The sequence below is a fragment of the Kribbella sp. C-35 genome, from assembly GCF_046549195.1.
Taxonomy (GTDB): domain Bacteria; phylum Actinomycetota; class Actinomycetes; order Propionibacteriales; family Kribbellaceae; genus Kribbella.
In genome coordinates, this window is sequence record NZ_JAJPWG010000003.1 from 52945 (window position 1) to 278148 (window position 225204).

Annotated in this window: 221 protein-coding genes, 3 tRNA genes, 1 other RNA gene, 1 pseudogene and 1 riboswitch (2 of these 227 cut by a window edge); of the genes and pseudogenes, 126 read left to right on the forward strand and 100 right to left on the reverse strand. The window is 68.5% G+C overall.

Annotation, left to right across the window (positions count from 1 at the left end; genetic code table 11):
- Nucleotides 1-628, forward strand: partial view of an SDR family NAD(P)-dependent oxidoreductase gene (locus tag ACLJOO_RS20210; RefSeq protein WP_410788759.1) — the 3' portion only. The gene continues 119 nt to the left of window position 1, outside the view; only the last 628 of its 747 coding nucleotides appear in the window; its start codon lies beyond the left edge, outside the window; it ends in the stop codon at nucleotides 626-628.
- Nucleotides 629-637: 9 nt separating this feature from the next.
- On the opposite strand, the gene ACLJOO_RS20215 is transcribed toward ACLJOO_RS20210, so the two are convergent.
- On the reverse strand, nucleotides 638-2218 hold the full coding sequence (locus ACLJOO_RS20215) for an alkaline phosphatase D family protein (protein WP_410788760.1): 1581 nt from the start codon (nucleotides 2216-2218) through the stop codon (nucleotides 638-640).
- 179 nt (nucleotides 2219-2397) lie between these two features.
- On the opposite strand from ACLJOO_RS20215, the gene ACLJOO_RS20220 reads away from it, so the two are divergent.
- The 3 genes from ACLJOO_RS20220 to ACLJOO_RS20230 are packed head-to-tail and all read left to right on the forward strand — an operon-like array spanning nucleotide 2398 to nucleotide 3945.
- The gene (locus ACLJOO_RS20220) at nucleotides 2398-2628 is read left to right on the forward strand and encodes a hypothetical protein (RefSeq protein ID WP_410788761.1); all 231 of its coding nucleotides are present in this window, start codon (nucleotides 2398-2400) and stop codon (nucleotides 2626-2628) included.
- On the forward strand, nucleotides 2625-3443 hold the full coding sequence (locus tag ACLJOO_RS20225; protein WP_410788762.1) for a Fic/DOC family protein: 819 nt from the start codon (nucleotides 2625-2627) through the stop codon (nucleotides 3441-3443). The genes ACLJOO_RS20220 and ACLJOO_RS20225 overlap by 4 nt, the downstream gene beginning before the upstream one ends.
- Nucleotides 3444-3462: 19 nt before the next feature.
- Complete coding sequence (locus ACLJOO_RS20230) at nucleotides 3463-3945, forward strand: GNAT family N-acetyltransferase (protein ID WP_410788763.1); 483 nt, start codon at nucleotides 3463-3465, stop codon at nucleotides 3943-3945.
- Between the two features lie 92 nt (nucleotides 3946-4037).
- On the opposite strand, the gene ACLJOO_RS20235 is transcribed toward ACLJOO_RS20230, so the two are convergent.
- The 7 genes from ACLJOO_RS20235 to ACLJOO_RS20265 form a co-directional block, all read right to left on the reverse strand.
- On the reverse strand, nucleotides 4038-4916 hold the full coding sequence (locus ACLJOO_RS20235; RefSeq protein WP_410788764.1) for a hypothetical protein: 879 nt from the start codon (nucleotides 4914-4916) through the stop codon (nucleotides 4038-4040).
- A gap of 476 nt (nucleotides 4917-5392) precedes the next feature.
- Nucleotides 5393-6832: a diguanylate cyclase domain-containing protein gene (locus tag ACLJOO_RS20240; protein WP_410788765.1), complete on the reverse strand. Its 1440-nt coding sequence runs from the start codon at nucleotides 6830-6832 to the stop codon at nucleotides 5393-5395.
- A 92-nt stretch (nucleotides 6833-6924) separates the two neighbouring features.
- Nucleotides 6925-7680 (reverse strand): sugar phosphate isomerase/epimerase family protein, encoded by a 756-nt coding sequence (locus ACLJOO_RS20245; RefSeq protein WP_410788766.1) that lies wholly within the window; start codon nucleotides 7678-7680, stop codon nucleotides 6925-6927.
- Between the two features lie 15 nt (nucleotides 7681-7695).
- The gene (locus tag ACLJOO_RS20250; RefSeq protein WP_410788767.1) at nucleotides 7696-8511 is read right to left on the reverse strand and encodes a sugar phosphate isomerase/epimerase family protein; all 816 of its coding nucleotides are present in this window, start codon (nucleotides 8509-8511) and stop codon (nucleotides 7696-7698) included.
- Nucleotides 8508-9662 (reverse strand): dihydrodipicolinate synthase family protein, encoded by a 1155-nt coding sequence (locus ACLJOO_RS20255; RefSeq protein ID WP_410788768.1) that lies wholly within the window; start codon nucleotides 9660-9662, stop codon nucleotides 8508-8510. Before ACLJOO_RS20255 ends, ACLJOO_RS20250 begins: the two co-directional genes overlap by 4 nt.
- Nucleotides 9662-10822: a Gfo/Idh/MocA family protein gene (locus tag ACLJOO_RS20260; RefSeq protein ID WP_410788769.1), complete on the reverse strand. Its 1161-nt coding sequence runs from the start codon at nucleotides 10820-10822 to the stop codon at nucleotides 9662-9664. The genes ACLJOO_RS20255 and ACLJOO_RS20260 overlap by 1 nt, the downstream gene beginning before the upstream one ends.
- A 310-nt stretch (nucleotides 10823-11132) precedes the next feature.
- On the reverse strand, nucleotides 11133-12536 hold the full coding sequence (locus ACLJOO_RS20265) for an FGGY family carbohydrate kinase (protein WP_410788770.1): 1404 nt from the start codon (nucleotides 12534-12536) through the stop codon (nucleotides 11133-11135).
- A gap of 117 nt (nucleotides 12537-12653) precedes the next feature.
- Here ACLJOO_RS20265 and ACLJOO_RS20270 point away from each other — a divergent pair, with 117 nt between their 5' ends.
- From ACLJOO_RS20270 to ACLJOO_RS20300, 7 genes are read left to right on the forward strand one after another with little or no spacing between them, the layout of a single operon-like run.
- Complete coding sequence (locus ACLJOO_RS20270; RefSeq protein ID WP_410788771.1) at nucleotides 12654-13547, forward strand: nucleoside hydrolase; 894 nt, start codon at nucleotides 12654-12656, stop codon at nucleotides 13545-13547.
- Nucleotides 13544-14836 (forward strand): ABC transporter substrate-binding protein, encoded by a 1293-nt coding sequence (locus ACLJOO_RS20275; protein WP_410788772.1) that lies wholly within the window; start codon nucleotides 13544-13546, stop codon nucleotides 14834-14836. The genes ACLJOO_RS20270 and ACLJOO_RS20275 overlap by 4 nt, the downstream gene beginning before the upstream one ends.
- A 2-nt stretch (nucleotides 14837-14838) precedes the next feature.
- On the forward strand, nucleotides 14839-15738 hold the full coding sequence (locus ACLJOO_RS20280) for a carbohydrate ABC transporter permease (protein WP_410788773.1): 900 nt from the start codon (nucleotides 14839-14841) through the stop codon (nucleotides 15736-15738).
- A complete protein-coding gene (locus ACLJOO_RS20285) occupies nucleotides 15735-16631 on the forward strand; it encodes a carbohydrate ABC transporter permease (RefSeq protein WP_410788774.1) in 897 nt (298 codons plus the stop codon). Before ACLJOO_RS20280 ends, ACLJOO_RS20285 begins: the two co-directional genes overlap by 4 nt.
- Before the next feature lie 9 nt (nucleotides 16632-16640).
- Nucleotides 16641-17636 (forward strand): sugar phosphate isomerase/epimerase family protein, encoded by a 996-nt coding sequence (locus ACLJOO_RS20290; RefSeq protein ID WP_410788775.1) that lies wholly within the window; start codon nucleotides 16641-16643, stop codon nucleotides 17634-17636.
- Nucleotides 17633-18532 (forward strand): transketolase, encoded by a 900-nt coding sequence (locus ACLJOO_RS20295; RefSeq protein ID WP_410788777.1) that lies wholly within the window; start codon nucleotides 17633-17635, stop codon nucleotides 18530-18532. Before ACLJOO_RS20290 ends, ACLJOO_RS20295 begins: the two co-directional genes overlap by 4 nt.
- Nucleotides 18529-19494, forward strand: coding sequence for a transketolase family protein (locus ACLJOO_RS20300; protein WP_410788778.1), 966 nt, complete (start codon nucleotides 18529-18531; stop codon nucleotides 19492-19494). The genes ACLJOO_RS20295 and ACLJOO_RS20300 overlap by 4 nt, the downstream gene beginning before the upstream one ends.
- Here ACLJOO_RS20300 and ribB read toward each other — a convergent pair.
- The gene (gene ribB, locus ACLJOO_RS20305; protein WP_410788779.1) at nucleotides 19478-20092 is read right to left on the reverse strand and encodes a 3,4-dihydroxy-2-butanone-4-phosphate synthase; all 615 of its coding nucleotides are present in this window, start codon (nucleotides 20090-20092) and stop codon (nucleotides 19478-19480) included. The genes ACLJOO_RS20300 and ribB overlap by 17 nt on opposite strands.
- 87 nt (nucleotides 20093-20179) lie before the next feature.
- A riboswitch (FMN riboswitch) is annotated at nucleotides 20180-20313 on the reverse strand.
- A 48-nt stretch (nucleotides 20314-20361) separates the two neighbouring features.
- Between ribB and ACLJOO_RS20310 the strand changes: the two genes are divergently transcribed.
- The 3 genes from ACLJOO_RS20310 to ACLJOO_RS20320 are packed head-to-tail and all read left to right on the forward strand — an operon-like array spanning nucleotide 20362 to nucleotide 24162.
- A complete protein-coding gene (locus ACLJOO_RS20310) occupies nucleotides 20362-21816 on the forward strand; it encodes a DUF4038 domain-containing protein (protein WP_410788780.1) in 1455 nt (484 codons plus the stop codon).
- A 29-nt stretch (nucleotides 21817-21845) separates the two neighbouring features.
- Nucleotides 21846-22823, forward strand: coding sequence for a sugar-binding transcriptional regulator (locus ACLJOO_RS20315; protein ID WP_198682755.1), 978 nt, complete (start codon nucleotides 21846-21848; stop codon nucleotides 22821-22823).
- Nucleotides 22813-24162, forward strand: a complete 1350-nt coding sequence (locus ACLJOO_RS20320; RefSeq protein WP_410788781.1) for a threonine/serine exporter ThrE family protein — start codon at nucleotides 22813-22815, stop codon at nucleotides 24160-24162. The genes ACLJOO_RS20315 and ACLJOO_RS20320 overlap by 11 nt, the downstream gene beginning before the upstream one ends.
- A gap of 94 nt (nucleotides 24163-24256) precedes the next feature.
- Here the strand turns inward: ACLJOO_RS20320 and ACLJOO_RS20325 are convergent, their stop codons facing one another.
- A complete protein-coding gene (locus ACLJOO_RS20325) occupies nucleotides 24257-25735 on the reverse strand; it encodes a DUF4185 domain-containing protein (protein ID WP_410788782.1) in 1479 nt (492 codons plus the stop codon).
- A 286-nt stretch (nucleotides 25736-26021) separates the two neighbouring features.
- Between ACLJOO_RS20325 and ACLJOO_RS20330 the strand changes: the two genes are divergently transcribed.
- Genes ACLJOO_RS20330 through ACLJOO_RS20340 form a run of 3 tightly spaced genes read left to right on the forward strand, consistent with a single transcriptional unit; the run spans nucleotide 26022 to nucleotide 28090 of the window.
- The gene (locus ACLJOO_RS20330) at nucleotides 26022-26420 is read left to right on the forward strand and encodes a cyclic nucleotide-binding domain-containing protein (protein WP_410788783.1); all 399 of its coding nucleotides are present in this window, start codon (nucleotides 26022-26024) and stop codon (nucleotides 26418-26420) included.
- On the forward strand, nucleotides 26410-27384 hold the full coding sequence (locus ACLJOO_RS20335) for an adenylate/guanylate cyclase domain-containing protein (RefSeq protein ID WP_410788784.1): 975 nt from the start codon (nucleotides 26410-26412) through the stop codon (nucleotides 27382-27384). The genes ACLJOO_RS20330 and ACLJOO_RS20335 overlap by 11 nt, the downstream gene beginning before the upstream one ends.
- Nucleotides 27377-28090 (forward strand): GNAT family N-acetyltransferase, encoded by a 714-nt coding sequence (locus ACLJOO_RS20340; protein WP_410788785.1) that lies wholly within the window; start codon nucleotides 27377-27379, stop codon nucleotides 28088-28090. The genes ACLJOO_RS20335 and ACLJOO_RS20340 overlap by 8 nt, the downstream gene beginning before the upstream one ends.
- A gap of 1 nt (nucleotide 28091) precedes the next feature.
- Here the strand turns inward: ACLJOO_RS20340 and ACLJOO_RS20345 are convergent, their stop codons facing one another.
- The 3 genes from ACLJOO_RS20345 to ACLJOO_RS20355 all read right to left on the reverse strand — a co-directional run bounded on the left by ACLJOO_RS20345 (nucleotide 28092) and on the right by ACLJOO_RS20355 (nucleotide 30453).
- Nucleotides 28092-28862 carry a hypothetical protein gene (locus tag ACLJOO_RS20345; RefSeq protein WP_410788786.1) on the reverse strand — a complete coding sequence of 257 codons (771 nt, stop codon included), beginning with the start codon at nucleotides 28860-28862 and terminating at the stop codon, nucleotides 28092-28094.
- A 62-nt stretch (nucleotides 28863-28924) separates the two neighbouring features.
- Nucleotides 28925-30130, reverse strand: a complete 1206-nt coding sequence (locus ACLJOO_RS20350) for an HAAS signaling domain-containing protein (RefSeq protein ID WP_410788787.1) — start codon at nucleotides 30128-30130, stop codon at nucleotides 28925-28927.
- Nucleotides 30127-30453: a PadR family transcriptional regulator gene (locus ACLJOO_RS20355; protein WP_131295191.1), complete on the reverse strand. Its 327-nt coding sequence runs from the start codon at nucleotides 30451-30453 to the stop codon at nucleotides 30127-30129. The genes ACLJOO_RS20350 and ACLJOO_RS20355 overlap by 4 nt, the downstream gene beginning before the upstream one ends.
- A gap of 133 nt (nucleotides 30454-30586) precedes the next feature.
- Here ACLJOO_RS20355 and ACLJOO_RS20360 point away from each other — a divergent pair, with 133 nt between their 5' ends.
- Nucleotides 30587-31513, forward strand: coding sequence for a helix-turn-helix domain-containing protein (locus ACLJOO_RS20360; protein ID WP_410788788.1), 927 nt, complete (start codon nucleotides 30587-30589; stop codon nucleotides 31511-31513).
- A 193-nt stretch (nucleotides 31514-31706) separates the two neighbouring features.
- Here the strand turns inward: ACLJOO_RS20360 and ACLJOO_RS20365 are convergent, their stop codons facing one another.
- A complete protein-coding gene (locus ACLJOO_RS20365) occupies nucleotides 31707-33638 on the reverse strand; it encodes a Xaa-Pro dipeptidyl-peptidase (RefSeq protein ID WP_410788789.1) in 1932 nt (643 codons plus the stop codon).
- A gap of 145 nt (nucleotides 33639-33783) precedes the next feature.
- On the opposite strand from ACLJOO_RS20365, the gene ACLJOO_RS20370 reads away from it, so the two are divergent.
- From ACLJOO_RS20370 to ACLJOO_RS20380, 3 genes are read left to right on the forward strand one after another with little or no spacing between them, the layout of a single operon-like run.
- Nucleotides 33784-34797, forward strand: coding sequence for a LacI family DNA-binding transcriptional regulator (locus ACLJOO_RS20370; protein ID WP_410788790.1), 1014 nt, complete (start codon nucleotides 33784-33786; stop codon nucleotides 34795-34797).
- Between the two features lie 14 nt (nucleotides 34798-34811).
- Complete coding sequence (locus ACLJOO_RS20375) at nucleotides 34812-35714, forward strand: 1,4-dihydroxy-2-naphthoyl-CoA synthase (RefSeq protein WP_410788791.1); 903 nt, start codon at nucleotides 34812-34814, stop codon at nucleotides 35712-35714.
- Between the two features lie 29 nt (nucleotides 35715-35743).
- Nucleotides 35744-35956: a hypothetical protein gene (locus ACLJOO_RS20380; RefSeq protein ID WP_410788792.1), complete on the forward strand. Its 213-nt coding sequence runs from the start codon at nucleotides 35744-35746 to the stop codon at nucleotides 35954-35956.
- Nucleotides 35957-36082: 126 nt separating this feature from the next.
- Here the strand turns inward: ACLJOO_RS20380 and upp are convergent, their stop codons facing one another.
- On the reverse strand, nucleotides 36083-36724 hold the full coding sequence (gene upp / locus ACLJOO_RS20385) for a uracil phosphoribosyltransferase (RefSeq protein ID WP_410788793.1): 642 nt from the start codon (nucleotides 36722-36724) through the stop codon (nucleotides 36083-36085).
- Between the two features lie 106 nt (nucleotides 36725-36830).
- On the opposite strand from upp, the gene ACLJOO_RS20390 reads away from it, so the two are divergent.
- The 5 genes from ACLJOO_RS20390 to ACLJOO_RS20410 all read left to right on the forward strand — a co-directional run bounded on the left by ACLJOO_RS20390 (nucleotide 36831) and on the right by ACLJOO_RS20410 (nucleotide 39740).
- On the forward strand, nucleotides 36831-36992 hold the full coding sequence (locus ACLJOO_RS20390) for a hypothetical protein (RefSeq protein ID WP_410788794.1): 162 nt from the start codon (nucleotides 36831-36833) through the stop codon (nucleotides 36990-36992).
- Between the two features lie 74 nt (nucleotides 36993-37066).
- Complete coding sequence (locus tag ACLJOO_RS20395; protein ID WP_410788795.1) at nucleotides 37067-37552, forward strand: tRNA adenosine deaminase-associated protein; 486 nt, start codon at nucleotides 37067-37069, stop codon at nucleotides 37550-37552.
- Between the two features lie 31 nt (nucleotides 37553-37583).
- On the forward strand, nucleotides 37584-38012 hold the full coding sequence (locus ACLJOO_RS20400; protein WP_410789939.1) for a nucleoside deaminase: 429 nt from the start codon (nucleotides 37584-37586) through the stop codon (nucleotides 38010-38012).
- A gap of 13 nt (nucleotides 38013-38025) precedes the next feature.
- A tRNA-Ser gene (locus tag ACLJOO_RS20405) sits at nucleotides 38026-38116 on the forward strand.
- Between the two features lie 112 nt (nucleotides 38117-38228).
- On the forward strand, nucleotides 38229-39740 hold the full coding sequence (locus tag ACLJOO_RS20410; RefSeq protein WP_410788796.1) for a potassium/proton antiporter: 1512 nt from the start codon (nucleotides 38229-38231) through the stop codon (nucleotides 39738-39740).
- Here the strand turns inward: ACLJOO_RS20410 and ACLJOO_RS20415 are convergent.
- Nucleotides 39737-40237, reverse strand: a complete 501-nt coding sequence (locus ACLJOO_RS20415; RefSeq protein ID WP_410788797.1) for a LytR C-terminal domain-containing protein — start codon at nucleotides 40235-40237, stop codon at nucleotides 39737-39739. The two genes, ACLJOO_RS20410 and ACLJOO_RS20415, sit on opposite strands and share 4 nt — an antisense overlap.
- A gap of 95 nt (nucleotides 40238-40332) precedes the next feature.
- Nucleotides 40333-40626, reverse strand: coding sequence for a type II toxin-antitoxin system VapB family antitoxin (locus ACLJOO_RS20420; RefSeq protein ID WP_130386840.1), 294 nt, complete (start codon nucleotides 40624-40626; stop codon nucleotides 40333-40335).
- Nucleotides 40627-40784: 158 nt separating this feature from the next.
- Here ACLJOO_RS20420 and ACLJOO_RS20425 point away from each other — a divergent pair, with 158 nt between their 5' ends.
- The 5 genes from ACLJOO_RS20425 (at nucleotide 40785) to ACLJOO_RS20445 (ending at nucleotide 45599) form a co-directional block, all read left to right on the forward strand.
- On the forward strand, nucleotides 40785-41489 hold the full coding sequence (locus ACLJOO_RS20425; protein ID WP_410788798.1) for a L,D-transpeptidase family protein: 705 nt from the start codon (nucleotides 40785-40787) through the stop codon (nucleotides 41487-41489).
- 58 nt (nucleotides 41490-41547) lie between these two features.
- On the forward strand, nucleotides 41548-43089 hold the full coding sequence (locus tag ACLJOO_RS20430) for a helicase HerA-like domain-containing protein (protein WP_410788799.1): 1542 nt from the start codon (nucleotides 41548-41550) through the stop codon (nucleotides 43087-43089).
- A 171-nt stretch (nucleotides 43090-43260) separates the two neighbouring features.
- Complete coding sequence (locus ACLJOO_RS20435; protein ID WP_410788800.1) at nucleotides 43261-44601, forward strand: diguanylate cyclase; 1341 nt, start codon at nucleotides 43261-43263, stop codon at nucleotides 44599-44601.
- A 21-nt stretch (nucleotides 44602-44622) separates the two neighbouring features.
- A complete protein-coding gene (locus ACLJOO_RS20440; RefSeq protein ID WP_410788801.1) occupies nucleotides 44623-45147 on the forward strand; it encodes a SigE family RNA polymerase sigma factor in 525 nt (174 codons plus the stop codon).
- Nucleotides 45144-45599, forward strand: a complete 456-nt coding sequence (locus tag ACLJOO_RS20445) for a hypothetical protein (RefSeq protein ID WP_410788802.1) — start codon at nucleotides 45144-45146, stop codon at nucleotides 45597-45599. The genes ACLJOO_RS20440 and ACLJOO_RS20445 overlap by 4 nt, the downstream gene beginning before the upstream one ends.
- A gap of 52 nt (nucleotides 45600-45651) precedes the next feature.
- On the opposite strand, the gene ACLJOO_RS20450 is transcribed toward ACLJOO_RS20445, so the two are convergent.
- Together ACLJOO_RS20450 and ACLJOO_RS20455 are read right to left on the reverse strand one after the other, a co-directional pair.
- Nucleotides 45652-46203 (reverse strand): hypothetical protein, encoded by a 552-nt coding sequence (locus ACLJOO_RS20450; RefSeq protein WP_410788803.1) that lies wholly within the window; start codon nucleotides 46201-46203, stop codon nucleotides 45652-45654.
- Nucleotides 46204-46278: 75 nt separating this feature from the next.
- Nucleotides 46279-47478, reverse strand: a complete 1200-nt coding sequence (locus tag ACLJOO_RS20455; protein WP_410788804.1) for a hypothetical protein — start codon at nucleotides 47476-47478, stop codon at nucleotides 46279-46281.
- A gap of 155 nt (nucleotides 47479-47633) precedes the next feature.
- On the opposite strand from ACLJOO_RS20455, the gene ACLJOO_RS20460 reads away from it, so the two are divergent.
- Both ACLJOO_RS20460 and ACLJOO_RS20465 read left to right on the forward strand, forming a co-directional pair.
- A complete protein-coding gene (locus ACLJOO_RS20460) occupies nucleotides 47634-48149 on the forward strand; it encodes a SigE family RNA polymerase sigma factor (RefSeq protein ID WP_371406491.1) in 516 nt (171 codons plus the stop codon).
- Nucleotides 48149-49192 (forward strand): hypothetical protein, encoded by a 1044-nt coding sequence (locus ACLJOO_RS20465; RefSeq protein ID WP_410788805.1) that lies wholly within the window; start codon nucleotides 48149-48151, stop codon nucleotides 49190-49192. Before ACLJOO_RS20460 ends, ACLJOO_RS20465 begins: the two co-directional genes overlap by 1 nt.
- Before the next feature lie 34 nt (nucleotides 49193-49226).
- Here ACLJOO_RS20465 and ACLJOO_RS20470 read toward each other — a convergent pair whose 3' ends face one another.
- Both ACLJOO_RS20470 and ACLJOO_RS20475 read right to left on the reverse strand, forming a co-directional pair.
- The gene (locus ACLJOO_RS20470) at nucleotides 49227-49730 is read right to left on the reverse strand and encodes a DinB family protein (RefSeq protein ID WP_410788806.1); all 504 of its coding nucleotides are present in this window, start codon (nucleotides 49728-49730) and stop codon (nucleotides 49227-49229) included.
- Nucleotides 49727-50521: a helix-turn-helix domain-containing protein gene (locus ACLJOO_RS20475; RefSeq protein ID WP_410788807.1), complete on the reverse strand. Its 795-nt coding sequence runs from the start codon at nucleotides 50519-50521 to the stop codon at nucleotides 49727-49729. The genes ACLJOO_RS20470 and ACLJOO_RS20475 overlap by 4 nt, the downstream gene beginning before the upstream one ends.
- 124 nt (nucleotides 50522-50645) lie before the next feature.
- On the opposite strand from ACLJOO_RS20475, the gene ACLJOO_RS20480 reads away from it, so the two are divergent.
- From ACLJOO_RS20480 to ACLJOO_RS20495, 4 genes are read left to right on the forward strand one after another with little or no spacing between them, the layout of a single operon-like run.
- Nucleotides 50646-51008: a nuclear transport factor 2 family protein gene (locus ACLJOO_RS20480; protein ID WP_410788808.1), complete on the forward strand. Its 363-nt coding sequence runs from the start codon at nucleotides 50646-50648 to the stop codon at nucleotides 51006-51008.
- Between the two features lie 46 nt (nucleotides 51009-51054).
- Nucleotides 51055-51927 (forward strand): alpha/beta fold hydrolase, encoded by an 873-nt coding sequence (locus ACLJOO_RS20485; protein WP_410788809.1) that lies wholly within the window; start codon nucleotides 51055-51057, stop codon nucleotides 51925-51927.
- A complete protein-coding gene (locus ACLJOO_RS20490; protein ID WP_410788810.1) occupies nucleotides 51920-52336 on the forward strand; it encodes an alpha/beta hydrolase in 417 nt (138 codons plus the stop codon). The genes ACLJOO_RS20485 and ACLJOO_RS20490 overlap by 8 nt, the downstream gene beginning before the upstream one ends.
- Nucleotides 52337-52376: 40 nt before the next feature.
- Entirely contained in the window at nucleotides 52377-53114 is a 738-nt protein-coding gene (locus tag ACLJOO_RS20495) for a phytanoyl-CoA dioxygenase family protein (RefSeq protein WP_410788811.1), read from the forward strand.
- Here the strand turns inward: ACLJOO_RS20495 and ACLJOO_RS20500 are convergent.
- Nucleotides 53095-53952: an aminoglycoside phosphotransferase family protein gene (locus ACLJOO_RS20500; protein ID WP_410788812.1), complete on the reverse strand. Its 858-nt coding sequence runs from the start codon at nucleotides 53950-53952 to the stop codon at nucleotides 53095-53097. The genes ACLJOO_RS20495 and ACLJOO_RS20500 overlap by 20 nt on opposite strands.
- Nucleotides 53953-54041: 89 nt before the next feature.
- Here ACLJOO_RS20500 and ACLJOO_RS20505 point away from each other — a divergent pair, with 89 nt between their 5' ends.
- Together ACLJOO_RS20505 and ACLJOO_RS20510 are read left to right on the forward strand one after the other, a co-directional pair.
- The gene (locus ACLJOO_RS20505; protein ID WP_410788813.1) at nucleotides 54042-54842 is read left to right on the forward strand and encodes a methyltransferase domain-containing protein; all 801 of its coding nucleotides are present in this window, start codon (nucleotides 54042-54044) and stop codon (nucleotides 54840-54842) included.
- Between the two features lie 425 nt (nucleotides 54843-55267).
- On the forward strand, nucleotides 55268-56020 hold the full coding sequence (locus tag ACLJOO_RS20510) for a hypothetical protein (RefSeq protein WP_410788814.1): 753 nt from the start codon (nucleotides 55268-55270) through the stop codon (nucleotides 56018-56020).
- A 146-nt stretch (nucleotides 56021-56166) separates the two neighbouring features.
- Here ACLJOO_RS20510 and ACLJOO_RS20515 read toward each other — a convergent pair whose 3' ends face one another.
- From ACLJOO_RS20515 to ACLJOO_RS20525, 3 genes are all read right to left on the reverse strand, one after another.
- Nucleotides 56167-56490, reverse strand: coding sequence for a hypothetical protein (locus ACLJOO_RS20515; protein WP_410788815.1), 324 nt, complete (start codon nucleotides 56488-56490; stop codon nucleotides 56167-56169).
- Nucleotides 56487-56669: a hypothetical protein gene (locus tag ACLJOO_RS20520; RefSeq protein ID WP_130386859.1), complete on the reverse strand. Its 183-nt coding sequence runs from the start codon at nucleotides 56667-56669 to the stop codon at nucleotides 56487-56489. Before ACLJOO_RS20520 ends, ACLJOO_RS20515 begins: the two co-directional genes overlap by 4 nt.
- A 275-nt stretch (nucleotides 56670-56944) precedes the next feature.
- Nucleotides 56945-58324, reverse strand: a complete 1380-nt coding sequence (locus tag ACLJOO_RS20525) for an MFS transporter (RefSeq protein ID WP_410788817.1) — start codon at nucleotides 58322-58324, stop codon at nucleotides 56945-56947.
- A 63-nt stretch (nucleotides 58325-58387) separates the two neighbouring features.
- On the opposite strand from ACLJOO_RS20525, the gene ACLJOO_RS20530 reads away from it, so the two are divergent.
- Nucleotides 58388-58801, forward strand: a complete 414-nt coding sequence (locus tag ACLJOO_RS20530; RefSeq protein ID WP_410788818.1) for a winged helix-turn-helix transcriptional regulator — start codon at nucleotides 58388-58390, stop codon at nucleotides 58799-58801.
- Here ACLJOO_RS20530 and ACLJOO_RS20535 read toward each other — a convergent pair.
- Nucleotides 58788-59960, reverse strand: a complete 1173-nt coding sequence (locus tag ACLJOO_RS20535) for an MFS transporter (RefSeq protein WP_410788819.1) — start codon at nucleotides 59958-59960, stop codon at nucleotides 58788-58790. The two genes, ACLJOO_RS20530 and ACLJOO_RS20535, sit on opposite strands and share 14 nt — an antisense overlap.
- 62 nt (nucleotides 59961-60022) lie before the next feature.
- Between ACLJOO_RS20535 and ACLJOO_RS20540 the strand changes: the two genes are divergently transcribed.
- The 5 genes from ACLJOO_RS20540 (at nucleotide 60023) to ACLJOO_RS20560 (ending at nucleotide 64492) form a co-directional block, all read left to right on the forward strand.
- Nucleotides 60023-60427, forward strand: a complete 405-nt coding sequence (locus ACLJOO_RS20540) for a helix-turn-helix domain-containing protein (RefSeq protein ID WP_410788820.1) — start codon at nucleotides 60023-60025, stop codon at nucleotides 60425-60427.
- Nucleotides 60428-60469: 42 nt separating this feature from the next.
- Nucleotides 60470-61246, forward strand: coding sequence for a GNAT family N-acetyltransferase (locus tag ACLJOO_RS20545; protein WP_410788821.1), 777 nt, complete (start codon nucleotides 60470-60472; stop codon nucleotides 61244-61246).
- Between the two features lie 2 nt (nucleotides 61247-61248).
- Nucleotides 61249-61797 (forward strand): hypothetical protein, encoded by a 549-nt coding sequence (locus ACLJOO_RS20550; protein WP_410788822.1) that lies wholly within the window; start codon nucleotides 61249-61251, stop codon nucleotides 61795-61797.
- A gap of 102 nt (nucleotides 61798-61899) precedes the next feature.
- The gene (locus tag ACLJOO_RS20555; RefSeq protein ID WP_410788823.1) at nucleotides 61900-63840 is read left to right on the forward strand and encodes a DUF222 domain-containing protein; all 1941 of its coding nucleotides are present in this window, start codon (nucleotides 61900-61902) and stop codon (nucleotides 63838-63840) included.
- Nucleotides 63841-64225: 385 nt separating this feature from the next.
- On the forward strand, nucleotides 64226-64492 hold the full coding sequence (locus ACLJOO_RS20560) for a hypothetical protein (RefSeq protein ID WP_410789940.1): 267 nt from the start codon (nucleotides 64226-64228) through the stop codon (nucleotides 64490-64492).
- An 11-nt stretch (nucleotides 64493-64503) separates the two neighbouring features.
- Here the strand turns inward: ACLJOO_RS20560 and ACLJOO_RS20565 are convergent, their stop codons facing one another.
- Entirely contained in the window at nucleotides 64504-65076 is a 573-nt protein-coding gene (locus tag ACLJOO_RS20565) for a VOC family protein (protein WP_410788824.1), read from the reverse strand.
- Between the two features lie 186 nt (nucleotides 65077-65262).
- Nucleotides 65263-67788 (reverse strand): Tex family protein, encoded by a 2526-nt coding sequence (locus ACLJOO_RS20570; RefSeq protein WP_410788825.1) that lies wholly within the window; start codon nucleotides 67786-67788, stop codon nucleotides 65263-65265.
- A gap of 140 nt (nucleotides 67789-67928) precedes the next feature.
- Between ACLJOO_RS20570 and ACLJOO_RS20575 the strand changes: the two genes are divergently transcribed.
- On the forward strand, nucleotides 67929-68126 hold the full coding sequence (locus tag ACLJOO_RS20575; protein ID WP_410788826.1) for a hypothetical protein: 198 nt from the start codon (nucleotides 67929-67931) through the stop codon (nucleotides 68124-68126).
- A gap of 3 nt (nucleotides 68127-68129) precedes the next feature.
- Here ACLJOO_RS20575 and ACLJOO_RS20580 read toward each other — a convergent pair whose 3' ends face one another.
- On the reverse strand, nucleotides 68130-69617 hold the full coding sequence (locus ACLJOO_RS20580) for a DHA2 family efflux MFS transporter permease subunit (RefSeq protein WP_410788827.1): 1488 nt from the start codon (nucleotides 69615-69617) through the stop codon (nucleotides 68130-68132).
- Nucleotides 69618-69676: 59 nt separating this feature from the next.
- Entirely contained in the window at nucleotides 69677-70294 is a 618-nt protein-coding gene (locus ACLJOO_RS20585; RefSeq protein WP_410788828.1) for a DUF624 domain-containing protein, read from the reverse strand.
- A 76-nt stretch (nucleotides 70295-70370) separates the two neighbouring features.
- Between ACLJOO_RS20585 and ACLJOO_RS20590 the strand changes: the two genes are divergently transcribed.
- From ACLJOO_RS20590 to ACLJOO_RS20605, 4 genes are all read left to right on the forward strand, one after another.
- Nucleotides 70371-71453, forward strand: coding sequence for a substrate-binding domain-containing protein (locus tag ACLJOO_RS20590; protein WP_410788829.1), 1083 nt, complete (start codon nucleotides 70371-70373; stop codon nucleotides 71451-71453).
- A gap of 113 nt (nucleotides 71454-71566) precedes the next feature.
- Nucleotides 71567-72841 carry an extracellular solute-binding protein gene (locus ACLJOO_RS20595; RefSeq protein WP_410788830.1) on the forward strand — a complete coding sequence of 425 codons (1275 nt, stop codon included), beginning with the start codon at nucleotides 71567-71569 and terminating at the stop codon, nucleotides 72839-72841.
- Entirely contained in the window at nucleotides 72838-73776 is a 939-nt protein-coding gene (locus ACLJOO_RS20600; RefSeq protein WP_410788831.1) for a carbohydrate ABC transporter permease, read from the forward strand. The genes ACLJOO_RS20595 and ACLJOO_RS20600 overlap by 4 nt, the downstream gene beginning before the upstream one ends.
- The gene (locus ACLJOO_RS20605; protein ID WP_410788832.1) at nucleotides 73769-74671 is read left to right on the forward strand and encodes a carbohydrate ABC transporter permease; all 903 of its coding nucleotides are present in this window, start codon (nucleotides 73769-73771) and stop codon (nucleotides 74669-74671) included. Before ACLJOO_RS20600 ends, ACLJOO_RS20605 begins: the two co-directional genes overlap by 8 nt.
- 250 nt (nucleotides 74672-74921) lie before the next feature.
- Here ACLJOO_RS20605 and ACLJOO_RS20610 read toward each other — a convergent pair whose 3' ends face one another.
- Complete coding sequence (locus ACLJOO_RS20610) at nucleotides 74922-75455, reverse strand: TetR/AcrR family transcriptional regulator (RefSeq protein ID WP_410788833.1); 534 nt, start codon at nucleotides 75453-75455, stop codon at nucleotides 74922-74924.
- 173 nt (nucleotides 75456-75628) lie between these two features.
- On the opposite strand from ACLJOO_RS20610, the gene ACLJOO_RS20615 reads away from it, so the two are divergent.
- Nucleotides 75629-76402, forward strand: a complete 774-nt coding sequence (locus ACLJOO_RS20615) for a nitroreductase/quinone reductase family protein (protein WP_410789941.1) — start codon at nucleotides 75629-75631, stop codon at nucleotides 76400-76402.
- Here ACLJOO_RS20615 and ACLJOO_RS20620 read toward each other — a convergent pair.
- From ACLJOO_RS20620 to ACLJOO_RS20630, 3 genes are read right to left on the reverse strand one after another with little or no spacing between them, the layout of a single operon-like run.
- Nucleotides 76397-77152 (reverse strand): class I SAM-dependent methyltransferase, encoded by a 756-nt coding sequence (locus ACLJOO_RS20620; protein WP_410788835.1) that lies wholly within the window; start codon nucleotides 77150-77152, stop codon nucleotides 76397-76399. The genes ACLJOO_RS20615 and ACLJOO_RS20620 overlap by 6 nt on opposite strands.
- A 42-nt stretch (nucleotides 77153-77194) precedes the next feature.
- Nucleotides 77195-79510 carry an FtsX-like permease family protein gene (locus ACLJOO_RS20625; RefSeq protein WP_410788836.1) on the reverse strand — a complete coding sequence of 772 codons (2316 nt, stop codon included), beginning with the start codon at nucleotides 79508-79510 and terminating at the stop codon, nucleotides 77195-77197.
- Nucleotides 79507-80208 carry an ABC transporter ATP-binding protein gene (locus ACLJOO_RS20630; protein WP_410788837.1) on the reverse strand — a complete coding sequence of 234 codons (702 nt, stop codon included), beginning with the start codon at nucleotides 80206-80208 and terminating at the stop codon, nucleotides 79507-79509. The genes ACLJOO_RS20625 and ACLJOO_RS20630 overlap by 4 nt, the downstream gene beginning before the upstream one ends.
- Nucleotides 80209-80349: 141 nt before the next feature.
- On the opposite strand from ACLJOO_RS20630, the gene ACLJOO_RS20635 reads away from it, so the two are divergent.
- Nucleotides 80350-81138, forward strand: coding sequence for a sensor histidine kinase (locus ACLJOO_RS20635; protein WP_410789942.1), 789 nt, complete (start codon nucleotides 80350-80352; stop codon nucleotides 81136-81138).
- Nucleotides 81135-81794: a response regulator gene (locus ACLJOO_RS20640; RefSeq protein ID WP_410788838.1), complete on the forward strand. Its 660-nt coding sequence runs from the start codon at nucleotides 81135-81137 to the stop codon at nucleotides 81792-81794. The genes ACLJOO_RS20635 and ACLJOO_RS20640 overlap by 4 nt, the downstream gene beginning before the upstream one ends.
- On the opposite strand, the gene ACLJOO_RS20645 is transcribed toward ACLJOO_RS20640, so the two are convergent.
- Nucleotides 81791-82651 carry an SGNH/GDSL hydrolase family protein gene (locus ACLJOO_RS20645; RefSeq protein WP_410788839.1) on the reverse strand — a complete coding sequence of 287 codons (861 nt, stop codon included), beginning with the start codon at nucleotides 82649-82651 and terminating at the stop codon, nucleotides 81791-81793. The two genes, ACLJOO_RS20640 and ACLJOO_RS20645, sit on opposite strands and share 4 nt — an antisense overlap.
- Nucleotides 82652-82906: 255 nt before the next feature.
- Nucleotides 82907-82994 (reverse strand) — tRNA-Ser (locus tag ACLJOO_RS20650).
- Nucleotides 82995-83088: 94 nt separating this feature from the next.
- Here ACLJOO_RS20650 and ACLJOO_RS20655 point away from each other — a divergent pair.
- From ACLJOO_RS20655 to ACLJOO_RS20665, 3 genes are all read left to right on the forward strand, one after another.
- A complete protein-coding gene (locus tag ACLJOO_RS20655) occupies nucleotides 83089-83598 on the forward strand; it encodes an RNA polymerase sigma factor (protein ID WP_410788840.1) in 510 nt (169 codons plus the stop codon).
- Entirely contained in the window at nucleotides 83595-84002 is a 408-nt protein-coding gene (locus tag ACLJOO_RS20660) for a hypothetical protein (protein ID WP_410788841.1), read from the forward strand. Before ACLJOO_RS20655 ends, ACLJOO_RS20660 begins: the two co-directional genes overlap by 4 nt.
- Before the next feature lie 120 nt (nucleotides 84003-84122).
- Nucleotides 84123-84554, forward strand: coding sequence for a GNAT family N-acetyltransferase (locus ACLJOO_RS20665; protein ID WP_410788842.1), 432 nt, complete (start codon nucleotides 84123-84125; stop codon nucleotides 84552-84554).
- A 69-nt stretch (nucleotides 84555-84623) separates the two neighbouring features.
- Here the strand turns inward: ACLJOO_RS20665 and ACLJOO_RS20670 are convergent, their stop codons facing one another.
- Nucleotides 84624-85439, reverse strand: coding sequence for a TIGR03620 family F420-dependent LLM class oxidoreductase (locus tag ACLJOO_RS20670; RefSeq protein ID WP_410788844.1), 816 nt, complete (start codon nucleotides 85437-85439; stop codon nucleotides 84624-84626).
- Nucleotides 85440-85553: 114 nt separating this feature from the next.
- Between ACLJOO_RS20670 and ffs the strand changes: the two genes are divergently transcribed.
- Both ffs and nadE read left to right on the forward strand, forming a co-directional pair.
- An RNA gene (gene ffs, locus ACLJOO_RS20675) (signal recognition particle sRNA small type) lies at nucleotides 85554-85650 on the forward strand.
- 44 nt (nucleotides 85651-85694) lie between these two features.
- Complete coding sequence (gene nadE / locus ACLJOO_RS20680) at nucleotides 85695-86513, forward strand: ammonia-dependent NAD(+) synthetase (RefSeq protein WP_410788845.1); 819 nt, start codon at nucleotides 85695-85697, stop codon at nucleotides 86511-86513.
- Here nadE and ACLJOO_RS20685 read toward each other — a convergent pair.
- Genes ACLJOO_RS20685 through ACLJOO_RS20695 form a run of 3 tightly spaced genes read right to left on the reverse strand, consistent with a single transcriptional unit; the run spans nucleotide 86506 to nucleotide 88263 of the window.
- Complete coding sequence (locus tag ACLJOO_RS20685; RefSeq protein WP_410788846.1) at nucleotides 86506-87354, reverse strand: alpha/beta fold hydrolase; 849 nt, start codon at nucleotides 87352-87354, stop codon at nucleotides 86506-86508. The two genes, nadE and ACLJOO_RS20685, sit on opposite strands and share 8 nt — an antisense overlap.
- 25 nt (nucleotides 87355-87379) lie before the next feature.
- The gene (locus tag ACLJOO_RS20690; RefSeq protein ID WP_410788847.1) at nucleotides 87380-87784 is read right to left on the reverse strand and encodes an SRPBCC family protein; all 405 of its coding nucleotides are present in this window, start codon (nucleotides 87782-87784) and stop codon (nucleotides 87380-87382) included.
- Nucleotides 87785-87786: 2 nt separating this feature from the next.
- Nucleotides 87787-88263 carry a MarR family winged helix-turn-helix transcriptional regulator gene (locus tag ACLJOO_RS20695; protein ID WP_130386907.1) on the reverse strand — a complete coding sequence of 159 codons (477 nt, stop codon included), beginning with the start codon at nucleotides 88261-88263 and terminating at the stop codon, nucleotides 87787-87789.
- 163 nt (nucleotides 88264-88426) lie between these two features.
- Between ACLJOO_RS20695 and ACLJOO_RS20700 the strand changes: the two genes are divergently transcribed.
- Entirely contained in the window at nucleotides 88427-90052 is a 1626-nt protein-coding gene (locus ACLJOO_RS20700; RefSeq protein WP_410788848.1) for a long-chain fatty acid--CoA ligase, read from the forward strand.
- A gap of 6 nt (nucleotides 90053-90058) precedes the next feature.
- On the opposite strand, the gene ACLJOO_RS20705 is transcribed toward ACLJOO_RS20700, so the two are convergent.
- A complete protein-coding gene (locus ACLJOO_RS20705) occupies nucleotides 90059-90874 on the reverse strand; it encodes an aminoglycoside 6-adenylyltransferase (RefSeq protein WP_410788850.1) in 816 nt (271 codons plus the stop codon).
- 70 nt (nucleotides 90875-90944) lie between these two features.
- On the opposite strand from ACLJOO_RS20705, the pseudogene ACLJOO_RS20710 reads away from it, so the two are divergent.
- From ACLJOO_RS20710 to ACLJOO_RS20730, 5 genes and pseudogenes are all read left to right on the forward strand, one after another.
- Nucleotides 90945-92906 (forward strand): annotated as a pseudogene (locus ACLJOO_RS20710) (DNA polymerase III subunit gamma and tau); the annotation flags it as partial.
- Nucleotides 92907-93977: 1071 nt separating this feature from the next.
- Nucleotides 93978-94541, forward strand: coding sequence for a YbaB/EbfC family nucleoid-associated protein (locus ACLJOO_RS20715; RefSeq protein WP_410788851.1), 564 nt, complete (start codon nucleotides 93978-93980; stop codon nucleotides 94539-94541).
- A 1-nt stretch (nucleotide 94542) separates the two neighbouring features.
- Nucleotides 94543-95142 carry a recombination mediator RecR gene (gene recR / locus ACLJOO_RS20720; protein ID WP_410788852.1) on the forward strand — a complete coding sequence of 200 codons (600 nt, stop codon included), beginning with the start codon at nucleotides 94543-94545 and terminating at the stop codon, nucleotides 95140-95142.
- A complete protein-coding gene (locus ACLJOO_RS20725) occupies nucleotides 95135-95779 on the forward strand; it encodes a DUF5063 domain-containing protein (RefSeq protein ID WP_410788853.1) in 645 nt (214 codons plus the stop codon). The genes recR and ACLJOO_RS20725 overlap by 8 nt, the downstream gene beginning before the upstream one ends.
- Nucleotides 95780-95783: 4 nt before the next feature.
- Nucleotides 95784-96431: a hypothetical protein gene (locus ACLJOO_RS20730; protein WP_410788854.1), complete on the forward strand. Its 648-nt coding sequence runs from the start codon at nucleotides 95784-95786 to the stop codon at nucleotides 96429-96431.
- 161 nt (nucleotides 96432-96592) lie between these two features.
- Here the strand turns inward: ACLJOO_RS20730 and dinB are convergent, their stop codons facing one another.
- Nucleotides 96593-97795 (reverse strand): DNA polymerase IV, encoded by a 1203-nt coding sequence (gene dinB / locus ACLJOO_RS20735; protein WP_410788855.1) that lies wholly within the window; start codon nucleotides 97793-97795, stop codon nucleotides 96593-96595.
- 91 nt (nucleotides 97796-97886) lie between these two features.
- On the opposite strand from dinB, the gene ACLJOO_RS20740 reads away from it, so the two are divergent.
- Nucleotides 97887-99098, forward strand: coding sequence for an MFS transporter (locus ACLJOO_RS20740; protein WP_410788857.1), 1212 nt, complete (start codon nucleotides 97887-97889; stop codon nucleotides 99096-99098).
- On the opposite strand, the gene ACLJOO_RS20745 is transcribed toward ACLJOO_RS20740, so the two are convergent.
- Both ACLJOO_RS20745 and ACLJOO_RS20750 read right to left on the reverse strand, forming a co-directional pair.
- A complete protein-coding gene (locus ACLJOO_RS20745; RefSeq protein WP_410788858.1) occupies nucleotides 98981-99568 on the reverse strand; it encodes a dihydrofolate reductase family protein in 588 nt (195 codons plus the stop codon). The two genes, ACLJOO_RS20740 and ACLJOO_RS20745, sit on opposite strands and share 118 nt — an antisense overlap.
- Before the next feature lie 30 nt (nucleotides 99569-99598).
- Nucleotides 99599-99919 carry an ArsR/SmtB family transcription factor gene (locus ACLJOO_RS20750; RefSeq protein ID WP_410788860.1) on the reverse strand — a complete coding sequence of 107 codons (321 nt, stop codon included), beginning with the start codon at nucleotides 99917-99919 and terminating at the stop codon, nucleotides 99599-99601.
- A 161-nt stretch (nucleotides 99920-100080) separates the two neighbouring features.
- Here ACLJOO_RS20750 and ACLJOO_RS20755 point away from each other — a divergent pair, with 161 nt between their 5' ends.
- Nucleotides 100081-101349, forward strand: a complete 1269-nt coding sequence (locus tag ACLJOO_RS20755; protein ID WP_131292797.1) for an aspartate kinase — start codon at nucleotides 100081-100083, stop codon at nucleotides 101347-101349.
- Entirely contained in the window at nucleotides 101346-102452 is a 1107-nt protein-coding gene (locus ACLJOO_RS20760) for an aspartate-semialdehyde dehydrogenase (protein WP_410788861.1), read from the forward strand. The genes ACLJOO_RS20755 and ACLJOO_RS20760 overlap by 4 nt, the downstream gene beginning before the upstream one ends.
- 6 nt (nucleotides 102453-102458) lie before the next feature.
- On the opposite strand, the gene ACLJOO_RS20765 is transcribed toward ACLJOO_RS20760, so the two are convergent.
- Nucleotides 102459-103448, reverse strand: coding sequence for a helix-turn-helix domain-containing protein (locus tag ACLJOO_RS20765; protein ID WP_410788862.1), 990 nt, complete (start codon nucleotides 103446-103448; stop codon nucleotides 102459-102461).
- Nucleotides 103449-104597: 1149 nt separating this feature from the next.
- Between ACLJOO_RS20765 and ACLJOO_RS20770 the strand changes: the two genes are divergently transcribed.
- Genes ACLJOO_RS20770 through ACLJOO_RS20835 form a run of 14 tightly spaced genes read left to right on the forward strand, consistent with a single transcriptional unit; the run spans nucleotide 104598 to nucleotide 120590 of the window.
- Nucleotides 104598-105464, forward strand: coding sequence for an ABC transporter permease (locus ACLJOO_RS20770; RefSeq protein WP_410788863.1), 867 nt, complete (start codon nucleotides 104598-104600; stop codon nucleotides 105462-105464).
- A 16-nt stretch (nucleotides 105465-105480) separates the two neighbouring features.
- Nucleotides 105481-106269 carry an ABC transporter ATP-binding protein gene (locus tag ACLJOO_RS20775; RefSeq protein WP_130386923.1) on the forward strand — a complete coding sequence of 263 codons (789 nt, stop codon included), beginning with the start codon at nucleotides 105481-105483 and terminating at the stop codon, nucleotides 106267-106269.
- A 3-nt stretch (nucleotides 106270-106272) separates the two neighbouring features.
- Nucleotides 106273-107367 (forward strand): glycosyltransferase, encoded by a 1095-nt coding sequence (locus ACLJOO_RS20780; protein ID WP_410788864.1) that lies wholly within the window; start codon nucleotides 106273-106275, stop codon nucleotides 107365-107367.
- Nucleotides 107364-108686, forward strand: coding sequence for a glycosyltransferase (locus ACLJOO_RS20785; protein WP_410788865.1), 1323 nt, complete (start codon nucleotides 107364-107366; stop codon nucleotides 108684-108686). The genes ACLJOO_RS20780 and ACLJOO_RS20785 overlap by 4 nt, the downstream gene beginning before the upstream one ends.
- Nucleotides 108683-109324 (forward strand): hypothetical protein, encoded by a 642-nt coding sequence (locus tag ACLJOO_RS20790; RefSeq protein WP_410788866.1) that lies wholly within the window; start codon nucleotides 108683-108685, stop codon nucleotides 109322-109324. The genes ACLJOO_RS20785 and ACLJOO_RS20790 overlap by 4 nt, the downstream gene beginning before the upstream one ends.
- The gene (locus ACLJOO_RS20795; protein ID WP_410788867.1) at nucleotides 109324-110517 is read left to right on the forward strand and encodes a hypothetical protein; all 1194 of its coding nucleotides are present in this window, start codon (nucleotides 109324-109326) and stop codon (nucleotides 110515-110517) included. Before ACLJOO_RS20790 ends, ACLJOO_RS20795 begins: the two co-directional genes overlap by 1 nt.
- Entirely contained in the window at nucleotides 110514-111125 is a 612-nt protein-coding gene (locus tag ACLJOO_RS20800) for an acyltransferase (RefSeq protein ID WP_410788868.1), read from the forward strand. Before ACLJOO_RS20795 ends, ACLJOO_RS20800 begins: the two co-directional genes overlap by 4 nt.
- Entirely contained in the window at nucleotides 111122-112213 is a 1092-nt protein-coding gene (locus tag ACLJOO_RS20805) for a DegT/DnrJ/EryC1/StrS family aminotransferase (protein ID WP_202874001.1), read from the forward strand. The genes ACLJOO_RS20800 and ACLJOO_RS20805 overlap by 4 nt, the downstream gene beginning before the upstream one ends.
- A gap of 1 nt (nucleotide 112214) precedes the next feature.
- Complete coding sequence (locus ACLJOO_RS20810) at nucleotides 112215-113216, forward strand: Gfo/Idh/MocA family protein (RefSeq protein ID WP_410788869.1); 1002 nt, start codon at nucleotides 112215-112217, stop codon at nucleotides 113214-113216.
- Between the two features lie 2 nt (nucleotides 113217-113218).
- A complete protein-coding gene (gene wecB / locus ACLJOO_RS20815; protein ID WP_410788870.1) occupies nucleotides 113219-114283 on the forward strand; it encodes a non-hydrolyzing UDP-N-acetylglucosamine 2-epimerase in 1065 nt (354 codons plus the stop codon).
- Nucleotides 114284-114287: 4 nt separating this feature from the next.
- Nucleotides 114288-115490: an acyltransferase family protein gene (locus ACLJOO_RS20820; RefSeq protein WP_410788871.1), complete on the forward strand. Its 1203-nt coding sequence runs from the start codon at nucleotides 114288-114290 to the stop codon at nucleotides 115488-115490.
- Between the two features lie 25 nt (nucleotides 115491-115515).
- Nucleotides 115516-116817 carry a nucleotide sugar dehydrogenase gene (locus ACLJOO_RS20825; protein ID WP_410788872.1) on the forward strand — a complete coding sequence of 434 codons (1302 nt, stop codon included), beginning with the start codon at nucleotides 115516-115518 and terminating at the stop codon, nucleotides 116815-116817.
- Nucleotides 116814-119438, forward strand: a complete 2625-nt coding sequence (locus ACLJOO_RS20830; protein WP_410788874.1) for a glycosyltransferase family 4 protein — start codon at nucleotides 116814-116816, stop codon at nucleotides 119436-119438. Before ACLJOO_RS20825 ends, ACLJOO_RS20830 begins: the two co-directional genes overlap by 4 nt.
- Complete coding sequence (locus tag ACLJOO_RS20835; protein WP_410788875.1) at nucleotides 119439-120590, forward strand: glycosyltransferase; 1152 nt, start codon at nucleotides 119439-119441, stop codon at nucleotides 120588-120590. It abuts the gene before it with no gap.
- A 39-nt stretch (nucleotides 120591-120629) separates the two neighbouring features.
- On the opposite strand, the gene ACLJOO_RS20840 is transcribed toward ACLJOO_RS20835, so the two are convergent.
- Nucleotides 120630-122537 (reverse strand): CocE/NonD family hydrolase, encoded by a 1908-nt coding sequence (locus ACLJOO_RS20840; protein ID WP_410788877.1) that lies wholly within the window; start codon nucleotides 122535-122537, stop codon nucleotides 120630-120632.
- Between the two features lie 150 nt (nucleotides 122538-122687).
- Here ACLJOO_RS20840 and ACLJOO_RS20845 point away from each other — a divergent pair, with 150 nt between their 5' ends.
- Both ACLJOO_RS20845 and ACLJOO_RS20850 read left to right on the forward strand, forming a co-directional pair.
- Complete coding sequence (locus ACLJOO_RS20845) at nucleotides 122688-123590, forward strand: hypothetical protein (protein ID WP_410788878.1); 903 nt, start codon at nucleotides 122688-122690, stop codon at nucleotides 123588-123590.
- Nucleotides 123591-123664: 74 nt separating this feature from the next.
- A complete protein-coding gene (locus tag ACLJOO_RS20850) occupies nucleotides 123665-124369 on the forward strand; it encodes an SDR family NAD(P)-dependent oxidoreductase (RefSeq protein WP_410788879.1) in 705 nt (234 codons plus the stop codon).
- Between the two features lie 22 nt (nucleotides 124370-124391).
- Here ACLJOO_RS20850 and ACLJOO_RS20855 read toward each other — a convergent pair whose 3' ends face one another.
- Nucleotides 124392-124886, reverse strand: coding sequence for a hypothetical protein (locus ACLJOO_RS20855; protein WP_410788880.1), 495 nt, complete (start codon nucleotides 124884-124886; stop codon nucleotides 124392-124394).
- A gap of 132 nt (nucleotides 124887-125018) precedes the next feature.
- On the opposite strand from ACLJOO_RS20855, the gene ACLJOO_RS20860 reads away from it, so the two are divergent.
- On the forward strand, nucleotides 125019-126068 hold the full coding sequence (locus tag ACLJOO_RS20860) for a hypothetical protein (protein WP_410788881.1): 1050 nt from the start codon (nucleotides 125019-125021) through the stop codon (nucleotides 126066-126068).
- Here the strand turns inward: ACLJOO_RS20860 and ACLJOO_RS20865 are convergent.
- Together ACLJOO_RS20865 and ACLJOO_RS20870 are read right to left on the reverse strand one after the other, a co-directional pair.
- Complete coding sequence (locus tag ACLJOO_RS20865) at nucleotides 126017-126892, reverse strand: hypothetical protein (protein ID WP_410788882.1); 876 nt, start codon at nucleotides 126890-126892, stop codon at nucleotides 126017-126019. The genes ACLJOO_RS20860 and ACLJOO_RS20865 overlap by 52 nt on opposite strands.
- Nucleotides 126889-127881, reverse strand: coding sequence for an SPFH domain-containing protein (locus ACLJOO_RS20870; protein ID WP_410788883.1), 993 nt, complete (start codon nucleotides 127879-127881; stop codon nucleotides 126889-126891). The genes ACLJOO_RS20865 and ACLJOO_RS20870 overlap by 4 nt, the downstream gene beginning before the upstream one ends.
- Before the next feature lie 78 nt (nucleotides 127882-127959).
- On the opposite strand from ACLJOO_RS20870, the gene ACLJOO_RS20875 reads away from it, so the two are divergent.
- A complete protein-coding gene (locus ACLJOO_RS20875) occupies nucleotides 127960-128643 on the forward strand; it encodes an NUDIX hydrolase (RefSeq protein ID WP_410788884.1) in 684 nt (227 codons plus the stop codon).
- On the opposite strand, the gene ACLJOO_RS20880 is transcribed toward ACLJOO_RS20875, so the two are convergent.
- The gene (locus ACLJOO_RS20880) at nucleotides 128644-129534 is read right to left on the reverse strand and encodes a carbohydrate kinase family protein (RefSeq protein ID WP_410788885.1); all 891 of its coding nucleotides are present in this window, start codon (nucleotides 129532-129534) and stop codon (nucleotides 128644-128646) included.
- Between the two features lie 87 nt (nucleotides 129535-129621).
- Here ACLJOO_RS20880 and ACLJOO_RS20885 point away from each other — a divergent pair, with 87 nt between their 5' ends.
- A complete protein-coding gene (locus ACLJOO_RS20885) occupies nucleotides 129622-130839 on the forward strand; it encodes an alpha/beta hydrolase family protein (RefSeq protein ID WP_410788886.1) in 1218 nt (405 codons plus the stop codon).
- Here ACLJOO_RS20885 and ACLJOO_RS20890 read toward each other — a convergent pair.
- The 10 genes from ACLJOO_RS20890 to ACLJOO_RS20935 form a co-directional block, all read right to left on the reverse strand.
- Nucleotides 130829-130939, reverse strand: coding sequence for a helix-turn-helix domain-containing protein (locus tag ACLJOO_RS20890; RefSeq protein WP_410788887.1), 111 nt, complete (start codon nucleotides 130937-130939; stop codon nucleotides 130829-130831). The genes ACLJOO_RS20885 and ACLJOO_RS20890 overlap by 11 nt on opposite strands.
- 8 nt (nucleotides 130940-130947) lie before the next feature.
- Nucleotides 130948-131577, reverse strand: a complete 630-nt coding sequence (locus tag ACLJOO_RS20895) for a CoA transferase subunit B (protein WP_410788888.1) — start codon at nucleotides 131575-131577, stop codon at nucleotides 130948-130950.
- 2 nt (nucleotides 131578-131579) lie between these two features.
- Nucleotides 131580-132335: a CoA transferase subunit A gene (locus tag ACLJOO_RS20900; RefSeq protein ID WP_410788889.1), complete on the reverse strand. Its 756-nt coding sequence runs from the start codon at nucleotides 132333-132335 to the stop codon at nucleotides 131580-131582.
- Nucleotides 132336-132437: 102 nt separating this feature from the next.
- Complete coding sequence (locus ACLJOO_RS20905; RefSeq protein WP_410788890.1) at nucleotides 132438-133370, reverse strand: tetratricopeptide repeat protein; 933 nt, start codon at nucleotides 133368-133370, stop codon at nucleotides 132438-132440.
- Between the two features lie 43 nt (nucleotides 133371-133413).
- Nucleotides 133414-134112, reverse strand: coding sequence for a carbohydrate-binding family 9-like protein (locus tag ACLJOO_RS20910; protein WP_410788891.1), 699 nt, complete (start codon nucleotides 134110-134112; stop codon nucleotides 133414-133416).
- Entirely contained in the window at nucleotides 134105-134590 is a 486-nt protein-coding gene (locus ACLJOO_RS20915) for a hypothetical protein (protein WP_410788892.1), read from the reverse strand. The genes ACLJOO_RS20910 and ACLJOO_RS20915 overlap by 8 nt, the downstream gene beginning before the upstream one ends.
- A 9-nt stretch (nucleotides 134591-134599) precedes the next feature.
- Complete coding sequence (gene lipB, locus ACLJOO_RS20920) at nucleotides 134600-135220, reverse strand: lipoyl(octanoyl) transferase LipB (RefSeq protein ID WP_410788893.1); 621 nt, start codon at nucleotides 135218-135220, stop codon at nucleotides 134600-134602.
- Between the two features lie 4 nt (nucleotides 135221-135224).
- Nucleotides 135225-136580 carry a J domain-containing protein gene (locus tag ACLJOO_RS20925; RefSeq protein WP_410788894.1) on the reverse strand — a complete coding sequence of 452 codons (1356 nt, stop codon included), beginning with the start codon at nucleotides 136578-136580 and terminating at the stop codon, nucleotides 135225-135227.
- A 67-nt stretch (nucleotides 136581-136647) separates the two neighbouring features.
- A tRNA-Pro gene (locus ACLJOO_RS20930) sits at nucleotides 136648-136724 on the reverse strand.
- A gap of 24 nt (nucleotides 136725-136748) precedes the next feature.
- Nucleotides 136749-137684: a metallophosphoesterase gene (locus tag ACLJOO_RS20935; RefSeq protein WP_410788895.1), complete on the reverse strand. Its 936-nt coding sequence runs from the start codon at nucleotides 137682-137684 to the stop codon at nucleotides 136749-136751.
- 26 nt (nucleotides 137685-137710) lie between these two features.
- Here ACLJOO_RS20935 and ACLJOO_RS20940 point away from each other — a divergent pair, with 26 nt between their 5' ends.
- On the forward strand, nucleotides 137711-138178 hold the full coding sequence (locus ACLJOO_RS20940) for a GatB/YqeY domain-containing protein (RefSeq protein WP_410788896.1): 468 nt from the start codon (nucleotides 137711-137713) through the stop codon (nucleotides 138176-138178).
- 48 nt (nucleotides 138179-138226) lie between these two features.
- On the opposite strand, the gene ACLJOO_RS20945 is transcribed toward ACLJOO_RS20940, so the two are convergent.
- From ACLJOO_RS20945 to ACLJOO_RS20960, 4 genes are all read right to left on the reverse strand, one after another.
- Nucleotides 138227-140623, reverse strand: coding sequence for a penicillin-binding protein (locus ACLJOO_RS20945; protein ID WP_410788897.1), 2397 nt, complete (start codon nucleotides 140621-140623; stop codon nucleotides 138227-138229).
- Between the two features lie 132 nt (nucleotides 140624-140755).
- Entirely contained in the window at nucleotides 140756-143107 is a 2352-nt protein-coding gene (gene lon / locus ACLJOO_RS20950) for an endopeptidase La (RefSeq protein ID WP_410788898.1), read from the reverse strand.
- 95 nt (nucleotides 143108-143202) lie between these two features.
- On the reverse strand, nucleotides 143203-144321 hold the full coding sequence (locus ACLJOO_RS20955; protein WP_410788899.1) for an ArsA family ATPase: 1119 nt from the start codon (nucleotides 144319-144321) through the stop codon (nucleotides 143203-143205).
- Nucleotides 144318-145268, reverse strand: a complete 951-nt coding sequence (locus tag ACLJOO_RS20960; protein WP_410788900.1) for an ArsA-related P-loop ATPase — start codon at nucleotides 145266-145268, stop codon at nucleotides 144318-144320. The genes ACLJOO_RS20955 and ACLJOO_RS20960 overlap by 4 nt, the downstream gene beginning before the upstream one ends.
- A 49-nt stretch (nucleotides 145269-145317) precedes the next feature.
- On the opposite strand from ACLJOO_RS20960, the gene ACLJOO_RS20965 reads away from it, so the two are divergent.
- From ACLJOO_RS20965 to ACLJOO_RS20985, 5 genes are all read left to right on the forward strand, one after another.
- Complete coding sequence (locus ACLJOO_RS20965; RefSeq protein ID WP_130386959.1) at nucleotides 145318-145479, forward strand: DUF4177 domain-containing protein; 162 nt, start codon at nucleotides 145318-145320, stop codon at nucleotides 145477-145479.
- Complete coding sequence (locus ACLJOO_RS20970) at nucleotides 145476-145937, forward strand: RidA family protein (RefSeq protein ID WP_410788901.1); 462 nt, start codon at nucleotides 145476-145478, stop codon at nucleotides 145935-145937. Before ACLJOO_RS20965 ends, ACLJOO_RS20970 begins: the two co-directional genes overlap by 4 nt.
- A 6-nt stretch (nucleotides 145938-145943) precedes the next feature.
- Nucleotides 145944-146768, forward strand: coding sequence for an NUDIX hydrolase (locus ACLJOO_RS20975; protein WP_410788902.1), 825 nt, complete (start codon nucleotides 145944-145946; stop codon nucleotides 146766-146768).
- Nucleotides 146765-147529, forward strand: a complete 765-nt coding sequence (locus ACLJOO_RS20980; protein ID WP_410788903.1) for an MBL fold metallo-hydrolase — start codon at nucleotides 146765-146767, stop codon at nucleotides 147527-147529. Before ACLJOO_RS20975 ends, ACLJOO_RS20980 begins: the two co-directional genes overlap by 4 nt.
- Before the next feature lie 145 nt (nucleotides 147530-147674).
- Entirely contained in the window at nucleotides 147675-148610 is a 936-nt protein-coding gene (locus tag ACLJOO_RS20985; RefSeq protein ID WP_410788904.1) for a type IV toxin-antitoxin system AbiEi family antitoxin domain-containing protein, read from the forward strand.
- A gap of 127 nt (nucleotides 148611-148737) precedes the next feature.
- Here ACLJOO_RS20985 and ACLJOO_RS20990 read toward each other — a convergent pair whose 3' ends face one another.
- Nucleotides 148738-149415 carry a Crp/Fnr family transcriptional regulator gene (locus ACLJOO_RS20990; RefSeq protein WP_130386963.1) on the reverse strand — a complete coding sequence of 226 codons (678 nt, stop codon included), beginning with the start codon at nucleotides 149413-149415 and terminating at the stop codon, nucleotides 148738-148740.
- Between the two features lie 205 nt (nucleotides 149416-149620).
- Between ACLJOO_RS20990 and ACLJOO_RS20995 the strand changes: the two genes are divergently transcribed.
- The 7 genes from ACLJOO_RS20995 to ACLJOO_RS21025 are packed head-to-tail and all read left to right on the forward strand — an operon-like array spanning nucleotide 149621 to nucleotide 154582.
- Nucleotides 149621-149986: a hypothetical protein gene (locus ACLJOO_RS20995; protein WP_410788905.1), complete on the forward strand. Its 366-nt coding sequence runs from the start codon at nucleotides 149621-149623 to the stop codon at nucleotides 149984-149986.
- A gap of 44 nt (nucleotides 149987-150030) precedes the next feature.
- Entirely contained in the window at nucleotides 150031-150807 is a 777-nt protein-coding gene (gene nth, locus ACLJOO_RS21000) for an endonuclease III (protein WP_410788906.1), read from the forward strand.
- Entirely contained in the window at nucleotides 150804-151409 is a 606-nt protein-coding gene (locus ACLJOO_RS21005; protein ID WP_410788907.1) for a TlpA family protein disulfide reductase, read from the forward strand. Before nth ends, ACLJOO_RS21005 begins: the two co-directional genes overlap by 4 nt.
- Nucleotides 151406-152176 carry an NUDIX hydrolase gene (locus ACLJOO_RS21010; RefSeq protein ID WP_410788908.1) on the forward strand — a complete coding sequence of 257 codons (771 nt, stop codon included), beginning with the start codon at nucleotides 151406-151408 and terminating at the stop codon, nucleotides 152174-152176. Before ACLJOO_RS21005 ends, ACLJOO_RS21010 begins: the two co-directional genes overlap by 4 nt.
- On the forward strand, nucleotides 152173-153345 hold the full coding sequence (locus tag ACLJOO_RS21015) for a MarP family serine protease (RefSeq protein WP_410788909.1): 1173 nt from the start codon (nucleotides 152173-152175) through the stop codon (nucleotides 153343-153345). The genes ACLJOO_RS21010 and ACLJOO_RS21015 overlap by 4 nt, the downstream gene beginning before the upstream one ends.
- A gap of 42 nt (nucleotides 153346-153387) precedes the next feature.
- A complete protein-coding gene (locus tag ACLJOO_RS21020) occupies nucleotides 153388-153894 on the forward strand; it encodes a SigE family RNA polymerase sigma factor (RefSeq protein WP_410788910.1) in 507 nt (168 codons plus the stop codon).
- 1 nt (nucleotide 153895) lies between these two features.
- Entirely contained in the window at nucleotides 153896-154582 is a 687-nt protein-coding gene (locus tag ACLJOO_RS21025; protein WP_410788912.1) for a hypothetical protein, read from the forward strand.
- Here the strand turns inward: ACLJOO_RS21025 and ACLJOO_RS21030 are convergent.
- From ACLJOO_RS21030 to ACLJOO_RS21045, 4 genes are all read right to left on the reverse strand, one after another.
- Nucleotides 154524-155447 (reverse strand): alpha/beta fold hydrolase, encoded by a 924-nt coding sequence (locus tag ACLJOO_RS21030; protein ID WP_410789943.1) that lies wholly within the window; start codon nucleotides 155445-155447, stop codon nucleotides 154524-154526. The genes ACLJOO_RS21025 and ACLJOO_RS21030 overlap by 59 nt on opposite strands.
- A complete protein-coding gene (locus ACLJOO_RS21035; RefSeq protein ID WP_410788913.1) occupies nucleotides 155444-155881 on the reverse strand; it encodes a phage holin family protein in 438 nt (145 codons plus the stop codon). Before ACLJOO_RS21035 ends, ACLJOO_RS21030 begins: the two co-directional genes overlap by 4 nt.
- A 53-nt stretch (nucleotides 155882-155934) precedes the next feature.
- Nucleotides 155935-157149, reverse strand: coding sequence for a Na+/H+ antiporter NhaA (gene nhaA, locus ACLJOO_RS21040; protein ID WP_410788914.1), 1215 nt, complete (start codon nucleotides 157147-157149; stop codon nucleotides 155935-155937).
- An 89-nt stretch (nucleotides 157150-157238) separates the two neighbouring features.
- A complete protein-coding gene (locus ACLJOO_RS21045) occupies nucleotides 157239-158186 on the reverse strand; it encodes a glutathione S-transferase family protein (protein ID WP_410788915.1) in 948 nt (315 codons plus the stop codon).
- 199 nt (nucleotides 158187-158385) lie between these two features.
- On the opposite strand from ACLJOO_RS21045, the gene ACLJOO_RS21050 reads away from it, so the two are divergent.
- Nucleotides 158386-159144, forward strand: coding sequence for a GntR family transcriptional regulator (locus ACLJOO_RS21050; protein WP_410788916.1), 759 nt, complete (start codon nucleotides 158386-158388; stop codon nucleotides 159142-159144).
- Here the strand turns inward: ACLJOO_RS21050 and ACLJOO_RS21055 are convergent, their stop codons facing one another.
- Both ACLJOO_RS21055 and ACLJOO_RS21060 read right to left on the reverse strand, forming a co-directional pair.
- The gene (locus ACLJOO_RS21055) at nucleotides 159145-159819 is read right to left on the reverse strand and encodes an SIS domain-containing protein (RefSeq protein ID WP_410788917.1); all 675 of its coding nucleotides are present in this window, start codon (nucleotides 159817-159819) and stop codon (nucleotides 159145-159147) included. It abuts the gene before it with no gap.
- A gap of 45 nt (nucleotides 159820-159864) precedes the next feature.
- Entirely contained in the window at nucleotides 159865-160467 is a 603-nt protein-coding gene (locus ACLJOO_RS21060; protein WP_410788918.1) for an NAD(P)-dependent oxidoreductase, read from the reverse strand.
- A gap of 73 nt (nucleotides 160468-160540) precedes the next feature.
- Between ACLJOO_RS21060 and ACLJOO_RS21065 the strand changes: the two genes are divergently transcribed.
- Complete coding sequence (locus ACLJOO_RS21065; RefSeq protein WP_410788919.1) at nucleotides 160541-160885, forward strand: winged helix-turn-helix transcriptional regulator; 345 nt, start codon at nucleotides 160541-160543, stop codon at nucleotides 160883-160885.
- A 50-nt stretch (nucleotides 160886-160935) separates the two neighbouring features.
- A complete protein-coding gene (locus ACLJOO_RS21070; protein WP_410788920.1) occupies nucleotides 160936-161376 on the forward strand; it encodes a MarR family winged helix-turn-helix transcriptional regulator in 441 nt (146 codons plus the stop codon).
- 1 nt (nucleotide 161377) lies between these two features.
- Here ACLJOO_RS21070 and ACLJOO_RS21075 read toward each other — a convergent pair whose 3' ends face one another.
- Nucleotides 161378-161518, reverse strand: a complete 141-nt coding sequence (locus ACLJOO_RS21075) for a hypothetical protein (protein WP_410788921.1) — start codon at nucleotides 161516-161518, stop codon at nucleotides 161378-161380.
- Between the two features lie 276 nt (nucleotides 161519-161794).
- On the opposite strand from ACLJOO_RS21075, the gene acs reads away from it, so the two are divergent.
- Nucleotides 161795-163729 carry an acetate--CoA ligase gene (gene acs, locus ACLJOO_RS21080; protein WP_410789944.1) on the forward strand — a complete coding sequence of 645 codons (1935 nt, stop codon included), beginning with the start codon at nucleotides 161795-161797 and terminating at the stop codon, nucleotides 163727-163729.
- A gap of 52 nt (nucleotides 163730-163781) precedes the next feature.
- On the opposite strand, the gene ACLJOO_RS21085 is transcribed toward acs, so the two are convergent.
- From ACLJOO_RS21085 to glnII, 3 genes are read right to left on the reverse strand one after another with little or no spacing between them, the layout of a single operon-like run.
- Entirely contained in the window at nucleotides 163782-164273 is a 492-nt protein-coding gene (locus ACLJOO_RS21085) for a hypothetical protein (RefSeq protein ID WP_410788922.1), read from the reverse strand.
- Nucleotides 164270-164578: a hypothetical protein gene (locus ACLJOO_RS21090; protein WP_410788923.1), complete on the reverse strand. Its 309-nt coding sequence runs from the start codon at nucleotides 164576-164578 to the stop codon at nucleotides 164270-164272. The genes ACLJOO_RS21085 and ACLJOO_RS21090 overlap by 4 nt, the downstream gene beginning before the upstream one ends.
- A 58-nt stretch (nucleotides 164579-164636) precedes the next feature.
- The gene (glnII, locus tag ACLJOO_RS21095) at nucleotides 164637-165656 is read right to left on the reverse strand and encodes a glutamine synthetase (protein ID WP_410788925.1); all 1020 of its coding nucleotides are present in this window, start codon (nucleotides 165654-165656) and stop codon (nucleotides 164637-164639) included.
- 147 nt (nucleotides 165657-165803) lie between these two features.
- Here glnII and ACLJOO_RS21100 point away from each other — a divergent pair, with 147 nt between their 5' ends.
- The 4 genes from ACLJOO_RS21100 to ACLJOO_RS21115 all read left to right on the forward strand — a co-directional run bounded on the left by ACLJOO_RS21100 (nucleotide 165804) and on the right by ACLJOO_RS21115 (nucleotide 169550).
- Nucleotides 165804-166244, forward strand: coding sequence for a hypothetical protein (locus ACLJOO_RS21100; protein WP_410788926.1), 441 nt, complete (start codon nucleotides 165804-165806; stop codon nucleotides 166242-166244).
- Between the two features lie 81 nt (nucleotides 166245-166325).
- On the forward strand, nucleotides 166326-167564 hold the full coding sequence (locus ACLJOO_RS21105; RefSeq protein ID WP_410788927.1) for an MFS transporter: 1239 nt from the start codon (nucleotides 166326-166328) through the stop codon (nucleotides 167562-167564).
- A 162-nt stretch (nucleotides 167565-167726) separates the two neighbouring features.
- A complete protein-coding gene (locus tag ACLJOO_RS21110; RefSeq protein ID WP_410788928.1) occupies nucleotides 167727-169043 on the forward strand; it encodes a diguanylate cyclase in 1317 nt (438 codons plus the stop codon).
- Between the two features lie 90 nt (nucleotides 169044-169133).
- A complete protein-coding gene (locus ACLJOO_RS21115) occupies nucleotides 169134-169550 on the forward strand; it encodes a MarR family winged helix-turn-helix transcriptional regulator (RefSeq protein ID WP_410788929.1) in 417 nt (138 codons plus the stop codon).
- On the opposite strand, the gene ACLJOO_RS21120 is transcribed toward ACLJOO_RS21115, so the two are convergent.
- Entirely contained in the window at nucleotides 169547-170464 is a 918-nt protein-coding gene (locus tag ACLJOO_RS21120; RefSeq protein WP_410788930.1) for a superoxide dismutase, read from the reverse strand. The two genes, ACLJOO_RS21115 and ACLJOO_RS21120, sit on opposite strands and share 4 nt — an antisense overlap.
- A 98-nt stretch (nucleotides 170465-170562) precedes the next feature.
- Here ACLJOO_RS21120 and ACLJOO_RS21125 point away from each other — a divergent pair, with 98 nt between their 5' ends.
- Nucleotides 170563-171558 (forward strand): winged helix-turn-helix domain-containing protein, encoded by a 996-nt coding sequence (locus ACLJOO_RS21125; protein WP_410788931.1) that lies wholly within the window; start codon nucleotides 170563-170565, stop codon nucleotides 171556-171558.
- Nucleotides 171559-172199: 641 nt separating this feature from the next.
- Here ACLJOO_RS21125 and ACLJOO_RS21130 read toward each other — a convergent pair.
- The 9 genes from ACLJOO_RS21130 to pseB form a co-directional block, all read right to left on the reverse strand.
- Nucleotides 172200-175778, reverse strand: a complete 3579-nt coding sequence (locus tag ACLJOO_RS21130; RefSeq protein ID WP_410788932.1) for a discoidin domain-containing protein — start codon at nucleotides 175776-175778, stop codon at nucleotides 172200-172202.
- Nucleotides 175779-175963: 185 nt separating this feature from the next.
- Nucleotides 175964-177604: a cation acetate symporter gene (locus ACLJOO_RS21135; RefSeq protein ID WP_410788933.1), complete on the reverse strand. Its 1641-nt coding sequence runs from the start codon at nucleotides 177602-177604 to the stop codon at nucleotides 175964-175966.
- The gene (locus tag ACLJOO_RS21140) at nucleotides 177601-177945 is read right to left on the reverse strand and encodes a DUF485 domain-containing protein (RefSeq protein WP_410788934.1); all 345 of its coding nucleotides are present in this window, start codon (nucleotides 177943-177945) and stop codon (nucleotides 177601-177603) included. Before ACLJOO_RS21140 ends, ACLJOO_RS21135 begins: the two co-directional genes overlap by 4 nt.
- Before the next feature lie 80 nt (nucleotides 177946-178025).
- Nucleotides 178026-178874, reverse strand: coding sequence for a class I SAM-dependent methyltransferase (locus ACLJOO_RS21145; protein ID WP_410788936.1), 849 nt, complete (start codon nucleotides 178872-178874; stop codon nucleotides 178026-178028).
- Between the two features lie 38 nt (nucleotides 178875-178912).
- Nucleotides 178913-179653, reverse strand: a complete 741-nt coding sequence (locus ACLJOO_RS21150) for a cytidylyltransferase domain-containing protein (RefSeq protein ID WP_410788938.1) — start codon at nucleotides 179651-179653, stop codon at nucleotides 178913-178915.
- On the reverse strand, nucleotides 179650-180465 hold the full coding sequence (locus ACLJOO_RS21155; RefSeq protein WP_410788940.1) for a hypothetical protein: 816 nt from the start codon (nucleotides 180463-180465) through the stop codon (nucleotides 179650-179652). Before ACLJOO_RS21155 ends, ACLJOO_RS21150 begins: the two co-directional genes overlap by 4 nt.
- Entirely contained in the window at nucleotides 180465-181874 is a 1410-nt protein-coding gene (locus ACLJOO_RS21160) for a hypothetical protein (RefSeq protein ID WP_410788942.1), read from the reverse strand. Before ACLJOO_RS21160 ends, ACLJOO_RS21155 begins: the two co-directional genes overlap by 1 nt.
- Before the next feature lie 10 nt (nucleotides 181875-181884).
- A complete protein-coding gene (locus ACLJOO_RS21165; RefSeq protein ID WP_410788944.1) occupies nucleotides 181885-183009 on the reverse strand; it encodes a DegT/DnrJ/EryC1/StrS family aminotransferase in 1125 nt (374 codons plus the stop codon).
- A gap of 1 nt (nucleotide 183010) precedes the next feature.
- On the reverse strand, nucleotides 183011-183994 hold the full coding sequence (pseB, locus tag ACLJOO_RS21170; RefSeq protein WP_410788946.1) for a UDP-N-acetylglucosamine 4,6-dehydratase (inverting): 984 nt from the start codon (nucleotides 183992-183994) through the stop codon (nucleotides 183011-183013).
- A 190-nt stretch (nucleotides 183995-184184) separates the two neighbouring features.
- On the opposite strand from pseB, the gene ACLJOO_RS21175 reads away from it, so the two are divergent.
- The gene (locus ACLJOO_RS21175) at nucleotides 184185-185150 is read left to right on the forward strand and encodes a PseG/SpsG family protein (protein WP_410789945.1); all 966 of its coding nucleotides are present in this window, start codon (nucleotides 184185-184187) and stop codon (nucleotides 185148-185150) included.
- Here the strand turns inward: ACLJOO_RS21175 and ACLJOO_RS21180 are convergent.
- Nucleotides 185143-187371, reverse strand: coding sequence for a hypothetical protein (locus ACLJOO_RS21180; protein WP_410788948.1), 2229 nt, complete (start codon nucleotides 187369-187371; stop codon nucleotides 185143-185145). The two genes, ACLJOO_RS21175 and ACLJOO_RS21180, sit on opposite strands and share 8 nt — an antisense overlap.
- 120 nt (nucleotides 187372-187491) lie before the next feature.
- On the opposite strand from ACLJOO_RS21180, the gene ACLJOO_RS21185 reads away from it, so the two are divergent.
- From ACLJOO_RS21185 to ACLJOO_RS21205, 5 genes are read left to right on the forward strand one after another with little or no spacing between them, the layout of a single operon-like run.
- Nucleotides 187492-188244: an N-acetyltransferase gene (locus ACLJOO_RS21185; protein WP_410788950.1), complete on the forward strand. Its 753-nt coding sequence runs from the start codon at nucleotides 187492-187494 to the stop codon at nucleotides 188242-188244.
- A 44-nt stretch (nucleotides 188245-188288) separates the two neighbouring features.
- Nucleotides 188289-190550, forward strand: a complete 2262-nt coding sequence (locus ACLJOO_RS21190) for a glycosyltransferase family 2 protein (protein ID WP_410788952.1) — start codon at nucleotides 188289-188291, stop codon at nucleotides 190548-190550.
- Nucleotides 190550-191374, forward strand: a complete 825-nt coding sequence (locus ACLJOO_RS21195; protein ID WP_410788953.1) for a hypothetical protein — start codon at nucleotides 190550-190552, stop codon at nucleotides 191372-191374. The genes ACLJOO_RS21190 and ACLJOO_RS21195 overlap by 1 nt, the downstream gene beginning before the upstream one ends.
- The gene (locus ACLJOO_RS21200) at nucleotides 191367-193031 is read left to right on the forward strand and encodes a hypothetical protein (protein ID WP_410788954.1); all 1665 of its coding nucleotides are present in this window, start codon (nucleotides 191367-191369) and stop codon (nucleotides 193029-193031) included. The genes ACLJOO_RS21195 and ACLJOO_RS21200 overlap by 8 nt, the downstream gene beginning before the upstream one ends.
- Nucleotides 193028-195175: a glycosyltransferase family 2 protein gene (locus tag ACLJOO_RS21205; protein WP_410788955.1), complete on the forward strand. Its 2148-nt coding sequence runs from the start codon at nucleotides 193028-193030 to the stop codon at nucleotides 195173-195175. The genes ACLJOO_RS21200 and ACLJOO_RS21205 overlap by 4 nt, the downstream gene beginning before the upstream one ends.
- Nucleotides 195176-195304: 129 nt before the next feature.
- Here the strand turns inward: ACLJOO_RS21205 and ACLJOO_RS21210 are convergent, their stop codons facing one another.
- The 3 genes from ACLJOO_RS21210 to ACLJOO_RS21220 form a co-directional block, all read right to left on the reverse strand.
- Nucleotides 195305-196789, reverse strand: coding sequence for a class I SAM-dependent methyltransferase (locus ACLJOO_RS21210; protein WP_410788957.1), 1485 nt, complete (start codon nucleotides 196787-196789; stop codon nucleotides 195305-195307).
- A 261-nt stretch (nucleotides 196790-197050) separates the two neighbouring features.
- Nucleotides 197051-198100, reverse strand: a complete 1050-nt coding sequence (gene pseI, locus ACLJOO_RS21215) for a pseudaminic acid synthase (protein WP_410788959.1) — start codon at nucleotides 198098-198100, stop codon at nucleotides 197051-197053.
- Nucleotides 198097-198603: a GNAT family N-acetyltransferase gene (locus ACLJOO_RS21220; protein ID WP_410788960.1), complete on the reverse strand. Its 507-nt coding sequence runs from the start codon at nucleotides 198601-198603 to the stop codon at nucleotides 198097-198099. The genes pseI and ACLJOO_RS21220 overlap by 4 nt, the downstream gene beginning before the upstream one ends.
- Before the next feature lie 98 nt (nucleotides 198604-198701).
- Here ACLJOO_RS21220 and ACLJOO_RS21225 point away from each other — a divergent pair, with 98 nt between their 5' ends.
- The gene (locus ACLJOO_RS21225; RefSeq protein ID WP_410788962.1) at nucleotides 198702-200276 is read left to right on the forward strand and encodes a glycoside hydrolase family 10 protein; all 1575 of its coding nucleotides are present in this window, start codon (nucleotides 198702-198704) and stop codon (nucleotides 200274-200276) included.
- A gap of 4 nt (nucleotides 200277-200280) precedes the next feature.
- Here ACLJOO_RS21225 and ACLJOO_RS21230 read toward each other — a convergent pair whose 3' ends face one another.
- Nucleotides 200281-202695 (reverse strand): hypothetical protein, encoded by a 2415-nt coding sequence (locus tag ACLJOO_RS21230; protein ID WP_410788964.1) that lies wholly within the window; start codon nucleotides 202693-202695, stop codon nucleotides 200281-200283.
- Between the two features lie 311 nt (nucleotides 202696-203006).
- On the opposite strand from ACLJOO_RS21230, the gene ACLJOO_RS21235 reads away from it, so the two are divergent.
- The 3 genes from ACLJOO_RS21235 to ACLJOO_RS21245 are packed head-to-tail and all read left to right on the forward strand — an operon-like array spanning nucleotide 203007 to nucleotide 205238.
- Nucleotides 203007-203258 (forward strand): phosphopantetheine-binding protein, encoded by a 252-nt coding sequence (locus ACLJOO_RS21235; RefSeq protein WP_131292949.1) that lies wholly within the window; start codon nucleotides 203007-203009, stop codon nucleotides 203256-203258.
- The gene (locus tag ACLJOO_RS21240; protein WP_410788966.1) at nucleotides 203255-204496 is read left to right on the forward strand and encodes an AMP-binding protein; all 1242 of its coding nucleotides are present in this window, start codon (nucleotides 203255-203257) and stop codon (nucleotides 204494-204496) included. The genes ACLJOO_RS21235 and ACLJOO_RS21240 overlap by 4 nt, the downstream gene beginning before the upstream one ends.
- Nucleotides 204489-205238 carry an SDR family NAD(P)-dependent oxidoreductase gene (locus tag ACLJOO_RS21245; RefSeq protein ID WP_410788968.1) on the forward strand — a complete coding sequence of 250 codons (750 nt, stop codon included), beginning with the start codon at nucleotides 204489-204491 and terminating at the stop codon, nucleotides 205236-205238. Before ACLJOO_RS21240 ends, ACLJOO_RS21245 begins: the two co-directional genes overlap by 8 nt.
- Here ACLJOO_RS21245 and ACLJOO_RS21250 read toward each other — a convergent pair.
- Complete coding sequence (locus tag ACLJOO_RS21250; protein ID WP_410788969.1) at nucleotides 205235-206623, reverse strand: FAD-binding oxidoreductase; 1389 nt, start codon at nucleotides 206621-206623, stop codon at nucleotides 205235-205237. The genes ACLJOO_RS21245 and ACLJOO_RS21250 overlap by 4 nt on opposite strands.
- A gap of 177 nt (nucleotides 206624-206800) precedes the next feature.
- On the opposite strand from ACLJOO_RS21250, the gene ACLJOO_RS21255 reads away from it, so the two are divergent.
- Nucleotides 206801-208006 carry a DUF2786 domain-containing protein gene (locus tag ACLJOO_RS21255; protein WP_410788970.1) on the forward strand — a complete coding sequence of 402 codons (1206 nt, stop codon included), beginning with the start codon at nucleotides 206801-206803 and terminating at the stop codon, nucleotides 208004-208006.
- On the forward strand, nucleotides 208003-208530 hold the full coding sequence (locus ACLJOO_RS21260; protein ID WP_410788972.1) for a dTDP-4-dehydrorhamnose 3,5-epimerase family protein: 528 nt from the start codon (nucleotides 208003-208005) through the stop codon (nucleotides 208528-208530). Before ACLJOO_RS21255 ends, ACLJOO_RS21260 begins: the two co-directional genes overlap by 4 nt.
- Here ACLJOO_RS21260 and ACLJOO_RS21265 read toward each other — a convergent pair.
- Nucleotides 208511-209089, reverse strand: coding sequence for a TetR/AcrR family transcriptional regulator (locus ACLJOO_RS21265; protein WP_410788974.1), 579 nt, complete (start codon nucleotides 209087-209089; stop codon nucleotides 208511-208513). The genes ACLJOO_RS21260 and ACLJOO_RS21265 overlap by 20 nt on opposite strands.
- Before the next feature lie 122 nt (nucleotides 209090-209211).
- On the opposite strand from ACLJOO_RS21265, the gene ACLJOO_RS21270 reads away from it, so the two are divergent.
- A complete protein-coding gene (locus ACLJOO_RS21270; protein WP_410788976.1) occupies nucleotides 209212-210687 on the forward strand; it encodes an MFS transporter in 1476 nt (491 codons plus the stop codon).
- Here the strand turns inward: ACLJOO_RS21270 and ACLJOO_RS21275 are convergent.
- The 4 genes from ACLJOO_RS21275 to ACLJOO_RS21290 form a co-directional block, all read right to left on the reverse strand.
- The gene (locus ACLJOO_RS21275; protein WP_410788977.1) at nucleotides 210676-211656 is read right to left on the reverse strand and encodes a GNAT family N-acetyltransferase; all 981 of its coding nucleotides are present in this window, start codon (nucleotides 211654-211656) and stop codon (nucleotides 210676-210678) included. The genes ACLJOO_RS21270 and ACLJOO_RS21275 overlap by 12 nt on opposite strands.
- Before the next feature lie 36 nt (nucleotides 211657-211692).
- A complete protein-coding gene (locus ACLJOO_RS21280; RefSeq protein WP_410788979.1) occupies nucleotides 211693-212733 on the reverse strand; it encodes an alpha/beta hydrolase-fold protein in 1041 nt (346 codons plus the stop codon).
- Between the two features lie 15 nt (nucleotides 212734-212748).
- Nucleotides 212749-214431, reverse strand: a complete 1683-nt coding sequence (gene argS / locus ACLJOO_RS21285) for an arginine--tRNA ligase (RefSeq protein WP_410788981.1) — start codon at nucleotides 214429-214431, stop codon at nucleotides 212749-212751.
- Between the two features lie 117 nt (nucleotides 214432-214548).
- The gene (locus tag ACLJOO_RS21290; RefSeq protein ID WP_410788983.1) at nucleotides 214549-216618 is read right to left on the reverse strand and encodes a CDP-glycerol glycerophosphotransferase family protein; all 2070 of its coding nucleotides are present in this window, start codon (nucleotides 216616-216618) and stop codon (nucleotides 214549-214551) included.
- 24 nt (nucleotides 216619-216642) lie between these two features.
- On the opposite strand from ACLJOO_RS21290, the gene ACLJOO_RS21295 reads away from it, so the two are divergent.
- Nucleotides 216643-217416 (forward strand): Fic family protein, encoded by a 774-nt coding sequence (locus tag ACLJOO_RS21295; protein WP_410788985.1) that lies wholly within the window; start codon nucleotides 216643-216645, stop codon nucleotides 217414-217416.
- A 294-nt stretch (nucleotides 217417-217710) separates the two neighbouring features.
- Here ACLJOO_RS21295 and ACLJOO_RS21300 read toward each other — a convergent pair whose 3' ends face one another.
- The gene (locus tag ACLJOO_RS21300) at nucleotides 217711-218508 is read right to left on the reverse strand and encodes an HAD family hydrolase (RefSeq protein WP_410788987.1); all 798 of its coding nucleotides are present in this window, start codon (nucleotides 218506-218508) and stop codon (nucleotides 217711-217713) included.
- Nucleotides 218509-218924: 416 nt separating this feature from the next.
- Between ACLJOO_RS21300 and ACLJOO_RS21305 the strand changes: the two genes are divergently transcribed.
- Entirely contained in the window at nucleotides 218925-220598 is a 1674-nt protein-coding gene (locus ACLJOO_RS21305) for a chitinase (protein WP_410788989.1), read from the forward strand.
- Between the two features lie 2 nt (nucleotides 220599-220600).
- Nucleotides 220601-221503, forward strand: a complete 903-nt coding sequence (locus tag ACLJOO_RS21310) for a helix-turn-helix domain-containing protein (RefSeq protein ID WP_410788991.1) — start codon at nucleotides 220601-220603, stop codon at nucleotides 221501-221503.
- 18 nt (nucleotides 221504-221521) lie between these two features.
- Here ACLJOO_RS21310 and ACLJOO_RS21315 read toward each other — a convergent pair whose 3' ends face one another.
- Entirely contained in the window at nucleotides 221522-221971 is a 450-nt protein-coding gene (locus ACLJOO_RS21315) for an aminoacyl-tRNA deacylase (protein ID WP_410788992.1), read from the reverse strand.
- A 4-nt stretch (nucleotides 221972-221975) separates the two neighbouring features.
- Nucleotides 221976-223187 (reverse strand): MFS transporter, encoded by a 1212-nt coding sequence (locus ACLJOO_RS21320; protein WP_410788993.1) that lies wholly within the window; start codon nucleotides 223185-223187, stop codon nucleotides 221976-221978.
- Between the two features lie 71 nt (nucleotides 223188-223258).
- Between ACLJOO_RS21320 and ACLJOO_RS21325 the strand changes: the two genes are divergently transcribed.
- Both ACLJOO_RS21325 and ACLJOO_RS21330 read left to right on the forward strand, forming a co-directional pair.
- Nucleotides 223259-224146 carry a LysR family transcriptional regulator gene (locus tag ACLJOO_RS21325; RefSeq protein WP_410788994.1) on the forward strand — a complete coding sequence of 296 codons (888 nt, stop codon included), beginning with the start codon at nucleotides 223259-223261 and terminating at the stop codon, nucleotides 224144-224146.
- Between the two features lie 88 nt (nucleotides 224147-224234).
- Nucleotides 224235-225017, forward strand: coding sequence for a hypothetical protein (locus ACLJOO_RS21330; RefSeq protein ID WP_410788996.1), 783 nt, complete (start codon nucleotides 224235-224237; stop codon nucleotides 225015-225017).
- Between the two features lie 34 nt (nucleotides 225018-225051).
- Here ACLJOO_RS21330 and ACLJOO_RS21335 read toward each other — a convergent pair whose 3' ends face one another.
- Nucleotides 225052-225204: the 3' portion of a cellulose binding domain-containing protein gene (locus ACLJOO_RS21335; protein ID WP_410788997.1), read on the reverse strand. 1389 nt of this gene lie beyond the right edge of the window; the window shows 153 of its 1542 coding nt (coding positions 1390-1542); the start codon falls outside the window, past its right edge; the stop codon is at nucleotides 225052-225054.

Here is a 225204-nt window from a genome sequence, read left to right on the forward strand (position 1 = left end):
CGAATCCGAACTCGCGGCCGTCGCGAAGGAGGTCGACGCGCAATACGTCGTCTGCGACCTGGCCGATCCCGACTCGGTCCGCGCCGCGGTCGACCGAACGGTGGCGGAGTACGGACGCCTGGACGCCGCCTTCAACAACGGCGCGATCGGCCAGCCGCCCGGCCCGATGGACGGGCTCGGCCAGGAAGCCTTCGACCAGGTGTACGCCGTCAACCTCCGCGGCGTCTGGTCCGCGATCGTGGCCGAGGTCGCCGCGATCCGGGCCACCACCGGGCACGGCAGCATCGTGAACACGTCGAGTGTCGGCAGCTTCGCCGGCAACCCGGCGCTCCCGGCGTACGGCGCGATGAAACGGGCGCTGAACAGCCTGACCGAGTCGGCCGCGATCACGTACGGCCCCGAGAACATCAGGGTCAATGCAATCGCGCCGGGCACCACGTTGACCGAGATGCTGCAGGACTGGGACCGCGCGACGCCCGGTGTCATCGACGGGCTGAACGCGCGGACGCCGCTCGGTCGCGGAGCCGACCCGAGCGAGGTCGCCGAGGCCGCCGCCTGGCTGCTCAGCGATCGGGCGTCGTACGTGACCGGTGCTGTGCTGCGGGTGGACGGCGGCCTCGGCGTTTGACCAGGCTCGTCAGGCGGAGTGGACGTGCGGGCGGCGGTCCTCGACGACGTACGTCGCGCGCGTGCTGATCGATCCGCCCGGCGTCTCGACGTACGGCACGACCCGGAAGTCGTTACGCCACTGGTGCTGGTCGATCGTGACGCGCGAGTAGCCGCGCTGGGAGTTGAAGAACTTCAGGTGCGGGTTCGCGGCCAGGAACTGCTGGCCCTGGTCCGTCGTGTCGGCGCCGTTGCCGCCGCTGGTGATCGACGTACCGACGAACTCGGTGCCGACCGTCGCCGAGTCCGGGTTCGCGAAGTCACGCTTCAGCTCGAGCGCGTAGTTCTGGTGCCGGTCGCCGGTGATCACCACCAGGTTGCGGACGCCGCTGTCCTGCGCGGCCGCGAGCACCTTGTTGCGCTCGGCAACATAACCGTCCCACGGGTCCAGCCAGACATGCGTCTCCGGGCCCGGCGTCCAGTCGGTTTGGCCCATCGGGGTCTGGTTGCCGATCACCTGCCAGCGCGCCTTCGACCGGCGGAACCCGTCCAGCAGCCAGGCGCGCTGCTTGCCGCCGAGCATCGTGTTGTCCGGGTTGAACCGGTCGTCGCAGGTGGACGAGTCGCCGTCGCCGCACGGCTGGTCGCTGCGGTACTGGCGGGTGTCGAGGATCGTGAAATCCGCGAGCCGGCCGTACGGGAGCCGGCGGTGGTAGCGGATGTCAGGCCCGGACGGCATCTGCTCGTGCCGCACCGGCAGGTTCTCGTACATCGCCTGGAACGCCTGGGCGCGACGGGCGCGGAAGACGGCCCGGTCCTGGTCCGGCTCGGTGTCGATCTGGGAGATGTCGCCGGCCCAGTTGTTCTCCACCTCGTGGTCGTCGAACGTGTGGATCCACGGGTGCGCGGCGTGCGCGGCCTGCAGCGGGGCCTCGGTCTTGTAGAGCGAGTACTGCAGCCGGTACCGCGCGAGGTCGAACGTCTCGGTGTGGAACCGCGGGTCGGTGGTCACGCCGCGCTTGTTCGTCTTCACGCCGGACTCGTACAGGTAGTCGCCGAGGTGCACGACCAGGTCGAGGTCCTCGTTCGCCATGTGGTCGTACGCCGTGAAGTACCCGTCCTGCCAGGCGTTGCACGACGCGAACGCGAACCGCAGCTCGCGCGGGTTGGCCAGCGGGTGCGGGGCGGTCCGGGTCCGGCCGGTCGGCGAGACCTCGTGACCGGTGCGGAAGCGGTAGTAGTACACGTGGTCGGGCAGCAGGCCGCGGACCTCGGGGTGGACGCTGTGCCCGAGCTCGGGGGTTGCGACGACGCTGGAACGTCGTACGACATGGCGGAAGTTCTCGTCGTACGCGACCTCGTACTCGACCCGGACCGGGCGCGCGGGCATGCCGCCCTTCCCGTCGACGGCGTACGGATCGGTGGCGAGACGGGTCCACAGCACAACCCCGTCGTACTGCGGATCGCCCGAGGCGACCCCGAGCGTGAACGGGTTGCCGGTGCCGGACGGGGACGCGTACGTGGTCGAGGCGTCCCAGGCGCCGGTGCCGAGCAGTACGGCGGCAGCGCCCGCACCCCCGTACCCGAGGAAGCGACGGCGGGAGACGGACATGGTTCCTCCAGATGAAGGGCGGTCAGGTGGGGGACAGCAGACTCAGCCTTCTCTCAGCGAGTAGCGGTGGCCTGACGCGGAGGTTAACGGCGATGTTCGGTAAATTAACGGGACTCGACGGTAGGAGCTGTGGTTTCGCTAGGCTGGCCGGAATTGCCGACTACACGGGGAGCTGACCGATGCCGTACGAACCGTGCCGCTACGCGCGCCAGTGGCCGGACCTGTTCGACCAACTCGACGACGAGCAGAAGCAGCGGGTCAGTGACGCGCTGGCGAACAACCGCCTGGAGGGCTGGGAGCCCGGCCGGGACGACGTCGCCGATCTGATCGATCGCGAACTGGGCCGGATCGACACCGCGGAGTACATCCGCCGGACGCTGTCGAAGGTGACCGGCGGCGGACCCGAGTGACCGACGAGGTCTCGCCGGAGGAAGCGGCGGAGGCCGCGGCGCGGAAGCAACGCTGGGACGCCTACTTCTGGGAACCCGGCAGCTGTCTGAAGAACAAGCTCGACATCAAGAACCCGATCGAGCTGCACTTCGCCGAGTACAAGCTGCGGGCCGTCCGGCAGGGCGAGATCGACCGCGGTGAGGTCGACATTCCGCGCACGTACGACAAGGCGCACCTGCAGGCGATCCACAAACACATGTTCCAGGACGTTTACGACTGGGCCGGGAAGTTCCGGGACGTGGACATCTCCAAGCAGGGCAACCCGTTCGTGCCGGCCGATCGCCTGGACAAGTGGACCGACAAGGTCAGTGCGAAGGTCAAGGACAAGGACTGGTCGACGATGTCGCGCGAGGAGTTCGTGCAGAGCGTCGCCGAGGTGTACAGCTACCAGAACCTCACGCACCCGTTCCGCGAAGGCAACGGCGCGACCGCCAAACAGTTCATCAGCCACGTGTCCGAGATGTCGCCGTACCGCCTCGACTTCGACCGCGTCGAGCGGGACGAATGGAACGCTGCCTCGAGCGCGTCGTACCCGGCGGACCTGGAGAAAAGCACCGACCCGGACCCGCGCAAGATGTACGCCGTCTTCGACAAAATGACCGTCGAACGCGGCTCCGTCCTGCGCGCCGACCCGGAACTGGCAGCCGCCCTCGAACTCCAGAACGAGACGTACGCCGGAATCGACGAGTCCGAGCAGATCGACGTCGACGACAAACGCCCCGGCACCCACGCCATCGAACTGGAAGCCGAGGCGGAGACCGAGCACCAGAACTGACCGGTGCAGGATAGGCGGTATGCAGACCGACGAACGCATCCGCCGTGCCCGGCCGGAGGACATCCCGGCGATCGTGGAACTGGTGTACGCACTCGCGGAGTACGAACGTGCCCCCGAGGAATGCCACCTGACCGCGGACCAGCTGCAGACCGCCCTCTTCGGCGACACCCCCGCCGCGTTCTGCCACGTAGCCGAACACGAGGGCGAGGTAGCCGGCTGCGCGATCTGGTTCCTCAACTTCTCCACCTGGCGCGGCGTCCACGGCATCTACCTAGAAGACCTCTTCGTCCGCCCCGAAACCCGAGGCGCCGGCCTAGGCAAAGCCCTCCTCACCGCGCTAGCCCAGGAATGCGTCCGCAACAACTACGAACGCCTCGAATGGTCAGTCCTCAACTGGAACACCCCCGCCCTCAACTTCTACAAATCCCTAGGCGCCAAACCCCAAGAAGAATGGACCACCTACCGCCTAACCGACGACCCCCTCAAGGCACTGGGTTCGTAACCTAAGAAGACCGCGGCGACCCCACGCGCCGCGACACACGACTCCTCCGCCGCCGCGCTACGCGCCGCTCCCAGCCACCCAACGACAAGCGCTCATGAAGCAGGGTTCGTGAGGAACCGCTCCCGCAGCTCGACCAGCAGTTGCCCCTTGTCCGCAAACGGTTGTGTTGCGAACCAGACCGTTTCGACGGCGGCCTGGAACGGATCGTCGTTGAAGGTTGAGCTGACCACGGTCGTGGTGTTCTCGATGGGTTCGCGGTTGTCGAACCACCCGTGTGCCTGGAGAACGAGCTGGGCTGTCGCGTGTGGCTCTGTCCGCGGCTCGACCGGTGGTGGCCCATGGAGGGTCTCGAACCAGTCGGCGCCGTGGTCCATGCGATCCAGTACGCCGGCGATCTGCTCGGTGCCGGCGTACCCGGCCTCCTCGCACGCGCGTCGCGCTGCCCACCGCGCGATTGAGCGCAGGGTGTGCGGGTCGGTTTGCTCGAGCGCATCCACCAAGGCCCGGTCCAGCGCCGACAACTCCCGGCCGTGTGGCGCGCCCTCCATCCGCTCACTCGGCAACGCCCCACCCCAAGCCGCCGCGTATTCTGCGAGCCGTAGCTCCTCGGCCTGACGGGCCTTCTCCTGTTTCTGCTCGGCCAACTCAGCCGGTGTCGGCTGTTCGCGGGCGAACTTGTGCCAGTACGCCGCCTGCTTGCTGGTCTCCTTCACCACCCGATCCGGCGCAGGCCGCGCCGGCCAGAACTGCAGGAGATACCGGTCAACCAGCGGATCGTCGTCCATCGGCGGCCCGGCCTGGTGACCAGCGTCCATGTTCCAAGCGGAGTACCGCACGCGGTAGTCCACCTGCGGCTCCAGCTCCAGCGGCCACGGTCCACTGCCTCCGCCCCAGGAGACCAATGCCGCGTCACCGATCGGCCGGTACGCCGCCTCGACGACGTCCTCCGCGCTGTACTCGACCGAGGGCATCCTGTCGTGAACCTCGACCGAAAACTCGACCTTCCCCGTGTGCAGCCCAGTAATCAAGAACAACTTCCCCGCCACCGCCGCCCCACACAACCCGTTCCGCTGCCCAGCGAAGCATTCGCCAAGGTCGGCGTAGTTTTCCGCGCTCTCCACATAGATCTGTCCGTACGCGACCCACGCAGGCCCCGTCATAACTGTCCGCATGATGCTCCCCCAGGTCCTACGGCTGCCCGCCACGACAGTTCACGCCGAGTCGTGGCGTTTGGTAGGCCCTCGAAACCGCGAGTCGTGAATCGAGGCTGTAGGTGAGCGCCAAATCCCACGACTCGACGGCCCGGTTCCACCGACGGACCTGGCAACGAACGGTTGTCCCCTCGAATGGTGGGTTCTCTGCTGGTGTACGAGGGGAGGACCCCCAACACGAAGGGTTATCCAACCCCGTGCCCGAGGCCGGCCGCCCAGCGAGCCCGCCCCAACATCTAGTCGCGGCGGTTCTTTGCGGTGTACATGGCTTGGTCGGCCTCGTGGAGGAGGGTGTCTAGGTCGGTGGTGGTGGGGGTGATGGGGACGGTGCCGACGCTGGTGGTGACCTGGACGGCGATGTTGGGGAGGGGGCGGCTGACGGCGGTTTCGAGGCGGGTTATGAGGGTTGTCAGATCGTCGCCGGTGATGTCTTCGGCCAGTACGGCGAACTCGTCGCCGCCCAGCCGTGCGACGGTGTCGCCGTGGCGGACCGCCGTACTGAGGCGGGTGGCGATTTCGCGGAGGGCGCGGTCGCCGGCCTCGTGGCCGTAGCCGTCGTTGACGAGTTTGAAGTGGTTGAGGTCGCAGAACAGCAGGGCTCCGGGGCGGCCGGTGGCGCGGGTCTGTTCGAGGACCTTCGCGAAGCGGTGCTGCAGGAGGCGGCGGTTCGGTAGGCCGGTGAGCGGGTCGTGCGCGGCGTGGTGGCGGAGTTCGCGCTCGGCGTCCTTGCGGGCGGTCACGTCGTCGATCTGGACGAGCAGGATCCGCGGCAGCCCGGCGCCTTGCGTGACGAGCGCCGCCGTACCGGCGAGCCAGATCGCGTTGCCGCTCGGCTGCGTGAACACCCGCTCGAAACGGTACGTACCGTTGCTAGCGGCAACCTCTTCCAGCTCGACCCGGGTCTGGTCCGGCTCCTCGTCCCGCAGGAAGGTCACCAGGCGTGTCCCGAGCAACTGGTCCGGGGTGTAGCCGGTGATCCGGCAGAACGCGTCGTTCACCCGCAGGATCCGGCCCAGCTCCGGCCCGTCGAACGCGACCGTCGCCATCCCGTTCCCGGCGCCCTCGAAGACCAGCCGGAACGTCGCCTCGCTCGCCTCCAGCCGGGTCTTCTCGGCCAGCAGCCGATCGGTCAGCCGCGCCTTGTCGATCGCCAGCCCGGCCTGGGTCGCGAAGATCTCCAGCAGCTCACGATGGATCGGACCGGGCCGGCGCTGGTCCTCGGGCAGGTCGACCGACAGCATCCCGACCAGGTCGCCGTCGGACGAGTACAGCGGCGCGAACAGCGCGTCCAGCGGGTGCCAGGCATCCGGTGCGTCGGACACCGGTACGTCGGGCACCCAGCCGGTGACCTCACCCTCCGGGAGCCGCTCGTGCGGCACGAACCGGAGCTTGCCCCACGCGTCCGCGATCGCGAACTCGGCGTCGAACAGGTCCGCCGCGCTCACCTTCCCGAGGAGCGCCGCCCGGGCCTCCGGGGACCCGGCGACGGCGATCACCTCGAACTTCCCGTCCGGGTGCCGCAGGTTCAGTACGGCGATGCCGAAACCGAGCCCGTTCACGACGCCGTCGACGACAGCCTGCAGCGTCTCGGCAAGGCTGCGCCCGGCGCCCATCCGCGCACTCACCTCGTACAGGCGTCGGACGGCAGACAGCCGGACCGCGGGCTCGTTCTGCACCCGTCGAGAATAGGCCGATTTCACCAGGCGTGAGCAGACGTATCCACAGCTGACCCGGTTAAGCGTTTGTTGTCACAGGCCCGGAGCAGGATTCAGTACCGAAGTTCGGTCAGTCCGCGGTAGCTGCGTTCGGCCGAGCGCCAGGCGTCCGTGGGCTTGTCGTGCTCGACCAGGTACTGCTCCACGCCGCCCGACTCCGCATGCGCGAACATCGCGCCGAAGTCGAGCTTCCCGGCTCCGACGTCCTCCCAGGACCCGTCCTCGGCCATGTCCTTGACGTGCAGCGCCGGGAACCGGCCCGGGTGCTCCTGGAACAGCTTCGCCGGGTCGTGCCCGCCGTCGACCGCCCAGTACAGGTCCAGCTCGAACCCGAGCAGCTCCGGGTCCACGCCCAGCAGGATGTCGTACAGCACCTGCCCGTCGACCTCGTCGAAGTCCCGTCCGTGATTGTGGAACAGCAGCTTCAGCCCGGCGTCCCGCGCGACCTTCCCGGCCTCGGTGAACGCGGCCGCGGCAGTCTTGAAGCCCTCGACCGAATGCAGCTCAGAAGGAATCGACGGTATGACGGCCCACTGCGCCCCAAGCGTCTTCACGTCGGCCAACGCGCCGGCCCAGTCGTCGCTCAGCCGCTTGTACCCGACGTGCTCGAGCACGATCGACAGCCCGGCGTCGTCCGCGAACCCACGGATGTCCGCCGCATTGTGGTCGAACCGCCCACTCACTCCCACCGTGCGGTACCCGATCCCGGCGAGTCGCTTCAGCGTCCCCGAATAGTCCTCGGCCAGCACGTCCCGCATCGTGTAGAGATGCATCCCGATTCCGTCGGCAGGAATGGTCCGGTCAGTCATACAGCTAGCTCCTTGTCAGAGAACGTGTTCCTGATACCTCGCCAGCGCCAGGTCGAAAACCTCCTGTCCCGGCGCGTCCCACAGTTGCTGGTTGAAGATCTCGACCTCGATCGGCCCGTCGTACCCGGCCGCGTCGCAGGCCTCGCGTAGCCGGCGCAGCTCGATCGAACCGTCGCCCATCATTCCGCGCCCGAGCAGCGTGTCCTCGGGCAGCGGGACCACCCAGTCGCTGACCTGGTACGACACGATCCGCTCACCGGCCCGCTCGATCTGCCGGTACACGTCCGCGTCCCACCACAGGTGGTACGCGTCCACGATCACGCCGACCTGCTTCGCAGAGAACTGTTCGGCCAGGTCGAGCGCGCCGCCCAGCGACGACACCACGCACCGGTCCGAGCAGAACATCGGGTGCAGTGCCTCGACCGCCAGCGTGACACCGCGTTCTTCGGCGTACGGCGCCAGCTCGGCGAGCCCGTCGCGCACCATGCCGCGGGCGCCGTCGAGGTCCCGTGATCCGGCCGGAAGTCCGCCGCTGACCAGCACGAGAACCGACGTACCGACCGTCGCGGCCTCGTCGATCGCGCGCCGGTTGTCCTCGATCTTCGCCTTCCGCTCGGCCGGGTCGGTCGATGTGAAGAACCCGCTGCGGCACAACGACGAGACCTTCAGGCCCGCGTCCGCGACCAGACGAGCGGCCTTCACGACGCCGTACTCCTGGATCGGCTCGCGCCACAGCCCGATCCACTCCAGACCGGCCTTCGCGCTCGCGCCGACGACGTCCTCGAGCGGCCAGTACTTCGTGGTCGCCTGGTTGAGGCTGTACCTGTTCACGCGTCGATCCCGCTCACGCGCAACAGCTGCCGGCACCTGTTGACGGCCAGTTCGGGATTCGTCAGTACGCCGGCCTGGTCCGCGAGCCGGAACGTGTCCGCGAGATGCGGCAGCGACCGCCCGGTCTGCAGGCCGCCAACCATCGTGAACCCGGGCTGGAACCCGTTCAGCCAGGCCAGGAAGGCGATGCCGGTCTTGTAGTAGTACGTCGGCGCCGAGAAGATCTGCCGGGCCAACGGGACCGTCGGCGCGAACACCTTCTCGTACGTCTCCAGGTCACCGTCGTCCAGCGCCTTGAGCGCAGCAGCCGCCGCCGGGGCGATCGCCGCGAAGATCCCTAGCAGCGCGTCGCTGTGCCGTACGCCGTCTCCTCGAATCAGCTCCGGGTAGTTGAAGTCGTCGCCCGTGTAGAGCCGAACGCCTTCCGGTAGACGATTGCGCAGGGCAACCTCTTTGGCGGCGTCGAGGAGCGAGATCTTGATGCCGTCGACGGTGTTCACGTTGTCGTTGATCAGTTCGACGACGGTGTCCACGGCGGAGTCGAACGATCCGCTGCCCCAGTACCCTTCCAAGGCCGGGTCGAACATGGGCCCCAGCCAGTGCAGGATGACCGGGCGGGACGACTGGCTCAGCAGCCGGTCGTACACCTTCCGGTAGTCGTCGGGCGAGCCCGCCGCGGCGCACAGCGCCCGGCTCGCCATCATGATCGGCTGGGCGCCGACGTCCTCGGCAACAGCCAGCTGCTCCTCGTAGGCCCCGATCACCGCATCAAGGGAAGCGGTGGCTGGTCGGCCGGCGAGTTGGTCCGTGCCGACGCCGACGGCGATCCGTCCGTCGGGTGCCTCTGCGGCCGACCGCCGAATCAGTTCCTGCGTGGCAGCCCAGTCGAGGCCCATCCCACGTTGCGCGGTGTCCATCGCCTCCGCGACCGACAACCCGAGCGACCACAGATGCCGCCGAAACTCCAGCGTGTGCTCCCAATCGATCACTGCCGGCGCGCCGGGCGAGTTGTCACCCAACGGATCCGCAACAACATGCGCCGCCGCGAACGCCAACCGCGAACGCGCCGGCGAATAGGTGCCCTGAGCAACCGGCTGACCGACGAGGCGATACTTCTGTAGTCCGCCTTCAGCAGGAAGGTTCAGTTCCATCAGTTGGCCTTCAGACTCAGCTCGGGCACCTCGAGCTTGCGGCCCTCGTGCCAGGACTTGAGTCCGAGTTCGGCCAACTGAACGCCCTTGGCGGCCTCGACGAAGTCCCAGGTGAACGGGGTGTCGTCGACCACGTGCCGCAGGAACATCTCCCACTGGACCTTGAACCCGTTGTCCATCGGCTCGTTGTCCGGCACAGTCGCCCACTGGTCGCGGAACTTCTCGGTGACCGGCAGATCCGGGTTCCACACCGGCTTCGGCGTCGCGGAGCGGTGCTGGGCGCGGCAGTTCCGCAGACCGGCGACCGCCGACCCCTCGGTCCCGTCGACGTGGAACTCGACGAGCTCGTCGCGGAACACCCGCGTCGCCCAGGACGAGTTCAGTTGCGCGATGATCCCGCCCTCGAGCTCGAACACGCCGTACGCCGCATCGTCCGCGGTCGCGGCGTACTTGTCGCCGTTCTCGTCGACCCGGGTCGGGATGTGCGTCGCGCCCTGGCAGTACACCGACTTCACCGCACCGAACGTCTGGTCGAGCACGTACCGCCAGTGGCAGAACATGTCCAGGATGATGCCGCCGCCCTCTTCGGACTTGTAGTTCCAGGACGGCCGCTGCGCCTCCTGCCAGTCGCCCTCGAAGACCCAGTAGCCGAACTCGCCGCGGACCGACAGGATCCGGCCGAAGAACCCGCCGTCGACCAGCCGCTTCAGCTTCCGCAGGCCGGGCAGCGACAGCTTGTCCATCACCACGCCGTTCTTCAGGCCGGAGTCGATGACCAGCCTGGCCAGGTCGACGGCCGCGTCCAGGCTCTCGGCGATCGGCTTCTCGCAGTAGATCGCCTTGCCGGCCTCGACCGCGGCCCGGACGCCCTTCTCGCGCAGCTGGGTGAGCTGCGAGTCGAAGTAGATCTCGACGTCCGGCGCGGCCAGCGCCTCGGCCAGGTCGGTGGTGTACCGCTCCAGGCCGTACTGCTCGGCGATCCGGCGCAGCTTCAGCTCGTTGCGGCCGACCAGGATCGGTTCGGGGATGATCATGGTTCCGTCGGCAGCGGGGATTCCGCCCTGCTCCCGGATCGCCACGATGGAGCGCTCGAGGTGCTGGCGCAGGCCCATCCGGCCGGTGACGCCGTTCATCACGATGCCGATGCGTCGCTCGTTCACAGTCTCGCCTCTCGCGCTCGAGTGTCATGAACCGTCGAGGCGTCCGCAGGCACGCCTCCATCCGAGCCTTGGAAAGGGCTTTCCGCAGCCTGTGACCGTAACCATAGGTGTGCGAAAACCTCCCGTCAACCTGAAACGGAAAGCGATCTCCAACCCTCAGCCTCCACCGCCCTGGAGCCCCACCACTCGCGGGAGCTGCAGCTGGACAGTACGTATACGTCCACTACCCACGCCCGCACCCCAGTCACCCGCCTGAGGTGGCGGACAGTAGACGTGTACGTACTGTCGACCTGCAGAAGATCCGAAGCGATCAGGCTGGGCTGACCCGTGCCGAGGCGACCGCTCGGGCCCATTCGGCTCGACGCCGGGCGCGACCGTCTGTGTCGGGGCAGGGCTCGAACGTCCGGAAGGACCGCTTCCCGGCCCAGCCGGTCGTCTCACCGAGTGTGGTCCACGCCAGCTCGGCCACACCCAGGGCAGAGATCTCAGGTACGTCGGCAGCCTCGACCGGCTGACCGAGCAGATCCGCCTGCGTCTGCATGAGCAGGTCGGACACCGTCGCGCCGCCGTCCGCGCGGAGACTGCTGAGTGTTCCGGGGATGGTGTCCGTGATGTCGCAGATCTGATGAGCGACCGCGTCAACAGCGGCCCGCGCGATGTGCGCCCGCGTGGTCGAGCTGCTCATCCCGGTCAACGCCGCCCGCGCTTCGCGGTCCCAGTGCGGTGCCCCAAGTCCCGCGAAGGCCGGCACCAGTACGACGCCCTCCGCCGACGGGACCGTCGCCGCGAGCGCCGTCAACGCGCCGACATCCGGCAGGCCGAGGAGATCCGCCGTCCAGGCGAGCGCGGCCCCGGACGACACGATGTTGCCTTCCAGCGCGTACATCGGCCGATCGGTCAACCAGGCGAGCGTGCACCCGCTCGGGACGAAGCCGGCGACCGGCGTCATCACCGACGAGCCGGTGCCGTACGTCGCCTTCGCCATCCCCGCCTGCGTGCAGCCCTGCCCGTACATCGCAGCGTGTGAGTCGGCCAGCACGGCAGCGATCGGGATGCCGTCGGCGAGTCCTGGTACGCCGTTCGTGACTCCGAAGCCGGCGTTCGATGGTCGTACGTCGGGGAGCGCTGCTCGAGGGATGTTGAACGCTTCGAGCAGTTCCGTTGACCAGTCGAGCTCGAGTGCGTCGTAGAGCAGGGTTCGGGAGGCGTTCCCGGCCTCGGTCAGGTGCTCCTGGCAACCAGTCAGTCGATGGATCAGCCAGGCGTCGACGGTGCCGACGTACGCGTCGGATCGGTCGAGGAGCCAGCGCATCTTGGGGGCGGAGAACATCGCGTCCACGCGCAGTCCGGTGCGGCGGCGGACCAGGTCGTCGACGGTCGAGGGGAGTTGGGCGCACCACTCGGCGGTCCGTACGTCCTGCCAGCCGAGGACAGGTCCGACCGCCTCGCCCGACCGGTTCCAGCCGACGACGGACTCCCGTTGAGTCGAGAGCCCGATCGCGACGACCTCAACCTCCGCAGAGCTCAAACAGGTAGTGATCGCGGTGAGGACGCTCTGCCACAGGTCGGTTGCGTCTTGTTCGACCCAGCCTGGGTGTGGTGTGGCGAGGGCGACCGGGGCTGAGCCGGTCGCTAGGACCTGGCCGTCGGCGGTGACCAGGGCGGCTTTGGAGTTGGTTGTGCCCTGGTCGATCGCGAGTACCGCCTGGACCATCCGGCCCTCCAAGTTTCAACTGAGGTCTTGACGAGACTCTAGCGCCGTGGTGACACTCATGGCGACAGGCTATGCAGTACTGAATATCTATTCGCACGAGACGCTGGAGGGGCGCGAGTGAAGCCGAGTAGACGCCGGGTGATCATCAACACCGATGCCAAGAACGAGGCGGACGACCAGTTCGCGATCGTGCACGGGCTGCTGTCGCCGACCTTCGACGTCCGCGGCCTGATCCCCGCGCACTTCGGCACCCACCGGTCGGACCGCAGCATGGAGGAGTCCCGCGAGGAGATCGACCTGCTGCTGGACCTGATGGACCTGACCGGCCAGGTCACCGTCTCGAACGGCGCGGCGACCGGCATCCCGGACGAGCAGACCCCGCTCGACTCACCCGGCGCGCAGCTGATCATCGAGGAGTCCAAGCTGGCCTCCGAGGGCGATCCGCTGTTCGTGTCGTTCCTCGGCCCGCTCACCGACATGGCGTCGGCGATCCTGCTCGACCCGGAGCTCGTGCACCGGAACGTGATCGTGGTCTGGATCGGCGGTCGTGGCTACAACGGCTACGCGGCCGACCACCGGATGGAGTTCAACCTGTCGAACGACATCCACGCCGCCAACGTGGTGTTCGGGTCCGGGATCACGGTCTGGCAGGTCCCGAGCGACGTCTACTCGAAGGTCTCGGTCAGCTACGCGGAGCTCGAGGAGAAGATCGGCGACGCCGGTCCGCTCGGCAAGTACCTCATCGAGCAGCTGATCGAGTGGAACGCGACGTACCACGGCGAGCCGATCGAGTCCCGCTCCCTCGGCGACTCGCCTGCGATCTCCCTGATGCTCTACCCGCACAGCGGCAACTTCCGGACCCGTCCGGCGCCGCGCTTCGGTGTCGACGGGTGGTACCTGCCCGGCACCGACAACCCCATCCAGGTCTGCGAGCAGGTCGACGTCCGCTTCCTGCTGGAGGACATGTTCGCCAAGATCCGCCGCTTTGCCCGTCAAAGGAGCACGCAATGAGCAACGTCACCCGCCGGGGATTCCTCGGTCTCACGTCCGCCGCCGCACTCGGCGCCGGTCTGTCCGCCTGCACCGGCGGCGGTACGTCGACCGGCGGGGGAGCCACCCAAGCAGCGTCGAACAACCTTCGCCTGTTCACCTACGAGGGTGAAGCGCTGCTCGCCTTGCTGAAGGCGCAGGTCAAGAAGTTCGACGAGCAGAACGGTACGACCACGACCGTGGACAGCCTGCCCGGGTCGGGTGCGGCGGTCTATCCGGACAAGCTGCGCACGGAACTGCTCGGTGGCAAGGGCCCGGATGTCTGGCGGATCTGGGGCGGTCAGATCGGCAGTCCGTTCGCGAAGGCGAAGCAGGCCCTCGACCTGTCGCCGTACTACTCCAAGTACGGATGGGACTCGAAGATCAACACCACGGCCATCGGCGGGATGACGTTCGACGGCGTGAAGTCCGGCGTACCGTTCGTGTCCCTCGGGATCGGTGCCTGGTACAACAAGTCGATGTTCGCCAAGGCGGGCGTGAGCGCTCCGCCGAAGACGTACGCCGAGCTGGAGGCGGTCAACGACAAGCTCGTCGCGGTCGGCGTCACGCCCTGTGGGCTCGGCGGCAAGTACGGCTGGGACATCATGCGCCTGTTCGAGTACCTGCTCGAGCACACCGCCGGCCCGGAGCTGCACGACAAGTTGCTGACCGGCGCCGAGAGCTGGGACCGGCCCGAGGTGGTCGAGGCGTTCACGTTGTTCAAGAAGTGGCAGGACAAGAAGTGGCTGCCGGAGGGTGCACTCGGCCTCGACCCGGCCGACATCGAACCCGGGTACGTGCAGGGCAAGGTGGCGTACACGATCACCGGACCATGGACCGAGGCGGCCGCGATCCTGGCCGCGAAGAAGAGCCCGGCCGGCTTCGGCGCCTTCGAGCTGCCGACCGACAAGTCGCCGGCCCGGCACTCGGGCTTCGTCGAGGGCTACATGATCAACGCCAAGTCCGGAAACGCCGACAAGGCCGCGGCGCTGATCGACTTCCTCGTCCAGCCGGCGACGCAGAAGGCGCTGCAGATCAGCGCCTCGACGGTCAAGGGCGCCGAGCCCGACCCGAAGGCGCTGCCGCTGTCGGCGGAGTGGGCGCAGAAGTACGGGGGCAACCCGTTCTACACGATCCAGGACCAGGCGTTCCCGAAGAAGCAGGCCGACCAGTACTTCAGCGTGCAGAGCGATCTGCTGCAGGGCTCGGTCAAGCCGGACGCGGCGGCGAAGAAGATGCAGGAGATCGTCTCCGCCTGGGCGAAGAGCTGAGCATGGCAACGACAGTCGCGCTCTCCAAACCCAAACGCGGCGGCCGCTGGTCACCGTGGCTGTTCGCGCTGCCTGCGCTCATCGTGTATGTCGGGTTCCTGGTGTACCCGGCGGTGTCGTCACTGTGGTTCAGCCTGACCAACTGGGACGGCCTGAGCGCGACGTACAAGTTCGTCGGCCTGGACAACTACCTCAAGATGCCCAGTGACCCGGTCGTCGTGACCGCGGTGAAGAACAACCTGATCTGGACCGTGGTCACGATCGCCGTACCGACCGTGATCGGTCTGCTGCTGGCGATGGCGCTGAACGGGAAGGTGCACGGCAAGCCGATCCTGCGGCTGATCTTCTACACGCCCGCCGTCCTGCCGCTCGTGTCCATCGCGAGCATCTGGGGCTGGCTCTACAACCCGCAGTACGGCGCGATCAACTCGTTCCTGCGGCTGATCGGGCTGGACGGACTGGCACAGGCCTGGCTCGGGCAGGACTCGACCGCCCTGTGGGCCGTGATGGTGCCGGCGATCTGGTTGCGGACCGGCTTCCCGATGCTCCTCTACTTGGCCGCCCTGCAGAGCATCCCGAACGAGCTCTACGAGGCCGCGACCGTCGACGGCGCGACGAAATGGCAGCGGTTCTGGTACGTGACGATGCCGAGCCTGCGGCCGGCGCACTACATCGTGCTGGCGCTGTCCCTGATCGACTCGTTCAAGGTCTTCGACATGATCTACGCGATGACGTACGGCGGTCCGGGTACGTCGACGCAGGTGATGGGGACGTGGATGTACTTCAACGTCTTCCAGTACTACCAGGCCGGCTACGGCACCGCGATCGCCGTCGTGATCACCCTGGTAGCGATCGCAGTAGGCATCCCCTACGTCCGCTCCCAGACGAGGGAGGCCTCATGACCGCCATAGCCCCAGCCCAGGTGACCGCTCCCGCCTCGGCCACCGCCACCGAACCCGTCAGTTCTGGACCCAAGGGGCGTCGCGGCCTGGTGCTGACGCTCGTTCTAGCAGTGATAGCCCTCTTCTGGATCTCGCCGCTGGCCCTGCTGGTGATCACCGCCGTCCGCCCGCTCGCGGACTTCATCGGGAACGGGCCGTTGTCCTGGCCCGATCAGCTGACCTGGGAGAATTTCAAGGACGCGTGGGGGATCGGCAACTTCGCGACGACGTACAAGAACAGCGCGATCCTGGCCCTGATCAAGGTGCCGCTCGGGGTGCTGGTGTCCGCGATGCTCGGGTTCGCGCTGGCCAAGCTGCGGATGAAGTTCCGCCGGACGGTGATGTTCACGGTGTTCCTCGGGCTGACCATCCCGATCTACATCACGATCGTCCCGGTCTTCATCATGATGCGCTCGGCCGGTGCGACCGACAGCATCTTCGGGCTGATCGGGCCGTACCTGGCGTTCGGCATCCCGTTCGAGGTGCTGGTGCTGCAGTCGTTCTTCCGGCAGCTCCCGGACGAGATCATCGAGGCCGCCCGGGTGGACGGCGCCGGCGACTGGCGGGTGTTCTTCACGATGATCCTGCCGCTCTCGGTCCCGGCCCTGGTGACCGTGGCGATCCTGGACGCGGTCGCCACCTGGAACGAGTTCCTGTTCGCGCTGATCCTGCTGAACTCGGACGCGCACAAGACCATCCCGGTCGGGCTGCTGAACTTCCAGGGCCAGTTCGCCAACAACAACACCGGTCTCGCGGCGGGCATCCTGATCGCCGTGGTGCCGATCCTCATCGCCTACACGCTCCTGCAGCGCTGGATCGTCGGCGGACTCACCGCCGGCTCGCTCAAAGGTTAGGAACCAAAGATGACTGATCTGCCGGTTTTCGGCGCAGGTATCTGGCACTTCGCAACGTACAAGGACCGCTACGCCACCGACGGGTACGGCGAACCCGTCGGGCTGCTCGAACAGATCGACCGGGCCGGTGCCGTCGGCGATCTGTCGGTGGTCGACCTGAACTGGCCGTTCGCCGGGTACGACGGCACGCTGGACGACGTCAAGGCGGCCCTGCAACGGAACAACCTGAAGGCGATCGCGATCACGCCGGAGATCTACACCCGCGACTTCGTCAAGGGATCGCTGACGAACCCGGACCCCGCCGTCCGCAAGCAGGCCCTGGAACTGTTGCACCAGGCAACCGAACTTGCCAAGGACCTGGGCTGCTCGTACGTGAAGCTGTGGCCGGGCCAGGACGGCTGGGACTACCCGTTCCAGGTGAACTACCACGACATCTGGAACCTCGCGCTGGACGGGCTCAAGGAACTGGTGAGCGCGCATCCGGACATCAACTTCGTGATCGAGTACAAGCCGCGCGAGCCGCGGGTGAAGATCATCTTCCCGAACGTCGCCCGGACGCTGCTCGGCATCGAGAAGATCGGTCTGCCCAACCTGGGCATCCTGCTCGACTTCGGTCACTCGCTGTACGGCCAGGAGACACCGGCCGACGCGGCGCAGCTGGCGATCGACTACGGCCGGCTGTTCGCGATCGACGTCAACGACAACCTGCGCGGCTGGGACGACGACATGGTGGTCGGCTCGGTGCACCTGGTCGAGACCTTCGAGTTCTTCCACACGCTGCGCAAGAACAACTGGGAGGGCGTCTGGCAGCTCGACCAGTTCCCGTTCCGCGAGGACAGCGTGCAGGCCGCGAAGCAGGCGATCACCTTCCTCAAGGCGATCCACCACGCGCTCGACGTACTGGACGACGAAGCCCTCGCCGCCGCACAGGCCTCGCACGACGCGCTCGCCGCGCAGAAACTGGTCCAGAAGGTGCTGCTGAGTTCGATGGCGGAGATCGTATGACGCTCACAGTCGAGCACGCCACGATGCCGGTGCGCGGACGACTACCGATCCATTCCAGTCGCGCCGAGCAGGTCGCGCACATCGCCGAAGCCGCCAAACAGATCCGGATCCAGGACCTCACGCTGGTCCACCACGCCGGCGCCGGGCACATCGGCGGCGACTTCTCCGCGATCGACATCCTGGCCACGCTGTACGGCGCTGTGCTCGACATCTCGCCCGCGACGGTGAACGACCCCGAGCGGGACCGTTTCATCCTGAGCAAGGGGCACGTCGCGGGAGCGCTCTACACCACGCTGGCGGCGTTCGGGTTCCTGCCGGTCGAGGACCTCGCGACGTTCCTCAAGCCGCTGTCCGCGCTGAACGGGCACCCGAACCGGAACAAGGTCGCCGGCGTCGAGGCCAACACCGGTCCGCTCGGGCACGGCCTGCCGGTCGCGGTCGGTCATGCCCTCTCGGCGAAGCTCGACGTCTCGTTGCGCCGTACTTATGTGCTCGTCGGTGACGGCGAGCTGCAGGAAGGCTCGAACTGGGAGGCGATGATGGCGGCCTCGCAGTACCAGCTGGACCGGCTGACCGTGATCGTCGACCGGAACCGGCTGCAGCAGGGCGCGACCACCAAGGAGACCAACGACCTCGACCCGTTGCCGGAGAAGGCGGCCGCGTTCGGGTTCGCGGTGGTCGAGGTGAACGGTCACGACCACGGCGAGCTGCTCGACGTGCTGTCCGCCGTACCGTTCCGGCCGGGCAAGCCGACGTTCGTGATCGCCCACACGCACAAGGGGCACCCGATCTCGTTCATGAGCAACAACGTCGCCTGGCACCATCGCGTGCCGGACGCCGCGGAGTACCAGCAAGCACTGACAGAATTGGCGCGCTACGACAGGGGTCGGCTGTGACGATCATCCACACCTCGATTGCCGACCAACCGCGGTACGACTGCCGGGACGCGTACGTCGAGACGCTCGCCGAACTGGCCGAGGCCGACCACCGGATCGTTGGCGTGGTCAACGACTCGGTCGGGTCGAGCAAGCTGAACAGCTTCCGCAAGGCGTTCCCGGACCGACTGATCAACGTCGGCATCGCCGAGCAGGACATGGTCGGCGTCGCGTCCGGGCTGGCCAACGGCGGCCGGATCCCGTTCGTGTCGGCGGCGTCCTGTTTCCTCACCGGTCGCGCGCTCGAGCAGATCAAGGCCGACGTCGCGTACTCGAACACCAACGTGAAGCTCTGCGGCATGAGCCCCGGCGTCGCGTACGGCGAACTCGGCCCGACACACCACTCGATCGAGGACATCGCCTGGCTGCGGGCCATCGCGGGGATCAGGATCATCGTGCCCGCCGACCCGATCGAGACCGCGGCCGCGCTGCGCTGGGCCGCTTCCTCGGAAGGGCCGGTCTTCATCCGGGTCAGCCGGATGAGTGTGCCGAAGGTGTACGCCGACGACTACGAGTTCCAGCTGGGCAAGGCGATCACGGTGCGCGAGGGCAACGATGTCACCGTGATCAGCAACGGGACCGTGCTGTGGCGGGCGCTGGCCGCCGCCGAACGGCTCGCCCAGGAAGGGATCTCGGCCCGGGTGCTGTCGATGCCGACGGTGAAGCCGCTGGACACCGACGCCGTGGTCGCGGCCGCGCGGGAGACGGCCGGCATCGTGACCGCCGAGGAAGCGGTGACCGGCGGCGGCCTCGGCGGTGCCGTCGCCGAGACCGTCGTACAGCATTATCCGGCGCGGGTGTCGATCCTCGGGTTCCCCGAGTTCGCGCCCACGGGGTCGGCCGGCTATCTGCTGGACCGGTACGGCTTGTCCGCCGAGGGCATCGCGGACGCCGCCCGCAAGCTCGTCACGACAGGTAAGTGACCAGGTCGGCGATCGAGATCATCGCGAAGCCATGGGCGTCGGCGAACGTGCGCAGGTCCGCGCCGGCCATCAGCGTGCCGTCGTCGTTCATGAGCTCGCCGATCACGCCGACCGGCGGCAGTCCGGCCAGCCGGACGAGTTCGACGGTGGCCTCGGTGTGACCGGGGCGCTGCCGGACTCCGCCGTCGACGGCGCGCAACGGCAGGATGTGGCCGGGCCGGATCAGGTCCGCGGGCTGCGCCGAGGGATCGGCCAGTACGCGGACGGTCCGCGCCCGGTCCGCGGCAGAGATGCCGGTCCCGACACCGGTCGCCGCATCCACGGACACGGTGTACGCCGTCCGCAGGCTGTCCTGGTTGTTCGGCACCATCAGCGGCAGCTCGAGCCGGTCCAGGATCTCCGGCGCGGCGGGCGCGCAGACGTAGCCGCTGGTGTGACGGACGAGCAAGGCCATCAGTTCGGGCGTCGCGAGGCTCGCTGCGAAGGTCAGGTCGCCTTCGTTCTCACGGTCCTCGTCGTCGACGACCACCACGGGTCGTCCGGCGGCGAGCTCGGTGACGGCGTGTTCGATGGTGTCCAGGCTGGCGACGGTGTTCACGATCGTTGTCCTCTCGGGCAGTGCAACCGATTGGCACTCCGGGGCAACGACAGACATCACGTCCCTGGGCAAGCGGACGTGCAGCTGCCACGTGCGTCTTCCCATCCGGACTTTCACCGTCGGTCCTGGAGTTCCACCAGGTCAACCGCTCCTTCTTGCGAAGTCACGGGTCGCGGACTGTCACCGCCGGCTCGGAATTTCACCGACCCCAGAGCACGTGTGTTCTTCTCACCATCAGCTTAACGGCCAACCAGCATCCCGGGAGTGTCATGTCCATCTCATCCGTCTGGCACGAGATTGAACTGCCGGCAACCGGCGACTGGGTCGAGTTCACACACGAGAGCGGTCTCAAACTCCGGCGGCCGACCTTCGCCGACGGCGGCGAGACGCGGAAGGTCCGCTTCGCCGCGCCGCAGCCCGGTCGGTGGACGTGGCCGGGCGGTGAACTGCAAGTCTCGGATGCTCCAACCGACGAACCCAACCCGTTCTACCGCCACGGCTTCTGGAGGATGTCGCCTAACGGCCGCAGCCTTGTGCACGCCGACGGCACCCCGGCGATCCTCGTCGCCGACACCGCCTGGGCTCTACCTTGGCGCGCCACTCCCGAGCAGGTGCGTGAGTACGCCGCGGACCGACAGTCCAAGGGCTTCAACGCAGTCCTGCTGATGACCGTCCAACCGGACATGCGGGCCGTCGGTCCGCGCGACCGCACCCAGGACGAAGGCTTCGACGTCGGCTTCGAGGACCTCCCGAACGGCCATCTCAACCAGCTGAACGTCGAGTACTTCCAGTACCTCGACGAACTGCTGAGGATTCTCGTGGAGCACGGCATCGTCCCGGTTCTGCAGCCGGTGTTCCAGGGCTTCGGCTGGAAGGGCCTCGACGTCGCCGGCACCGTCGTACCTCCTGAGGAGTACGCCGCCTACTGCCGCTATCTCGTCGCGCGGTACGGCGCGCAACCGGCGATCTATCTCGTCGGCGGCGACGGCTCAGGTGCCGAGCCGCAGACTGCCGCCGGAGGAGCCGAGGTGCAGGCGGCCGATTGCTACGAGCAGCCGACCGGGATCCACTACCGGCCGCACATCCGCGCGCGTGCGCATCAGGACGCCGACTGGCTGGACTTCCAGTGGTGTCAGACCGGGCACACCGGCGAGCACGTGCCGGAGCGGGTCGCGGACATGTGGCGGAACGAGCCGGTGAAGGCGGTCGCGAACGGCGAACCGACGTACGAGCACACCGGCCGGACCGGGGTGGCCGAGGGCTGGTGGCAGGGTCACGAGGCGTGGAGCAACCTGTGCGCGGGCGGCACGATGGGTGTCGTCTACGGCGCGGGCAGTCTGTGGCAGTGGCGGCTGCACGCGGAGGAGCCGGGGCACTCCGAGTTCTTCCTGGCGCCGGGCGCGGGCTGGCGCGGGGCGATCGACTTCGAAGGGTCGACGTACGTCGGACTGCTCGGGAAGATCCTCGACGGGTTGCCGACCACGGACATGGCGCCGGACTGGACCCGGACGATCTCGGGGCGGGCGCTGAGTACGGCGGACGGCGGCCTGATCGTGTACCGCGAGCACGGCGGGCCGGTGATGGTGTTCGACGACACCGTGCCGCTGGGCTACACGATCGTCGATCCGCGGGACGGGTCGGTGGTGGCGACCGGCACCCGGGACACGCCGGGGAGTCCATTGCCTGATGCTGGTGGCGCGCCCAGGGTCTACATCTGCCTATAGTCCATTTGATCGCCACCGAAAGGGGACTCGTGAACAGCAACCGCGCCGTGCGCCAGCCGGGGCTGGACGAGCTGCGGCTGCTCGCGAAGGTGGCGCGGATGTACCACGAGAAGGGCATCCGCCAGCCGCAGATCGCCGCCGAGCTCAACCTGTCCCAGGCACGGGTCTCGCGGATGCTGAAACAGGCCGTCGAGGTCGGCATCGTGCACACCGTGGTGACCATGCCGAGCGGCGTGCACAGCGACCTCGAGGACGAGCTGCAGGGCCGGTACGGGCTGCGCGACGCGGTCGTCGTCGACACCCTCGGCGTGGGGGACGACGTACTGCCCGCGCTCGGCTCGGGCGCGGCGGCGTACCTGGACATGACACTGACCGGCGGGCACGTGGTCGGGATCTCGTCCTGGAGCGAGACGCTGATCAGCGCCGTGGACCGGATGCCGCGCAAGAGCGTGCCGGTGGTGGACAAGGTGGTCCAGATCGTCGGCGGGCTGGGTGACGCCGCGGTGCAGATGCAGGCGACCCGGCTGACCGCGCGGTTCGCCGAGCTGACCGGTGGGATGCCGGTCTACCTGCCCGCTCCCGGGTTGGTCGGGACGCCCGCAGTACGCCGGGCGATGATGAACGACGTGTCGGTTCGGGACGTTCTGGGCACGTGGGGGCAACTCACCGACGCCCTGGTCGGGATCGGCAGCCTCGAGCCCTCGCCGCTGTTGCAGCGCAGTGGGAACGCGGTCGCGGAGGCCGACCAGGACGAGCTGCGCAGGCTCGGTGCCGTCGGGGACGTGTGTTTCCGGTTCTTCGACGAAGAGGGAAAGCTCGTGCGCTCGACGTTCGACCAGCGGGTCATCGGGGTGACCGCGAAGGAGTTGCTGGCGGTGCCGCGCCGGATCGGGGTGGCCGGCGGCGACCGCAAGTACTCCGCGATCCGCGCGGCGCTGCTCGGCGGCTGGGTCAACATCCTGATCACCGACCTCGCGATGGCTCACCGGCTCTTAGATGGAGCCTGACGAGCAGCGGGAGGTCTACGCCACCATCGACTTGGCCTTGCGGGTCGGTGAGGTGCTGCTGTCCAGCGGCGCCGGTACGGCGGACGCCACCGCGACGATCCTCGGTGTCACCGCGGCCGGCGGACTGCGCGGCTGCGAGGTCGACATCACGTTCACCTCGATGGCGGTCTCGTACCAGGAGGCGCCGGACGTCGCGCCCGAGACGCACATCCGGCTGGTCCGCTACCGGTCCCAGGACTTCTCCCGGCTGACCGACGTCGACCGGCTGGTACGACACTTCGCCCGCGGCGACGTGACCCGCGAGGAGGCGTCCCGCGAACTCGCCCGGCTGACGTCGGCCGGTCCGCCGTACCCGCGGTGGAGTGCGGTGCTCGCCTGGGGTGTGATGGCCGGTGGCGCGACGTTGCTGCTCGGCGGCGGCTGGCTGATTACGTTGCTGGCGGTGCTGACCGCGATCGTGATCGACCTGAACAACCGCTGGTTCAACCGGCAGCGACTCCCTGCGTTCTACCAGCAGGTCGCCGGCGCGTTCGTGGCGACCGCGGTCGCGCTGGTCCTGTACGCCGTGCACGCGCCGGTGAAACCTTCCTTGGTCGTTGCCGCCGGCATCATCATGCTCCTGGCCGGAATCGCCCTCACCGGTGCCGTGCAGGACGCGATCACCGGGTACTACGTGACCGCCGCGGCCCGGAGTCTGGAGGCGATGCTCCTGACCGGCGGGATCATCGCGGGTGTCTCGCTGGGGCTCACGCTGGGCCTGAAGTTCGGTCTCAACGTGGGCATCGAACCCCAGACGATCCAGCTGGCGAACCTCCCGATCATGGTGATCTCCGGCGCGGTCATGGCCGTCGCGTTCGCCTACGCGTCGTACGCACCCCTCCGCGCGTTGCTGCCGGTCGCCGTGATGGGCGCACTGGCGTCGCTGATCTTCACCTTGATGACCAGGGCCTCGTTCGGTCCGGCCTGGTCCACTGCGGCCGCAGCGTTCGTCGTCGGCCTGGGCGGCTACTCCAGCGGCCGGCGGACCGGCGTACCGCCGCTGGTCGTGGTCGTCGCAGGCTCGATCCCGCTGCTGCCGGGGCTAACGATCTACAAGGGCCTTTACGAGCTGATGGCCGTCGGCCAGCTGATCGGCATCGTCAGTCTCACGACCGCGGTCGCGATCGGCGTCGCACTCGCCTCGGGCCTGATCCTCGGCGAGTACGTGGCCCAACCCATCCGCCGCGAGGCCCGCCGCCTCGAGGACCGCCTGGCCGGTCCCCGCCTCGTCGGCCCCCGCCGCCCGGTACGACGTCGCTCCGCGCCACGCCGTACCCGTCGCCGACGGGGTGCGGCCTAGGGCACGTCTCCCAATCCCACGCCTACTGCGCGGCACTCGGCACGGCACCTCGCCGAGCACCTGCTCGCGACGGCGTGGGATTGGGAGACGCACCCTAGCGGATCTCCTCCAGGACCACGTCGTCGAGTTGCAGCCACACGTCCTGGCCGTGACCGAAGAATCCGCCGTACAGCTGGATCAACGACTCGCGCCCGGAGTCGAAGTCGACGCTGACCTTCGTGTACTGCGGGTGCGCGCCGCCGGTCTGCTGCGCGATCGTGCGTCCGCGCAAGGTGCGGACGCCGAGCGTCGTCTCGGAGTTGTTGTCTGCCGTCCGGATCCAGGCGGACAAGCGGTAGCGGTGATGGGGACGGACGGCCACGGTTTGCTGGATCTGGTGGGAGCCGATCGAGTCTCGGACGAACGCGTTGTTGGCGCCGGTGTGGCCGAGGTTCGTGCGGTCGATGCCGCCGGTGCCGCTCAGTTGCCAGGGTGCGGACGGCGTACCGCTCGTCTGGCTCTCGAAGCCGGGATCCGTTACCAGGTTGGTGATCTGGCCGTCATCGGTGAGCTTGGTGCGCATCAGGAAAACGTTGTACGGATCCCATTGGGACATCGTGAAGTACAGGTCGGATCCTGACGACCAGGGGTGCATGAAGGATCCGTAGAGCCCTGGGTACTCGGTGCCTTTGACAACGACCTGTTCGCCGCTCCACGGGCCGGTGAGGTCCTTCGCCGAGCGCAGCACGATCGCGGCGCGGTGCTCGTCGAGGTACATCATCAACCACTTGCCCGTGTAGGCGTTCCACTGCACCGACACCTCGCTGATCGGGCCGACCGCGATCGGTACGGCGGCCGACTCCTGCGGTGACCAGGTCCGGCCGTCCCAGTAGCGCCAGGCCTTCTTCTGCAGTACTTGCTGCTCGGGGACCCGGGCGAGGTGCGCGCTGCCGAAGCGCCCGTTCGGCGTACCGATCATGTAGACATAGCCCTTGTCCTTGACCAGGGCAACCATCTGGAAGTTGTCGTCCCAGGACTTGGTGTTCTGCCAGCGGGCGCCGGCGTCCTTCGTCCAGTTCTCGCCGTTGTCGTCGGAGTACGCGAAGCCGGAGTAGTTCGTGAACCAGCTGCCGGCCGGACCCCAGTAGTTGACCGACATGTACTGCACGTACTGGCGTTTCCCGACCGAGATCCCCGCGGTCGGGATCACCGTGTGCTCGTCGCGGTCGATCTTCTTGCAGGGCAGGAACTCCTTGGCGTGACCGGGCCGGTCCTCGGCCGCCGAGTCGAGCGTCATCCCGTCGGCGAGGTCGCGGTCGTTGCTGCGGAAGAGCAGGTTGCACCGCCAGTCGATCGTCGCCTGGTCGCCGGCGCCGCCGCCCGGCCCGGTCCAGCCGCTGCCGTAGCTGTCGCCGAACGCGGTCAGGATCTCGCCCGACCCGTTGTCCCAGAGGATGCCGAGATCGGTCGCCTTCAGGGCGAAGCGCGCCTCGGTGTCGTTGATCGACTGCGGACCGGTGAGCTTGGCGATCCGCTCGACGGGTGACGGTACGGCGGTCGCCTGGGCGGGTGCGGACTGGTCAGCGGGAACCACGGCCACTCCGATCAGAGCAGGGACAACAAGCAACCATCGTTTCCGCATGGCATCTCCTAGGGCGGCACCAGAAATCGATTTCCGACGCTAACCCCACCCCGCCCCCCGGTCAACCGCTCACCCAAACATCAACTTTGTGCACCCACCAACCATTTCGCGGCGCCGGAAATGGTTGGTGGGTGCACAAAGTGCTCGACGCCGCCGCCCGTCTGTCCTGGTGAGTTCGGCGCGTGCGTTAGAGTTACTGACTGGAAACATCGGCTGATCGCCGACGAGGAGGATCGACGTGGCACTGGGTAGGACGTCCCCACGGGACCTGCCGCTGTTCGCGGATCTGTCCGGACGCGACATCAGGGAGATCTTCCGCGCCGGCGAGGAGGTCTCGGTACCGGCCGGCTGGTCGCTGATCCTGGAGCAGACGCCCCCGGACGCGGCGTACCTGATCCTCAGCGGTACGGCGGCGGTCCGCGAGAAGGGCCAGGAGATCGCCGAGCTCGGCCCGGGCGACATCGCCGGCGAGGTCGCGGTCCGGAAGAACACGTTGCGAACGGCAACCGTCACGGCGAAGTCGCGGCTGCAGCTGCTGCACTTCACCCGGGAGAAGTTCGACGACCTCACCCGTCGGCTGCCGGCGTTCCGGGACGCGATCGACGCCACGATCGCCGAGCGCCGCGGTGGCCACTGACCCTCGGGCGCCGGATCTGGCCGGGTTGACGCGGGAGTTCGAGCAGACACTGCTGGGTGGGGAGCGGAAGTTCACCCGGATCCAGGTGTCCGAGCGGGCCGGGATCTCGATCCAGCGCGCCGAGCGGATGTGGCACGCGCTCGGGTTCGCGACCGTTCCGGACGACGAGGTGGCCTTCACCGACGACGACGTCGAGGCGTTGCGGCTGGTCGCGGCGCTCGAGGACGACCGGTTCATCGAGCCCGAGATGGAGTCGTCGCTGGCCCGGAAGCTCGGGCAGACGCAGTCCCGGCTGGCGTCGTGGCAGTCGGCGATGTTCCTGGACTTCCTCGGCGGGTCGAAGCTGTCCGCGGACGAGGCGATCGAGGTCGCGGGACTGTTGCTACCGGCCATGGAGCGGCTGCAGACGTACGTCTGGCGCCGGCACCTCGCCGCGGCGGCCGGACGGGCGGTGGCGGGATCCGACGAGCTCGCGCGCGGGGTGCGGGCCGTCGGGTTCGCGGACATCGTCAGCTACACGCGCCTGACCCGCCGGTTGACCGAGGTCGAGCTCGGCGAGCTGATCGAGCGGTTCGAGGGTACGACCGCCGACGTGGTCGCGCTGAACGGCGGCCGGGTGATCAAGTCGATGGGCGACGAGGTGCTGTTCGTGGCCGACACCGCCGCGCAGGGCGCCGCGGTCGCGCTCGCGCTGCAGGACGCGGTGAACGCCGACGAGGACCTTCCCGAGCTGCGGATCGGGCTCGCGTACGGCACGATCCTGATCCGGCTCGGCGACGTGTACGGCGAGGTGGTCAACCTGGCCGCCCGTCTCACCACGGAATGCAAACCCGGCCGCGTCCTCGCCGACCGCGAACTCGCCACAGCCCTCGACGGCCACACGTCGTACGCCGTCCACCGCCTCCGCCGCGTCGCCGTCCGCGGCTACCGCCACCTCGTCCCGTACGCGATCCAACGTGCATGAGCTTCTGACGACCGCAGCGCTCGCAACGGCGACTGCGGATGATCCGATGATCGTCTGGGCCGCGCAGGGCTTCGGCCGCGGCGTCCGCGCCTGGTGCGACGGGGACGCGGTGGCGGTCGCCTCGCCGGACCTGTCCAAGCGCGATCGGCTCGCGGTCGCCGGGCCGGTGGACGCGGTGGGACGGCTCGCGGCCAAGGTGCTGGCCGAGGTTGGGCCCAGCTTCCGCCCGTTCGGCGACGAGGAGCTGATCCGCGGCCTCGTGGATCGCGTCCCGGGCCTGCAGTTCGGCGCGGCCTTCGGCTGGATGGACACCCGGACCTGTCCCACTCACCAAGGTCCGGCCTGGCTGGACAGCGACGACGGGCTCGAAGAGTTGCTGACCGAGTCGTCGCCCGCGTCGTACGCGTGGCCCGGACATCCTGGCGTACGGCGTTGGGCTGCGGTGACGGGCGAGCGTGGCGAGCTGCTGAGTATCGCCGCCGACGCGTGGAGTGCGCCCGAGGTCGGGTTCCTCGCTGGTGTCGCGACGCATCCTGTTGCCCGCGGCAAGGGCCTGTCGCGGCAGGTGTGCGGTTTCGTGACTGCCGAACTGGTGAAGCGCCACGGACGAGTCGGACTGATGGTGGACGGCGACAACGCGGCCGCGATCAGGGTCTACGAACGCCTGGGCTACACGTACCGCCACGTCGCCGCGGCACACCTGTAGGTCATGCGCCGTTGTTTCTAGCGGCGTCGGCGAGGATGTTCCGCTCGTCGTCGGTGGCCGGGCGGATCCACAGCACGCCCGGAACCTCAGAGGTCACCATGTTGGGCAGGACCATCCGCAACAGATCGATCGGCGGCGTCTGCGGCTGCGCCTGCCGGGCCGCGCCGTACTGCTCGAGCACCCGGGCCAGGTCGAGCGCCAGGTGGTTCGGCTGCTCGCTCTGGTCCGCGTGGACGACCGTCTCGACCAGGCCGTCACCGTTCCAGGACCCGCTGGTGACTCGGCGGTCCGGGTGATCCATCAGCACGTCCATCACCAGATCGGCGAAGGCTTCCGTGTCCATCCCGTCAACGCCCTCGTCGGGGAACCAGTCGTGCCGCAGGTGCAGCACACCCGGCTGCTCCTTGTCGGCGCAGTCGTCGAGCAACCGCCCCACCGAGCTCATCGGGTGCGACACCGCATCCGGGCCGAGGGCAATGAACCGGTCCGCCAGCAGGTAGAGGGAGATGACGGTGTACGGCGCGAACAGCGTGACCTCGGCATGCTCGCTGTGGACGGAGATCGGGCCGTCCTTGCTTTTGTGGTACGACTGCAGGCCCTCCATCAGGGCCTTTTCCTGCTCCTTGGTGAGCTGGGCCTCCCACTCCCACTTGCGCTGCACCGCGAAGTCCTCGGCGTTGTCCAGGTCGTCGTCAGGGCCGCGCGTCGCCCACCACAGCACTAGAGCGACAACAGCTATGGCGACGGCGGCGATGACACCGAGGATCCACACGAGCAGGTACCTCACAGAGCAGGGCGGGCAGCGAAGCCAGTCACCCTAGTCCGCGCGTTGGGTCACCTGGTCGGCTGCACGGTGAGTGTCACGCCTGGCGTACCCGTGGGCTTGACGGTGGTCGGGCCGGCGGTCGGCGTGGGGGACGTGCGGGTGGCCGGGGCGGGTGGTGGGACGAAGGGGGCCTTGGTGGACTCCTTGCAGTTGTCCGGGCCGATGTCGCCGTTCTCGTCGGGGACGACCACGGGCTGCGGGAACAGGTTGCTGGTGGTGTCCCGTGACGCCTGCCCGTAGTTGGTCGCGCAGTCCTGCAGCTCCATGCTGATCGGGTTGCCGTCCTGGTCGTACAGCCGGACCGCGACCTGCTTGCCCTGGGCATCGAACGGGTAGATGTTCGAGACCGTGGAACCGTCGACCACCACGCCCTTGGTCGGTGGTTCGTAGCCCCGGGAGCTCCCGCGGTAGTCGTTGTAGTTGTTCAGGAACCCGAACGACGCACCGACGTACGCCGCGGCCAGGAACGCCGGGATCGCGACCGCCGCGACGACGTTGAGCGGTACGACGTACCACAGCCACCGCCGGTCCTGCTGGGTCCGGCGACCGATCCAGATCGAGACCGCCGCGCCGGCGATCGCGCCGACCACGGTCACCGAGGCGGCGCCGAACAGCGCGAAGAAACCACCCGCGCCGATCATGCCGCGCGCGACCCACCAGACCGGTTGGCCGATCGTCACCAGCTCGTGCCGGACGTTCGGCGGGACCTGGTCGATCCAGCCGCGGATCGCCGTCGCCCACTGGGCGCCGCGTGGGGTGTCCAGGACGATCCGCGGGTCGTTGCCGTGCAACGCCCGGACGCCGAGGAACGCCGCGACGAACAGCACGCCGAGTCCGAGCAGCCCGAAGAACGCCGTCTCGTCGTGCGACCACGCGAAGATGCTGACGGCAACGAAGAACGGGCCGACCGTGCCGGCGATCAGGCCCCAGCGCAGCGCCCTCCAGCCGGACGCGAGGTAGTCCTGGCTGACCGGCTCGGTGCGTGCCGGATAGCCCGCCGCGGTCCGCAGCTCGTCGGCGTACTGCCGCGGCGTCCCCAGCCGCACCTGCAGGTCGCTCAAGGTTGGCTCGGCGTCGAACTCGCCCGCTACCTCGGTGAGGTGGTCGGTGACGTCCTGGAGCACGTCCTCCAGTTCACCCGGCGGCAGGTCGCTGAGCTCGGCCCGCACCTGCGTCAGGTAGATCGCGACCGCTCCGGTCAGAGTGCTGTTCACGCGGCCTCCTCCTCCAGCAGCACCGACATCGTGTCGGCGAAGTGATTCCAGGTCTTGGTCGATCGGGCCAGCAGTTCGTGGCCGGTCTTGTTCAGCCCGTAGTACTTGCGGTGCGGGCCTTCCTCGCTCGGTTGCACGTACGACGTCAGCGCGCCGGCCTGGAACAGCCGGCGGAGCGTCCCGTACACGGAGGCGTCCGCCACGTCCTCGAGTCCCGCGGCGCGCAGTCGGCGGAGAACGTCGTACCCGTAGCCGTCGGCGTCCCGCAGCACGGCCAGCACCGCGAGATCCAGTACGCCCTTGAGCAGCTGGCTCGTATCCATCCCGACCTCCTCCGGCACCGGCGGTGCTCCACTGAGAAGACTACTACACATTGTGGAGTACTCCGTTAACCACTCAGACGTTCCGCAATTTCGATCAAGTCCGGGGCCGGGTGGGGAGGGCACAGTGGTGGGCATGGCGGATGTGTTCGAGGAGTTCGTGGCGGTGGTCGCGGCCGGTTTGAGCGGTCTGGACGGTCCGGTGAACGGTGCCGGACTGGCGGAGCGGGTGCACCTGTCGCGGTTCCACTTCGATCGGGTGATCGGTGCCGTGGCGGGCGAGTCGCCGTTCGCGTTCCGGCGGCGGGTGCTGCTGGAGCGGGCGGCGTACCGGTTGCTGGCAGAGCCGGTCGCCGTACTCGAGGTTGCGATCGAGGCCGGGTACGGGTCGCACGAGGCGTTCACGCGGGCGTTCGCCAGGGCCTACGGGATGTCGCCACGGGAGTGGCGTCGGGAAGCGTCGCGGGTGTTCTTCCTCGCGGCGCCGAGTGGAGTGCATTTCCAGCCGCCGGCCGGGCTTCGGCTGCCGGCGCGACGAAAGGTGAGAGGCATGGACGTACTTGTCAGGATGGTCGAGCACCACGTGTGGCTGACCGGCGAGCTGATCGAACGCGGCGCCCGCCTGGACGCCGCCACGTTGGACCGGCCGATCGAGCTCTCCGTCGAAGGGATCGACGACGACATCTCGATCCGCTACCTCCTGGACCGCCTGGTCTGGCAGGAGGAGATGTGGCTGGCGTCCGTCGAGGACCGCCCGTTCCAGGTCCCCGAGTGCGGCCGCCAGGTCGTCACCCCGATCCCGGAACTCCGCACCCGCCACGCCGACGCCGGCGCCCGTTTCGTGGCCCTGGTCAACCAACTCAACGAAGAAGGCCGCTTCGACGAAAGCTTCGTGGACACCACCTGCGAACCACCCCGCGTCTTCACCTACGGCGGCATGGTCGCCCACGTCCTAACCTTCGCCGCCCACCGCAGATCCCTCCTCGTCGGAGCCCTCGCCTCCGCCGGCATCCATGACCTCTCGTCAGGCGACCCAATGCACTTCGTAGCCGAAGGCAACTAATCCGCCGAGACGTGGAATTTGGCTGCGATCACGAACCAACTTCCACGACTCGGCGGTGAGGACTGGAGCCAATCGCCACCCCGCGAGATCCCCAACGTCTGGCATCCGCCGCCGTGAACAACACCCCATCATTGTCCCGATTTCCCCGACCCCACGCCGTCCGTTGTCCACAGCCCCGCCGAGTCGGGGAGTTCTAGTTCTTGGGGTCGTGGAGGTTGGGGCGTTGGGTGGGGGTTTTGATTTGGACGTCGATGGTGGGGAGTTGGGTGGGGGCCGTCAGGTGGCCTGAGGAGACTGGGATGTTCAGTTTGCTGGCGGCCAGGTCGATGTTGATGGAGGCGCCGGTGGTGTTGGGGGACGTCCATTCGGTGTCGGAGAGGGTGATGGCCAGTCCGACGATGCGGCCCTTGGGGATGATTTGGTCCTGGGCGCGGAGGGGGACGTTGACGGTGGTCCACTGGCCGGGCTTGAGCGGGGTCGGCTTCGAGAGGGATTTGCTGTGGGCGGCGTCGATCCAGCCGCGGCTGACGATGCCGTGATCGCTCTGGGTGGTGACCTTGTCGACGGTGTAGTAGCAGCTGTCGTCGTAGTCGGTGCTCGAGCCTTCACAGGTGCTTTCGTCGGTACGGCGTACGCCGGTGTACCGCGCCGCCTCGCCGTACTCGATGAGTCGCGCGGTCACCGGTGTCGTCGGCGAGTCGGACTTCAAGCGGAGCGTGACCGACGGCGTGCCGCTGATCCGCAGCGGCGCGGTGAGCGGCGCGGACAGGAACATCTGCCGTCCCGCGATCACCTCCGACGGGTCCGCGACGATGTCGTCCTCAGTCAGTTCGGGATCGTCCGTGACCATCACCGAACCCTTGCCCGCGGCACCTAGCTTGCCGACCGAGAGCGGCACCGACACCGGGCGGTTGACGGCCGGCCAGGTCTTGTAGTTGCGCCACACGTCGGGGGTCGTCTCGACCGAGACCATCGGCTCCTTCATGACGCCGTTCTGCAGGCCCTGCAGCCAGTAGTCGAACCACTTTTGCAGCTCGTCCACCCACTCGTCGCGCCGGAACTCGAACGGGTCCACATGGTCCTCGAGGCCCAGCCACAGCTTCCGCGGCACGTTGTTCCGCGACAGCGCCGACCACCACTGCGAGAAGTGGTTGGTCTGCACGTTGTAGTCGCTGAGCCCGTGCGTCATGAAGACCGAGGCCTTCACCTTCGACGCGTTCTTCGTGTAGTCGCGCTCGGCCCAGAACGACGTGTAGTCGCCGGTCTCGTCGTCGTCGTTGTCGCCGAGCTCGCCGCGGACCTCGTCGCAGGCCGCGCTGTCGTGACCGACGTACCCGCCGAGCCAGGGCATGTAGTCGTCCGAGTACGGTACGCCGCCGGACCGGGTGTAGTCGTACCACGAGGAGATCGCCGAGATCGGCACGATCGTCTTCAGGCCCTTCACCCCGGTCGCCGCGACACCGTTCGCGAGCGTTCCGTCGTACGACTTGCCGATCATCCCGACCGCGCCGGTCGTCCAGGACGCCTTCACCGGTTGCCCGTCGGCGGTGTGCGCGGTGTTGCGGCCGTTCAGCCAGTCGATCACGTCGACGACGGACTGGATCTCGTCCCGGCCGCCGACGTCACCACAGCCGGTGGAGCGGCCGGTGCCGACGATGTCCACACCGACCATCGCGTAGCCGCGCGGGACGAAGTAGTTGTCGTAGAACAACGGCATCTTCCGGATCACGCCGTCGCCGTCGTACGTCTTCTTCTCGCTCTCGTTGCCGCGTCCGCAGCAGGAGTAGTACGGCGAGGCGTCCATGATGACCGGGATCTTCGTGTTGGTGAGGGCGGTCTCGCTCGGCCGGACGATGTCGACCGCGATCACGTCGTCCTGGCCGTCGCTGTCGGTGTCCATCGTGGTGTCGACGTACACCGACTCGCGGATCGCGTTCGCGTAGTCGTAGACCGGCTGGGTGCTCTTGGTGCGCGCGTCGACGTGCTGCGGCACACTGGGAGCAGCCGGGGCCGGCGTACCGGATCCGTCCGGAATCGGCGAAGCCAAGGCCGGACCGGTGAGGGTCGTCAGGCTGAGCACGACGGACGAGACCAGGATCGTCACCCGGGCGTGGACGGTCCTCATGGCTGGGAAGGCTAGTCACTCGCGCGCCGCAACGCCAGGTTCTGACCGGATTGGCAGCGACCTGCCCGATACTCAGCGTGAGAACGGGTGGGTTCGGTAGGGTGACCGCCACCGCCCCCGGGGGGACGCACGAAAGGGTAGGCCAGTGAATCTGCGAGCACCGGTGACATTGCTGGACGTGGCGCAGCGTGCGGGTGTGTCGGTCGCGACCGCCTCCCGTGTGCTGAACGGCGGGGACCGGGTTCCCCGTCCAGAGCTGCAGGAACGGGTCAAGGCCGCCGCCGTCGAGCTCGGCTACACGCCGAACGCGCAGGCGCAGGCGTTGGCCAAGTCGTCGACGAACGTGGTCGGCATCCTGGTGCACGACATCGAGGACCCGTACTTCGCCGCGATCGCGAACGGCGTGATGCGCGCCGCGGACGAGCGCAACCTGCTGGTGATGATGGCCAGCACGTTCCGTGACTCGGAGCGCGAGATCGCCTACCTCAGCTCGTTGCGCGCGCAACGAGCTCGGGCCGCGGTGATGATCGGCAGCCGGCGGACCGACAGCGAGAGCCTGGCGCGGACGGCGACCGAGGTGGAGACCTTCCTCAACTCCGGCGCGGGTCTCGCGCTGGTCAGTCAGTCCGGGATGCCGGCGCATACCGTTGAACCGGACAACCGTTCCGGATCGGCGGATCTGGCGCGCGAGCTGGTCGGGCTCGGCTGGCGCAAGTTCGCCGTACTCGGTGGGCCGGAAACCCTTGCGACCGCACGGGACCGGCGCGCCGGGTTCGTCGCGGGTCTGGCCGAGGCGGGGTTGGAGCCGGTGGCGGTCGAGTCCGGTGACTTCACTCGCGACGGTGGGTACGCCGCCGCGGAGCAGCTGCTCGACCGCGAGGCCGATGTGGACTGCGTGTTCGCGGTGAACGACGTGATGGCGGTCGGCGCGATGTCGGCGTTGCGGGCGCGCGGGGTCGACGTACCGGGCCGGCTCGGTGTCGCCGGGTTCGACGACATCGCGACGCTGCGGGACGTGTGGCCGGGACTGACGACCGTACGGCTGCCGCTGGAGCAGATGGGCCGCCGCGCGCTGGAGCTCGCCATCGAGGGCGGCGACGCGACGACCGAGACGTTCAAGGCGGAAGTAGTACTGCGGGAGAGCACCGCACGCCCCTGAAATATGCTCTCGAGGTGACTGTCTCCGAGATCTTCGACCCGTCGGCCTGGAAGCAGGTCGACGGCTTCGAGCTGACCGACATCACGTACCACCGCGCGGTCGACGCCGGTGTGGTGCGGATCGCCTTCAACCGGCCCGAGGTGCGCAACGCGTTCCGGCCGCAGACCGTCGACGAGCTGTACCGCGTGCTGGACCACGCCCGGATGTCCACCGACGTCGGCTGCGTGCTGCTCACCGGCAACGGCCCGTCGCCGAAGGACGGCGGCTGGGCGTTCTGCTCGGGCGGCGACCAGCGGATCCGCGGCAAAGACGGTTACAAGTACGCCGAGGGTACGACGGCCGACTCGATCGACCCGGCGCGCGCGGGGCGGCTGCACATCCTCGAAGTACAACGGCTGATCCGCTTCATGTCGAAGGTCGTGATCTGTGTCGTCCCCGGTTGGGCCGCGGGTGGCGGGCACAGCCTGCACGTGGTCGCGGACCTGACGCTGGCGTCCGCGGAGCACGCGAAGTTCAAGCAGACGGATGCGGACGTGGCGTCGTTCGACGGCGGGTTCGGGTCGGCGTACCTGGCGCGGCAGGTCGGGCAGAAGTTCGCCCGCGAGATCTTCTTCCTCGGCGACGAGTACTCCGCCGAGGACGCGTACCGGATGGGCATGGTCAACAAGGTCGTTCCGCACGCCGAGCTCGAGGCCGTGGCGCTGGAGTGGGGCAAGAAGATCTGCGCGAAGTCGCCGACCGCGCAGCGGATGCTGAAGTACGCGTTCAACCTGATCGACGACGGACTCGTCGGGCAGCAGTTGTTCGCGGGGGAAGCGACCCGCCTCGCGTACGGCACGGACGAGGCCGCCGAGGGCCGCGACTCCTTCCTGGAGAAGCGATCGCCGGACTGGTCGCCGTACCCTTACGCTTTCTAACACCGTTGGGTGGTTAGTTAGCAGAAAACATGCAGTCGATCGCCTTCGACAGTGCGAACCAGCGGCTCTTCACCGGGCAGCTGCGGGCCGGATCGCCTTCTAACAGCGGTGATCTGACGCTGACGCAGCTCACGCTCGCCGGTGACGTTGTCGGGCACATGTACCTGAGCGGGTTCGGCCACACGGCTGCTGACGGGCTGCGGCGCATTAGTTGCCACAGGCACCGAGGATGCGTGCCATAAGTCCGGCCCGGCGTCCCCCGCCACCCCTTCGGGACATCTTTGAGAAGCCACCAACCATTCTCGGAGCCTGATCATGGTCGGTGGCTTCTCAAAGATGGAGACTGCGATCCTTCGGACCTCGTACCGCTAGTGCGCGACGCCGTACAGCCGGTCGCCGGCGTCGCCCAGGCCGGGGACGATGTAGCCCTTTTCGTTCAGGTGGGAGTCCATGCCGGCGATGACCAGGTTGCACGGTACGTCGAGGTGGGTGAGTTCGTTCTCTACGCGCTTGACGCCTTCGGGGGCGGCCAGCAGGCAGATGGCGGTGATGTGGTCGGCGCCGCGGTCCACCAGGAACTGGATCGCGGCTGCCAGGGTGCCGCCGGTGGCCAGCATCGGGTCCAGGACGTAGCACTGGCGTCCGGACAGGTCCTCGGGGAGACGTTCGGCGTACGTCGACGCGGTCAGGGTCTCCTCGTTCCGGACCATGCCCAGGAAACCGACCTCGGCGGTCGGGAGCAGCCGGGTCATGCCCTCGAGCATGCCGAGGCCGGCGCGCAGGATCGGGACGACGAGCGGCTTCGGCGCGGCGAGTTTCACGCCCTGCGCCTCCGCGACCGGGGTCTGCACTGTGACCGGACCGGTCCGCACGTCCCGGGTCGCCTCGTAGGCGAGCAGCGTGACGAGTTCCTCGGTCAGCCGCCGGAACGTGGGTGAGTCCGTGTGCTCGTCGCGCAGCGCGGTGAGCTTGTGGGCGACGAGCGGGTGGTCCACGACGAGGATCTGCATAAGGCCGAACGGTACCGTCGGCGATTCGCGGCGGGAAAGCGCGCTCGCTGTCAGACTTGAAAGTGCATTGGATTCTGCCCCTGTTCGCCCACCAGGGAGTAGTTCGATGGCCGAGAAGTCTCCCGAGCAGCTCGACCGGCTGCGGCGTCGTGCCGCCTTTCTGCGCGAGCTCGACGAAGCCCGCGCCCTCCGCGACCGGATCGCGCCCCGGCGGGCCCGGGTCCGGCAGTTGCGCGAGGCGATGCGCAGAGCGACGTACCATCACTGACCGTTGACCGGTGTTGGCGGATCTGATATCGGCTTGAGATCGCCGGGACGCCGCCGGTCTGCGACGATGATGCGGTGTCTGATGCCACGGTTACCGACCTGGACTTCGCGGTCGCTGCGTACACCGAGGACGGGAACTGGACCGTCACGCCGCTGGTACTGCGCGGTGAGCCCGATCTGTCCACGCTGGTGTCCGCACTCCGCCGGTATCCCGGTGAGGCCGGGGTGCTCGGCCTGGTGTCGGTCGACGAGGACTTCTTCGTCCTGGTCCGGGTGCTCGGCGGCCGCGCCCGGCTGCTGATCTCCGACGTGACCGCCGCGACCGAGTGGCCGCTGGCCCGGCAGGTCGTGGACGAGCTCGACATCCCGCTGGCCGATGACGACGACGAGCAGGTGCCGGCCGGCGACCTGGCGATCATCGCGGACCTCGGGATGACCGCGATGGACCTCGGCGCGCTCTGCGACGACGTCGACCTCTACCCGTACGAGATGCTCGAGGAGATCGCCGACACGCTTGGCTTCGGCAACCAGTTCCAAGACGCGATCGAAGCCGTTGGCTAGCCCGATCCTGCGGCAGGCGTGGTCGCGGTTGATGACGCTGGCCCTCGAGGAGGCCGAGCGGGCGCTGCCCGACGTACCGATCGGGGCGCTCGTGGTGGACGAGGGCGGCGAGATCATCGGGCGCGGGCACAACGAGCGCGAGGCGACCGGCGATCCGACCGCGCACGCCGAGGTGCTCGCGATCCGCGACGCGGCCCGGCACGTCGGCGAGTGGCGGCTGACCGGCTGCACGCTGGTCGTGACGCTGGAGCCGTGCACGATGTGCGCGGGGGCGATCGTGCTGTCCCGGCTGGATCGGCTGATCTTCGCGGCGTACGACGAGAAAGCCGGTGCCGTGGGCTCGCTCTGGGACGTCGTACGGGACCGTCGGCTCAACCACCGGCCCGAGGTGGTCGGCGGTGTGCTGGCCGACGAGGCCGGTGCCCGGCTACGCGATTTCTTCATCGGCCACAGACCTTGATATTGTCCTCGGCGGTGGCGTGTCCGAGCGGCCGAAGGAGCGCGCCTCGAAAGCGCGTGACGGGCAACCCCCGTCCGAGGGTTCAAATCCCTCCGCCACCGCCAACCGCCCTCCGGGGCGGCCAGATAGCCGGAGACCCTGATGCTGTGTGATGCGTCAGGGTTTTCGTCTCTCTGGACACTGCTCGGGACCTGAACGCAAGAGAGGGCCCCCAGGATGGACGTTTCGCAGCTCGATCGGATTCTGCTGGCCGGTGCCCTGGTGCTCTTGGTCGCGATCGTGGCCGTCCGCCTGACCGGTCGGTTCGGGCTCCCGTCGCTGCTGATCTACCTCGGGATCGGGCTGGTGCTGGGTGAGTCCGGGCCGGGGCACATCCACTTCGAGGACGCGCAGCTGGCGCATGCCCTGGGGTTCGCCGCCCTGGTGATCATCCTGACCGAGGGCGGCCTGACCACCCGGTGGAACGAAGTGCGGCCGATGCTCCCGCTGGGCGTCGTCCTGGCGACGGTCGGGGTCGCCGTCAGCACTGCGGTCGTCGCGTGTGTCGCGCACTACGTGCTGGGGTTCGACTGGCAGCTCGCCGTACTGCTCGGGGCTGTTACCTCGCCGACGGACTCGGCGGCGGTGTTCTCGGTCCTGCGCCGGGTCGCGGTGCGGCCGCGGTTACGAGGGGCGCTGGAGGCCGAGTCCGGCCTGAACGACGCCCCGACCGTTCTGCTCGTCACGCTCGTCAGCTCCGGCGGCGTGGGTGACGAGGGCGTCCTGCACTTCGCCGGGCTGATGCTGTACGAGCTCGTGGTCGGTGCGCTCTTCGGCCTCCTGATCGGCTGGGCCAGCGCCGGCGCCATCCGGCGCGTCGCGTTGGGCTCGGCCGGCCTTTACCCGCTGGCGGTGCTCTCGGTCGCGGTCATCTCGTACGCCGGTGGGACCGTACTGCTGCACGTGTCGGGGTTCGCCGCGGTCTACGTGACGTCACTGATCCTCGGCCGCGCGGAGTTGCCGCACAGGATGGCCACCCGGTCGTTCGTGGACGGGCTGGCGTGGCTGGCGCAGATCGGGTTGTTCGTCATGCTCGGTCTGCTCGCGTCGCCGGGCCAGATCGGACGGAACGACGTCCTGGTCGCTCTGGTGATCGGCGTTGCCGTGACGGTGGTCGGGCGGTTCGCGTCGGTGGCGATCTCGGCGGCGCCGTTCCGGCTGCCGTGGAGCGAGCAGACGTTCATCGGGTGGGCGGGTCTGCGAGGGGCGGTACCGATCGTGCTGGCGACGATCCCGCTGGCGGAGCAGGTGCCGCAGGCGGATCGGATCTTCGATGTGGTGTTCGTGCTGGTGCTGCTGTTCACGCTGCTGCAGGGGCCGTCGCTGCCGTGGCTGGCGAAGCGGCTGAAGGTCCTCGACGAGAACGCGGCGTACGAGGTGGACATCGACGTAGCGCCGCTGGAGTCGCTCGGCGCGGACATGCTCCAGGTGCACGTACCGAGCGAGTCCCGGCTGGCCGGGGTCGAGATCGCCGAGCTGCGGCTACCGCCCGGTGTCTCGATCGCGCTGGTGATCCGCGGCGAACGAGCCTTCGTCCCGGACCGCCGTACCGTGCTCCGGGCCGGCGACAACCTGCTCGTGGTCGCGCCCAGCCCGGTCCGCGAACAGACCGTCCGCCGCCTCCGCGCCGTCTCCCGAGCCGGCCGCCTGGCCGGCTGGTTCGGCGAACGCGGCCGCGAACAGAACTAGTTGGGGTTCTGGCCCGACGGGATCGGCTGCGGGCTGTGGATGACCGGGAGGCAGACCGTGGCGCCGGGGGCGACCGTGACCGACGGGATGCCCTTGAGCTTCACGGAGCCGAAACCGGCGCCGATGACCAGGTCGACCGTGTGGTCGGTGCGGCCGTCGGCGATCATGACCGCCTTCTGGTTCAGCTGACCCGCGACCAGGAGCATCTCGGGCGCGTCCGCGGCGGCACCGCGCAGCGCCACCACATCGACCTTGTCGCCCTTGGGCTCGTTCGCGACCTTGTCGATGTTGAACCCGCGCTGCTTGAGCGCCTCGGCGACCCGGCCGGCCGAGCCCGCGCGGGCGCCGCCGTTGTAGACGTTCAGCACGACCTGCTTCGGGACCAGGCGGTTGTTCGTCAGCTTCTGCTCGGTGCAGGTCGGCTCCGCGCTGCTGTTCACCAGCGAGTTCCAGCCCCACCAGCCCCCACCGGCGAGGATCCCCAGCAAGATCACCATCGTGATCGGTGTACGCCACCGGATCCGCGAGTGCGGTCTCGGTTGCGGATGGATCGCTGTCATTTGCTCCACCCCCCGTGAGCGGCAGCCATTGGTCAGTCCACTACCAGAACCCGTGCATGCAGGACCTGACGCTGCTGCAGCGCCGCACGGAGCGCGCGGTGCAGGCCGTCCTCGAGGTACATGTCGCCCTTCCACTCCACCACGTGCGCGAACAGATCGCCGTAGAAAGTCGAGTCCTCGTCGAGCAGCGCGTTCAGGTCCAAAGTGCCCTTCGTCGTGACGAGTTCGTCCAGCCGCACCTGCCTGGGCGGCAGCGAAGACCAGTCCTTCGGCCGCAGCCCGTGGTCCGGGTACGGCTTGTCGTCCCCGACACGCTTGAAGATCACCCCCCGAAGTCTAGCGGTGTGAAAGGTCCTACGAGGAGGTCATGAATGTCACCGGAATAGGCCGGTGACACGACTCAACCTTTTGGCGCCGTGGGACGTCCCACAGCACAGGGAGCAGTGAGCGCGGTCCCGCGCCCACGAGCATGGGGGTGAACGGTATGCGAATTCTTCCGAAACTCGGCCTCGCGACCGCGGCGATCACGCTGGTTGCGCTCGGTACGACGGTGCCCGCCGAGGCGATCACGGTGTCTCAGGTGAAGGCGGCCCAGACCCGGTTGAACGGTCTCGGCTGCACCTCCGGCCCGGTCGACGGCAAGGCCGGCGCGATGACCCAGGCGGCCACGGTCCGGTTCCAGTCCGCCAACGTCCTGAGCCAGACCGGCTCGCTGAACAGTACGACGTACGCGCGTCTGATGGCCTCGACCGCGAAGCGCTGCGACGTCCGCCCGGTGCCGGGCCGCTCGGGGACCGGGCGCCGGATCGTGATCAGCCAGACGCAGAACTGGGTGTGGCTGATCGATGCCCGCGGCAAGGTGGTCCGGCAGGGCGGGATCATCGACAACCCGACGTACCTGAAGGCCGGCACGTACACGAGCGGCTCGAAGTGCGGGCGGGCGGCGCGGGTACTGCGGAACACCGACGGCGGACGGCTCTACCTGAACCATTTCGTCCGGTTCGCACCGTGCGGGGTCGGGTTCCACCAGATCCCGACGTACAAGTCGAACGGGCAGCAGATCCACGCCGACTGGCTGCTCGGGACGAACTACCGGGCCTCGCACGGCTGCATCCGGGTCTCGGCCTCGATGTCGGTCGCGATCTGGTCCTTCGCGGCGGGCGCGACGCGTGTAGTCGTCATGCGCTGAGTCCGGGGGACTAGCATGCCGACGGGTAGTTCCGTCAACCGGGGAAAGGCGCGCTCAGATGGCCGAGAAAGCCGACGTCGTGGAGACCGTGAAGCAGGGGTACGCGTTCGAGGGGGCGGCGCTCGAGCTGGGCGCACTGCTGGTCGACGGCGAGCCGAACCCGGAGGCGGCGGTCCGGATCCCGCTGGGGATGATGAACCGGCACGGCCTGGTCGCGGGTGCCACCGGTACCGGTAAGACGAAGACCCTGCAGTTGATGGCCGAGCAGCTGTCCGCGGCCGGTGTCGCGGTGTTCGCCGCCGACATCAAGGGCGACCTGTCCGGCGTCTCGCAGCCGGGTGAGGGCAACGACAAGCTGCTGGCTCGGACCAAGTCGATCGGCCAGGACTGGACCGCGACCGGGTTCCCGACCGAGTTCTACGCGCTCGGCGGGCAGGGTGCCGGGATCCCGATCCGCGCCACGATCACGTCGTTCGGCCCGGTGCTGCTGTCCAAGGTGCTGGGGCTCAACGACGTCCAGGAGTCGTCGCTCGGGCTGATCTTCCACTACGCCGACAAGGCCGGGCTGACGCTGCTCGACCTCAAGGACCTGCGGGCCGTCATCACGCACCTCACGTCCGACGAGGGCAAGGACGACCTGAAGGAGCTGGGCGGCCTGTCCGCGGCGACCGCGGGCGTGATCCTCCGGTCCCTGATCGGGTTCGCGGACCAGGGCGCCGAGGCGTTCTTCGGCGAGCCGGAGTTCGACACCGCGGACCTGCTGCAGCAGCGGGACGGCAAGGGCGTCATCTCGCTGCTCGAGCTGCCGAACCTGCAGGACCGGCCGGCGCTGTTCTCGACGTTCCTGATGTGGCTGCTCGCCGACCTGTTCCACGACCTGCCCGAGGTCGGCGACGTGGACAAGCCGAAGCTGGTGTTCTTCTTCGACGAGGCGCACCTGCTGTTCAACGACGCCTCGAAGGCGTTCCTGGACTCGATCGCGCAGACCGTCCGGCTGATCCGGTCGAAGGGCGTCGGCGTGTTCTTCGTGACCCAGACGCCGAAGGACGTGCCGGACGACGTACTGGCGCAGCTCGGTTCGCGGGTGCAGCACCAGCTGCGGGCGCACACGCCGAACGACGCGAAGGCGCTGAAGGCGACGGTGTCGACGTTCCCGAGTTCGTCGTACGACCTGGGTGAGGTGCTGACCCAGCTCGGGATCGGCGAGGCGATCGTGACTGTGATGAACGAGAAGGGCGCGCCGACCCCGGTCGCGTGGACCCGGCTCCGGGCGCCGCAGTCGCTGATGGCGCCGGCGTCCGCGGAGCAGCTGACCGCGACGGTGCAGGCGTCGGCGAACAACGCGAAGTACTCGCAGCCGCTCGACCGCGAGTCGGCGTACGAGCTGCTGGCTGCGAAGGTGCAGGCCGGCGCCGCGCAGGCCGAGGCCGAGAAGCAGCAGCAGGAGCAGGCCAAGCAGGAGGAGCCGCGGCCGCGGGCGCAGAAGCAGGAGAAGTCGATGGTCGAGCAGGTCGTCGGGTCGTCCGCCTTCAAGCAGTTCGCCCGTTCCGCCGGCCGCGAGATCGTCCGCGGCCTCTTCGGCGCCGCCCGCCGCCGCTGATTTTTCGGACGCACACGTTCAGGTTTTCTCTTGTCCGCAAGGGAAAACCTGACTTGATTGTTGATCAAACGAATGAATGTCGAAGCATCGGCGATCGTTCTCAAGTCGTCATCCACAGCCGCGCCGTCACCGATTGGGACCTGACGCCTACACGCCGTACCGTGTGAGGTGATGGTTGCGCAGAGTAGGCGAGCGATACGTTCCTGGGCGCTCTGGACCCTGACGGTCCCGGCGTTCGCCGTCGTCGTGCTCGTCGACCTGGCCGCGATCGGGTACAGCGTGCACGCGTTCACCGACCGCCCGAGCTGGCGCGGACTGGACGTCGTGTTCGCGCTGACCGTCTCCGCGCTGATCTCCGTCGAGGGCGCCCGCCGGGTGGAGAGCCGGCGGCGGCGCGGCGGCGCGCTGCACAAGGACTTCGCCCCGGCGTGGATGATCGCCGCGGCGCTCATCCTGCATCCGGCGCTGGCGATCCTGGTCGCGGTGTTGCTGCGGATCTGGTGGCGGATCCGGGCCGGCAAGTGCATCCCGTACCGCTGGGCCTTCTCGACCGCCGTCCACGTGCTCGCGGTCGGCGCCGCCCACGCGGTCTTCGTCTCCGCGCGTGACCTCACCGACGACAGCGGCCTCGGCCTGGTCGCCTCGATGGCCGCCGGCGCGATCGCGTACGTCGTAACCGACACCCTGCTGTGCGGGCTCGCGATCTCGCTGATCATCCCGGGCAGCAACCGTCGCGAGACGGTCGGCGGCCTGGACGACCTGTGCACCGACGCGACCGCCGCCACCTTCGGCTGCCTGCTCGCGGGGGCCTGCCTGATCAGCCCGTGGTTCGCGTTCGTCGCGATCCCGATCACGCTGACCGCGCAGCGCGCGCTGCTCCTCGGCCAGTTGGAGACCGAGGCCCAGACCGACCCGAAGACCAGCCTGACCCGGGTCGACTGGTGGCGCCGCCGGACCGAACAGATGCTGCGCACCTCGCGGAACCAGACCGAGTCGATGGCGGTGCTGCTGATCGACATCGACCACTTCAAGCAGGTCAACGACCGGCACGGGCACCTGGTCGGCGACGAGGCGCTGCGCGCGGTCGCGACGATCCTGCGCAGCGCGATCCGGGCCAAGGACGTGATCGGCCGGTTCGGCGGCGAGGAGTTCGTGATCGCGCTGCCGGACACCGGTCTCGACGAGGCGACGGTGACTGCCGACCGGCTCCGCAACGCGGTCGCCAACAGCCCGCTGGCCGCGATGTGCGCCGGCGTACTCGACGACCCGGATCTCGACCCGGACACCTTCCTCCTGACCGTCAGCATCGGCGTCGCGGTGTACCCGACCGACGGGGCGACCGTCGACGACCTGCTGCTCCGCGCCGACCGCGCCATGTACGCCGCGAAGGACGCCGGCCGGAACCGGGTCCGCCTGGCCGCCGACACCGTTCCGCTGACCCGGCTGACCGCCTCGACACAATTCTCGGAACAGACAGAACCTTTGGCGCCCGCTCAGCGTCCTGTGAGGTGAGGACGGCAGGACGGAGCGCACATGGCGGTAACGGGGAGTCGTGACGACGACTTCACGGCGTTCGTGCTGGCCAGATCCGCGCGGTTGGTGCACTTCGCGCGGGTGCTCTGTGGTGATGCGGGCCTCGCGGAGGATCTCGTGCAGACCGCGCTGGAGAAGGCGTACCTGCGCTGGGACCGGATCGAGATGGCCGACCCATTCGCGTACGTCCGGCAGGCGGTGGTCAACCAGCACCTGTCCTGGGTACGTCGCCGGCCGTGGCGGGAGCGGCCGACGGGTGACCCGGCCGAGCTCGACCTGCTCCTCGAGGCCGAGGTCGATCCGAGTGGCGGGGTCCATCGGCGGGTCGCGGTCGGGGCCGCGCTCGCCACGCTGAGCCGGCGCGAGCGAGCAGTCGTCGTACTGCGGTACGTCGAGGACCTGACCGAACGGGAGACCGCTGCGGTTCTCGGGGTGGCGATCGGGACGGTGAAGAGCGCGAACGCGCGGGCCCTGGACAAGCTGCGGGCCGCGCCGGAGCTGAGCGGTGTGGGGGAGCGAGCATGAACGACGAGCGCGGGACGCCGGCTGAGGAGCAGCTCCGGGTCGTGCTGGCGCCGGACGACACCATCGCGCCGCTTGACCCTGCGCGGGTGATCGCCGGCGCGCGTCGGCGGCGGGTCCGGGGGCGGGTCGCTGCGGCCGGGGCTTCGGTTGCGGTTGTCGCTGTGGTCGCGGTCGCGGGTGTCGCGGGCAGTGGTCAGCTGCGCGGCGACGTACCGCAGCCGGCGAACCCTGGTCCGTCGGCGACTGTTCGGCCTGCGACTTCTCCTCAGACTCGCATGACTCCGACTACACCTGTCCCGACGCCGACAGCGCCGCCTACGTTGCCGCCTCTTGGGACGCCGACGGCGCGGCCTACGAATACTCCGAGCTCGACCACGCCGATGCGGCCTCCTCGGCGTACGCCGCCCGGGTTGCCGACCCCGTCCAGCCCGCCGACCCGCACACCGGGCTGAAGCCGGCAGAACCATTTCGCTACCCGGCTGCGTCCTTCAGCCCGACCGAACATCAAAAGGTGCGGAGGGCAACAATGGACGAGGTAGGCCGGAAGCGGCGGATGACCCGGATACTGCTGGGCGGGCTCGCCGCCGCGGCGGTGGTCGGCGTCGCAGTCGCAGGTACGGCGATGGCGCGCAGCGGCAACTCAGCCGCCGACACAACCGCCCAAGGCGGACCAGCGTCGACCCCGACGGCATTGACACCATCCGAGGCGACCCCGACCCCACCGCCGACGGCGACCCCGACCCGCCCGGCGGCAACGCCGAGTCTCCCCCCGACCCTCCCACCAACTGCGTCCCCCACCTGCCGCCCAACCCGAACCCCAGCCCGCCCATCGATGGGGACCCCGACCCTCCCTGCAGCGACGCCTACGCGCCCGCCGAGGGACTCCTCCTGCGCGACGCCGACGGTCTCGCCGACCCGGCCGCGTGCGGTGCGGCCGACGCCGACCGTGCCGGGCACGCCGTCCGTCGCGCCGACCCGGACGCCGGAGTCACGCGCAACCCCGTCCCAGCCGCCGACGATCCCGTCGCGCGGTAAGTAGGGGCGGACCTCGGCCACTCACCAAAGGGACGGCCGCACGCCCACCGAGCAGTCGGTGAGCGTGCGGCCGTGGTGTTAGTGAGTGGTGGAGATTCAGAAAGCGCCGAAGCTACCCGCCGACACCCACGCCTTCGCGACATACATGCCGGCGTTGACCCGCAGCCACACACTGCTCGTGCCCTGCGACCCAGTAACGCTCTGCCCAGTGGTCTGGCACTCGACAGTGACCTGTGCCGACTTCCCGGCCATCCCAACAACCGCGCCAGTCGAGTTCGGCGCATTACGCACGTTGAGATACCCAGACGAGATCGACACCGTCCCGCGCCCGCCATCACCGGTCCACAGGTACGTGACGTCGACCCACGAGTTGTCGGCCAGCTTGAGCGCGTCCCAGAACACACCGTCCGCGAGGTCGATCCCCGCCGGGTTGGCGACCGTCCGGCCGAACTGGTCCTTCCCGCCGTTGTATCCGCTCTGGTACGCCGCCTGCGCCTCGGGCTTGCCCTGCGGCAGGTCCTTCCACATCTCGCGGGTCGCGCTCGGGTTCCAGTAGTCGTCCTTCGTGTTCCACGGGCCGACGTCCCACACCGGCTCGAATGCGCAGCGCGAGGCGGTGCACACCTTCACCGAGTACGTGCCGGATCCGGCGCCCGACAGTCCGCGCCGTGAGGGCAGGGCGACGAAGTGGTCCCGGCTCACGATCACGTGGCCGTTGGCCGTGGTACCGCCGACCAGACCTTCCCGTGTGGCGAAGACGTGCGACTTGAGCGGTGCCGCTTGGACTGTCATCCGCGGCATTGCGGCCTGGTCCGTGGGCTGAACCGTGACGTCGCCGACCCACGGGCTCGCGCCGGTCGACGGTGCGCTGACGATGATGCGGACCTGGACCTGGTCGCTCGCACTCGGCAGCGCGGTCGGCGTACCGGCCTTGGCAGTCGTCCACTCCGACCATCTGTTGTTGACCCACGACCGTACGTCGACCTCCGCCGACGAACCGTCCGGCGTACCCGAGGTGTAGCCGACGACAACGGCGGACGTGGGATCCGAGAACCGGACCGGCGTGAGCTCGGCCAGGCCGGAGCGTTGCTTGATCTCGGTCGATCCGATCGCGGCCGGCGCGTCGCCGAGGACGATGCGGCTGCCGTCGACCTTGACGTTGCTGGATCCGGCGACGGGTTGGGCGGCGACCGAGACGGGATCCGGCACGGCGGCGGTGCTCGGCAAGGTTGCCGTAAAGATCGCGGCGGTCATCGCCAGACAGGCGGTGAGCGCGGTTGTACGGGTGATACGCATGGGCGGAACCTCCGGGGCGGTGAAGGCTTGAGCACCCAATGTGACTCACAAACACCTCTTCTGCATAGCCCGTGAATAAATTTCTCGTGACTGCACAGAACCCGATCGGTCACCCAGCGGGTTTGGACCGGTGTGACAGAGGCTGAGGAGAATCGATGACCCGGACCGCGGACGCCGACTTCGAGCGATTCGTCGTGGCGCAGTCGACCCCCTTGCTCCGCTTCGCGGAGATGCTGTGCGGCGATCGGCATACCGCCGAGGACCTGGTGCAGCAGGCGTTGATGCGGTCCTACCCGAAGTGGCACCGGCTGGAGGGCGACCCGTTGCGGTACGTCCGGCGGGTGCTGGTCAACCGATTCCTCTCCCAGGCCCGCCGGCGCTGGAACAACGAAGTACCCAGCGATCCGGTAGCAAACGATTGGGACCAGCGAGCGGTGGCGGACTTCGCCGGGGCGGTCCAGACCAGAGAGGCCGTGCTCTCGGCCCTCGGTGGTCTGACCGTCCGGGAGAGAGCCGTGGTCGCGCTGCGCTACTCGCAGGATCTCTCCGAGGCCGAGACCGCCGAGCTGCTCGGCATGGCGGCCGGGACCGTGAAGAGCACGGCCTCCCGGGCGCTGGCCAAGTTGCGTCTGGCACCCGACCTGATCGACAGCGGAGTTGGAGGAAACTGATGAGTGACGAGCAGCGGGTACACGACGCGCTCACGTACGAGATCGAGCCGTGGCAGCCGGACGCCGGCGACCTGATGCGGCGCGGTAAGCGGCTGACCTGGCTGCGCCGGGGACTGGCCGCGGCGGGTGTCACCGCACTGGCCGGAACCGTTGCGACGGTGTCCGCCGCGGTCGGCGGACCGGCCCTGCCGGTGAAGAACCTGCTGGCCGGCGGGGGAAAGCCACCGGTGCCGGCGGTGATTCCGACGGGTACGCCGTCGGCGCCGTCGGTGGACCCGACCTGCCTGCCGCAGAAGCCGGAGAAGCCGCAGCTGCCCAAGGCGACGGTCTCGGTGCACAAGACCATCGACCCGAACAACCCGCCGAAGCCGGCGCTCCCGGGCAAGCCCAGCCTGCCCACCGCCAAGCCGAGTCTGCCGACCACCCGGCCGTCGCTGCCTGGTGAGCCGCAGGTCCCGACGACCAAGCAGACGCTCCCGACCTCGAAGCCGAGCTTCCCGACAACCAAGCCGAGCTTCCCGACCACGAAGCCGACGCTGCCGGGCAAGCCGTCGGTGCCGACGACCAAGCCGACCCTGCCGACCCTCCCGACGACCAAGCCGTCGCTTCCGGGCAAGCCGACGCTGCCGACCGCCAAGCCGTCGCTTCCGGGCAAGCCGTCAGCTCCGACGGCCAAGCCGTCGCTCCCGACGACGAAGCCGAGCCTGCCGTCGGCCAAGCCGGTTCCGACGCTGCCGGACTGCGTGGACGGCGTACCGACCACGAAGCCGACCGTGCCGACCAGCAAGCCGACCCTGCCGACGGTGCCCGGCAAGCCGACCGCCAAGCCGACTACGCCGTCTCTCCCGACGACAACGGTCTCCGGTGGCGTCGAGGTGACCGTCGACCCGGGCAAGCCGCAGACCGCCAAGCCGACGGTCCCGAGCAAGCCGTCGGTGCCGACCACCAAGCCGACCTTCCCGGCCCCGACCGAGAAGCCCAGCATCCCGACGCCGAGCTTCCCGACGACGTTCCCCACCGGCCACCCCTCCTCAGGCCGGTAGGGCATCCCGCCACCGGCGAGTAGGTCACGCAGCCCTACTCGCCGGTGGCACCATCAATCAGCTCGCGGGCCACGTCCAAGTGGCCCGCGTGCCGTGCGTATTCCTGCAAGACGTGGAACAGAATCCAGTTCAGCGTGGGCCGGTTGTCGGTCCCGAACCGTCCACCAGCCGCCGCGACCGTCGCCGGGTCCTCGCCGGCGACCACGCTCCGGGTGAACTCCCCGCCCGCGTGCAGTTCGGCCAGCAGGGCTTCCAGGGTGTCGTCGGGTTCGACCCGCCACGGCCCCTCCGGGTCGTCCGCCGAGTCACCCCATGGGTGGTCGACCTGCTCGCCTGTGAAGCCCCAGCGCAGCCACCGACGTTCCATGAACACCAGATGCTTCAGCAGCTCCAGCGGTGTCCAACCAGACGGCAACCTGCTGCTGCGCAGGTCGGAATCGCTCAACCCGGTGAGCTTCTTCTCGATGATGCCGCGGTAGCGATCGAGGTACTGCAAGTGCAGCTCGAGCGTGTCGGCGAGATCGCGGGCCGGCTTCACGACAGTGCTCGCAAGTACTCGGCGGTCGTCTCGTCGGCCGGGTAGAAGGACTCGATCATCAGTTCGGAGACTGTGACGTCGAGTGGTGTGCCGAAGGTGGCGATCGTCGTCAGCAGCGACAGCTCGTGTCCGTTGTGCGTGAGTTCGAACGGTACGACGACGTCTGTGGAGCCACGGGGTGTGGGCTTGTCGTTGACGGCGTACCCGCGAAGTTCGTCGTACAGGTCCTGGAGTTCGGGGTCCGCGGTGCCGGCCACCTGGCGTTGCAGGCTGGCGAGCGCGGCGGAGCGGACCTCGGCGATGTTGGCGATCCGCCGGGCCAGGCCGTCCGGGTGCAGGGTCAGGCGGAGCGCGTTGATCGGTGCCTGGAGCAACTTCTCGTCGACGTCCGTGGTGAAGATCGCGATCCCGGCGTTCGCCTCGACGATGTTCCACCAGCGGTCGACGACCAGCGCCGGGTACGGCTCGTGGGCCTTCAGCAGGCGGCGCAGCGTCGTACGGATCGCGAGCATCGACGGCGAGTGCAGCGACGCCTCGCTGTAGATCGGCGCGAACCCGCCGGCCAGCAGCAACTGGTTGCGGTCCCGCAGCGGTACGTCGAGATGCTCGGCCAGCCGCATCACCATCTCGCGACTCGGCTTCGACCGCCCGGTCTCCACGAAACTCACGTGCCGCGTGGACACCTCGACCCGGTTCGCCAGCTCGAGCTGACTGAGCCGACGGCGCTCCCGCCAGCCGCGCAGAAGCTCACCGACGGGGCGCTGGAACGTCTCCTCGATCGTCGCTGCCATGCTCCGACCGTAGCTGGTCGCCCTCGACCTGACATAGACAAAGCCATTACCTCTGACGTCATGGACGGTACGCCGAACCGGCGGCAAGGTTCTGGTCATCGCAACCGATCGAGGAGGAAACACCATGAACGCAACGACTCTCGCCGACCAGTACTTCGCTACCTGGAACGCCGCCGATGCCGACCGCCGGGCCGAGCTGATCGCCGGGACCTGGACCGACGACGCGACCTTCCAGGACCCGAGCTTCGAGACCACCGGCCACGACGAGCTGAACAAGCTGGTCGGCGCCGCGCAGCAGATGTTCCCGGGGCTGTCGTTCGTCCGCGTCGGCAACATCGACGAGCACCACAACTACCTGCGCTGGACCTGGCACCTGAAGGCCGAGGGACAGGAGCCGGTCGCCGGTGGCACGGACATCGTCGTGCTCGACGCCGACGGGAAGATCCGGCAGCTGATCGGGTTCCACGACTTCGCCCCGGCGCACTGAGGCATCCACCTTCCGTCTGATTCGGAATCACCCGGCCGCCGTTCCGGTGAGTACGGCGGCCGCCGCGGGGACCCTGGACTGGAAGGCCTGCAAACCCGGCGCGGTCGAGCAGTGCGCGACGCTGACCGTGCCGCTGGACTGGTCGAAACCGGCCGGTCCGACCACGAAGGTGTACGTCGCCAAGGTCCCGGCGAAGGATCAGAAACACAAGCTCGGCGCGCTGTTCTTCAACCCAGGCGGGCCGGGCGGCGCGGGCGGCTCGATCTTCGCGGCGGGGCTCGCGGATGCAGTGCTGCCGCAGTACCGGGACCGGTACGACCTGGTGAGCTTCGACCCGCGCGGGACCGGGAGCAGCAGTCAGCTCGACTGCGGCCCGGTGCTGCGTCGCGGCGTACCGGTGTTCCCGAAGTCGAAGGCGCAGTACGACGCTTTGGTCGCGTCGAGCCGTGCTACCGGTGAGCAATGCCTGAAGCAGCACGGCGACCTGATGCGGAACCTGGACACCCGCACTGTCGCGCGCGACATGGACGCGATCCGGGCCGCGCTCGGCGAGTCGAAGTTCAATTACCTCGGGCTGTCGTACGGGTCGTACCTAGGGACGATTTATGCGCAGCAGTTCCCGCAGCGCGTCGGCCGGCTGGTGCTCGACGGGATCCTCGATCACAAGCAGGGCGCGCTGCGGCTCATGCTCGACCAGGCGAGGGAGATGGAGGCCGGCTTCGACCGTACGCAAGGCCGACAAGACCCCGCTGACCGGGCCGAACGGTCCGGTGAACGGCGACGTACTCCGGATGTCGTTCCCGACTTTGTTGCCGTTGACATCAATGGTCTCGGACAACTGGCCGGCGCTCGCGACTGCCCTGGCGAAGGCCGCGAAGGGCGATGGCACCGACTTCGCAAACGTCAGCTACGTGGGTGATCCCGAGACCGCGTACGCCGCCGTGTCCTGCATGGATCTGCCGGGTGAGCTGCGTGGGTACGCCGATGCGCGCGCAAGACTCGCGCTCGCCAAGGCCGTCGCGCCGCGGGTCGGTGCTGCGGTCGAGGCCTGGGCGATCACCGCCGCCTGCGCCGGCTGGCCGATCCCGCCGAGCACCCCGTGGGCCGCAACGCCGGTGCACGGTACGCCGCCGATTCTGATCACATCCACGCTGCACGATCCGTCGACGCCGATCACTAACGCCCGCAGCCTGGCGCGGCAGATCGACAACAGCCGGCTGTTGACCGCCGACGTCTACGGGCACACGGCGTACTTCAACTCGGCCTGCGCGCGGGACCGGATCGCCGACTACCTGCTGGACGGGAGGCTGCCGACCAAGACCTGTTAATTCGGTGGAATGCGTTCGCCGGACGTGCGCAGGATGGAACATGCTCACCACCGAAGAGCTGGACGTTTTCGAGCGCGACGGGATCGTGAAGATCCCGTCGGCGTTCACCTCCGACGAGGCCGCGGGGATGCGGGACGTGCTCTGGAACGAGCTGTCCGCGCGGCATGCCATGGATCGCGACGATCGTTCGACCTGGACGACGTTGCGGCCGACCGGATTGAAGACCACCAAGTTCGATCGACGCGCGCACGCGATTCTCGGACCGCGGGTGCGGTCGGCGCTCGACGGGCTGCTCGGCGAATGGGTCGAGCCGAAGCACCAGGGACAGGTGCTGGTCACGATGCCGGAGGGCGTGCCGTGGGCGGTGCCGCATCGGCAGTGGCACACGGACGTCGGCTTCGAGAGCGAGACCGGCGCTGTGAAGATCTGGGCGTTGTACGGCGATGTCGAGCCGGGCGGCGGCGGGACTCCGCAGGTCGCGGGCTCGCACAAGGTGATCGAGCGGTTCTTGACCATGACGGACGAGCGCGAGTTCAAGGAGGTCCGCGATCGGCTGCTGCGGTCGGATCCGTGGTTCCGCAACCTGACGTCGGAGCAGCGCACGGTGGACCCGATGGAGCCGGTCGAGCTCGACGGACTGCAGGTCCGCGTGGTCGAGCTCACCGGTCAGGCCGGCGACGTGTACCTGACCCATCCGTGGATCCTGCACTCGATCGCGCCGAACGCGGCCGAGACTCCACGGATGATGCGCAGCCGGTTCATCTGGAAAGCTCGCTGACCAACCGCGCGCACCGCACCGGGTCCTCGGTCAGGCCGGCCGCCAATCCCCACAGCCAGTAGTCGACGGTCCGCCAGATCACCCAGTCGCGGGCGCGGTCCCGGTCCAGACCGGCTTCCCGGACCGCGAGATCGAAGTACGGGACGATCTCGGTCATCTTGTCGAGGTCCCACCACAGAACGCGACCGAGGTCGAGCTCGATGTCTCCGCGGTACAGCACGGGGTCGACCGTCAGCCACGCCTCCCGCTGTCCCGCGAGCACCTGGCCGGAGTGGAAGTCGCCGTTGACCGCAGCCGTCGACGTGGTCTCGGTCGGAGCGATGTCGAGCGCCTCACGCAGGATTGCGGCGTCGAACGGCCGGCCGAGCCGCTCCCACTGCGGCTCCAGCTCAGCTGATCGAGTCGTCACGATGTCTCCGGTCGACAGCGCATCCTCCGGTCCGGGTACGGCGAGTCTGCGCATCAGCTGCCCGAGTACGGCGATCACCTCGTCGATGGGCCGGGTCGTCAACGGTGTCGACAGCCGCTCGAGCAACATCGCGCCGGCCTCGACGTCGGCGTCGTACAGCTGGGCCATGCCCCGACCTGCCCACCAACGGAGCGCCCAGGTCTGCTCGGCCACCTCCCGTCCGGGCGGCGACATCCGCAGGACGAACTCGTCGCCGCCCCGCGTGACCGGTACGACGACCGCGTTCGACCCGTGTGCAACCGCTCCCACGACCGTCAGATCCCACCGTCGGCACTGCCGCTCGACCGCCATCGGCAGATCCCGCAGCCAGTCCGCCCCTTCGGTCCACCACCGCGGCATCCGCAAAAACTCCTCGGGCAGCTCGATCATCCGGTCACCGTAACCGGGGCAACCCGGGGCATTCACCTGATTTGCAAATGCCCTCCCCGGCGGGGGGATCGAGGACCATGATGTTGGGCATGGGCGGAGAGGGTGACGTGGACGGGTTGCACTTCGATGCGGAGGTTTCCCGGCAGATCGAGGCGGTGTACACGACGCCGGATGTGGTCGAGCAGCGGCGGGCGGTGCGGGCGGCGCTGGCGTTGCGGCCCGGCGACCGGGTGCTGGATGTCGGATTCGGGCCGGGGCTGCTGGCCGCGGAGATGGCCGGCGAGGTGGGGCCGAACGGGCGGATCTGCGGGATCGACGTCAGCGAAAGCATGCTGGCGATCGCCCGGACCCACGCCGACGTCCCCGGCGGACCGGGCCTCGAGCTCGAACTCGGCTCGGTCACGCGGATCCCGCACCCGGCGGAGAGTTTCGACGTGGTGGTCTCCACCCAGGTCTTCGAGTACGTCGAGGCGGTCGCGGACGCACTGGAGGAGGTACGACGGGTGCTTCGGCCGGCCGGTCGCGTCGTACTGCTGGACACGGACTGGGGTTCGGTGGTGTGGCGATCGAGTGACGACGAGCGGATGGCGCGGGTGCTGACCGCGTTCGAGGATCACCTGGCGGATCCGCATCTGCCCCGGACGCTGGCCGACGTACTGGTGAAGACCGGTTTCACGCCGACGCATCAGCAGGTGGTGCCGATCCTCAACACGGCGTACGACCAGCACACGTACAGCGGCGGCCTGATCGACATCGTGTCGGAGTTCGTCCCCGGTCATGCCGGTGTGACGCAGGAGGAGGCGCGCGCCTGGGCCGACGATCTGCGCGGTCTCGGCGCGAGCTACTTCTTCAGCCTGAACAGGTACCTGTTCGTCGCGTCGGCGCTCTGATCTTTCCGGACCTCGGCGGGTGCGTCCTGGGAGAGACACACCCGCCGGGCCGGTCGTTCTCCCGCCCCTCAGTGGGAGAACTCGCGGCTCGGTGAACACCACCCATGCCCGAATGGCACTGACCGAACCGCGGGACCACCTACAGGTACCCCAGTTCGCGGTTTCGCACACACCCCGGCACGCGGTCCGGACGGAAAACTTCACATTCCTCAAACCTTCGCCGGTAGTACCTGACCTGGCAGCGGCCTAGGCTGGTTCGCGATTTTCGCGCACCCGGGGTCGGTGCGCGGACGCCAAGGGGGAAGGAACGGCAATGCCGGAAGTGTTCGACGACGAGTTGACCGAAGAGCAGTTGGACGAACTGGAAGCGCTCGGCGCGGCTGAGGACGCGGAGCGGATCCTCGGGGCCGAGGCCGGTGGAAAAGATGCCTGAGGCAAGGATTTCCTGGCGCGGCTTCACGATGAACAAGCGCACCGTGGCGATGGCCGAGGCCGCGGAGCAGCTGTACCACTCGAAGTTCGCGATCCTGCAGGGGTCGTACAACGCCGGCGGCGTGGAAGCGTCGGCCGGTACCCACGACGGCGGCGGCGCGGTCGACGTCGACGTACGGACGAAGAGCGCCGCGCAGCGGGTCGCGGTGGTGAAGGCGCTCCGGCAGGTCGGGTTCGCCGCCTGGCTGCGGACGCCCGCACAGGGCAACTGGCCCTACCACGTGCACGCGATCGCGGTCGGCGACAAGGACCTGTCCCGCGGCGCCGCGCATCAGGTGGCCGAGTATCACCGGAAGCGGAACGGGCTGGCCAACCGCGGCCCGGACGACGGTCCGCCCGGGTACTACGGGATGACCTGGGAGCTGTACCTGAAGGCACACCCGCCGAAGGAGCCGGTGCCCGACTCGACGATCTCGCTGGCCGCGATGGCGTACGCGCGGACACACGACGCGATGACCGGCGTGTGGGGCGCGGACCGGGCCCGGGTGATCGCCTGGGCGGCGCACCCGCGGGTCGGTGCGATCACGAAGGCCGAGACGGTGCCGCCGGCCGGCGTACCGTGGCACCTGCATTTCCAGCGGGTGATCCGGAAGGTGCAGCTGCACTTCAAGCTCGAGGTGACCGGGATCTTCAACACCTCCGTGGCCACCGCGATGAAGCGCTACGGCTACACGATCGTGGCCTGAGCATGGACAAGGCCCCACCGGTAGCAGCCGGTGGGGCCTTGGTGGTCCACTACCGCCCGGGCATCCCCGGTGCAGCTGTGGAGGTGGAGAGCGGAACCGACGCCGATGCAGGGGTCAAGACGTCAGCTCCGCTTGCCTGTGTGGAGTTATCTCGAGTCGGCCGCCCAGACGTGCGCCTGGTGGAACTCGAGGTGCTGCCGCAGCGCCGCCGGAGTGCCGCCGGGGCTACCGAATCCGAGGTGGTTCATGGTCGGTACGACGACCGCGTGGACGTCGGACCGCTTCACCTCGTCGAGCAGTGCGTGGAATGCCGCGGACTCGGCCGAATCGCGCTCGGTGTAGACGGTTCCGAGGGTGAACCCCTCGGCGCTGGCGAAGGCGACGAGTGAATCCGTCGCCGCGGCCAGCTCCTCCGCGCAACTCAGCGCGTCGGCCCGTACGTACCCGAGCAGCGTCGGCCGGGTAGTCATCGCTCTGCGTCCACCAGCACCGGCTCGCTCGTCACCCGGAGGGACGCGAACCGGCGGCGCATAGCTTCCTCGTACTGCACTGCCTGCTCCGCCATGGCGGTGTGATCCGCGATCGGGTGAGCGCCGAACCAGACCCGCACGCGACGGTGCGTTGTGGGGGTCTCCAGCGTCTCGGTCATCGCAGTTCCTTCGGCAGTCTCGGTGCTACCCCGGACGGCTTTGTCCGGCGTTGAGATAAAGAACACCTCACCGGTGGGTACCTTCGGAACACTTTGGAAGGGACCTTTACAGAGGCCTAACGCAGAGTAGGGAAACCCTACGAACGCGCAGGTCAACGCCCTCTCCGCCGGATCGTCAGGCGGAACGGAAACCCTGTCAAGAATGTTTGCAGCTATTTGCAGATAACGATTCGGCGTCGCGAATTGTGCGACCGGCAGAGAAATTGGATGTCCTGCTAACTGTTTGCACCAGAGCGCTCACGCACCGGAATGCAAGCCGCCACAACTCCGAGCACAGCGGCCGCCAGGGGCACCGCCAGCGCGGCGCGGAAACCGCCGGCGGTCAGCTCGTCGCCCGCCGCCAGAACCGCCGCCACTGCCGCCAGCCCGAGCGCGGATCCGAACTGGAACGACGTCGTCAGTACGCCGCTCGCGAGCCCCTGCTCGTCCTCCGCGACTCGCTCGGTCGCAGCGATCGTCAACGGGCCGTAGGCGAGTGCAAAGGCGAGCCCGAGCAGCACGAACGCCGGAAGCATGGCCGCGAAGTTCGCTCCCAGCGGCAGGAATGCCGTGTAGGCGAAGGCGGCGAGCACGAATCCGCCGAGCACCACGCGGCCGTTGCCGAACCGGGTCACCAGCCAGGGCGTGAGGGTCGGGGCGAGCACGGCGTCGATGCCGATCACCATCAGGGCTAGCCCGGTTTCCAGCTCGGACCAGCCACGCAATTCCTGCAGGTAAAGCACCGCGATGAACTGGAATCCGACGAACGATCCGACCAGCAGGATCGCGCCGAGATTCGCACGGATCAGGGCGGCGTTCCGCAACAGTCCGAGCCTGATCAACGGCGTCGCGACCCGCTGCTCGATCATCACGAAGGCCCCGAGCAACACCAGTCCGGCAGCAGCAGTTGCCAAGGTCTGTGCCGTCGGCACGTCGGGCGCCCGCACTACGGTTGCCACCAGCAACAACATCGAACCGGTCAGCGTAAAGGCCCCGGCCAGGTCGAACCCCGCTTCTTGTTTGGCCCGCACGGTGTCACGCGGGATCAGCATGACGGCGCCGGCGAGGATGACGGCCGAGACGATCACCGGCGCGAAGAACACCCATCGCCAGTCGATCGCGGTGAGCAGTCCGCCCGTGACCATGCCCAACGAGAATCCGCCGGCCGCGGTTCCGGCGTACACGAGCAAAGCCTTGTTGCGTTGCGGTCCCTCCGGGTAGGTCGTCGTGATGATCGACAAGCCGGCCGGGGTCATGAACGCGGCCGCGATCCCGGTGACGAAGCGGGCCAGGATCAGGATCCAGCCCTCGGTGGCGAACCCGCCGAGGCCGCTGAACAGCAGGAACACCACCAGCCAGGCGACGAACATCCGGCGCCGGCCGAGGAGGTCGGCGGCGCGGCCGCCGAGCAGCACGAATCCGCCGTAGCTGAGGGCGTAGGCGCTGACGATCCATTGCAGTTCGCCGGTGGTCAGGCCGAGTTCGGCCCGAATGGACGGCAGTGCGACGCCCATCATCGAGACGTCGATACCTTCCAGGAAGATCGCGCCGCAGAGGACGAACAGAACGGCCCAGGCGCGGCCGGTCAGCCGCTCCGGGGTGACGGTTGATGACACGTGATGCTCCTTCTCATGGTTACCTCTTGTAACTGACCCCATCATCAGGAACCATCAGGAGTTGTGGAAGAAGGCACTTCAAAGGAACCGAGTCACTCCTGCTGCACCGAGGAGGCGTTCCAGTGGGACACGCGGGAGGACTGTGACGTCCGCCAGATCCTGGACCGGATCGGCGACAAATGGTCCCTGCTGGTGATCGCGCTGCTGGACACCCGGTGCATGCGGTTCACCGAGCTGAAGAAGACGATCGACGGCATCAGCCAGCGGATGCTCACGGTGACGCTGCGCCAGCTGGAACGTGACGGCCTGGTCAGCCGGACCGTTCACCCGGTAGTGCCGCCGCGCGTCGACTATGAGCTCACCCCGCTCGGCGTCACGCTGCACGCGACGATCCAGTCGCTCGTCACGTGGACTGAGACTCATCAAGCGGAGATTGCTACAGCGCGGGCGAGGTACGACACGCTCAGCTCCTTGTGAAGCTTGCTGGGTGACTTGGCACGACGAGCAGCGTGAGGCCCGCGGCGCAGACCGCGAGACCTGCGATGGTGTTGAGAGTGAGCGGCAGGCCGAGCGCCGTCGTCGCTGCTGGTGCCGCCAGCGCACCGATCAGCAGTGCGAGTGAGTCTCCGGCGAAGAAGATCGCACTCACGCTCGCGAGAACTTCCCGTGGGGCAGTGCGCTGGATCGTGGTCTGGGCGGTGATGAGGAGGATGCTGCCGGGCAGGCCGATGAGGGCCGCGCCAACGATCGCGATCGGGATGTTCGGGGCGTTGAAGAGCCCGAAGTACGCTGCGGCCGTGGCGAGTTGGGTCAGGGCGAGGAGCTCGCGGACTCCTAGGAGGCGCGCGGCTCTCGTGCTCAGGGCGGCGCCGATCAGGTACCCGGCGCCGAGGCCGGAGATCAGGTAGCCCACGACGTACCCGGGCGCTTGCAGGCGGTTGACGGTGAACGGTACGAGGAGCGCGGTCAGGCCGGCGTTGGCGGTGAGGAAGATCGTCTGGCCGATCAGGATGCCGCGCAGGGCGCGATGGTTTACGGCGGCGCGGAAACCTTCCAGTGGGCGCGGTGGTGGGCTGGTGGTCGGGTGCCGCCGGGTGCGGACCGTCGCGATGGTTGCTGCTGACAACAAGTAACTGGTGATGTCGACGGCGAGCACGAACTTGATCCCGGGGCCGGCCAGCAGCACTGCGCCGAGCGGCGGTGCGGCCAGGCGGATCGCGCTGCTGGTGACGGCGTTGATCGCGTTCGCGGTGGCCAGCTCTTTGCCCGTTCCGACGACGGCCGGCAGCAATGCGCGGGCGGCCGGACGGAATACCGTCGTCGCGGTGTTCTCGAGCAGGATCGCGAGGTAGATCGGCCAGAGATGGTCCCGGTCGGCGAACAGGATCAGCCCGACGGCCGCCGCGCTGACGAGATCGGCGATCCACATCGCCCGCGCCAGGTTCCACCGGTCGAGCAGTACGCCGGCCCACGGTCCGATGAGGAGCGGCGGTAGAGCCTCCAGCGCCAAGGCCAGCCCGGTCGCCACCGCGGACCCGGTCAACGCGAACACGTGGAACGGAATCGCCACCACCAGGAGCCACGACCCGATCCCTGAGATCGCGCCGCTAAACCAGAGTCGCCGGAAATCGCTCACGGCGCCGGAATCTATCTTGTCGAGATAGACAACGGCAAGAGTGTTCTGTGAAGATAGGTCGCATGGAGCTTGGTGACGTCCTGCGCTACCGGCGGAAGGCGGCCGGGCGGACGATCGCGTCGGTCGCCGTCGACGCCGGTCTGTCCGTGCCGTACATCGCGAACCTGGAGAACGGGCGCGGCAACCCCACGCTCGCCGCGCTCGACCGGCTCGCTACGGCGCTCGGGGCGCGGCTCGACGTACGCATCGGCGACGAGGCTCCGGTGCCGTCGCCGTCGGTCGGCGCCGAACTGGTGGCGGGCTCCGACCGGGTCGACAAGGTGCTTGCCGCTGTGGCCGGTGGAAGGTCCCGAGCTGCTACCCGACGCGAGTTGATCGCGACTCTCGACGCGCTCGCCGTACTGCTGGGTCGTCCGCCAGGCCCCGCTGACCTGAGCCGCCTTCTCGACCTGCTCCTGTTGGCCTGACCCGGTCGCGCCTGGTGATCGAAGCGCCGTAGGGTCGCGGTCATGGAGATCGGTGCGCGGATCGCCGCGGCTCAACTGACCGGAGCTGCGCGATCGAAACGACAGGTGATCGCCGGGCCTCTCGCCGGTCTGCTGCACGACAAGGACGACTGGTACCTGTCCGGCCTGCTCGCGGCCGAGCCCGGCCAGCCGTTCTCGCCGGACGACCTCCCTTGGGCGCTCGACACGATCCGCCAAGCCTTCGCGGCCGAAGGACGCTGGCTGAGTGCGGAACTGGTCGAGGAGGCGAACCCCGGTCTGGCCGAGGCACTCGCAGCGAACGGGATGACGCTCGTGTCCCGCCTGCCGTTACTCGTCGTCGAACCGGCCGAGTTGGTCGTTCCCGAACTCCCGGACGGCGTGACCGTGCGCGTCGTGGCGTCGGACGAGGATCAGGCGGTGGCGAACACGGTGGCGGCGGAGGCGTACGAGATGGACACCGCCGGCTCCGCGTTCAAGCCGGATCCTTTGGAGGGCGGAGCAGTTCTCGTGTACGCCGACGACGTACCGGTTGCGACTGCTGCGTGGACGGCGGTGGCTGACGAGGTGACTGAGGTTGCTGGGGTGGGGACGGTTCACAGTCATCGACGGCGCGGGTTCGGTGGCATCGCGACGGCGTACGCGACGTTGAAGGCGTTCGAGCTGGGCGGGGTCACGCTCGCTTGGCTGACGCCGGGGGACGACGGTGCGGACCGGGTGTATCGGCGGCTCGGATACGGGCCTAGGGCAACGGCCGTGCATCTCGGCGACCCCGGTGGGCATCTGGCCGACCTGCGCTGATCATGGCGTTGCGGGCGGAGATTGTTGCCGAGGACGGTTCGGGCTGGCTTCGGCTCTCCGGTGGGCTGTCCGATGAGCAGGTGAGTCGGCTCGTCGAGCTCTGGGTCGGGGAGGCCTCGCCGCCGCGGGAGTCTGTTGCGCGTCTGTTGGCCGGCGACAGGAGTGTGTTCGGTGGGGTGCGGTTGACGGATTCTGGAGCGCGGGTGGATCCGGGATGCTGCCTACTGCTGGAGGACTGGCGCAGTTGGGTCGGGGTCGAGAACGGCGGTTGGCCGGATGTCGGCCACGACGGTCCATGGCTGGAACGCGACACTGACGGCCTGACGATCTGGCCTAGCGGTGGCGAGGATTGGCGCGCGGACCCGGTGCGCGAAGGGCCGCCGGTGCGGGTTCTTTACAGCCAGCTGCCTGAACTGCGCCGCTCGCTACAGACCGATCTCCTCGGCCTCCTCGACAGCCTCCGCCGATGGGCCAACACCCACTGCCCCGACCACGCCACAGCCCTAGCCGCACACGGCGACCACGTCTTCGAGATCAGTGCCCCGGTCTAGCTGTATACCCGTTTCCTGGCACGCAGAGCATGTGACGTTTCCCCTTGTGGATAAGGGAAAACGGACTGGACCCCGATCTTCGATCGGCATAGAATCGAACGTATGTTCGAGGAAGATCTGGAGTCGCTCCCCACCCGCGACCTGCTAGAGCAGGCCGCGGAGTCTCGCACAGTGGCCAGCCGGGCCGACGCGCGGCTACTGGAATGCGCCCAGATCTACGCCGACCGCTTCCACCCCTCCGTCTGCGAAACCCGCCCGACCCGCCGCGGCCACGACGGCCGCGAACGCGCCGTCATCCTGGGCGGCGAAGGCTGCCCGGAGATCGCCGAGTTCGCGATCGCCGAATTCGCCGTCGTGATCGGCGTCTCACCCGGCGTCGGCCGCGACCTGCTCGCCGACGCCCTCGCCCTGCGCCACCGCTTCCCCCGCACCTGGACCCGCATCCGGGCCGGCGAGGCCACCCCGTGGAAGGCCCGCCAGATCGTCCGGGCCTGCACGAAGCTCGACCACGCTGCCGCGGAGTACGTCGACCAGCGCGTCGCGGCGATCATCGACACCATCTCCCCGCACCGGCTGGAAAAGATCGCCAGCGCCGCCCGCAAGCACGCCGACCCCGCCCGCGCCACCCAAGAGGCCGCCGAAGCCGCCGACGACCGCGGTGTGCATGTCGGCCGCGGCGACGGGCACGGCAACAAGACGATCTACATCAAAGCCGCGGCCGCAGCCGTCAACCGCTGCAACGCGACGATCACCGACATCGCCGAAGCCCTCAAATCCCTCGGCGACACCCGCCCAGTCCAGCACCGCCGCGCCGAAGCCATCGACATCCTCGCCGACCCCCGCTTCACCCAAGAACTCCTCAACCAAGCCCGCCAGACCCACCCCCAAGTCCACGACGCCACGGAGGACGCGCAGGCCAATGGCAACCCACCCGCCACCCCTGCAGCCGGCCTCCAAGTCCACGACGACGCCACCAACCACACCGCGAACCGAGCGCAGGCCGAAGGCAACCCGCCTGCCAGCCCTGCCGATCCCAACCTCCCCACTCCAGCAGCGCCGACTGCTGTACTGCCGACCGGCGCCGTGCCCGACCACGCGGTGCCGGGGTCGCTGGAACTGCCGGGTTCGCACGATCTTGTGGAGCCGCTGGGTCCGCCGAGTGATCCGTGGCTGGAAGCCGCCGCGCCCTACGACCCCGACCCACCAACCGACCCGTTCGACCGCCGAACACCACCCGATACCGCGGACCCACGAACCGAACCCGACCAAGGCTCGGCAATGGATCCTGCCGCGCTGCGAGCACTCCAGGCCCGACTCGCGCAAATCAAACAAGACGCCTACACCAACCCGAGCTACTACACCCACCCCACCAACCCCAACACCCAGAACAGTCAGCACAACCCAGGCAGCCCAAGTGATCCCGGCAACCCAAGTGATCCGGGCGGCTCAGGCGAGCTCGCGCGCCCGAGGACTCCAGCACGACCGGACGACGGGACGAAGGGACAGGTACGTCCACGACCGGCGCGTGCAGGACAGGTACGTCCGGGCAAGACCGAGGTCGTCGTACACCTCACCGACCACACCCTCGCCACCGGCACCGGCGTACTGCGCGCCGAAACCATCGGCCCACTCCTCGCCACCCAACTCACCGAACTCATCGGCTACGGCCCGTACGTCGTCAAGCCCGTCATCGACCTCAACGACGCCATCAGCGTCGACGCCTACGAAATCCCCACCCGCATCCGCGACCGCGTCAGACTCACCCACCCCGTCGAACTCTTCCCCTACGGCACCCGCGAAACCACCAACACCATCGACCTCGACCACATCCAGCCCTACAACCCCCACGGACCGGCCGGCCAAACCAGCACCACGAACCTCGCGCCACTGGGCAGATTCGGGCACCGGGTCAAGACCCACGCCCGAGGCTGGAGCGTCCACCGCATCGACTACAAGACCCTCGAATGGACGACACCCCACGGCTTCACCTTCCACGTAGACCCCAGCGGCACCCACCGAGCCGACCCATCAGTCGACCCGTGAACCGCGCCGTGAACCGCCGCGCTCCAGCTGAGCCGCCGCGCAGACCCCGAACGACCGACAGGGCAGACCTGGATGAGGCGCCGCGCAGATCCGGAGGACCAGATCCGGAGGTGTGGTTTGCGGCTAGGCCGTGTTGCTAAAGGGAGTTGGTGAGCCGGGCGCACCCCCGATTTCGGCGTCGAGCCCCCGTCTCACAGCGTCGACCACGCCTCCCGCCTGCGACAGTGCGGCCGTGTCCATCTCGCTGCGTAAACTCTTGGCTCGTGTTCCTGTCCGTGACGTCAACGCGCGCACTGGCGGTTACCCGTTCGATCCGAAGGACTGAGCTGTGCCTGACCGACCTGAGATTGTGTGCATCTGCGGCTCTGCCCGGTTCGTGGACGAGATGCACGCGGCGAACCGCGACTTGACCTTTGCAGGCGCCATCGTCGTCGCGCCAGGCGTCTTCCTGCGCGCCGAGGATCACGAAGCAAACGAGTTCATCACCAGCGAGCAGAAGACCGCGTTGGGCGCCCTCCACCTGCGCAAGATCGACCTGGCTGACCGCGTTCTAGTCGTCAACCCCGGCGGGTATATCGGCGAGTCCACGAGCAGGGAGATCGCCTACGCCCGCTCCACCGGCAAGCCAATCTCGTTCACCAATCCCGTCTGACCAGTCGACGCTCAGCCGTCTCGGCCCTGCCAGGTGGTCACGCAGACTTCGTTTCCTTCCCGGTCGGCAAGGACCCAGAAAGCGGGGGCGCGCGTCGCGGACACAAGTCGGCCGCCAGCGGCCAGAGCGGCCTCGATGCGTCGTGGTGCCTCGTCGTGCGGAACGCAGATGTCGAAGTGGATGCGATTGCGCTGCGGGCGCGGCTGGTCCATCTGCTGGAACCAAATGGCCGGGCCCTGCCCGATCGGGTCGACGAGCGGGTCCTCCGGTCCCTCGGCACCCGCCTCACCGGTATAGCCCAGCACCGCCCTCCAGAACGCCCGAATCCCGGCAATGTCCAGTGCATCGATCGCGATCTCGAGGATCTGGACGGATCGCGGTGCCCCCGTTCCGATTTCGGGCTGCGCCAGCAACCCGGACTTGTCGGCGGTGGCAGAGATCCGAAGGGCGAGTTCGACGTCGAGGGTGGTAACCGCCGCGTGCTCCAGCGACTGCAGGGTGAAGACGACGCGATCGGGGCGGGCATCGACCCGAAGGTGCCCGTCGGCGTCGTCGCCGCATACCGCGACAGCGTCCGTTGCCAAGCTGATTGCCCGAGCCAACGACCCGACCGGGACCGATGTTCGCAAACTGCCCAGCAAGAAGCGCCACCCAGAGTCCTGGACCGCCTCCGACGCTTCCGGCCGACTCAATACCTGTTCCATAGCCACAATCCTCGCAGCCCCCACCGTCAGCGCCGCCTGCCGACTGGCCTCGGTCAGGCCTCGGGGTCAGCGGACGGTGAAGCCGGCTTTGCGGAAGGCGTCGGCGAGGGAGGTCTCGTCCATCGGGGTCTCGGTTTGGTTGCCGCGACCACCTGATCCCCGGTTGCCGCCACGACCACCCTGGCCACCCTGACCACCCGAGCCGCCAGACCCGCGCCCCTGACCGCCGGACCCGCCCGGCCCGCGACCCTGACCGCCCGGTCCGCCGGGTCCACGCCCTCGACCGCCGCCCTGACCACCCTGACCGCCTTGACCGCCGCCTTGACCGCCGCCTTGACCGCCGCCTTGACCACGGCCCTGGCCGCCGGCCTGGCCGCGTCCGCCTTGGCCGCCTGCCTGGCGTCCGCCTGAGCCGAGTTCGTCGTCGAGGCGCAGCGTGAGGGAGATCCGCTGGCGCGGGATGTCGACCTCGAGCACCTTCACCATCACGATGTCGCCCGGCTTGACCACCTCGCGCGGGTCCTTCACGAAGTTCTTCGACAGCGCCGACACATGCGCCAGCCCGTCCTGATGCACACCGATGTCGATGAACGCACCGAACGCGGCCACGTTCGTGACCTGGCCCTCCAGCCGCATCCCCGGCTTCAGGTCCGCGATCTTGTCCACACCCTCGGCGAACACCGCGGTCTTGAAGGCCGGCCGCGGGTCCCGTCCCGGCTTCTCCAACTCGGCCAGGATGTCGGTCACCGTCGGCAGACCGAACATGTCGTCGACGAAGTCCGCTGCCTTCAGCCGCTTCAGCTCCGCCGACCCGATCAGCGCCTTCAGGTCCGAGCCGGTCGCGTCGAGGATCCGCCGTACGACGGGATACGACTCCGGGTGCACGCTGGACGCGTCGAGCGGGTCGTCGCCGTCGGGGATCCGGAGGAACCCGGCCGCCTGCTCGAACGCCTTCGGCCCGAGGCGGGCCACGTCCTTCAGCGCCGTACGGGACGTGAACGGGCCGTTGACGTCGCGGTGCTGGACGATGTTGTCGGCGAGGCCGGGCGTGATGCCGGAGACGCGGGTAAGCAGCGGCGCGGACGCCGTGTTCAGGTCGACGCCGACCGCGTTCACACAGTCCTCGACGACCGCGTCGAGCGAGCGGGACAGGGAGTTCTCCGCGAGGTCGTGCTGGTACTGGCCGACGCCGATCGACTTCGGGTCGATCTTCACCAGCTCGGCCAGCGGGTCCTGCAGCCGGCGCGCGATCGAGACCGCGCCGCGCAGCGAGACGTCCATCCCGGGCAGCTCCTGGGACGCGAACGCCGACGCGGAGTAGACGGACGCGCCGGCCTCGGACACGACGGCCTTGGTGAGCTTGAGCTCCGGGTGCTTGGCGATCAGCTCGGCCGCCAGCTTGTCCGTCTCGCGCGACGCCGTACCGTTGCCGATAGCAATCAGCTGCACGTCGTGCGCCGCCGCCAGCGCGGCGAGGGTGGCGATCGACTTGTCCCACTGGTTCTGCGGGACATGTGGATAGATCACGCCGGTGTTGACGACCTTGCCGGTCGCGTCGACTACGGCGACCTTCACGCCGGTGCGGAAGCCCGGGTCGAGGCCCATCGTGGCGCGGGTGCCGGCCGGGGCCGCCAGCAGCAGGTCGCGCAGGTTGGCCGCGAACACCCGGATCGCCTCGTCCTCGGCGACCTGCCGCAACCGCATCCGCAGGTCGATGCCGAGGTGCACCAGGATCTTCGTCCGCCACGCCCAGCGGACCGTCTCCACCAGCCACTTGTCGGCCGGGCGGCCCTGGTTCTCCACGCCGACCTTGCGGGCGATGGTGGTCTCGTACTCCGTCGGGCCGTCCGCCTCCACACCCGCGGGCAAAGGCTCGATGGTGACCGTCAGCACGTCTTCCTTCTCGCCGCGGAACAGCGCGAGGATCCGGTGCGACGGCATCTTCGTGAACGGCTCGTCGAAGTCGAAGTAGTCCGAGAACTTCGCCCCATCCGTCTCCTTGCCTTCACGGACCGCGGAGGCCAGCCGCCCCTGCTCCCACAGTCGCTCCCGCAACGAGCCGATCAGGTCGGCGTCCTCGGCGAACCGCTCGACGAGGATCGCCCGGGCGCCGTCGAGCGCGGCCTGCGGGTCGGGTACTTCGGCGTTCACGAACACCGCGGCGGCGGCGATCGGCTCGACGTCCGGGTCGGCCATCAGCCCGTCGGCGAGCGGCTCGAGGCCGTTCTCGCGGGCGATCATCGCCTTGGTACGGCGCTTGGGCTTGAACGGGAGGTAGATGTCCTCGAGCCGCGACTTGGTGTCCGCCGCCAGGATGGACGCCTTCAGCGCGTCGTCGAGCTTGCCCTGGCTCTCGATCGAGTCGAGTACGGTCTGCCGGCGCTCCTCGAGCTCCCGCAGGTACCGCAGGCGCTCCTCGAGGGTGCGCAGCTGGGCATCGTCCAGCATCCCAGTGACCTCTTTGCGGTACCGCGCGATGAACGGGACCGTCGACCCCTCGTCCAGCAGCGCCACCGCTGCCCGCACCTGGTTCTCACCGACCTCCAGCTCGTCGGCGATCCGCTGCTCGATCGACTGCACCACCACTGTCACTTCCCCTTTACGACCGACAACCACCGAGCATTCTGCCCCGGCCAGATCCCATATCCTTCCCCATCCCACCCCCCACCCCGAAACCCGTCCCACCCCGACCTGTGGACAACCCGTGCGATCATCGCGCTGGGAGGGAACACATGGGGCAGTTCAAGCAGTACGTCGAGTCCTTGCTGACCTGCGGTGGCTTCGCGCTCCTGGCCACCTTCCTGTCTCGGCGAGCGAGTCTTCCGGTGGCTGTCGGGCTGGGGCTGTTGGTCGTGGTCGCCGCTCAGTTCGGACGTCGGCGACGCGCAGCGAGCTCCCCGCGACCGGGTGGGCGCGGGGAGCTCGGCTGAGGGTCAGGCGGCTTCGCAGAGGAGTTCTTCGTCCTCGGCGGTGGCGGCGGCCGGCTGCTTGGCGGGGCGCATCACGATGACGGCGATGGCTACTGCGGTGGCGACGATCAGGGCGGCGATGGCGAAGGACAGGTGGTAGCCGTCGGTCAGAGCGTCCAGGGCGGGCTTGGTGTCGGCGACCGAGGCGGTGCGGGTCGCGGACAGCGTCGCCAGGACGGCCAGGCCGAGGGCGGCGCCGACCTCGCCCATGGTGCCGATGAGGCCGGAAGCCAGACCGGCGTCCTCGGGCTTCACGTCCGACATCGACAGGCCCATCAGAGCCGGGAAGCAGATGCCGCCGCCCAGACCCAGCAGCGCCAGGACCGGCAGGACGTGGACGACGTAGTTGCCACCGACCGGAGCCTGCGTGAACAGGGCCAGTCCGACGACGATCAGCGACAGTCCGAAGATCAGCGGGCGGCGCGGGCCGAACCGCATCACGAGCTTCTCGGAGTACCTCACCGACAGCAGCCCCATGATCGCGGTGGTCGGCAGGAACGCCAGTCCGATCTCCAGAGCGTCGTACCCGAGCACGCGCTGCAGGTACAGCGAGCCGAGGAAGAAGATGCCGAACATCCCGGAGGCGGACAGTGCCTGGACCAGGTTCGCGCCGGTCAGCGTGCGGGAGCGGAAGATCCGCAGCGGCACCAGCGGGTTGGCGGCGGTCGCCTCGCGGACGATGAAGCCGGCCAGCAGCACCAGCGTCACCGCAGTCAGGACCAGAGTCCGCGGAGCGGTCCAGCCGAGCTCAGCAGCCGGCTTGACGATGGTGAACACGCCGACCATCAGTGCTGAGGTGATCAGCACCGCACCCGGTACGTCGGTGCCCTTGCCGATCCCCAAGCCCTTGTCCTTCTCGATCAGCTTGACGGCCAGTACGACGGTCAGCACGCCGATGGGCAGGTTCACGAAGAAGATCCAGTGCCAGCTGATCGCCTGCGTCAGTACGCCGCCCGCCAGCAGGCCGATCGATCCGCCGGCGGAGGCGACGAACGCGTACATGCCGATCGCCTTGGCCTGCTCCCGCGGCTCGGGGAACAGCGTCACGATCATGCCCAGGATCACTGCGGAGGTCAGTGCGCCGCCAACACCCTGGATGAACCGGGCGATGACCAGCACCTCCTGCGACCCGGCCAGACCGCAGAGCACAGAGGCGGCAGTGAAAACGACCAGACCGGCGACGAAGACGTTCCGTCGGCCGAGGAGGTCGCCGAGCCGGCCGGCCAGCAGCAGGAGGCCGCCGAACGCGATCAGGTACGCGTTCACCACCCATGCGAGGGAGGAGCTCGTGAAGCCCAGGTCGTCCTGGATGGCCGGCAGGGCCACGTTCACCACGGTCACGTCGAGCACGATCATCAACATGCCCGCGCAGAGGGTGTAGAGCGCCAGCCGGCGCGAGCGGCCGCCCTGCGCAGCCGGCGCAGTCGCCAGGGTGTCGGTCGTCGCGTACATTCCGGTCTCCTTGCAGTTCGTCGTAGTGGCCTTACACCTCTACGTCGAACCAGGAGGGGTCAGATTGACACGTCTTCAGAAGTTTTTTCGCGAGGCGGCCGGGAGAGCGCGTACGCCGTGAGTGCCGGGACCAGTCCGGACCCCACAAGAAGCAGTGTCGGCACCACTGACGCCAGCGCGAACCAGGTGAGCAGTACGACGACCCCGCCGGCCACCGGGAGCGGTCGGCGCAGCAGGAACAGGTTGGCGGACCGGAACAGCGACTTGACCGTGGCGGTCTCGGGCGCCGCGGGCAGGATCGCCAGACCGCTCAGGTACAGCCCCAGGATCATTCCGGTGAGTGGGATCAGGACGGCGAGCGCGAAGATCCGCGCCGGACCGTGCGCGTTCGCCCAGAAGGAGAGGCCGAAGGCCAGCAGCACTCCGCCGACCCACAGGCCGAACGCGGGCAGCCAGAACTGCTTCATCGCCCAGCGGAACTCCTTGAAGAACCGCCGCATCAGCTTCGGCTTCTCCTGGCTGATCGCGTCCGGCACCACCCGCTGCATCGCGAACGCGGCCGGGAACAGCGTCAGGATGCCCAGGCTGATCACCACGAAGACCAGTTGCAGCATCAGCAGGTCGCCGATGACCGCGAGCCTCGACAGCACGCTGCTCGTCCGGTTGGCCTTCTCCACCGATCGTCTCCTCGTTCCGTACGGGCGGGTCCTGATCGTATGATCACGAACAATCACGGAGAGACCAGGGGGCTGCATGCTTGCACAGGAGCGCCACGAGCTGATCCTGCGTAGCCTGCGCCGGCACGGCCGGCTGCGGGTGGCCGACTTGGTCGCCGAGCTGGGCGTCTCCGCGATCACAGTACGCCGGGACCTGGCCGAACTGGACTCAGCCGGCCTGCTCCGCCGGGTGCACGGCGGCGCGATCGGCACCGGGACCGCCGACCAGGGGACGCACGGGAGCCGCCTGACGATCGGCATCGTCGTACCGAGTGCGACGTCGTACTACTCCGACGTGATCCGCGGCGCCGAGGCGATGGCCGACCGGTACGGCGCGCGCCTGGTCCTCGGCGTCTCCGGGTACGACGTGGCGACCGAGCGCGAGCGGCTCGACAAGGTGCTCGGGATCGGGGTCGCCGGCCTGCTGATCAGCACCGCGCTCGGCGACGGCGACGCGGACCGGTTCGACTCGCGGCTGGACGACATCGACGTACCGGTCGTGCTGATGGAGCGCGCGTTCGGGTTCCCGCAGGTGGCCCGCGAGTACGACCACGTCCGGACCGATCACGCGTACGGCGCGATGCTGGCGCTGCGGCACTTCGTGGCGCTCGGGCATCGCCGGATCGCGATCAACCTGCAGGCCACGGTCACGGCGTACTGGCTGCGCCGCGGGATCGAGTCGGCCGCGAAGGCGCTCGGCGTCGACGTGTTCCTCTCGCCGGTCGACCTGCCGATGCGCGGCGACGATCCCGGCGCGGTCGCGCAGCTGGACGCGTTCCTCGCCGAGTGCGAGTCGTTCGGCAGTCGCGCCGTACTGGTGCACTCCGACGAGCACGGCGCCCGCCTGGTCGAGCGCGCGATGGAGCGCGGCCTCCGCGTACCCGAGGACCTGGCCGTCATTGCCTACAACGACGTCACCGCCGCGCTGGCCGTCGTCCCGCTCACCGCGGTCTGCCCGCCGCGGCGCGCTCTCGGCGAAACCGCCTGCGACCTGTTGCTCCGCAAAATCCAGTCGCCGGCGACGCCCGTGCAGCACCTGAGCCTGCTTCCCACGCTCAACATCCGTACCTCCTGCGGGACCGCGACGACGGAACAGAACCTCGCTGTGTTCCGGTTCTGATCGAATGTGATCATTCGAGCGCCGAGGTATTGACGAGGAAAGCCCTTTCCCATACTTTCGCTGCACTTGGGGCCGCGGGCCCCGGCTGAACAAGTCGGCGAAGGAGTTCCCTTGTGAGACGTGGAGTGGGACTGACCCTGCTGGCCGCAGCGCTCAGCGTGCTGGTCAGCAGTTGTGGCAACGGGGTGATCGACAAGAGCACCGACGGCGTACCGCCGGCCGAGGCGACCGGGACCTTGCGGGTGCTGCTGCCGTCGTTCCCGCCCAGTACCAAGGGCAAGGAGGCGTTCCAGAAGGTCGTCGACGACTTCCACAAGACCTATCCGAAGATGAAGGTCGAGCCGGACTTCGCGACGTACAAGAACCTGAACGAGAAGATGTCCACCTCGATCGCCGCGGGGATCCCGTACGACGTGATGGTCACCGGCGTCGGCTGGGTCCAGCCGTTCGCCTCGAAGAACATCTTCGAGGACCTCGGCAAGTACGGCGTGACACCGGACGTCATCAAGGAGAAGAGCACCCCGGCGCTGATCCCGGCGGTGACGTACGACAAGAAGCTGTACGCGTACCCGCTGATCGCGGACGCCCGGGCGGTCGCGCTGCGCAAGAGCGCCTTCCGCGAAGCCGGCCTGGACCCGTCGAAGCCGCCGAAGTCGCTCGCCGAGCTCAAGGTCGCGGCCGAGAAGCTGACCAAGCGGGACAAGCACGGCAACATCACCCGCAGCGGGTTCGACCTCGCGTCGGCGACCGGCTTCCGCCAGTCCTTCACCACCTTCCTGGCCTCGACCGGTACGCCGCTCTACGTCGGCGGCGAACCGAACTTCGACAACAAGGCCGGCCTGGACACGCTGCTGTGGATCAAGTCGATGATCAACAACGTCCAGCCGTACGGCCAGACGAACGCCGCCCAGCAACCACTCGTGCTCACTGGTGAGGCCGCGATGGGCATCGTCAACGGCGGCGTCGACTGCTCCGCCGACGGGATCGGGCAGAAGAACTGCGACGACCTGGAGTTCTTCCGCTTCGACAGCGGCAAGGAGATCGAGTACGTCGGCGGCGACCTGGCGTCGATCGGGTCGCGCAGCCGGCACAAGGACGCGGCCTGGGCCTTCATCCAGACGCTGACCAAGCCGACCACGCTGGACGTGCTCGCCAAGCTGAACAAGAAGATCCCGGCCTACAAGGACGCGAGCAACTCGCCGCAGGCCAAGTCGAACCCGTTGAGCCAGTTCGTCGCCGACGGCCTGGTCTACGCGGTCAACGAGAACGAAGTGCCGTCCAACTGGCTCGAGATGCGCGGCAACTTCGACATCCAGCTCACCCAGGCGGTCCTCGGACAGAAGGACCCCGCCAAGGTGCTGCACAACCTGGCAGGACAGTCGCGATGAGCACAACTCTTGAACGTCCCGCACTCAGCACGCCCCGGAAGGTGGCGTCGTCCAAGGACAGCCGGACCCTGCTGAAGAGCCAGGTCCGGACCGGTTGGGCACTGCTCGCGCCGGCGCTGCTGCACTCCGGCGTCTTCATCGTGATCCCGGTGGTCGCGGTCCTCGTCCTGAGCCTGACCAACTACAGCTTCGGTGACACCTGGGCCTGGGTCGGGTTCGGCAACTACGCCGACCTGTTCCGCGACGTCGACTTCCAGGCGTCGTTGTGGCACACGGTGCTCTACGCGATCGTGGTGATCCCGATCTCGATGGCGATCTCGCTCGCGGTCGCGATCGGTCTGAACCAGAAGATCCGCGGGCTGAGCTTCTTCCGGACCGCGTTCTACATCCCGACCGTCACCGCGACGGTCGCGGTGGCGACCATCTGGCTGTGGATCTACAACCCGGGCTCCGGGTTGGCGAACGGGTTCCTCAGCCTGTTCGGGTTCGCGCCGAATCGCTGGCTGGCCGATCCGGCGACCGCGCTGCCGTCGCTGATGGTGGTCGGCATCTGGCAGGGGCTCGGGACCAAGGTGATCATCTACCTGGCCGCGCTGCAGGGCGTCTCCCGCGACCTGCTCGAGTCGGCTGAGATCGACGGCGCCAGCCGCTGGCAGAAGTTCGCGAACGTGACCTGGCCGGCGATCGGCCCGGTGCAGTTCTTCGTCCTGATCACGTCGATCGTGGGCACATTCCAGGTGTTCGACCTGGTCTACGTGATGACGCAGGGCGGTCCCGGTTCGGAGACGCGCGTCCTCGTGATGGACATCTATCAGAACGCGTTCCAGGACCTGAAACTCGGCTACGCGTCCGCCGAGACCGTGATCATGATGATCGTGATCGCGCTGTTCATCGGGGTCGGGCGCCTGCTCCAGAAGGCGGATGCCAATGACTAGCGCTACGTTGCCGGCGATCGGTTCCGCCAAGCCGTCGGCACTCCGGCCGGGCCGGATCCTGTTGTACGTCGTCCTGACGGTCGGCGCGATCCTGATGATCACGCCGTTCGTCTGGATGCTGCTGACTGCGTTCAAGAGCAACCTGGAGATCGCCAAGTTCGGCTGGCTGCCCGGCGAACTGCGCTGGCGCAACTTCAGCGAGGCGATGCAGACCGCGCCGTTCCTGCGGTACTTCCGCAACAGCCTGTTCATCGCGGTCGGCGAGACCGCGTTCACCCTCGTGGTGTGCACGATGGCCGGCTACGCACTGGCCAAGCTGCCGCTGCGTGGGGCGAAGTCGCTGCTGAACTACTTCATCGTGCTGCTGCTGGTGCCGTTCCAGATCATCCTGGTGCCGCTGTTCCTGATCGTGAAGTCGATTCCGCTGTTCGGCGGCAACAACATCATCGGCCAGGGCGGGATCGGCTGGCTGAACTCGTGGTGGGGCCTGATCATCCCGCTCGGCGCGGCGCCGCTGTTCACCTTCCTGGCCCGGCAGTTCTACGTCTCGCTGCCGGACGAGCTGGCGCAGGCGGCCCGGGTGGACGGGCTCGGCGAGTTCGGCATCTTCCTGCGGATCATGACGCCGCTGATCAAGCCGGCCCTGATCACGATCGCGGTGTTCCAGATCGAGGCGGCCTGGAACGGGTTCCTCTGGCCGCTGATGATCACCACGTCCGACTCGATGCGGCCGTTGCAACTGGGGCTGGCGATCTTCTCCCAGAACCCGGCAGAGATCCAGTGGCCGTACCTGATGGCCGGTACGGCGCTCGCGACGCTGCCGATGATCGTGCTGTTCGTGTTCGCCCAGAAGCGGTTCGTCGAAGGAATGGCGAACGTGGGAATCAAGGGCTAGCGGATCCGGGGGCAGATCCTCGAACAGGTGCTCACCCCGCCCCGGGTGAGCACCTGCGAGGCCCCCTCCACATGCGGTGGTCCCGAAGAAACACCGGAGCTTCCCACTAGGTCCCCCCTCTGGGTCACTCACCCGTTTATCGGCGGAGTGTGCCGCTCGTTACAGCATTCTTGAGTATTTTTCGCGGGTTCTCGAAATGATTTCCCGAAGACCGCAGGAAGCACGACGGATCGCGACGGCTTGTGCACAATCAGTGCAGATGGCTGTGGACGACGTACCGGACGATCGGCTCGAGGTCCGTCGTACCGAGAAGTTCGAGGGCGTTGGTGGCGCGGAGCGTGGCGAGGCCGTGGATGTTCGTCCACAGGGCGGTCGCGCGGAGGCCGGCGTCGGCGGGGTGGATCCGGGCGACCAGGTCGACGAAGTTCTGGAACAGCGGCAGCGAGGTCGCGCGGAGGTTGCCGCCGGCTCCGGCCAGCAGGTCGTGGCGGAAGATCAGGTCGAACATGCCGGGGCGTTCGGCGGCGAACTGCAGGTAGTTGTTGGCAGCCGCTACCAATTGTTCTTCGGGCGGTCCGTCGGTCGTCTTGAGCCGGGCCGCGAGGTCCTGCAGTCCGGTGGCGGCGATCGCGGCCAGGAGCGCGTCGTGGGTGGGGAAGTAGCGCCGCGGTGCGCCGTGCGAGACGCCCGTACGGCGAGCGATCGCGCGCAGGGTGAGGTCGGCGAGGCCGTCCTCCTCGAGGAGTTCGACCCCGGCCTGGACGAGCCGATCGGGCAGGGACACATGAGGTAGTATCTCCGACGTGACTGCCGGGTCGGCTTCTAGCCATTACCGAGTTGGGTCCCCGGCTGCGTTCTGAGCGCCGCGCGGGCCCCGCCCGCTTCTCTGATGTCTGCGAATCCCTTTTTCACGACACCAGAGAGAAGCGAATCCTGAACGATTTCACTGCACAACTCATTGCGGAGTTCACGGCGAACGACGGCCGGGTCGGCGGTCCTTTCGAGAACTCCAGGTTGTTGCTCCTGACAACCACCGGCGCGCGGACCGGGCAGGCGCGCACCGCGATCCTCGGGTACTACCCGGACGGTGACCGTGTCCTCGTCGTCGGCTCGGCCGGCGGCAGTCCGAAGCACCCGGACTGGTACCACAACCTGCTCGCGAATCCGGAGGTCAGCGTCGACCTCGGACTCTTCGACTATCCGGCAACGGCCGTCGTACTGCGTGGCGCTGAGCGCGACGAGGTTTTCGCCCGACTCGTCGAGGCCGAACCGGGGTGGGACGAGTACCAGAAGCAGACGACGCGGACGATTCCGGTTGTGGCGCTCGTCCAGCAACCTGGGCCGCCTGTACACGGCGGCGGGTCTTTCGCCGAAGTATTGAAGACCATCCACACCGCGTTCCGGCGCGAGCTGGTCTTGATTCGGCACGAGATCGCGACGTCCGGGACGCTGGGCGCGCAGCTCCGCATCAACTGCCTGACCATGTGCCAGGGCTTGCACTATCACCACACCGGCGAATCGACCGCGTTGTTCCCGGCCCTCGTCGAGCAGCATCCCGAGCTGGCCGATGTGATCGCCGTACTACAGAAGGAGCACGACCAGATCGCAGTGCTACTCGCCGAGCTCGAGCAGTTGGTCGATGCAAACGTCCTGGCCCAGGTGGACGAGCTGATCGCTCACCTCAACGCCCACCTGGACCGCGAAGAGGCCGCACTCCTGCCTTATCTATAAGGGCTTCTGCGCCAACAGGGCGTAGGAGTTGGGGAGTCGGCCGGACCACGCTGCAGCGGTTGTGTCGTCCTGCGGGCGCCAGAACGGTTCGGCGTACTCCTCGAGGACCTGGAGGTGTAGGCCGGCTCTGGTGATCGCGGTGACGATCTGGCCGAGTGTCCACTGCCACTCCTGGGCGCCGTTGCCCGGGAACGTGTCGTTGATGTGCGACTCGGCGAAGTAGCTCCGGTCCGGCCGGATCCGAGGCTTGTCCTGGTCCCAGGTCCAGAGCGGTACGGCCGGGTGGCCCTCGTACACGAAGAGGTGCCCGCCCGGCCGCACCAGGCGCGCGGCGTCGCGCGCCCATGCGTCGATGTCGCGCATCCAGATCAGTGCGCCCTTGCCCGTGTACACGAGGTCGACGGACGCGTCTCGCACCGGTACGCCGGGGACCTCGGCCACGACGTACCGACAGGCCACCCCTACATCCTGCGCCCGCCGCTGCGCCGCGCCGGCCGCCACGGAGCTGTAGTCCACGCCCACAACGCTCTTGGCCCCGGCTTTCACCAGCGCCACGTCGTCCAGCCCATGCCCGCTCTGGAAGTGCACCACCACGGGCCCCTCCGCCAGGACGGGAGCCAGCAACTCCCGCTCCCGAGCGAACAACCGGCCCTCCCCACGAGCCTCCTCGAGCAGTTCGTCGTACTCCCGAACATGCTTCGTGGAAGCCCGCTCCCACACGGCCCGGTTACCCGCCACCACCTCGTCCATACACACAGTCAGCCCGACCAGTTGCCTGCAGGCAAGCGCATTTCACTCGTTGTGGAGGACCTCGGCGATGGTGGTTCGGGCGGCCGTGCGGGCGGGGAAGTAGGCGCCGGCGGCGGAGATGAGAATGCCCGCGAGGACCAGGAGGGCGAGGAGGCCGGCGGGGTAGACGTGGAGCATGAAGTCGGGGAGTTCGATCTGGGCTCCGTTGGCCATCGCCGGGACGACCAGGCGGTGGGCGATGATGCCGATCGGGATGCCTAGCAGGCCACCGACGGCTCCTAGCGCGATCATCGACGTCACGACCATCAGGGTGACCTGTGCGGGCGTCATACCGATCGACTTGAGCATGCCCAGGTCGCGGCGGCGTTCGCGGGTGTTGAGTACGACGGTGTTGAACACACCGAGCGCCGCGACGGTCCCGAGCATCAGCGTGAGCAGTACGACGGTCGCGAGTACAACGGCCACGAAGGTGCCGGCGTCCTGACCCTCCGCCTCCTCCAACCCGGAGTCCTTCGCCTGCACAGCGCTGACGACCGCGTCCAGGTCCGTCCCGGGCTTCACGTTGATCTCGTAGATGTTCGCGCGCAGGTCAGGTGCGATCAGCGCGAGTGTCGCCCAGTTGGACAGCACCTCGTCGCCGGAGTTGTACATCGCCTTCCCGACGATCTGCGCCCGTACTCTCTTGTCTTTCGACTGCAGTGTGATGGTGTCGCCGACGGCCAGACCGCGTTGCTTCAGGAAGCGTTCCGACACCACCACCTGTCCCGGACCGTCGAACCAGCGCCCGTCGAGCATCCGGTAGCCGATCTTGTCGAAGTCCCCGCGGTAGAACGACACGCGGAGATCTGCCTGCGTACCAGCCAGCCGCATCTCCAGGTCAGCCATCGCCGCTACCGACGTGACGCCAGGCGCAGAACGCAGTACGGCCTCGTCCTCAGCATCGGTCAGTTTCGCACCAGGTGGCGCGTTCGGTCCTTCTGGCCCGGAGCCGTTCGGACCAGCGAAGATCGTCAGGTCAACAGCGCCTGCTCTGCTGGCTGCGGTCTGGTACGTCGTCAGCGACTTCCCCAGCCCCACGGCCAACGTCACGCTGGTGACGCCGAGCACGACAGCTGCCAGCGTCAACGCCGTACGCCCAGGACGAGCGAACGGCAGTCCCAGCCCCAGACTGACCGACCGGGGCAGCCGGGTCCCGCTCAGCCACCGCTGTACCCGTAGCCCTCTTCCAGCTCGCGGTGCGCTCCCGGCACTGATCGCCTGTGCCGCTGACAGGCTCCGGGCCCTCAGCGCCGGCAGGAACGCGGAGAGTGCAACGAGCGCAGGTACGCCGAGCAGCGTGGCTACGTCGACCCAGATCGGGACGCTGGTCCCGCCGGCGCCGTAGTTCTCGAAAGCCCTTGTCAGTAAGGAGGTGGCGAGTACGTTGCCTAGGACAACACCGCCGGCGCACCCGACGACAGCAGGGATCGAGATCATCCCGAGGTACACCGTCATCACCTGAGTGGGCGTGAACCCCAGTGACTTCAGCACACCGATGTGTTTGAACCCTGCGACCACTGCACCGCTGACGACGTTCGCCACAATCAGTACGGCGACAGCGAGCCCTAGCCACCCGAACACCATCAGGAACGGTACGAACGTGTTCGGCTGACCCGCTGTCAGCGCCCGCAATGCCAGGTACGACTGCGTACCGAGAAGGGCGTCGCTGGGCAGTCCTGCCGTCACAGCCTTCTGCCCAGCCGTGACCTCGGCATTGGTGGCGGCCTGGGTGAAGCGGTAGAGCATCTGCGTCGACGTCGGGTGCAGTGCGTTCAGCTGCTCGGGCGTGACCCACGCATCGGCCGACTGACTCACGCTGTACGCGAACCCGACGATGGTGAGCGTCTGACCGCCGGTAGCCAATGTCCCGTTCAGCTGCGGAGCACCGCGCCCGCTGGACTCGGTCGGGTTCCGGTTGAGCACGATCTCGCCGGGCTTGGTCGCCCAGCGGCCTTTCCACACGTTGAGCCGGTCGACGGCGCCACCGGGGTCCGCACGCCCCACAGTCACCAGTGACCCCATCATCTGGGGCTGAGCGAGCTCAAGCGTCGCCTGCGGGAACGGCCCGCCGACAGCCGCCGCACTCCGCGCCGCCTCTGTCAGCTGCGCGTCAGTCACCTTGGTGCGGTCGTACGACGCAGTCAGCTGCGCACCGCTCTGCTTTGCGTACGCGCGGTCGAACGGACCGCTCGACGCGGCTAGCAGGCCTAGTGCGACGACGATCATCGTGGTGGAGAGCAGTACGACGACTGCGATCACCACGGTCTGCACGCGGCGCCGTCGTACGGCTGCCCGCGCTACAGGCCAGACCGCGCTCACGCCGTACGCTCCAGGCTGCGTTCGCCGGCGATCTGCCCGTCGACGAAGTCGATGACCCGACTGGCGCAGCGTGTCGCGAGTTGCTGGTCGTGTGTCACCAGCAGGAGCGTCTGGCCGATCTGGTTGAGGTCCAGGAGCAGGTCCATCACCTGCTCGCCGGCACGGGTGTCGAGAGCACCTGTCGGCTCGTCGGCGAGAAGGATGGCCGGGCGGTTCATGAGCGCGCGGGCGACGGCGACTCGTTGCCGCTCGCCACCACTCAGTTGCGAGGGGTAGGTGTTGCGGCGACCGGCTATGCCCAGCTCCTCGAACAGCTCGAGTGCACGCTTCCGTGCGTGTGCGGCCGACGTACCGGTGAGCTGTGCCGCCAGTGCGACGTTGTCGAGCGCGGACAGGTCGTCCAGCAGGTTGAAGAACTGGAAGATCATCCCGATCCGTCGGCGCCGGAACAGCGCCAGCCCTTTCTCGTCCAGCGTGCCCAGGTCGTCGCCGTGCACCACGACGGACCCTGACGTCGGCCGGTCCAGTCCGGCGACCATGCTGAGCAGGGTCGACTTGCCGCTGCCGGACGGTCCCATCACCGCGACTGCCTCACCGGCGTGGATCTCCAGCGACACTCCATCGAGTGCGGCGGATTCGCCGTACTCCTTGCGTACGGCGGTGAGCTGTACGACCGCCTGTCCGTTGTCCTCCGTCATGCTGCTCACGCTAGGGCCGGCAGGCGACCGTTGACGTCACCCTGCCGGCGTAATGTCCGCGCGCTGTCATCCTGGAGATGTACGGCGTGCGCCTGTCGGATGATGCGCTTGGGGGAGCGGCTTGGGACAGTGGGGCTCGTGATGTGGTTCCTTGTGGTGCTGCTGGCGGTGGTTGCCGGTGTGCTCGCGCTCGCCTATGTTCGGGCTCGGCGTGTTTATGGTCGCGCGCTGGAAGAGCGCGGGTGGTTGCTGGAGCGCGAACGGGAGACAGCGGCGCGGAACGCCGTCGACGCCGAGCGGGCGCGGATAGCGCACGACCTGCACGACATCGTGAGCCACAACGTCAGTGTCATGGTCATCCAGACCGGTGCGGCGCGGCAGGTGCTGGCAACCTCACTGGACGAGGCGGAGGCAGCTCTACTCGCGGTAGAAGCCGCAGGTCGCGACACCATGGCTGAGCTGCGCCATCTGCTCGGTGTACTCGCGCCCAAAGCAGATGGGGTCGAGGACGACGCCTTGTCGCCTCAGCCGAGTCTGACGCGTCTGAGCGAGCTGATCGACCGCATCGCGTTCGCCGGTCTCCCTGTCGAGGTACGGATCTCCGGACACCCGTACCCGTTGCCGACCGGCGTCGACGTCACGGCGTACCGCATCATCCAGGAGGCGCTCACCAACGCCCTCAAGCACGGCGACGGCGTCAAGGCCGAGGTGACCGTCCGCTACGCCCCTCACGCCTTGCGGGTTGAAGTCCTCAACTCCGGCCCGAGCGTCCTGACGGGTGGCGGTCGTCCGGCGGTCGTCGACGGGGACGGCCGCGGACTTCTCGGCCTCAAGCAACGCGTCGGCGTGTACGGCGGCCAACTCGACGCCCGCCGGCGCCTCGGGGGCGGCTTCCGCGTCCGCGCCAAGCTCCCGCTGGAGCGCCCGTGACTACGCGCGTGGTGATCGCGGACGACCAAGCCCTAGTACGCACCGGCTTCCGGATGATCCTCACCGCCCGCGGCATCGAGGTCGTCGGCGAGGCCGCGGACGGCGCCGAAGCAGTGGACGCCGTACGACGCCTGCACCCGGACGTCGTCCTCATGGACATCCGCATGCCCACCATGGACGGCCTGGAAGCCACCCGCCGCATCCTGGCCACCCCGACCGACTGCCGCGTCCTGATCCTCACCACGTTCGACCTGGACAGCTACGTGTACGCCGCGCTGGCCGCCGGCGCCAGCGGCTTCCTCCTCAAGGACGTGACCCCCGAACACCTGGCCGCAGCCGTCCGCCTCGTCACCACCGGCGACGCCCTCCTGTCGCCCTCCATCACCCGCCGCCTCGTCGAACGCTTCGCCACCCCCGCAGCGCCACAGCCCGCCATTCACCGCGACCTGTCCAACCTCACGCCCCGCGAACTCGAAGTCCTCACTCTGATGGGCCAAGGCCTCTCCAACGCCGAGATAGCCACCGCCCTCACCCTCAGCGAAGCGACCGTCAAAACGCACGTAGCCCGAATCTTCGCCAAACTAACCCTCCGAGACCGCTCCCAAGCCGTAGTCCTCGCCTACGAAACCGGCCTCATCACCCCCGGCGACCTCTAGGGGGCGAGCAGGCCTGCACGCTTCATTGCGTCCCAGGCCGTCGCTGCAGCCTGGGCGTGACCCGCGATCGAGAAGTGGTTCAAGTCGTTCGAGATGTACTCTCGCTTGTCGATGATCGCGCCGAACGCGCCCTCGTCGTACCTGCAGCGGGCGAATTGCTGGCAACCGGCGGCGAGTTGCCCCTCGTAGCCGTGGATCGCCTCCTCGAGTTCGGCGAGTTTGTCCGGCACGAGTCGGCCGGCGGGGTCGAGGAAATCGCACTCCCCGGTGCCGCCCAGCGACGCGCGTTCGCCGGGCGTGTACGTCCTCCATTGGGTTGTGGGGCTTCCGAACTGGCTGACGACGAAGATGGACGAGGCGGGTGCGCCCTTTGCCAGCACGGCGAGCGCTGAGACGAACGTCGATCGGAAGGCGTCATAGTCCGGTGCCGTTGCCGGGCAGACGAGGTCGTTGTCCATGATCTGGATGACGACGAGGTCGGGCTTGGGCTTCAACGCGACGGCCTGCTGCGCCTGGTCGACGAGCCGTGCGACGGAGGCGCCGTTTTCGGCGAGGTTGACGTTGTGCCCTTCAATCCCGGGGTTCTCGGCCAGGATCCTCAGGTACACGCTCTTGACCGCGGGATTGGCGCCTGTTGCCCACGAGTTCTCCCTCACCGGGACGCCCGGTTGCTGTGGATCCGAGTTTTGGCCGGTTGCGCCGGAATGACCCAGTACGACGATCGAGTTCGGATAGCCGACGTACGGGGTCTCGGACGGCGTGGGCTGCGCGGTGGTCTTGGAGTCCTCGCCGCCGCAGGCTGCAAGCAACATGAGTCCGACCACGACAAGGAGGCCGACCTGCGATCTGCATGTCATCTGGCCGTCCCCCTGGGTACTCGACTCACGCGCCGCTAACTCTCCCGAACCAATCTCCCGCGGCGCGACGCAGGTGCACCCGTGCGGCCAGCGTCCCACCGCCCTGCGGCCAAGTCCAGAACGGCCTGAGAGGGTTTGTTGAGACCATGGGGACATGCAGAGGGGCCGGACGCTCAGCGTCCGGCCCCTCTGTCGTTCGTGCCTCCGGAGTCCGAAACCATGGTCTGACCTGCGGTTTCTTCACTCTGGGGGGAGTGGCGGAGGATACGAGATTCGAACTCGTGAGGGGTTGCCCCCAACACGCTTTCCAAGCGTGCGCCCTAGGCCTCTAGGCGAATCCTCCAAGCGGAGAGAATACCGAGGGCGCGCGGGAATCCGAAATCGGGCGTGAACCTCAGGGGGCGTCGGCGCGACTGTGGGGGTGAGGGAGGTGGCGCGTGGAGTCGGCTTGGGTGGGTGTGGTGGTGCGGGCTCAGGTGGGGGACCGGGAGGCGGTTGCGGAGCTGGTTCGGGGGTGGCATGAGGCGGTCTGGGGGTACGTGCGGCACATGCTCGGGCGGAGCGACCTGGCCGATGACGTGTCGCAGGAGGTGTGGCTGGCCGTCGTACGCGGGCTGCCGCGGCTCAAGGAGCCGGAGCGGTTCGCGGCGTGGCTCTTCACCATCGCCCGGCGCAGTGTGGTCAACCAGCTGAGGCAGCGGTACGTCGAGCAGCCGCAGGTCGACGTGGATCAGGAGCCCGACCCGGCGGATCACGTGGTCGAGCGGGTCGACGTACGGCGGTTGCTCGGCGGTGTGCCTGTGATGGAGCGGGAGGTGCTGGTGCTGTTCCATCTGGAGGACCTCAGCTTGGAGGAATGCGCAGAGGTGCTCGGTGTACCGGTGGGGACCGTCAAGTCTCGTCTGCACCGAGCACGTCGGCTGTTGAGAGAGGAGGCGGGGTCGTGATCTCGGCAGAGGAAACCATCGCGGGGCTGCACGACACGCTCTCGCTGCGGCGACGCGTCCGGTCGGTGGTGCAGCTGTGCGGTGCGGGGGCTGTGGTCGCACTGGTCGGGGTGCTCTGGCTGACGGAGGACGGGCTGCCGGTACGGACACAGGTCGGCTTTGCAGGTCTCGTGCTCGTGGGGCTGCTCGTGATGGGCAGAGCGGTCTACGTACTTCGTCGGCGTGGTCACCTGTTCGCCAAGGACCGGGTGATCGCCGGCTGGATCGCCTCCGGCTTCGCGGTGCTCCTGGCGATCGGACTCGTGCTCGCCGGGCACGGCCGCCTTGGCTTGCCGTTCGTGCCAGCAGCGCTTGCCTACCTCTGGTTCACCTATCAAGCGAAGAGACGACTGGAGCGACGATGAAACCGATCGGACCGTTGGCTATTGCGCTCAGGCGCTTCGGGACCAAGCGCGCAGGCCTGGTGATCGCAGCCGCGCTAATTCTCCTGCTGGTGATCGGCCTGCTCATCTAGGGTCGGCGGTATGGAGGAGCTGTTGTTGCGGGCGATCGACGTGCAGGACGTGGATGGGCTGCAGGAGCTGATCGAGTCGGATCCGGGGTATACGGAGCGGATCACCGGGTATCCGCCTGGGGAATCGGATGCGCAGAGTCTGTTGATGATGCGGCCGGAAGGGCTGGCTGAGGACGCGAAGATCGTGCTGGGGGCGTTCGCTGGGCGAGACCTCGTTGCGGTAGTCGATCTGCTCAGGGGCTTCCCGAACGAGCACACCGCGTTCATCGGTCTCCTCGAGGTGCACTGGAACCACCAGAGCCGCGGCTACGGCAGAACGACGTACGAGCTCGTCCAGCGGTACGTCGAGACCACCTGGCCTGAGATCCGGACCATGCGGCTGGCCGTGGTGGACACGAATGCACAGGTCGCTACCGGTTTCTGGCAGCGGCAGGGGTTCTAGGCGACTGGTGAGGTACGCCCGTACCGCTACGACAAGCTCGAGTCGAACGCCCGACTGTACGAGAAGCAGCTACCCGAGAAGCGCGGGAGCTAGCGCCCGCCACTGCTCGATCGGCTGAAGTCCTGTGACTCCGGTGATCACGTTGACCGCGACATGGTCCGCGCCGGCGTCCAAGTGCTCGGTCAGCTTGGCCTTGATGTCCGTTGGTGTGCCCCAGGCGGCGAGTGAATCGATCATGTGGTCAGGCAGCGAGGACAGGTCGTTTTCACTGAACCCCTGTCGCTTCAGCGAGCTCATGTACCCAGGGATCGTCGTAAAGAAGCTGATGGTGTCCCGCGCGATCGCCCGAGCCTTGTCCGCGTCTGTCTCCAGTATGACGAGGTGGCTGACGGCAAGGAGCTTGTCCGGACCCAGGACCTTGCGCGCCTCAGCGGAGTACGCCGCACTGGTCAGGAACGGGTACGCCCCGGCTGACCGCTCCGCGGCGAGCTTCAGCATCCGCGGACCGAGCGCAGCGAGCACCCGGTGCTCCACAGGTACGTCCAGCTCGTCCAGGTACGCGTTGAGCGTGGCGATCGGTTTGGCGCCGTGCGCCCCGCCCAGACCGACCGTGAATCGTCCTGGGGCGGATGCCTCCAGCTGGGCGTACGTCGTACTCACGTCGACCGCGCTGTACTTCACCACCGCCAGGATCCCGCTGACGAACTTGATCGCCGTCGTCGCGCCGACCAGATCGGTGATGGTCTGCAGCCCGGGCAACGGCCCGCCGGACAGCCAGATCGCCGGGTATCCGAGCTCCTCGGCCGCGCGAGCCGCCGCGATGGACTCCGCACTGCTGTCGAGCCCGGTCGTAATGCCGAAGGGGCCGAATTGATGATCCGTCACCCAACAAGCTTGACCCTCACGACCGAGCCGCGCACCCCTGTTCGCTGAGAGCTCAGAGGCCGGCGAATTCGCCGGTGGATTTCGGACGTGGTGATGGGATCCCGTACACTCGTGGCTGGTTCCCCGCGTGGCGGTATCTCGCCCAATCCCCCCAGGGCCGGAAGGCAGCAAGGGTAAGTGAGCTCTTCCGGGTGCGCGGGGAATCCTTATGTCCGGGCACTGTTTAGGCTTGTCCTCCCGAGACAGAGGAGCCCGATGAACCCCGAGAGCCGTTACCTGCAGGAACTGATCATCGCGGAGCTCGGTGTGCCCGCGGCGTTCGACGTGGACAACGAGGTCGAGCAGCGAGTCGAGTTCCTCGCGGAGCGGCTCCGGCGGACCGGCGCGACGGCGTACGTGCTCGGGATCAGCGGCGGCGTCGACTCCGCCACGGCGGGCCGCCTCTGCCAGCTCGCGGTGGAGCGGGTCCGGTCGGAGGGCGGTCTGGCGACGTTCGTCGCGATGCGGCTGCCGTACGGCGTGCAGGCCGACGAGGCGGACGCCCAGCGCTCGCTCGAGTTCATCAAGCCCGACGAGACCCTGGTGGTCGACGTGCAGCCGGCCACCGACGCCATGGTCGAGGCGGTGCGGCACTCCGGCCTCGGCGAGCGTGAGGACTTCCACGTCGGCAACATCAAGGCTCGTCAGCGCATGGTCGCGCAGTACCTCGTGGCCGGTGCCCGCGGCGGTCTGGTGGTCGGCACGGACCACGCGGCGGAGGCGGTGATGGGCTTCTTCACCAAGTACGGCGACGGCGCGTGCGACCTGACGCCGCTGTCCGGGCTCTCCAAGCGCCGCGTCCGCGCGGTCGGCGAGTGGCTCGGCGCGTCACCCGAGATCACCGGCAAGGTGCCCACCGCGGACCTCGAGACGAACAACCCGGGCGTCCCGGACGAGGCCGTGCTGGGCGTGACGTACGACGAGATCGACGACTTCCTCGAGGGCCGCGACGTGGACGAGAAGGCCGTCGGCACGATCATCGCGACGCACCGCCGTACGGCCCACAAACGAGCCGTCCCCCTCGCCTTCAGCTGAGGAACTCGGTCACCAGTCGAGCGAAGAGGTCCGCCTGCTCGGCATGCAGGAAGTGCCCGGCGCCGGTCGCGTAGTAATAGGTGCCGTCCGGTACGTCGGAACGGAACAGCTCGATCTCCCGCGGGCTCGTGGCCGGGTCGTGCTCGCCCTTGATCAGGAGCGCCGGCTGCGTCAGCTGAGCGAGGTACTGCAGGAGGGGCTCGACGAAGCTGGGTGACTTGGTGATCTCTCCGGAGAAGTGACCGGAGCGCTCGTGGTACTCGTCAGAGAGCTCAGTGTCGGCGGGTAGTTGCAGGTTCTGAGCGTCCGGGCCGAGGTAGATCTCCATGCGCCGGTCGCCGAGCTGTGAGAGCAGTGCGATCCGCTCGTCCCACATCTGCTTGGTTGCCGGACCGGTGTGCGGCGGGAGCTCGGCTCCCGGGAGCAGGGGCAGTGCGGCGCGGACGAGGGTCTCGGTGGCGAGTGCCATGTCCCAGGCGGGGTTCTCGAAGACGACCCGGGTGATCGAGTCCGGGTGCATGACGGCGTACCGGAGCGCCAGCCGGCCGCCGTACGAATGACCGAGCAGCGACCACTGCTCGATGCCGAGCTGCTCGCGCAGTGCCTCGAAGTCGGCGATCAGGTCGTGTTCGTCGACCGGACCGGTGAGTGGGTCGGACCGCTGCACGCCGCGCTGGTCCACACCGATCAGGTGGAAGTCGTGGGCGAGCCGGTCGCCCTGGAACGCCATGAAGTCGTACGAGCCCGCCCCGGGGCCGCCGTGGACGAAGAGCAGTGGCGGCGCGTCGGTGCGGCCGCGCTGGTCGACGTACAGCCTGGTGTCGCGGACCTCCGTCAGCATGACCGGAGCGTAGTGCGTGCCTGGTTCAGGCGGTGTGGGCGAGCTGCAGCTGGCGGACGCGGTTGGCGAGGCGGGCCAGGCGGATGGTGGCGATGTTCCGGTACGCCGGGCGGAGGACGGTGGCGAGCGGGCCGGACTGCTCGAACGTGTGGGTGACGCGGCTGTCCGCCCCGATGGTCCACGTGCCGACCTCACGGAAGCCGGGGACCTGCCAGACGATCTCGACGCGGTCCGCCTCGACCACGGTGTATTGCAGCTCGCCGGAGAGGCCCGGCCGCACGCGGAGCGCGTAGCGGGTCCCTGGGTTCGTCTCGCGGGGGCCGTCGATGGCGAGGAAGGCCTCGTTCCACTCCGGCAGGCCCAGGGCGTCCAGCAGCACCTGCCGGATCGCTGCCTGGCCGGCGTGGATGGTCTCGGTGGCGTGTTCCATGACTAGTTCTCCTGGTGGGCGAGTGCGGGACCCCGACGACGGGCCAGGGCAGCCCCGGTCGGGAAGGCGTCGGCTAGCGACCGCAGGGTCGAGATCGTCTCGTCGAGCGCCTGGCCGGCGAGACGATCGTCCATGGTGCGGTGCAGCCTGTTCTCCGCGGTGATGATGCGGCGGTGCAGCGCGCGGCCCTGCGGAGTCAGGCTGAGCGCGAGATAACGCCGGTCGATCTTGTCGATGCCTCGTTTGACCAGGCCCTGCGCGACGAGCCGGTCGACGAGACGGCTCGGGCTGTTGCCGGTCTCGCAGACCAGCAGCCCGCCGAGAGCGTTGAGCGTCAGTGGGCCGTGGTCGCGGAGCACGCGCAGAACCTCTGCCTGGGAAGGCGTGATGCCGAGCGGGCGCAGCTCCGCGGCGAGCAGGCGGTTGCCCTCACGCTGGATCGCCAGCACGAGATAACGAAGCTCCTCGACAACCTTCATGGCAGATATATTACACGACACGTGTGTCATGTCATCTGTTGGTCGTGAGTGTCTAGCTGACTGTTGCCTGAGGCGACGGTTCCGGAAGAGTTCCGGATGAGTGCCGGAGAAAGTCCGGTTGAGGTCATGGTCAAGGTGACATCGCGGCTGGCACAGTGTCTGCATGAAGGGTCTGATGCAGAATTACCAGCTGTCCCTGGACACGATCTTCCGGCGAGCGGAGCAGTTCTACCCGGACAAGACCGTCTACACAGGCGGTCCGGCGCCGACGAAGGTGACGTACGGCGAGTGGGCGGACCGGACCAGACGCCTGGGCGGGGTGCTGGACACGCTCGGGATCAGCCCGGACGGCCGCGTCGCCACCTTCGCGTGGAACTCGGGCCGTCACCTCGAGCTGTACTTCGCGGCGCCCTGCACCGGCCGGGTGCTGCACACGCTGAACATCAGACTCTTCCCCGACCAGGTCGTGTACATCGCGAACCATGCCGAGGACGAGGTCGTGTTCGTCGACCGGTCCCTGCTCGGGCTGTTCCTGCCGTTACTGGAGCGGCTGCCGGAGGTTCGCCATGTCGTCGTGATGGACGACCTGCCATCCGGGGCGCCGTCGGCGGAGATCCCGGACGACCCGCGGTTCCACGACTACGAGGAACTGATAGCCGCGGCCCAGCCGGTGGAGTTCCACGTCGAGGACGAGAACCAGGCGGCCGCGATGTGTTACACGAGCGGTACGACGGGAAACCCGAAGGGCGTCGTCTACTCGCACCGGTCCACCTGGCTGCACTCGATCGGTGTCCTGACCAACGCCGGGATCGGACTCGCCGAGACCGACACCGTGATGCCGGTGGTGCCGATGTTCCACGCGAACGCCTGGGGACTGGCGCATGCGGCGCCGATGGCCGGTGCGTCACTGGTGTTCCCCGGGCCGGACATGAGCCCGCAGGGGATTCTCAAACTGCTCCAGGAGCAGGAGGTCACGCTGTCGGCCGGCGTACCAACGATTTGGCAAGGGCTGCTGCCGCTGCTCGACGGGGTGGAGTTGCCGAAGCTGCGGAGGATTCCGTGCGGTGGGTCCGCCGTACCGGAGGCACTGTCGGAGGCGTTCCGTGCGAAGTTGGGCCGGCCGATCCTGCAGGCGTGGGGGATGACGGAGACCAGCCCGGTGGCGACGGCGGCGCACGTTGCCGCGCGGAACAAGGACCTTCCCGAGGAGGAGCAGGCGCATCTGCGGGCGCGGGCCGGTCTGCCGCTGCCAGGGGTCGAGGTGCGGATCGTGGAGCCCGGTTCGATCACGCCGTTGCCGTGGGACGACGACGTGACGGGCGAGCTGCAGGTGCGCGGGCCGTGGATCGCTGCGGAGTACTACCGGCCGGACGACGGGGTGCAGTTGAACACCGAGGACGGGTGGATGAAGACGGGGGACGTCGCCGCCATCGATCGGTACGGGTCGGTGCGGATCGTTGACCGGACCAAGGACCTGGTGAAGTCCGGCGGTGAGTGGATCAGCTCGGTCGAGCTGGAGAACTTGTTGATGGCGCATCCCGCGGTGAAGGAAGCCGCGGTGATCGGCGTACCGCATCCGAAGTGGGACGAGCGGCCGCTCGCGTGCGTCGTCCTTCAGGAGGGCGCGAGCGCGACAGGCGAGGAGATCCTCGAGTACCTGCAGCCCTTGGTGGCGAAGTGGTGGCTGCCCGACGCGGTCGAGTTCATCGACGAGGTCCCGAAGACGTCAGTCGGCAAGTTCTCGAAGAAAGACCTCCGCAGCCGGTTCGCCAACTACCACTTGCAGTGAAGATGATCAGGCGAAGCTGGTGCCGAAATGGTTCTGGAGGTGGGCGAGGGTTACTTCGACGAATTCGGTAGGCCACTCGCCGCCGGTTCGCTCGGCGAGAGCGGTGCCGCGGGTGATGAACTGGCGGCAGATGTACTGGTTCGCCGCGATGATCTCGGCGGGGTCGGTGCCGGCGGACGGGATGGACTCCAGAGCGGCGCGTTGCTCGTCGGACAGGAACGCGTTCAGGCGCTTGGCGCCGCCGTTTCGGCGTACGCCGCGTTCGGCGAGCATGAGCGCGATGAGCTGGTCGCGTACGACGCCGATGCCCTGGTTGGCGACGATCCGCTCGTTCCGCCCGAGGACCGTGACCAGGTTCCCGAGGAAGTAGAAGAAGAGGTTCACGGTGGCGGCGGGCCAGTATGGCTCCCCGGGCTTGCCGCCCTTCGGCGCGAGATCGCCCTCCGGGAACAGGGTCCCGTCCCGATCGAACAGCACCCGCACGCCGTCGTACTGGAACCGGTCGAACGACCCGAGCGGATGCACGATCAGATCGACGTGCAACCAGTCAGGCGTGATCCCGAGCCAGCCGACCAGCCCTGGTATCCGATCCGCCAGCACAGTCGGCCCGGCGAGCTCCCGCAGTACGTCGTCCCAGTGCTTCTCGAACCACTCGATGCTGTCGTCCGTGACCACCAGATGTACGTCGACATCGCTGAACCGGTCGGCCGCGCCGGTCGCGTAACTGCCGATCAGGTACACCCCGAGGACCCGCTCGTCGCCGCGCAGTACCTCTCCCGCGCGGCTGATCACCGCCTGCTGCCGCTCATCCCCAGTCGCCACCGGACCACCCTAGGACGCGCACCAGGGCGGGGGCGGGGAATTGTCTGCGGGCGGCGCTAGGGTTGCGGGCGTGGAAGCGCCCCTTGCCTTGTACCGCCGGTATCGCCCGGACACGTTCGCGCAAGTGATCGGGCAGGACCATGTCACCGCGCCGCTGCGGAACGCGCTGAGTAACAACCGGGTCAATCACGCCTACCTGTTCTCCGGGCCGCGCGGGTGTGGGAAAACCACCAGCGCGCGGATCCTCGCCCGGGCGATCAACTGTGAGAAGGGACCGATCGCCGAGCCGTGCGGGGTGTGCAAGTCGTGCACCGACCTGGCACGCGGCGGACCCGGCAGCATCGACGTGATCGAGATCGACGCGGCGTCGCACGGTGGTGTTGACGACGCCCGTGACCTGCGCGAGCGGGCGTTCTTCGCGCCGGTCGAAAGCCGCTACAAGATCTACATCATCGACGAGGCGCACATGGTGACCACGCAGGGCTTCAACGCCCTGCTGAAGCTCGTCGAGGAGCCGCCGCCGCACCTCAAGTTCATCTTCGCTACCACCGAGCCCGACAAGGTGATCGGGACGATCCGGTCGCGGACGCACCACTACCCGTTCCGCCTGGTGCCGCCGAAGATCCTCGCGGACTACATGGCGACCCTGTGCCAGTCCGAGGGCGTGTCGATCGAGCCCGCCGCGCTGCCGCTGGTCGTGCGGGCCGGCGCCGGGTCCGTGCGTGACTCGCTGAGCGTGCTCGACCAGTTGATCGGTGGCGCGGGGCCGGCCGGGGTGACGTACGAGCTGGCGGTCGCGCTGCTCGGGTTCACGCCGGACTCGCTGCTCGACGCGTGTGTGGACGGGTTCGCGGCGCATGACAGCGCGGCGGTGTTCGAGACGATCGAGAAGGTCATCGAAACCGGTCAGGACCCGAAGCGGTTCGCCGAGGACCTGTTGCGGCGGCTGCGGGACCTCGTGGTGTTGTCCGCGGTACCTACTGCTGTGACCTCAGGGTTGATCGAGGCTGCGGAGGATCAGGCTGAGCGCCTGCAGACGCAGGCCGCGGGGATCGGTCCGGCGGAGCTGACTCGGGCGGCGGACATCGTCGCCGAGGGTTTGCTGGACATGCGCGGGGCGACCGCTCCTCGGCTGCAGCTCGAGCTGATCTGCGCCAAGGTCCTCCTTCCTGGTGCCGACGACTCCACGAACGGCATCCAGGCCCGCCTCGACCGCATGGAACGCCGCCTCGCCATCGGAGTCCCCGGAGACGCCGCAGCAGCCGGCGCAGGTACGCCGGACTCGGCGCAGGCGGCTGCTGGTACGCCGGGCGCTGTCGCCACAAGCAGAGCAGCTGCCCGAGCAGCCGCAACTGCAGGCAACCGCCCAGACTCACCAGCCGCGGCGGCCACGCCCGCTACCCCAGACGGCGCAGCCGCTCCGGCCAACACGGCTGAACAGCGCAGCACGACTGGCGAGAGCGGTGCGGCTGGCATGGGCGGGGTCGGCGGCGGTGCGGCTGGCGGCGGTGCGGAGCGTGCTGGCGGTGCGGGACAGGCCGGTGGTGCAGGACAGGCCGGGGGTGCAGGGCACGGTGGCGGCGATCAGGCCACCGGGGGGTCAGGTGCGCGTGGTGCTGACTCGGCGGGCGTGTCCGGTGGTGATGCATCTGTGGGTGCTGCGGCTGGTGGTGGCGCGGGCGCGGCGCAGGGTTCTGGTGGTGGAGCGCGTACGGGTGCTTGGGGAGACGAACCAGCTGCACAGGGCAGTTCACCTGCAGAGCCCAGTTCGCATGCACAGCCTGGTTCATCTGCGCAGGCTGGGGCGGCCGGTGGTGGGGCGGGTGCTGGTGGGGTTGGGGCTGTGGGGTTGGGGGATATTCGGCGGTTGTGGCCTGAGGTTTTGGAGGCTGTTAAGGCGCAGCGGCGGTTCGCTTGGATCATGCTGAGTCAGAACGCTCAGGTGATCGCGATCGACGATCAGACGCTCACGCTCGGTCTGGTGAATGCCGGTGCTCGGGAGAGCTTTGCGCGTTCCGGAAGCGACGAGATTCTTCGGCAGGCGATGATCGACACCATCGGCGTCGACCGCCGAGTTGAGGCCGTAGTCGACCCGTCGACCGACCCCGGTGCGGGGGGCGGTGGCTCGGCTGGGCGACCCGGCCCGCAGTCCGGGGGACCTGGTCATTCGGGTAGTTCCGGCCCGCAGCCCGGAGGCTCCGGCGGCCCTGGCGGCGCAGGTCCCAGCGGCCCGGCAGCCGATCCAGGCGACGCAAGCTCGAGCGGTGCCGGTGGTCCAGGTGCAGGCGGTCCGGGTACAGGCGGACTGGGGGCGAGCGGACCCGGTGCGGGCGGACCTGGTGCAGGTGGACCTGGTGCAGCTGGACCGGAGACGGGCGGTCCGGGTGCTGGCGGTCCCGGGGGTCCGGGGACAGGTGGTCCCGGCGTGAGCAGTCCCGGTGCAGGCGGTGTGGGAGCCGGCGGTGTGGGAGCCGGCGGTCTGGGCGCAGGTGGCTCGGGTGTGGGGGCAGTTGGCGGAGCTGGTGCGGGTGGTGCTGATTCGGGAGCGGTTGGGCGTGCTGCTGGGGTGGGTGGCTCGCCGGGTGGGGCGGTTGCTTTGCAGGAGCCGCCTGATTCTGAGTACGACGTACCGCCGGAAGATCCTTGGGAGGACGGGCCGGTGGCACGGCCTGCACGGCAACAGCCGCCCCAGCAGGCGCAGCCGGCTCAGCAGTCTGCGGCGGAGCGGCGGGAGCAGGCGGGGAGTAAGCGTCGGGCGGCTGAGGCTGCGGTAGCCGCTGAGCAGGCGCGGCTGGCGGCGAATGTGGCTGCGGCTGCTCCTGAAGTACCGCTGACGCCTGAGGAGGAGGCGGACTCGATCGGGGAGGACGACGTCGTGCTGGAGGAGGACTCCCGTTCGCACACCGACCTGCTCCGCGAAACCCTCGGCGCCCAGATCATCACCGAAGAGCCCAACTAAGCCCCACCAGAACATCCGAAGAGCCAGCTGAGCCCTGGCCGTCAGGTTTGTCCACAGGGTTGTGGATAACTGTGGGGAGACTGGTCGGTTTCTGGGGGTGGGTGGGGTTGTCCGGAGGACCGGCTAGTGTTGAGGCTCCGGTTGTTGAGCGGTTCGGACGAGGAGATCGCAGTGTTCGACGGTGGCGGTGCTGGGGGCTTCGACATGTCCAACCTGCTCGCGCAGGCACAGGCGATGCAGAACCAGTTGATGGAGGCGCAGGCCGACCTGGAGGGTCAGGAGATCGAAGGATCCGCCGGTGGCGGTCTGGTGACCGCCCTGGTGTCCGGCACGGGCGAGCTGCTCAGCCTGAACATCAAGAAAGAGGCCGTCGACCCGGACGACACCGAGACGCTGGCCGACCTGATCGTCGCCGCGGTGCGGGACGCCTCGGAGAACGCGAAGCAGGCTGCGGCCGCCGCGATGGGACCGCTGGCCGGTGGGCTGGGCGGCGCGTTCGGCGGTGACGGCGGCTTCCCCGGATTTGGCGGTGACGCTCCGGCGGCCCCGGCAGGTTTCGGCCTGCCCGGCTCCCCGCCCGCCGTCGAGGCGGCCGAGCCGACCGACGACCCCGATCAGAACAAGCCGGCCAGTGGCGACAACCGCGGCAGCGTCGGGTTCGTGAACCCGGGGAATCCGGCCGGCGAGCCCGGCCAGAACCCGGGCTGACGTGTACGAGGGGGCCGTTCAGGATCTCATCGACGAGCTGGGGCGGTTGCCCGGTGTGGGTCCGAAGTCCGCGCAGCGGATCGCGTTCTACCTGCTCGCGGCCGACGAGACCGACGTACGGCGGCTCGCGCACGTGCTCGTGCAGGTGAAGGAGAAGGTCAAGTTCTGCGAGATCTGCGGCAACGTCTCCGAGGAGACGCAGTGCCGGATCTGCCGGGACCCGCGCCGCGACCTGAGCCTGATCTGTGTGGTCGAGGAGGCCAAGGACGTGGTCGCGATCGAGCGCACCCGCGAATTCCGCGGCCGGTACCACGTGCTCGGCGGGGCGATCTCGCCGATCGAGGGCATCGGGCCGGACGAGCTGCGGATCAAGGAGCTCATGCAGCGGCTGGCGAGCGGTGAGGTGACCGAGATCATCCTGGCCACCGATCCGAACCTCGAAGGTGAGGCGACCGCGACGTACTTGAGCCGCCTGCTGCGGCCCATGGGGTTGCGCGTCACCCGATTGGCTAGTGGACTTCCAGTAGGCGGTGACCTCGAGTACGCCGACGAGGTGACCCTCGGACGGGCGTTTGAAGGGCGACGATCAATCGATGACTGAACCGACAGATATTGCCGAGCGGGCACTGAGCACGGACTCCGAGGATCTGGAGGAGTTCGCCGAACAGATCGCCGACCAGGTCCGGAGCTTCCTGATCTCGGTCCGCGACATCGCCGCGCAACCGGACGAGGACGGGGTCGACGAGGGCCTCGCCTCGCTGCCGTACCTGCTGCTCGAGGTGAGCCAGTTGCTGCTCGCCGGCGGCCGGCTGGGTGCGTTCGAGGACTTCGTGCCGGAGGAGCGCTTCGAGAGCGACGCCGGCCCGGACCCGGACCTGGACGCGATGCGGGACCGGCTCGCGGTGCTGTTCGAGGGCCTGGACGAGTATGCGGAGGTCTTCGATCCGTACGCCGCTCCGCCGGAGATCACCGTCAACCGGCTCTCCGACGACCTCACCGCGATCGCGACCGACCTGGTGCACGGCCTCGCGCACTACGAGGAGGGCCGGGTCACCGAGGCGCTGTGGTGGTGGCAGTTCTCGTACGTGTCCACGTGGGGTGCTGCTGCGAGCGCCGTACTGCGGGCCATCCAGTCGCTGATCGCGCACGACCGGCTGGAGCCGGCGCACGACGCGGAGACCGAGGCGACCGACCGTGAGCTCGTCGAGGTCGCCGAAGAGGCCGTCCAGCGCCGCTGACGCGATGTCTGTTCTCGAACTGGTTCGGCGGCTGCCCGAGCCGGCGGCCGTACGGCGGGTGAGCCGGGCGCTCGCGGTGCTCGATCTGGTGCTGAACGACGACGCGTCGACCAGGTACTACGAGTTCGACGCGCGCTGGTCCGGGACCGAGGAAGCTGCCCTGATGCGGGACGGGTCGGGGAACGAGTACTCGATCGTGTTCTCGCCGGACGGGGCGTTCGCGTACGGGTTCGATCACGAGTCGCCGATGTCGCCGTACGTGAACGGGATGCAGCCCTGGCCCGGGCTGCTGGACGGCGTACCCGAGGTATTCCACGAGCAGCGGGACGACAAGGCGTTCTGGGATGAGGCGCCGCGGGCGACGGTGTGTTTCTGGCGTACGACGGAAGACGCCGCCTGGCGTTGCGGCCCTGTGGAGAATGCCGACGCCGACGGAGCGGACTGGCTGTTCGAACTGGTCGCGGACGGCCGGCCCGAGGCCTACCTGACGTTCGCCGAGGACTACTACGAACAAGCACTGGACCTGGACGCCGTCCGGCACGTGTACGCGCTGATGCCGCTGACGGAGTACGTCGTCACGTCGCTCAACCGCCAGCGCCGCTTGGCCGATCTCAAAGAAGGCATCGCCGAGATCGGCTACCCGCGGTCTTAGGTGCTGTCTGGTGATCCAGCGCCTACTGCGGGGCACTCGGCACGGCACCTCGCCGCACGGGTGCAAAGGCCACGATGCTCCGCATCGAGACCTTCGCCCCCGCACGCCGATGCACCGCACCGAGCACCTCCTCGCTACGGCGCTGGATCACCAGACAGCACCTAGTCCGGGAGCATCGGCATCTCCAGGCCCTGGGACTTGCCGAGGAGGATGCCTCGGGTGATGGCGTTGGTGCCGAACTTGTCCTTGACCTGGTCGAGGGCGGAGTCGAGTTCGTTGTTGGCGGCCTTGTCGAACGGGAGCGCCAGCTGGAGCGCGGCCTCGTTCTCCAGGTTGCCGACGGAGATGCCGATCATGGTGATGCCCTGGGCGGTGATCAGCGGGTGCGCTGTGCGCAGGAGGGCGCGGGCAGTGACCAGGATCGCGCGCGTCTGATCTGTTGCCTGCGGCAACGTGTGGGAGCGGGTGGCGCGGGTGAAGTCGTCGAAGCGCAGCCGGAGTGTCACCGTCCGGCCGGAGCGGCCCGCCGAGCGCATCCGGCGACTGACCCGATCGACGAGCCCCGCGAGTACGGCGTCCAGCGTGGCCGGAGACTTCGGCGAACGACCCAAAGCCCGTTGCGATCCGATCGACCGGCGCCGTCGGCCCACCTCGATCGGACGCGGGTCCCGGTTGTGCGCGAGTGCGTGCAGCTGCCGCCCGGAGGCCCGCCCGAGCATCGCGACCAGCGCCGCCTCGGGCAGCATCGCGACGTCGCCCACCTTGGTCAGCCCGCGATTCCGCAGCTTCTCCGCCGTCACCTCGCCGACACCCCACAACCGCGAAACATCCAACGGATGCAGGAACTCCAGCTCCCGGTCCGGCGCGACCTCGAGCAGGCCGTCCGGCTTCGCGACCCCGCTCGCCACCTTGGCCAGGAACTTCGTCCGCGCCACCCCGACGGTGATCGGCAGCCCGACCCGCGACAGCACCTCCGAGCGGAGTCGTCGCGCGATCTCCAGCGGCGTACCGCGGATCTTCCGCAGGCCGGCCACATCCAGGAACGCCTCGTCGATCGAGAGCCCTTCGACCAGCGGTGTGGTGTCCTCGAACACGTTGAACACGGCCTTGCTGGCCTCGGAGTACGCCGACATTCGCGGCTCGACCACGATCGCGCCCGGGCAGCGACGCAACGCCTGCCCGCCGTTCATCGCCGTCCGCACGCCGAACGCCTTGGCCTCGTAGCTGCAGGCGAGCACCACGCCGGCGCCGACGATCACCGGCCGGCCGCGCAGGCGCGGGTCATCACGCTGCTCGACCGACGCGTAGAACGCGTCCAGGTCGGCATGCAGGATGGTCGCCGCCTGCAGTTCTGGCACGAACATATGTTCGCATAGACCGTCGACAGTTTGGTGAAGAGGAGATAGGGAGAATTCCCGACGCGGCGGACATCGATGTCAGGAAAGAATGAGCCTTATGGACCTGACGGCGTACCGCGATCTCTGGAAGACCCAAGGCGTGATGGCGCTACTCGCCTCGGCCTTGATCGCGCGGTTGCCGGTGCTGGCGACGATGGTCCCGCTGGCGTTCCTGGCCAAGGACGCGGCCGGCAACTTCGGCTGGGCCGGTGTGGTCGCAGGTGCCTACTCCGTCGGTACGGCGGTCGCGAGCGTCGTCTGGTCCCGTATGGCGGACCGCAAGGGCGCCCGCAAGGTAGTGATCGGCACTGGGATGGCCTGGGGTGTCTGGATGGCAGTACTCGCCCTACTGCCGTACAGCTGGTACCGGCTGCTCCCGGTCGCGGCTGCCCTGGCTGGTGTGTTCGTCGCGCCAGTCACGTCCGCACTGCGCGCCAACTGGCCGCGGATCGTGCACGGCTCCCGCCTCCGTGCGGTCTACTCACTGGACGCCACAGCGCAGGAGCTGCTGTTCGTCTTCGGTCCGATGCTCGGCGCGGTCATGGTCAGTTTCGCGAGTCCACGGGCCGGTCTGCTGGCCTGTGCGGTCACGGCGGCGGCAGCGATCTGGTGGTTCGGTCTGAACCAGCAGTCCGGCGTACCGCACGACGAGGAGGCCGGTCCGCGTCCCACTGCCAGGCAGCTGGTGTTCCATCCGCACCGTACGCCGATCCTGTTCGCCTGGGCGTGTCTGGTGATGGGGTTCGCGTCGATGTCACTCGGCATGGTCGCCGTCGCGGACGAGCACGGGAATCGCTTGATTGCCGGCATTCTCGAGACGGTCGCGGCGGTCGGCAGCGTGACCGGCGGTGTGATCAACGGCGCATTGCCTGGCGGACGTACGTCGGCTGTGTGGCGACGGATGCTGTTGCTCGCCGCACTGGTCGCCGTCTGCATCTTCGTGACGTCGTCCGTGATCGCCCTGGCGATCTGCATGTTCGCCGCCGGCTGCATGATCGCGCCGACGGTCGCCGCGCTCTACGAACGCGTCGGCGCGCTCACCCCGACGTCCGCGCACACAGAGATCTTCGGGTGGACGCAGAGCGGCGGAATGGTTGGCTCGGCCATCGGATCCGCCGTCGCCGGCGCGGTGGTCGAGGCGTTCGGCGTCCGCTACGCGTGGGTCCTGACCGCGGGCCTCACCGTGCTCGCGACCCTGTCCCTGCTCCGGGTTCCACCCCATCGACCGCTCGACACGAGTGCCGTGGACGGCGCCGCGGTCGCGGCGTAGCGCACGCGGTAGTTCGCCTCCAGTACGCCGCCGTCGCGGGCGCACATCGAGATCAGTTGCAAGTGCCTCCGGTCCAGCAGCATGCCGCGGCCGGCGGCGACCGGGTGGATGAGCAAGGAGATCTCGTCGAGCAGGCGCCACCGCAGCAGCGAGCGGACGAGCGTCAGGCTGCCGACCACGCGCAGGTCGTCACCGGGGACGGCCTTGAGAGCGGACAGCACCCGGCGGGTGTCGCCCTGCAGCATCTCGGTGCCGGGGTGCGCGACGACGGGACGGGATCCGACCACGAGGTTCCGGGTGTGTTCGAGACCCTCGAGCGAACCGGCGTACCGCTCGAACGTGCGCCGACCCCACAGCACAGTGCCGTTCTCGGGCATCAGCTGCCCGATCGCCGGACGCGCCAGCCATTGCTCCGGCCGTTCGACGATGCCGTCCTCGGACATGCACAGCCTGGCCACGATGTTCCGCATACCCACTAGATGCAGGTAATGCCTCGAAGGTTATGACCGGCGGCCGCGGTGCAGTTCGGTCTCCAGGGCGTCGAGCCGGTTCGTCCAGAATTTGCGGTACCGGTCCAGCCAGCTGTCGATCTCGCGCAGCGGTTCCGGGTCGACGGCGTACAGACGACGGGTGCCGTCGACGGTCACGGTCGCGAACCCGTTGTCACGCAGCACCCGCAGGTGCTGGGACACCGCCGGCTGGCTGATGCCGAACTCCGCGCCGATCGTGCCGGCGATACTGCCGGCCGGCAGCTGGCCGTCGGCGAGCAGCTCCAGGATCCGGCGCCGGACCGGGTCGCCGAGAATGTCGAACGCGTGCACCGGTACAGTATTTCAGCGAAGACTTATATGGACAAGTGCCGCTGACCGGTTGCTGGTCAGCCGGTAGGCAACGGTCAGGTCACGGCTAGAATGAACCGAACGACTACGCCTGGTGCAACGCCGCACGGCGTACCGCAACCAGTGGTTTGAGGAGAAACACTGTGGGACGCGTCGTACACAAGTACGGCGGTTCTTCGGTCGCCGACGCCGATTGCATCAAGCGCGTGGCCCAACGGATCGTCGCGACAAAGAAGGCCGGGAACGACGTCGTGGTGGTCATCTCCGCCATGGGCGACACCACCGACGAACTGATGGACCTGGCCCAGCAGGTCTCTCCGCTGCCCCCGCCGCGCGAGCTGGACATGCTGCTCACCTCCGGTGAGCGGATCTCCGCCGCGCTGCTGGCGATGGCGATCGCCAACCTGGGGTACGAAGCCCGCAGCTTCACCGGCTCGCAGGCCGGCGTGATCACGACCGCCGCGCACGGCAACGCGCGCATCATCGACATCACGCCGGGCCGGATCGAGGATGCGCTGGGTGAGGGCCACATCGCGATCGTGGCCGGTTTCCAGGGCGTCGCCCAGGACACCAAGGACATCACCACGATGGGCCGCGGCGCCTCCGACACCACCGCGGTCGCGCTGGCCGCCGCGCTGGAGGCCGACTACTGCGAGATCTACACCGACGTGGACGGCATCTTCACCGCGGACCCGCGGATCGTGCCGGCCGCCCAGCAGATCCCGAAGATCTCCTACGAGGAGATGCTCGAGATGGCTGCCTGCGGCGCCAAGGTGCTGCACCTGCGCTGCGTCGAGTACGCGCGGCGTTACAACGTCCCCGTCCATGTGCGTTCCTCCTTCTCGCAGAAGGAAGGCACCTGGGTCGTCGATGCGAAGGAACTGGATCAGATGGAACAGGCGATCATCTCGGGCGTCGTGCAGGACCGCGGCGAGGCCAAGATCACCGTGGTCGGCGTACCCGACAAGCCGGGTGAGGCGGCCCGGATCTTCGAGACGGTCGCCGGTGCCGACACCAACATCGACATGATCGTGCAGAACGTGTCGGCGGTCGCCACGAACCGCACCGACATCTCGTTCACGCTGCCCCGCGCCGACGGCGCCCGGGCGATGTCCGCGCTGGCGCGGATGAAGGACGAGGTCGGCTACGAGCAGTTGCTGTACGACGACCAGATCGGAAAGGTCTCCGTCGTCGGTGTCGGAATGCGCTCGCACCCGGGCGTTTCCGCGAAGTTCTTCTCCGCGCTCGCCGACGCCGGCGTGAACATCGAGATGATCTCCACGTCGGAGATTCGGATCTCGGTCGTCGTGGACGAGAACCTGGTGGACGCCGCCGTGACCGCGGCGCACACCGCATTCGACCTGGACGACGAGCACACCCAGGCTGTCGTGTACGGAGGAACTGGACGGTGACCCCTGTGAGCGCTGTGGAGAACACGATCGAGGACCGGACGGGTCTGCCCTCCCTGGCGGTGGTCGGTGCGACCGGCGCCGTCGGGTCGGTGATGCTGACCTTGCTCTCGACCAGGCAGAACGTCTGGGGCGAGATCCGGCTGATCGCCTCCGAGCGCTCCGCGGGTAAACGGCTGAAGGTCCGCGGCGAGGAGGTCGAGGTGGTCGCGATCAGCGACGCAGCCTTCGACGGGATCGACGTCGCGATGTTCGACGTACCGGACGAGGTGTCGGCGCACTGGGCGCCGATCGCGGCCGCCAAGGGCGCCGTCGTGGTGGACAACTCCGGCGCGTTCCGGATGGATCCCGACGTACCGCTGGTGGTCCCTGAGGTGAACGCCGAGGCGGCCCGGAACCGGCCGAAGGGCATCATCTCCAACCCGAACTGCACGACGCTGTCGATGATCGTCGCGATGGGCGCTCTGCACCACCGCTACGAGCTCGAGCAGCTCGTCGTGGCGTCGTACCAGGCCGCGTCCGGTGCCGGGCAGTCCGGGATCGACACGTTGTACGACCAGCTCGCCAAGGTGGCCGGCAACCGCGAGCTGGGGAGCACGCCGGGCGATGTCCGGCGCCTGGTCGGCAACGACCTCGGCCCGTTCGCGGCTCCGCTGGCGCTGAACGTCGTACCGTGGGCCGGCTCGCTGAAGGACGACGGCTGGTCGTCGGAGGAGCTGAAGGTTCGCAACGAGTCCCGCAAGATCCTCGGCCTGCCGGACCTGAAGGTGTCCGCGACCTGCGTACGGGTCCCGGTCGTCACCACGCACTCGCTGTCGGTGCACGCCCGGTTCGTCCAGGAGGTCGACGCCGACGGCGCCCGTGAGGTACTGCGGGACGCTCCCGGCGTGCTGCTCTTCGACAACCCGGCCGAGGGCGAGTTCCCGACGCCGGCCGACGTGGTCGGCACCGACCCGACCTGGGTCGGCCGGATCCGCAAGTCGCTCGACGACCCGAACGCGCTGGAACTCTTCGTCTGCGGCGACAACCTCCGCAAGGGCGCGGCCCTCAACACCGCCCAGATCGCCGAGGTCGTCGCCAAGGAGTTCATCCCAGCGCAGGCCTGAGAGGCTCTACAACCAGTTCTCGCGGGCGGCGTGGAGGGCTAGTTGGAAGCGGGTGCTGGCGCCGGTGCGGTTCATCAGGCGTTCCAGGTAGCGGAAGAACGTGCGGCGGCTGATGCCGAGGGTGCGGGCGATGGTGTCGTCCGCGGCGCCGGTGGCCAGCAGGGCCAGTAGGCGGCGTTCGATCGGTTCCAGGCGGTCGTCCTCGGCGCCCACCGACGCGTGCAGTGGCAGCGCGTTGCGCCAGCACAGCTCGAACATCCCGATCAGCGCGGACAGCAGGCTGCTCGGCCGGATGATCAGCAGCGATCGGTTCACGTCGGTGTCGCGCGCGGACATCGACACGAACGCGATCGCGCCGTCGATGATCGTCAGCTTCGCCGGTACGTCGGGTAGCACCCGCGCCTGCTCACCGGCCTCCACACAGGGGAGGATGTTCTCGGTCAGGTAGCCCGGCACCTCGACCGACTCCGGCGAGTACACGACCCGGTAGGAGACGCCGCGGCGGAGCTGGTCGATCTCCTCCTGGTTCGGTCCGCCGATGTAGTACGGCGGGGAGTCGATGGCCAGGATCTCGCGCTGTACGCCGCTCTTGATCTGGTGGATCCGCTCGACGATCGCGCTGCCGGTGACGACCTCGATCAGGTGCGTGGTCGACTCGTTGTGCACGGTCCGGCGGAACTCGTCGTACGCGTTCAGGACCTCGATCCGGGCCTGCTTCAGCTCGGACTCGCGGCGCAGCGTCATCGCCTCCAGGCCCGCGTCCGGCGGCACCGGGAGGTAGCGCGAGTGGTCCGAACCGGAGCGCCTCGCCAAGCCGGCCTGCACCAGGCCGCCCAGGGTGGCGTCGATCGAGTGCTCGCGGTCGGGGACCGCCTCACCTAGTTCGGTGATCGACGACGGGCCGGTCCGCAGCAGATGCTGGTAGACCTTGATCTCGTCGTCGTTGAGCCCGAGCACCTTCAAATGGCCGACACGCTCCGTGTCCGTTGTGCTCACTACGCTCCCCTCCCTTCCGGCTGCTGTCACCGTCCGCTACCGCCCCTCCAGCCTAGACGGGGCGATCCAGAGGCGTCGGCACTGAACGTGTCGACGTCAATGCACGCAGCGATATTTGTTGTCCTGTCAGCATTCTTGTGCCGTGTCACCATCTGGCCACCATTTCCGCGCAGTCGTGAGCGAGAATTGAGGTCCAGCAGCCCGGCGACGGACCACCTGAGCGCCGCCGGGCTGCTGTTCCAATTCTGGCCTGAGTTGGCTGTCTCGTCAGCGGAGCCTGTTTCGGTTGGGTCTCGATCCCGGCGCATCGGTGCCCTCGCACTTCCGTGCCATCACTGGCTGTGCTGGAGGGTGTACAAAATGTGGCATCTCCAATCGTGAGGCCGATGAGGAGGAGTGCCCGATGCGACCGGTTCCGCCCTGTGCCGCCGACCGTACCGGTGCCGCCGTCCCCAGCGCCCGCGGGTCCTTGCAGGGATCCCGGCAGGCGCTGTCCTCCTGCGGTCTCCGGTCCGTCCCCACACCTGCTGCGCGCACCTGCCGGCGAACGCAGCACCTCTGGGGACGGACTCGAGGCGCGATGACCGCCGCCCTGGTCATCGTGCTGCCCGATCCGGCGCGGCTGTCCGCTCCCGCCCACTGCGGACGTGCTCCCGGATCGACGGTGGAACCCCAGGGGGTGCTGAAGGGTGCTCCGTGGATGGTGAGGCTGTCCATGGGGAGCGCGGATGTGATGTTGCGTGTCACGTCCGCCGCCCGGCACGCCCCGGCCAGGACGCACTTCCTGGGGTCCCGCCCGTAACACCCGGTCCCGTTGACCTCTCTGGTCACGCGGCCGGTGTGACAGGTCACGTCAACTTCGCGCGGCGGGGTAGCGTCGTACTTCGTGAATTGACCGCGATTTGACTTGGCTGGAAGGCGTTTTGGTCGTCCCCGGCTGTCAAATGTATATTCCGGATAACGATCGGCGAGGGACGACGCAGGTGTTGTGGATGCAGCGGGGTACGACGTTTGGTAGCCGTCCGTACGTCGTTGCTCACTAAGGAGGACCGCTGTGTCGTCGGCGTCCGTGTCGATCCGCTACTCTGCTTCCCGGTCTGCGTCGGCCATCGTGGATCCAACTTTCCGGCAGAGAGAGGCATCGCCTGAATGAACGCGACTAGCGTCGACGAGGAGTTCAACCCGTCGGTGCACGTGTACGAACCACACAAGGTCGGCCTGCCGAAACTGCGCCCGTACTTCAAGGCGCTGTGGCAGCGGCGGGAGTTCGCAGCGGAGATGTCCCGGACCAACATCCGGGCCGCCAACACGAACACCTTCTTCGGCCAGGTGTGGCTGGTGCTGAACCCACTGCTCCTGGCAGCGGTCTACTACCTACTGGTCGACATCATCGCCGGTGGGAGTTCCAAGATCGATGCCGGCGAGCGGTTCGCGCACATGTGCGGCGGCCTCTTCGCCTTCTATTACTTCTCCGGTGCCATGACTGCTGGTGCGGCCAGCGTCGTCGGTGGCGGCAAGCTGCTGATGAACCAGTCGTTCCCGCGGATGCTGTTGCCGTTGTCCGCGGTGCGGACGGCGTTCTTCCGCTTCCTGCCGACCCTGGGCGTCTACCTGGTCATCCACTTGGCGATGCGGCAGCCCTTCCACTGGGCGATGCTGCTGGCCCCGGTGTTCCTGATCATGCTGACGGTCTTCGCCGCCGGCATGGGCATGATCTTCGCGGCCCTGCAGGTGTACTTCCGGGACACGACCAGCTTCCTGCCGTACTTCGTGCGGATCTGGCTGTACCTGTCACCGGTGCTGTGGTTCGCCGAGCAGGCCCCGGCGAAGTTCAAGGGCTTCATCCAGTACAACCCGCTGTACCCCCTGATCGGCGGTTGGGCCGACCTGCTGGTCCGCGGCGACATCCCGAAGTGGCAGATGTGGGCCGGCGGTGGGTTCTGGGCGATCGTCGCCTTCGTGATCGGCTCGCTGTTCTTCATGTCGAGGGAGCGTGAGTTCGTTGTCCGTCTCTGACACTGAGAAGAAGCCGATGCAGAAGAGCCCTTCGGACATTCCGGCCGTCAAGGTGCAGGACGTGTCCATCACCTACCGGACCACGTTCGAGCGGGTGCCGACGTTCAAGAGCGCCCTGGTGCGTTTCGGTCGCGGCGAGCGGGCGGTCCGTGAGGTCAAGGCCGTCCAGAACGTCTCGTTCGACGTCAACCACGGGACCACGATCGGCATCATCGGCGCGAACGGCGCCGGCAAGTCGACGCTGATGCGCGCGGTCGCCGGCATCCTGCCGCCGACCTCGGGCCGGATCGAGGTGCACGGCCGGGTCTCCACGCTGCTGTCGCTGGGCGTCGGCTTCAACGCCGCCCTGTCCGGCAAGGAGAACGTGGTCCTCGGTGGACTCGCGGCGGGTCTGAGCCGCAAGGAGATCGAGGCGCGGTACGAGGAGATCGCGGAGTTCGCCGAGCTCGGTGACTTCATGGAGATGCCGATGCGGACGTACTCGTCCGGCATGTTCAGCCGGTTGGCGTTCTCCGTCGCGGTGCACATGGATCCGGACATCCTGCTGATCGACGAGGCGCTGTCCGCCGGTGACGCGTCGTTCAAGACCAAGGCCGCGGCCAAGATGTCGGAACTCGTCACCAACAGCCGGACGATGTTCCTGGTCAGCCACGCGATGAGCAGCGTCCGCGAGCTGTGCAACGACTGCATCTGGCTGCACAAGGGCAAGCTGATGATGCGCGGCGAGCCGAACGAGGTCATCCAGGCCTACACGAAGTTCCTGCAGGTCGGCGAAGCAGAAGCTGTCTCACTCGAGGACCTCTGACCAATGTCACGCAGCACCGCGCCGGACGTGGGGATCATCACGACCGGCCACGACGTGGCCGATGCGCGCCTGCACAAGATCACCGCTGCCCTGCAGCATCGTGATCTGTCGGTCGAGCTGTGGGGCCTCGGCGACGCCGACGGCGGACCGGCGGGTGCTGTGGTGCACGCCGGACCGCGCGGCAACCTGGTGCAGCGGCTGGCCCGCACCGCCGTACTGCCGTGGCGGACCAACGCCAAGGTGGTGATGACCGTCGACCCGGACATGATCCCGGTCACGCGGCTCGTCACCACGCTGCGGCGACGCAAGTTCGTGGTCGACGTGCACGAGGACTACGAGCGGCTGCTCGCCGATCGCGCCTGGGCGCAGGGGCCGGCGGGTCTGCCGGCCCGGTTGATCGTGCGCGCCGGGTCGAAGCTGGCCGCGGGCGCCGACCTCACCGTGGTCGCCGACTCGCACCTCGCACCGCATCAGGCGAAGCACCGCATCGTGGTGCAGAACCTTCCCAACCGCGGCTTCCTGGCCCCGTCCCCGCCCACCGGCGCACCGCGTGCGGTGTACGTCGGGGACCTGCGCAGGAGCCGTGGACTGTTCGACATGGTCGAGACCGTCGCCGCGGCGCCGGACTGGTCTCTCGACCTGATCGGCCCGGTCGCACCGTCGGACCGGGACGAACTGGAGGCCCGCGTCGCACAGCCCGACCTGACCGGTCGGGTTCGGCTACACGGGCGCCAGCCACCGGCGGACGCGTGGCAGCTCACCAAGGGAGCTTGGGCGAGCCTGGCCATGCTGCAGCCGACCCCGGCGTTCGTGGAAGCGATGCCGTCCAAGATCTACGAGTACCTCGCCAGCGGTCTTCCCGTGCTTTCCACCCGGCTGCCCCGGCAGACCAAGGTGATCGAGGAGTCCGGTGGCGGAGTCCTGGTGGACTCGGTGGCGGAGGCGTCCGAGACCCTGCGGCGCTGGTCCGCGGATCCCGGTGAGCTGGAGAAGCTGCGCGACCACGCGCTGCAGTGGGCGGCGGACCATCTGCCCACGACTACGCCGTACGACGATTTGGCCGACGCGATTCTCAACCTGCTAAGAGGACCTGCATGACCGACCGCCCACACCTGTTGTACGTCGCCTGGGGCTTCCCGCCCTGCCGTGGCGGCGGTGTCTACCGGGCCCTGGCTACGGCCAACCGGTTCGCCGCGCTCGGCTGGAAGGTGACCGTGCTGACGGCCGACCGCGACACGTTCTTCCGGTTCACCGGCGCGGACCTGACCCTCGAGGAGCGGGTCGACCCGTCCGTCGAGGTCGTCCGGGTCCCGTTCGAGTGGCCGATTCTCGAAGCCGACCTGCGGCGCTGGTCCAAGCGCCGGGCGTCCAACCCGAAGCTCTGGGCCAAGTGGCGCACGAAGCAGGACCAGATCCCGTTCCCGGAGAGCGGCTACGGGCCGTGGCGTTCGGTGATCGAGAAGGCCGCGGAGCGCATCCACCAGGCGAACAAGGTCGACCTGACGGTCGCCACCGCCAACCCGCACGTCGCGTTCACCGCGGCGTACCACCTGCACAAGAAGTTCCAGGTGCCGTACGTCATGGACTACCGCGACGCGTGGCTGCTGGACGTGTTCACCGGCGACCGGCTGCACGAGCCGAACAGCCGCGCGGCCAAGTGGGAGAAGAAGCTGGTCGAGTCCGCGCGCGAGGTCTGGTTCGTGAACGACCCGATCAAGGACTGGCACGAGAAGCTCTACCCGGCGCAGGCGAGCAAGATGCACACCGTCGCCAACGGCTTCGACCCCGACCTGGTGCCGGACACGCAGGACCGGGGCGCGGTCACCGACCGGCCGCTGGTCTTCGGGTACGTCGGAACGGTGTCGCCGAAGGTGCCGCTCGCGGACTTCGTCAAGGGCTGGCAGCTCGCCAAGGAGCAGTCCGAGGAGCTCGCCGGCGCGAAGGCGAAGATCTACGGCTACCTCGGGTACTACGCGCAGCCGCGGGCGGACATGCTCGCGACGATCAACGCCGCCACCGAGGACGGGGTCAGCTACGAGGGCCCGGTCGGCAAGGCGGAGATCGCCAAGGCGTACGACGAGTTCGACGCGCAGCTGTTGATGCTGGGCAAGGGCCGGTACGTGACGAGCGGCAAGGTGTTCGAGTACCTCGCCACCGGGTTGCCGGTGGTGTCGGTGCACGACCCGGAGAACGCGGCGTCCGACGTACTGCGTGGGCATCCGTTGTGGTTCCCGGTCGCGGACGTGACGCCGGAGGCGATCGCGGCGGCGCTGATCGAGGCGGCGCACGCGGCCCGCACCGCGGACGAGGGCATCCGGGCGAAGGCGCGCGAGTTCGGTGCGTCGTACCGGAGGGACCTGCAGCTGGATCCGCGGATCGAGTCGCTGGCTGCTTCTGTGAAGGGGGTAGCGGCATGAGCAACGTCGTTCTGCTGTCCACGCGCAAGCTGCCGCCGACGTACTTCGACCAGGTCCGTGAGGATCTCGGCGATCAAGACATCACCATCGACGTCGTCGGCTGGGTGGCGCCGTCCGCCTGGGTGGCCGACAAGGTCAACAGCTTCACGCTGATCGGTCCAGGTCGGATGCCGGCTGCGCCGGTGGTGGAGGAAGAAGTAGCAGAGGTTGAGAGTGCTGCTCCGGTTGCCGAGGAGCCTGCACCTAAGCCTGCTCCCGCTCCGGCTGCACCTGCTGCGCCACCGAAGCCGAAGCCGACCGGGGCCAAGCGGGTCGTCAAGGCCGTGGAGTGGCGCGCGCGGAAGGCGAAGAAGGTGGCCGGGCGGATGTTGCCCAAGGCAATCAAGACGTCGGCGCCGGTGAAGTTCCTGCGTGGTCAGCGGGCGACCAGCGATCTCGGGAAGACGTACTGGGAGCGGGTGCTCAGCCGTCGCGACGTGCTGTCGACCATCGACCAGGCCGACGTCGTGATCGCGCTCGACGCCGGCGCCATCTGGGCCGGCTGGAACCTCGGCCAGCGAAAGGCCAGCACCCCGGTCGTGCTCGGTCTGCCGGCCGCCCGCCGGGAACTCGACATGATGAAGGCCCCTTCTGCGTAATGGGTGACACGACGACGATGACGATCCGCGAGCACCTGCCGGCGCCGTTGGCCCGGACCGCTGGAGCGGTCCGGCGGCGCCTGCGGGGCTTGCGGTACTCGTATGCGCAGTTGCCGGCGTTCCCGCCGGCAGCGACGACACCGGTGCGGATGCTGGTCGGACCGACCAACTCCGCCGGTCAGGGCCACGCCTGGGCACAGGCCGCCAAGACCCTGCCGGACGTCAGCGCCGTCGCGTTCTCCCTGCACCGCAAGGGCCAGTTCCAGTTCAAGAACGACTACGGCGTACCGCTGGCCTGGTTCGGCCAGCCGCGCTGGCAGCGCGCCCAGGAGCAGTACGTCGTCGAGAACTACACGCACGTGATGGTCGAGTCGCTGCGTCCGCTCTTCGGCGCCCGCGGCGTCGCGGACGCGTCCGCCGACATCGAGACGATGCTCGCCAAGGGCATCAACGTGAGCCTGCTCTTCCACGGCTCCGACATCCGCCTGCCCAGCCGGCACGCGCAGCGCGAGCGCTGGTCGCCATTCACCCCGGGTGACGAGCTGACCGACCGTCTCGAGCCGCAGGCCCGCCGGCACGCCGAGCTGGTCGAGTCGCTGCAGCTTCCGGTCTTCGTCTCCACGGTCGACCTGCTGGACGACGTACCGAACGCCCAGTGGCTGCCGGTCGCGATCGACCCGGTGCCCTGGCAGCGAGCCGCGCGACCCTTGTTCTCGGGTGCGAAGCCGGTCGTCGCGCACGTTCCCTCGAACGCGAAACTCAAGGGCACCGAGGAGATCGACACGGTCCTGACCCGGCTGCACGACAGCGGCGCGGTCGAGTACCGGCGGATCACCGGCGTACCGCACGTGCAGATGGCGAGCGTCATCGGTGACGCCGACATCGTTGTCGATCAGCTCCGGATCGGCCTGTACGGCGTGGCAGCCGCGGAAGCGCTGGCAGCCGGGCGGATCGTGGTTTCGTACGTCGGTGACGCGGTGCGCCACCGGGTGCGTAGTCTGGCCGGGCGAGAGGTGCCGATCGTGGAGGCGGATCCCGACACCCTGGGTGATGTCGTCACCGGCCTGATCGCGGATCGTGACGCCGCCGCCGAGCGGGCGGCCGCCGGTCCCGGTTTCGTGGCGGAGCTGCACGACGGACGTCGCTCGGCCGAAGTACTCAAAACCTGGCTGACCCAGAAGGAGACCCTGTGACGTCCCGCATCGCGCCCTCCGCCGACGTCGACGACAGCGCCCAGATCGGCGACGGTTCGTCGGTCTGGCACCTGGCCCAGATCCGCGAGAACGCGGTCCTCGGCAAGAACTGCATCGTCGGCCGCGGCGCCTACGTCGGGACCGGGGTCCGGATGGGCGACAACTGCAAGATCCAGAACTACGCGCTGGTGTACGAGCCGGCGTCCCTCGAGGACGGCGTGTTCATCGGCCCGGCGGTGGTGCTCACCAACGACTACTTCCCGCGCGCGGTGAACCCGGACGGGTCGCCGAAGAGCGGGCACGACTGGGAACCGGTCGGGGTGACGATGAAGGAAGGCTGCTCGCTCGGTGCGCGCAGCGTGTGCGTGGCCCCGGTCACCATCGGCCGCTGGGCCACGGTCGCCGCGGGTGCAGTGGTGACCAAGGACGTGCCAGACTTCGCGCTGGTCGCCGGGGTCCCGGCGCGCCGGCTCAAGTGGGTCGGCAAGGCCGGGGTTCCGTTGCTCTCCGTCGGGGACGGCGAGTGGAAGTGCCCGAACACGGGCGAGATGTACATCGAAACCGACGGACGGCTGCGGCCGGCCGATGAAGCACAGGAGGAGAACTGATGGTGCAGCCGATTCCGGCCGCGAAGCCGATCATCGGGAAGGAGGAGCGCGAGGCTGTCGACCGTGTCATGCAGTCCGGCATGCTCGCCCAGGGTCCTGAGGTGGCGGCGTTCGAGCAGGAGTTCGGCGCAGCGCTGGTCTCCGGCCGGGCCTGCGTCGCGACGAACTCGGGCACGTCGGGTCTCCACCTCGGCCTGCTGGCCGCGGGGGTCGGACCGGGTGACGAGGTCATCGTCCCGTCCTTCACCTTCGCCGCGACCGCGAACAGCGTCGCGCTGACCGGGGCCACCCCGGTGTTCGTCGACATCGAGCCGACGTACTTCTGCCTGGACCCGGTCGCGGTCGAGGCCGCGATCACCGAGAAGACCAAGGCCGTCATGCCGGTGCACCTGTTCGGTCACCCGGCCAACGTGACCGCGCTGCAGGCGATCGCGGACAAGCACGGCATCCAGATCTACGAGGACGCCGCGCAGGCCCACGGCGCCACCTGGAACGGCGCGCCCGTCGGCACCTTCGGCGAGTTCGCGATGTTCAGCCTCTACCCGACCAAGAACATGACGTCCGGTGAGGGCGGCATGAACTCGGTCGCGAACGCCGACCTCGAGCGCCGGATGCGGCTGTTCCGCAACCAGGGCATGCTCAAGCAGTACGAGAACGAGGTCGTCGGCCTGAACAACCGGATGACCGACCTGCACGCCGCCATCGGCCGCGTGCAGCTGACCAAGGTCGGCGGCTGGACCAAGCAGCGGCAGGAGAACGCGGCCTTCCTGGACGCGAACCTGCAGGGTGTCGCCGTTCCGGCGGTGGCCGCCGAGGCGACCCACGTGTACCACCAGTACACGATCCGGGTGACCGAGGACCGCGACGGTTTCGCGAACGCGCTCCGGACCGAGTACGGCGTCGGCTGCGGCGTGTACTACCCGATCCCGAACCACCGGCTCCCGTCGTTCCAGCGTGAGCTGGACCTGCCGGAGACCGAGAAGGCCGCGGCCGAGGTGCTCTCGCTGCCGGTCCACCCCTCGCTGTCCGAGGAAGACCTGAACCGGATCGTGGCCGCGGTGAACACCGTGGCGAAGGCGGGTGCGTGAGATGGCGAACCTGCGTGCGGGCCTGATCGGCCTGGGCATGATGGGCCGGCACCACGGCCGCGTCCTGGCGTCCCTCGAGGGCGTCGACCTGGTCGCGGTCGCCGACCCGGGCGGTGACAAGTTCAACGTGGCCGGCGGTCGTCCGGTGCACGAGACCATCGAGCAGCTGATCGCCGAGAAGCTCGACTACTGCATGGTCGCGGTGCCGACGCAGTACCACGCCGAGATCGCGAAGGCGCTGGCCGAGGCCGGCGTCCACGCGATGATCGAGAAGCCGCTGGCCGGTTCCTCGGCCGAGGCGACCGAGATCGCGAAGGCGTTCGAGGCGGCCGGTCTGGTCGGCGCGGTCGGCCACATCGAGCGGTACAACCCGGCGCTGCAGGCGCTGCGGGTGCGGCTGGAGGCCGGCGAGCTGGGCGACATCTACCAGATCACCACCCGCCGCCAGGGCCCGTTCCCGGCCCGGATCGCCGACGTCGGCGTGGTGCTCGACCTGGCCACCCACGACATCGACCTGACCGCCTGGGTGACCCAGTCGCCGTTCGTCTCGGTGTCCGCGCAGAGCGCCCACAAGTCGGGCCGGCAGTACGAGGACCTGATCGCGGTGACCGGCAAGCTGGCCGACGGCACCGTCACCAGCCACCTGGTCAACTGGCTGTCCCCGATGAAGGAGCGGCTCACCGTCGTCACCGGTGAGAAGGGCGCGTTCATCGCCGACACCCTGCTCGCCGACCTGACCTTCCACTCCAACGGCACGGTCGCCACCGCGTGGGACGACGTCGCGCACTTCCGCGGTGTCAGCGAGGGCGACATGATCCGGTACGCGATCAGCAAGCCGGAGCCGCTGCGCACCGAGCACGAGGCGTTCCGCGACGCGGTGCTCGGCAAGGAGGCGGACATCGTCACGCTGCAGCAGGGTCTGACCACCGTGAAGGTGGCCGAGGCCGTTCTGCAGTCGGCGGCCGAGGATCGAACCGTCAAGGTCGCCGGGGAGTCCCAGTAACCATGAAGGTTCTGAGCGTTGTCGGGGCGCGCCCGCAGTTCGTGAAGCTGGCGCCGGTCGCGGAGGCTTTTGCCGCGGCGCAAGAGCAACATGGGCACCAGCACGTGATCGTGCACACCGGGCAGCACTACGACAAGAACATGTCCGACGTGTTCTTCGCCGACCTGCGGATCCCGGACCCGGATGTCCACCTGGGCGTCGGGTCCGGCAGCCACGGTGTCCAGACCGGCGCGATGCTGGCCGCGATGGACGCCGTACTGGACGAGCACAAGCCGGACTGGGTGCTGGTGTACGGCGACACGAACTCGACGCTCGCCGGCACGCTGTCCGCGGTGAAGATGCACCTGCCGGTGGCGCACCTCGAGGCCGGGCTGCGCTCGTTCAACCGGCTGATGCCGGAGGAGCACAACCGGGTACTCACGGACCACGCGGCGGACCTGCTGCTGGCCCCGACCCAGGTGGCGATGGACCACCTGGCGAACGAGGGTCTGAAGGACAGGTCGCGGCTGGTCGGCGACGTGATGACCGACGTGTGCTTCCGGGTCCGGGACGCGGTGGCGGACAAGCCGCTCGACCTGCCGTTCAAGCGCGGTGAGTACGTCGTCTCGACCATCCACCGGGCCGAGAACACCGACGACCCGGAGCGGCTGGCCGCGATCGTCGACGGTCTCGGTGCGGCCGGTACGCCGGTCCTGCTGCTGGCCCACCCGCGGCTCGTCGCGAAGTGCGCGGAGCACGGCATCAAGCTGGAGCGTCCGGACGGTTCGCTGCACGTCCGGGAGCCGCTGGCGTACCCGGAGATGGTCGCGGCCGTGCTCGGTTCGGCCGGTGTGGTGACCGACTCCGGCGGTCTCCAGAAGGAGGCCTTCCTGCTCGGCCGGGTGTGCACCACGCTGCGCACCGAGACCGAGTGGGTCGAGACGCTGGACGACGGATGGAACGTGTTGACATCCGACGTGAGTAAGCTGCCCGAGTTGGCTGCCCGGCCGACGCCCACGGGGGACCGCCCGATGCCGTACGGCGACGGCCACGCTGCAGAGCGTGTCGTCTCCACTCTCGCGGAGTAACCACATGACGAAGGCCGCCGAAGAGAACCAGACACAGCCGACCCAGGAAGCCCCGGGGTCGGCCGCTGTCGCGAGCCCACCTCCCGGCGCGCCTGTCAGCACTACCCCTGCCGACGCGGGTCCACCGCGCCCCGGCAAGAGGCTGCCACGAGTCGAGTCGCTCACCGGTTTGCGCTGGTGGGCGGCCTTCTTCGTGTTCTGCCACCACATGACTCAGCTGGCGCCGCTGCCGATCTATGACTTCCTGAAGTACGGCACGTCCGGCGTCACGTTCTTCTTCGTGCTGTCCGGCTTCGTCCTCACCTGGTCGTCGCAGCCGGGGACGAAGATCAGCACGTTCTACCGGCGGCGGTTCGCCCGGATCTTCCCGCTGTACTTCCTCACGCTGATCTTGGCGATCTTCGTCTTCTACCGGTTCGAACCGCCGGCCGGGATGTCCTGGATCAAGCCGGTCTCGATGACCGTGCTGGTGGCGTCCGCGTTCCTGGTCCAGGGCTGGTCGAACAACCCGACCGTCCTGTACGGCGGAAACCCGGCGGGCTGGACGCTGTCGGTCGAGGCGTTCTTCTACGCCTACTTCCCGTTCGTCTGGCGGGCCACGCAGCGGCTGAAGACGATCGGCGGCCTGATCCTGTGTGTGTCGGTGATCGTCCTGGGCGGGGCGTACCGCCTGGCGCTGTTCCATTACAAGGCCGACGTACCGGTGCTGCCGCAGCCGGTGCTGCACTCGGTGGCGTTCCTGTTCGGTATCGGCCTCGCGATCTCGCTGCGGTCCGGCTGGAAGCCGCGGATCCCGGTGTGGTTCGCGTTCCTGGTCACCGGCGGCGGCCTGTACCTGCTCTGGTACTCCGGTGCGCACCCGACGCAGGTCCCCGGCGCGGTCACCATGGGCCTGTGCCAGAAGGAAGTCCTCACGCTGCTATACGGCTTCCTGATCCTCGCGGTCGCCGCCCGCGACACCCGCGGCGGCCGGTCGGTGCTGCGCAGCAAGCCGATGGTGGCGCTGGGCCAGTGGTCGTACGCCTTCTACCTCGTGCACGCCACGATCCTGTACGCGATCAAGGAGCAGCACGGTGTGGCCGGCCCGATCGGCTGGTCCAACCTGACCTGGTACGCCGGTGTCCTGGTCATCTCGATCTTCGCCTCGTGGCTGCTCTACAAGTTCGTCGAGCACCCGCTGGAACGAAAGCTCCGAGGCCCCCGATGAAGAATCACTACCTAGTGGAGTTGCTGTGCGTGTCAGTGTTGTTGCCTTAGGCAAGATCGGACTGCCGTTGGCGGTCCAGTTCGCGGCCAAGGGCCATCAGGTCGTCGGCGTCGACATCAACGAGAAGTTCGTCGAGCTGGTGAACGCCGGCCAGGAGCCGTTCCCGGGTGAGGCCCACCTGCAGGAGCTGCTCGCCGAGACCGTGGCCGACGGCCGCCTGCGGGCGACCACGGACTACGCGGACGCGATCCCGAACAGCGACGCGGTCGTCGTGGTCGTGCCGCTGTTCGTGGACGAGCAGACCGGTCAGCCCGAGTTCGGCTGGATGGAGAACGCGACCCGTTCGCTGGCCGAGCACCTGACGCCCGGCACGCTGGTCAGCTACGAGACCACGCTCCCGGTCGGCACCACCCGGAACCGGTGGAAGCCGATGCTCGAGGAGATCTCCGGCCTGACCGAGGGCACCGACTTCCACCTGGTGTTCTCGCCGGAGCGGGTGCTCACCGGCCGCGTCTTCGCGGACCTGCGCAAGTACCCGAAGCTGGTCGGCGGCCTGTCGGAGGAGGGCGCGAAGCGCGCCACCGCGTTCTACGAGGCCGTGCTGGACTTCGACGAGCGCCCGGACCTGGACCGTGCGAACGGCGTCTGGGACCTGGGCTCCGCGGAGGCGGCCGAGCTGGCGAAGCTGGCCGAGACCACCTACCGCGACGTGAACATCGGCCTGGCGAACCAGTTCGCCCGGTTCGCCGGCCAGAACGGCATCGACGTGCACGCCGTCATCGAGGCGTCGAACTCGCAGCCGTACAGCCACATCCACCGGCCGGGTATCGCGGTCGGCGGCCACTGCATCCCGGTCTACCCGCGGCTGTACCTGTACACCGACCCGGACGCCACCGTCGTACGGGCCGCCCGCGAGGCGAACGCCGGCATGCCCGACTACACGATCGGTCTGCTCGAGGGCGCCTTCGGTGACCTCAAGGGCGCCAAGGTCGTCGTGCTTGGCGCGTCGTACCGCGGTGGCGTCAAGGAGACCGCGTTCTCCGGGGTGTTCCCGGCCGTGGAGGCGCTGAAGGCGCGCGGTGCCGAGGTGTCCGTGCACGACCCGCTGTACACCGACGAGGAGCTCCAGGGTCTCGGCTTCACGCCGTACACGCTGGGTACTCCGGTCGACGCGGCGGTGCTGCAGGCGGACCACGCGGAGTACGCGCAGCTGAGCCCGGCCGACCTGCCGGGTGTGAAGGTACTCGTCGACGGTCGCGACCGCACCGACCCGGCCAAGTGGGCGGGCGTGCGTCGGATTGTGATCGGAAGGTCGGTCAGCCAGTGACACATGCCGACCTGCGGGTCGTGATGATGGTCGCCAACGACGTCACCAACGACAGCCGGGTCCGCAAGGAGGCCGCAGCACTGGCCGAGACCGGAGCAGAGGTGACTGTGCTCGGGGTCTCGGCCAGCGGTCTGCCGTCGAGGGAGATGCTCGACGGAGCGCTGATCGTCCGGGTAGCGGTGCCTTTCACGCTGCGTGAGGAACGGAAACGAAGCCGCACGGCCCGCCGTAACTGGCGGCCGCCGTTGGTGGGCTACCGGTACCGAGCAACCTATGTGGCGCGCAGCCAGCGGATCGCGGCCGAGCTCAAGGAGCTCAAGGCGGACTCCGGGCACGCGATCGCGCGCGCCAAGGCGGGCCAGGGCAATCCGGTCAAGTTCAAGGCCGGCGTCGCCACCCGATTGCTCCGCCGTGCGCGCTGGCAGGCCGCCGAGCGCGCCGCTTGGGTCCGCAAGGGCGTGGGCAACAAGGCGGACGGGCCCTTCAAGTTCAGCTGGCGGGCGTACGACGGGGTGCTGCACCGGCTGCCCTGGCCGGCGCCGTGGCGCAAGCTGCACCCGGAGGCGCTCGACCTGGAGATCGCGTTCGGCGACCTGATCGACCGCCTTGAGCCGGACGTGGTGCACGCCCACGACATGCACGTGATCGGGGTCGCGACCCGCGCCGCCGGCCGCGCGAAGCTGCGCGGCCGCAAGCTGAAGGTCGTGTACGACGCGCACGAGTACGTCGCCGGACTCTCGCAGTACGGCGCCCGGACCCGGCGTTCGATCGCGGCCTGGGCCAACCACGAGCGCGAGTACATCGGCAACGCGGACCGGGTGATCACCGTCAGCCCGGCCATCGCGACGCGGTTGCAGCGCGAGCACAACCTGCGGCAAGAGCCGACCGTGGTGATGAACACGCCGAACCCCGCTGACGTGTCGGTCGAGGTGTCCGACATTCGCAGCCAGATCGGCCTGGCATCCGACGTACCGCTGCTGGTGTACAGCGGTGGTGTGACGCGGGCGCGTGGCATCCACACCGCCGTACAGGCGCTGGTGGATCTGCCGGACGCGCACCTGGCCGTCGTGTGTGTGCCTGGTGTGGCGACGGACGCGGTCCGCGAGCTGCAGGCGCAGGCCGTGCAGCTGGAGGTGCAGGACCGCCTGCACTGCCTGGACCCGGTGAAGCCGGACGAGGTGGTCGCGTTCCTGCGGACCGCCGACGTCGGGCTGATCCCGATCCTGCGCTACCCGAGCCACGAGATGGCGTTGCCGAACAAGCTGTTCGAGTACGCCTTCGCGGGGCTGCCGGTGGTGGTCAGCGACATGCCGAGCATGAAGCAGTTCGTCGACCGCACCAAGATCGGCGAGGTCTTCACCGCGGCCGACGCGCACGACCTGGCGTCGAAGGTCCGCACGGTGCTCGGTGACCTGGACAGCTACCGCGAGCGGGTTGCGGACCCGGCGTACCAGCAAGAGGTGTCGTGGGCCGGGCAGGCGGCCAAGCTCCGCGAGCTGTACAGCGAGCTGACTGGGCAGCAGCTCGACATCACGCGGCCGGGCGGCAAGGCGCGCAAGACCGGGCGGCACCTGCTGCTCGGGCCGGTCAACAGTGCCGGTCAGGCGTGGTTGTGGGCGACCGCGCTCGAGCGCGAGGTGCCGGACGTCAAGGCGGAGTCGCTCACTACGGGCAGTGGCGCGTTCGACTTCCGCGTGCACCGCACGGGTACGTATCGCCAGTACCGGTCCGATCTGCGCTGGCAGCTGGAGCTGACGGCGTACGCGTTGCGTGAGGTCACCCACGTGCTGTTCGAGGCGGGCCGGCCGATGTTCGGTCAGCAGCGCGGGCAGATGTGGACGACCGACGTACCGATGCTGGACCAGGCCGGGATCAAGCACGGTCTGGTGTTCCACGGGTCGGAGATCCGCGATCCCGCGCAGCACCGCGAGCAGTACCGGTACTCGCCGTTCCGCAACCCGGACGACGAGCTGACGGTGCGCCTGCAGGCCGCGAACAACCTGATGCGCCACCACCTCGAGGGCTACAAGGGACCGGTCTTCGTGACGACGCCGGACCTGCTGGAGTTCGTCGAGAACGGCATCTGGTTGCCGCTCGCCGTCGACGTCGAAGGGTTCGTGTCGACGCAGCCGGTGCTCGAGCGCGAGGTCCCGGTGGTGCTGCACGCGCCGTCGGCTTCCGCTTTGAAGGGTTCGGCGTACGTCGACCCGGTACTGACGGACCTGGATGCACGAGGCCTGATCAAGTACAACCGGGTCCAGGGCGTGCCGCACGCGGAGCTCGCCGAGATGGTGAAGAGCGCCGACATCGTGGTCGACCAGCTGCTGCTCGGTTCGTACGGCGTCTTCGCCTGCGAGGCGATGGCGGCCGGCCGGGTCACCGTTGGGCACATCGCGGACCCGGTCCGGGACCTGCTGCCGACCGACCTGCCGATCGCCGAGGCGAACCCGGACGACCTGTCGGAGGTGATCGAGCGGCTGGTCGCCGAGCGCGACACCGCCCGCAAGATCGCCGACGCGGGACCGTCGTTCGTGCATGACCTGCACGACGGGCGGAAGTCGGTCGCGGAATTGCTGCCGTTCCTCAACAACGAACTGGTGTACGAGGACGAGAGCGAGTAAGTGCGGATTCTGATGATCGCGCAGTCCCCGATCGCCGGGGACTCGCGGATCCTGCGGGAGGCGACGGCGCTCGCCGCGGCCGGTCACACGCTGCATGTGATCGGCCGGGACGTCCCTGAAGGCTTCGAAGTGGGGCCTGGGATCACGGTGGAGTCGGTCTCCCGCTCTTCCGGTCTGCGGACCGGGAACGGCGGGCTGACGGTCGGGCACGGGCATTCCGGGCCCAAGGTGCTGGCCAAGCGGTTCGGGCGCTGGTTGTTGCTGCCCGAGCACCGGAACCGCACCGAGAAGCAGTGGCGTCTTGCTGCGGCGTCTCAGGTGGCCGCGGCCGGTCCGGTCGACGTGGTGCATGCACACGACTTCAATACGTTGGAGTTGGCTGCGGAGTACGCCGCATTATGGTCTGCCTCGCTTGTGTATGACAGCCACGAGCTGTGGTTCGACCGGGCGCTGCCGGGGCGGCCGACGCCGTTGTGGCGGGCGCGTGGGCGGCGGTACGAGGTCGCGCTGGCGTCTCGCGCGCGGGTCGTGTTCACCGTGTCGGACGGGATCGCGGCGCGGCTGCGGTCGCGGGGTTTGTCCGATGTGCGCGTCGTACGGAACACGTTCCCGCGGGCGGACGACGTACCGCCGGCACCTTCGCAGCCCGAGGGCTTGCTGTACGCCGGACGTGTCGGGGCTGGGCGTGATCTGCCGACTGTGGTGGCGGCGGCTCGTGAGTTGGCGCCGTTCCGGACGGTGCTGATGGGGTCGGTGGATCCCAACTATCGCTTGGACCTGGGACCGGTGGAGACCGTCGCAGAGCGGTCCATCGACGAGGTCGACGACACACTCCGCTCGTACGGAATCTCCTTGGTCACCCTCACCAACACCTGCGAGAATCACCGCCTCGCACTACCCAACAAACTCTTTCACGCGGTCCGGGCCGGCGTTCCCGTAGTCGCCGCCGACCTCCCCGAACTACGAGCAGTCGTCACCCAGTACAAACTCGGCGGCCTCTACGAGCCCGGAAACGCGCACTCGTTGGCTTTGGCGGTCCGCACAGTAATCGACAACTACACGACCTACACCGACGGAGTCCGCTCCGCCGCCGCCGAACTCAACTGGGAACACGACGCAGCCACCCTGGTAACTGCGTATTCGGAGTTGTGAGAACGGGGCCCCGGCCTTCACCAGGACCCCGCCTCAGTTCTACCTAGAAGCTTCGACCATCTGTTCCATCAGCTTGACCGGGTCCTTCTCCGGTTCCGGTTGGGCCAACCGGGTGGAGGGGACTCGGGCCTGCGGGATCTCGGCTGTTTGAAGGGCTGTGGTGTAGCCCGTTAGTGGGAGGGTGAGGGACGAGCGCGTCGGGTCGAGGGTGATAGTCGCGCCGGTGAACGGGATCGACGGGTTGTCTGGTTCGACCGTGAGGACCAGGCCCAGGCGGTGGCCGGCCGCGAAGACCACATCGTCGGCGTTCAGTTCGAATGACAGGTCGTACCAACGATCCGAACGCAGTGATTCCTTGGCATACATGGATTTGTAATGCCCCACGTCGGCCAGCGTTCGCACCACGACGGACGTGTCGGAGACCGCCGTGTTGACCTGCGTCTTCGCGTAGCAACCGGTGTCGAGCGCGTTGCCGTCACCCCAGCAGACGCGTGTGTCGGGCACGTTCGTGACGTTCACGTACCGGTTCGCCGTACCGTAGTCGACCAACCGTGCCTTGATGCCTGAGGCAACCTTGTTGACCTTGACCCGGACCGACACCTTCCCGGTGCCGCTGACCCGAACCGCCTTCTCCAGCTCGTCGCTGAGGAACACCGCCCGATCGGTCCGCGCAGCAGTCGGATCGAGTACGACGGTGTCCGCCGACTCCTTGTCCGTCCCGGTAAAGCTCACCGGATTGCTCGTACCAGTCAGGTTGCTGAGCTTCAGCGTGGTCTGCTTCGCTCCGGCCGCCGGCCATTTCGCCTCGTCGACGAACGAGCCGTCCTCGCGCTGGACCGTCGCCTGCGGTGTGTCCATCACGCCGTTCTTGAGGCCCTGCAGCCAGTAGTCGAACCACGGGTGCAGCTTGTCCACCCACTCGTCGCGGAAGCTGAACCCGTCCAGGTGCACGCCTTGGTGCAGGAAGATCTTCCGCGGCACGTTCCGCTTCGCGAGTTCGTCCCACCATTCGCCGAACTGGCGGGTCTTCACGTTCTCGTCGCCGAGCCCGTGCACGACGTACACACTGGACCGGACCTTGGAGGCGTCGAGCCGGTAGTTCCGCGGGTCCCACCACTTGCTGTACGAGCCGGTGCGGGTGTCGGAGTCCTGCTCGATCTCGTTCGTCAGCTGCTCGCAGCGCGGCGAGGCGTCGTTGCTGACGTAGTCGTGCAGGAAGCCCATGTACTCGTCGTAGAACGGCACCCCGAAGCCGCGGGTGTAGTCGTACCAGCTGGAGATCGCCGCGATCGGCACGATCGTCTCCAGCCCGCGGACGCCGGTGCTCGCGACCGAGTTCGCGATCGTCCCGTTCCAGGACACGCCGATCATGCCGGCCTTGCCGGTCGACCAGTCGGCCTTCGCGGCGCTGCCGTCCGGCTTGTGCCCGGTGGTCCGGTTGTTCAGCCAGTCGATGACGGCCTTGGTGCCGAGCACCTCGAGGTCCGCGCCGACGTCGCTGCAGCCGGTCGACCGGAACGTCCCGGGCATGTCGACGAACGCGACGGCGTACCCACGGGGCACGAAGTAGTTGTCCAGCCAGCTCCCGAATACCTGGCGGGTGCCGGTCGCGTCGAAGTAGGTCGTCGGGTCGCCCGCGTAGTACGGCGAGGCCTGGATGATCACCGGTACGTCGATGGCGGCCTGGGCCGCCTCGCCCGGCCGGATGATGTCGACCGTGATCTGGTCGGTGATCCCGTTCGCGTCCCCGTCGAGCCGGGGTACGTCGACCTGCACCTTCTCGTGGATCGCGTTGTCGTAGTCGTAGGCGGGCACGGTCGCGGTGCCCTGGACGAAGGGTTTGGACGGTACGGCGGTGGGCCCGGCGACCGCGGTGAGCGAGGCGGCCGGGGCCACCACCGCCGCGAGCACCAGGGCCAGCCCGGTGCGTAACCGAGTTCTGCGCATGCGTGGATCTCCCCCTATGGGCGGTAGGTGAAGACCTATTCTGTGCACAGAACTCACCTGCTCGCTCACTTTTCGTGCACAGCAGGGGTAATACTTCGCCCGCAACTTTCGGTGTCCACGTCGTATCTAACGAAGTGAGAGGGGGGCGACATGAACCGACTGATGACCGCTTTGGCGGGGAGCGCGGTGCTGTTGGCGCTCACCCCCGCAGCTGCGCAGGCGACCGGGACAGCGACGGCGGAGGCCTGCAAGGTCTGGCAGGGCTCGGTGACCGCGGACGGGGGCCACCGCCGGATCGACGTCCGGGCGACGACGCCGCCGACGACCGTGAATCGACTGGTCACCGGGGTCTACAAACCCGGACAGGTCCGTCTCAGTGCCCGCCAGATCGACGAGCCGGCTCCGCAGGGTGCGCAACGCGGCGGGTACGTCGTGATCGGCGACGCGCTCTACTGGAGCGTCTACCTGACCGACACGAACGGATCCGTCATCGATCAGCCGGTGCTCCGGAGGATCGGCGGTGGCTGGAGCAGCTTCGGGTTGCTGGAGGTCTCGCAGTACCAGGCGCCGTACCCGGGCAAGGTCCACCGCGAGGCGGCGTACGCACTCCGGAACGACGGCGTGCTGTTCCGCTGGCGGATCGACAACGGGACGTGGCGTGCGGCCGGTTCGTACGCCGGGTTCGCCGCGGTCAAGTCGATGGCGCTGATCGCCAAGACACCGACGTACGACACGTTCCTCGCGAATACCCGCGGCGGCGCGCTGTACACGATCCGGATCCCGGCCGGCTCGGCCAAACCGATCGTGACGCCGGTCCGGACCCGCACCTGGCAGGGGTTCGAGACGCTGTCGGCGATGGCCTGCGGCCGGAACAGCACGCTGCTGCTCGGCATCGACAAGGACACCAAGACCGCCTATCTGTACGCCGTCGGGCACGCGAACGGCTCGTCGACGCCGATCCAGTCCCTGGGCAAGGTCCCCGGCAGCTTCGACGACCCGGTGTATTTCCGCTGGGCGCCGATCCCCGAGTTCGACATCGCGAACGGCGACTGATTCCTCCGAAAGGACAACTTGATGTTCCGTAAGGCCTTCGGGCTCGCCGGCGCTGCCGCGGCTCCGGGTATCTCATGGAGAGCACGTACACGATCGGCAGCGACGGCAAGATCGTCGGTACGCCGGTGTTCAAGCGGATCGGGAACGGATGGGGCGGGCGGTTCCTGATCCAGTCGCAGTACAAGGCGTCAGCGGCCGGCAAGCCGACGCGGACGATGCTGTACTCGCAGGACATGTACGGCAAGTTCGGGCGCTGGACCGACGTCGGCAAGGGCCTCCGCAACACCGGGTTCGTGACCGGGATGAGCACGATGAAGTCGTTCGCACTGATCGCCACCACGCCGACGTATGACATGTTCCTGGCGAACAACCGCGCGGGCGGTCTGTACACCGTCAAGATCCCGACCAGCGTCCCGCTGAAGCCGATCATCACTCCGGTGCGGACGTCGAGCTGGCAGATCTTCGAGCAGCTCGTCGTCCCGGCCGATGTCACCTCGGAGCAGTCCGTGGCCGAGGCCGCCGACCTGGTGCAGAGCCGCCTGGGTGACCTCGATCTGCTGGTGAACAACGCCGGGCTGATGCAGGTGACCCCGTTCGGGGACGCACCGGCCGCGCAGCGGTTCCTTCCCGGCATGGCGACGTACGGCGCCTCGAAGGCGGGCGTCAGCTACCTGACCCGGGCACTCCGCACCGAACTCGCCCTGATCGCATACGTCATCAGCCGCCCAAGAGACGTGAACCTCCCGCACCTAATCATCCAACCGTCAAAGGAGATCTAGCACGCGGGACAGGTCGGTGCGCTTAGCTGTTGGTCTTCAGGTGGTGTTGGGTGTGCAGTTTGGTGAGCCAGGCTGCGAAGGCGCGCAGGTCTTCGACGTTCGTTTGGGGGATGTGGAGTTTGGTGCCGCGGGTGGAGGCGATGGTCAGGTAGGGGGCGGCGAGGCTGCTGGTGGGTGTGACGACGGTGGTGCCTTCGAACTCGGACCACGGAATCTGCCGCCACCAAGCGAAGCGAATGCCAGTGGCGTTGACGGTCACCCGCGGGTGACCGAGGAGGAACAAGACGGCGAGCGCGATACAGGCGGCGAGGAGTACGGCAAGGAGCCCCACCCGGACGGTGAACCAAGTGCCGCGGGTGTCGAGATCCCGGACGACCGAGACGATCGGGATGCCGGCCAGCGTCAGCACGACGACCAGGCCGCCGAAGGCCAGCGCGCGCCGGACCGCGAAGATCACTCGGCCGGAACGGTGCAACTCCGCGTCCCAGGCACCGATGTCCTGATTCCCCATCACCATGTTTCGATCCCCTCCGGGGGCAACTGTAATGCCCTCGTGTCCGGCTGCCGGCCGGGCACCCAACTCCCAATCCATCTTCTGTCTTTTCTCTGTTCTAGCGGTTGTTCACACCGGCTTCGTAGGGTCGCGGGCATGATTGCGACTCGACGTACGTTGTTGAAGGCCGGGGCTCTGGGGATCGGGCTGGCTGCGACGCCGGGGTTGTCGGTGGCTGCTCGGCCTCGGCGCACGAGGGTGCTGTTGGCAACTAACGAGCCGTGGGGGACGTACCACGCGCAGCCGTTGCTGGCTGAGGCCGTGCGGCGTGGGTGGGAGTTGGTGCAGGTCGTTCCGGATCTGACGCAGATCAAGCCGGGTGACCCGGTGCCGGTCGCGACGCTGCACGACGTACCGCAGGCTGATCTGCTAGTGGTGAACGGCGCTTCGGACTGGCCGGCCGATGTGGCGGCGGTGTTGAAGCGGTTGCCGATGGCAGCGAGTTCGCTGGCGTATCTCAAGCCGGTGGAAGCGCCGCGGGCCCAGGAGTTCCGATCGCGGTTGGAGCTCGTGACGGCCGCGTCGCCGGCCGAGTCGGATGTGTTCGCGGCGTACCTCGGCTGGAGGCGTCGCGTACGGATGGTGGGGTCAGCACAGACCGACAACCTCCCGACGTACGCGCCGCAGAAGGACCGGGTGCTGGTGCTGACCAGCGTTACGCACCCGGACCAGACCGGCGACGCGGCGCCTGGCACGCAGTTGCTGCTCGACGCGGCCGCGAAGCTGGAGGCCGCGGGCAAGCACATCGTGGTCGGCCTGCATCCGCGCGAGGACCGGACGCTCTGGGACCAGTACGAGATCAGCGTGCTGGGTTCGGTGCCGGAGTCGGCGACTGCGGAATGCGCGGTGGGCATCCCCGGCACCGTGTTCCCGATCGTCGCGGCTGTCGGCGTACCGCTGGTCGGCTGCGTCGACCCGAAGCTGCAGGTGCCGAACTACATCCTGGACGTGTGCTCGTCGACGATCGACGCGCCCGAGCAGGCCGTCGACGCGATCGAGAACGCCAAGCCGGCCAGCCGTGGCGCGGTGTTCAACGCGGTGGGTCCGATCGGCGGGTCGGCGCGGCGGCTGTACTCCGCGTGGCACGCCACCATTCAGACCACCAGGTGCAACGTGACCGGGGCGACGCCGATCTCGATCCGCTGACCCCAGCCGATGCTCAAGGTGTCGGACTCCATCCCGTCGCCGAACACGACCAGATCCGACTCGGCCGTGATCGTCAGCGAATCCGGTGCCTTCAGCAACCCTTCGGTGTTGTCGGTACCGGTCGCCGGCGACGGCCAGGCCTCGCGCACGAACCAGCACAGCACTGGATCGATCGGCGTTGGCAGCGCCAACGGACTACGCCGTTCCTGCCAGGCCGATCGGCACCAGCCGGTCGACCCGGTCCCGGTCCCGACGAGGATCCCGGACGACGACTGCCGCTCCGGCAATCCATCGGGAGAGCTCAGCCGGTAGCGCGCGGACTGGTGCGTCCGGTGACCGACGTACACCTCGTTCAATGCGACCAGTTGCTGCCCGTCGTCGGTGCTTGCGGCAACCATCGTCCGCTCGGCGACCTGACGTTCGGCCAGCAGGCCGGCGATCGCGGCGGGTTCGTGCGGCACGAGTACGCCGGGGTTGCGGGACGGCTCGGGGTTGATCCCGATCACCGGCTGACCGTCCAGGTACTTCGCCACGTTCGCGACCAGCCCGTCCTGGCCGACCGCGATCACCACATCCTCCGGTCCGAACCCGAATCGGTCCAGGTCGTTGCGCTCGGCAACGGCACGGCGCCAGTCCAACGGGATCGCCGCGGAGACCGTGGCGAGCGCGTCCTGCTGGGCCTGGTGCCGCGCGTCCAGCTCGGCCAGATCCCGCCCGCGGCCGGCCAGGAAGAACCCAGCCTGCTGCCGCGTCCCATGCCGAGCGATCAACTCGGTGAGCTCCGTCTCCCGATGAACAACCACCGCCCTCGGGGGAAGCGTCATCGCTGCTCGGCCAGCCTCGTGAGGAGCGGCGTGATCAGGTCCGGCGTCACGTTGAGCGTGCCGATCTCCGGTAGGGCGCCCTGCTTGATCGCGAGCGCGAGGATGGTCGCCTGGTCGAGTTCGGCGTACGCCTCCAGCAAGGCCTTCTCGGCAGCAGCCTCCGCCGCGCCGATCACCCGCTTGGCGTCGGCCTCCGCCTCGGCCAGTGCGCGTTGTCGACCGGCCGCGGCCTGCGTCTCGATCTGACCGGCGGCCGCGGCCTCGGTCGCACGCATGCGCTCGTTCTGACCGCGCTGGTTGACCAGCTGCTCCTCGCGCCGGGCGAGCTCGATCTGGTTCTGCAACTCGTTCTCCGCGATCGACCGCTCCCGCTCGACGGCCATCGCACGGCGTTCGTACGTCGCTTTGTCCGCGGCCTGCTGCACCATCTCGCGCGTCGGCGTCTGCAGCGCCTTCTCCACGTCCCGCTCCGCGCGTACGGCGACCACACGCACGTCCTCGACGCCGATGCCGAGCCCGGTCAGCCGCTGGTCCTCCCGCAGGCCGGTGCCGACCGCCTGGCGAAGCGCGGTCATGCCCTCGGACAGCGCCTCGGTGAGCGTCATCCGGGCCAGCAGGTCGAGTGCGGTCTGTTGCGCCAGCTCGGTCAACAGACCGCCGAGCTGCTCGAGCGGCGTCGACCGCCAGAGCCCGGTGTCCGGGTCGATGCCGAAGTCCAGCCGGGCCGAGGCCAGCGCTGGGTCGGTCACCCGGTACGTGACGGTCGCCTGCACGACGACGTCCTGGAAGTCCTGCGTGCGGCCGTGGAACAGCAACGGCTGCTCGCGGTCGTCGACCGGGATCTCGCTCAGCGACGAGTTCAGCGCCCGGAACCAGAACGCCTGGCCGGCGCCGTCGTGCGCGACCTTGCCGTTGCGCAGGTGCCGCACGTGGGTGGTCGGGTTGGCCCGCAGGTGGCTGATGAAACGGAACCGGGTGATGTCTGCCATCTCTTCGTTCTCCTTGTCGTCACTATGACGATAAGGGGTCAAGTGACTTCTCGTCAAGGTGACGATTAGAGTGGGGTCATGGACTTCGAGCCGCTCGGCCTGGCCACCGATCTGGTCATCCTGACCGTCCGCGACGGCCGCCTCCAGGTGTTGCTGATCCGCCGCGGCATCCCGCCGTACCGGGGCCGCTGGGCGCTGCCCGGCGGGTTCGTGCGGCCGGGCGAGGACCTGGAGACGACCGCGCGCCGCGAACTGGCGGAGGAGACCGGGCTGTCCGCCGAGCGCATCCACCTCGAACAGGTCGCGACGTACGGCGCTCCCGACCGCGACCCGCGCGGCCGGGTGGTCAGCGTGGCGTACCTGGCCCTGGTACCGGACCTGCCCGCTCCCGTCGCGGGCTCCGACGCCGCGTCGGCGAGCTGGGTCGACGCCACCGACGTACTGGACGACTCCGGCCGGCTGGCGTTCGACCACCACCGGATCCTCGCCGACGGCGTCGAACGCGCCCGCGCCAAACTCGAGTACTCGCCCCTGGCCACCGCGTTCTGCCCACCGGAGTTCACCATCTCCGAACTCCGCGGCGTCTACGAAGCAGTCTGGGGCCTCCCCCTGGACCCCCGAAACTTCCACCGCAAAGTCACCAAAACCCCCAACTTCGTAGCCCCCGCAGGCACCACCACAACCCGAGACGGCGGCCGCCCCGCCCAACTATTCCACCGCGGCACAGCCACAACCCTCCACCCCCCAATGACCCGCGGCTGACTAGAGCTGACGGCTGCGGAGGGCGAGGTCTTCGGCGGTTATTAGGTTGGTGTGGGTGCCGGGGGAGGTGCAGGCCCAGCCGGCGGCTACCGTGCCGGCGGTGGCGGCGTCGGGCCAGGGGGCTCCGTCCAGGTAGCGGGCCAGGAAGGCGGCTACGTAGGCGTCGCCGGCGCCGTTGGTGTCGACGACCGGGCGGTCGGGGAAGGTGATCGCGGGGAAATGGCGGGGCGGTTCGCCGCGGACGTGGAGATAGCTGCCGTCGGCGCCGGCCATCGCGACTACGACGTCGGCGCGGCCGTTGGCGAGGATCCAGTCGACGCCGTCGGGTGGGAGGGCTGCGGCGGAGACGAAGACGATGTCGGACGCGGTGGCGAAGTCCTTGTGGTGGTCGTTGCGGCCATCCCAGTCGTGCAGGTCGGTGGAGATCGAGCGGTCGGCGGCGATCGCGTCCCCGAGGGCGTCGCGGGCGAAGTCCATGATCGAGACGTGGACGTGCTGCGCGTGCCGGATCACCGGGCGCCAGAGGTTCGGGTCGACGCGGAGACCGCGCGGGTGGCGGCCGTCGTACATCGAGAGCCGGCGGCCGTCCGGGGCGACCAGGTTGACCGATCGGCGGGTGCCGCTCGGATGCAGGACGACGCGCAGCGGGATGCCGAGTTCGTCGTACGTACGGCGGATCCGCGCGCCCTCGGGATCGTCGCCGATCACGTCCACCAGCCCGGCGTTCAGCCCGAGCAGGTGGCAGCCGAGCGCGACACCGTGCCCGGTGTGCGCCAGGTACGACTCGATCGGTTCGACCGGAACCGTGTCCACATCCGCCAACGGCAGGCTCGGCACCCGCACGATCGTGTCGATGCCTACTCCGCCGATCACCAGCACATCCAACTCCACCCGTCCCGTAATACCCGACTTTCGCCAGGGATCACAGGTGTCTTTCGCAAGCTGAACGGATAGTTGGTCTCCAGGCACAGTCGGTCCATGCTGAATCGACGAATTCTCCTCACCTCCGCCGCCCTCGCCCCACTCGCCGGTCTCACCGCCCTGCGAACAGCAGGAGCAAGCACCGGAGTAGCGGTTCCCGTTGCGATTCGGCTTCCGCGGCCGACTGGTCCGTTCCCGGTTGGGACGACCGAGCTGCACCTGGTTGATGCCGGTCGTGACGACCCGTTTGTTCCCGGTCGCCCACGCGAGCTCATGATCAGCATCTGGTATCCGGCGCGTCGGGCGACGGCGCCTGCGGCGTATCTGCCGCCGTTGACGGCAGAGGTGTTCGGGGCGGGGGCTGCGGAGGCGCTCGAGCAGCCGGTCGGGATGATCGACTGGGCTGGGGCCAAGAGTCACGGTGGGCTGCTTGCGCCGGTTCTCCCGGGCAAGCGGCCGGTCGTCCTGTTCTCGCCGGGGTTCGGCGTCCCGCGGGGACTCGCGTCGATCAGCGTCGCCGAGCTCGCCAGTCGCGGGTACGTCGTGGTGACCGTCGACCACACGTACGAGGTCTCCGGCGTCGAGTTCCCCGGGAACCGAATCGAAGTACAGACCCTGCCGCCCGCGCCGTACGCGATGCTCGCCCGCACGACCCGGTTCGCCGACCTGCGCTTCGCCCTGGACAGCCTCACCCGGCTCGCCCGCGGCGAGAACCCGGACGCGGAGCACCGCCGCCTGCCCAACGGCCTCGGCGCCATCCTCGACCTCGACCGGATCGGGTCCTACGGCCACTCGGCCGGCGGCCTCAGCTCGATCGACCTCCTGGTCGCCGACCCGCGGATCCACGCCGCGATCGACCTCGACGGCGAGCTCGGCTACGGGTACGACGACCCCGCCGACGCACCGACCGTCGCGAAGGGCACGAACCGCCCCTTCCTCCTGATGGGATCCGGTGCGATCGGCCCAGGCCCGCACGACCACCGCACGGACCCGTCCTGGGGACTGTTCTGGGACCACTCGACCGGCTGGAAGCGCGACCTGAACCTCCCGAACGGCCGCCACTACAGCTTCGTCGACTACCAAGCGCTGATCCCGTGGTTCCAGCGCTTCTTCACCGTCCCGCCGGAGCTGATCGCGAACACCATCGGTACGGCGAACGCGGACCAGGTACTGCACGTCATGCGCACCTACATCCCAGCGTTCTTCGACCAGCATCTCCGGCACCGCCCGCACGACTGGACCCACGCGCTGCCGGAGACGAAGTTCATTGCGTGACTTCGAGAAGGTCTCCCGGCTGGCATCCGAGCGCATCGCAGATCGCGGTCAGCGTGGAGAACCGGATCGCCTTCGCACGATAAACGATTTGGGGGTGCAAGGAGAGTGCTACTGCTTGATCGGGGCTCCGGTCTTCTCCTGGAGCTCGTCGAACGTGACGCCCTCGGCGAGCTCGACCAGCTGCAGGCCGTCGTCGGTGACGTCCAGTACGGCGAGGTCGGTGATGATCCGGTTGACCACGCCGCGACCGGTGTACGGCAGGTCGCACTCGGCGAGGATCTTGTGCGAGCCGTCCTTGGCGACGTGCTCCATCAGCACGATCACCTTCTTCGCGCCGTGCACCAGGTCCATCGCGCCGCCCATCCCCTTGACCATCTTGCCGGGGATCATCCAGTTCGACAGGTCGCCGGTGGCCGAGACCTGCATGGCGCCCAGGATGGCCGCGTCGATCGCGCCGCCGCGGATCATCCCGAACGACAGCGACGAGTCGAAGAACGAGGCGCCGGGGAGCGTCGTGACGGTCTCCTTGCCGGCGTTGATCAGGTCCGGGTCCTCCTCGCCCGCGACCGGGTACGGCCCGACGCCGAGGATGCCGTTCTCGGACTGCAGTACGACGGTGACGCCGTCCGGGATGTAGTTCGGGACCAGGGTCGGCAGGCCGATGCCGAGGTTCACGTACGAGCCGTCGTCCAGCTCCGCGGCCGCCCGCGCCGCCATCTGCTCACGGGTGAGTGGCATGGTCAGGCCCCCTTCTGAACGGTGAGCTTCTCGATCCGCTTCTCGATGTCCTTGCCAACAGCAACGACACGCTGCACGTACACGCCGGGCAGGTGGATCGAGTCCGGGTCCAGCTCACCAGGCTGGACCAGCTCCTCGACCTGCGCGATCGTGACCCGGCCGGCCATCGCGGCCAGCGGGTTGAAGTTCCGCGCGCTGCGGTCGAAGACCAGGTTCCCGTGGGTGTCGCCCTTGAGCGCGTGCACCAGCCCGAAGTCGGTGGTGATCGAGTCCTCCAGCACGTACGTCGTACCGTTGATCTCCCGCGTCTCCTTGGGCTCCGACGCCTTCGCGACCGAACCGTCCGGGTTGTACTTCTGCGGCAGCCCGCCGTCGGCGACCTGGGTCCCGACACCGGCCAGCGTGAAGAACGCGGCGATCCCGCAGCCGCCGGCCCGGAGCTTCTCGGCCAGCGTGCCCTGCGGGGTCAGCTCGACCTCCAGCTCCCCGGACAGGAACTGCCGGGCGAACTCCTTGTTCTCCCCGACGTACGACGACGTCATCTTGGCGATCCGCTTGTCGGCGAGCAGGATGCCGAGTCCCCAGTCGTCGACGCCGCAATTGTTCGACACGACGCTGAGCCCGGAGACCCCCTTGTCGTGCAGAGCGCTGATGAGCTGCATCGGGTTGCCGCACAACCCGAAGCCGCCGACGGCGAGGCTTGCGCCGTCCCCGATGTCCGCCACCGCTTCCTGCGGCGATCCGTACGTCTTGTCCATCAGCTGCTCCGTTGCAGTGTCGAGGCCCGATTCGCTCCGACTCTAACCAGCCGACCCGTGTCCCGCGATGTGAGTGGTACCACTCGCCTATGTGGTCAGGTGCTACGCGGATGCCTCGGACGCGTTCAGCAGCGCCAGTTCGTGCAGCGCCTCGTAGTGCGCGTCGTCCAGCTCAGGGATGGCGAGTACGGCGGACAGGTGCGCGCGGGCGGCCGGGAGATTGCCGGTGCCGCGCGCCGTACGGGCCAAACCGACCCGTGCCGCTGCAATGGTCTCTGGCTGGTCGGCGTGCTCGCCGATCGACAGCGCCCGGCTGTAGTCCGCGTGTGCGTCTTCCAGCTTCCCCTGCCGTCGGTAGAGCTCAGCACGCTCGCACAGCAGCAGTGCGGTCTCGTCTGCGAGGCACAGGTGCTCAGCGAGCTCCAGCGCCTCTGTGGTGGCGTCCAGCGGCTCGTCGACGACCTGTCGGAGCGCGGTGAGGGCCAGGAACATGCCCCACCGGTCCTCCAGCATCCGGAAGCGGCCCAGCGCCGTACGCAGGCTCTGTGCCGCGTCACTCGGTGCAGCTGTCGTCAGACCGGGGTAGCCACGGCACAGCTCGACGGCTGCGCGCGTCCACGCGTCACCGGCCTCGTTGCGCTCCAGCACGTCCTCGACCACGGCGGCCGGTTCGAACGGCCCGAACACGAGCGACCACAGCAGCACCGTCACGGAGTACCGGAACGGGCCGGTTGTCGTCAGCACGACCTGCTGGGCCAGCTCCACCTGCTCCTGCTCGGCCGACGCCGCACCGTGGATGACGGCCAGCAGGTACTCCTCGTGCAGCCCGACCGGGACGGTCCGGCCGAGCATGCTGAGCACCCGCTCGGCCGCGGCCGCAGCCTCGTCCTGGAGCCCGTTCGACCACCAGTACGCCGAATAGCGCGCAACGAGCCGTAAGGCGGTCCGCAGGTCGCTCTCACACGCGCGCTCGATCGCGCTGACGACCTGGTCCGCCTCCAGACTGTGTGGTTCGCCGGAGCCCCCCAAGTTCACGTGCTTCATTGTCGCTCGCCCCTGTTAACGCCATGTCACGGGGTCAGAAACGGAGCACTCCCCAGGTTGCCGGGCGGTGCATGTCTGCGATGCCCTGTGGTGACCAGACCCAGAACTCGCAGTCGTCGCCCTTCACGTACGCGCCGTCGACGACCTCGTGCGGCCACTGACAGCGCATCAGGTTCATCCGCCACTCGTCACCCGGGTTCGGCGGCGTCGCCCGACCCTTGTTGTACGGCGCCAGATCAGCCCACGGTACGGCGATCTCCGCCGACCACCCGGTGTCGGTGTCGGACGGGTCGTTGAGCGTGCCGTCGACGTGGATCGCGGTCCGCAGACCGGGCAGGTTCGTCGGGTCGATCGGCACGCCGCCGTCGACGTACGGCTTGGGCAGCGTGAGCTCCCAGATCGTCCCGAGCGGGTTGATCTCGAACTCGTAGTAGTTCTGCCCGTCGCCGTCCGGGTCGAGGAACAGCTCGAAGTTGTTCTCGTGGAACAGCTTGCTGTTGTGCTCGGTCATCGTCGACCAGACGTGCGGCTCCTCGAGCAGGCCGCCGACGTACAGGTACTGGTCGTCGTACATCAGCTTCGCCCGGGTCAGGAACCGCGGCGTGGGGCCGTCGTGGATCGGGACGAAGCCGGTCGTCCACGGCGCGGTCTCCCAGGCCGGGTCGGTCAGGGTGCCGTCGAGGTTCGGCGTGGCGGCGGTCCGCGGGCACTCGTAGACGGGCAGGTCAGGCATCGGCACGCTCCAGCAGTCGGGCGAGAAGGTTGGCGAGCAGGAAGGTGACGGCGGTCAGCACCGGTACGACGGCGAGGATCCAGGGCGAGTCCAGGTGGCCGGTCAGGAACGCCACGACCAGCGCGACCATGAAGGCGACGCCGAGGAACGGGATCAGCTTCGGGTGCGGCATCGCCAGCCGGCTGAGCGCCGTACCGCCGAGCACCATCGTGACGACCACGATCGCGATCAGCAGCGGCAGCCCGAGGGCACCGCAGTTCGTGGTGTCCCGGAACCGCTCGCAGCCGCGCTCACTCAGCCACACCAGCGCGATGGTCGCGAACCCGCACAGCAGCCCGACGACGGCCAGAATCAACCCCGGCGGCAGCGGCGGCGCGTCGTACCGCCCCGGGCGGGCTTCCTCCGCCTCGTCGTCGGCCGCCTCCAGCACGGCTTCCAGATCGTCCGGCATCCGGTCGCCGTCGTCCTCCTGACTCATTGCGGCAGGCTATCGGGCTCCTAGGGAGTTCGCGATGGCATCGCGCACGTCGGCGTCCGTGGGCGCGGCGAGGCCCCGCTCCGCGGCCAGTTCGGCGAGCGAGACCATCGTGACGTCGTGCAGCCCGCAGCTGGTGAACGTGTGAAACACGGTCATGTCCGGGTCCACGTTCACCGAGAACCCGTGACTGGTCACCCCGCGCCGGATCCGCATGCCGATCGAGCACAGCTTCCGGCCGTCCTCGGTCCAGACACCGACCAGGCTGCTGGCTCCCTTCGGCGTGTCCCGGCGTACCAGCGGGAAACCGAGCGACCCGAGGGCGTCGATCAGGCCGTTCTCCATCCAGCGCACGATGTCGACGGGGCCGCGCTGGTGCAGGTCGATCACCAGGTACCCGACCAGCTGGCCCGGGCCGTGGTACGTCGCAAACCCACCCCGATCGACTGCCACAGTCGGAGTACCCGCGGGCAGATCATCCGGTGATGTCCGAGGGCCGTAGGTGATCACCGGCGGATGACTCAGCAGGAACAGGCGGTCCTCCGCCTTCCCCTCGACGCGCTCCTCGACCCAGCCGCGCATGTCCTTCGCGGCGACGTCGTACTCCACCTCACCGAGATCAACCCGCTGCATACCTTCAGATTAGGCCGTACGGCGCGCGGCGCAGGACGTCGTACAGCAGCCGGCGGTCGAGGACGTTGCCCTCGGGCTGCAGCCAGGCGAGGAGGTCTCGGTCGGCGAACTGTGCCGACAGACACGAGACGGCGGCATCGGGGCCGAACTGCGTCGTGATCCTGCCCTGCCCGTCCGCCGGGTGCACGATCAGGAAGCCGCGTACCTCAGCCGTCCGGAGCCGTCCGCGCCAGGCAGCGACAGCGGCCTCCAGCGCGGGCACCGGGCTGTCGATCGGCTGGCCGTTGAAGACGAGGGAGCCGTACGCGTCGAGGGAGTAGGCACCGGGCGGTCCGACCAGCGACACGATCAGAGCGACGCGGTGCCCGTTGAGCAGCATGTGATCGACGGCGACGGCACCGAGCTGCGCACCGTGCACCAGCTTCGCCGCGGGCAGCGCGCCGACCACAGGGTCGAGGATGTTGGCCGTACGCCGCTGCAGCAGCACGTCGTACGCCGAGATCGGCGCGGCGAGCGCATCGTCGACGAGCGGCTCGCCGGGACGGCCCCACAGGTTGAACTCGTACGCCGCGGTCCGGTCGATCGCCAAGTCCAACGCGTGCGCCTTCGACCAGCGACCGGTGAGGATCCGGACGACCACCAGACCCGCGACCACCCCGCCGAGCAGAAACCGGCCGATCGTCGACGCGCCGCTCGGCCCGAACGGATTGAACGTCAGGAACAGCGCGAACAGGAAGACGGCTGCGGTGAGGACGCCGAGCACCTTGAACAGGCCGCCGAGGGGCACTCGCCTGCTCCAGTGCGGTGGCATTGCCACCACGATCATCGCGGCGGTGCCGATGCCGAAGACAACATCCCAGAAGCCGTGGTAGCCGATGGTGGCGAGGATCCAGACGACCAGAGCGCAGAAGGCGGTCAGCGCGATCAGAGCGGGGGTTCGCCAGCGGCCGAAGGGCGGGCTGGCGTGGATCGGGCCCGCGTCGACCGGCTGGACGGTCTCGCCGGTCGTCCTGGGTTCCGCCGGCCGCTCATTCGACGACGGCTCGCTCGACCACGGCTGGTCGGTCGACCAGGACCAGGTGGGCTCAGGTTCGGGCTGCGGCTCCGGTTCGGGCCGGGGTTCGCGCCGGGGCTCGCGGGTGGTTGTCGTCGACTGGCCGGCGAGAAGGCGGTCGTAGGCGGCGCGCTTGGCCGGATCCGAGAGGGTGTTCCAGGCTTCCTGCACGAGGCGGAAGAGTGCCGCGTTGCCGCCCTGGTCCGGGTGGACCTGGCGGACCAGCTTCCGGTACGCGGTCTTGATCTCGGCGGCGGAGGCCGTGCGCTCGACATTCAGCACTTCGTAGTGATCGGCCCCGCTCACCCCAGCACCTCCACGACACGACAGAACGCATTGAGGGTCAGTCACCGCAGTGACTGACCCTCAATGGTGGTCGGGCTGACAGGATTTGAACCTGCGACCTCTTCGTCCCGAACGAAGCGCGCTACCAAGCTGCGCCACAGCCCGAAGTCGCGAGTAGCTTACATGGGCTCAGCGTCCGGACGAAATCGGGTTAATGCGGGGGACGAGGGTGAGCAACGTCGCCTCCGGGCGGCAGGCGAAACGGACCGGCGCGTACGGCGACGTACCGAGCCCTGCCGACACGTGCAGCGCTGCCTGACGGCCGTCGTACCCCCACGTCGACAGGCCCTTCACGCGGGACGTGTCGAGGTCGCAGTTGGTCACCAGCGCGCCGTACAACGGCACCGCCAACTGACCGCCGTGCGTATGACCGGCGAGGACGAGCGGATAGCCGTCGCCGACGAAGCCGTTCAGGACCCGCTGGTACGGCGCGTGCGTGACGCCGATCGACAGGTCCGCCGTCGGGTCGATCTCGCCCGCGACCTCGTCGTACCGGTCGCGCTTGATGTGCGGGTCGTCGGTGCCCGCGAAGTCCAGGCGCAGGCCGTTCACCTTCAGCGTGGCCTTGGTGTTGTTCAGGTCCGTCCAGCCGGCGCCGCTGAACGCCCGGCGCATCTCCTCGTACGGCAGGTCGGGGCCGTGCGGCTTGTGGCGCTGCTTGTGCGCGGGCAGCAGGTACTTGCCCGGGTTCTTGAAGTGCGGCTTCCAGTAGTCGTTGGAGCCGAACACGAACACCCCGGGCAGATCGAGCAGATCGCCGTACGCACGGAGCAGCGGAGGAACCGAGTACTCGCTCGCGAGGTTGTCGCCGGTGTTGACGATCAGGTCGGGCTCGAGCGCAGCCAGGTCGTTGACCCAGCGGATCTTCTTCTCCTGCGTGGGCATCAGATGCAGGTCGGACAGGTGCAGCACCTTCAGCGGCGCGGTCCCCTCCGGCAGCACCGGGACCGTCACTCTGCGCAGGGTGAACCAGCGCACCTCGATACCGGCCGCATAGGCGACACAAGCGGCTCCCACGGCGCTGACGACGGCCGTGGTCTTCAGGGCGGTCCTGACGATGCTCATTTCACCAGCCTGCCACAATCGTGGTCATGTCCAACTCCGGAATGAAGCAGCGCCTGCACGACGACATGACCGCCGCCCTCAAGGCGCGCGACGAGATCCGCAAGTCGACGCTGCGGATGGCGCTCACCGCGATCACCAAGGCGGAGGTGGCCGGCAAGGAGGCCCGCGAGCTCTCCGACACCGAGATCGTCGACGTACTCAGCTCCGAGGCCAAGAAGCGCCGCGAATCCGTTGTCGCCTACCGCGAGGCCGGCCGTGCCGAGCTCGCCGAGAAGGAACAGGCCGAGGCGGACATCCTGGCCGACTACCTCCCCGAGCAGCTCACCGAGGACGAGATCAAGGTCCTGGTGACCGAGACCATCGCCGCCACCGGCGCCGCCGAGCTCGGCCCGCGCGGCATCGGCAAGGTCATGGGCGCCCTGCAGCCCAAGGTCAAGGGCAAGGCCGACGGCGCCGTCGTCTCCGCCGAGGTCAAACGCCAACTCGGCGCCTGAGCGAACGAATGAGGGCCTCGTCCGCCGTGGACGAGGCCTTCACTGCTGTCAGCCGTGGCCGCGGCCGCCGCAGTTGGGGTACTTCGGGTTTGTGGGCGGACAGTTGGGGTTGAGCGTGGTCGGGGTGCTCGGGGGTTTGGTGGTGTTCGTCGGCTTCCCCGGCTTGACCTGCTTGCTGCCGTTCGAGACGTAGATCGTCACCAGCGAGCCCTCAGGGGCGCCGTCACGTTGCCGGGGGTCGGTGTAGGCGACCGTGCCGGCGGTCTCCTCGGAGTTGACGGTGCCGGAGGCGATCGCGACCTCGAAGCCTGCCTGCCGGAGCTTGTTCGCGGCGTCCTCGGGGTTCATACCGTTGACGAACGGCAGGTCCTTCACGTTGCCGCGCTGGACAACGCTGGACGGCGCAACGAAACGCGTCGTCGGGTAGCCCTGCAGGGCCGCCTTCATCGCGGCCTCCCAGATGGGCCCGGCCGTACCGGAACCCGACGGGTCGTTGATCTTCTTGCCGTTCAGGGTCTGGTTCTGCAGCTTGGTGTACGGCAGCGATGCGTCGGCCACCGTTGCGGCCGCGGCGAGCTTGGTCGAGTAGCCGGCGTACCAGACAGCCTTGGCATCGTTGATGGTTCCGGTCTTGCCGGCCAGGTCGCTCTTGCCGAACTTCAGCTTGCCGCCGGTGCCGTTCGGCTCCATGACCTGGTGCAGCACCGCGTTGACGCCGTCCGCGACCTCCGGCGCCAGCACCTGCTTGCAGTTCGCGCCAGGGACGCTGACGGACTTGTTGGCCGAGTCCTTGACCGATGTGATCAGCCACGGCGTGCAGTACATGCCCCGTGCGGCGAAGGCGGCGTACGCGTTCGAGAGCTGCAACGGGGTGACGTAGTCGACGCCGAGAGTCATGGACGCGACCTGCTCGAGTGGCTGGAGGTTCTGTGCGTTGTACATCCCCAGGTCGCCGGCGAGCTTGGCGATCGGGCACAGACCGACCCGCAGCGACAGCTGCAGGAAGTAGGTGTTCGTCGATTTCTGCGCCGCCTGGATCATCGTCGGGTCCGGGACGTTGCTCGTCGAGTTCTTCGGCGAGTAGCCGTCCGGGATCTTGCGAGGTCCGTCACAGGTGCTGTACTTCATGCCGCCCATGTCCAGCGGGCTCGGCGAGTTGATCTTGTAGTTGAGCGGGATGCCCTTCTGAATCGCGGCCGCGATCGTGAACGCCTTCATCGTCGAGCCGTTCTGGAAACCGCCGTACCCGCCCGGGTACGTCTTCGGGGCGTTGTAGTTGTACGCCGTCTGGCCGCGCTTGCTGCCGTAGTTGCGGCTCTGCGCCATCGCCTTCACCAGACCCGTGCCCGGCTCCACGATCGTGATCGCCGCGACCGCCTGGTCTGTCGGCTTGGAGTGGGTGTCGATCGACCGCTGGGCGTCGGCCTGGATCTTCGGGTCGAGAGAGGTGCGGATCGTCAGGCCGGCGGTTTTGATGTAGTTCGCACGGTCGGTCTTCGTCTTGCCGAACGCCGGGTTGTTCTCGAGTTCGGAGACGACGTACTCGCAGTAGAACGGGTACGGGCCGTTGCCGCAGCCGAGTTTGTTCGGGCGGACCTTGGCGGGGTCGATGACCGGGGTCTTCAGGGCCGAGTTGGCTTGGGCGACCGAGATGACGTTCAGCTGCAGCATGCGGCGGAGGACCACGTCGCGGCGGTCCTTGGCGCGCTTGGCGTCGTTGGTCGGGTCGTAACCGGTCGGGTTCTTCACCAGGCCGGCCAGCATCGCGGCCTGCGGGAGCGTCAGCTGGGACGCGTTTACCGAGAAGTAGTGCTGCGCGGCGGCCTGGATCCCCCAGGCGCCGTCGCCGAAGTTGGCGAGGTTGAGGTACTTCTCCAGGATCTCGTTCTTCGAGTACTGCTTCTCGACCGCGATCGCGTACCGCAGCTCGGCGATCTTGCGCTGGTACGTGTCGGCGGTCGCGGCGGCGAGCTCGGCCGGCGTCTTCGCCTTCTCGACCAGGCTGACCTTCACGTACTGCTGGGTGATGCTCGAACCACCCTGCTGCACGGAGCCCGACGACTGGTTCTGCAGCAGCGCGCGCAGCGTGCCCTTCGCGTCCAGGGCGCCGTGCTCGTAGAACCGGTCGTCCTCGATCGCGACGATCGCCTTCTGCATGATCGGCGCGACGTCCTTGAGCTTCACCGGCACCCGGTTCTGCTCGGCGAGCGTGGCGATCACCGATCCGTCGGCGGCCAGGATGGTGCTCTTCTGCTTGAGCGGCACCTCGTCGAACTGCTGCGGCAGGTCTTGCAGCGTGTCGGAAGTCTTCTCCGTGGTGAATCCGGCGAGGCCGGCGAACGGGATGGCGAGACCGGCAGCCAAGGCCCCCGACAGCACGCTCACCCCTAGGAACAGAACCACAGATTGGACGACGCCCCGGTCGCCCTTTTCCCCTACGCGCATGGTTGTTAAGACTACGGGACCCCCGATTCGGGTTACCGCTCCGCGTGTGAGTTCAGTCACCCTCGCTGGACAAAGTTCATCCAAAAGGACGAGGGCCCGAGCAGATTGCCCGGGCCCTCGTTCGGTACTGCGTTACGCGGCGTACTGCTGTGCCTGCACTTCGGCCGGCTCCAGGGCCAGATCCAGCACCTCACGGACGTCGCTCACCGGGTGCACGGTCAGCTCCGCGAGCACGGACGCCGGCACGTCTTCCAGGTCCGGCTCGTTCCGCTTCGGGATCAGGATCGTGGTCAGCCCGGCCCGGTGCGCGGCGAGCAGCTTCTGCTTCACGCCACCGATCGGGAGCACCCGTCCGGTCAGCGACACCTCACCGGTCATCGCGACCTCCGAGCGGACCGGCCGTCCGGACAGCAGCGACGCCAGTGCCGTCGTCATCGTCACACCCGCCGACGGTCCGTCCTTCGGGACGGCACCGGCCGGCACGTGGATGTGGGCGTTCCGCTCGGCCAGGTCGCCTACCGGCAGCCCCAGCTCCGCGCCGTGCGAGCGCAGGTACGACAGGGCGATCTGCGCCGACTCCTTCATCACGTCACCCAACTGCCCGGTCAACGTGACTCCGGTCGCACCGGTCTCCTTGTCGGCCAGCGACGCCTCGACGAAGAGCACGTCACCACCCGCACCGGTCACCGCCAGTCCGGTCGCCACACCCGGAAGCGCCGTACGCTCCGCCGACTCCGGCGTGAACTTCGGCGAACCCAGGTACTCCTTCAGGTTGTCGTCGCCGACAGTCAGCTCACCGAGCTCCTCGCCCAGGGCCAACCGAGCCGTCACCTTCCGCAGTACGCGGGAGATCGACCGCTCGAGCTGCCGTACGCCGGCCTCCCGGGTGTACTCACCCGCGAGCACCCGGAGCGCCGAGTCCTCGATGGTCACCTCGTCCGCCGTCAGGCCCGCCCGCTCCAGCTGACGCGGGAGCAGGTGGTCACGGGCGATGATGACCTTCTCGTCCTCGGTGTACCCGTCCAGCTGCACCAGTTCCATCCGGTCCAGCAGCGGCGCCGGGATGGAGTCCAGCACGTTCGCCGTGGCCAGGAACACCACGTCGGACAGGTCCAGCTCGACCTCCAGGTAGTGGTCTCGGAAGGTGTGGTTCTGCGCCGGGTCGAGGACCTCGAGCAGCGCGGCCGTCGGGTCGCCCCGGTAGTCCGCACCGACCTTGTCGATCTCGTCCAGCAGTACGACGGGGTTCATCGAACCCGCCTCGGTGATGGCCCGGACGATCCGGCCCGGCAGCGCACCGACGTACGTACGCCGGTGACCGCGGATCTCGGCCTCGTCCCGCACACCACCCAGAGCGACCCGGACGAACTTCCGTCCCATCGCCCGCGCCACGGACTCACCCAGCGAGGTCTTACCCACGCCAGGAGGACCGACCAGGGCCAGTACGGCGCCACTGCGGCGACCGCCGACGACACCGAGACCACGGTCCGCACGACGACGCCGTACGGCCAGGTACTCCGTGATGCGCTGCTTCACGTCATCCAGACCGGCGTGGTCCGCGTCCAGCACGGCCCGCGCCTCGCGGATGTCGTAGCTGTCCTCGGTCCGCTCGTTCCACGGCAGCTCGAGAACGGTGTCCAGCCAGGTCCGGATCCAGCCGACCTCGGGAGACTGCTCGGAGGTCCGCTCCAGCTTGTCGACCTCGGCGAGCGCCGCCTTCTTGACGTGCTCGGGCAGGTCGGCCGCCTCGACGCGGGCCCGGTAGTCCTCTTCCTCGGACTCGGCCTTGCCGTCGAGCTCGGCCAGCTCCTTGCGGATCGCGGCCATCTGCTGGCGCAGCAGGAACTCCCGCTGCTGCTTCTCCATGCCCTCCTGGACGTCCTTCTGGATCGTCTCGGAGACCTCGAGCTCGGCGAGGTGGTCCTTCACCCAGCCGATCAGCTTCTCCAGCCGCTCGGAGACATTCGCGTTCTCCACCAGCCAGGACTTCTGTTCGTTGTTCAGGTACGACGCGTAGCCGGCCAGGTCGGAAAGCTCCGCCGGGTCGTCGACCTGCTTGATGGAATCGATCACCTGGTACGCGCCGCGACGCTGCAGCACCGAGGTGGTCAGGGTCTTGTACTCGCGGGCCAGCTCGACGGAGCGGTCGTCGGTGATCTCGTGCATCACCGTCGCGCCCACCCACAGCGCCGCACCCGGGCCGGTGGTCCCGGCGCCGATGCGGACCCGCTGGGTCCCGCGGATCACCGCCGCCTGGGCACCGCCCGGCAGCCTGCCGATCTGCTCGATCTCACCGAGCGTTCCGGCCTTGGCATATTTCCCGTCCAGCCGCGGGACCAGGAGCACCTGGTCCTGACCGGCGGCCTGCGCGGCATCGATCGCCGCCCGGGCCTCGCTGTCAGCGAGTCGGACCGGCACGACCATCCCCGGCAGGACCACGACGTCGTCCAGCGGCAGTACAGGAAGATTCAACGTATCGGTCACGCTGTCACACCCTTTTCCAAGTTGAGTCTGACAGGCTCAACCACGGGTGTAAGCAAGTAATTCCCGGCGTCTGCCGGCGTTCGCTGACGGTGAAATCAGGCCGTCAGCAGCTCGCCGATCTGGCGCAGACCAGTCAGATCGTGCACATCGTCGGCCAGCGCGGGCACCTCTACGGTCCGGATCGAGCGGTGACCTCGTCGGAACCGTTCGGCCCGCTTGTGCTCGCCTACGACCTGCTGCATCTTGTCCGCGTGCAACCGCAGTACGGCGGCCGTCAGCGGTGACTTGTCCGCTTCTTCGAGCTTCTCGGCTGCAGCGAGTGACCGCTCCGCCGACAATTCCGTGGCCTGCGAGTTCGTCACGCGGTTCAGCACGACGCCGGCCAGCGGCATTCCCTCGGCCCGGAGCCGTTCCGCGAAGTACGACGCCTCTCGCAGCGCATCGTTCTGCGGCGCGGCCACGACCAGGAACGAGGTGTGCGGCTCCCGGAGCAGCGCGACCGTCTGCTCGGCCCGCTGCCGGAACCCGCCGAACAACGTGTCGAACGCCGCCACGAACGTCTGTACGTCGGTCAGCACCTGAGCGCCGAGGACCTTGTTCAGCACCGACATCGCCATGTTCACGCCGGCCGACATCAGCTTGAACGGGCCACGCGCCGGCGCCAGCAACAGCCTGAGAAAACGTCCTTCGAGCAGCGACGCCAACCGCTCCGGCGCGTCCAGGAAGTCCAGCGCCGACCGCGACGGGGGAGTGTCCACCACGATCAGGTCCCACTCGCCGGTCCGCTCGGCCTGCTTGTGCAGCTGCCCGAGCTTCTCCATCGCCATGTACTCCTGCGTGCCCGCGAACGACGAGGAAAGCGCTTGATAGAAGGGATTCGCGAGAATCTGCTCGGCCTTCTCCGGCGTCGCGTGCTGCAGGACGACGTCGTCGAACGTCCGCTTCATGTCGAGCATCATCGCGTCCAGCCGGCCGCCGTTCTTCGCGTTCACCTCCGCCACCGCGCGCGGGGTGTTGTCGAGCTCGGTCAGCCCCAGCGACTGCGCCAGCCGCCGAGCCGGGTCGATTGTCAGTACGACGACCTTCCGCCCGCGCTCTGCCGCACGCAGCCCGAGTGCGGCCGCCGTCGTGGTCTTACCCACGCCGCCGGACCCGCAGGTGACGATGATGCGCGTGTCGGCGTCGTCGATGAGCGCGTCCAGATCCAGATTCATGCCCGGAACTCCTCAGCCAAGTCGAGCAGGGTGCCTTGGTCGATCCCGTCCGGCTGCAGCGTCAGCTCGTTCACCTGTTTGCCCAGGGCATCGATCCGGTCGCGGTTCTCGCGTTCGAGCCCGACCCGGATCGCGTGGTCGTGCGCCTCGCTCGCGAGCGTCTCCACCAGGTCGTCGCCGATCGTCAGGCCGGCCGCCTTCAGACCTCTGGTCAGGTCGGCGGTGGGCAGTTTCTCCTTCACCGCAAGGGCAAGCGCCTCGTCGTCGAGCGGGCTGTTGCGAACCATGTTCACCACGATCGACCCGATCCGCAGGTCCAGCGCCTCCAGTTGCCCGACCGCGTCGAGGGTCTCCTGGACCGGCATCTCCTCGAGCAGCGTGACCAGGTGGATCCGCGTGATGTCCGAGCGCAGCATGCCCATGATCGCGTCCGCCTGGTTGCGGATCGGTCCGACCTTGGCGAGTCCGGCGACCTCGGTGTTCACGTTCAGGAACGGCGCGATCCGCCCGGTCGGCGGGGCGTCCACCACGACGGCGTCGTACGCGAGCTTTCCCTGCACCTTGCGGCGGGTGGCCTCGTACACCTTGCCGGTGAGCAGTACGTCGCGGAGCCCGGGGGCGATCGTGGTGACGAAGTCGATCGCACCGACCTTCTCGAGCGCCTTCCCCGCGCGGCCGAGGTGGTAGTACATGTCGAGGTACTCCAGCAGCGCGGCCTCGGCGTCGACGGCCAGCGCGAACACCTCACCGCCGCCGGGGCCGTGCGCGATCCGGCGTTCGACGTACGGCAGGGGTGGTACGTCGAAGAGCTGGGCGAGCCCCTGACGCCCCTCGACCTCGACCAGCAGGATCCGCTTGCCCTGCTCCGCCAGCGCGAGCGCCATGGCGGCCGCGACGGTGGTCTTCCCGGTGCCGCCCTTGCCGGTCACCACGTGCAGTCGCGCCATAGGTCCCAGGGTAGGACGTGTCGCGCGACACACCGTTAGAGTCCCCTTCATGAAGAAGTTCGAGTACTTCACCGCGCCGCTGCTGGTCCACTCGACCAAGGAGATCCTGGACAACTTCGGCCAGGACGGCTGGGAGCTGGTCCAGGTCGTCCCGGGCATGAACCCGGAGAACCTGGTCGCCTACTTCAAGCGGGAGATCGAGGACAAATGAGCCACCCCGAGGAGAAGCTCGCCGAGCTCGGCCTGAAGCTGCCCGAGGTGGCCAAGCCGGTCGCCGCGTACGTCCCGGCCGTCCGGACCGGTGACCTGGTCTACACGTCCGGCCAGCTGCCACTGCGCGAGGGCACGCTGATCGCCACCGGCAAGGTCGGCGACGCGGTGACGGCGGAGGTCGCGAGCGAGTGCGCCCAGCAGTGCGCGCTGAACGCCCTGGCCGCGGTCAAGGCGCAGATCGGCGACCTGGGGAACGTGAAGCGGATCGTGAAAGCGGTTGCATTCATCGCCTCCACGCCGGACTTCACCGGCCAGCCGCAGGTCGCGAACGGCGCCTCCGAGCTGTTCGGCCAGGTCTTCGGCGACGCCGGGCAGCACGCCCGCAGCGCCGTCGGCGTCCCGGTCCTCCCGCTCGACGCCCCGGTCGAGATCGAACTGATCGTCGAGGTCGGCTGACCGCTCGTGCGGGACCTGAAGTCGCACCTGATGACCGGCCGAATGGCCGAGGTCGCCCTCGAGTACGCCGAAGGCACCCGAACACCGGCCGAACCCCGCCCGGCCTCCACGGTGATCCTGCTCCGCGACGCACCGCGCCCGGAGGTTTATCTGCTGCGGCGGCAGCGGACGATGGCGTTTGCTGCTGGGATGACCGTGTTTCCGGGTGGGCGGGTCGACGCGACGGATTCAACGGTCGCCGACTCCTGGTCTGGCCCCTCGCCGGAATGGTTCAGCGAGCGGCTCGGGTGCTCCGCAGACACGGCAGCCGCGTACGTCGCGGCCGCGGTGCGGGAGACCTTCGAGGAGTCCGGCGTACTGCTCGCCGGCCCGACCCCGGACGCGGTGGTGGAGGACACCACCGGAGCCGACTGGGAGGCCGACCGGGTCGCCCTGGAAACCCGCGAGTTGGGGTTCTCGGAGTTCCTGCACCGGCGCGGGCTGGTCCTGCGCGCCGACCTGCTCGGCCCCTGGGCGCACTGGATCACCCCGGAGTTCGAGCCCAAGCGGTACGACACCGCGTTCTTCGTCGCCGCGCTCCCGGCCGGGCAGGTCACCCGGGACGTGACGAGCGAGTCCGACCAGGTCACCTGGATCCGCCCGGCGGACGCGGTCGCGGCCGTCGACGCGGGCGAGGTGCTGATGCTGCCCCCGACGTACATCTGCTGCCACGAACTCTCGCCGTACGACGATGTCGCGGGGATCCTCGCCGCGGCCGGCGAGCGGGAGATCCGGGCGATCATGCCCACCGTGCGCGTCGACGGCGACCAGGCCTATCTGGAGACCACATGAACGTCACCGAGTACGCCACGCTGGTGCGGGCCGACAACCCCGGCGTGATGACGCTGGACGGCACCAACACCTGGATCCTCCGCGCCCCGGACGCGGAGCGGTCGGTGGTCGTCGACCCCGGCCCGATGCTGGAGGACCACCTCCGCGCGGTCCTGGACGCTGCCGGCAAGGTCGCCGTCGTACTGCTGACGCACAAGCACCCGGACCACTCCGAGGGCGCCGCGTGGTTCGCCAACCAGGCCGGCTGCGGCGTACGGGCGGTGGATCCCGAGTTCCGGATCCCCACCGACCACGCCCACGGCCTGGCCGAGGGCGACGTGATCACCGCCGACGGCCTCCGGATCGAGGTCCTCCCGACGCCCGGCCACACCCTCGACTCGGTCTGCTTCTGGCTGCCCCAGGACGGCTCGCTCCTCACCGGAGACACCGTCCTCGGCCGCGGTACGTCGGTCGTCGCGTACCCGGACGGTGCCCTGGGCCCCTACCTCGACTCCCTCGAGCGCCTCCGAGCCTTCGCGAACTCCCCAGCCGACGTACGCCGCCTGCTCCCCGGCCACGGCCCCGTCATCGACGACCCGTCCGACGTCCTCACGTACTACCTGGACCACCGCCAAGACCGCCTCAACCAGGTCCGAGCGGCGATCGCCGAAGGCCACACCACCCCCGAATCGATCGTCGAACACGTCTACGCCGACGTACCCCAATCCCTCTGGCCCGCCGCCGAACGCTCGGTGCGCGCTCAGCTCGACTATCTCAAATAGGGGGTTGCCCCCTGAGCTACCGGCTTGCCCCCTCAGATTCTCAGGAGGCAACCCTCCACCTGAGGGGATACCCCCTGAGCGGGAGTTATCCACAGGTGACGTCGAGCGGCAGCGGCCGTGGGGTGGATCGGCACATGCTTGGTGGGTGAATCCGAAGTTGAAGCTGCTCGCGGAGAAGCAGGGCGGGGTGTACAGCCGCCGTCAGGCCGCGGATTGCGGTTATACCCGGGGGCAGATCCACGACCGGATCCAGGACGGCCGCTGGGAGCGGATCCGCCACGGGCAGTACGCCGAGGCGGTCGAGCTGAGCCTGCTCCCGCCGTGGGACCAGGACCTTCTGAAGCATCGCCGCCTCGTCCATGCGGTGATGAACTCAATGCGCCCGAGCACCGTTGCCGTGAGCCATCAGTCCGCCCTGGTGCTGTACGGCGTACCGCTGTGGGGCCCGGACCTCGCGGAAGTGCACGTCAGTCGCCTGGACCGGCACCGCGGCGGCCGGATCGCGGGCGTTCGGCACCATCGCGGCAAGCTCACCGACGCGGACCTGACTGTGGTCGCCGGCCTCCCCACGACGACGATGCCGCGGGCCCTGTTCGAGACGGCGTGTACGTCGTCCTTCGAAGCGGCCGTGGTCAGCGCGGACGCCGTACGGCGTGATCATCCGATCAGCGAGGCCGCCGTACAGCGGTTGCTGCAGGTCACCGAGTTCTGGCCGGGTAGCGCGGCGGCGCGAGCGGCCCTGAATTTCAGCGATCCGTTGTCGGAGTCGGTCGGCGAGTCGCGCTTGCGAGTGCTGCTGCACACCCACGGCCTTCCGGCGCCGGTGCTCCAGGCGGTGTTCAACGATGCCGCCGGCTTCATCGGCCGGGTCGACTTCTTCTTCGCGGCCGAGCGGACGGTGGTCGAGTTCGACGGCCTGCTCAAGTACGGCGACGGCGCGCGGGACACGCTGATCCGGGAAAAGTTGCGGGAGGACCGCCTCCGCGCCCTCGGACTACAGATCGTGCGCGTCACCTGGGCGGATCTCAACCACCCCGAGCGACTGATCGCACGCATCCGCCAAGCCTTCGCCCGCGCCTGACTCCCTCGGTTGCCCACTGAAATGCAGGGTTGCCCCCCTCAGATTCTCAGTAGGCAACCCTCCAACTAAGGGGATGACCACCGAGTTGGAGGGTTCGCCCCGGCGGGGGCGGGAGGTGGGGGGTGGGTTAGCGGGCGCGGCGTTGGAGGCGGTCTACGTCGAGGAGGACTACTGAGCGGGGCTCGAGGCGGACCCAGCCGCGGGAGGCGAAGTCGGCGAGGGCCTTGTTGACGGTTTCGCGGGAGGCGCCGACCAGCTGGGCGAGCTCCTCCTGGGTGAGGTCGTGGTGGACGTGCACGCCGTCGTCGGCGGTGCGGCCGAAGCGGCTGGCGAGGTCCAGGAGGGCCTTCGCGACCCGGCCCGGTACGTCGGAGAAGACCAGGTCGGCCACCACGTCGGAGACCTTGCGCAGCCGGCCGGCCAGTTGCAGCAGCAGGCCGCGGGCGACCGCCGGACGGCCGTCGAGCCAGCGGAGCAGCTCGTCGTGGGTCAGCGACATCAGCTGGGCGTCGGTGACGGCGGTGACCGTCGCGGACCGCGGTCCCGGGTCGAACAGCGACAGCTCACCGAACATCTGGCCCGGCCCGAGGACGGCGATCAGGTTCTCCCGGCCGTCGGCGGAGGTGCGGCCCAGCTTGACCTTGCCCTCGACCACGACGAACAGCCGGTCACCGGAATCGCCCTCGTGGAACAGCACCTGGCCGCGGCGCAGCCGGCTCTCGGTCATCGAGGCGGCCAGGGCGTCGGCCGCCTCGTCGTCGAGCTGACTGAACAGCGGTGCCTGTCGGAGCACTGCGGCATCCACTTCTGGGCCTCCTAGGACCTTCGACCACGACTACGAACGTGGGATCCGCCACGTCCGTCGACCGATATGTGTACACCCGGTCGCCCCAAAACCGTAGCTCCTCGGGTATCGGCACCGCCATGTAGGCTCGCCCCGACTCGCCGGAGCACCACACAGTGTGCGCCTCGGCACTCTCCGTAAACACCGACCCGCCGGGTTCCTCACCTTGAGGGCCGACGAGGCTCTGCCCGCCTTGCTGGCGGACGAGCAGGCCGGTCGCACGAAGCTCTGGATGGCCGACACCGATTGGGCCGCGTACGGCGACCTGCGCGTACGCCGTACCGAACCCGGCCGGGCTGAGATCGCGCTGGCGTGCTGGCACGTCTACACGGACCTGGCCCGGTACGTCGGGAACAACCCACCCAACGACGCCGAGACCGAGCTGGCGCCCGAGGGTACGGCGGTCGTGGACCTCGCGCTGACCGTCGGAGTCATGAATGACCTGGCGGCTCGGTGGGAGGCGGTCGGCGTGCCGCGGCCGCTGGACAACGGCAGTCATCTCGCTGTCGTCGTGCCGCTGCCGACGTCCTAGCCGGGCGGCGCGGGCTGTCGGCGGGCGGACGTAGGCTGGCCTGCATGCCATCCCCGCTTGCCGCGGAACCAGTCCCGGGAGCCCTCCCGACGGTCTCGCTGAACCTCCCCCGCAAGGCCCCTGTGTACGTCGACGAGACGCATACCCAGCTGGTGCGCCGGGCCCGGAAAATGCACAAGGTCCTGACCGAGACCTACCCCGACGCGCACTGTGAGCTGGACTTCACCACCCCGCTCGAGTTGCTGGTGGCCACCATTCTCTCGGCCCAGACCACCGACGTCACGGTGAACAAGGTGACCCCGACGCTGTTCGCGAAGTACCCGACCGCGCAGGCGTACGCCGAGGCCGACCGGGACGAGATGGAGGCGATCCTCAAACCGACCGGCTTCTTCCGGGCGAAGACCAACAGCGTGATGAAACTCGGCCAGGCGCTCGTCGACGACTACGACGGCGTCGTACCGAACAAGCTCGCGGAGCTCGTGAAGCTGCCCGGCACCGGCCGGAAGACGGCGAACGTGGTCCTCGGCAACGCGTTCGGCGTCCCGGGGATCACCGTCGACACGCATTTCGGCCGCCTGGTCCGCCGGTTCGGCTGGACCGCGGAGGAGGATCCGGTCAAGGTCGAGCACATCATCGGCGACCTGTTCCCGAAGAAGGACTGGACGATGCTGTCGCACCGGCTGATCTTCCACGGCCGCCGGCGCTGCCACGCGAAGAAGCCGGCCTGCGGCGCGTGCCCGATCGCCCAGTGGTGCCCGTCGTACGGCACCGGCCCCACGAACCCCGAGGCCGCGGCGAAGCTGGTGAAGGTCCCCGCGTGAACCGTTCGCTCCGCCGCGCGCGACCGCTCCTGGGAGGGGCGGTCGTGTTGGTGCTGTCGGTGACACTGGCGGCGTGTGGATCGGAGCGAGCTGGTGACAGCGGTACGCCGTCGTCCGGGCGGAGCACGGTGGCTGGTGCGGACAAGCTCAAGGCCTGCCCGTCGGCGCCCTCGAAGCCTCCGGTCAGCAACGGGCTGCCGGAGATCACGCTGCCGTGTCTCGGCAGCGGTCCGGACGTCCGGCTCGCCGATCTCCGGGGGCCGCTGGTGATCAACGTGTGGGCGCAGTGGTGCGGCCCGTGCCGCGACGAAGCGCCGTACCTGGCCGCTCTCGCGAAGTCGGGCAAGGTGACGATGCTGGGGATCGACTACGACGACCCGCGGCCGGAGCTCGCGGTGAAGTTCGCCGGCGAGGAGGGCCTGGCCTATCCGCATGTGATCGACCAGGACAAGGCGATCCAGCGGGCGCTGAAGGTCGGCGGCCCGCCGCTGACCGCGTTCGTCGACGACAAGGGCGAGGTCGCCCACGTGCACCACGGCGTACTGACGTCCCAGCAGCAGCTCGACACGTTGCTCAAGGAGAAGCTCGGGGTGACGCGATGATCTTCTCCGACGTCGGGATCCCGGACTGGCTGCAGCCGCTGGCGAAGGCCTCCGAGGACGTGGATCCGCACGTGTTGTCCCGGTTCCTGCCGCCGGACGACCCGTCGGTGCGGAAGTCCGCCGTCCTGATCTTGCTTGCTGACGGCAACGACGGGCCGGAGGTGCTGCTCACCGAGCGGGCCTGGACGCTGCGCAGGCATGCCGGGCAGATGGCGTTCCCCGGCGGCGGCGCGGACCCGGAGGACGGCCCCGGGGAGAGTGGTCTGGTCCGTACGGCGCTGCGCGAGGCCGAGGAGGAGACGGGCCTCGACCCGGACGGCGTCGTACCGTTCGCGATCTGGCCGGCGCTCTGGGTGCCGGTGAGCAACTTCGGCGTGTCGCCCGTGCTGGCCTGGTGGCGGGAGCCGTCGCCGGTCGCGGTGGTCGACCCGGCCGAGGTCGCGTCCGTGCACGAGGTGCCGATCAGCGCGCTCGCCGACCCGGTGAACCGGATCAGCTGCCTGCATCCGAGCGGTTTCACCGGCCCGGCATTCACTGTCGGTGACCTCTACATCTGGGGGTTCACGGCCGGGTTGCTGGACAAAATGCTGCAGCTCGGCGGTTGGTACCGCGACTGGGACCCCTCGCACGTCGTACCGTTGCCCGACCGACTGGTCGAGGCGGCCTGGCGGAGCGAGGGACGACGGCCGGAGGACGTGCGGCGGATGACCGCCATCGAGCACGATCTCGGCCAGGCGCCAGGTGACAAGTCGGAAGGCGTGGAATGAGCTTGCTCGACTGGGTGGTGGTGGGTGCGGCGGTAGCGCTGGCCATCTCGGGGTACGTCGAGGGCTTCGTCGTCGGAGCGTGCGCCACGCTCGGCCTGCTCGGCGGTGCGGCACTCGGCGTCTGGGGAGTCCCCAAGGCGCTCGACCACTTCTCACCGAGCGTCACGGTGTCGTTCGTCGCGCTGTTGCTGGTAGTGGCGCTCGCATCGCTCGGGCGATGGCGTGCCGCCGTGATCGGCGCCTGGTTACGCAACAAGATGTCGTGGCGGCCGGTGCGCTTCCTGGACGCACTCGCCGGCGCGGCGCTGGCGGCCGCGTCGGCGCTGATCGTCGCGTGGGTGCTCGGGGTCGCGGTGAGCGGCGCCCGGATCCCGAGCGTCACGTCCGCCGTCCGCGGGTCCGAGGTGCTCGCGAAGGTCGACGAAATCCTGCCGCAGAGCGCCGATCGCGCGTTGCAGTCGTTCAACGACGTGGTCAACACGGACCTGTTCCCGCGGTTCCTCGACCCGTTCGTGCCGGAGCGGATCCGGGAGACGCAGCCGCCGGACAGCGCGATCGCCCGGCAGCAGTTGGTCCGCGACGCGTACACCCGGATCGCCAAGGTCACCGGCGTCGCCAGCTGCTCGCGCGGCCTGGAGGGCAGCGGATTCGTCTACGCGCCGAAGCGCGTGATGACCAACGCCCACGTCGTCGCCGGGGTCACCTCGCCGCAGGTCGAGGTGAACGGGAAGAAGTACGACGCCAAGGTCGTGGTGTTCGACCCGGAGACCGACATCGCGGTCCTGTACGTGCCGAAGATGACCGAGACGCCGCTCTCGTTCGACCTCACCGGTAAGGCCGACGACCCGGCCGTCGTGCTCGGCTACCCGGAGAACGGCCCGTTCGACTCCGAGCCGGCACGGATCCGCTCCGAGGAACGGCTCCGCGGCCCGGACATCTACGGCGACAAGACGGTCACCCGCGAGGCGTTCTCGATCTGGGCCTCGGTCCGCCCGGGCAACTCCGGCGGCCCGCTGCTGTCCGCGAAGGGCGTCGTGTACGGCGTGGTCTTCGCGGCCTCCGTCGAGGACAACCGCACCGGCTACGTCCTCACCGCCCAGCAAGTCGCCGCGGACGCCCGCGCCGGCACGTCCGCCACCCAAGAGGTCTCCACGCAATCCTGCACCTGATGCAGCAGGTCGTGGTGGTCACCGCGTTGAAGGACTGTGGCGGTGACAGCGAGTGAGGTGGGGCGTGAGTTGTCGTTCGACGAACTGGTAGCGGCGAACGAGCAACGGTTGCTGCGGTTCGCCGTCATGCTGACGGGCGGACGGCACAGTGCGGAGGACCTGGTCCAGACCGTCTTCACGCGGGCGTACCGCAAGTGGAGCCGGATCAGTGAGGTCGATCAGCCCGAGGCCTATCTGCGCCGGATGGTGCTCAACGAGTTCCTCAGCTGGCGACGACTGCTGAAGCACGGCGAGCTGCCGGTCGCGGAGCCCCACGACGTACCCACCGACGAGGACATCGGCACCCGCCAGGCCCAGCGCGACGCCGTCTGGCGGCTCCTGGCCGGGCTGCCCCGCAAGCAGCGCGCCGTGCTCGTCCTGCGGTACTACGAGGACCTTCCGGACGACGAGATCGGCAAGCTTCTCGACGTCACCCCGAGCACCGTCCGATCCAACGCATCCCGAGCCCTGGCGGCTCTTCGCGACCAACTGCCCGCAGAGGAGGCCTGACATGACGAAGCCGACCCGGCTGACCGACGACGAGCTCGGCGACCTCCTGCGGGAAACCTTCGCCGAGCACGAGACCCTGACCGATCACTTGCCCGCGGCAACCAGGCGCCGAAGCCCGGCCCCGATCCTGCTCGCGGCCGCCGCCGTCCTCGCTGTCCTGGTCGGAGTCCTGTACGGCGTCCATCGCCCGGACCGCTCCGATCCGCCACCGGCGGCGACGCCGGCGGTCGCCGATGACGGACTCATCTGGGCTGCCGCCGTCGTCGCGATCGCGCGCCGGGTCGAGCCCGCTGACGGCTGGCAGACCGTGCAGGTGTCCGGGCAGGGTCAGCGTGCGTACACCCAAAAGTCGAACGCATCCCCGGCTCCGGTCGTGACGTTCTCCGCCGCCGCGAAGGCGCGGATCGAGGAGGCGGTCCGGCCGCTGGCGACGGTCGCGTGGGGTGGCGACGACACCTCCTGCACCGCCCGACGGGTTGCGATGGTCACACTCGGCCCCGTGGTGAGCAAGGCCGACCACAAGGAAGTGCACGCCAGCATCTTCTACGACTGTGGCCGCGGCTCGATCCTGACCTACCGGATCGAGGACGTGGACGGCAGCTGGAAGGTCATCGGCACCGTCGGCAGCGTCACCGGCGTTCTGCCCGCGGGTGGATGTCCGTCAGCCAGTCCACGAGAAGGGTGTTGAACAGGTCTGGGGCTTCCTCGTGGGGGAAGTGGCCGGCGGGGGTGATGAGCTCGTGGCGCAGTGGTGCTGTGACCAGGTCCGGGGGTGTGGTCACCGTGGGGGACACCGCTGCGTCCCGTGCTCCGTGGAGTTGCAGGACGGGTACGGCGACCGGCGTACGCATCTTGGCCGAATACTTCCGCCCGTCCGGCCGCAACCGGGAGCGGGCGAACCACCGGTGATACTCAAGAGCGCAGTGCGGCGCCGGCCAGACCTGCAGAGCGGCCCGGTAGCGTCGTGACGCCTCGGCGTCCGGGAAGGTCCCGCCGGGCGCGGCCCAGGCGCGGAGCAGGCGCTCGATATGGATGCCGTCCTGTGCCAGCAGCCGGCGCTCGGGCAGGATCGGCAGCTGGAACCACGCGCTCCGCGTCAGCGCCTTCGCCTGGCCGGAGCGAGTGAGTAACAGCGGGTGCGGCGCCGACACGGCAGCCAGCCCTCGGACCTGCCGCGGCGTGAGTACGGCGGCCGACCACCCGATGAACCCGCCCCACCCGTGCCCGACGATCACCGCGTCCGTGGCGCCGAGCGACCGGATCACGCCGGACACGTCGGCGGCCGCGGTGTACGGGTCATAACCACGAGGCGTCTTGTCGCTGGCGCCGTACCCACGCAGGTCCATCGCCACCGCGCGGTATCCGGCGGCCGCGACGACGGGCAGTTGATGCCGCCAGGCCCACCAGAACTCGGGGAAGCCGTGCAGGAACAGGACGAGCGGATCGTTCGCGGCACCGCACTCCGCGACGTGGAACCGGGCCCCGTTGGCCGCGACCAGTGAGTGCGACCAGGGGCCGTCGACCAGGAGGTCGACGACTCCTGCCGGGCTCAGCGCCGTACGCCCGGTTCAGGCAAGGCGTACGTCTCGTCGTCGCCCTTGCCGATCGCCTTGAGGGCCTCGACCGACTCCTTCGAGGTCTCGATCGCCCGCGTCGGACCCTTGGCGCTCTTCAGCGCCCGCATCCCGATGAACACCAGGATCGCGCCGATCAGCAGGAACGCGCCGGCGACGATCAGGAACGCGATGGCCGGGTGCAGCCCCGCCGCGGTCAGGCCGTACGCCGCGGAGATGCACAGCAGGATGACCGCGAGCAGCGCCAGGAACGCTGCCGCCGCAAACATCCCGGCTCCGGTTCCGGCCGCGATCGCGGTCTTCTTCAGCTCGGTCTTCGCGAGTTCGATCTCGCTGCGGACCAGGCTGGACAGGTCCTTGCTGGCATTCGCGACCAGCTGGCCGACCGTGGGCTCGTCCCCGTTCATCGACATCGCGACTCCTTCCCGCACGTCCGTGCCCCGACACTACCGCCCGTACCCGCGGGTCAATCGGTGTACGCGCGGTTCCGGCGAGCCAGGAGCAGCGCGGCGATCAATGCGGCCAGCACCGAGGCGATCAGTACGGCGGCCTTCGCGCGCTCGACCTGGGCGGCGTCCGACCCGAACGCGAGCTGCGCGATCAGCAGCGCGACCGTGAACCCGATGCCGGCCAGCACCGACACCGCCGCGACGTCCCGCCAGGCCAGATCGGAGTTCAGCTCGGCCCGGGTGAAGCGCGCGGTCAGCCACGATCCGCCGAACACCCCGATCGCCTTCCCGACCAGCAGTCCGGCGACGATGCCGATCGCGACCGGGTCGGTGAGCAGTTGCCGTACGGCGCTGCCGCTCAGGGTCACCCCGGCCGCGAACAACGCGAACAGCGGTACGGCGACCGCCGCGGACCACGGCCGCAGCCGGTGCTCGATCCGCTCGGCCGGCGCCTCGTCCTCACTGGGATCCGCGACCACCCGCGTGACGAGCCCGAGCGCGACACCGGCGATCGTTGCGTGGATCCCCGACTCGTGCATGAACCACCAGGCCGCGATGGCGATCGGCACGTAGAGGAACGGCGTACGGACGCGGCGGCGCTGGAGGACGTACCAGAGCGCGATCAGGGCAACTGCGGCGAGCAGTTGGAGCAGGTGGAATCCGTGCGAGAAGAACACGGCGATCACCAGGATCGCGCCGAAGTCGTCGACCACGGCGAGTGTCAGCAGGAACGCCCGTAGCGCGCTCGGCAGCGACGAGCCGACGATTGCCAGCACGGCGAGTGCGAACGCGATATCGGTTGCCGTCGGCACCGCCCAGCCGTGCGGCTTGCCGTCGTTCATCACCAGGTTGGTGACCAGGTAGATGATTGCCGGGAGCACCATTCCGGCGATCGCCGCGACCACCGGGACGACGGCCTCGTTGAGCTTCGACAGGGTCCCGACCACCAGCTCGCGCTTCAGTTCGACCCCGGCCAGGTAAAAGAACAGCGTCAGCGCGCCGTCGGACGCCCAGGCCTCGACGGTGAGCGGACCGAGCTGTGCGTCGCGGACGTGGTGGTACGCGTCCTGCCAGGGCGAGTTCGCCCAGACCAGCGCGACCACGGCCGCAGCGAGCAGTAGCAGACCGCCGGTCGTCTCGGCGCGCAGCGTATCGGCGAGAAAGGCTCGCTCACGGCCGAGAATGCGGGGGAATGCGCGCTTACGCTGCCGGATCCGTGGGTGCTCGCTCATGGACGGCCCTTCGTTCGGGGTCGGTCGGACGATTGCCGACCAGACTTCCCGGCGCACCAACGCCATTCTAACGGCGCTGGCGGCACTTGCTAGCTGATCCAGACCAGCGGGTCCGGGCCCTTCGGGACGATGCCGGTCGGGTTGATGTTGTCGTGGGTGACGTAGTAGTGCCGCTTGATCTGGTCGAAGTCGACGGTCTCGCCGAAGCCGGGGAGCTGGTACAGGCGGCGCGCGTACGCCCACAGGTTCGGGAACTCGGTGAGCTTCTGGCGGTTGCACTTGAAGTGCCCGTGGTACACCGCGTCGAAGCGGACCAGTGTGGTGAACAGCCGGACGTCCACCTCGCGGAACGTGTCGCCGAGGAGATAGGTGCGGTCTTTCAACCGATCTTCCAGTACGTCGAGACGCGCGAACAGGACGTCGTACGCCGCGTCGTACGCCTCCTGGCTGGTCGCGAAACCACAGCGGTAGACGCCGTTGTTCACGTCCCGGTAGATCTCCTCGATCAACTGGTCCATCTCCGCGCGATCGGCCGGGATCAGCTGCGGGGCGTCGATCTTATGGAAGTCGGTCCACTCGGTGGAGAGGTCGAGAGTGATCTGCGGGTAGTCGTTCGTGACAACCTCGCCGGTCGTGGTGTCGACGATCGCGGGCACCGTCACGCGGCCGTCGTACGACGGGTCGGTGCGCAGGTACGCCTCGGACAGGTACGCGAGGCCGAGCACCGGGTCGCGATCGTCCGGGTCGAGCGTGAATCGCCAGCCGCGCTCGTCGCGGACCGGGTCCACGACCGCGAGGCTGATCGCGTCCTCGAGGCCGAGCAGCCGGCGGACGATGATCGAGCGGTGCGCCCACGGGCAGGCCAGGCTGACGACCAACCGGTACCGACCCGGCTCGACCGGCCAGCGGCCCTGATCGTCCGGGCCTTCGCCGGGTGCTGCCGTGGAGTCCCGGGAGATCCGGCCGGTGAATCTGTTGCCCTGCCGCTTCCACTCACCGGTCGTCGACGTCTCCTGCACGAACTGTCCCGGGGTCATAACGTTAAACTTACCCCCGCTGGGAATTGGCTGAGCCTGTGGATGGTCACTGGCCGTGAAGTGGTACCGGACGTTACAGTCAGGCTGACAAGGTGGTCCGGGACAACGTGGTCGCGGGCTCTTTGCGCGGTAAGACACACCGCGGCCCCGCGCCCCCCGGCACTGGTTTGCCGGGCAGATTCCCAGGGATACTGACCTCATGGCCCGCCCACGGAACAACCCCGGCGATCTCGCCGAGCTCCCCACCGAGCTGCGGCCCGATCGTCCGAAGGGTGACCAGATTCGCGAGATTCTGGAGAACCTCACCCGCTCGCTGGCCGTCGGCACCGTGCTGCCGTCCGAGCGCGTCCTCGCCGAGCGTTTCGGCGTCGCCCGGATGACCGTCCGGCAGGAGGTCGACCGCGTCGTGGCCGAGGGCCTGGCCAATCGCCGCCCCGGCGGCGGCACCTTCGTCGCGGAGCCGCGCCCGTCCCGGATGCTCGCGTCGTCGTTCAGCCAGGACATGATCAACCGCGGCATCGAGCCCGGCGCCAAGGTCCTCGAACACCGCGTCGGCGCGGCGGACGAGCACCTCGCCCGCGAGCTCGAGGAGCCGATCGGTACGCCGGTCCTGCACCTGGTCCGCCTCCGCACCGCCGACGGCGACCCGATGGCGATCGAACGCACCGCCCTCTCCCTGAACCGCTACCCCGGCCTCGACGAGATCGACTTCGCCGAGAAGTCCCTCTACACGATCCTCGCCACGCGGTACGGCGTCACGCTGGGCATGGTCTCCGCCTCCATCGTCGCCGCCCCACCCGAACCAGGCGACGCCGAACTCCTGGAGATCGACAACTCCACCCCCTGCCTCATCATCACCTCGGCCCCCCGCACCGCCACCGACCAGGTCATTGAGTTCGGCCGCTCCATCTACCGCTCAGACCGCTACGACATAACAGTCGCCTACCGCGCCACCTGACTAGACGTTCAGGCTGCGGAGGACGTTGGGGGTTTGGCCGTGTTCGGTCAAGCGGGTGACTACTTCTACGGTGAGGGCCTGGAGGAGTAGGGCGCCTACCAGGGTGGAGGTGGCGCCGGTGGGTTCCGGGGTGCCGGGGATCTTGATGAGGGCGTCGCCTGGTACGCCGCAGTTGTCTATGACGACGTCGGCGGTTTCGAAGAGGCGTTGGCCGTCGGGGGCTCGCGAGGTCGTGGCGTTCGAGTGGGCCAGTGAGGTCAGGGCGATGACCTTCACGCCGCGTTCGCGGGCGCCGAGGGCGAACTCGACGGGTACGGCGTTGCGCCCGGAGTTCGACGCGATGAGGAGTACGTCGCCCGCCTCCAGCGGATTGATCTCCAGGAGTACGTCGGCCAGGCCTGGGAGGCGTTCGAGGAGCGAGCTCTTCTGCAGGCCCTCGTGCAGCATCAGTCCCGGTTCGAGGATCGCCCGTACGTCGGCCAGCCCGCCGGCTCGCCCGTACAGCTCCTCGGCCAGCGTGTGACTGTGCCCCGTCCCGAAGACCCAGAACCGCTTCCCGTCGGCGAGCGCATCGGCGACCAGCCCCGCCGCCACCCGGATCGCGCCCAGTTGCGTCTCGGCCGCCTGCTGCGCGATCGCCAACGCCTTACCCAGGTACTCCTCAGCCCCAGCCATACGCCGAACCTATCGTCCGTACGTCGGCGCCCGCGACCCACCCATCTAGACCACTACCCCGATCGCCGCGCGGTGGTGCTCCGGGTGGTCTACCTCGTCGACGAGCGCGACCGCGAAGTCGGCGTACGAGATCAGCTCCCGCGCATCCGCCGGCGCGACGCGATACCTGCCTTGGCGGGACGGATCGGCGTGGTCGAAGTCCCCGGTCGGCGCGATCGACACCCAGTCGAGGGACGACGCCGCGAACACGTCCAGCACCGCCTGGTGGGCGAGGAAGAACGAGCGGTACTCCCGCGGATATCCCTCGGTGTCCATCAGCAATGTCCCGTCCGAGGTCGGGAGGATCGACGCCAGCCCGACCCACACAAGCCGTCGTACGTCGGCCTTCTCGAGCCCGTCGACGAGCGCCCGCGCAGCCCGCGCGAAGAACTCACCCGGGTCGCTCCCGCCGTCGTACACCCCCGCGATCACCGCGTCGCAACCCACCGCCAACTCCGCAACCCGCCCCGCGTCCGTCACATCTCCAACGACCAGCCCGGCAGACGTCGTGCGGGCGACACCGACCACGGAGTGCCCGCGGTTCTGGGCCTCCGCGACGGCCGCCGACCCGGCGCGTCCGCGGGCGCCGATCACCAGAATCTTGCTCACCGCAACCTCCTCGACAAAGTGGTACGGCGACCGTAGAAGCGAGGGTGGTTACCGATTGGATACCGTGGTGAGCATGGCGGCGCTGCGAGCGGACATGTTCGAGGAGATCTGCCCGTCGACGCTGCTCCCGTTCCGGATCGGCACCGACAAATGGGCGGGTATGGTGCTGCGCTGCCTGGAGGACGGCCCGCGCCGGTACTCCGAGCTGCGCGTCCCGCTGGCCCGGATCAGCCCGAAAATGCTGACCCAGTCGCTGCGGGGACTCGAGCGCGACGGGTTCATCAAGCGGACGGAATGCGAGCGCCGCGTCACCTACGAGCTCACCGACCTCGGGCGCAGCCTGCTCGAACCGTTGCGGCTGATGTGCGCCTGGGCCGAGGACCACTGGGACGAACTTCTGGACGCCAAAGAATCGTAGGTCCAGCCAACGTCCCGGGAAGCGAACCGTTGACGACCTAGACTGCGCGGGTGGATGAGCAGACCCCGACCGCCCTGACCGAATTGCCGAGCTGGTTGCTGACCCAGAGTGCGGGCCAGGCGCACCGGATCGTCACCGAGTCGTTCGCCGCCGGAGGTGCGCGGGCGTACCACTTCCGGCTGCTCGCGACGCTGGTGGAGTTCGGGCCGGCCAGTCAGGCGACCCTCGGGCGGCGCAGCTCGATCGACCGCAGCGATGTGGTTGCCGCGCTCAACGAACTCGAAGCCGACGGGTACGTCGAACGCAGCGCCGACCCGGCCGACGGCCGCCGGAACGTCATCACGATCACCACGGCCGGCAAGCGCCAGTACCGGCGGCTGACGACCCTGGTCGGCAAGGCGCAGGAAGAGATTTTCGCTCCGCTGTCAGCCACCGACCGTACCCGGCTGACCACGATCCTCGGCAAGCTGCTCACCTACCACCAGGAGTAGTTCAGCCGGGAAGCTGCGCGCGGGCCGCCTTCTGGGTCCGGCGAACGCGCAGTTCGCGGGCGTGTACCCGGCGGCGCGCGGCCCGCGAGATCTTCGGGCGTTCCGCGGCGCCGAGAGTCGGCATCTGGACCATCGGCTGCATCGGGTTCACATACTGTCCGATGCACGCATCGCCGGTTTGGTTCCGCCGTACGCCGGAAATCCGCGGCCGCCGGTCCTCCAGAGGAGGCTGTTCGGCGCAGATTCGGAGCGGCTGGGCGATACGCCGGTTCCCGTGGTGGGGTCGGCGTTGGTAGAAAGGTAACCGGGCGCTCCAGCGCGCCGAAGCCAGCGATGAGGAGTCGTCGACGTGACGAATGCAGAGTCACCCCAGTCCGAGGGCCAGCCCGAGGCCCAGTCTGAGGCGCTGTCGAACCTGATGCACGAGGAGCGCCGGTTCGAGCCGCCCGCCGAGCTCGCGGCCAACGCGAACCTCAAGGCCGACGCCTACGACCGGGCCGCGGCCGATTTCGAGGGGTTCTGGGCCGAGCAGGCCAAGCGGCTGACCTGGGCGACCGAGCCGACCGAGACGCTGGACTGGAGCAACCCGCCGTTCGCGAAGTGGTACGCCGACGGCAAGCTGAACGCGGCGTACAACTGCGTCGACCGGCACGTCGAGAACGGTCTCGGCGACAAGGTCGCGTACTACTTCGAGGGCGAGCCCGGTGACACCCGCGAGATCACGTACGCGCAGCTCAAGGACCAGGTCAGCCAGGCCGCGAACGCGCTGCTCGAGCTGAACGTCAAGCCTGGCGAGATCGTCGCGATCTACATGCCGATGATTCCCGAGACCGTGGTCGCGATGCTCGCCTGCGCCCGGATCGGCGCCCCGCACACGGTCGTTTTCGGCGGCTTCTCCTCGGACGCGCTCAAGGGCCGCATCCTGGACTGCGACGCCCGCGTGGTCATCACGTCCGACGGCGGCTACCGCCGTGGCGCCCCGGCCGCGCTGAAGCCGGCCGTCGACGCCGCGCTGGTCGACTGCCCGGACGTGCGCAACGTGGTCGTCGTGAAGCGCACCGGCCAGGAGACCGCGATGGTCGAGGGCCGCGACCTCTGGTGGGAGGACTTCGTCGGCAAGCAGTCGACCGAGCACACTCCGGAGGCGTTCGACGCCGAGCACCCGCTGTACGTGATGTACACGTCCGGCAGCACGGGCAAGCCGAAGGGCATCCTGCACACCACAGGCGGCTACCTCGTCGGTACGTCGTACACGCAGTGGGGTGTGTTCGACCTCAAGCCGGACACCGACGTCTACTGGACCGCCGCCGACATCGGCTGGGTCACCGGCCACAGCTACATCGTGTACGGCGCCCTCGCGAACGCGACCACGTCCGTGCTGTACGAAGGCACGCCGGACACGCCGCACCAGGGTCGCTGGTGGGAGATCGTCCAGAAGTACAAGGTCTCGATCCTGTACTGCGCGCCGACGGCGATCCGGACGTTCATGAAGTGGGGCGCCGACATCCCGGCGAAGTTCGACCTGTCGTCGCTGCGGGTGATCGGGTCGGTCGGCGAGCCGATCAACCCGGAGGCCTACGTCTGGTACCGCGAGCACATCGGCGGGAACAACGCGCCGGTCGTCGACACCTGGTGGCAGACCGAGACCGGGATGCACATGATCTCGCCGCTGCCGGGCGTGACCTCCGGTAAGCCGGGCGCCGCGATGAAGGCGATCCCGGGTGTCAGCGTGGATGTCGTCGACGACGCGGGCAAGTCGGTGCCGGACGGTTCCGGCGGCTACCTCGTCATCACCAAGCCGTGGCCGGCGATGCTGCGGACGCTGTGGGGCGACGACCAGCGGTTCGTCGACACGTACTGGTCGCGCTGGCCGGGCGTGTACTTCGCCGGTGACGGTGCGAAGAAGGACGAGGACGGCGACCTGTGGCTGCTCGGCCGGGTCGACGACGTGATGAACGTGTCCGGTCACCGGTTGTCGACGACCGAGATCGAGTCCGCGCTGGTCTCGCACCCGAAGGTCGCCGAGGCCGCCGTGGTCGGCGCGTCCGACCCGACGACGGGCCAGGCGATCGCCGCGTTCGTGATCCTGCGTTCGGAGGCCGGCGACGGCGGACCGGACGTGGTGCAGGAGCTGCGCAACCACGTCGCGAAGGAGATCGGCCCGATCGCGAAGCCGCGGCAGATCATGGTCGTCTCGGAGCTCCCGAAGACCCGCTCCGGCAAGATCATGCGCCGCCTGCTCCGCGACGTCGCCGAGAACCGCGAGGTCGGCGACGTCACCACCCTCGCCGACTCCACGGTCATGGACCTCATCAAAACCAACCTGGCCGCCGGCAAGTCCGACGAGGACTGACAACTCGAGAACAACAGGCTCCCGGGGATGCGCCCCCGGGAGCCTGTTGTGTTCAGAGGAAAGAAGGCATCTGCTCGAGCTCGACGACCGCGGCCGGCGGGAACGCCGCGGACGGCCCGTTGGGCCCTTCCTCCGCGCCGCGCAGGTACCGGTGCACGAACCGCTGGGTGGCGGTCAGAGCGTCCGCGCACTGAGCGGCCGTGATCTTGCCGTCCCTCAGGGCATCGCCCAGCTCTTCCAGATCCAGGACCTGATACCGGTTCAACGCCGGCGGGAACAGCAGATCGACATACAGGTCGTGCACGATCAGGTCGTCCCCGGAGCGCTCGATCTCCACCAGGTCGACATACCACCACCCCTCGAGCGCGCCCTCGAACACCGCCGGCTTGGTGAGCTGGGCCGCCTCGTCGAGGAGCAGGTAACACCGATCGACCGTCGGCCGACCGGCAACCTGGTACTCGGGCAGGATCCGCACGTCGTACGCGACAACTTCTCCGACCTGCCGCGCCGGACACCACTGCCCGGTCCGGTGCAGAACTCTCATACCGGCCGGGCCCGAAAGATGATGATGCCGACGTACTGCGAGAGCCAGGCCTGCTTGTGCGGGTACTGCTGCTTCTTCTCCTCGGACAGTTGCGGTTCGAGGACGCCGACCGTCGCGGTCGCGCCGTGGTCGCGGACGAGTTCGATCGCCTTCTCGCCGTTGCCGCAGCCGATGTCCAGAACGGTCTTGCCCCCGACCGAGCCGATCAGGGAGCGTTGTGCGTCCCACTCCATCAACTGGTCAAGGGAGTCTTCCCGGGCCCGGGATTGTTCGTAGTCGCTGGTCAGCGTTTGCCACGGGTCCATGCCGCGAGGCTACAACAGCCCCCGGGCTTCTCCGGGGGCTGTTGTCCAGGCGTGGATGTCAGACCTGGCCGGCCTTCTCCAGCGCGGAGCAGCAGGTGTTCACCAGCAGGCGCGTCACGTCGTACGGGTCGATGTTCGCGTTCGGGCGGCGGTCCTCGATGTAACCCTTCTTGTCGACCTCGACCTGCCACGGGATCCGGACCGAGGCGCCGCGGTCGGACACGCCGTAGCTGTAGACGTCGTGCGGGGCGGTCTCGTGCGCGCCGGTCAGACGTTCCTCGATGCCGTGTCCGTACCCCGCGATGTGCTCGTCGACCTTGCCCGGGGCGCCGAGCGACTCGCAGGCGGTGATGATCGCGTCGTAGCCCTCACGCATCGCCTTGGTCGAGAAGTTCGTATGTGCGCCGGCGCCGTTCCAGTCGCCCTTGGCCGGCTTGGCGTCCAGCGTCGCGGCCACGTCGTACTCCTCGGCGATGCGGTACAGGAGCCAGCGGGCCATCCACAGGTGGTCGGCTGCCTCGACCGGACCCGCCGGGCCGATCTGGAACTCCCACTGGCCGGGCATGACCTCGGCGTTGATGCCGGAGATCGCCAGGCCTGCCTCGAGACACGCGTCCAGGTGCTTCTCGACGATCTCGCGGCCGAAGACCTCGTCGGCGCCGACGCCGCAGTAGTACGGGCCCTGCGGTGCGGGGAAGCCCACAGCCGGGAAGCCGAGCGGGCGGCCCTCCTGGAAGAACGTGTACTCCTGCTCGATGCCGAACCAGGAGTCCTGCTCGGCGTACTTCTCGGCGACCGGAAGAAGCTCGGCCCGATGGTTCGTCGGGTGCGGGGTGCCGTCCACGAGGTAGACCTCGCACAACACCAGCTTGTGGTCTCCGCCGCGGATCGGGTCCGGGCAGCTGAAGACCGGCTTGAGTACGCAGTCGGAGTTGTCACCCGGCGCCTGGTTGGTGCTCGAGCCGTCGAAACCCCAGTCCGGCAACGCGGCGCCGTCAGCGAGGATCTTCGTCTTCGAACGCAGCCGCGCGCTCGGCTCGGTCCCGTCGATCCAGATGTACTCGGCTTTGTAGCTCACCGTCGGTCCTTTCCTCACAGCCGACGCATCGGGCGGCCAGCCTGGTTCAACGGTGTCAACCGGCAGTTTCGGGCCTGTTGATTCGATGCGACGGGCGTGTTAACCGCGACGTGACGTAGACAACCCCGATGGCTCTAGGGTCGTGGGATGACTGTGCTTCTGGCGATCGTCCATGCCGGCCTCGCCGCCGCCTGGGTGGGTGGGATGGCGTACTCGTTGTTCGTGGTGCAGCCGAAGTTGAAGAAGTACTTCGGGAAGGACCAGGAAGGCCGCGAGATGCTCACCGCGGTGATTGCCTCGGGCAGCCGATGGAAGGTGATCGGGCTGATCGCCGCGATCGCGCTCACCGGTGGCGCGCTGCTCGCGATCAACCACGAGCACTGGTGGATCCACGCTGTCAAAGGATTCTTGCTGCTCATCGCCACCGCGATCTTCTGGTATGTCTCGTGGCGGCACTGGCCGCAGCGCGTGTTCGCGACCGCGGCCGAGCTGCCGAAGCTGCAGGCGCGACTCATCATGCTCGCGACGACAATGCTCGGTCTCGCGGGAACGGCCTTCGCCCTCGGCGTCCTCGCCGAACACCTCTGAGCACACCAAGGAGCGGGCAGGGCGCACCGCGGCGCACCGTGGTGTGCGCGGCCGGTTGCGGATCGTGGGTATTTTGACGTGGTGACCCGCCCCGCACATCCGTCGTCCGCAGATCCCGCTGATCAGCCCGCCACGTACGGCGAGGTGTTCGGCGTGGCCGAGTTCCGATGGCTGTGGCTGGCGCAGCTCGGGTCGGTGATCGGGGACCAGTTGGCCCGGGTCGCGCTCGCCGTACTCGTCTTCGACCGCACCGGATCGGCCGGGCTGTCCGCGGTCACCTACGCGCTGACTTTCCTGCCCGACATCGTCGGCGGCCCGCTGCTGTCCGGACTGGCCGACCGCTATCCGCGCCGCCGGCTGATGATCGGCTGCGACGTCGCCCGCGCGGTGCTGGTCGCATTGATGGCAATCCCAGGCGCCTCGCTGTGGATCCTGTGCGTGCTGCTCGTCGCCGTGCAGTTGCTCGCGTCGCCCTTCCAGTCCGCCAGAGCCGCCCTGCTGCCATCGATCCTGACCGGCGACAAGTTCGTACTGGCCAGCTCGGTATCGAACATCACCGCGCAGGCCTCTCAACTGGCCGGATTCGTGACCGGCGGCACCCTGGTGGCAGCCTTCGGCGCCGGGAACGCGCTCCTGGCCGACGCCGTCACCTTCGCGCTGTCGGCGCTGCTGCTGAAGCTCGGCGTTCGCGAACGCCCGTTGCCCGGTACGACGGATGCGCGCCCGGGATGGTGGCCGTCGCTGTCGGCCGGCGCGCGGCTCGTCTGGAGCGATCGGCAGCTGCGGTACCTGGTCGCGCTGGCCTGTGTCGCCGGTTTCTACGTGAGCATCGAAGGACTTGCCGCGCCGTACGCCGCGGTGGTCGGAGGGGGACCGGCCGCCGTCGGGGTCCTGCTCGCGGCCAACCCTGCCGGGCAGATGGTCGGAATGCTGCTGCTGACGCGGGCCGCCCCGGCGCGGCGGCTCACGCTGATGGGTCCACTCGCGATCGGGTCCTGTGCGCCGCTGATCGGCTGTATCACCGAGCCGGGACTGTGGGTGACCGTCGCGTTGTGGTTCGTGTCGGGGTTGTGTGCGTCGTACCAGCTGGCCGCGAGTGCGGCGTTCGTGCTGAACGTGCCGGACGCGCAGCGCGGCCAGGCGTTCGGCCTGGCGCGCACTGCACTGATCGTGTCCCAGGGAATCGGTGTGCTGGTCGCGGGAGCCGCGGCGGACCGGTGGGCGCCGGCCCTGGTCGTGGCGGCCGCGGGAATTGTGGGTGTACTGGTCGCGGCGGGTGCGGCGTACGGATACGTCGGCGCCACGCGACAACCTGCGTGACGGTTCACCAGTCGTTGTTCTGCATGGCGGCGTCCTCCTCTCGCGGGATCTGGGCGCATGTGGGGGGCAGCGCAGCGAGGCAATATCAGGGAAGCCATGACATTGCGTGCACATCACGGCTACTCTGTGACAAGGACCGACTGTGAGGCGGAGGTCTTTTTCATGAGTATCCGGCATCGGCTGGCGCGGCGTCGCCTACGCCGACGTCAAGACGTGGGCTGGAGCCCGGCCAGGTGGGCGTTGTGGTCGCAGCCGCGGAGCGTGCTCGGCTACGTCCTCGCCGTCGAACTCATCACCGTGGTGGTCGTCGCATCGACGTTCGACCTCGTCTCGGTCACCGCCGGTGACTGGATCCGGCTGCTGGTCCTCGCCGGCGGATCGGCGATCCACCTCGAGGCCGCCCGCGACATCGAGCGGCTGCGCAAGGTCGGCGCCGAAGGCATTCCGTACGTCAATCTCAAAGGAATGTGGACCTTCGCCGGCGTCCTCATCCTGCCTCCGCCGCTGGCGGTAGCGCTGATCCTCAGCACCTACCTGCATTCCTGGCTCCGGGTACGACGAGTTCCGCCGTACCGCTCGGTCTTCACCGCGACGACGCTCGTGCTCGCCGGCGCCGCAGGAGCGGTCGTCCTCGCGACGATCCGTCCCGGCATCTACCCGGGCTACCCGTCCGGCCCACTGGGACTTGTCGCCGTCGTCGCGGCCGGCCTGGCGTACTGGTTCGTGAATTACGCGCTGGTCGCGGGCGCGATCATGATGGCCAACCCCGACTCTCCGGGCCGCAACGCTCTCGGCCGACTCTCGGATCAGCTGATCGTGGCTGGCTCGCTCGGACTGGGGGTCGCGACCGCCGCGTTGCTGCTCAGCCAGCCGTGGGCTGTCGCGGTTCTGCTGCTGACCATCCTTGGTCTGCACCGCGCGCTTCTGGTCGAGCAGTTCCAGACGGCGTCACGCACCGACCCCAAGACAGGCCTGGCCAACGCCGCCTTCTGGCACGAGATTGCTCGCCGTGAGTTCGCCGGTGCCGAACGCACGAACTCCCGGCTCGGCGTGCTCTATCTCGATCTCGACCACTTCAAGGCCATCAACGACACCTACGGTCACCACGCCGGTGACGAGGCCCTGAAAGCGGTCGCGGCCGAACTACGCCACGAGGTCCGCGACAACGACCTGGTCGGGCGCCTCGGCGGTGAAGAGTTCGCCATCCTGCTCCCACAGACCTCCGCGGCCGATACCGCGCTGGCCGCCGAGCGGATCCGGCGTCGCGTCGCGGGTCTGGCGGTCACCGTTGCCGCCCCCAACGGCCCGGTGCTGTGTGGACCCATCACGTGTTCGATCGGCGCCGCGACGTACCCGGAGTCCGGTACCAGCCTCGACGAGCTCCAGATGGCCGCCGATCTGGCCATGTACCAGGCCAAGGACGCCGGCCGGAATCGCGTCGTCGCCGCACCGGGCAACGGCGACCTGCCGCCCTCCTGAACCGGTGCCCCGATCCGGCCTGAAACCGGAGCGGTAGGAGATGTTTGGGTGCCTGTGCCAGGATTGCGCTTCCCGACGGAGGTGATCTGGATGGCGCAGGAGGCATTGCAGCTGCTGGTCAGCATGCACCGAATCGTCAGACATCTGCGCCGGAGCAGGACCACCACGCTCCTGCACCCGACGCAGTTCCTGGCGCTGATGCTGATCGCCGACGAGCAACCGATCCGGATCGGCGAGATCGCCGCCCGGGTCCCGTGCTCGCAACCCACCGCGACCACGACGGTCGCGGGGCTCGAGGAGGCCGGGCTGGTCCGGCGCGAACCGGACCCGGTCGACGGCCGGGCGACCGCGGTCGTGCTCACCGAAGCGGGCGCCGAGACGGTCGAAGCGTCCGGCCGGCAGGCCGCCGAGGAGCTCGCCAACCTCCTCAGCCGCCTCGACGAAGCCGACCGGACACTTGTTTTGCAGGCAGGCGCCGTCCTGGCGCGCGTCACGGACGGTCTCTAGCGCAGACCCGGTACGACGGTCACGGTGTACGGCGGCGTACCGGGTGCGAGGTCCAGTTGGCTGTTCACCCACAGCAGTCGGCCGTGGTCGCGGGCGATCGTCGTCGGGGTCGCCCCGGTCGCGCCCGGGCCCGAGTCCGCGACCAGCGTCGCCGCGGTCAGATCGTCGTTCAGGATCGCGAGCCGGGTGACGTACTTCCCGCCGCCGGCGTTGTAGACGGCGTACAGCCGGCGTCCTTCGAGCAGGTACCCGTCGCCGGACAGGATGCCGTTCGGGACGTCGAGGACCGTGACCCGCCGGGTCCGGAGGTCGATCCGGTACGTGACGTCCTGGCCCTGCTCGCCGACCAGGAGGACGCGTCCGTCGGTGACGATGCCGTTCAGGAAGTACGGCGTCGGCTGGATCCGGTCGCGCGTGATCCACGGTTCGAGCTCGCCGAGACCGTCGCGAGTGAGCGGCGCCCGCCAGATCTGGTTGTGCGCCGAGTCGGTCACGTAGACGGCGTCGCCCGCGATCGTGAAGTCGTTGAGGAACGAGCCGTCCGACGCTTTCCGTACGTCGAGCAGCCGGCCGCGGGCGTCGTACAGGAAGAGCTTCGACGTACTCGCGCCGGCGACGAGGACCCTTCCCCAGCGGTCCAGGTGGATGCCGGTGGCCGCGGTACGTCCGTCGCTGCCGGCCGGCAGGAACAGGCTGAGCCGGGACGAGCGGGTAGTGCCGCGGTACACCGCGCCGGTGGCGACACTGGTGACGTACATCGTGCCGCCGGGCGTCACCGCGATCCCTTCGAGGTTCTCGCCAGGGGTGGTCGAGACGACGTACGACGTCGGTCGGTGGACGGCGCCGGCCTGCGCGGTGGCCGATGGGGTGGCGGCGGCGAGGATCAGGACGGTGAGGACTGCGAGACGTTTCATCGGGCCAGGGTGGGAGCGTACGGCGGCCCGTCGCGACCGGATTCGGCCTGAACCGAAGAGGTCTGTGCGGGTGAGCTCGCGGCCGTCACAATCGAGGGATGATCCGCGTCCACTTCACCGCGGCGGACCTCGGCCGGGTCACGTTCCCCACCGAGCCGCATCCGCTGTGGGAGGCCGCGCTCGCGGCCCGTGCGCTCGGGGATCGGGCGATGTCGCCGGTCGCACGGCGCTGGCGGCGTACCGCGGCACCGCGGGTGCGGGGGTCGATGCGTCCGCTGTTCAAGCTGATCTCGCCGGGCGGACTGTTCCCGGACTTCCTGATCCCGGAGGTGGCGGGGCCTGGTCTGGAGCCGGTCGTTGAGGCGTTGATGGAGACGCCGGCCTCCGTCATCCGGGACGAGTTGGAGCCTTGGCTGCCGCCGGAGATCGACCGGTACATGCGTGGATTGCTGGACGGCCGCGCTGGGTCGCGGCGGGCGCTTGGCTGCGCGGTCCGGGACTTCCATCAGGAGGTGCTGGTGCCTTCGTCGGGGGAGTTGCAGCGACGGTACGGCGCTGACCTCGGGATCCGGTCGCGCGCGGTACTGCACGGTGGGATCGACGCGCTGCTGTCGTCGCTGCATCCCGATGTCGAGTGGGCGACTCCGGTGCTGACGACGTACGGGCCGGTTGACGATTGGACCGCGGACATCCACTTGAACGGCCGCGGGCTCGAGCTTTACCCGTCTCCGCTGGTCGCCAACTGCCTAGCGATGGACACCCCCGACCGCCGCCCTGTCCTCGTCTACCCCTGCGCCGACCTGACCGACCCAACCACGGACGACGCCGCCACCGACGCGCTGGCAGACCTCCTAGGCCGCACCCGAGCCGCCGTACTCCGTTCCCTGACCCACCCCGCCACCACAACCCAACTAGCCCGCCGAGTAGGCATCTCCCTAGCCTCCACCTCCGACCACACCCGAGTCCTCAGAGCCGCCGCCCTAATAACCACCCACAGAACCCAAGGCACCGCCCTCCACGCCCTAACCCCCACCGCCCACAACCTCCTAACCGGGGCATCCAAGGGCATCCCGGGGCAGATAGCGAATTCCTGACCAAGCCCCCCAATTTCCCGCTACAGTTGATCCCGCCGAGGGACAAGAGTCCCCCGGAAGTGAACCCGGCAGCTCACCGGACGGTGGACGAGCCGGGTTTCGCGCTGTTCAGACGTCCTTCAGCTGACAGAACGACGCCACCGCGCGCCTCCGCTCACCCCCTCGCATCCAGCTCCATGCGACAGCATCCGGTACCCAGAGCAACGGATCTGCCTTGGCGAGGAGCACATCCCACCGCAAGGTGTCGTGGCACCCGAAGCGTCGCGTAGCTTCGCGCAACCAACGGCGATCCTGTTCGTAGGTCGACTCTTCCATTTCCACCAGAGCGGTTCGGCCACCGGAGCACAGTCGCGGACGATCGCCTCAAGACAGCTCCGTCGGTTCACGTGTGAGTCACGATCTGTCCGGTAGAGGTCCACCAGCAGATGGAAGCCCGCCATCACATCAAGGATCTGCTTCCGTCGGGCCGGCCTCTCGTGGTTGAAGTGCAGGCGTTCCTGACCGGGTAGCAGGAGCGCTCTCAGCGCCTTGCGATTGACTGCTACGTCGCCTGCCGGACAGCGCGCAGCAGGGGCTCAGGTGTGTGTAAACAAGCGGATTGTGGGCCAGGGGCCGCCGGGGTGGCGGCCCCTGAGGGTGGGTTAGTTGCGGTTGAGGGTGAAGGTTGTGGTGGTGTTTTGGATGTCTTTGGCGTTGTTGGTGAGGGTTAGGTTGTTGAAGGTGGCGGAGCCTACGGCTGGGCCTTGGCCGGGTTCTGGGAGTTCGTTGGCCCAGATGCCGAAGCCGGACTTGGCGTCGAAGGCGTCGCCGGATTTCTGGGCTCCGGAGATGGTCGTGTTGGTGAAGACGGTGTCCGCGACCGGGAACTGCGGCTGGCCGCCGACGTAGTTCGTCTGGAACATGATGCCGCTGTACGTCGGATCTACGATGTCCAGATCACTGACGCGGATCCCCTGGAAGATCTTCGACGCCGAGAAGACCCACACCGCGGGGAACGCCTGGTTGCCCCAGAAATGCCCGCCGGAACGTACGACGGAAACGTTCTGGAACTGTGTCGGCGGAGTGGCCCCGAACCCGTTCATCGGGATCCCGAAGTCCAGCGAACTGATCGTGATCCCGGGGTACGTGAGCATGTCCGCGGCGTACAGGTTCCGGAAGATGTTGTTCGTCCCGCCGTACACCGCGAACCCGGCGGCCCGCCAGGTCAGCGTCGCGGACAGGTTCTCGAACACGTTGTCCCGGACCTCGCCGCCGCCGTTGTCGGTGGCGTTGAACAGCGCGAAGCTGTCGTCACCCGTCGAGCGAGCGTCGTTGTTGCTGACCGTGTTGCCGGCCGACCCGTTCGTCATGTTGATGCCGTCGGCGAACGTGTCCCGGATCCGCGAGTTCTTGATCGTCGAGGTGTCGGTGTTCGAACCCCAGTACAGGCAGACCATGTGCTCGACCCAGATGTTGTCGATCGTCATGTTCGCCGTACCCGAGAAGTCGAAGACCTTCCCGGGCCCGTCGATCCGCGACGTGTAGTTGCCGAAGTACGCGAACCCGCTGAACGTCGACCCGTTCGCCGACGCCTCCGACCGGAACCCGACGTCGGTGTTGTCCTGCGTGGTCGGCGCGTGGAACCGGGTGAACCACGGCCCGGCCCCGACGACCTTGACCGCCTTGCCGTACACCTGGAACTTCGACGACGTGTCGTAGTCACCTGCGGGCAGGTACACACCCTGGAGGTTGCTGTCCTGCCGTACTTGGTCGAGCGCGTTCTGCACGTCCTGATGCGTGAAGCCGGCCGGCGTGACGAATCCCGCGCCAGGGTTCGGGACCGGCGTCGCGGCCTCGGTGTCGAGGAAGTCGATCGTGTACGTCAGGCTGTTCGCCGGATCCTTCTGCAGCCGGATCTTCGTCCCGGCCGGGTAGGTCTGGCCGAGCATCAGGTTGGCCTCGTCGTAGATATGCCGCGCCGGACCCGACCCCGGCGAGTTGTTCGGCGAGGCCTCCGCGCCGTACAGCCAGGCGTACTTCGAGGTCAGCGGCAACGTCTTCGCGAAGGTGCCGTTCACATACACGCTGATCGACGAGATCTGCCCGCCGCCGCCCGACGAGTCCGGCATCGAGAACCGGGTGACGAGCGTGTTCGTGCTGGCGCGGGTGGTGAACTCGACGTACGCGCCGTTCGAGCCGAGCGTGACAGCCCGCCGCCCGGAGGTTTCACCGGCCAGGTCACCGATCGTCCGATTCGGTCCGATGACGGACGCGCCGCCGCCGACCGAGGCGTCCTCGGCCTCCAGGTGGTCGTACGGCATGTTCGCGCCGCGACCCACGAAGAACGGCCGCTCACTCGTGTTGTTCGAACGCTTCACCGGCAGTTCGTTGGCGTCGTCCGCCAGCACCACACGCACGGTGTAGCGCCCGTTGGCCGCAGTCCAGTTGCCGAGAGCAACAGCCGGAGTGGTCGCGCCGGCGGCGATCGACCCGTTGTACGAACCGGTCAGAGTCGTCACCACGGACGACCCGTTCAGCACCGTCAGCGTGATCCCATGCGCACCAGACGCAGAGGCGACACTGCCTTGGTTCTTCAAGGACACGGAAAACGCGACGGAATTTCCGGCCGCCGGATTTCCGGGCGTCCAGTTGACGGCGGCTGCCACCAGGTCCGAGCTCGCCACCGGAGTCACCACGAGCGGTCCGGGAGCGGCCGCGGTGTTGTTCCCGTCGTTCTGCTCGATGACCGATCCACCCTCGTCGACCTTGGCGCTCAACGCGTACGAGCCCGCATCGCGCGTCCCGATCGACGCGCTGACCGTCGTCGATGCTCCGGCCGCGAGCGCGCCGACAGCCGCCGTACCGACCTTGGTCGCGCCGAGGTAGAAGTTCACGTCGGTTGCCGCGGACCCCGCCGTACCGCCGTTGTTCACCGTCGCGCGAACCGTGATCGTATCGGTCTCGACCGGCGACGTGGGGGTCCAGGAGACGTTGGAGAGCGTGAGATCCGGGTTCGGAGCCGGTACGCCGAGCACCTGCAGCTCAGCGACCTGCCCGGCCGGTGCGCCGGTGTTCCCGGTGAAGTTCAGCCGTACGTCGGCCACACGCGCGCTGACCGGGATCGTCACGCTGTTGCCGCTCGCCGGGTTGAAGTCGTAGCCGGCCGACGCAACGATCGTCGTGAAGTTCGACGAGCTCTGCTCGCGCCCGAGGATCGAGAACGTCTGCGTCCGCGGTCCCCACGCCGGATCGGGGTTGAGCCGCACCACGATCGAGCTGAGGTCCGCGTTCGCGCCGAGCTGCGTGGTGAGTGTGGCCGGGTTGGCGTTTCCTTCCCAGTACGTCGTCACGTCGTCGTCGTTCGCGTTCTCCGGGACGTACGTGAACGTGGACCCGGACGCCGTGATCGGCTTGTGCAGCGCCAGGTTGCTGCCCGGGCCGCCGCTGCCGTTGCGGGTGACCGTGTTGCTGTTCGCGGACTGGTTGCCAGCGGCATCTTTCGCGCGAACGGCGTACGTGATCGAGACGTTGGCAGGCTGGTCGTCCGTGTACGTGAGCAGGTTGCCGGCCACGCTGGTCCGCAGTTGCCCGTTCGCGTAGACGTCGTACCCGGTGACGCCGACGTTGTCCGTCGATGCGCTCCAGGTGAGTTTGATCTGCCCGGCGCCGGGCTCGGTGAAGGCCAGGTTGCCCGGGGCGGTGGGAGCCTGGGTGTCACCGGTCGCCGGTCCGTAGACCTCGAGTTCGGAGAGTTGTCCGGCCGGCCAACCGGTGTTCGCGGTGATCCGGATCCGGACGTACCGCGTGGTGGCGGTGCCGTAGTCGACGGTCACCGTGTTGTTCGGCGGGCTGAACGTGCGCGCTGCGGACGCGGACAGGTCGGCGAAGTTCTGCCCGTCGGTGCTGCCCTGGACCGCGAGGGTCTCGTCGCGGGCGCCCCAGTTCGCGGTCGGGAGCTTGAGTACGACCTGGTTGGTCGCGACCGACGTACCGAGATCGACCTGGACCCACTGCGGGAACGCGTTGTTGGCGCTCTCCCAGTAGCTGCTCTGGTTGCCGTCGGTCACGTTCGACGCGGCGTAGTTCTGGGTGCTGCTGCTGGCCGACGCGGCCTTACCGGCGGCGAGGTTGGGACCGGCGAGTACGGCGGCCTGCGCGGCGGGCGCCGGCCGGACGAGCGGAGCGGCCGCGAGACTCGCGGCCAGCAAGGCGGTCAGCAACCGCCAGTTCGGAATACGCATGGGCCTCTCCTGGTGGGCGGGACAGGGAAGAGCCGCCGCACGGGAGTCCAGAACTTACGCTGACTTGCTCAATTCTTGCGCGGCGATTGGCTCATTGTTACGGCACCATCAACCGTGCGTCAACGGCTCGTGACAGCGAAGGGCCGGCTCGCAGTGAATGCGAGCCGGCCCTTGGGTGTACTGCGTCAGTGCTTGGCGGCACCCTCCGCGCCGGCGCCGGTGAATGCGCGGACCGAGAGCTCGCTGTAGCGGGCCTCGCTCGACTTGTCCCGGCCGAGGTACGTGCCGAGGACGCCGAACAGGAAGCCCAGCGGGATCGACACGATGCCCGGGTTCGACAGCGGGAACCAGTGGAAGTCCGCGCCAGTGATCATCGACTTGTCGCCGTTGCCGGAGACCACCGGCGAGAAGACCACTAGTACGACGGCCGAGATCAGGCCGCCGTAGATGCTCCAGACCGCGCCCGAGGTGTTGAACCGCTTCCAGAACAGGTTGAACAGCAGCGCCGGCAGGTTCGCCGAGGCCGCGACTGCGAACGCCAGCGCGACCAGGAATGCGATGTTCAGCTTCTGCGCCGGGATTGCCAGCCCGATCGCCACCGCGCCGATCCCGATCGCCGCGAACCGCGCCACCCGCAGTTCCTGCTTCTCGGTCGGTTTCTGTTTCGAGATGACGTTGGCGTACAGGTCATGCGCGAACGACGACGCCGAGGTCAGCGTCAGCCCGGCCACCACCGCGAGGATGGTGGCGAAGGCGACGGCCGCGATCAGTGCGAGCAGGATCGCCCCACCGGTCGAGTCGGCCCCGCCGCCGACGGCCTCGGCCAGCAGCGGTGAAGCAACGTTGCCCTTCGACGTCTCGACCGCGGAACCCTTGGCGGTGTCCAGCAGTGCCGCGGCCCCGAACCCGAGGGCCAGCGTCATCAGGTAGAACACGCCGATCAGGCCGATCGCCCACTGCACCGACCGGCGCGCTGACCGCGAGTCCGGCACGGTGTAGAACCGGATCAGGATGTGCGGCAGACCCGCCGTACCGAGGACCAATGCGAGGCCGAGCGACAGGAAGTCGATCTGGCCGGTGAGGTCCTTGCCGTACAGCAGTCCGGGCTGCAGGAACGCTTCGCCCTTGCCGGACTTCGACGCGGCCGAGCCGAGCAGGTCGGAGATGTTGAAGTGGAACTTCAGCAGCACCAGGAACGTGATCACCACCGTGCCGGTCATCAGCAGCACGGCCTTGACGATCTGCACCCAGGTGGTGCCCTTCATCCCGCCGATCGTCACGTAGACGATCATCAGCGCGCCGACGAGCACGATCACGGCGGCTTTGAGGCCCTCGCTCTTCACACCGAGCAGCAGCCCGACCAGCGAACCGGCGCCGACCATCTGGGCCAGCAGGTAGAAGATCGAGACCACGATCGTCGAGGTGGCAGCCGCCGTCCGGACGGGCTTCTGCTTCATCCGGAACGCGAGCTGGTCGGCCATCGTGAAGCGGCCCGAGTTCCGCAGGAGCTCGGCGACCAGCAGCAGCGCGACCAGCCAGGCCACCAGGAAGCCGATCGAGTACAGGAAGCCGTCGTACCCGTAGAGGGCGATCTGGCCGGAGATACCGAGGAACGACGCCGCGGACATGTAGTCGCCGGCCACCGCGCGACCGTTCTGCGCGCCGCTGAACGAGCGGCCGCCGGCGTAGTAGTCGGCCGCGGTCTTGTTCTGCCGGGACGCCCACCAGGTGATGTACAGCGTCACGGCCACGACCGCGGTGAACAGGGAGATGGTCAGCGTACGGTTGCCCGGCTCGGTCGCCAGGGGCACGAGCAGGGAGTTCACCGGCGACGCTCCCTCTTGTACTTGGCGTTCAGGCCGTGGGCCAGCGGGTCGAGCTTGCGGTTGGCGAACCGGCCGTACAGGGCCGCGATCAGGAACGTCGACACGAACTGCAACAGGCCGAAGATCAGAGCGACGTTGATATGGCTGTCACCCAGCCGGTGATCCATGAAACCGCGGGCCCAGTTGTTGCAGGCGACGTACGCCAGGTACCACGCCATGAAGGCGATCGTCCACGGTACGACGAAGTTCTTGTACCGCCGCTTCAGCTCTTTGAAGTCGGCCGCGTCGTGCACCGCCTCATAGGCGCGGGCGTCCCGCTCGCGCACCACTTCCTCGTCCATGCGTTCCCCTTCGGTGGACTAGAACACGTGCACGTTAGCCGCAAGTCGCCTGTTTGTGACCTTCCGCAACCAAAATGTTTCTACAGATGCGGAGCCACCGGGCCGTCGACCGTACGGCGATAGTTCGCGAACTCGCTGGGGTGGGCCCGGACACAACCGGTGAAGTACGGCATCCGCAACGGCTCCGGCGGGCGGGCGGTGTGGTCGTAGATCAGGTCGATCTGCTCCAGAACCTGCTCGCGCCGGCTCTCCTTCAGTACGGCGACCCGCGAGTACGACTGTGCCAATTGCCGCAGGCCCTTGCGGTTCAGGTCCTGCCAGTGGCGGAACCGGGCCGTCTCCAGCATCGTGAACAGGTTCGACTCCTCGATGACGGGCATCGGGTCGAACTGGTCGGTGCCGCCGAGGCCGTCGCCTTGGATCGTTTGAATGATCCGGCGGACCCACGGGACGACCGTGTCGGCGTGGTTCCAGAGCAGGCCGAGGACGCCGTTCGGGCGCAGTACCCGGGCGATCTCCGGCAGCGCGCGGGCGTGGTCGAACCAGTGGAAAGCCTGTCCGACGATCACCGCGTCCACCGAGGCGTGCGCCAGCGGGATCGACTCCGCGGCCCCGACCATCGTGTCGATCCCGGGCCGCCGGCGGCAGACCTCGAGCATCTCCTGCGACGGGTCGACGGCGATCACGTCATGACCGAGTTCGGCGGCGACCGCCGCGAGCTTGCCGGTGCCGGCGCCCAGGTCGAGCACCTGCAGGCCGCGGCCCGGGCCAAGGATCCAGGTCAGCGCCTCGACCGGGAACGTCGGCCGGCCCGCGTCGTACGCGGCCGCGACGGCGCCGAACGACGCGGCCCGCGCGGCCTGCGCGCCGTTGTCCGCGCCGTTCTCCGGGGCAGCGGCGGAGTCCCCGGCCGGATCATTGGTGGTCATCACGGTAAATCATGCCGTAGCGGAGCGCGGGGAGCCTGCTACTCGCCGAGTTTCTTCTGTTCGATGTGCGCGTTCAGCGCGGCCAGCTGCGGGTGCTCGTCCAGAATCGCGACCAGTTCGGCGCAGCCGAGCTCGGTTCCGCCGAAGTCCTCGATGAGGGCATCGAGCAACTTCCAGTCGTCCGCCGTGTCCAGCGTCAGCCGGTACTGCGCTCCACCGCCGGACCATGGCAGGTTCAGCAGCCGCATCTCGCCGGACCGGTTCTGGTGCAGGTACGGCGTAACGTGCTCGCGGTCCGTCCTGAGCGTGGCGTTCGCCTCCGCGTCGTACAACCGGGCGGTGGAGAAGATCTCGAAGTCCATGCCCCGCGGGTAAGTGCGCTCGAGACAGTTCGAGATGTAGAGGTCGAGGTCGTTCTCGGCACGCCACCGATCGACGCCCGCGGCAACGATCTCGGGATCGATCAACGGGCAGTCGGAGGTGACCCGGACGATGGCGTCCAGGTCGTGTTCCCGGGCGGCGCCGGCGAACCGGCTGAGGACGTCGTCCTCGCTGCCGCGGAAGACCGGGATGCCGTCCTCCTCGCACACCTGGACGACCAGGTCGTCGTTGAAGTTCGTGGTGGTCGCGACGATCACCGGCAGGCCGGTGCGGCTCAGCCGGTCGAGGTGGTGCTCGAGATAGGAGCGTCCGGCAACGGCCAGCAGTACCTTGGCCGGCAGCCGCGTGCTGGTCACGCGAACCTGCGTGATGATGCCGATCTTCAGTGCTGGTGTCACGGGGTCCATCGGAACATCTCCCGGATTTCTGCGGGTCCGGCGACGTGGTCGACGCCCAGTTCGGTGTCGGTGAACTCACGGGCGACCGCCGGCGGGACGTACGGCTGGTCCATCTCCGGCCACAGCCTCTTGATCCGCGCCTGTCCGCCGAACGACGGGTGCTCGTTCTCCAGCACCATGGGATCACCGTAGACCCCAGCCCCCAGGCCGAGCGAGGCGCCGTACAGAACGGCGGAGCTGAGCCGGTTGGAGGCGACCCGGTCGTGCTTGCGGAGCTCGCGCAGTTGCTTGACCAGGAACTTGGCGTCGGTCTTGCGCCAGTGCAGGCCGCGGTAGCCGTGGGTGATGACCCGGAATCCGGCGTCCTTGTAGACGTTCCGGATCGCGGGCTTGTCGAACTCGTTCCAGTACAGGCAGACGGTCACCGGGCCGGTCTCGTGCTCGTTGATCGAGGCAACGATGCGGCCGTGGTCGCCGAGTACGTGCTGGCCTTCCCAGCCGTGGAACGGGTAGAAGATGGTGCCCTTGGCCCGTTTCGAAGGCGTCGCCAGTTCGGGGTGGGTCTTCAGCAGGTACAGCCAGACCGAGCCGATCACCGAGTAGTTGCGCAGGCCGAGCGCGTGGCCGCGGCGGCGGACGCTGTCCGACCAGACGAACTTGGGCATTCCGGGCGCGAAGTTCGTGCCGTGCGCGAAGCCGTCGAGGATGTTCCAGCCGTGCTGCAGGTAGCCCCAGATCCGCGGTGGCTTCGGGAGTCCGGCGTACGTCGCCATGATGTTGGCGTGCCCGTAGAAGTGGTTGGCGTGGTGCATCAGCGGCGTACCTTCCGCAGCACCCGCTTGAGGCGGCGGCGGATCACCCGGGCCGGGTTGAGGACGGCGTGGCCGACGCGATAGGGGAGCGAACGGCGGATGCCGCTGACCGTGCCCTCGAAGAGGATCGCGCGGGCGCTCGCGTGGGCGAGCTCGTCGGCGAGCCGGGCGACGGTGGTCAACTGCTCGGCACTACCGCGCGGGCGGACGACCTCGTCCGGCGTGAACTCCTGCTCCGGCACGGTGATCCCCGCCATCGCCGCGAGCCGCGCGGTCAACACGTGCGGGTCGGCCGCCGCGGGCCATGGTTGCCGTGCGCCACTTTCCAGAGCTCGCCGAGCAAACCGCGCCAGATGCTCGACAACATCCAGCTCCTCCGGCTCCCCGAACAACCGGTACGACGTACCGTCCAGGATCACGTTGTCGGGCGACCCCGCAGCACCCGCACCCAGCCAGGCGACGTACGTCGGAATCACCCGCCGGAGCTCCGCCTGATCATCAGAGCGCAGGGCCATCAGGAGGTGCTCCTCCAACAGGACGCCTTCGCCCTCCGGCACCACACCTGCAGGCAGCACAGCAGGCGCCTCAGCACCAACCACGAAGTACCAGGCCGGCGCCAACTCGAACGCGACCCCCGCCGCAGCCGCATCCAGCACTACCCGGTACGGGTCCATCAACACCGGACCGTCGTTGCGCGAGGCAACAGCCCGTGCGGCGACCACTCCCGCGAACCCATCCACCGCGGCGAGCGCGACATCCGCCTGCGTCAGCGACGGAAAGACAGCAAAGGTCTGGAGGTCGGAGGTGTCTAGAGCAGAGAGGAGGGGCTTGAGACCTGCGGGCGCCCTGTCCTCGACTGCCCGGCCCCAGTCCTCGTCGCGCGGGAGGGCTGCCGTGATGTCGGGCTGGATCAGCCGGTCGAACCCGAAGGAGTTCGTGGCGCCGATCAGCAGCCGCCCACCCGGCGTGAGGAGCGCCTGCAACCGCCCGAGCGCCTCGGCCCACGGGAAGCTCGCGGTGTCGGGCCCGACCAGCCGCTCGAGACCGTCCAACGCGACGACCACGTCGTAACCGCCGCCCGATGCGCCCGCGGGCTCGTCCTTTCCCTCGACCGAGAAGCGGTCGAGGGAGCCGCAGAACACTTCGCCTTTGGCCTCGGAGAGTAGTTCGGCGAGTTCTTCGGCGTCGGGGGCCGAGCGCACCAGCAGGTCGACCGACGTCACCAGCCCGGCGACTGTCGTGATCACGCCGGCACTGTGCGGGCCGGCGATCAGAACGCTGTCGTCAGGCTGGAGAGTGGCGGCCAGGAGTGCCGTGGCTGCGGGTCCGGCGGCCGCGGGACGGGCGTCGCCCGGGTGCAGATCCGACCAGTTGAGCATCTCGCCGCCGATCAGATTCGACCGGGTCACATCTATCAACTTAACCAACCAGGGTCAGGAGGGTCTCGATCACCCGGTCGACGTCACTGTCGGTGAGGTCCGGGTAGAGGGGGAGGGAGAGTTCCTCGGCGTAGAAACGCTCGGCGTTCGGGCACAGGCCGCGTTGGTAGCCCTGGTGGGCGAAGACCGGGTGCCAGTACACGGGGATGTAGTTGACCTGTACGCCGATCCCCGCGGCGCGCATCGCCTCGAAGACCTCGCGCCGGCGGCCGCCGAGGATGCGGATCGGGTACAGGTGCCACATCGGGTCGACGCCGGCGCGCTGCACCGGCGTACGGAGTCCGTCGGCGTCGGCGAACGCCGCGTTGTAGCGGGCGGTGATCTCGGTCCGGCGGCGCTTGAACTCCGCGAGCCGGCGCAGCTGGGACAGCCCGAGTGCGGCGCCGAGGTCAGTCAGGCGGTAGTTCACGCCGTACTCGTGGACCTCCTGGTGCCACGGTCCTTCGTCGGTGAGCTCGAAGCGCGAAGGGTCCCGGACCAGGCCGATGAAGTGGAACTCGTGGGCGCGCTGCCCAACGGCATCATCTCTGCAGACCACCGCGCCGCCTTCGCCGGTGGTGAGGTTCTTGGTGGGAAAGAAGGACATCGTGGTGACGTCGGCGAGGTCACCGACCGGGCGGCCGTACGCCGAGCCGCCGACGGAATGAGCCGCGTCGGCGAGGGTGTGCGCGCCGACCCGATCCGCCAGCACCTGAAGCGCCGGGTAGTCGGCGGATTGGCCGGCATAGTCGACCGCGCTGATGACCCTGGACCGTTCAGAGATGCAGGAGGCCACAGCAGCCGGATCGATGAGGCCGGTTTCGTAGTCCACATCCGCGAAGACGATCCTTGCGCCGAGCATTGCGGCGGAGGAGGCGGTGGCTACGAAGGTCATGGGGGTGGTGATGACCTCGTCGCCCGGGCCGACGCCGAGGGCGGCGTACGCGATGTGGAGGGCCGCGGTGCCCGACGTACAGCTCACCGCTCGATGTCCGCCGGAGAGCTCGGAGATCGCGTTCTCGAAGGCGGTGACCGCCGGCCCGGTGGTCAGCCAGTCGCCCCGCAGCACGGCGGTGACCGCCTCGATGTCCTCCTCCGAGATCGACTGGCGCCCGTACGGCAGCACGTCAGTCGTCGCTCTCGAGGATCTTGCGGATCTCGTCGATCGAGTACCACTGGTCGTTGGTGTCCGACGCGTAGTGGAAGCCGTCCGACACCGCCGTACCGCCGGTCGGCGGCTGGTAGCCCCAGGTGGCGAGGTCGGGCTGCAGGACGAAGCGGTCGCCGAGGGTCAGCGCGCGGCGGCCTTCCTCCGGGCTGATCATCTCCTCGTGCAACTTCTCGCCGGGGCGCAGGCCGACGTCGTGCATCATCGCGCCGGGCGCGATCGCCTCGGCCAGGTCGGTCACCTTCATCGACGGGATCCGCGGCACGTACAGCTCACCGCCGGTCATCAGGTCGAACGAGTCGACCACGAACTCGACCGCCTGCGGCAGTGTGATCAGGAACCGGGTGCAGCGCAGGTCGGTGATCGGCAGCGACTGGCCGGCCGCGTGCAGCGCGCGGAACTTCGGGATGATCGAGCCCCGGCTGCCCATCACGTTGCCGTACCGGACCACGCTGAAGCGGGTTTCGTACGCCGCCGCGTAGTGGTTCCCGTTGATGAACAGCTTGTCCGCGGTCAGCTTGGTCGCGCCGTACAGGTTGATCGGGCTGGACGCCTTGTCGGTCGACAGCGCCACGACCTTCTTCACGCCGCAGTCGATGGCCGCCTCGATGACGTTCTGCGAGCCGATCACGTTGGTCTGGACGAACTCCCACGGGTTGTACTCACCGCTGTCCACCTGCTTCAAAGCGGCGGCATGTACGACGTAGTCGACCCGGTGCATCGCCCGCAGCAGCCGGGCGCGGTCGCGGACGTCGCCGAGGAAGAACCGCAGCCGCGGGTCGTCGCCGAACGACTGGCGGACCTCCCACTGCTTCAGCTCGTCGCGGCTGAAGACGATGATCCGTCGTGGGTTCAGGTTGTTCAGCGCGTGCCGTACGAACGTCCGGCCGAACGACCCGGTACCGCCGGTGACCAGGATGTCGGAGCCGGTAAGGATTGACACGCGAGCGGGACCCTTCTGACGGACAGTTCCGAACTGCACACACGCAGTACGGACCTCGAAACAATAGCTGCCCGGTGAACGACCACCTCAATCCACCGTCTCACCCCAAGATGATCAAACGTACGCTGGCCCCGTGAAACGGGTCGGGGTGCGATGTGATGTGGGGCCGTCCCGGGGCATTGGTCACGTGATGCGCTGTGTGGCGCTGGCCGAGGAGGTACGTCGCCGCGACGTCGAGCTCGTCTTCGTCTGCGACGCGCACACCGTGCCGTGGGCCGCGGAGCAGATCGCGACGCGTGGGATCGCCGTACAGCCCGCGGTCTGGGGAGCGGCCGAGCACGTCGAGCTCGTCGGCCGTCTCGAGCTCGACGCTCTGGTGTTCGACTCGTACGACCTGGATGCAGCCGTCTACCCCGCCGTCCGGGCGACCGGTCTGCCCACGCTGGCGATCGTCGACGGTGACCTTCGCGGCGCCGAGGCGGACGTGCTGGTGGACCAGAACCTCGCGGCCGAGCTCGACCACCCGCCGCTGCCGCGGGACTCGATCCGGCTCGCCGGCCTGCCGTACGTGATGATCCGCGACGAGATCCTCGACCACCGTCCCCCTGCGCCGCCCGTCGACCGGCAAAGCGCCGTACCGACGGTCTTCGCGTTCTTCGGCGGCACGGATGCCTTCGGCGCCGGTCCGTACGTCGCCCGCGCGCTGACCGCGACTGGTCTGCCATTCGAGGCCACGGTGGTCGCACCCGGACCGGACCTCGCCGCAAAGATCGCCGCCGTCGAGCTGCAACCGCACCAGCATCTCGACGTCATCGAGCCGACGGATCAACTGGCGGCCCAGGTCCGCGAGGCGGATCTGACGATCAGCGCGTCCGGTACGTCGACCTGGGAGCTGCTGTGTCTCGGCGCGACTGCGGGACTGGTGTGCGTGGTCGACAACCAGGAGATGGGCTACGAGCGCGCCGTAGACACCGGTGCCGCTGCTGGACTCGGTCTGTTGAGCGCGCTGCAGCAAGACAGCTCAGCGGCGGACCAGATGCTCAAGCGTTTGCTCACCGACTCGGCCGAGCGTGGTCGGCTGGCGCGCGCCGGATGGGAACTCGTCGACGGCCGCGGGCGTGAGCGCGTCGCCGACGCCCTGGTTCAGCTCATCTGAGTTCGTAGATCGTCGCGTCCAGCGTGGCGTGCCGCAGGCGGACGTAGTTGCGGAGCGCCGGTGACACCTCGCCGGCCCGATGGTCGGCGTACAGCCAGCGCACTCCGGCCTCCCGCAGGCGCTCGATCGCCGCCGGCGTAGGCGCCTTGAACGCGATGTCGTTGGCGGCGAGCTCCTCGCTGTTCCAGTACGGGATGAGGCTCGGGTTGCTGTTGTTGACGAGGGCGATCCGGTTCGCCTGGTTCGAGTACGACCAGCCCTCGATCAGCACCGGACGCTCGGACAGTGCGGAGAGCCAGAAGTGCCGGCTGTCGCAGAGACCGTCGCGCTGGATGATGCAGTGCGCGTTCGTCGCGATCAGGTCGCCCGGCGCGCTGTTCCGCCGGAGCCACTGCGCCGCGCCGGCCTCGGCCGCCGTCGCGCCGCCGCGGAACGGGCGGGCGAAGACCAAGCTCGACGCCTTGTCCGACACGAAGCCCTGCAACGGCACCAGGGTCGCGCCGATCATGCACGCCGCCACCGCGCCGCCGAGCAACGCGACGAAGAAGTTGCCCGGTCGCCGCGCCAGCTTCCAGACGACCGCCACCAGCAGCGCGACAGCCGCCACGGCGGCCCCAGTCCACATCCACGGGCCCTTGATGCCGCGCAGGTCGGTGGACTGCGACCGCGCAACGGCGAGTGCCATCAGCCCGAGCAGCCCGGCCGCGCCGACGAGCACCACGGCCCGCCGGTCCCCGAGTCGTCCGACCAGATTCGCCAGCCCGACCGCCGCGAGTACGGCGATGACAGGGAAGGCTGTCCGCAGGAAGTACAGCTGACTGACTCCCGACTGCGTCGTCAGCAACGTGCCCAGCAAACCCGCGACAGCGACCCCGGCGAGGAACACCGCACCGGAGTCGCGCCACCTCCGGCCCAGGAAGAACAGCCCCGACGCGGCCAGCGCCCAGCTCAGCAGGGTCGTTGCCCCCGACAACAGTTGCGCATGCGGGTTCGACACCAGCATCGGGTACGGCGCCAACTGGACGAACGTCTCGAACGGCTTGATCTCCGTCCCCCACGTACTCCCGCCGAAGATCGCGATCAACGCCCCCACGAACACCGTCAGCGACAGCAACCCGCCGAGGAACGCCGGTCGCGTACTCCGCCGCGCCAGCCCCAGCTGCAGGAACGCGATCGCGAACCCGGCACCCACCAACGGCAGGATCGTCGACTTCGCCCCGGCCGCGATCAGCGCGAGCAGGACCAGCAACACCCACCGGCCGCGCGGCCTGCCGTCGGCCCGGAGCAGGTCGACCGCCACCACGCAGAGCGCCAGCGCGATCAGTACGCCGAGGTTCTGCGTCGGACTCAGGTACGCCGCCACCGCGGTCGAGATCCCGCCCAGCCCGGTGCCGGCCAACGGCTGCACAGCCCCACCGAGACCAGCGACGAACACCGCGAGCGGTCCGGCCCACGTGGCACCGGACTCGGCCGTCGGGGCCAGCCGGCTGGTGAGCGCGAATACGAGCCCGCACCCGGCGAGGAACAGCGGCAGCCAGCTCAGCGCATGGATCAGATCGGTCAGGTCGATCCGCGTCCCCCACTGCGTCGCAGCCGTCGCCTGATGGAAGAACGTGTGGTACTTCATCGGCTCGCCACCGAGCCACAACGTCGAGATCGGTACGTCGTACTTCGCGCTGGCGGCCAGGGCCTGCTGGAAGGCGAGGTCGGGATACGCGCGCAGCGGGTCGGTGTACGCGGGCAGGAACTGGCCCGGCCCGCGCCGGTACACGATCAGCAGCACGACCGCCGTCGACGCCGCGAGCAGCCACGCCTGCAGCGGCCGCAGCGGCTGGTCGACCCGCCGCCAGACCCGCGCCCGTACGTCGCAGTCCACGAATGCGATGACCAGCACGACGGGCGCCCACACCCAGGACCAGGCCTGCAGCCCGATCGACGCGCTGGCCAGGTAGACCAGAACCTGCCCCGCCGTACCGACCGCGAACCCGGCGGACAGGTCCTCGACCAGGTTGCGTCCGTACCCGCCGATCAGGCGCCACAGCGCGAACCCCGGCAGCAGCACCGCGACCAGCGTGAACAGCACGAACCGGGCCAGCTCGAAGACGGTCGAATGCAGCGCGAGCAGCACGATCGCCAGCACCACGACCGCGAGCCCGGCGACCAGACCGGAAAGGGAAGGCCCCGCAGTCCGCGGCCCCCGCCGCCTCGCTTTCGCGCGCATGTCGTAACACTAATGTGAAATCCGTTGCGCCACGAATGCAACGTGTCACTCCTTGTGAGGCCCCAGAGAGTAGGCCTCGCCCCACGTCTGGTAACTCTGATGCCTTAAGCTCTGCGGCCTATGAGTTGGTACGACGCGCTCGAAGCCGGTGAACTGACCGTGCGGCCGTCCGTGGACGCGGCGAAGCGGTTCGGGGTCTCCATCGACCGGATGTCGGTGTCCGCATCCGCCGGTACGCCGCTCGCGGAGGTGCTGGCCGCCGTCGAGAAGTCGACCGCAGACGTGATCGTGCTGCGCTATCCGGCGCGTGAGACCACCTGGTTCGCCGCGCTGGCCGACGGGCCGCGTCAGGCGTTGCTGGCCGACGCCGTCACGGCCTGGGCGCTGCCGGTCGGCAAGGGCCGCCGCCCCGCGCCGCTGGCCGGTTTCACCGCTCACCTCGAGCCCGAGGTCGACAACGATCTCGTGGACGACCTGGTCGCGGACGTCTTCGGCGACTCCGGCAACCACTACTGCTCCAATCCGATGTTCGACCGGGCGCTCGCGCTGGCCGGACGCCAGGAGTGGGCCCGGCGGCGGATCGGCGCTGCGGGCTCCGTCGTATTGCGGGGTCCGGACCGGCGGGTGCTCGCGCTGGCGGCCGTCGACGAGCAGCGCTCGTGGACCGAGATCCAGCTGGCCGGCGTCGTACCGGCCGAGCAGGGTCGTGGCCGGTACGGTCACCTGCTGGCCGCGATCGAGGACGTCTGTACGACGCGGCGCCTGGTCGTCACCGCCCAGGCCCACCAGATCGGCATCCAGCGGGTCTGGTCCCGCTACGGGTTCGAACCCGTGCATAACCTCCTCACGGTCCACCTCGTTGCCGCTACGTAGATACTCAGCGACCGCGGAGGAGGGCACACCGAGTGACGCCGCGGTTGAGCGTAGTGGTGCCCTTCTACGGCGTCGGCGAGTACCTCGGGGACTGCCTGGAATCGATCGCCCGGCAGGCCTGGTCCGACTTCGAGGCGATCCTCGTCGACGACGGTTCGCCCGATGACAGCGCTGTCGTGGCGAAGGATTTCTGTGCCCAGGACTCGCGGTTCCGGCTGATCCAGCAGGACAACGCCGGGCCCGGTCCGGCCCGGGACGCGGGCATCCGGGAGGCCACCGGCGAGTACCTGGCGTTCGTCGACGGCGACGATCTGGTCTCGCGGTACGGGTTCGCCGCGTTGGTCCGGACGCTGGACCGCACCGGTTCGGACATCGCCGGCGGCAACGCGCGGCGGTTCAACAACAGCTTCGGCGTACGCCCGTCGTGGCTGCACAAGCAGCCGTTCGCGCGGGTCCGGCACGCCACGCACGTGACCGAGTTCCCCGATCTGGTCCTGGACCGGATGCTCTGGAACAAGGTCTACCGCCGGTCGTTCTGGACCGAGTACGGGTACACGTTCCCCCCGATCCGGTACGAGGACTACCCGGTCGCGCTCAAGGCGCATCTGGACGCGGTGACCGTGGACACGATCACGCAGGCCGTCTACTACTGGCGCGAGCGCGAGTCCGGTGAGTCGATCACGCAGCAGAAGTTCCAGCTCGGCAACATCCGCGACCGGGTGACGTCGGCCGGGATGGTCGTCGACCTCGTCAAGGACGCCGTACCGGTGGTCCGCCGGCGGGTGCACGCGCACCTCGCGCAGATCGACGTACTGACGCTGGTGTCCGCGTTCGGCTCGGTCCCGAGCGAGGACGAGCAGGCCCTGGTGGATCTGTCCCGCGAGCTGCTCGACCAACTCGACGAGGACGTTCTGGCCGCCACCCACCGGTACGACCGGATCCAGCACGCCGCCCTCCGGTCCGGCGACGTGGAGCTGCTCCGGCGGCTCGCGGTCTTCCGGAACTCGGGCGGACTCCGCGGCGGGGCGCGCGCCGTACCGCGGGCCTGGCGGCTCGAGTACAACTACCCGGGCCTCGGCGAGTCCGCCGTACCTCAGGCGCTGTACAAGCTCCGCGACCAGGACATGACCCTCGCGACGAGCGTGCGCGAGGTGGGCTGGGTCGACGGCAAGCTGTCGGTCAAGGGCACCGCGGAGATCCGCCACCTGGAGACGCTGCGTACGTCGACCCTCGACGTGGCATTGGCCGTCGGCGAGACGACGTACCCGCTGGAGGTACGTCGGTACGACGCGCTGGACCTGCACGGGGACAAGACGCTCGTCGGGTTCGAGGTGCTGCTGGACCGGGAGCTGCTCGGCGAGTGCACGGGCGCGCCGGCGCACTTCGAGGTGCGGATGCGGTCGGGGCGGCGGGAGCGGAAAGGCATGCTCGGCGGTCAAGGCCCTGGGAGTCCCGGCTGGCCGCCCGGTGCGTGGATCGACGAGCTGAACTGGATCCAGCCCGGGCCGGGGAAGTACGGCTGGTTCTCGCTGCGACGGCTGACGGACCCGTGCCGGTTGACCGCGGTCGAGCAGTCCGGCGACGAGCTCGTGTTGCACGGGACGGCGTCGTTCGACGAGCCGGAGCTGTACCTGAGCCGGCCGGTCGTCGGCGGCGAGGAAGAGGTTCCGCTGGAGATCGACGGGCGTGACTTCACCGCCCGGGTGCCGATCCAGGACATCCTCGCGGCCGCGAACCACGACGACCCCTTCGGCCAGCGGACGACCCGGATGTTCCGGGTCCGGGGGCCCGAGCGCGAGCAGCGCGTGCTGCTGTGGACCGCGAGCGACGCTGCGGTCTCGCGGGTCGTGGACGACCGGGTGGTCACGCTGACCCGCTCGACCGGCGGATACGTGAACCTGCACGAGTCGCCGATCCGGACGACCGCGGTGGCGGCAGTTGTCGAGGGCAACCAGTTGACGGTGCGGGGTTCGGAGGGCCGGGACGTCACGTTCGGCTGGCGACGGTACCTGGCCGACTCCGACGAGCATCTCGACGTCGCGTGCCGTCGTACCCTCACCGCCGAAGGCTGGTCCGCGACGGTCGACGTGGACGCGCTGATCCCGGTGACCGCGGTGCAGGTCTCGGTCGATCCGCTGGCCGCGCTGGCCGACTGGATCCTGTTCGCCACCCCTCCTGACGGTGCGGCCCACGCCGTACAGTGCGAGCCGTTCCTGTGCAGCCGGTTGCCGTTGGCAATCACTCACGGGTCGCACGCGCTCGCTGTCCGACCCCATGCCGGCACTCTGCACGTCGAGGTGCGCTGATGCATCACCACAACCATTACTACGGTCAGACGCACATCCTGTCGCGGTACGCCGGGTTCGACTTCGACCACCCGCCGCGGCTGCGCGGGTACCTGCAGCACGGCTGGAACATCGGCTGCGGCTGGAACCCGGTGCACGAGTTCTACGACGGCGCCTGGCGGTTCACCTGGAGCGACGCGCCTCGACGTCGCGGGCATGCGCTCGGGCGACGGAACTACCACAGCATCGGGGCGCCGTTCCTGTACCTGATGGAGCTCGAGCCGGAGAAAGAGGAACCGGTCGAGCGCGAGGGCACGCTGTGGTTCCTCTTCCACGGGTGGGAGGGCGGCAAGATCCACGGCGACCACCAGCGGTTGATCGACGAGATCCGCGAGACCGAGCCCGGCCCGGTCACCTTTTCGTTGTACTACACGGAATACGACCGGCCCGAGGTCCGCGGCTTCTACGAGGACGCGGGCTTCCGGGTGGTGTCGTTCGGGCGCCGCGGGTTCTCGTACGAGGGGACCGACCGGCGGTTCCTGTTCAAGCAGCTGGCCGAGCTGCGCAAGCACAAGCGGGTCGCGGCCAACCGGCTGTCGACCGCGATCTTCTACGGCATCGCGGCCGGCTGTGAGCCGGCGGTGTACGGCGACCCGATGGAGATGGACGGCGAGAACCCGTTGTTCGGCGGCCAGCGCCGGATCGAGCGGCTCTGGCCGGAAATGCTCGGAAAGACCGTCGATGTCGAAGCGGCCCGGGCGACCACAGACCTGGAACTCGGCAAACCCTGGATGATGCCGCCCGCGGAACTGCGGTCGCTGTTCGATTGGAGAGAGCGTGTCTGAGGTCCAGGTGGTCCGCGGTGAGATGCAGCCGTGGACCGATCGCACGACGCCGCGGCCGGCGCTCGCCGCGCTGCTGACCGACGTCGTACCCGCGAACCGGCGGACGCTGATCCTCGGGCCGCATGCCCCGCAGCTGATCGAATCCGTGCTCGCGCACTCCGCGGACGTGACGATCCTGGTCCGCTCGGTCGCGGACGCGCAGCAGCTGGGCGAGGACTTCGGGCCGTGCCTGCAGGTGATCGCCGGTGCGCTGGACGGTCTGCAGACCGAGCCGTACGACGTGATCATCGCTTCCGACGGGCTCGATCGCGTGCTGGGGTACGACAGCGCGGACCTGTCGTGGACCGCGCGCCTGGCCGCGCTCGCTGCGTTGGCCGCTCCGGACGCGGTCGTCGTACTCGGGCTGGAAAACGAGTTCTCGCTGCTCAACCTGCTGGACAGCCGCCCCGCGGACGAACGCCACGGCGACGACGAGTGGCGCCCACTCCACGACGACCCGACCCGGCCGGTCGCCGTCGACCAGCTCAAGTCCGCGCTCCCGTGGGCCTCCGAGGTGTACGCCGACTTCGGCTCCCGCACCTTCGTCCGGGCCGACGTCGCCGCGACCGCCCGCCCCGGCGAACTCCCCACCCGCCTGGCCGCCGCCGCACTCGAGTCGACCGACGTCCCTCTCCTCTCACCCGCCGCCGACGGCGTAGACACCGCCGCCCGAGCCGGCCTACTCCCCGCAATCCCCACCGCCTGGCTGGCAATCGCAGGCGCCGGCGCCACCCACGACGTGTACGCCCAATCCGCCCAAGCAGTCCTCACCGCCGACCAAACCCTCACCGGCTGGGACACCACCGTCACAGGCGACCCCACGCCCACCGACACGCTCACGTTCGACCCTTCGGTTGTCCCCAGCACCATCCCCTCGGGTGTGTCGGTTGAGAGTGTGCTGTTCCGGCTCGCGTCGGCTGAGGATGTGCCCGCCTTCCGCAAGTTGGCCGCCGACCTGGGTGAATGGGTGACGACCTCTCGGGTGATCGTCCGCTGGGACGACGTGATCTACGACGGCGACTCCTTCGCGTACGGCGTCTCGGGCTGGGTAGCCGGGGACCCCGTCGAGAAAGAGGACCTGCTGGCCGCCGCCTGGGCTCGGTTCCACGACCGCCTGATCGGACAGCACCGCCGCCACCCGTGGCCGCCGTGGATGCTCGGCGACGACCTCGTCTCCGCCTGGCTCGGTATGTCCGGCGTCGAACCGCCCGAACAGACCCAGGCCACGAGCCCCGACGCCCTCCCCGCCACCACCGAACAAATCGCCCGCGGCAAAGAACTCGCCGCCGCGCTGGACGAAGTACTGGAAACGGGCACCACCACAGTCGACGTACGCACAGCACTCGCAGAAGCCGAGGAAGCCAAGCAGGAGCTGTTCGAGCTGAAGGGCCACGTCTACGGCCTCGAACGCACGCTCGGCTTCCGCAACAAGGCGATGAAGACCCGCGAGAACCGCATCCGCGAGCTCCGCGGCCAGCTCCAGCGACTGACCACGGCCCACGAGCGGATCCGCGGATCCCGCACGTACGCCGTCTCGCGGGTGATCTTCCACGCCGCCCAGGTCCGCAAGCCGAAGGTCGTCGCCCGCAAGCTCGCCCGCCGGATCAGGAAGCGGTGAGTACGCCGCGCCTGAGCGTGGTAGTGCCGTTCTACAACGTGGGGGCTTATCTCGGGGACTGTCTGGACTCGATCGCGCGGCAGACCTTCGGCGACTTCGAGGCGGTCCTGGTCGACGACGGTTCGCCGGACGACAGCGCCGTGATCGCGAAGGAGTTCTGCCTCCGCGACCCGCGGTTCCGGATCGTGGAGCAGCAGAACGCCGGCCTCGGCCCGGCGCGCAACACCGGCGTCGAGCACGCGACAGGGGAGTACGTCACGTTCGTCGACAGCGACGACCTGGTGACCCGGCATGGGTTCGGGATGCTGGTCCGGTCGCTCGACCAGACCGGTTCCGACTTCGCCGGCGGCAACGCGCGACGGTTCAACAATAGTTACGGCGTACGGCCGTCGTGGTTGCATGCACAGGCTTTCACGGAGAATCGGCTTGCCACGCACATCTCCGAGACGCCGCAGCTGGTGCTGGACCGGATGGTGTGGAACAAGGTGTACCGGCGGTCGTTCTGGGACGAGTACGGCTACCGGTTCCCGGCGATCCGGTACGAGGACTATCCGGTCACGCTCAAGGCACACCTCGACGCGGTCACCGTCGATACCCTCGCGGCGCCGGTGTACTTCTGGCGCGAGCGGGAGTCGGGCGACTCGATCACGCAGCAGAAGTTCCAGCTCGCGAACATCCGCGACCGGGTCATCTCGGCCGGCCTGGTGCTCGACGAGATCGAGGACGCGCTGCCGACGATCCGGCATCGAGTGCACGCGCACTTCCGGCAGATCGACCTGCACGCGATCCTGTCGGCCTTCGGCACGGTCCCGCCCGAGGAAGAACAGCATCTGGTCGAGCTCACCACCGAGCTCCTCGACCGCCTGGACGAGGCCGTGCTGGTGAACTCGCCACGCCTCGCCCAGCTCCAGTTCGCAGCCCTGCGAGCAGGCGATCTGGAACTGCTGCACAAGGTCGCCCTCGACCCTGATGCGATCTTGGAGAACCTGGAGCTCACCAAGACCGACCTGTCGATGGCGACCAGCGTGCGCGAGGTGAACTGGATCGACGGTGAGCTGTCGATCCGGGGCACCGCCGAGATCCGGCACCTGCAGTCGAAGCCGTCGAACCTCCGGATCGACTTGGTGATCGCTGGCAAGAACTACCGGCTTCCGGTACGTCGCTATCCGGCGACTGACCTCCGGGGCGAGGAAAGCCTGGTGGGCTTCGAGGCCCGTGTCAGCCGCGACTTGCTCGCCAAGTGCACAGCCGGCCCGTCGCACTTCGACGTACGGCTACGGGTTGGTGGGATCCGGCGACGGGACCTGCTGCGTGGTCAGAAGGCCGGCAGCCCGGGATGGCCGCCGGGGTCGTGGATCGACGGGACGAACTGGATCCAGCCCGGTCCTGGCAAGGACGGAGCGTTCGCCGTACGGCGGTTGGCGGATCCGTGCCGGTTGACTTCGGTCGAGCAGACGCCCGATGCGCTGGTGCTGCACGGGCGGTCGACGTTCGACGAGCCGGCGTTGTTCGTGAGCCGGCCGTTGTCGGGTGGTGAGGAACAGATACCGCTCGAGGTGCACGGCCGGGACTTCACCGCGTGGTTGCCGATCGGGCCGATCCTCGCGGAGATCAATCCGGACGATCCGTTCAGCCAGCGGACGACGCGCGCGTTCCGGGTCCGCGGGCCGGAGGGCCAGGAGCAGGTGTTGCTGTGGACGGCGGGCGATCGGCTGGTCTCACACGCCGAGCGCGGGCGTGCGGTGATGCTGACCCGGTCGACCGGCGGGTACGTGAACCTGCACGAGTCCCCGATCCGGATGACCGCCACCGCCGCGGTTGCCGCGGGCAACATGTTGGTCGTGCGCGGGCCGGACTGGGGCGACGCCGACTTCAGCTGGCGGCGGTACCTGCCGGATTCCGACGACCATGTGGACGTCGCCTGCCGACGTACCGTCTCGGACGACGGCTGGGCCGCGGTGGTGGAGATGGCAGCCCTGGAACCGGCGGACTGGATTCTCTTCGCCACCGCACCGGATGGAACCTCCCACGCCGTCCAATGCGAACCCTTCCTCTCCAGCCGCCTCCCCCTCACCATCAACCGATCCCCACGCACGTACGCCGTACGCCCCCTCGCAGGAACTCTCCACCTCGAAGTCACCTAGGCCACCACACCCACGCCCGGCGAACCCTCCAGCTCAGGCGATATCCCTTCAGCTGGAGGGTTGCCCACTGAGAATCTGAGTGGGCAACCCTGCAGCTCAACCGGCAAGCTCTGCGGGGTGGCTGGGGTGTTAGCGGCGGGCGATTAGCAACTGGTGGGTGACCGGCCAGTCGATGGGGTCGCCGGTGGGGGTGGTGATGGAGGCGACGGGGGTGATGCGGTTGTCGATGACCCAGTCGTTGCGCCAGGCGGTCGAGGACGGGTCGATGGTGAAGCCGGCGCGTTCGGCGATGGCGGTCCAGCCGGCGAAGTTCAGGCCGCAGAACTGTTCGTGGGTCTCGCTCAGCCAGTTGTCGACGTAGTCCTTCCGGGTGAGGAAGTCCATCGCGTCCGCGAGCCGCAGCACCAGCCCGTCCCCGCGTACGTCGTACTCGAACGGCACGTGAGCGTTCCGCCGGAAATCGTGGGCGAACTGGAAGAACCGTGCACGCGTGGACAGTTTGCCGACGTACGACGCGGGGTCGTCGAGAGACTCGAGCTCGGTGACGTCGTCCGGGTTCTCGCCGTCGCTGTCGTCCAGCCGCAGTACGACGGGACGATCCGGCTCGTCCGGACCGCAGACGTCGGAGTTGATCCACAGACCGCTTGGGGCCGTGTGCGCGTAGAGCGCGTCGGCGAACCGCTGGACCGTATCGGGTCGCGAGCCGTCGGCGTACGACCAGATCTCGTGGGTGAGCGCGAGCGTCAGCGTGGTGTCGATCGAGCGTGGCGAGAACACGGCGGAGCCGAGCATGTTGCGCTGGTAGAAGTAGACGTTCGGGTTGCTGAAGAGGCCCTGTTCCTTCTTGTGCTCGCATTCGGCGAACAGGTGCCGCGCGACCTCCACGCCGATCAGATCCGACTCGTGAAAGCGTGAGTCGGCATCGATCAGTTGCAGGGTCGCACCGGTCGCGCAGCCGATGTCGAGAATCCGGCCAGGGCGGACAAACGCCTTGATTTGCTGCCATTTCCGGTCGGCCGCGGTCTCGAAAGCGTCGGCGTACGTCTTGTAGTCGCGGGTCGTGGTGAGTCCACCGTCGTCGCCGACCACCGGGTCGTTCACGCAGCGCGCGACGTGCGCGTCCAGGGCGTACCGCTCGAACACATCCACGGTCGCCGGATGTGCGAGCTCCTTCCACTGCTCGTTGCCTGCAGCAATCATCAGCAGCACGTCCCACGGCCGCGCCGCACCCTCGGGCTCGACCCCGATCACGGAGTACCCGAGCTGCTCGTACAGCTTGCTCACCTCGGGCGTCGAACACGCCACCACTGTGTTCTCCGGCGTCAACCGCACGAGATCGTCGGTCCCGGCCTCGATCGCCTTCACCGTCACCTCGGCGAACTCGTCCGTCGGTGGCGTATCCACCACGCCCACCACCAACGACCGGATCCCCTCGGCCACACTGAACCGCTCAATCGCCGCCTCCCGCCGATCGAACGCCACCGGGTTCCGCTTCGTCGTCCGATGATTCGCCGACGTCACGGCCCACACCACGGTCCGATCCGCGAACTGCCGCAGAAACTCACCCTGAAACCGCGTCAGCACATGATGCCGCCCCGGGAACAGCAAGTACACGGCAGCCAACCTTTCCTCAGTCGCATGCATCAGACAGAACATGATCCCAGGGGGAGGGGCCGTGGTGACTCGCTGGCTGGCAGCGGCTGGGTGCCTGGCGCTCGCCGGTTGTACGACGCAGACCGCCTGCCGACTCCGCCCGAGTGCGCGCACATCCTGCTTGACGGTCAGGAGCGTGCCTCGGTGGTCGAGCGGGCGCTTCCCGGAAGCGGCGTTCCTTGCGTTCGCGGCGAAGACGCGGGACGGATTGAAAACTCTGGGTTAGAGCAGGTCCCAGGTGAGGGGGGTGCCGGCCTTGGCGTCAGTGCGGAACGGGCGGCCTTCGACCTGGGTGAACAGGTCGGGGGCCAGGCCGCCGGCGGGGCGGATGGAGCGGACGTTTTCGAAGGTGATGAGGTCGCCGGCGCGGACGTCCTGGGTGACGAAGAGGGAACGGCGGAAGCGGAGGACGTTCTGTTCTGCCTGTTTGGGGCCGATGACGGGGGAGCCCAGGGAGAGTTGGGCGACGCGCGTGCTCTCGACCAGGAGTTCCAGTTCCCAGGGTTCCAGCGAGAAGGCAGAGTCGACGCCGCCGTCGACGCGCTTCAGTGTCACGTGCTTCTCGATCACCGTCGCGCCGAGCGCGACCGCGGCCACGGCGGCGCCGATGCCCATCGTGTGGTCGGAGAGGCCGACCTGTACGCCGAGTGCGTCGCGGAGGACCGGGATCCCGCGCAGATTGGACTGCTCGGGCGGGGCGGGATAACTCGCCGTACAGGACAGCACGATGATCTGCTCGTTGCCGGTCGACCGCGCGGCGCGGACCGCGGCGTCGATGTCGGTGAGGGTCGCCGACCCGGTGGAGATGATGATCGGCTTCCCGGTCTCCGCCATGCCACGGACCAGTGGCAGGTCGCCGATCTCGTTCGACGCGACCTTGTACGCCGGTACGTCGAGCTTCTCCAGGAAGTCGATCGCGGTGCTGTCGAACGCGGACGAGAACGCGACCAGGCCGAGGGACTTCGCGAGCTCGAAGATCGGCTCGTGCCACGCCCACGGCGTGTGCGCCTCCTCGTACAGGTCGTAGAGCCGCGCCTCGCTCCACAGTTCGTGCTCAGCCGGCAGCCGGAACGCCGGCAGGTCGAGGTCGAGCGTCATCGTGGCCGCGGTGTACGTCTGCAGCTTCAGCGCCTGCGCACCGGACTCGGCGACCGCGCGGACGATGTCCAGCGCCCGTTCCAGGTCGCCGTTGTGGTTCCCCGACATCTCCGCGATCACGAACGGCTGGTGGTCCGGCCCGACCTTGACCCCGCCGATCTCGATGGTGCTCATTTGGTCCCCTGGGTTCTACGGTCCTGCTTGCGCAGGCTGATCGGAATCACAGTGATCTCGCGGCCGCCGGCGTACAGCGTCTCCGGCGTACCCTCGGCGAACCGGAACCGCCGATTCATCTGCCGGACCACGGTGTTGTGTTCGAGCACCTCGCCGGTGAGCACCTCGAGGCCGAGCTCGTCGAACGCGTACGCCGTGGCCTCGCGCATGATCTCGATCCACGCCGGCAGGGTCTCGCCGCGCTCCGCGAGCCCGTCCGCGTCGAGGAAGAACCCCCACGCGCCGGTCGTCGGTTCGAGGTCGAAGAAGTTCACCACTCCCGCGATGCCGTCCCGCTCGTAGATCAGCACCCGCCGCGAGGGGTCGACCGACGTCTTCGCCCACCACGCCGCGTGCTCGTCGGCGGTGATCTCGTGCGAGGTGATGCTCACGTCACGGTTCGCCTGCTGATTCCGCAACCGCCGGATAGTGTCGACATCGTCTTCGGTCGCAGCGCGCAGCATGCTCCTAACTTAGCGCCGTTTCATCGAGCGCTGTTCTTCAAGCGCCTTGGTGTGTAAACATCTTTCGACTTCACCTTGAACGACGGTCGGAGAGTGACATGAGAGTCTGGCGAGCCATGGGTGTTCTGGGCGTGACGGCGGGGCTGTTGATGGGCGGGCTGACCGGTACGGCGTCCGCCGCGGAGACGGACGGTCAGCAGACGTGTGCGCCGAACGCGTCCACGCCACTGCGGCAGTTCCGGGCGAGCTGGGTGGCGTCGGTGGTGAACATCGACTGGCCGTCGAAGACCGGGCTGAGTGCCGCGCAACAGCAGACCGAGCTGATCGGCTGGCTCGACGACGCGGTCCGGCAGAACCACAACGCGGTCATCCTCCAGGTTCGCCCGACCGCCGACGCCTTTTGGCCGTCCAAGGTCGAGCCCTGGTCGCAGTACCTGACTGGCACGCAGGGCGGCGACCCCGGCTACGACCCGCTGGCCTTCGCGGTCGCCGAGGCGCACAAGCGCAACCTCGAGCTGCACGCCTGGTTCAACCCGTACCGGCTGTCGATGGGCACGGACATCACCAAGCTTGTCCCGACGCACCCGGCGCGGCAGCACCCGGACTGGGTCGTCACGTACGGCGGGAAGCTCTACTACAACCCCGGCATCCCGGCCGCCCGCAAGCTGGTCGAGGACGCGATCATGGACGCGGTCTCGAACTACGACATCGACGGCGTGCACTTCGACGACTACTTCTACCCGTACCCGGTGGCCGGTCAGGTCTTCGACGACGCCGCGACGTACGCGCAGTACGGCGCCGGCTTCGACAACCTGCAGGACTGGCGGCGGAACAACATCGACCTGCTGATCCAGGAGCTGGGCCAGAAGATGCACGCGCTCAAGCCGTGGATCAAGTTCGGCATCTCGCCGTTCGCCGTCTGGCGGAACAAGGCGACCGACCCGGAGGGCACCGACACCACGGCCGGCGTCCAGACGTACGACGACCTCGCGGCGGACACCCGGAAGTGGGTCCGCGACGAGTGGATCGACTACATCGTCCCGCAGGTGTACTGGGCCGGCGGGTTCGCGCCGGCGGACTACAACAAGATCGTGCCGTGGTGGGCGGAGCAGGTCCGCGGTACGCACGTCCACCTCTACATCGGCGAGGCGACGTACAAGGTCGGTACGTCGACGCAGTCGCCGGACTGGTCGGACCCGGCCGAGCTGAGCGACCACCTGGCGTTCGACAGCACGATCCCCGAGGTGAAGGGCAATATCTTCTTCTCCGCGAAGGACGTTCGCGCGGACCGGCTCGGTGCGACCACGCTCCTCAACAACACCTGGTACACGCGGCCGGCGCTGATCCCGGCGATGCCCGCCCTCGACTCACGGGCGCCTCTCCCGGTGCACGCCGTCCACGCGTCGCGCACGAGTGACGGCGTACAGGTCAAGTGGTCCAGGACGTCGAAGGACACCACGTCATACGCGATCTACCGCCGGGAGCTCCGCAGCGGAGACCACTGCCCCGACAACGACGCCCGCAACCTACTAGCCACAGTCCGCTCCACCGGAGCCACCCAGTCCTACACAGACACCACGGCCACCCCCGGTACGGCGTACATCTACTCGGTGACCGCCCTGGACCGGCTCGCCAACCAGAGCATCCCGATCCCCGCAGTCACCATTCGCTGAGTCGCTACGGGCTCTTCAGGCCCGGCGTGGTGGTGAGCTGCGTCGGGACGGGGCCTGTGGGGAACGTCGGCGTGGTGCTGGTTGGCGGCGGGCTCGTGGGGAACGGCTGGGTCGACTGGCTGGGGAGCTGGGTGCCGGTTGGCAAGCTGGGGGTGCTCGACGGGGAGGTTGGTGTCGGGAAGCCTGGGGTTGGTGTGCCGGTGGGGGATGGCGTTCTGGTGGGGAACGGGTTTGCCGGGGGTGGTGGGTAGATCTGGTAGACGCGGACGGTTCCCAGCTGGAAGCGGAGTTCGGTGAGTTTGTCCAGGTTCTTCGGCGGGGCGCTGACGCGTTCGTCGAGCAGTAGCCATTGGACGCCGTACGTCGTGCGCAGTGTCTCGATCAGCTGGCGGGTCGGGTTGCTGAACACCTCGTCGTTCAGCCGCAGCTCGTCCTGGTTCCAGTACGGTCCCTGCACGCCCGCGGGATAGGTGTCGTCGACCCGTGCCTGGTAGGCCCAGCCCTCCACGAGGACGCGGCGTTCGGCGTACCCGGAGATCCAGTACGAACCCGTTTGGCAGTGCGACGTCCGCGGCTGGTGGCAGTGGATGTTCGTGGCGATCCGGTCGTTCGAGCCCGAGTTCCGCCGGATGAAGCGCGCCGCCTCGATCCCGCCCGGTGCGATCGACTCGTACGACGTCAGCGGCGGGTTCGCGAACCGCCGTACGGAGGCCACCGTCGGCGACACCGTCGTACCGACCAGCACCGCCACCGCGATCACAGCCCAGGTACGTCGGGAACCGCGCAGGACCAGCCCGAACACGCCGATCCCGAGCACCGCGATCACCAACGCAACCGCGAGCCCTTGCCCGAAGCAGTTGGTGTCCGTGCACGAACGAGGCGACCGTTCCCGGCCCCAGTAGATCGCCGCGACCCCGATCAGCACCGCGATCCCGGCGACCCAGTACTGCCGGCGTTCCAGCGACCCGAGCCCCCAGGTCGCGAGCAGTACGCCGAACATGAACCCGGTCCGCACGAAGAACAGTTGGGTGTCCCCACGATCGGCGAGCAACGATGCGCCCAGCACCGCAGCGACGAACCCGGCCACCAGGAACACCACCATCGGATCCCGCGCCACCCGCCGCTTGATCAGCAACGCGCCGACCACCGGCATGACCCACCCGACGACAACCACGACCGCAATCACGGTGACCGCGGATCCACCGCCCATCCGATCCGCGAGGCTCTCGAACGTCGCACCCGGATCGAACCGCACGCTCGACGCCGCGCCCCGCAGCACGAAGAAGAACGTCAACGTGTACGCCGCCGCGACGCCGACACCGAGCACCAGCGCACGCAGGTTCAGCCGGCCCCGACGAACCGTCAGATAGATCCAAGCAACCGCGAGCCCTGTCGCGTACACGGGCAACGTCGTCGCCTTCGTCAACGCCAACGCGGCAACCAGCACACCCGCGGCGACAAACAGCCGAAACAACTCACCCCGCGTCGTCCCCGCCCGCCGTCGCAACAGCAACGCCGTCACCGCGATCAACGGCAGCAACAGGACTGTCGAGAACGCCTGCGGCGGATTCGTCAGCCCACCGAGCGAGAACGGCCCGTCCGCGAACACCCGATCCGACACCGCCCACGGCCAAGCCACCAGGTCGCCACCGGCCACCACGAGCCCGGCAGCGATCGGAGCGGCGACCGCGCGGCCGGTCAGCAGCATCCCGACCGCAGCCGCACCCAGCACGGTCAGCAGGATCCAGGCGAACGGCACCATCCGGTGTGTCAGTACGTCGAGCGGCACGCTGGTGATCCAGTGCGTGGACGCGATGTGGTCGTACGCCGCCCAGTGGCTCGTCAGCCACCCGCCGTCGGCGTACGGGATCTTCGGCGGGAAGTGGTGCGTGACCTCGCCCGCCAGCGCGAGATTGTGCGGTGCGTCCGAGTTCGGCCGCAGTGCGTCCGATCCGTCGAGCGGGATGAGTTGCGAGCCGACCCGGACGAACCAGGCGGCCGCGATCCCGACCGCGACCATCAGGCCGGCCATCGACCACCACGGCGTCGGCCGCTCCGGCAGTTTGCGCCGCGGCAGCGCCCGCCACATCCCGAGCGCCAGCGCCGGCATCAGTAACGCCGCGAACGGCATCTTGAACAGCATCCCGATCGGGTAGAGCAGCGCCTCGACGGCGAGCCCGAACGCCGTACCCAGGATCACGTCCGCGGACAGCCAACCGACACCGCCGGTCAGCCGCCGCCAGAACATCGTGCCCGGTACGACGATCACGATCAGCAGATAGGCGAGGTATGCGGCCGGCATCCACGGCGGGTGCTCCTGCAACGCGACGAACCACGCCAGCGGCAGCACGGGCAAGCTCACCAGGGCCGCGGTCCGCTTGCCGCGCCCGGCCGCACGCCGCTTCCCCGGTCTGATCACCGGGGAAGTCTATGGGGCGGACGAGACCGGATCGGGGCCGGTGAGCCGTTTACCAACAGGGAGTTCACGTTTACACTCTGTAATCTCCCAGCCCCCGCAGCGTTCGGGAGGTTCGATGGTCGTGCAGCACATCGCCGGCCTGCCGGTGGAGGAGGTCCTGCTGGCGGCACTCGCCGCCGCGGGCCCGGTGATCGCCCTGATCGGCTGGGAGATCAGCAGCCGAATCAAGCGTCTGAAAGCCAGGGCACGTGGTCGTGGGAACGGACCGGACCCGGACACCGCCCCGTTGGGGGACGCTAGGCTTCGGACTTATGAGTTCGGTGGATCGGAGTCGGGTCAGGGAGTTGATGGGTGAGGTGATGACGGCCCAGGGCCGGTCATTGCCGGCCGAGGACACCGCGGACCTGCGCGAGATCGGGTTCCGATCGCTGGACTTCTCCGAGCTGGCCCTCCGGGTGGAGGACGAACTCGGCGACGAGCTGAACTTCGATGCCCCTGGGCTGCGCCGGATCGCGACGGTCGGCGACGTACTGGATTTCATCGAGCAACTCCAGTCGGCGTGAACACCCGGCGCCGCACCACCGCCTTGATCGGCGACGACAACACCGTCGTCGTCGCCGGCAAGCGCCTGACCTGGCGGACCCTGCACAAACTGCCGCAGCTGCCGTCGCCCGCGGCCGTCCTGGTCGACAACGGCGCCGACGCGCTCGCCGCCCTGCGCCACCATGCGGTGCACGGCACCGAGCTGCTGGTCGCGACCGAGTCCCGCGTCGACGAGCGCATGCGGGAGGAACTGGGCGAGTCGGGTTTCGCGATCGTCCTGCCCGATGGGGCAATCACTCTTCCGCGACTGAAGCGGGTCGAGGAGTCCGGCCGGGCCTGGCTGCTCACGTCCGGCTCCACCGGCCGCCCGAAGCGCATCGGCCACACCCTGGAGTCGCTGACCACCGTCACCGCAGACCAGCCCTCGCGCACCTGGCTGCTGCCGTACTCGCCCGGGACCTACGCCTGGTGGCAGGTCGTCACGCTCTCGCTGACCCAGGCCGATCAGGGCCTGGTCGTGATTGAGCCGGGCGAGCTGGAGGACTGGCCGAAGATCGCCACCGAGCACGGCGTCACGGCCGCGTCGGGTACGCCGACATTCTGGCGGCAGGCGATCTACCGCGACGCCGACGCGCTCGCCGGCGTACCGCTGGAGCAGATCACGCTCGGCGGCGAGCCCGTCGACCAGGCGATCCTCGACCAGCTCCGGGAGATCTTCCCGACGACGCGGATCTCCTGGATCTACGCGTCCTCGGAGGTCGGCGCCTCGATCGTGGTGCACGACGGCAAGGCCGGCTTCCCCAGGACCTGGCTGGATCGCGACCCGCACCCGGAACGCCCGGTCCTGAGCGTCGAGGACGACGAGCTCGTCATCCGCTCGCCGCACCACGGCGCCGGCCTGATCGGCGCGGTCCACACCGGCGACCGGATCGAGTACGACGGGGACCGGGTGCTGATCACCGGCCGCCTGGACACGGACGAGATCAACGTCGGCGGATCCAAGGTCTCGGCCGGCGTGGTCCGGAATGTGCTGATGGGCCACCCGGGGGTGTCCTGGGCACGGGTCTTCGCCCGCAAGGCGCCGCTGGTCGGCCGGATGGTCGTGGCCGAGGTGGTCCCGAACCGGTCGCTCGGCCCGCTCACGGACGCCGACCTGGTCCAGTGGTGTTCGACCCGGTTGCCGGACTACGGCGTACCGCGACGGATCAAGTTCCTCGACCAGATCCCGCAGAAGGAAACCCTGAAGAGCGATGTCTGAAGCCCCCAGTGTCGTCCCGCCGGCCTCGGTCGTGCTGGTGTCGGGCGGTTCCCGCGGTCTCGGTCTAGCGATCGTCACCGACCTGCTCGAGGCCGGTCTCAAGGTGGCCGCGTTCGCCCGTACCGTCACACCGGAGCTGACCGCGCTCGGCGAGAAATACCCGGAGCATCTGCACTACGGCTCGGTCGACGTCAATGACAGCGCTGCCGGGCAGGCCTTCGTCAAGGCCGTCGAGAGCACGCTCGGCCCGATCGATGCCTTGGTCAACAATGCTGCGATCGGCCAGGACTCGTTGCACGTCCACACCTCGGCCGACCATCTGGCCGAGATCATCCAGACGAACCTGACCTCGCCGCTGATCCTCACCCGGTTCGTCCTGCGCCGAATGCTCGCGAAGGGCCTGAAGGGCCGGATCGTCAACATCACCTCGATCTGCGCGCAACGCGGCTACCCCGGCCTCGTCGCGTACTCGGCCACCAAGGGCGGCATGGACGCGGCCACCCGTTCACTCGCTCGTGAACTCGGTGGCCGCATCCTCGCCAACGCCGTCGCGCCGGGCTTCTTCGCCTCGGAGATGTCCGCGGTCCTCGGCCAGACCCAGCTCGACCAGATCGTCCGCCGCACGCCGACCGGTCACCTGACCGAGCCGGAGGACGTACTTCCGGTCGTCCGCATGCTCCTCCTGGAGAACACGAACCTCAACGGCCAGGTGCTGGTCGTGGACGGCGCCGCCTCGATCTAGGGCTTGATGTTCTGGTTCCGGCGGAACACGTTGTCCGGGTCGTACTTCCGCTTGATCGCCACGAGGCGGTCGAACTTGTCCCCGTACGACGCCCGCAGCCGGGCCTCGTCCGCCTCGTAGAGGCCGTTCACGTAGCTTCCGATGTCGGGCGTGTATGGCTGCAGGGCGTCCCAGAACGTCCTTGTCCAAGCGCGCTCTGCCTCCAGCGCGTCCAGCGTCGGCGTCGTCGCGATGGCGAACAACACGTAGCGCTCGGACCGCTGCCCGCCGAACGCCGTGGCGTCGTCCGCCGTTTCGAGATAGCCCGTGTCGAGGTGGTAGAGGATAGTGACCGACAGGGGCGCCGTCTTCCGGGGGAAATGCTCCGTGATCACCTCGATCGCCCCGTCGGACAGCTCTTCGAGATACGCGCCCTTCTCGTAGTGATAGCTGCCCCAGGCGTTCGGCTCGTCGATCAACTGCTGAACCGCGACGTACGGCATCGGCGTGGCGAACTCGAACAGCGGTGGCAGAAGTCCACGGACCTGCGTCATCGCCTCGGCGTGCTGCTCGGGCGATCCGAAGCCAACGACCACGAGCGCGTACCCCGGCTTGAAGTGGTGCTCCGCCGGAACAAAGGGCGCCGGCGGCGCATTCACGCAGACGATCACCACGTTGACCTCGCGGGGCAGCGCCGGAATCAGTTCGCGCGCCGCCCGCAGCATTTCGGCGCCCTGCTCCAGACTCCAGAACGCCATGCCATAGTGAACGATCGGGCCTACCCGGTGCAGCCGGAACTCGAACTCGGTGACCACGCCGAAGTTGCCGCCTCCGCCCCGGACCGCCCAGAACAGGTCGGGATTCTCGTCCTCGGCGGCCCGCATGATGCTGCCGTCCGCCGTCACGATCTGGACCGACGCCAGGTTGTCGATGCTGAGCCCGTGCATCCTGGTCAGGAAGCCGATGCCGCCACCGAGCGTGAGGCCGCCGATACCTGTGTGGCTGACCATGCCCACGGGCACTGCGAGGCCATGCTCCTGGGCCGCGGCGTCGAGATCACCCAGCAGCGCGCCGCCGCCGGCCCGCGCCCGGCGCGTCTCGGGATCGACCGTTACCTGGTTCATGCGGCTCAGGTCGATCATCAGTCCGCCGTCCACCGACGCCAGACCGTGCGGGCTGTGCGCACCGCCGCGCACGGCGATCTCCAATCCCTCCGCGACCGCGTACCGGACTGCGACCTGGACGTCCGCGGCCGACCGTACCTGGGTGATCACCGCCGGCAATCGGTTGTGCTCGGAGTTCCATAGCCTCCGCGCCTCGTCGTAACCGTCCTCGCCCGGCGCGAGCACCGTCCCCTCCAGGGCCGCGCGTAACGCGTCGAATCCGGTTTCCGCAAGCTGAGTCATTGCTTCCCCTCCCCGATGTTTGTCGTCAGGCTAGGTGCCCGACCCCCTGTGGACAGCGGCCTTTCGTGCAGACCTTCGGGCCGCTGTCTCCAGTCAGACTCCTGAAGCAAGGGTTTGTCCACAAGGGAACGGATTCCCGTTTGGGCGGGAACTTCGCTCGGTGTCAGACTCGACGGCGTGAGTGACCAGGAAATCCTGCGATTGTTACCGATCACGGCGGCCGTCGTCGCTGTGCGTGACGATCGCGCCGACGCGCACCTGGCCCAGCTGGGTGCGTACGACGAGCGCGACCAGGCGCAGGTGGATCGCTGCGTGCAGGCGTTCCTCACCGGCCTGCTCCGCACCGCCTGGGAGCGTGGCTGGGCGCCGACCGATGTGGTCCAGCACGGCCGCCGCACGCTGGATGCCGGCGTCGAGCCGTTGCTGCTGGCCGCGATCTCGGCCGAACACCGCGGTTACCGGCCCGCCACCATCGATCCGCGCTGGCTCGGCCAACTGACAGATCTCGGCGTGCCGCAGCCCTTCACCGAGCTGAGCCTGACCGCTTGGGCGGCCGGTGCCCGCGTCGGCCGCTACCTGACGCTGCATCACGCCCTGTCCCTGGCCGGGTTCCTCCAGACCCTGCCGGTCCTGGCCCGGCTCTACCCCCTGCCTGGTACGACGGTCCGCCGCACGCAACCCGCCGTACCGGCGAACGGGAAGATGCTGGCGCGGATCCGCGGTCTGCTGGCGAAGGCGGAAGCGACCGAGTTCCCGGACGAGGCGGAAGCGCTGTCCGGTAAGGCGCAGGAGCTGATGGCGAAGTTCTCCTTGGACAGCGCCCTGGTGGAGGCGGAGGTCGAGATTCCGGATGATTCCGCGGGGCGCCGGCTGTGGGTCGAGACGCCGTACGTCTCGGCCAAGGCGCAGTTGGTCGGCGCGGTCGCCGCGGCGAATCGGTGCCGCACGGTCGTGATCGACGAGCTGGCCGTCGTCACCATCGTCGGTGCTGAGGTGGACCTGCAACACACCGAGATTCTCAGCACCTCCCTGCTGGTGCAGGCGAACCGAGCGATGCTTGCCGCCGGCAAACACATCGGCCACCGCGGTGAGTCCCGGACGCGATCGTTCCGGCAGTCGTTCCTGATGGCCTATGCGCAGCGGATCGGCGAGCGCTTGGAGCAGACCGCCGCGGCGACCCAGGCCGCCGTACCCGAAGCGGCTGCGGACCGTCTGCTGCCGGTGCTGGCCAAGCGCGAGGAGCAGGTGGACGCGTTGTTCACCCAGCTGTTCCCGAACACGACGACCCGGCGGACCCGCATCACCAACGGCGCCGGGTGGAACGCGGGCGTGACCGCCGCCGACCGGGCCCAGCTCGAGGCCCGCCGGCAGGTACGCCGGTGAAGATCGAGGAGACCGCGATCCCCGGCGTACGGCGGATCGAGCTGGAGGTGCAGCCGCACGACGACGGCTGGTTCAAGGAGAACTTCCACCGCGAGAAGCTGGCCGAACTCGGGATGGAGGTCGTCCAGCACAACGTCGCGTACTTCGAAGCGGCCGGGATCGTCCGCGGGATCCACGCGGAGCCCTGGGACAAGTACCTGTCGCCGTCGTCCGGGCGGGTGTTCGCCGCGATCGTCGACCTCCGCTCCGGCGACGGCTTCGGCCAGGTGGAGACGTTCGAGCTCGGTACGTCGGACGCGCTCTACGTGCCTCGTGGCGTCGGGAACTCGTTCTGCACGCTGACGCCGCACACGACGTACCACTTCCTGGTGAACGAGCACTGGACGCCGGAGCGGGTGGCCGTGGACCTGTTCGATCCGGAGCTGGCGATCGCGTGGCCCCTCGAGCAGCTCGAGTACACCGAGCGGGACGCCGGGAACCCTTCGCTGGCGGAGCTCAGGAGGCTCAGGAGGCAGCGGGCCTGAGCCCGCAGAGCACGATGTCGAGCAGGCGGTGAGCCTGCTCGGGCTCGATGTCGCGGCCCATGTTGATCCCGCCGACGAGCCGCATGACGTCCATCAGCTCCACGTCGGCGCGGACCTCACCGGTCGCCTTCGCCTTGTCCAGCAGGAGATGCCCGGCCTCCTGCACGTTCGCCTTGCAGATCTGGAAGAACGGCGATTCCTTGCCCAGTGCAACGGTCAGTTCGCTGGCCAGGCTGCCCTTGGACAGCCCGTATCCGAGGAAGCTGCGCAGCCACGCCTCCAGCGCCTCGAACGGCTCCAGCTCCCGGTCGAAGTCGTACGCACGGTCGCAGACGGACTGGATCTCGTCGACGTAGACCGCCTCGAGCAGCGCGGTCCGGCTGGGGAACCGACGGTACAGCGTGCCGATGCCGACGCCGGCCCGGCGGGCGATCTCCTCGAGTGAGGTGTCGGTGCCGTGCTTCGCGAACGTCTCCCGGGCGGCCGTCACCAGGCGGTCGTAGTTCCGGGCCGCGTCCGCACGGGTCGGACGTGCGCACGGCAAGGGTTGTGGCGCCATCCAGCCTCCTCGCAGCGTTCGCAACAATATAGCTTGCAAAGCGGAGGACGCCTCCGTATTGTATCCGGAGGAGCGCTCCGCTTTTCTGTCTCAACTGTAACCCCTCAGGGGTAAGGAGCAATATGTCGGCAACATCCACGGCGCCAGGCGCCGGCTCCGGCGCGCCTGCCCGGCGTCCGGGGGTAGTTCTCGCGGTCATCCTGGTCACCCAGTTGATGGTCATTCTCGACGCCACCGTCGTGAACATCGCCATGCCTCACATCCAGCAGGCCCTGCACTTCAGCCCGTCCAGCCTGTCCTGGGTGCAGAACGCCTACGCGCTCGCGTTCGGCGGTCTGCTCCTGCTCGGCGCCCGCGCCGGTGACCTGCTCGGTCGGCGCCGGGTCTTTCTCACCGGCGTCAGCGTCTTCACGATCGCCTCACTGCTCGGCGGCCTCGCGCCGAACGCCGAGCTGCTGCTCGCCGCCCGCGTTCTGCAGGGCATCGGCGGTGCGATCGCGGCGCCGGCGGCCCTGACCCTGCTGATGCTCACGTACCGCGAAGGTCCGGAGCGGATGAAGGCGCTCGGCTACTACAGCCTGATTTCGTCCGGTGGCGGCAGCGTCGGCCTGGTGCTCGGCGGCATGCTGACCGACTGGGCGTCGTGGCGCTGGGGTCTGTTCATCAACGTGCCGATCGGTATCGCGCTGGTCGTCACGGCCCGCCAGGTGCTGACCGAGACCGAGCCCGAGACCGGCCGGTTCGACGTGGCCGGCGCGGTCACCTCGACGCTCGGCATCACGGCCCTCGTCTACGGCTTCATCCGGGTGGCCGAGGCCGGCTGGACCTCCGCCGAGGTCCTGGTCTCGTTCGCGGCCGGCGTCGTACTGCTGGTCTCGTTCGTGCTGATCGAGCGCCGGGTCAGTCACCCGATCGTGCCGCTGCGGCTGTTCCGGTCGCCGGTGCGTGCGGCGTCGTACCTGACCATGCTGCTGATCGTCGGGACGATGTTCGGGATGTTCTTCTTCCTGACGCAGTACCTGCAGGGAGTGCTCGGGCTCAAGCCGTTCGCGGCCGGCCTCGCCTTCCTGCCGTTGACCGGTCTGCTCTTCGCCCAGTCGCGCCTCGTACCGCGGCTGCTCAGCCGGATCGACGGCGCGAAGCTGATGCTGGCCGGATCGACACTGGTCACGCTCGGCACGATCTGGCTGACGCAACTGGATGCCCGGAGCACCTATCTGGCCGACGTGGTCGGACCGCTGGTGCTGTTCGGGGCGGGCGCCGGGATGGTCTTCATCCCGCTCGTCAGCCGGGCGATCTCGGGCGTCGCGCCGGAGGACTCGGGTGCGGCGTCCGGCATGCTGAACGTGGTCCAGCAGGTCGGCGGCGCGCTCGGCCTGGGCATCCTGGTCACGATCTTCGGTACGGCGAGCCGCAACTCGACGTCGACGATCCCCCGGGAGGTTCTGGTCGACGGCGTGCACGCCGCGTTCGTCGGATCGCTGGTCTACGCAGCGGTGAGCCTGGCGATGATCGTCTTCACGGTCCGGCCGTGGAAGTGGTTCCGCAGCGCGCCGGAGCCGGTCGAGGCCCCGGTCGTCGTGGACTCACACGTCTGACGGGATGGGTAGCGCGTAGCTGGTGAATTGGTTGTGAGTGGTGAAACCGAGGTTCTCGTACAGGCCGAGCGCACCGGTCGGGTTGTCGGCGTCCACGCCGAGCGCAGCCCGCTGGTAGCCGGCCTGTGCGGCCTCGGCCAGCACCTTCGCGATCGTCCCGCGGGCCAGACCACGGCCGCGGTACGCGCGCCGCGTGCCGACCTGTCCGATGTACAGCTCGCGGATCCCGGTCACCTCGGTGTCCGCCTCCCACTCGTAGCCGTTGACGTACGCCGCGACGGTCTCACCGTCCAGCACCAGGTACGACTGCCCGCCGCGGAACGCCCGCGATCCGACGTTCCGGGACCGCCAGAGCTCCGGAGTCGGCGGCGTCCAGCCCCAGTGGTCGGAGAAGGCCTCGAAGTGGGCCAGCCGCAGTGCCTCCTCGTACGCCGGGTCGTACGACGTCAGCCGCAGCCCGTCGGCGATCGCCGCCTCGGGCACCGGCTGGTCGAGCGGCCGCCGCATGTCGAAGAAGAACCGCTCGGCCTTGAAGCCCAGGCTCTCCAGCAAGCTGGTCGCGCTGACGTTGTTACTGGCCGCGCCGACGCCGACCTGGCCGGGAAAGTCCGGGTGGGTGGCGGCGTGCAGTTCGCCGGCGCGCTGGATCAGCCAGTGCATCAGCGTCGTACCCAGGCCGCGCCGGCGCCACTCCGGGTGGATGGTGCCCCCGACGTGCACCCGGTCGACGTCGACCACGGACGGCGCGACGTGCGCCATGCCGTAGCCGATCATCCGGCCGTCGGCCCACAGGGTGATGCTGTTCCTGGGCAGGTCGAGATTCGGGCGGTCCAGCTGTTCGGCGAGATCCTCCGCGCTGAAGTTCTCGCCCTCCTGGTCGACCTTCTCCTGGGCGGCCGTCAACGCCGCCCACGCCTCGACGTCGCCCTTCTCCATCGGGCGCGCCGTGATCCCCTCCGGCCAATTCATGGCTTGAAGGTACGACGTTCGCGCTGCGACGGCACGTCAATTAGTTAGTTGCTCCGCCAGCCACCGCACCGCCATCGGGTAGCGGTACTCGATGCCGCCGTGGGTGCCCTCGAACAGCTCGAAGTGGATCCGCTCGTCCGCGAGACCGGCTTCCCGCGCGGCACGGTGGAACGCGGTGGCGCCGAGGTCCAGGTAGTACTCGTCCTGCCGGCCCGCGTCGATCCACACCGCGCGCAGCGATCGCAGCGCGTCGGCGTACCGCGGCTCCTTCACCATCTCGACCGGGTCGCGGGACAGCCAGCGCGCCCAGATGTCCGGGACGATCGCGCCGAGGTCGTCGAACGGCAGGAGCACGGTGCCGTCGGGTTCAGCGGAGTACGCCGACGCGTAGCCGTACATCTCCAGCAGGTGCAGGTCCTCGTTGGTGGTCCGCCCGGTCTTGGTTGCGAGCACCTCGAAGTACTTCTCGTAGCTGCCGTCGTACTTGTCCCGCAGCGTCCGCGCGCGCTCCGGGAACTCCGGCCGGTAGCAGACGTCGAAGAGCGCGTCACCGGCGTGCGTCGCGAGCGCCCCGAACACGTCCGGCCGCAGCAGCGGCGTCACCATGGCGGTGTAGCCGCCACTCGACTTGCCGGTGACCGCACGGTGATCGCGGTCCGGGACGGTCCGGTACGTCGCGTCGACCCACGGCACGATCTCGTCGCAGAGGTACGACTGGTACTGCCCGGTCCCGGGGGAGTCGAGGCACTGGCTGCCGCCGTACCTCGTCCACGAGTCGACGAACACCACGACGGCCCGCGGCACGCTCTCGTCCTGGAACATCGCGTCGAGCAGCTCCGGGTACGGCTGCCGGAACGGGACCCGGTTGAACCACATGCCGACGTGGCCGGTGTAGCCCATCGTCACGTAGATCGACGGGTACCGCTCGGCGGCGTTGTCTGGTTCGTCGTACCCCGGCGGCAGGTACACCAGCACCGGCCGCTCGTGCGGATCGCCCAGCGGGTTCCCGCGGAGCAACTCACTTGTGTACGTCGTCTGGTCCAGGCGTCCCATGAACTCGGCCGACCACGGCAGCATTCGTCCTCCAGTGACTCACATCGCGTCAGGGGCCTCGATCCCCAGCAGGCCGAGTCCATCCTGCAACACCTTCCGTGTCGCCGTGCAGAGGGCGATCCGGCTTGCTCTGGTCGCGCCCTCGCTGCTCAGCACCGGGCACTGCTCGTAAAAGACGGAGAGCGCGGACGCGACGTCGTACAGGTAGGTGCAGAGTTTGTGCGGCTGGAGCGTCTCGGCGACCTGCTCGACGGTCGTGGCGAACCCGGTGAGGAGGAGGGCGAGCCGCTGCTCAGCCGGGTCTTTCAGCTCGGTGAGCTCACCTGGTGTCCCTGCTTTGGAGAGCAGTCTGGTGAGCCGGGCGTGCGCGTACTGAAGGTACGGGCCGGTGTTGCCGGTCATCGCGACCATCCGGTCCAGGTCGAACACGTAGTCATTGCCCCGGTCGCTCGACAGATCGGCGTACTTGACCGCACCGATCCCCACAGCGCGAGCGGTCGCGGCCCGGTCGACACCCTCCCGGCCGGCCAGCAGCGCGTCGGCCCGGGCGACCGCGCTCTCCAGCAGGTCGACGAGCTTGACGGTGCCGCCTTCTCTTGTTTTGAAGGGCTTTCCGTTCGGACCGAGTACGGTGCCGAACGAGACGTGTTCCGCCGGCACGGCTGCCGGGAGCCAGCCGGCGGTCCGCGCGAGCGTGAAGATCATGTCGAAGTGCAGGGCCTGCCGGTGGTCCACGACGTACACGATCCGGTCCGTGTGCAACGTGCTCACCCGATGCCGTACGGCGGCGAGGTCGGTCGCGCTGTAACCGAACCCGCCGTCGGACTTCCGCACGATCACCGGCAGCGGATCGCCGTCGCGGCCGAGGAATCCTGGCAGGAACGCGCACATCGCTCCATCGGATTCGGTCAGCAGGCCCTGGGCGTCCAGCTCGGCCACGACCCGCGGCAGGTCGTCGTTGTATGCACTCTCGCCGACCACGTCTTGTCTGGTCAGCGCCGATCCGAGCAGCGCGTACACCTCGTCGAAGTCGTCCAGTGACACGTCGACCATGTGCCGCCACATCGCCCGCGTCTCCGGATCACCCGACTGCAACGCGACGACCCGCAGTCGCGCCTTGTCCGCAAAGGTGCCATCGGCATCGAAATGCTTCCGGCTCCGCTCGTAGAGCCGCTGCAATCCCTCCAGATCAAGGGATTCCGCGGCGATTCCTTCCTCGAGCAGCTGCTCGATCATCATCCCGTACTGCGTGCCCCAGTCGCCGACATGGTTCTGCCGAATCACGTCATACCCGGCGAACGCGAGCACGTTGCACAACGCGTCGCCGATCACCGTCGACCGGAGATGGCCGACGTGCATCTGCTTCGCGACATTGGGCTGCGAGTAGTCGACGACGACCCGCCGGCCGTTGCTGGTAAAGGTTTCCGGCTCGTTGACGGTCTTGGCGAGTGTGGATGGCAGCAGCGTCAGGTTGATGAACCCAGGTCCAGCGATGGATGGCTGCTCGCACAGGTCGTCGAGCTGCAGCGCGGCGACCAGGCGTGCGGCGACGTCCCGCGGCGGCAGGCCGAGAACGTTGCCGATCCGGAGCGCGAGATTGCTCTGGTAGTGGCCGAACTCCGGTTTGGTGCTCGACCGCAGCTCGGGATCGTACGACGTGCCGAAGGCGGCAGCGGCGGCAGCGGACAGTCTGGCGGACAGGACAAGCAGAACTGCGGACATGACGAGGTCCTTCGATGAGACGCGACTGGAACAGGCTGAGGTGTTCAGACAGTGCGTCGTCGTCGCAGGCTGAAGCGCACGCGCCGGGCGTGGACAGGCTTCAGGCTGATCGACATGTCAGCCATTATGCACGAAGTACGCCGACGGCGCCGGTGACCGTTCGGCCGGCGGCGCGATCGCGGGTACGTCGGTCTCGCCCAGGAACACCCGTCGTACGACGCGTTCTGCCGCGCGCCCGTCGTCGAACTCGCAGAACTTCTCCCGGTACAGGTGCCGGTGCTTGGCCGCCTCGGGCGCGGCGAACGTGCCGTTCCGGAGCGCGGCGTACAACTCCTCCGCGGACCACGCCACGACGCCCGGCGAGAACTCGGCGACGTCGAAGTACGTGCTACACCGGCTGTTCTGGTCCAGATGCAGCAGGATCGGCCGGTCGAGGTTGGCGTAGTCGAAGGTGATCGACGAGTAGTCCGAGATCAGTACGTCGGCCGCGAGCATCAGGTCCTCGATCCGCGGATGCTGCGACGCGACCAGGACGCGGGCGTGCTCGCCGGCGGCGGCCGTCAGTTCGCGCAGGTCGACCCGGTCGGGGAGCGTCGGCGCGTACAGGATCACCAGGTGCGAGTCGTCGTACCCGAACCTGGCCCGGATCGCCCGGACCTCGTCGAGCGTCGCCGTCAGGAGCCGGTCGTTGCGCGGGTAGCCGTACTCGAGCTCCTCGAAGTACGACGGGTAGGTGCGCTCCCAGATTTCCGACGAGTACCGGTTCGAGGACAGGTTGAAGTCCCAGCGGTCGACCTCGCGCAGCACCTCGTCCCTGTCCTCGTCAGGGAGGGTCACGGTCTTCAGCGGCGTACCGTGCTGGGTCTGCAGGTGGATCTGGCCCTCGCGCTTGTCCAGGCTCTTCGGCCAGTTCATGTTGCTGACGAAGTACGTCGCCTTACCGAGCAGCTTCTCGTACGCCGGGGAGTCCGCGACGACGTACTCGACGCCCTCCGGGATCGCCCCGACGTGCTCGTTGTCGACGACCCAGACCCCGCGCAGGTGCGGCGCCAGCTCGGCCGCCTGCTCGTAGATCGCGCGCGGGTTGCAGGCGTACTGCTTGAACCAGTACGCGGCGTACGCGACCAGGTTCGGGTCGAGCTTGCTGCGCCGCAGCAGCTTGCCGACCGTCTTGCGTGGACTCGGGACCTGCAGCATCCGGGCGCTCAGCTTGAGCGTCGAGTAGGTCGCGTAGTCGTCGTGGATCAGCAGCCAGCGCTTGAACCCGCGGGCGGTCCGGTCGGCGCCGTACCCCTCCGGCTTCCAGCGCTTGGCGAAGGCATGTGCCGCGTGGAAGAAGTCGGCCCGGTCGTCGGTGTCGATCCGCTCGGGCTTCGCGAGGACGGCGAGGATGTGGTCCAGCGACCGGTCGAACGCGAACCGGCGCCAGCCCGCCAGTTCGGGGTCGGACTGGATGAACGCGTGCACCCGGTCGTACTGGTCGAAGATGTCCCACTGCCGGCGGCCGCTGGTGGCGTGGATGTTGCCGCCGGTCCGGTGCTGCCGGTAGTGCACGACGATCCGGTCCAGGGTGGCGATCCGCTCCGCGGTCAGCATCGTCGAGTAGGTCCAGGGCGCGTCCTCGTAGAAGCCGCTCGTGAACGCGAAGCCGTGCCGGGTCAGGAACTGGCGGCGGTAGGCCTTGTTCCAGACGACCTCCAGGAAGGTCAGGAAGATCGGCCGCTCGGCCGCCGTGAACACCCCGGCGCCCTCGCGCGCGAACGCGTCGTGCCGCTGGCTGCCCAGCACCCGGCCGTCCCAGAAGATCCGCTCGTAGTCGAACAGCACGATGTCCGGCTGCCGTGCGTTGTCGATCCTGGTCGCGATCGCCTGCAGTGAGCCGGGCAGGTATTCGTCGTCGGCGTCCAGGAACAGCACGTACTCGCCGCGGCACTCCTTCAGGCCGGCGTTCCGGGCCAGTCCGAGGCCGACGTTCTCGTCCAGGTGCAGCGCCCGGACCCGCGCGTCGGCGGCGGCGTACTCGTCCAGGATCCGGCCGGAGCCGTCCGGGTCCGCGTCGTCCACCCCGATCACCTCGAAGTCGGTGAACGACTGCCCGAGCACCGAGTCCAGACACGGCCGCAGCCAGGCCCGCGAGGCATGGCAGGGGACCACGATGCTGAACCTGGGGACGGTGCCGAGCGCCATGCCTAGTCATCCTAGGGTGCAGCTATGAGTACTGATGTGTTCGAGCCACTGGCCGGTCTCGAGGGGGTCGCGTCGGCGGCACGGGCGGCCCGGGACGCGGTCGACGTACTGCTCCGGGATCGCGGGCTGCGCCGGGTCGGTTCGGACATGACCGCCGAGGCCCTGCTGCGGGGCGCGCACGCCTCCGCGGCGCTGGCCGGCAGCACCAGCACGCCGGACGACGTACGCCGGGGCTCCGCCGACGGACTGGCCTCCGGCGCGGTCCGGATGACCAGTGAGCTGATGGCGCTCGCGCCGCAGGTGGACAAGGCGCCGGTGCAGGTCTGGACCAGACTGCACCAGTTGGCCGCGGCGGATCTGGTGGCGGAGGACCAGTTAGGCCATCTCCGGACCAGTGCGGAACCCGTGCCGGACGACATCCCGGGGCTGCCGCCGGCGCCCGGCGCCGACGAGATGTGGGAGCGGCTGAGCGCCCTCGCGCAGAACCTGACCCGCCCGACCAAGGCGCCCGGTCTCGTCGTCGCGGCGATCGTCCACGCCGAGCTCGCCGTACTCCGGCCGTTCCCGGCGGCCAACGGACTCGTGGCCCGGGCCGCCGAGCGCCTGCTGTTGGTTGCCCGGGGCATCGACCCGGTGGCGGTCACGGTACCGGAGGGTGGTCACTATGTGTTGCGGGCGACCTATGCGTCCGGCCTCACCGACTACACAGCGCGAGGATTGACCGGGGTTCGTGATTGGTTGCTGCGGTCCTGCGAGGCCGTGACAAAAGGTGCCGAGCTCTCGCCGCTGGCTTCCTGACTGCCCACTTGACGATGCCGGCCTGAACGTGCGGACGGCGCTCTCGAGTGAGAACGCCGTCGCTGGCACGTAGCCCCGGTTACCATGCGTGCACCGGTTTGCCGCCACAGGACTGGCCTGGGTCGCGCTGCCCGTTTGGGATGGGCTCGTCGCCGCGTGGGTGCCGGGGTGCCGTGCAATTTCTACCCGGATCCGAAGATCCTTCGTGGTTCCTTTGTACTCCTGAAACCCCTTTCTGGGAAGGGGATGCGGAGGCCTTCATGGAGTTGAGAACAATGAAGCCAGCTTCAGGTTTCAGCTCGTCCGGGACCTTCGGCGGGAGGCCAGCAGCAGCGCCCCGGCGGCGATCGCCGCGACCAGGCCGGCCGCCAGCGCGGGCCGTCGTACGGCGGGGAAACCTGCCCGCTCGGCCGGCTCCGCGAACTCCAGGACCGGCCAGCCGCGCTCGACCGCGACCCGGCGCAACGCTTTGTCCGGGTTGACCGCGAACGGGTGGCCGACGGCGGCCAGCAGCGGCTCGTCGGTGATCGAATCCGAGTACCCGTAGGAGCTTGCGAGGTCGTAGCCCTCGGTCGCGGCCAGGGCCTCGATCGCGGTCACCTTGTGTGGACCGTACGCGTACTCGGCGATCTCGCCGGTGTACTTGCCGTCAGCAACAACCATCCGGGTGGCGATCACCCGGTCGGCGCCGAGCATCGCGCCGATCGGCTCCACCACCTCGGCGCCGGACGACGACACGATCACGACGTCCCGGCCGGCCGCGTGGTGCTGCTCGATCAGCTCGACCGCCTCGATGTGGATCATCGGACGGACGATGTGGTCCAGCGTGTCAGCGACGATCGCCTTCACCGTCGAGACGTCCCAGCCGGTGCACATTGCGGAGATGTACTCCCGCATCCGCTCCATCTGGTCGTGGTCCGCGCCGCCGAGCAGGTAGACGAACTGGGCGTAGGCGCTGCGCAGTACGGTCCGGCGGTTGATCAGGCCGCCGGCGTAGAACGGCCGCGAGAACGCCAGCGTGCTCGAGCGGGCCAGAATGGTCTTGTCCAGATCGAAGAAAGCCGCCGATCGAGCCGGTCCGGGGTGCGCCATGGAGTCGAGGATAGGCAGCCGGGAGAAACGCCGGGGGACCCGGGCTTTTGCGTGGGCCGGTATCCCGTTAGACTGATAGGCAGTGTGACAGTGACACTGGCTGGAAGCGCCCGATCGGGTGCGGCTGGCACCCGGGCGACAGACTTTCGGTTGAAATTCAACTGAGATGTGTGGAACCTGGTCTCAGGGGGTACATACCCCCTGACAGTGGCAGACTGTCGCCTCCTGAACGGCCCCCGGCTCCTCCCCCCGAGCCCGTGGCCGAAGACGGCCCCCGGTCACCCCCCCGCCGGGGGCCGTCGCCTTTCTCCCGTCAGCCAAGTAAGCGTAAAGATTCTCGCTTTTCTGCGCGTGGGAGCGTTCTCACTTTATGTAGGGTCTTGACAATGTAATTGAGCAGTCACAGGTTGTAAGGCATGAAACCGCCTGCACACCGCCCCCAGGCAGCGGTCGTCATCAGCCTGCTCGCCGTCGTCATGGCCTTCCTGGTCCCCGGTTCGGCCTCCGCGGCCGCCAATCTCGTCACGAACGCCGGCTTCGAGTCCGGCACGCTCTCCGGCTGGTCGTGTCCGGCCGGCGGCGTCACGACGTCCGCGCCGCACTCCGGCTCGTACGCCCTGTCGGCGGCGCCGAGCGGCAGTGACATCGCCAAGTGCTCCCAGTCGATAGCGGTCCAGCCCAATACGGCGTACACGCTGTCGGCCTGGGTGAAGGGATCGAACGTCTACCTCGGTGTCGACGGTGGTCCATCGACGTGGACGACCAGTTCCGGCTGGAGCCAGTTGACCGTGCCGTTCACCTCCACGGGCTCCTCCGTGACGATCTACGCGCACAGTTGGTACGCGCTCCCGGCGTACCAGGTCGACGACGTCGTACTGGACGGACCTGGCGGGACGCAGGACACCACGCCGCCGTCGACCCCGGGCGGTCTTACTGTCGGCAGCCCGACGTCCTCCTCGCTGAAGCTCACTTGGTCGGCCGCGTCCGACGCGAACGGGATCGACCACTACGACGTCGTACGGGGGACCGGGGCCGCGCAGAGCGTCGGCAACGTGACCAGCTGGACCGCTACGGGTCTTTCGGCTGCTACGACGTACTCGTTCAAGGTTCGGGCGTGTGACCCCAGTGGCAATTGCTCGCCGTACAGCGCGGCTGTGTCGGGCACCACGTCCGACGGCGGTACCAACCCGCCGGTCGGCAGCCTGCCCGCCCATGTGCTCACCGGGTACTGGCAGAACTTCAACAACGGTGCGACGGTGCAGAAGATCTCCGACGTGCCGGCGGCGTACGACCTGATCGCGGTGGCCTTCGCGGACGCCGACGCGTCGAAGCCGGGCGGCATCACGTTCAACCTGGACAGTGCCGGGCTCGGCGGGTACACGGTCGCGCAGTTCAAGGCGGACATCGCGGCGAAGCAGGCGGCCGGAAAGAAGGTCATCCTCTCCGTCGGCGGTCAGAACGGCACCATCTCGGTCGCGGACCCGACGGCGGCGTCCAACTTCGCGTCGAGTGCTCTCTCGGTGCTGCGCGAATACGGGTTCGACGGGATCGACATCGACCTGGAGAACGGGGTCAACGCGCAGTACATGGGTCAGGCGCTGCGGAGCCTGCAGAGCCAGTTCGGCAGCGGCCTGGTGATCACCATGGCGCCGCAGACGATCGACATGCAGAGCACGTCGTTCGAGTACTTCAAGCTCGCACTGGCGATCAAGGACATCCTGACCATCGTCAACGTGCAGTACTACAACTCGGGCTCGATGAACGGCTGCGACGGCCAGGTGTACTCACAGGGCTCGGTCGACTTCATCACCGCGCAGGCCTGCATCATGCTGCAGGGCGGCCTGCGGCCCGACCAGGTCGGGCTCGGCCTGCCGGCGTCGTCGCAAGCGGCCGGGAGCGGGTACGTGTCGCCGGCTGTGGTCAACAACGCGCTGGACTGCCTGACCAAGGGCACCGGGTGCGGGAACTACAAGCCGAGCACCCCATGGCCAGCGCTGCGCGGTGCGATGACCTGGTCGACCAACTGGGACGCGTCGAACGGCAACCAGTTCGCGACCCAGGTCGGCGGCCACGTCCACTCACTGCCCTGATCATGCACAACTATCGACCGGCTCCGCTGCTGGAGGCGCTCGGTGTCTGCTCGGAGGACGAGCAGCTCTACCGGGCGCTTCTGGCCCGCCCGGAGTCCACAGCGACCTCTCTGGCTTTGTCGGTGGACTGGCCGGCCAATCGCGTCGGTCGGCACCTCAGGTCACTCCTCTCGCTCGGCCTGGCGTCCCGGACGCCAGGCCGGCCGGCCCGCTACCTGCCCGCCGTACCGGAAGCTGCTGTCGAACTGCTGGCACTGCGGAAGCAGGCGGCGATCGTGGAGGCCCGACTGGGTGCTGCGGCGCTGACGGCTGAGTTCAGACAGCCGGACGCGTTCACGGTGATCCGTGGCGCCGAGGCGATCGCCCAGCGGTTCTACCAGGCGCAGCAGTGCGCACAGGACGAAGTACTCGTGCTGGACCGGCTGCTCGTGGAGCCGCGTCGTACGCCTGGGGTGACCTACCGGACGATCTACGACATGGCATCGCTGTCCGAGCCTGGCGATCTGGTTGCCGCCCGATCGTCAGGCTGCTGCCGCATGCTGCGCGATGTACCTCTGAAGTTGGTCATCGTTGACCGCCGCACCGCGCTCCTGCCGACCGGTGTCGATGTCGTCGTGGAGCTAGGCCCGTCGAGCCTCCTGGAGGCCCTCCTGCGCCTGTTCGAGCTGCTGTGGCAACAGGCCAGCCCGCTGACCCCGTCAGTCTCCGAAGGCCCGTTGAGCGCCGAAGACCAGCAGCTACTGTGCCTGGCCGCCGCCGGACTGACAGACCAAGCCATCGCCCGCCGCCTGGGCGTGGCCCAACGAACCGTGGAACGCCGAATGCAACGCATCCTCAAAGCCCTGGACGCCACCACCCGCTTCCAAGCCGGCCTCCGCGCCGGACAGCAGGGGCTCCTCGTCTAGCCGCTCTTTTTGCCTGGTTCAGTCGGTTACGTCCGCCACGGTGGCGCTCAGGGCCTTCGTCAGGGCCTCGGCGTCCACCGTGATCCCCACCCCATGATCCCCACCGCCGATCGAGATGGTGCCGGTGATCCGCTCGTCCGCGATCACCGGCCAGTCGCGCGTGCTCCCCAGCGGCGTGATCGTCCCGCGGACGTAGCCGGTGACGTCGAACGCGGTGTCCTTGTCGGGCATCGAGATCCGGTTCACGCCGAGCAGCGTCCGCAACTTCGGCCACGCGATCTCGCGGTCGCCCGGCACCAGGACGAAGCGGTAGTCGTCGTCCGACAGCCGCACCACGATCGTCTTGATCAGCCGCGCCGGCTCGATTCCGCGCGCCGCAGCGGCCTCCTCCAGCGAGTTCACCCGGCCGTGCCTGGTCACCTCGTAGGTGAGTCCCAACTGGTCAGCCGCTTCGGTCGCTTTCGTCACCTGGCTAGTTTTGCACCCGGCTGGGAACGTTCCGGAGCAGGACCGCGAGGATCAAGGTGACGAGGAACAGCACGCCGGCCTCTCCGGCAACACCGGTCCACTCGGCGCGGCTCCACGCCGTACCCGCTAGCCCTCCGAAGACCGAGGACCCCAGGTAGAACGAGAAGAGGTACATGCTCGACGCCTGGCCGGTCCCGACACCGCTTGCATGCGCCCGGGCCGGTACCCAACCGCTGGCGACACCGTGCACCGCGAAGAAGCCCGCGGTCATCACAGCCAGCCCCAGCACGATCAGCGGCAACGGAGCAGCCAGTGTGATCGCCACACCGGCCAGCGTGATCAGACACCCGACCGGCACCACGGCCCGCCGCCCGTAGCGATCTGCGAGCGTCCCCGCCGTAGCCGACCCGGCTGACCCGAGGAGATAGACACAGAAGACCAGTCCGGCCGCGCCGGCGCTCAGCTCGTACGGCGAACCGGACAGCCGGAAGACTGCCCCGTTGTAGACAGCCACGAACGCGCCGACCGCTGTCGCAGCGATCCCGTACAGCGCGAGCAGCGCCGGGTCACGCAGTACACGGAACAGGTCGTGTGGTCGCGCGGCGCTGGGGTGGAAGTTCCGCGACGCAGGCAGCAACAGCCAGACGACAGCCGCGCACAGTACGCCGACCACGGCGATCCCGGCGGTCGCGAACCGCCACCCGCCGACGTCCGACAACCCGCCTGCGATGAGGCGGCCCGCCATACCGCCGACCGCCGTACCCGCGATGTAGAGGCCGCTGGCTCGCGCGTGGCTGTCCTGGTGCACCTCCTCGCGCAGGTACGCCATGGCGACCGCCGGCAGCCCGGCCATCGCGATGCCTTGCAGACCGCGCAGCGCGAGCAGCAGGTGCCACGTCGGCGCGAAGGCACTGAGCAGCGCGAACACCGACGTCGCAGCGACCGACCAGCGCATCAGATTGGTCCGGCCGAGCACCTCGGACGCCGGACCGGCGATCAGCAGCGCCAGACCGAGACCGAAGGTCGCGAACGACACGCTGAACGCGCTCTGGCTGGGCGAGACGTGGAACGCGTCGACCAACTGAGGCAGCAGCGGCTGCGTGCTGTAGAGGAGAGCGAACGTCGCCAGGCCGGCGGCGAACAGTGCGACGGACAGCTTGCGGTACTCCGGGTCTCCGGGCAGGTACCCGGTCTGGCGGGCGACGGACTGGTGCATGTCTTCGACGGTCGCACGGCATTTGCGATACGTAAAATGTCGATCTCAGCAGAAATCGATACGCTTCTCGTATGCATGTCGAGGATCTGCGGTGGTTCGTCGTCCTCGCGGAGACCGAGCACCTCACCGAGGCGGCCGCCGTACTGGGGACCAGTCAGCCGAATCTGTCCCGGTCGCTGCAGCGGGTCGAGCGGGCGTTCGGGGTGCCGCTGTTCGAGCGGGAGCGTCGCGGCGTACGGCTGAATCCGTACGGCCGGCTGGTGCTGGACGCGGCGCGGGCAGGGACTGCGGCGATGGACACGGCGAAGCGGCGGATCGACGCGTTGCTCGACCCGGAGTCCGGCACGGTGCGGCTCGCGTTCCTGCACTCGGTCGCGACCAGCCTGCTGCCGGACCTGTTGAAGGCCTTCCGTGCGGTGGCGCCGAACATCGGGTTCGCGCTGCGGCAGGAGCCGGCGCACGACATCGTCCAGGACCTGGAGACCGGTGAGGCCGAGATCGCGATCATTGCGCCCCGGCCGGATCCCGCACGCTTCGGTTGGCACCTGCTCGAGCGGCAGCGGCTGTATCTCCACGTGCCGCCCGGGCACGCGTTGGCCTCCCGGCGCCGGGTCGAGCTGGAGGCGGCCCAGGACGAGGCGTTCGTCGGTCTGCAGCCCGGGTTCGGCTTCCGGCGGGTGACAGACCGGCTGTGCCAGGAGGCGGGGTTCAGTCCGCGGCTGGCATTCGAGGCGACCGACCTCGCGACGATCGACAGCCTGGTCGGCGCGGGCCTCGGTGTGGCGATCCTGCCGGCCGGTGCGGTCCGTGGGAACGACAGCGGCGCGGTGTCCGTCCCGCTGGCCGGCGTACGGGCCCGGAGGGAGATCGGTATGGCGTGGCGGCTGAGCATGCCGCTGACGCCCGCGGCCGAGCGGTTCCGGACGTTCGTCCGATCGCGTCCGGTGACGACCAGTTGACTGGATTGGCAACGTCTTAGGTAGCGTTCGTCCCAATTTCGCGGTGTCGACTTGCACCGAGAGGGCTTTCCCCCGCACCCTTTCCCTCGTGAGGAAGCGTCTGGGTTCGTTCCGGCCGAGTCGCCGGCTGCTGTTCGCGGCCGGGACCGCGGCGGCTGCGTCGACGGTCGCCGCCACCGCGGCGGAGGCGGTCCCAGGTTCCCCGGCGGCCACCCTCGACACCGCGGGCGGGCTGCTCTCCCTCGGCGCTTACGGCTCGGGCGTGCTCGGTGCCTGGGAGCGCCAGGCGCGGGCGATCTCGAACGAGCAGCAGATCCGCCGGACCCGGGAGTCCGACGGCGTCTTCATGTTCGGCGACAGCATCGGCGTTCAGGACGGACCGGCGCTCGCCCGGCAGCTCACGCAGCTCGGGATCAGCATCGCCGTACACAACTGGGCTGGGCGGCCGGTGACCCCGGCGGTCGACGCGCTCGACCTCTGGGCGCAGCAGTACGGCCTGCCGCACCGGATCCTGATGTCGGTCGGGTCGAACGACATCTTCACGCCGCCGGCCGTCGAGGCCCAGGTCGACCGGACCATGAGGATCGTCGGCGACGAGCGGATCGTCTACTGGGTCAACGTGCAGGCTGCCCGCACCGCGCACGGACCGGACATCAAGGTCGCGGACCAGCGCAACAGCGCCTGGATCAACCTGCAGCTCGCCGACGCCCAGCGTCGCTACGACAACCTGCGGATCGTGCACTGGGCCGAGCACCTGGCGTCCAGCCCCAACCGCCTGGCCCGCCTGCTCCGCGACGGCCTGCACCCGTCGGTCCCGCTCGGGCAGAACGCCCGCAACGGCCTGATCATCGAAGCGATCAAGGCCGGCTGAGTGCGGCGTCTCCGCCGCACCCAGCCGTACTCGTTCAGAACCCTGCAGTGATCCGGGTGAAGTCCCAGTCGCCCTGGGCGATACCACTGCAGTTGGACACCACGCCGCCGCCGGCGCAGCCGCGGTCCCGGTTGACCGACCAGAACGCCAGCCGGCTGAGTCCGTTGCTCTTCGCCCAGTTGGTGAT

Bases quoted from the DNA above. Each gene is read 5' to 3' on its own strand.
- ACLJOO_RS21155 (WP_410788940.1), bottom strand. From the start codon at position 180,465: ATGCACCACGCCAACCACTTCTACGGGCACGCCAACATCATGGCGACG.
- ACLJOO_RS21250 (WP_410788969.1), bottom strand. From the start codon at position 206,623: ATGACTCAGCTTGCGGAAACCGGATTCGACGCGTTACGCGCGGCCCTG.
- ACLJOO_RS20440 (WP_410788801.1), top strand. From the start codon at position 44,623: ATGGCGGTAACGGGGAGTCGTGACGACGACTTCACGGCGTTCGTGCTG.
- nadE (WP_410788845.1), top strand. From the start codon at position 85,695: ATGAACCCCGAGAGCCGTTACCTGCAGGAACTGATCATCGCGGAGCTC.
- ACLJOO_RS21305 (WP_410788989.1), top strand. From the start codon at position 218,925: ATGAAACCGCCTGCACACCGCCCCCAGGCAGCGGTCGTCATCAGCCTG.
- ACLJOO_RS21140 (WP_410788934.1), bottom strand. From the start codon at position 177,945: ATGGACGAGGAAGTGGTGCGCGAGCGGGACGCCCGCGCCTATGAGGCG.
- ACLJOO_RS20320 (WP_410788781.1), top strand. From the start codon at position 22,813: ATGGAGCCTGACGAGCAGCGGGAGGTCTACGCCACCATCGACTTGGCC.
- ACLJOO_RS20310 (WP_410788780.1), top strand. From the start codon at position 20,362: ATGTCCATCTCATCCGTCTGGCACGAGATTGAACTGCCGGCAACCGGC.
- ACLJOO_RS20430 (WP_410788799.1), top strand. From the start codon at position 41,548: ATGGCCGAGAAAGCCGACGTCGTGGAGACCGTGAAGCAGGGGTACGCG.
- wecB (WP_410788870.1), top strand. From the start codon at position 113,219: ATGAAGGTTCTGAGCGTTGTCGGGGCGCGCCCGCAGTTCGTGAAGCTG.
- ACLJOO_RS20245 (WP_410788766.1), bottom strand. From the start codon at position 7,680: ATGACTGACCGGACCATTCCTGCCGACGGAATCGGGATGCATCTCTAC.
- ACLJOO_RS20840 (WP_410788877.1), bottom strand. From the start codon at position 122,537: ATGCGCAGAACTCGGTTACGCACCGGGCTGGCCCTGGTGCTCGCGGCG.
- ACLJOO_RS21035 (WP_410788913.1), bottom strand. From the start codon at position 155,881: ATGTCGATGAACGGGGACGAGCCCACGGTCGGCCAGCTGGTCGCGAAT.
- ACLJOO_RS20280 (WP_410788773.1), top strand. From the start codon at position 14,839: ATGGCAACGACAGTCGCGCTCTCCAAACCCAAACGCGGCGGCCGCTGG.
- ACLJOO_RS20550 (WP_410788822.1), top strand. From the start codon at position 61,249: ATGGCGTTGCGGGCGGAGATTGTTGCCGAGGACGGTTCGGGCTGGCTT.
- ACLJOO_RS20965 (WP_130386959.1), top strand. From the start codon at position 145,318: ATGAAGAAGTTCGAGTACTTCACCGCGCCGCTGCTGGTCCACTCGACC.
- ACLJOO_RS21310 (WP_410788991.1), top strand. From the start codon at position 220,601: ATGCACAACTATCGACCGGCTCCGCTGCTGGAGGCGCTCGGTGTCTGC.
- ACLJOO_RS20935 (WP_410788895.1), bottom strand. From the start codon at position 137,684: ATGAGCATCGTCAGGACCGCCCTGAAGACCACGGCCGTCGTCAGCGCC.
- ACLJOO_RS21295 (WP_410788985.1), top strand. From the start codon at position 216,643: ATGAGTACTGATGTGTTCGAGCCACTGGCCGGTCTCGAGGGGGTCGCG.
- ACLJOO_RS20885 (WP_410788886.1), top strand. From the start codon at position 129,622: ATGCTGAATCGACGAATTCTCCTCACCTCCGCCGCCCTCGCCCCACTC.
- ACLJOO_RS20380 (WP_410788792.1), top strand. From the start codon at position 35,744: ATGCAGTCGATCGCCTTCGACAGTGCGAACCAGCGGCTCTTCACCGGG.
- ACLJOO_RS20390 (WP_410788794.1), top strand. From the start codon at position 36,831: ATGGCCGAGAAGTCTCCCGAGCAGCTCGACCGGCTGCGGCGTCGTGCC.
- ACLJOO_RS21025 (WP_410788912.1), top strand. From the start codon at position 153,896: ATGACGAAGCCGACCCGGCTGACCGACGACGAGCTCGGCGACCTCCTG.
- ACLJOO_RS20355 (WP_131295191.1), bottom strand. From the start codon at position 30,453: ATGGATACGAGCCAGCTGCTCAAGGGCGTACTGGATCTCGCGGTGCTG.
- ACLJOO_RS20215 (WP_410788760.1), bottom strand. From the start codon at position 2,218: ATGTCCGTCTCCCGCCGTCGCTTCCTCGGGTACGGGGGTGCGGGCGCT.
- ACLJOO_RS20795 (WP_410788867.1), top strand. From the start codon at position 109,324: ATGGGTGACACGACGACGATGACGATCCGCGAGCACCTGCCGGCGCCG.
- ACLJOO_RS20265 (WP_410788770.1), bottom strand. From the start codon at position 12,536: ATGGTCCAGGCGGTACTCGCGATCGACCAGGGCACAACCAACTCCAAA.
- ACLJOO_RS21050 (WP_410788916.1), top strand. From the start codon at position 158,386: ATGGCCCGCCCACGGAACAACCCCGGCGATCTCGCCGAGCTCCCCACC.
- ACLJOO_RS20910 (WP_410788891.1), bottom strand. From the start codon at position 134,112: ATGCCTGACCTGCCCGTCTACGAGTGCCCGCGGACCGCCGCCACGCCG.
- ACLJOO_RS20425 (WP_410788798.1), top strand. From the start codon at position 40,785: ATGCGAATTCTTCCGAAACTCGGCCTCGCGACCGCGGCGATCACGCTG.
- ACLJOO_RS21015 (WP_410788909.1), top strand. From the start codon at position 152,173: ATGAGCTTGCTCGACTGGGTGGTGGTGGGTGCGGCGGTAGCGCTGGCC.
- ACLJOO_RS20495 (WP_410788811.1), top strand. From the start codon at position 52,377: ATGCTCACCACCGAAGAGCTGGACGTTTTCGAGCGCGACGGGATCGTG.
- ACLJOO_RS21245 (WP_410788968.1), top strand. From the start codon at position 204,489: ATGTCTGAAGCCCCCAGTGTCGTCCCGCCGGCCTCGGTCGTGCTGGTG.
- ACLJOO_RS20810 (WP_410788869.1), top strand. From the start codon at position 112,215: ATGGCGAACCTGCGTGCGGGCCTGATCGGCCTGGGCATGATGGGCCGG.
- ACLJOO_RS21180 (WP_410788948.1), bottom strand. From the start codon at position 187,371: ATGCGCGCGAAAGCGAGGCGGCGGGGGCCGCGGACTGCGGGGCCTTCC.
- nth (WP_410788906.1), top strand. From the start codon at position 150,031: ATGCCATCCCCGCTTGCCGCGGAACCAGTCCCGGGAGCCCTCCCGACG.
- ACLJOO_RS20895 (WP_410788888.1), bottom strand. From the start codon at position 131,577: ATGCCACTCACCCGTGAGCAGATGGCGGCGCGGGCGGCCGCGGAGCTG.
- ACLJOO_RS20770 (WP_410788863.1), top strand. From the start codon at position 104,598: ATGAACGCGACTAGCGTCGACGAGGAGTTCAACCCGTCGGTGCACGTG.
- ACLJOO_RS21045 (WP_410788915.1), bottom strand. From the start codon at position 158,186: ATGACCCCGGGACAGTTCGTGCAGGAGACGTCGACGACCGGTGAGTGG.
- ACLJOO_RS20505 (WP_410788813.1), top strand. From the start codon at position 54,042: ATGGGCGGAGAGGGTGACGTGGACGGGTTGCACTTCGATGCGGAGGTT.
- ACLJOO_RS21195 (WP_410788953.1), top strand. From the start codon at position 190,550: ATGCATCACCACAACCATTACTACGGTCAGACGCACATCCTGTCGCGG.
- ACLJOO_RS21065 (WP_410788919.1), top strand. From the start codon at position 160,541: ATGGCGGCGCTGCGAGCGGACATGTTCGAGGAGATCTGCCCGTCGACG.
- ACLJOO_RS20685 (WP_410788846.1), bottom strand. From the start codon at position 87,354: ATGCTGACGGAGGTCCGCGACACCAGGCTGTACGTCGACCAGCGCGGC.
- dinB (WP_410788855.1), bottom strand. From the start codon at position 97,795: ATGTTCGTGCCAGAACTGCAGGCGGCGACCATCCTGCATGCCGACCTG.
- ACLJOO_RS20600 (WP_410788831.1), top strand. From the start codon at position 72,838: ATGAGCACAACTCTTGAACGTCCCGCACTCAGCACGCCCCGGAAGGTG.
- ACLJOO_RS20415 (WP_410788797.1), bottom strand. From the start codon at position 40,237: ATGGTGATCTTGCTGGGGATCCTCGCCGGTGGGGGCTGGTGGGGCTGG.
- ACLJOO_RS21055 (WP_410788917.1), bottom strand. From the start codon at position 159,819: ATGGCTGGGGCTGAGGAGTACCTGGGTAAGGCGTTGGCGATCGCGCAG.
- ACLJOO_RS21145 (WP_410788936.1), bottom strand. From the start codon at position 178,874: ATGACCACCAATGATCCGGCCGGGGACTCCGCCGCTGCCCCGGAGAAC.
- ACLJOO_RS20940 (WP_410788896.1), top strand. From the start codon at position 137,711: ATGTCCAACTCCGGAATGAAGCAGCGCCTGCACGACGACATGACCGCC.
- ACLJOO_RS20605 (WP_410788832.1), top strand. From the start codon at position 73,769: ATGACTAGCGCTACGTTGCCGGCGATCGGTTCCGCCAAGCCGTCGGCA.
- ACLJOO_RS20540 (WP_410788820.1), top strand. From the start codon at position 60,023: ATGGAGCTTGGTGACGTCCTGCGCTACCGGCGGAAGGCGGCCGGGCGG.
- ACLJOO_RS21280 (WP_410788979.1), bottom strand. From the start codon at position 212,733: ATGCTGCCGTGGTCGGCCGAGTTCATGGGACGCCTGGACCAGACGACG.
- ACLJOO_RS20435 (WP_410788800.1), top strand. From the start codon at position 43,261: ATGGTTGCGCAGAGTAGGCGAGCGATACGTTCCTGGGCGCTCTGGACC.
- ACLJOO_RS20285 (WP_410788774.1), top strand. From the start codon at position 15,735: ATGACCGCCATAGCCCCAGCCCAGGTGACCGCTCCCGCCTCGGCCACC.
- ACLJOO_RS21010 (WP_410788908.1), top strand. From the start codon at position 151,406: ATGATCTTCTCCGACGTCGGGATCCCGGACTGGCTGCAGCCGCTGGCG.
- ACLJOO_RS20590 (WP_410788829.1), top strand. From the start codon at position 70,371: ATGCTTGCACAGGAGCGCCACGAGCTGATCCTGCGTAGCCTGCGCCGG.
- ACLJOO_RS21185 (WP_410788950.1), top strand. From the start codon at position 187,492: ATGAGTTGGTACGACGCGCTCGAAGCCGGTGAACTGACCGTGCGGCCG.
- ACLJOO_RS20955 (WP_410788899.1), bottom strand. From the start codon at position 144,321: ATGAATCTGGATCTGGACGCGCTCATCGACGACGCCGACACGCGCATC.
- ACLJOO_RS20780 (WP_410788864.1), top strand. From the start codon at position 106,273: ATGTCACGCAGCACCGCGCCGGACGTGGGGATCATCACGACCGGCCAC.
- ACLJOO_RS20365 (WP_410788789.1), bottom strand. From the start codon at position 33,638: ATGAGGACCGTCCACGCCCGGGTGACGATCCTGGTCTCGTCCGTCGTG.
- ACLJOO_RS20555 (WP_410788823.1), top strand. From the start codon at position 61,900: ATGTTCGAGGAAGATCTGGAGTCGCTCCCCACCCGCGACCTGCTAGAG.
- ACLJOO_RS20790 (WP_410788866.1), top strand. From the start codon at position 108,683: ATGAGCAACGTCGTTCTGCTGTCCACGCGCAAGCTGCCGCCGACGTAC.
- ACLJOO_RS21090 (WP_410788923.1), bottom strand. From the start codon at position 164,578: ATGGACCCGTGGCAAACGCTGACCAGCGACTACGAACAATCCCGGGCC.
- ACLJOO_RS21275 (WP_410788977.1), bottom strand. From the start codon at position 211,656: ATGAATTGGCCGGAGGGGATCACGGCGCGCCCGATGGAGAAGGGCGAC.
- ACLJOO_RS21110 (WP_410788928.1), top strand. From the start codon at position 167,727: ATGAGTATCCGGCATCGGCTGGCGCGGCGTCGCCTACGCCGACGTCAA.
- ACLJOO_RS20620 (WP_410788835.1), bottom strand. From the start codon at position 77,152: ATGGACGAGGTGGTGGCGGGTAACCGGGCCGTGTGGGAGCGGGCTTCC.
- ACLJOO_RS21125 (WP_410788931.1), top strand. From the start codon at position 170,563: ATGATCCGCGTCCACTTCACCGCGGCGGACCTCGGCCGGGTCACGTTC.
- ACLJOO_RS21270 (WP_410788976.1), top strand. From the start codon at position 209,212: ATGTCGGCAACATCCACGGCGCCAGGCGCCGGCTCCGGCGCGCCTGCC.
- ACLJOO_RS20400 (WP_410789939.1), top strand. From the start codon at position 37,584: ATGACGCTGGCCCTCGAGGAGGCCGAGCGGGCGCTGCCCGACGTACCG.
- nhaA (WP_410788914.1), bottom strand. From the start codon at position 157,149: ATGAGCGAGCACCCACGGATCCGGCAGCGTAAGCGCGCATTCCCCCGC.
- ACLJOO_RS20870 (WP_410788883.1), bottom strand. From the start codon at position 127,881: ATGGCAGACATCACCCGGTTCCGTTTCATCAGCCACCTGCGGGCCAAC.
- ACLJOO_RS20255 (WP_410788768.1), bottom strand. From the start codon at position 9,662: ATGGAACTGAACCTTCCTGCTGAAGGCGGACTACAGAAGTATCGCCTC.
- ACLJOO_RS20360 (WP_410788788.1), top strand. From the start codon at position 30,587: ATGGCGGATGTGTTCGAGGAGTTCGTGGCGGTGGTCGCGGCCGGTTTG.
- ACLJOO_RS20775 (WP_130386923.1), top strand. From the start codon at position 105,481: ATGCAGAAGAGCCCTTCGGACATTCCGGCCGTCAAGGTGCAGGACGTG.
- ACLJOO_RS20695 (WP_130386907.1), bottom strand. From the start codon at position 88,263: ATGAAGGTTGTCGAGGAGCTTCGTTATCTCGTGCTGGCGATCCAGCGT.
- ACLJOO_RS20275 (WP_410788772.1), top strand. From the start codon at position 13,544: ATGAGCAACGTCACCCGCCGGGGATTCCTCGGTCTCACGTCCGCCGCC.
- ACLJOO_RS20740 (WP_410788857.1), top strand. From the start codon at position 97,887: ATGGACCTGACGGCGTACCGCGATCTCTGGAAGACCCAAGGCGTGATG.
- ACLJOO_RS20520 (WP_130386859.1), bottom strand. From the start codon at position 56,669: ATGACCGAGACGCTGGAGACCCCCACAACGCACCGTCGCGTGCGGGTC.
- upp (WP_410788793.1), bottom strand. From the start codon at position 36,724: ATGCAGATCCTCGTCGTGGACCACCCGCTCGTCGCCCACAAGCTCACC.
- ACLJOO_RS21225 (WP_410788962.1), top strand. From the start codon at position 198,702: ATGAGAGTCTGGCGAGCCATGGGTGTTCTGGGCGTGACGGCGGGGCTG.
- ACLJOO_RS21120 (WP_410788930.1), bottom strand. From the start codon at position 170,464: ATGAAACGTCTCGCAGTCCTCACCGTCCTGATCCTCGCCGCCGCCACC.
- ACLJOO_RS20970 (WP_410788901.1), top strand. From the start codon at position 145,476: ATGAGCCACCCCGAGGAGAAGCTCGCCGAGCTCGGCCTGAAGCTGCCC.
- ACLJOO_RS21100 (WP_410788926.1), top strand. From the start codon at position 165,804: ATGACTGTGCTTCTGGCGATCGTCCATGCCGGCCTCGCCGCCGCCTGG.
- ACLJOO_RS21130 (WP_410788932.1), bottom strand. From the start codon at position 175,778: ATGCGTATTCCGAACTGGCGGTTGCTGACCGCCTTGCTGGCCGCGAGT.
- ACLJOO_RS20230 (WP_410788763.1), top strand. From the start codon at position 3,463: ATGCAGACCGACGAACGCATCCGCCGTGCCCGGCCGGAGGACATCCCG.
- ACLJOO_RS20915 (WP_410788892.1), bottom strand. From the start codon at position 134,590: ATGAGTCAGGAGGACGACGGCGACCGGATGCCGGACGATCTGGAAGCC.
- ACLJOO_RS20235 (WP_410788764.1), bottom strand. From the start codon at position 4,916: ATGCCCTCGGTCGAGTACAGCGCGGAGGACGTCGTCGAGGCGGCGTAC.
- ACLJOO_RS20295 (WP_410788777.1), top strand. From the start codon at position 17,633: ATGACGCTCACAGTCGAGCACGCCACGATGCCGGTGCGCGGACGACTA.
- ACLJOO_RS21220 (WP_410788960.1), bottom strand. From the start codon at position 198,603: ATGCTGCGCGCTGCGACCGAAGACGATGTCGACACTATCCGGCGGTTG.
- ACLJOO_RS20545 (WP_410788821.1), top strand. From the start codon at position 60,470: ATGGAGATCGGTGCGCGGATCGCCGCGGCTCAACTGACCGGAGCTGCG.
- ACLJOO_RS20465 (WP_410788805.1), top strand. From the start codon at position 48,149: ATGAGTGACGAGCAGCGGGTACACGACGCGCTCACGTACGAGATCGAG.
- ACLJOO_RS20635 (WP_410789942.1), top strand. From the start codon at position 80,350: ATGTGGTTCCTTGTGGTGCTGCTGGCGGTGGTTGCCGGTGTGCTCGCG.
- acs (WP_410789944.1), top strand. From the start codon at position 161,795: ATGCACGAGGAGCGCCGGTTCGAGCCGCCCGCCGAGCTCGCGGCCAAC.
- ACLJOO_RS20745 (WP_410788858.1), bottom strand. From the start codon at position 99,568: ATGCGGAACATCGTGGCCAGGCTGTGCATGTCCGAGGACGGCATCGTC.
- ACLJOO_RS21175 (WP_410789945.1), top strand. From the start codon at position 184,185: ATGCGCTGTGTGGCGCTGGCCGAGGAGGTACGTCGCCGCGACGTCGAG.
- ACLJOO_RS20865 (WP_410788882.1), bottom strand. From the start codon at position 126,892: ATGACGCTTCCCCCGAGGGCGGTGGTTGTTCATCGGGAGACGGAGCTC.
- ACLJOO_RS20980 (WP_410788903.1), top strand. From the start codon at position 146,765: ATGAACGTCACCGAGTACGCCACGCTGGTGCGGGCCGACAACCCCGGC.
- ACLJOO_RS20455 (WP_410788804.1), bottom strand. From the start codon at position 47,478: ATGCGTATCACCCGTACAACCGCGCTCACCGCCTGTCTGGCGATGACC.
- ACLJOO_RS20575 (WP_410788826.1), top strand. From the start codon at position 67,929: ATGGGGCAGTTCAAGCAGTACGTCGAGTCCTTGCTGACCTGCGGTGGC.
- ACLJOO_RS20730 (WP_410788854.1), top strand. From the start codon at position 95,784: ATGTCTGTTCTCGAACTGGTTCGGCGGCTGCCCGAGCCGGCGGCCGTA.
- ACLJOO_RS20700 (WP_410788848.1), top strand. From the start codon at position 88,427: ATGAAGGGTCTGATGCAGAATTACCAGCTGTCCCTGGACACGATCTTC.
- ACLJOO_RS21300 (WP_410788987.1), bottom strand. From the start codon at position 218,508: ATGGCGCACCCCGGACCGGCTCGATCGGCGGCTTTCTTCGATCTGGAC.
- lipB (WP_410788893.1), bottom strand. From the start codon at position 135,220: ATGCAGCGGGTTGATCTCGGTGAGGTGGAGTACGACGTCGCCGCGAAG.
- ACLJOO_RS20725 (WP_410788853.1), top strand. From the start codon at position 95,135: ATGACTGAACCGACAGATATTGCCGAGCGGGCACTGAGCACGGACTCC.
- ACLJOO_RS21265 (WP_410788974.1), bottom strand. From the start codon at position 209,089: ATGGCGCCACAACCCTTGCCGTGCGCACGTCCGACCCGTGCGGACGCG.
- ACLJOO_RS21085 (WP_410788922.1), bottom strand. From the start codon at position 164,273: ATGAGAGTTCTGCACCGGACCGGGCAGTGGTGTCCGGCGCGGCAGGTC.
- ACLJOO_RS21325 (WP_410788994.1), top strand. From the start codon at position 223,259: ATGCATGTCGAGGATCTGCGGTGGTTCGTCGTCCTCGCGGAGACCGAG.
- ACLJOO_RS20665 (WP_410788842.1), top strand. From the start codon at position 84,123: ATGGAGGAGCTGTTGTTGCGGGCGATCGACGTGCAGGACGTGGATGGG.
- ACLJOO_RS20220 (WP_410788761.1), top strand. From the start codon at position 2,398: ATGCCGTACGAACCGTGCCGCTACGCGCGCCAGTGGCCGGACCTGTTC.
- argS (WP_410788981.1), bottom strand. From the start codon at position 214,431: ATGTCCGCAGTTCTGCTTGTCCTGTCCGCCAGACTGTCCGCTGCCGCC.
- ACLJOO_RS21115 (WP_410788929.1), top strand. From the start codon at position 169,134: ATGGCGCAGGAGGCATTGCAGCTGCTGGTCAGCATGCACCGAATCGTC.
- ACLJOO_RS20785 (WP_410788865.1), top strand. From the start codon at position 107,364: ATGACCGACCGCCCACACCTGTTGTACGTCGCCTGGGGCTTCCCGCCC.
- ACLJOO_RS20850 (WP_410788879.1), top strand. From the start codon at position 123,665: ATGGAGAGCACGTACACGATCGGCAGCGACGGCAAGATCGTCGGTACG.
- ACLJOO_RS20690 (WP_410788847.1), bottom strand. From the start codon at position 87,784: ATGGAACACGCCACCGAGACCATCCACGCCGGCCAGGCAGCGATCCGG.
- ACLJOO_RS20580 (WP_410788827.1), bottom strand. From the start codon at position 69,617: ATGTACGCGACGACCGACACCCTGGCGACTGCGCCGGCTGCGCAGGGC.
- ACLJOO_RS20630 (WP_410788837.1), bottom strand. From the start codon at position 80,208: ATGACGGAGGACAACGGACAGGCGGTCGTACAGCTCACCGCCGTACGC.
- pseI (WP_410788959.1), bottom strand. From the start codon at position 198,100: ATGAGCACCATCGAGATCGGCGGGGTCAAGGTCGGGCCGGACCACCAG.
- ACLJOO_RS20845 (WP_410788878.1), top strand. From the start codon at position 122,688: ATGAACCGACTGATGACCGCTTTGGCGGGGAGCGCGGTGCTGTTGGCG.
- ACLJOO_RS20475 (WP_410788807.1), bottom strand. From the start codon at position 50,521: ATGGCAGCGACGATCGAGGAGACGTTCCAGCGCCCCGTCGGTGAGCTT.
- ACLJOO_RS20510 (WP_410788814.1), top strand. From the start codon at position 55,268: ATGCCTGAGGCAAGGATTTCCTGGCGCGGCTTCACGATGAACAAGCGC.
- ACLJOO_RS20900 (WP_410788889.1), bottom strand. From the start codon at position 132,335: ATGGACAAGACGTACGGATCGCCGCAGGAAGCGGTGGCGGACATCGGG.
- ACLJOO_RS20855 (WP_410788880.1), bottom strand. From the start codon at position 124,886: ATGGTGATGGGGAATCAGGACATCGGTGCCTGGGACGCGGAGTTGCAC.
- ACLJOO_RS21235 (WP_131292949.1), top strand. From the start codon at position 203,007: ATGAGTTCGGTGGATCGGAGTCGGGTCAGGGAGTTGATGGGTGAGGTG.
- ACLJOO_RS20960 (WP_410788900.1), bottom strand. From the start codon at position 145,268: ATGGCGCGACTGCACGTGGTGACCGGCAAGGGCGGCACCGGGAAGACC.
- ACLJOO_RS20820 (WP_410788871.1), top strand. From the start codon at position 114,288: ATGACGAAGGCCGCCGAAGAGAACCAGACACAGCCGACCCAGGAAGCC.
- ACLJOO_RS21075 (WP_410788921.1), bottom strand. From the start codon at position 161,518: ATGCAGCCGATGGTCCAGATGCCGACTCTCGGCGCCGCGGAACGCCCG.
- ACLJOO_RS20500 (WP_410788812.1), bottom strand. From the start codon at position 53,952: ATGATCGAGCTGCCCGAGGAGTTTTTGCGGATGCCGCGGTGGTGGACC.
- ACLJOO_RS20445 (WP_410788802.1), top strand. From the start codon at position 45,144: ATGAACGACGAGCGCGGGACGCCGGCTGAGGAGCAGCTCCGGGTCGTG.
- ACLJOO_RS20945 (WP_410788897.1), bottom strand. From the start codon at position 140,623: ATGCGCGTAGGGGAAAAGGGCGACCGGGGCGTCGTCCAATCTGTGGTT.
- ACLJOO_RS20460 (WP_371406491.1), top strand. From the start codon at position 47,634: ATGACCCGGACCGCGGACGCCGACTTCGAGCGATTCGTCGTGGCGCAG.
- ACLJOO_RS20860 (WP_410788881.1), top strand. From the start codon at position 125,019: ATGATTGCGACTCGACGTACGTTGTTGAAGGCCGGGGCTCTGGGGATC.
- ACLJOO_RS20480 (WP_410788808.1), top strand. From the start codon at position 50,646: ATGAACGCAACGACTCTCGCCGACCAGTACTTCGCTACCTGGAACGCC.
- ACLJOO_RS20645 (WP_410788839.1), bottom strand. From the start codon at position 82,651: ATGACATGCAGATCGCAGGTCGGCCTCCTTGTCGTGGTCGGACTCATG.
- ACLJOO_RS20410 (WP_410788796.1), top strand. From the start codon at position 38,229: ATGGACGTTTCGCAGCTCGATCGGATTCTGCTGGCCGGTGCCCTGGTG.
- ACLJOO_RS20515 (WP_410788815.1), bottom strand. From the start codon at position 56,490: ATGACTACCCGGCCGACGCTGCTCGGGTACGTACGGGCCGACGCGCTG.
- ACLJOO_RS21290 (WP_410788983.1), bottom strand. From the start codon at position 216,618: ATGGCGCTCGGCACCGTCCCCAGGTTCAGCATCGTGGTCCCCTGCCAT.
- ACLJOO_RS21320 (WP_410788993.1), bottom strand. From the start codon at position 223,187: ATGCACCAGTCCGTCGCCCGCCAGACCGGGTACCTGCCCGGAGACCCG.
- ACLJOO_RS20875 (WP_410788884.1), top strand. From the start codon at position 127,960: ATGGACTTCGAGCCGCTCGGCCTGGCCACCGATCTGGTCATCCTGACC.
- ACLJOO_RS20290 (WP_410788775.1), top strand. From the start codon at position 16,641: ATGACTGATCTGCCGGTTTTCGGCGCAGGTATCTGGCACTTCGCAACG.
- ACLJOO_RS20560 (WP_410789940.1), top strand. From the start codon at position 64,226: ATGCACGCGGCGAACCGCGACTTGACCTTTGCAGGCGCCATCGTCGTC.